The sequence below is a fragment of the Enterobacter sp. I4 genome (assembly GCF_022669095.1).
GTDB lineage: Bacteria > Pseudomonadota > Gammaproteobacteria > Enterobacterales > Enterobacteriaceae > Enterobacter > Enterobacter pasteurii.
Genome location: NZ_JALBUO010000002.1, coordinates 114,401 through 345,086 on the forward strand (window position 1 = coordinate 114,401; position 230,686 = coordinate 345,086).

General features: G+C 55.4%; 209 protein-coding genes, 5 tRNA genes, 3 rRNA genes and 1 pseudogene (2 of these 218 cut by a window edge). 86 read left to right on the forward strand and 132 right to left on the reverse strand.

Going from position 1 to position 230,686, the window contains the following annotated elements:
• Positions 1-214, reverse strand: partial view of an HMP-PP phosphatase gene (gene cof / locus MOQ06_RS12875; RefSeq protein WP_242173404.1) — the 5' end (the start) only. 605 nt of this gene lie to the left of the window's left edge; the window shows 214 of its 819 coding nt (coding positions 1-214); the start codon lies at positions 212-214; its stop codon lies off the left edge, out of view.
• Positions 215-315: 101 nt separating this feature from the next.
• On the opposite strand from cof, the gene MOQ06_RS12880 reads away from it, so the two are divergent.
• On the forward strand, positions 316-2,016 hold the full coding sequence (locus tag MOQ06_RS12880) for an SgrR family transcriptional regulator (protein WP_242173407.1): 1,701 nt from the start codon (positions 316-318) through the stop codon (positions 2,014-2,016).
• A gap of 66 nt (positions 2,017-2,082) precedes the next feature.
• The gene (queC, locus tag MOQ06_RS12885) at positions 2,083-2,778 is read left to right on the forward strand and encodes a 7-cyano-7-deazaguanine synthase QueC (RefSeq protein ID WP_242173411.1); all 696 of its coding nucleotides are present in this window, start codon (positions 2,083-2,085) and stop codon (positions 2,776-2,778) included.
• 1 nt (position 2,779) lies between these two features.
• Here queC and MOQ06_RS12890 read toward each other — a convergent pair whose 3' ends face one another.
• The 11 genes from MOQ06_RS12890 to bolA form a co-directional block, all read right to left on the reverse strand.
• On the reverse strand, positions 2,780-3,109 hold the full coding sequence (locus tag MOQ06_RS12890; RefSeq protein ID WP_242173413.1) for an addiction module antidote protein: 330 nt from the start codon (positions 3,107-3,109) through the stop codon (positions 2,780-2,782).
• Entirely contained in the window at positions 3,096-3,449 is a 354-nt protein-coding gene (locus MOQ06_RS12895) for a type II toxin-antitoxin system RelE/ParE family toxin (protein WP_148420290.1), read from the reverse strand. The genes MOQ06_RS12890 and MOQ06_RS12895 overlap by 14 nt, the downstream gene beginning before the upstream one ends.
• 47 nt (positions 3,450-3,496) lie before the next feature.
• The gene (locus MOQ06_RS12900) at positions 3,497-3,895 is read right to left on the reverse strand and encodes a YbgC/FadM family acyl-CoA thioesterase (protein ID WP_242173415.1); all 399 of its coding nucleotides are present in this window, start codon (positions 3,893-3,895) and stop codon (positions 3,497-3,499) included.
• A 97-nt stretch (positions 3,896-3,992) separates the two neighbouring features.
• Entirely contained in the window at positions 3,993-4,370 is a 378-nt protein-coding gene (locus MOQ06_RS12905) for a helix-hairpin-helix domain-containing protein (protein WP_242173418.1), read from the reverse strand.
• A gap of 148 nt (positions 4,371-4,518) precedes the next feature.
• Complete coding sequence (gene ppiD, locus MOQ06_RS12910; protein ID WP_242173420.1) at positions 4,519-6,390, reverse strand: peptidylprolyl isomerase; 1,872 nt, start codon at positions 6,388-6,390, stop codon at positions 4,519-4,521.
• Positions 6,391-6,602: 212 nt separating this feature from the next.
• Complete coding sequence (gene hupB / locus MOQ06_RS12915) at positions 6,603-6,875, reverse strand: nucleoid-associated protein HU-beta (protein ID WP_002444653.1); 273 nt, start codon at positions 6,873-6,875, stop codon at positions 6,603-6,605.
• A gap of 210 nt (positions 6,876-7,085) precedes the next feature.
• Positions 7,086-9,440, reverse strand: a complete 2,355-nt coding sequence (gene lon / locus MOQ06_RS12920) for an endopeptidase La (RefSeq protein WP_148420287.1) — start codon at positions 9,438-9,440, stop codon at positions 7,086-7,088.
• 184 nt (positions 9,441-9,624) lie between these two features.
• Entirely contained in the window at positions 9,625-10,899 is a 1,275-nt protein-coding gene (gene clpX, locus MOQ06_RS12925) for an ATP-dependent protease ATP-binding subunit ClpX (RefSeq protein WP_148420286.1), read from the reverse strand.
• Positions 10,900-11,026: 127 nt separating this feature from the next.
• Entirely contained in the window at positions 11,027-11,650 is a 624-nt protein-coding gene (gene clpP, locus MOQ06_RS12930; protein ID WP_006809880.1) for an ATP-dependent Clp endopeptidase proteolytic subunit ClpP, read from the reverse strand.
• A 260-nt stretch (positions 11,651-11,910) separates the two neighbouring features.
• Entirely contained in the window at positions 11,911-13,209 is a 1,299-nt protein-coding gene (gene tig, locus MOQ06_RS12935; protein WP_148420285.1) for a trigger factor, read from the reverse strand.
• A gap of 331 nt (positions 13,210-13,540) precedes the next feature.
• Positions 13,541-13,858: a transcriptional regulator BolA gene (bolA, locus tag MOQ06_RS12940; protein ID WP_148420283.1), complete on the reverse strand. Its 318-nt coding sequence runs from the start codon at positions 13,856-13,858 to the stop codon at positions 13,541-13,543.
• Between the two features lie 303 nt (positions 13,859-14,161).
• On the opposite strand from bolA, the gene MOQ06_RS12945 reads away from it, so the two are divergent.
• The 8 genes from MOQ06_RS12945 (at position 14,162) to MOQ06_RS12980 (ending at position 23,036) form a co-directional block, all read left to right on the forward strand.
• Entirely contained in the window at positions 14,162-14,740 is a 579-nt protein-coding gene (locus MOQ06_RS12945; RefSeq protein ID WP_176611046.1) for a lipoprotein, read from the forward strand.
• A 45-nt stretch (positions 14,741-14,785) separates the two neighbouring features.
• Entirely contained in the window at positions 14,786-16,261 is a 1,476-nt protein-coding gene (gene ampG / locus MOQ06_RS12950) for a muropeptide MFS transporter AmpG (RefSeq protein ID WP_242173422.1), read from the forward strand.
• Positions 16,262-16,740: 479 nt separating this feature from the next.
• Positions 16,741-17,688 (forward strand): cytochrome o ubiquinol oxidase subunit II, encoded by a 948-nt coding sequence (gene cyoA, locus MOQ06_RS12955; RefSeq protein WP_003859054.1) that lies wholly within the window; start codon positions 16,741-16,743, stop codon positions 17,686-17,688.
• A gap of 16 nt (positions 17,689-17,704) precedes the next feature.
• Positions 17,705-19,696 (forward strand): cytochrome o ubiquinol oxidase subunit I, encoded by a 1,992-nt coding sequence (cyoB, locus tag MOQ06_RS12960; RefSeq protein WP_148420280.1) that lies wholly within the window; start codon positions 17,705-17,707, stop codon positions 19,694-19,696.
• On the forward strand, positions 19,686-20,300 hold the full coding sequence (locus MOQ06_RS12965) for a cytochrome o ubiquinol oxidase subunit III (protein ID WP_063451697.1): 615 nt from the start codon (positions 19,686-19,688) through the stop codon (positions 20,298-20,300). The genes cyoB and MOQ06_RS12965 overlap by 11 nt, the downstream gene beginning before the upstream one ends.
• Positions 20,300-20,626, forward strand: a complete 327-nt coding sequence (locus MOQ06_RS12970) for a cytochrome o ubiquinol oxidase subunit IV (protein ID WP_176611050.1) — start codon at positions 20,300-20,302, stop codon at positions 20,624-20,626. The genes MOQ06_RS12965 and MOQ06_RS12970 overlap by 1 nt, the downstream gene beginning before the upstream one ends.
• A gap of 11 nt (positions 20,627-20,637) precedes the next feature.
• On the forward strand, positions 20,638-21,525 hold the full coding sequence (cyoE, locus tag MOQ06_RS12975) for a heme o synthase (protein WP_003859062.1): 888 nt from the start codon (positions 20,638-20,640) through the stop codon (positions 21,523-21,525).
• A 149-nt stretch (positions 21,526-21,674) separates the two neighbouring features.
• Positions 21,675-23,036: an MFS transporter gene (locus tag MOQ06_RS12980; RefSeq protein WP_242173424.1), complete on the forward strand. Its 1,362-nt coding sequence runs from the start codon at positions 21,675-21,677 to the stop codon at positions 23,034-23,036.
• Between the two features lie 30 nt (positions 23,037-23,066).
• On the opposite strand, the gene MOQ06_RS12985 is transcribed toward MOQ06_RS12980, so the two are convergent.
• Positions 23,067-23,558 (reverse strand): YajQ family cyclic di-GMP-binding protein, encoded by a 492-nt coding sequence (locus tag MOQ06_RS12985; RefSeq protein ID WP_242173426.1) that lies wholly within the window; start codon positions 23,556-23,558, stop codon positions 23,067-23,069.
• Between the two features lie 125 nt (positions 23,559-23,683).
• Between MOQ06_RS12985 and panE the strand changes: the two genes are divergently transcribed.
• Both panE and yajL read left to right on the forward strand, forming a co-directional pair.
• Positions 23,684-24,595, forward strand: a complete 912-nt coding sequence (panE, locus tag MOQ06_RS12990) for a 2-dehydropantoate 2-reductase (RefSeq protein WP_242173428.1) — start codon at positions 23,684-23,686, stop codon at positions 24,593-24,595.
• A complete protein-coding gene (gene yajL / locus MOQ06_RS12995; RefSeq protein ID WP_176611053.1) occupies positions 24,558-25,148 on the forward strand; it encodes a protein deglycase YajL in 591 nt (196 codons plus the stop codon). Before panE ends, yajL begins: the two co-directional genes overlap by 38 nt.
• Before the next feature lie 101 nt (positions 25,149-25,249).
• Here the strand turns inward: yajL and thiI are convergent, their stop codons facing one another.
• Positions 25,250-26,698: a tRNA uracil 4-sulfurtransferase ThiI gene (thiI, locus tag MOQ06_RS13000; protein ID WP_148420274.1), complete on the reverse strand. Its 1,449-nt coding sequence runs from the start codon at positions 26,696-26,698 to the stop codon at positions 25,250-25,252.
• Positions 26,699-26,887: 189 nt separating this feature from the next.
• On the opposite strand from thiI, the gene xseB reads away from it, so the two are divergent.
• The 4 genes from xseB to MOQ06_RS13020 all read left to right on the forward strand — a co-directional run bounded on the left by xseB (position 26,888) and on the right by MOQ06_RS13020 (position 30,954).
• On the forward strand, positions 26,888-27,130 hold the full coding sequence (gene xseB, locus MOQ06_RS13005) for an exodeoxyribonuclease VII small subunit (RefSeq protein WP_008503331.1): 243 nt from the start codon (positions 26,888-26,890) through the stop codon (positions 27,128-27,130).
• Complete coding sequence (ispA, locus tag MOQ06_RS13010) at positions 27,131-28,030, forward strand: (2E,6E)-farnesyl diphosphate synthase (RefSeq protein WP_148420272.1); 900 nt, start codon at positions 27,131-27,133, stop codon at positions 28,028-28,030.
• 24 nt (positions 28,031-28,054) lie between these two features.
• Entirely contained in the window at positions 28,055-29,917 is a 1,863-nt protein-coding gene (gene dxs / locus MOQ06_RS13015; protein ID WP_242173430.1) for a 1-deoxy-D-xylulose-5-phosphate synthase, read from the forward strand.
• 62 nt (positions 29,918-29,979) lie between these two features.
• Positions 29,980-30,954: an aldo/keto reductase gene (locus MOQ06_RS13020; protein ID WP_242173432.1), complete on the forward strand. Its 975-nt coding sequence runs from the start codon at positions 29,980-29,982 to the stop codon at positions 30,952-30,954.
• A 43-nt stretch (positions 30,955-30,997) separates the two neighbouring features.
• On the opposite strand, the gene thiL is transcribed toward MOQ06_RS13020, so the two are convergent.
• From thiL to nrdR, 5 genes are all read right to left on the reverse strand, one after another.
• The gene (gene thiL, locus MOQ06_RS13025) at positions 30,998-31,969 is read right to left on the reverse strand and encodes a thiamine-phosphate kinase (protein ID WP_148420269.1); all 972 of its coding nucleotides are present in this window, start codon (positions 31,967-31,969) and stop codon (positions 30,998-31,000) included.
• A gap of 77 nt (positions 31,970-32,046) precedes the next feature.
• Complete coding sequence (gene nusB / locus MOQ06_RS13030; protein WP_006809908.1) at positions 32,047-32,466, reverse strand: transcription antitermination factor NusB; 420 nt, start codon at positions 32,464-32,466, stop codon at positions 32,047-32,049.
• Between the two features lie 20 nt (positions 32,467-32,486).
• The gene (gene ribE / locus MOQ06_RS13035; protein WP_003859098.1) at positions 32,487-32,957 is read right to left on the reverse strand and encodes a 6,7-dimethyl-8-ribityllumazine synthase; all 471 of its coding nucleotides are present in this window, start codon (positions 32,955-32,957) and stop codon (positions 32,487-32,489) included.
• An 87-nt stretch (positions 32,958-33,044) separates the two neighbouring features.
• Positions 33,045-34,148 (reverse strand): bifunctional diaminohydroxyphosphoribosylaminopyrimidine deaminase/5-amino-6-(5-phosphoribosylamino)uracil reductase RibD, encoded by a 1,104-nt coding sequence (ribD, locus tag MOQ06_RS13040; protein ID WP_148420268.1) that lies wholly within the window; start codon positions 34,146-34,148, stop codon positions 33,045-33,047.
• A gap of 4 nt (positions 34,149-34,152) precedes the next feature.
• The gene (gene nrdR / locus MOQ06_RS13045) at positions 34,153-34,602 is read right to left on the reverse strand and encodes a transcriptional regulator NrdR (RefSeq protein WP_003859099.1); all 450 of its coding nucleotides are present in this window, start codon (positions 34,600-34,602) and stop codon (positions 34,153-34,155) included.
• 152 nt (positions 34,603-34,754) lie between these two features.
• Here nrdR and MOQ06_RS13050 point away from each other — a divergent pair, with 152 nt between their 5' ends.
• Together MOQ06_RS13050 and MOQ06_RS13055 are read left to right on the forward strand one after the other, a co-directional pair.
• Entirely contained in the window at positions 34,755-35,294 is a 540-nt protein-coding gene (locus tag MOQ06_RS13050) for a DUF3251 domain-containing protein (protein WP_176611059.1), read from the forward strand.
• Positions 35,295-35,563: 269 nt separating this feature from the next.
• Positions 35,564-36,448, forward strand: a complete 885-nt coding sequence (locus MOQ06_RS13055) for a nucleoside-specific channel-forming protein Tsx (protein ID WP_148420266.1) — start codon at positions 35,564-35,566, stop codon at positions 36,446-36,448.
• A gap of 100 nt (positions 36,449-36,548) precedes the next feature.
• Here the strand turns inward: MOQ06_RS13055 and MOQ06_RS13060 are convergent, their stop codons facing one another.
• From MOQ06_RS13060 to queA, 7 genes and pseudogenes are all read right to left on the reverse strand, one after another.
• A complete protein-coding gene (locus MOQ06_RS13060; RefSeq protein WP_242173434.1) occupies positions 36,549-37,229 on the reverse strand; it encodes a YafY family protein in 681 nt (226 codons plus the stop codon).
• A 14-nt stretch (positions 37,230-37,243) separates the two neighbouring features.
• Positions 37,244-37,609 (reverse strand): VOC family protein, encoded by a 366-nt coding sequence (locus MOQ06_RS13065; RefSeq protein WP_148420264.1) that lies wholly within the window; start codon positions 37,607-37,609, stop codon positions 37,244-37,246.
• 142 nt (positions 37,610-37,751) lie between these two features.
• Positions 37,752-38,723, reverse strand: coding sequence for a protein translocase subunit SecF (gene secF / locus MOQ06_RS13070; RefSeq protein WP_003859105.1), 972 nt, complete (start codon positions 38,721-38,723; stop codon positions 37,752-37,754).
• A gap of 10 nt (positions 38,724-38,733) precedes the next feature.
• A pseudogene (gene secD, locus MOQ06_RS13075) lies at positions 38,734-40,580 on the reverse strand (protein translocase subunit SecD).
• Positions 40,581-40,607: 27 nt separating this feature from the next.
• A complete protein-coding gene (yajC, locus tag MOQ06_RS13080; RefSeq protein WP_003859109.1) occupies positions 40,608-40,940 on the reverse strand; it encodes a preprotein translocase subunit YajC in 333 nt (110 codons plus the stop codon).
• A gap of 22 nt (positions 40,941-40,962) precedes the next feature.
• On the reverse strand, positions 40,963-42,090 hold the full coding sequence (gene tgt / locus MOQ06_RS13085) for a tRNA guanosine(34) transglycosylase Tgt (protein ID WP_003859110.1): 1,128 nt from the start codon (positions 42,088-42,090) through the stop codon (positions 40,963-40,965).
• A 53-nt stretch (positions 42,091-42,143) separates the two neighbouring features.
• Positions 42,144-43,214, reverse strand: coding sequence for a tRNA preQ1(34) S-adenosylmethionine ribosyltransferase-isomerase QueA (gene queA, locus MOQ06_RS13090; protein WP_148420260.1), 1,071 nt, complete (start codon positions 43,212-43,214; stop codon positions 42,144-42,146).
• Positions 43,215-43,306: 92 nt separating this feature from the next.
• Here queA and acpH point away from each other — a divergent pair, with 92 nt between their 5' ends.
• Both acpH and MOQ06_RS13100 read left to right on the forward strand, forming a co-directional pair.
• Entirely contained in the window at positions 43,307-43,888 is a 582-nt protein-coding gene (gene acpH, locus MOQ06_RS13095) for an ACP phosphodiesterase (RefSeq protein ID WP_193355680.1), read from the forward strand.
• Positions 43,889-44,015: 127 nt separating this feature from the next.
• A complete protein-coding gene (locus MOQ06_RS13100) occupies positions 44,016-44,618 on the forward strand; it encodes a peroxiredoxin C (RefSeq protein ID WP_148420258.1) in 603 nt (200 codons plus the stop codon).
• 43 nt (positions 44,619-44,661) lie between these two features.
• Here MOQ06_RS13100 and MOQ06_RS13105 read toward each other — a convergent pair whose 3' ends face one another.
• The 7 genes from MOQ06_RS13105 to phoB form a co-directional block, all read right to left on the reverse strand.
• Positions 44,662-46,047 carry a DUF3999 family protein gene (locus MOQ06_RS13105; RefSeq protein ID WP_242173436.1) on the reverse strand — a complete coding sequence of 462 codons (1,386 nt, stop codon included), beginning with the start codon at positions 46,045-46,047 and terminating at the stop codon, positions 44,662-44,664.
• Positions 46,044-48,653 (reverse strand): DUF2339 domain-containing protein, encoded by a 2,610-nt coding sequence (locus MOQ06_RS13110; protein ID WP_242173438.1) that lies wholly within the window; start codon positions 48,651-48,653, stop codon positions 46,044-46,046. The genes MOQ06_RS13105 and MOQ06_RS13110 overlap by 4 nt, the downstream gene beginning before the upstream one ends.
• Positions 48,654-48,743: 90 nt before the next feature.
• On the reverse strand, positions 48,744-50,561 hold the full coding sequence (gene malZ / locus MOQ06_RS13115; protein WP_242173440.1) for a maltodextrin glucosidase: 1,818 nt from the start codon (positions 50,559-50,561) through the stop codon (positions 48,744-48,746).
• 163 nt (positions 50,562-50,724) lie between these two features.
• Positions 50,725-52,098, reverse strand: coding sequence for a proline-specific permease ProY (gene proY, locus MOQ06_RS13120; RefSeq protein ID WP_148420254.1), 1,374 nt, complete (start codon positions 52,096-52,098; stop codon positions 50,725-50,727).
• A gap of 81 nt (positions 52,099-52,179) precedes the next feature.
• Positions 52,180-53,499: a branched-chain amino acid transporter carrier protein BrnQ gene (brnQ, locus tag MOQ06_RS13125; RefSeq protein ID WP_148420253.1), complete on the reverse strand. Its 1,320-nt coding sequence runs from the start codon at positions 53,497-53,499 to the stop codon at positions 52,180-52,182.
• 409 nt (positions 53,500-53,908) lie between these two features.
• On the reverse strand, positions 53,909-55,204 hold the full coding sequence (gene phoR / locus MOQ06_RS13130; RefSeq protein ID WP_148420252.1) for a phosphate regulon sensor histidine kinase PhoR: 1,296 nt from the start codon (positions 55,202-55,204) through the stop codon (positions 53,909-53,911).
• Positions 55,205-55,225: 21 nt separating this feature from the next.
• Complete coding sequence (gene phoB, locus MOQ06_RS13135) at positions 55,226-55,915, reverse strand: phosphate response regulator transcription factor PhoB (RefSeq protein ID WP_148420251.1); 690 nt, start codon at positions 55,913-55,915, stop codon at positions 55,226-55,228.
• Positions 55,916-56,102: 187 nt separating this feature from the next.
• Between phoB and sbcD the strand changes: the two genes are divergently transcribed.
• Together sbcD and sbcC are read left to right on the forward strand one after the other, a co-directional pair.
• Positions 56,103-57,308: an exonuclease subunit SbcD gene (sbcD, locus tag MOQ06_RS13140; protein ID WP_242173442.1), complete on the forward strand. Its 1,206-nt coding sequence runs from the start codon at positions 56,103-56,105 to the stop codon at positions 57,306-57,308.
• Positions 57,305-60,436 (forward strand): exonuclease subunit SbcC, encoded by a 3,132-nt coding sequence (gene sbcC / locus MOQ06_RS13145; RefSeq protein WP_242173444.1) that lies wholly within the window; start codon positions 57,305-57,307, stop codon positions 60,434-60,436. Before sbcD ends, sbcC begins: the two co-directional genes overlap by 4 nt.
• 88 nt (positions 60,437-60,524) lie before the next feature.
• On the opposite strand, the gene mak is transcribed toward sbcC, so the two are convergent.
• Positions 60,525-61,430: a fructokinase gene (gene mak / locus MOQ06_RS13150; protein ID WP_242173446.1), complete on the reverse strand. Its 906-nt coding sequence runs from the start codon at positions 61,428-61,430 to the stop codon at positions 60,525-60,527.
• A gap of 123 nt (positions 61,431-61,553) precedes the next feature.
• Between mak and rdgC the strand changes: the two genes are divergently transcribed.
• Complete coding sequence (gene rdgC / locus MOQ06_RS13155; RefSeq protein WP_148420247.1) at positions 61,554-62,468, forward strand: recombination-associated protein RdgC; 915 nt, start codon at positions 61,554-61,556, stop codon at positions 62,466-62,468.
• A gap of 45 nt (positions 62,469-62,513) precedes the next feature.
• Here the strand turns inward: rdgC and ppnP are convergent, their stop codons facing one another.
• The 5 genes from ppnP to MOQ06_RS13180 all read right to left on the reverse strand — a co-directional run bounded on the left by ppnP (position 62,514) and on the right by MOQ06_RS13180 (position 65,150).
• Positions 62,514-62,801 carry a pyrimidine/purine nucleoside phosphorylase gene (gene ppnP, locus MOQ06_RS13160; protein ID WP_003859131.1) on the reverse strand — a complete coding sequence of 96 codons (288 nt, stop codon included), beginning with the start codon at positions 62,799-62,801 and terminating at the stop codon, positions 62,514-62,516.
• 71 nt (positions 62,802-62,872) lie between these two features.
• Positions 62,873-63,550, reverse strand: coding sequence for an AroM family protein (locus MOQ06_RS13165; RefSeq protein ID WP_148420246.1), 678 nt, complete (start codon positions 63,548-63,550; stop codon positions 62,873-62,875).
• A gap of 236 nt (positions 63,551-63,786) precedes the next feature.
• Entirely contained in the window at positions 63,787-63,978 is a 192-nt protein-coding gene (gene yaiA, locus MOQ06_RS13170; protein WP_148420245.1) for a protein YaiA, read from the reverse strand.
• Between the two features lie 44 nt (positions 63,979-64,022).
• A complete protein-coding gene (aroL, locus tag MOQ06_RS13175; RefSeq protein ID WP_176611071.1) occupies positions 64,023-64,547 on the reverse strand; it encodes a shikimate kinase AroL in 525 nt (174 codons plus the stop codon).
• A 144-nt stretch (positions 64,548-64,691) separates the two neighbouring features.
• Positions 64,692-65,150, reverse strand: a complete 459-nt coding sequence (locus tag MOQ06_RS13180) for a YaiI/YqxD family protein (protein WP_148420243.1) — start codon at positions 65,148-65,150, stop codon at positions 64,692-64,694.
• 97 nt (positions 65,151-65,247) lie between these two features.
• On the opposite strand from MOQ06_RS13180, the gene proC reads away from it, so the two are divergent.
• Positions 65,248-66,057 carry a pyrroline-5-carboxylate reductase gene (gene proC / locus MOQ06_RS13185; RefSeq protein ID WP_045334495.1) on the forward strand — a complete coding sequence of 270 codons (810 nt, stop codon included), beginning with the start codon at positions 65,248-65,250 and terminating at the stop codon, positions 66,055-66,057.
• 16 nt (positions 66,058-66,073) lie between these two features.
• Here proC and adrA read toward each other — a convergent pair whose 3' ends face one another.
• From adrA to MOQ06_RS13210, 5 genes are all read right to left on the reverse strand, one after another.
• On the reverse strand, positions 66,074-67,177 hold the full coding sequence (gene adrA / locus MOQ06_RS13190) for a diguanylate cyclase AdrA (RefSeq protein WP_242173448.1): 1,104 nt from the start codon (positions 67,175-67,177) through the stop codon (positions 66,074-66,076).
• 102 nt (positions 67,178-67,279) lie between these two features.
• Positions 67,280-67,600 (reverse strand): phosphate starvation-inducible protein PsiF, encoded by a 321-nt coding sequence (psiF, locus tag MOQ06_RS13195; protein WP_148420241.1) that lies wholly within the window; start codon positions 67,598-67,600, stop codon positions 67,280-67,282.
• Between the two features lie 282 nt (positions 67,601-67,882).
• The gene (gene iraP / locus MOQ06_RS13200; protein ID WP_148420240.1) at positions 67,883-68,143 is read right to left on the reverse strand and encodes an anti-adapter protein IraP; all 261 of its coding nucleotides are present in this window, start codon (positions 68,141-68,143) and stop codon (positions 67,883-67,885) included.
• Between the two features lie 208 nt (positions 68,144-68,351).
• Positions 68,352-69,566, reverse strand: a complete 1,215-nt coding sequence (locus MOQ06_RS13205) for a multidrug efflux MFS transporter (protein ID WP_242173450.1) — start codon at positions 69,564-69,566, stop codon at positions 68,352-68,354.
• Between the two features lie 169 nt (positions 69,567-69,735).
• Positions 69,736-70,419, reverse strand: coding sequence for an extensin family protein (locus tag MOQ06_RS13210; RefSeq protein ID WP_176611074.1), 684 nt, complete (start codon positions 70,417-70,419; stop codon positions 69,736-69,738).
• Between the two features lie 104 nt (positions 70,420-70,523).
• On the opposite strand from MOQ06_RS13210, the gene ddlA reads away from it, so the two are divergent.
• Positions 70,524-71,624, forward strand: coding sequence for a D-alanine--D-alanine ligase (gene ddlA, locus MOQ06_RS13215; protein ID WP_193355694.1), 1,101 nt, complete (start codon positions 70,524-70,526; stop codon positions 71,622-71,624).
• Here ddlA and MOQ06_RS13220 read toward each other — a convergent pair.
• The gene (locus MOQ06_RS13220) at positions 71,621-71,857 is read right to left on the reverse strand and encodes a DUF2754 domain-containing protein (protein ID WP_242173452.1); all 237 of its coding nucleotides are present in this window, start codon (positions 71,855-71,857) and stop codon (positions 71,621-71,623) included. The two genes, ddlA and MOQ06_RS13220, sit on opposite strands and share 4 nt — an antisense overlap.
• 247 nt (positions 71,858-72,104) lie before the next feature.
• Here MOQ06_RS13220 and MOQ06_RS13225 point away from each other — a divergent pair, with 247 nt between their 5' ends.
• Positions 72,105-72,407, forward strand: coding sequence for a DUF2755 family protein (locus MOQ06_RS13225; protein WP_148420235.1), 303 nt, complete (start codon positions 72,105-72,107; stop codon positions 72,405-72,407).
• Here MOQ06_RS13225 and MOQ06_RS13230 read toward each other — a convergent pair whose 3' ends face one another.
• Both MOQ06_RS13230 and sbmA read right to left on the reverse strand, forming a co-directional pair.
• Positions 72,408-73,505, reverse strand: a complete 1,098-nt coding sequence (locus tag MOQ06_RS13230; protein ID WP_242173454.1) for a DUF1615 domain-containing protein — start codon at positions 73,503-73,505, stop codon at positions 72,408-72,410.
• A 14-nt stretch (positions 73,506-73,519) separates the two neighbouring features.
• Positions 73,520-74,740: a peptide antibiotic transporter SbmA gene (sbmA, locus tag MOQ06_RS13235; RefSeq protein ID WP_242173458.1), complete on the reverse strand. Its 1,221-nt coding sequence runs from the start codon at positions 74,738-74,740 to the stop codon at positions 73,520-73,522.
• Positions 74,741-75,091: 351 nt separating this feature from the next.
• On the opposite strand from sbmA, the gene ampH reads away from it, so the two are divergent.
• Positions 75,092-76,252, forward strand: a complete 1,161-nt coding sequence (ampH, locus tag MOQ06_RS13240; RefSeq protein WP_148420232.1) for a D-alanyl-D-alanine-carboxypeptidase/endopeptidase AmpH — start codon at positions 75,092-75,094, stop codon at positions 76,250-76,252.
• Positions 76,253-76,254: 2 nt separating this feature from the next.
• On the opposite strand, the gene MOQ06_RS13245 is transcribed toward ampH, so the two are convergent.
• Positions 76,255-76,881, reverse strand: coding sequence for a helix-turn-helix domain-containing protein (locus tag MOQ06_RS13245; protein WP_242173461.1), 627 nt, complete (start codon positions 76,879-76,881; stop codon positions 76,255-76,257).
• Between the two features lie 86 nt (positions 76,882-76,967).
• The gene (locus MOQ06_RS13250; RefSeq protein WP_242173465.1) at positions 76,968-79,742 is read right to left on the reverse strand and encodes an autotransporter outer membrane beta-barrel domain-containing protein; all 2,775 of its coding nucleotides are present in this window, start codon (positions 79,740-79,742) and stop codon (positions 76,968-76,970) included.
• Between the two features lie 451 nt (positions 79,743-80,193).
• On the opposite strand from MOQ06_RS13250, the gene hemB reads away from it, so the two are divergent.
• The gene (gene hemB, locus MOQ06_RS13255) at positions 80,194-81,168 is read left to right on the forward strand and encodes a porphobilinogen synthase (RefSeq protein ID WP_242173468.1); all 975 of its coding nucleotides are present in this window, start codon (positions 80,194-80,196) and stop codon (positions 81,166-81,168) included.
• Positions 81,169-81,240: 72 nt separating this feature from the next.
• Positions 81,241-82,953, forward strand: a complete 1,713-nt coding sequence (locus tag MOQ06_RS13260; protein ID WP_148420229.1) for a lysophospholipid acyltransferase family protein — start codon at positions 81,241-81,243, stop codon at positions 82,951-82,953.
• Positions 82,954-83,022: 69 nt separating this feature from the next.
• On the opposite strand, the gene tauD is transcribed toward MOQ06_RS13260, so the two are convergent.
• The 6 genes from tauD to mmuP all read right to left on the reverse strand — a co-directional run bounded on the left by tauD (position 83,023) and on the right by mmuP (position 88,930).
• The gene (tauD, locus tag MOQ06_RS13265; protein WP_148420228.1) at positions 83,023-83,874 is read right to left on the reverse strand and encodes a taurine dioxygenase; all 852 of its coding nucleotides are present in this window, start codon (positions 83,872-83,874) and stop codon (positions 83,023-83,025) included.
• The gene (gene tauC / locus MOQ06_RS13270; protein ID WP_176611080.1) at positions 83,871-84,698 is read right to left on the reverse strand and encodes a taurine ABC transporter permease TauC; all 828 of its coding nucleotides are present in this window, start codon (positions 84,696-84,698) and stop codon (positions 83,871-83,873) included. Before tauC ends, tauD begins: the two co-directional genes overlap by 4 nt.
• Positions 84,695-85,462 (reverse strand): taurine ABC transporter ATP-binding subunit, encoded by a 768-nt coding sequence (gene tauB / locus MOQ06_RS13275; RefSeq protein ID WP_242173471.1) that lies wholly within the window; start codon positions 85,460-85,462, stop codon positions 84,695-84,697. The genes tauC and tauB overlap by 4 nt, the downstream gene beginning before the upstream one ends.
• 10 nt (positions 85,463-85,472) lie before the next feature.
• Positions 85,473-86,435, reverse strand: coding sequence for a taurine ABC transporter substrate-binding protein (gene tauA / locus MOQ06_RS13280; protein ID WP_242173474.1), 963 nt, complete (start codon positions 86,433-86,435; stop codon positions 85,473-85,475).
• A gap of 175 nt (positions 86,436-86,610) precedes the next feature.
• Positions 86,611-87,543 carry a homocysteine S-methyltransferase gene (mmuM, locus tag MOQ06_RS13285; protein WP_242173476.1) on the reverse strand — a complete coding sequence of 311 codons (933 nt, stop codon included), beginning with the start codon at positions 87,541-87,543 and terminating at the stop codon, positions 86,611-86,613.
• The gene (gene mmuP / locus MOQ06_RS13290) at positions 87,530-88,930 is read right to left on the reverse strand and encodes an S-methylmethionine permease (protein ID WP_148420223.1); all 1,401 of its coding nucleotides are present in this window, start codon (positions 88,928-88,930) and stop codon (positions 87,530-87,532) included. The genes mmuM and mmuP overlap by 14 nt, the downstream gene beginning before the upstream one ends.
• A 158-nt stretch (positions 88,931-89,088) precedes the next feature.
• On the opposite strand from mmuP, the gene MOQ06_RS13295 reads away from it, so the two are divergent.
• Together MOQ06_RS13295 and MOQ06_RS13300 are read left to right on the forward strand one after the other, a co-directional pair.
• Positions 89,089-90,198 (forward strand): AI-2E family transporter, encoded by a 1,110-nt coding sequence (locus tag MOQ06_RS13295; protein ID WP_148420222.1) that lies wholly within the window; start codon positions 89,089-89,091, stop codon positions 90,196-90,198.
• A 114-nt stretch (positions 90,199-90,312) separates the two neighbouring features.
• A complete protein-coding gene (locus MOQ06_RS13300) occupies positions 90,313-92,097 on the forward strand; it encodes a diguanylate cyclase (RefSeq protein ID WP_242173478.1) in 1,785 nt (594 codons plus the stop codon).
• 30 nt (positions 92,098-92,127) lie between these two features.
• On the opposite strand, the gene MOQ06_RS13305 is transcribed toward MOQ06_RS13300, so the two are convergent.
• Positions 92,128-92,637: a hypothetical protein gene (locus tag MOQ06_RS13305; RefSeq protein ID WP_242173480.1), complete on the reverse strand. Its 510-nt coding sequence runs from the start codon at positions 92,635-92,637 to the stop codon at positions 92,128-92,130.
• Between the two features lie 16 nt (positions 92,638-92,653).
• Entirely contained in the window at positions 92,654-93,553 is a 900-nt protein-coding gene (locus MOQ06_RS13310) for a LysR family transcriptional regulator (RefSeq protein ID WP_242173482.1), read from the reverse strand.
• A gap of 98 nt (positions 93,554-93,651) precedes the next feature.
• Here MOQ06_RS13310 and MOQ06_RS13315 point away from each other — a divergent pair, with 98 nt between their 5' ends.
• The 6 genes from MOQ06_RS13315 to MOQ06_RS13340 all read left to right on the forward strand — a co-directional run bounded on the left by MOQ06_RS13315 (position 93,652) and on the right by MOQ06_RS13340 (position 99,629).
• The gene (locus MOQ06_RS13315; RefSeq protein WP_242173484.1) at positions 93,652-94,446 is read left to right on the forward strand and encodes an SDR family oxidoreductase; all 795 of its coding nucleotides are present in this window, start codon (positions 93,652-93,654) and stop codon (positions 94,444-94,446) included.
• Between the two features lie 24 nt (positions 94,447-94,470).
• Positions 94,471-95,682: a major royal jelly family protein gene (locus MOQ06_RS13320; protein ID WP_242173486.1), complete on the forward strand. Its 1,212-nt coding sequence runs from the start codon at positions 94,471-94,473 to the stop codon at positions 95,680-95,682.
• Between the two features lie 204 nt (positions 95,683-95,886).
• Positions 95,887-96,381 (forward strand): molybdopterin-dependent oxidoreductase, encoded by a 495-nt coding sequence (locus MOQ06_RS13325; protein ID WP_242173489.1) that lies wholly within the window; start codon positions 95,887-95,889, stop codon positions 96,379-96,381.
• Between the two features lie 17 nt (positions 96,382-96,398).
• On the forward strand, positions 96,399-98,336 hold the full coding sequence (locus MOQ06_RS13330; RefSeq protein ID WP_242173492.1) for a bifunctional diguanylate cyclase/phosphodiesterase: 1,938 nt from the start codon (positions 96,399-96,401) through the stop codon (positions 98,334-98,336).
• 278 nt (positions 98,337-98,614) lie between these two features.
• Positions 98,615-98,872, forward strand: a complete 258-nt coding sequence (locus tag MOQ06_RS13335; RefSeq protein WP_003863178.1) for a YjhX family toxin — start codon at positions 98,615-98,617, stop codon at positions 98,870-98,872.
• Positions 98,873-98,882: 10 nt separating this feature from the next.
• The gene (locus tag MOQ06_RS13340; protein ID WP_242173495.1) at positions 98,883-99,629 is read left to right on the forward strand and encodes a class I SAM-dependent methyltransferase; all 747 of its coding nucleotides are present in this window, start codon (positions 98,883-98,885) and stop codon (positions 99,627-99,629) included.
• Positions 99,630-99,993: 364 nt separating this feature from the next.
• Here the strand turns inward: MOQ06_RS13340 and MOQ06_RS13345 are convergent, their stop codons facing one another.
• Together MOQ06_RS13345 and MOQ06_RS13350 are read right to left on the reverse strand one after the other, a co-directional pair.
• A complete protein-coding gene (locus MOQ06_RS13345; RefSeq protein ID WP_104917887.1) occupies positions 99,994-100,851 on the reverse strand; it encodes an endonuclease in 858 nt (285 codons plus the stop codon).
• Positions 100,851-102,368 (reverse strand): AAA family ATPase, encoded by a 1,518-nt coding sequence (locus MOQ06_RS13350; RefSeq protein WP_242173498.1) that lies wholly within the window; start codon positions 102,366-102,368, stop codon positions 100,851-100,853. The genes MOQ06_RS13345 and MOQ06_RS13350 overlap by 1 nt, the downstream gene beginning before the upstream one ends.
• Before the next feature lie 809 nt (positions 102,369-103,177).
• On the opposite strand from MOQ06_RS13350, the gene MOQ06_RS13355 reads away from it, so the two are divergent.
• Complete coding sequence (locus MOQ06_RS13355; RefSeq protein WP_242173501.1) at positions 103,178-103,429, forward strand: hypothetical protein; 252 nt, start codon at positions 103,178-103,180, stop codon at positions 103,427-103,429.
• Between the two features lie 124 nt (positions 103,430-103,553).
• Here MOQ06_RS13355 and MOQ06_RS13360 read toward each other — a convergent pair whose 3' ends face one another.
• From MOQ06_RS13360 to proB, 4 genes are all read right to left on the reverse strand, one after another.
• Positions 103,554-103,832, reverse strand: a complete 279-nt coding sequence (locus tag MOQ06_RS13360; RefSeq protein ID WP_242173503.1) for a hypothetical protein — start codon at positions 103,830-103,832, stop codon at positions 103,554-103,556.
• 62 nt (positions 103,833-103,894) lie between these two features.
• Positions 103,895-103,970 (reverse strand) — tRNA-Thr (locus MOQ06_RS13365).
• Between the two features lie 111 nt (positions 103,971-104,081).
• A complete protein-coding gene (gene proA, locus MOQ06_RS13370; RefSeq protein ID WP_242173506.1) occupies positions 104,082-105,335 on the reverse strand; it encodes a glutamate-5-semialdehyde dehydrogenase in 1,254 nt (417 codons plus the stop codon).
• A gap of 11 nt (positions 105,336-105,346) precedes the next feature.
• Entirely contained in the window at positions 105,347-106,450 is a 1,104-nt protein-coding gene (gene proB / locus MOQ06_RS13375; protein ID WP_242173508.1) for a glutamate 5-kinase, read from the reverse strand.
• A gap of 304 nt (positions 106,451-106,754) precedes the next feature.
• On the opposite strand from proB, the gene phoE reads away from it, so the two are divergent.
• Positions 106,755-107,807, forward strand: a complete 1,053-nt coding sequence (gene phoE / locus MOQ06_RS13380; protein WP_242173510.1) for a phosphoporin PhoE — start codon at positions 106,755-106,757, stop codon at positions 107,805-107,807.
• A gap of 107 nt (positions 107,808-107,914) precedes the next feature.
• On the opposite strand, the gene crl is transcribed toward phoE, so the two are convergent.
• The 3 genes from crl to gpt form a co-directional block, all read right to left on the reverse strand.
• Positions 107,915-108,316: a sigma factor-binding protein Crl gene (gene crl, locus MOQ06_RS13385; RefSeq protein ID WP_148420213.1), complete on the reverse strand. Its 402-nt coding sequence runs from the start codon at positions 108,314-108,316 to the stop codon at positions 107,915-107,917.
• 56 nt (positions 108,317-108,372) lie between these two features.
• On the reverse strand, positions 108,373-109,617 hold the full coding sequence (gene frsA / locus MOQ06_RS13390; protein WP_242173512.1) for an esterase FrsA: 1,245 nt from the start codon (positions 109,615-109,617) through the stop codon (positions 108,373-108,375).
• Positions 109,618-109,721: 104 nt separating this feature from the next.
• The gene (gpt, locus tag MOQ06_RS13395) at positions 109,722-110,180 is read right to left on the reverse strand and encodes a xanthine phosphoribosyltransferase (RefSeq protein WP_003863205.1); all 459 of its coding nucleotides are present in this window, start codon (positions 110,178-110,180) and stop codon (positions 109,722-109,724) included.
• A gap of 257 nt (positions 110,181-110,437) precedes the next feature.
• On the opposite strand from gpt, the gene pepD reads away from it, so the two are divergent.
• Positions 110,438-111,895 (forward strand): cytosol nonspecific dipeptidase, encoded by a 1,458-nt coding sequence (gene pepD / locus MOQ06_RS13400; protein ID WP_193355710.1) that lies wholly within the window; start codon positions 110,438-110,440, stop codon positions 111,893-111,895.
• Between the two features lie 50 nt (positions 111,896-111,945).
• Here the strand turns inward: pepD and dinB are convergent, their stop codons facing one another.
• Complete coding sequence (gene dinB, locus MOQ06_RS13405) at positions 111,946-113,004, reverse strand: DNA polymerase IV (RefSeq protein ID WP_242173514.1); 1,059 nt, start codon at positions 113,002-113,004, stop codon at positions 111,946-111,948.
• A 159-nt stretch (positions 113,005-113,163) separates the two neighbouring features.
• Here dinB and MOQ06_RS13410 point away from each other — a divergent pair, with 159 nt between their 5' ends.
• The gene (locus MOQ06_RS13410; protein WP_242173516.1) at positions 113,164-114,027 is read left to right on the forward strand and encodes a glycerophosphodiester phosphodiesterase family protein; all 864 of its coding nucleotides are present in this window, start codon (positions 113,164-113,166) and stop codon (positions 114,025-114,027) included.
• A gap of 30 nt (positions 114,028-114,057) precedes the next feature.
• Here the strand turns inward: MOQ06_RS13410 and nqrM are convergent, their stop codons facing one another.
• The 7 genes from nqrM to MOQ06_RS13445 are packed head-to-tail and all read right to left on the reverse strand — an operon-like array spanning position 114,058 to position 120,097.
• Positions 114,058-114,261 carry a (Na+)-NQR maturation NqrM gene (gene nqrM, locus MOQ06_RS13415; RefSeq protein WP_193355733.1) on the reverse strand — a complete coding sequence of 68 codons (204 nt, stop codon included), beginning with the start codon at positions 114,259-114,261 and terminating at the stop codon, positions 114,058-114,060.
• Entirely contained in the window at positions 114,261-115,484 is a 1,224-nt protein-coding gene (nqrF, locus tag MOQ06_RS13420) for an NADH:ubiquinone reductase (Na(+)-transporting) subunit F (protein ID WP_148420209.1), read from the reverse strand. The genes nqrM and nqrF overlap by 1 nt, the downstream gene beginning before the upstream one ends.
• 10 nt (positions 115,485-115,494) lie before the next feature.
• The gene (nqrE, locus tag MOQ06_RS13425) at positions 115,495-116,091 is read right to left on the reverse strand and encodes an NADH:ubiquinone reductase (Na(+)-transporting) subunit E (protein ID WP_061099102.1); all 597 of its coding nucleotides are present in this window, start codon (positions 116,089-116,091) and stop codon (positions 115,495-115,497) included.
• Between the two features lie 6 nt (positions 116,092-116,097).
• Positions 116,098-116,736 carry an NADH:ubiquinone reductase (Na(+)-transporting) subunit D gene (locus MOQ06_RS13430; RefSeq protein ID WP_014882676.1) on the reverse strand — a complete coding sequence of 213 codons (639 nt, stop codon included), beginning with the start codon at positions 116,734-116,736 and terminating at the stop codon, positions 116,098-116,100.
• Positions 116,729-117,523 (reverse strand): Na(+)-translocating NADH-quinone reductase subunit C, encoded by a 795-nt coding sequence (locus MOQ06_RS13435; RefSeq protein WP_148420208.1) that lies wholly within the window; start codon positions 117,521-117,523, stop codon positions 116,729-116,731. Before MOQ06_RS13435 ends, MOQ06_RS13430 begins: the two co-directional genes overlap by 8 nt.
• Entirely contained in the window at positions 117,516-118,751 is a 1,236-nt protein-coding gene (locus tag MOQ06_RS13440; RefSeq protein WP_242173518.1) for an NADH:ubiquinone reductase (Na(+)-transporting) subunit B, read from the reverse strand. Before MOQ06_RS13440 ends, MOQ06_RS13435 begins: the two co-directional genes overlap by 8 nt.
• A 2-nt stretch (positions 118,752-118,753) precedes the next feature.
• Complete coding sequence (locus tag MOQ06_RS13445) at positions 118,754-120,097, reverse strand: Na(+)-translocating NADH-quinone reductase subunit A (RefSeq protein WP_242173520.1); 1,344 nt, start codon at positions 120,095-120,097, stop codon at positions 118,754-118,756.
• A 300-nt stretch (positions 120,098-120,397) separates the two neighbouring features.
• On the opposite strand from MOQ06_RS13445, the gene dpaA reads away from it, so the two are divergent.
• On the forward strand, positions 120,398-121,138 hold the full coding sequence (dpaA, locus tag MOQ06_RS13450; protein ID WP_148420205.1) for a peptidoglycan meso-diaminopimelic acid protein amidase: 741 nt from the start codon (positions 120,398-120,400) through the stop codon (positions 121,136-121,138).
• Here the strand turns inward: dpaA and MOQ06_RS13455 are convergent.
• Both MOQ06_RS13455 and lpcA read right to left on the reverse strand, forming a co-directional pair.
• The gene (locus MOQ06_RS13455; protein WP_148420204.1) at positions 121,109-121,876 is read right to left on the reverse strand and encodes a class II glutamine amidotransferase; all 768 of its coding nucleotides are present in this window, start codon (positions 121,874-121,876) and stop codon (positions 121,109-121,111) included. The genes dpaA and MOQ06_RS13455 overlap by 30 nt on opposite strands.
• A gap of 48 nt (positions 121,877-121,924) precedes the next feature.
• On the reverse strand, positions 121,925-122,503 hold the full coding sequence (gene lpcA, locus MOQ06_RS13460; protein WP_003863232.1) for a D-sedoheptulose 7-phosphate isomerase: 579 nt from the start codon (positions 122,501-122,503) through the stop codon (positions 121,925-121,927).
• A 239-nt stretch (positions 122,504-122,742) separates the two neighbouring features.
• Here lpcA and fadE point away from each other — a divergent pair, with 239 nt between their 5' ends.
• Together fadE and MOQ06_RS13470 are read left to right on the forward strand one after the other, a co-directional pair.
• Positions 122,743-125,187, forward strand: a complete 2,445-nt coding sequence (gene fadE / locus MOQ06_RS13465; protein WP_242173522.1) for an acyl-CoA dehydrogenase FadE — start codon at positions 122,743-122,745, stop codon at positions 125,185-125,187.
• Positions 125,188-125,295: 108 nt separating this feature from the next.
• Entirely contained in the window at positions 125,296-126,066 is a 771-nt protein-coding gene (locus MOQ06_RS13470) for an amidohydrolase (protein WP_242173524.1), read from the forward strand.
• A gap of 100 nt (positions 126,067-126,166) precedes the next feature.
• Here MOQ06_RS13470 and MOQ06_RS13475 read toward each other — a convergent pair.
• Together MOQ06_RS13475 and dnaQ are read right to left on the reverse strand one after the other, a co-directional pair.
• Positions 126,167-126,243, reverse strand: a tRNA-Asp gene (locus tag MOQ06_RS13475).
• Between the two features lie 132 nt (positions 126,244-126,375).
• Entirely contained in the window at positions 126,376-127,107 is a 732-nt protein-coding gene (dnaQ, locus tag MOQ06_RS13480; protein ID WP_242173526.1) for a DNA polymerase III subunit epsilon, read from the reverse strand.
• Here dnaQ and rnhA point away from each other — a divergent pair.
• Positions 127,061-127,639, forward strand: a complete 579-nt coding sequence (rnhA, locus tag MOQ06_RS13485; RefSeq protein ID WP_176608652.1) for a ribonuclease HI — start codon at positions 127,061-127,063, stop codon at positions 127,637-127,639. The genes dnaQ and rnhA overlap by 47 nt on opposite strands.
• On the opposite strand, the gene MOQ06_RS13490 is transcribed toward rnhA, so the two are convergent.
• The gene (locus MOQ06_RS13490) at positions 127,640-128,356 is read right to left on the reverse strand and encodes a class I SAM-dependent methyltransferase (protein ID WP_148420178.1); all 717 of its coding nucleotides are present in this window, start codon (positions 128,354-128,356) and stop codon (positions 127,640-127,642) included.
• Positions 128,357-128,388: 32 nt separating this feature from the next.
• Between MOQ06_RS13490 and gloB the strand changes: the two genes are divergently transcribed.
• Together gloB and mltD are read left to right on the forward strand one after the other, a co-directional pair.
• Positions 128,389-129,147, forward strand: coding sequence for a hydroxyacylglutathione hydrolase (gene gloB / locus MOQ06_RS13495; protein ID WP_242173528.1), 759 nt, complete (start codon positions 128,389-128,391; stop codon positions 129,145-129,147).
• A gap of 68 nt (positions 129,148-129,215) precedes the next feature.
• Positions 129,216-130,580, forward strand: a complete 1,365-nt coding sequence (mltD, locus tag MOQ06_RS13500) for a murein transglycosylase D (RefSeq protein WP_148420176.1) — start codon at positions 129,216-129,218, stop codon at positions 130,578-130,580.
• Positions 130,581-130,632: 52 nt separating this feature from the next.
• Here mltD and MOQ06_RS13505 read toward each other — a convergent pair whose 3' ends face one another.
• The 3 genes from MOQ06_RS13505 to MOQ06_RS13515 all read right to left on the reverse strand — a co-directional run bounded on the left by MOQ06_RS13505 (position 130,633) and on the right by MOQ06_RS13515 (position 133,596).
• On the reverse strand, positions 130,633-131,406 hold the full coding sequence (locus MOQ06_RS13505; RefSeq protein ID WP_242173530.1) for a class I SAM-dependent methyltransferase: 774 nt from the start codon (positions 131,404-131,406) through the stop codon (positions 130,633-130,635).
• A 76-nt stretch (positions 131,407-131,482) separates the two neighbouring features.
• The gene (locus MOQ06_RS13510; protein WP_148420174.1) at positions 131,483-132,283 is read right to left on the reverse strand and encodes an endonuclease/exonuclease/phosphatase family protein; all 801 of its coding nucleotides are present in this window, start codon (positions 132,281-132,283) and stop codon (positions 131,483-131,485) included.
• 137 nt (positions 132,284-132,420) lie between these two features.
• Positions 132,421-133,596 (reverse strand): MFS transporter, encoded by a 1,176-nt coding sequence (locus MOQ06_RS13515; RefSeq protein ID WP_242173533.1) that lies wholly within the window; start codon positions 133,594-133,596, stop codon positions 132,421-132,423.
• Between the two features lie 104 nt (positions 133,597-133,700).
• Here MOQ06_RS13515 and yafC point away from each other — a divergent pair, with 104 nt between their 5' ends.
• Positions 133,701-134,606, forward strand: a complete 906-nt coding sequence (gene yafC, locus MOQ06_RS13520) for a DNA-binding transcriptional regulator YafC (protein ID WP_148420172.1) — start codon at positions 133,701-133,703, stop codon at positions 134,604-134,606.
• Between the two features lie 29 nt (positions 134,607-134,635).
• On the opposite strand, the gene dkgB is transcribed toward yafC, so the two are convergent.
• The 8 genes from dkgB to gmhB all read right to left on the reverse strand — a co-directional run bounded on the left by dkgB (position 134,636) and on the right by gmhB (position 141,924).
• The gene (dkgB, locus tag MOQ06_RS13525) at positions 134,636-135,439 is read right to left on the reverse strand and encodes a 2,5-didehydrogluconate reductase DkgB (RefSeq protein WP_242173535.1); all 804 of its coding nucleotides are present in this window, start codon (positions 135,437-135,439) and stop codon (positions 134,636-134,638) included.
• A gap of 160 nt (positions 135,440-135,599) precedes the next feature.
• A tRNA-Asp gene (locus MOQ06_RS13530) sits at positions 135,600-135,676 on the reverse strand.
• A gap of 55 nt (positions 135,677-135,731) precedes the next feature.
• Positions 135,732-135,847 (reverse strand): 5S ribosomal RNA (gene rrf / locus MOQ06_RS13535).
• A gap of 187 nt (positions 135,848-136,034) precedes the next feature.
• Positions 136,035-138,940 (reverse strand): 23S ribosomal RNA (locus MOQ06_RS13540).
• 179 nt (positions 138,941-139,119) lie between these two features.
• Positions 139,120-139,195, reverse strand: a tRNA-Ala gene (locus MOQ06_RS13545).
• A 104-nt stretch (positions 139,196-139,299) separates the two neighbouring features.
• Positions 139,300-139,376 (reverse strand) — tRNA-Ile (locus MOQ06_RS13550).
• Between the two features lie 69 nt (positions 139,377-139,445).
• Positions 139,446-140,987, reverse strand: a 16S ribosomal RNA gene (locus tag MOQ06_RS13555).
• The 16S, 23S and 5S rRNA genes sit together here with 3 tRNA genes alongside, the layout of an rRNA operon.
• Before the next feature lie 370 nt (positions 140,988-141,357).
• Entirely contained in the window at positions 141,358-141,924 is a 567-nt protein-coding gene (gmhB, locus tag MOQ06_RS13560; protein ID WP_242173537.1) for a D-glycero-beta-D-manno-heptose 1,7-bisphosphate 7-phosphatase, read from the reverse strand.
• Positions 141,925-142,112: 188 nt separating this feature from the next.
• Between gmhB and metN the strand changes: the two genes are divergently transcribed.
• From metN to proS, 6 genes are all read left to right on the forward strand, one after another.
• On the forward strand, positions 142,113-143,144 hold the full coding sequence (metN, locus tag MOQ06_RS13565; RefSeq protein WP_045342647.1) for a methionine ABC transporter ATP-binding protein MetN: 1,032 nt from the start codon (positions 142,113-142,115) through the stop codon (positions 143,142-143,144).
• Positions 143,137-143,790 (forward strand): methionine ABC transporter permease MetI, encoded by a 654-nt coding sequence (locus tag MOQ06_RS13570; protein ID WP_242173539.1) that lies wholly within the window; start codon positions 143,137-143,139, stop codon positions 143,788-143,790. Before metN ends, MOQ06_RS13570 begins: the two co-directional genes overlap by 8 nt.
• Before the next feature lie 40 nt (positions 143,791-143,830).
• Positions 143,831-144,646, forward strand: coding sequence for a methionine ABC transporter substrate-binding lipoprotein MetQ (gene metQ / locus MOQ06_RS13575; protein WP_006810023.1), 816 nt, complete (start codon positions 143,831-143,833; stop codon positions 144,644-144,646).
• Positions 144,647-144,752: 106 nt separating this feature from the next.
• Positions 144,753-145,157 carry an Rcs stress response system protein RcsF gene (rcsF, locus tag MOQ06_RS13580; protein WP_003856133.1) on the forward strand — a complete coding sequence of 135 codons (405 nt, stop codon included), beginning with the start codon at positions 144,753-144,755 and terminating at the stop codon, positions 145,155-145,157.
• Positions 145,154-145,861 carry a tRNA (N6-threonylcarbamoyladenosine(37)-N6)-methyltransferase TrmO gene (gene tsaA / locus MOQ06_RS13585; RefSeq protein ID WP_176608662.1) on the forward strand — a complete coding sequence of 236 codons (708 nt, stop codon included), beginning with the start codon at positions 145,154-145,156 and terminating at the stop codon, positions 145,859-145,861. Before rcsF ends, tsaA begins: the two co-directional genes overlap by 4 nt.
• Before the next feature lie 112 nt (positions 145,862-145,973).
• The gene (gene proS, locus MOQ06_RS13590; RefSeq protein WP_148420158.1) at positions 145,974-147,692 is read left to right on the forward strand and encodes a proline--tRNA ligase; all 1,719 of its coding nucleotides are present in this window, start codon (positions 145,974-145,976) and stop codon (positions 147,690-147,692) included.
• A 45-nt stretch (positions 147,693-147,737) separates the two neighbouring features.
• Here proS and nlpE read toward each other — a convergent pair whose 3' ends face one another.
• From nlpE to MOQ06_RS13605, 3 genes are read right to left on the reverse strand one after another with little or no spacing between them, the layout of a single operon-like run.
• A complete protein-coding gene (gene nlpE / locus MOQ06_RS13595; protein ID WP_176608664.1) occupies positions 147,738-148,436 on the reverse strand; it encodes an envelope stress response activation lipoprotein NlpE in 699 nt (232 codons plus the stop codon).
• 38 nt (positions 148,437-148,474) lie between these two features.
• The gene (gene arfB / locus MOQ06_RS13600) at positions 148,475-148,891 is read right to left on the reverse strand and encodes an alternative ribosome rescue aminoacyl-tRNA hydrolase ArfB (RefSeq protein ID WP_148420156.1); all 417 of its coding nucleotides are present in this window, start codon (positions 148,889-148,891) and stop codon (positions 148,475-148,477) included.
• On the reverse strand, positions 148,888-149,433 hold the full coding sequence (locus MOQ06_RS13605; protein WP_148420155.1) for a YaeQ family protein: 546 nt from the start codon (positions 149,431-149,433) through the stop codon (positions 148,888-148,890). Before MOQ06_RS13605 ends, arfB begins: the two co-directional genes overlap by 4 nt.
• A gap of 194 nt (positions 149,434-149,627) precedes the next feature.
• Between MOQ06_RS13605 and MOQ06_RS13610 the strand changes: the two genes are divergently transcribed.
• Complete coding sequence (locus tag MOQ06_RS13610; protein ID WP_148420154.1) at positions 149,628-149,828, forward strand: YaeP family protein; 201 nt, start codon at positions 149,628-149,630, stop codon at positions 149,826-149,828.
• The gene (rof, locus tag MOQ06_RS13615; protein ID WP_148420153.1) at positions 149,815-150,075 is read left to right on the forward strand and encodes a Rho-binding antiterminator; all 261 of its coding nucleotides are present in this window, start codon (positions 149,815-149,817) and stop codon (positions 150,073-150,075) included. The genes MOQ06_RS13610 and rof overlap by 14 nt, the downstream gene beginning before the upstream one ends.
• A 26-nt stretch (positions 150,076-150,101) precedes the next feature.
• On the opposite strand, the gene tilS is transcribed toward rof, so the two are convergent.
• The 20 genes from tilS to rpsB all read right to left on the reverse strand — a co-directional run bounded on the left by tilS (position 150,102) and on the right by rpsB (position 173,584).
• A complete protein-coding gene (gene tilS, locus MOQ06_RS13620) occupies positions 150,102-151,388 on the reverse strand; it encodes a tRNA lysidine(34) synthetase TilS (protein ID WP_242173541.1) in 1,287 nt (428 codons plus the stop codon).
• Between the two features lie 58 nt (positions 151,389-151,446).
• Entirely contained in the window at positions 151,447-151,836 is a 390-nt protein-coding gene (locus tag MOQ06_RS13625) for a VOC family protein (RefSeq protein WP_148420151.1), read from the reverse strand.
• Between the two features lie 66 nt (positions 151,837-151,902).
• A complete protein-coding gene (locus MOQ06_RS13630; RefSeq protein ID WP_148420150.1) occupies positions 151,903-154,035 on the reverse strand; it encodes a lysine decarboxylase LdcC in 2,133 nt (710 codons plus the stop codon).
• 100 nt (positions 154,036-154,135) lie between these two features.
• Positions 154,136-155,095 (reverse strand): acetyl-CoA carboxylase carboxyl transferase subunit alpha, encoded by a 960-nt coding sequence (accA, locus tag MOQ06_RS13635; protein ID WP_013095666.1) that lies wholly within the window; start codon positions 155,093-155,095, stop codon positions 154,136-154,138.
• A gap of 12 nt (positions 155,096-155,107) precedes the next feature.
• Positions 155,108-158,590 carry a DNA polymerase III subunit alpha gene (gene dnaE, locus MOQ06_RS13640; RefSeq protein WP_242173543.1) on the reverse strand — a complete coding sequence of 1,161 codons (3,483 nt, stop codon included), beginning with the start codon at positions 158,588-158,590 and terminating at the stop codon, positions 155,108-155,110.
• A 38-nt stretch (positions 158,591-158,628) separates the two neighbouring features.
• Entirely contained in the window at positions 158,629-159,225 is a 597-nt protein-coding gene (gene rnhB / locus MOQ06_RS13645; protein WP_242173545.1) for a ribonuclease HII, read from the reverse strand.
• Positions 159,222-160,370: a lipid-A-disaccharide synthase gene (gene lpxB, locus MOQ06_RS13650; RefSeq protein WP_242173547.1), complete on the reverse strand. Its 1,149-nt coding sequence runs from the start codon at positions 160,368-160,370 to the stop codon at positions 159,222-159,224. The genes rnhB and lpxB overlap by 4 nt, the downstream gene beginning before the upstream one ends.
• The gene (lpxA, locus tag MOQ06_RS13655) at positions 160,370-161,158 is read right to left on the reverse strand and encodes an acyl-ACP--UDP-N-acetylglucosamine O-acyltransferase (protein WP_148420146.1); all 789 of its coding nucleotides are present in this window, start codon (positions 161,156-161,158) and stop codon (positions 160,370-160,372) included. Before lpxA ends, lpxB begins: the two co-directional genes overlap by 1 nt.
• 3 nt (positions 161,159-161,161) lie before the next feature.
• Positions 161,162-161,617, reverse strand: a complete 456-nt coding sequence (gene fabZ, locus MOQ06_RS13660; protein ID WP_003856165.1) for a 3-hydroxyacyl-ACP dehydratase FabZ — start codon at positions 161,615-161,617, stop codon at positions 161,162-161,164.
• A 104-nt stretch (positions 161,618-161,721) separates the two neighbouring features.
• On the reverse strand, positions 161,722-162,747 hold the full coding sequence (lpxD, locus tag MOQ06_RS13665) for a UDP-3-O-(3-hydroxymyristoyl)glucosamine N-acyltransferase (RefSeq protein WP_242173550.1): 1,026 nt from the start codon (positions 162,745-162,747) through the stop codon (positions 161,722-161,724).
• Between the two features lie 3 nt (positions 162,748-162,750).
• The gene (gene skp, locus MOQ06_RS13670; protein WP_006810039.1) at positions 162,751-163,245 is read right to left on the reverse strand and encodes a molecular chaperone Skp; all 495 of its coding nucleotides are present in this window, start codon (positions 163,243-163,245) and stop codon (positions 162,751-162,753) included.
• Positions 163,246-163,368: 123 nt separating this feature from the next.
• Positions 163,369-165,786, reverse strand: a complete 2,418-nt coding sequence (gene bamA, locus MOQ06_RS13675) for an outer membrane protein assembly factor BamA (protein ID WP_193355745.1) — start codon at positions 165,784-165,786, stop codon at positions 163,369-163,371.
• Positions 165,787-165,817: 31 nt separating this feature from the next.
• A complete protein-coding gene (gene rseP, locus MOQ06_RS13680) occupies positions 165,818-167,170 on the reverse strand; it encodes a sigma E protease regulator RseP (RefSeq protein WP_148420143.1) in 1,353 nt (450 codons plus the stop codon).
• An 11-nt stretch (positions 167,171-167,181) separates the two neighbouring features.
• Positions 167,182-168,039: a phosphatidate cytidylyltransferase gene (cdsA, locus tag MOQ06_RS13685; protein WP_176608672.1), complete on the reverse strand. Its 858-nt coding sequence runs from the start codon at positions 168,037-168,039 to the stop codon at positions 167,182-167,184.
• 12 nt (positions 168,040-168,051) lie between these two features.
• Positions 168,052-168,810, reverse strand: a complete 759-nt coding sequence (gene ispU / locus MOQ06_RS13690) for a (2E,6E)-farnesyl-diphosphate-specific ditrans,polycis-undecaprenyl-diphosphate synthase (protein WP_047051280.1) — start codon at positions 168,808-168,810, stop codon at positions 168,052-168,054.
• Between the two features lie 185 nt (positions 168,811-168,995).
• Complete coding sequence (ispC, locus tag MOQ06_RS13695) at positions 168,996-170,195, reverse strand: 1-deoxy-D-xylulose-5-phosphate reductoisomerase (protein WP_176608673.1); 1,200 nt, start codon at positions 170,193-170,195, stop codon at positions 168,996-168,998.
• Between the two features lie 92 nt (positions 170,196-170,287).
• Complete coding sequence (frr, locus tag MOQ06_RS13700) at positions 170,288-170,845, reverse strand: ribosome recycling factor (protein WP_003856180.1); 558 nt, start codon at positions 170,843-170,845, stop codon at positions 170,288-170,290.
• Positions 170,846-171,012: 167 nt separating this feature from the next.
• Positions 171,013-171,738, reverse strand: coding sequence for a UMP kinase (gene pyrH / locus MOQ06_RS13705; protein ID WP_008501910.1), 726 nt, complete (start codon positions 171,736-171,738; stop codon positions 171,013-171,015).
• Between the two features lie 151 nt (positions 171,739-171,889).
• The gene (gene tsf, locus MOQ06_RS13710) at positions 171,890-172,741 is read right to left on the reverse strand and encodes a translation elongation factor Ts (RefSeq protein WP_003856196.1); all 852 of its coding nucleotides are present in this window, start codon (positions 172,739-172,741) and stop codon (positions 171,890-171,892) included.
• Positions 172,742-172,858: 117 nt separating this feature from the next.
• Positions 172,859-173,584, reverse strand: coding sequence for a 30S ribosomal protein S2 (gene rpsB / locus MOQ06_RS13715; protein ID WP_003856207.1), 726 nt, complete (start codon positions 173,582-173,584; stop codon positions 172,859-172,861).
• A gap of 321 nt (positions 173,585-173,905) precedes the next feature.
• Between rpsB and map the strand changes: the two genes are divergently transcribed.
• The 4 genes from map (at position 173,906) to MOQ06_RS13735 (ending at position 178,793) form a co-directional block, all read left to right on the forward strand.
• On the forward strand, positions 173,906-174,700 hold the full coding sequence (map, locus tag MOQ06_RS13720; protein ID WP_148420140.1) for a type I methionyl aminopeptidase: 795 nt from the start codon (positions 173,906-173,908) through the stop codon (positions 174,698-174,700).
• A 62-nt stretch (positions 174,701-174,762) separates the two neighbouring features.
• Complete coding sequence (gene glnD / locus MOQ06_RS13725) at positions 174,763-177,438, forward strand: bifunctional uridylyltransferase/uridylyl-removing protein GlnD (protein WP_242173552.1); 2,676 nt, start codon at positions 174,763-174,765, stop codon at positions 177,436-177,438.
• A 32-nt stretch (positions 177,439-177,470) separates the two neighbouring features.
• Positions 177,471-178,295 carry a 2,3,4,5-tetrahydropyridine-2,6-dicarboxylate N-succinyltransferase gene (gene dapD, locus MOQ06_RS13730; RefSeq protein WP_008501915.1) on the forward strand — a complete coding sequence of 275 codons (825 nt, stop codon included), beginning with the start codon at positions 177,471-177,473 and terminating at the stop codon, positions 178,293-178,295.
• Between the two features lie 111 nt (positions 178,296-178,406).
• Entirely contained in the window at positions 178,407-178,793 is a 387-nt protein-coding gene (locus MOQ06_RS13735) for a DUF3461 family protein (protein WP_242173555.1), read from the forward strand.
• 80 nt (positions 178,794-178,873) lie between these two features.
• Here the strand turns inward: MOQ06_RS13735 and MOQ06_RS13740 are convergent, their stop codons facing one another.
• The 3 genes from MOQ06_RS13740 to dgt all read right to left on the reverse strand — a co-directional run bounded on the left by MOQ06_RS13740 (position 178,874) and on the right by dgt (position 183,268).
• Entirely contained in the window at positions 178,874-180,031 is a 1,158-nt protein-coding gene (locus MOQ06_RS13740) for a CdaR family transcriptional regulator (protein WP_003856217.1), read from the reverse strand.
• A 153-nt stretch (positions 180,032-180,184) separates the two neighbouring features.
• The gene (gene degP, locus MOQ06_RS13745) at positions 180,185-181,621 is read right to left on the reverse strand and encodes a serine endoprotease DegP (RefSeq protein WP_148420137.1); all 1,437 of its coding nucleotides are present in this window, start codon (positions 181,619-181,621) and stop codon (positions 180,185-180,187) included.
• A gap of 132 nt (positions 181,622-181,753) precedes the next feature.
• Positions 181,754-183,268, reverse strand: a complete 1,515-nt coding sequence (gene dgt / locus MOQ06_RS13750; RefSeq protein ID WP_148420136.1) for a dGTPase — start codon at positions 183,266-183,268, stop codon at positions 181,754-181,756.
• A gap of 82 nt (positions 183,269-183,350) precedes the next feature.
• Between dgt and mtnN the strand changes: the two genes are divergently transcribed.
• From mtnN to MOQ06_RS13765, 3 genes are read left to right on the forward strand one after another with little or no spacing between them, the layout of a single operon-like run.
• Positions 183,351-184,049: a 5'-methylthioadenosine/S-adenosylhomocysteine nucleosidase gene (gene mtnN / locus MOQ06_RS13755; protein WP_242173557.1), complete on the forward strand. Its 699-nt coding sequence runs from the start codon at positions 183,351-183,353 to the stop codon at positions 184,047-184,049.
• Positions 184,042-184,851, forward strand: a complete 810-nt coding sequence (btuF, locus tag MOQ06_RS13760; RefSeq protein ID WP_242173561.1) for a vitamin B12 ABC transporter substrate-binding protein BtuF — start codon at positions 184,042-184,044, stop codon at positions 184,849-184,851. The genes mtnN and btuF overlap by 8 nt, the downstream gene beginning before the upstream one ends.
• Before the next feature lie 23 nt (positions 184,852-184,874).
• Positions 184,875-185,498, forward strand: a complete 624-nt coding sequence (locus tag MOQ06_RS13765) for a TRIC cation channel family protein (RefSeq protein WP_148420133.1) — start codon at positions 184,875-184,877, stop codon at positions 185,496-185,498.
• A 79-nt stretch (positions 185,499-185,577) separates the two neighbouring features.
• Here the strand turns inward: MOQ06_RS13765 and erpA are convergent, their stop codons facing one another.
• Both erpA and clcA read right to left on the reverse strand, forming a co-directional pair.
• Positions 185,578-185,922: an iron-sulfur cluster insertion protein ErpA gene (erpA, locus tag MOQ06_RS13770; protein WP_003856230.1), complete on the reverse strand. Its 345-nt coding sequence runs from the start codon at positions 185,920-185,922 to the stop codon at positions 185,578-185,580.
• 85 nt (positions 185,923-186,007) lie between these two features.
• Positions 186,008-187,408, reverse strand: a complete 1,401-nt coding sequence (gene clcA / locus MOQ06_RS13775) for a H(+)/Cl(-) exchange transporter ClcA (protein ID WP_242173564.1) — start codon at positions 187,406-187,408, stop codon at positions 186,008-186,010.
• A gap of 177 nt (positions 187,409-187,585) precedes the next feature.
• Between clcA and hemL the strand changes: the two genes are divergently transcribed.
• On the forward strand, positions 187,586-188,866 hold the full coding sequence (gene hemL / locus MOQ06_RS13780; protein WP_148420131.1) for a glutamate-1-semialdehyde 2,1-aminomutase: 1,281 nt from the start codon (positions 187,586-187,588) through the stop codon (positions 188,864-188,866).
• 81 nt (positions 188,867-188,947) lie between these two features.
• Here hemL and fhuB read toward each other — a convergent pair whose 3' ends face one another.
• The 6 genes from fhuB to hrpB form a co-directional block, all read right to left on the reverse strand.
• A complete protein-coding gene (gene fhuB, locus MOQ06_RS13785) occupies positions 188,948-190,930 on the reverse strand; it encodes a Fe(3+)-hydroxamate ABC transporter permease FhuB (RefSeq protein ID WP_242173566.1) in 1,983 nt (660 codons plus the stop codon).
• Positions 190,927-191,817 carry a Fe(3+)-hydroxamate ABC transporter substrate-binding protein FhuD gene (gene fhuD, locus MOQ06_RS13790; RefSeq protein WP_242173568.1) on the reverse strand — a complete coding sequence of 297 codons (891 nt, stop codon included), beginning with the start codon at positions 191,815-191,817 and terminating at the stop codon, positions 190,927-190,929. The genes fhuB and fhuD overlap by 4 nt, the downstream gene beginning before the upstream one ends.
• Positions 191,817-192,614, reverse strand: coding sequence for a Fe3+-hydroxamate ABC transporter ATP-binding protein FhuC (fhuC, locus tag MOQ06_RS13795; RefSeq protein ID WP_242173570.1), 798 nt, complete (start codon positions 192,612-192,614; stop codon positions 191,817-191,819). Before fhuC ends, fhuD begins: the two co-directional genes overlap by 1 nt.
• Positions 192,615-192,664: 50 nt before the next feature.
• Complete coding sequence (fhuA, locus tag MOQ06_RS13800) at positions 192,665-194,914, reverse strand: ferrichrome porin FhuA (protein ID WP_242173572.1); 2,250 nt, start codon at positions 194,912-194,914, stop codon at positions 192,665-192,667.
• 237 nt (positions 194,915-195,151) lie between these two features.
• A complete protein-coding gene (gene mrcB / locus MOQ06_RS13805) occupies positions 195,152-197,680 on the reverse strand; it encodes a bifunctional glycosyl transferase/transpeptidase (RefSeq protein ID WP_242173574.1) in 2,529 nt (842 codons plus the stop codon).
• Between the two features lie 162 nt (positions 197,681-197,842).
• Positions 197,843-200,272, reverse strand: coding sequence for an ATP-dependent helicase HrpB (gene hrpB, locus MOQ06_RS13810; protein ID WP_242173576.1), 2,430 nt, complete (start codon positions 200,270-200,272; stop codon positions 197,843-197,845).
• Between the two features lie 73 nt (positions 200,273-200,345).
• Between hrpB and thpR the strand changes: the two genes are divergently transcribed.
• The 16 genes from thpR to MOQ06_RS13890 all read left to right on the forward strand — a co-directional run bounded on the left by thpR (position 200,346) and on the right by MOQ06_RS13890 (position 214,644).
• Positions 200,346-200,900: an RNA 2',3'-cyclic phosphodiesterase gene (gene thpR, locus MOQ06_RS13815; protein WP_242173578.1), complete on the forward strand. Its 555-nt coding sequence runs from the start codon at positions 200,346-200,348 to the stop codon at positions 200,898-200,900.
• Complete coding sequence (gene sfsA / locus MOQ06_RS13820; protein ID WP_148420123.1) at positions 200,890-201,594, forward strand: DNA/RNA nuclease SfsA; 705 nt, start codon at positions 200,890-200,892, stop codon at positions 201,592-201,594. Before thpR ends, sfsA begins: the two co-directional genes overlap by 11 nt.
• 176 nt (positions 201,595-201,770) lie before the next feature.
• Positions 201,771-202,226: an RNA polymerase-binding protein DksA gene (gene dksA, locus MOQ06_RS13825; RefSeq protein ID WP_001155232.1), complete on the forward strand. Its 456-nt coding sequence runs from the start codon at positions 201,771-201,773 to the stop codon at positions 202,224-202,226.
• Between the two features lie 59 nt (positions 202,227-202,285).
• On the forward strand, positions 202,286-203,176 hold the full coding sequence (gene gluQRS, locus MOQ06_RS13830) for a tRNA glutamyl-Q(34) synthetase GluQRS (RefSeq protein ID WP_242173580.1): 891 nt from the start codon (positions 202,286-202,288) through the stop codon (positions 203,174-203,176).
• A 42-nt stretch (positions 203,177-203,218) separates the two neighbouring features.
• Entirely contained in the window at positions 203,219-204,616 is a 1,398-nt protein-coding gene (gene pcnB / locus MOQ06_RS13835; RefSeq protein ID WP_242174432.1) for a polynucleotide adenylyltransferase PcnB, read from the forward strand.
• Positions 204,613-205,092 carry a 2-amino-4-hydroxy-6-hydroxymethyldihydropteridine diphosphokinase gene (gene folK / locus MOQ06_RS13840; protein ID WP_193355764.1) on the forward strand — a complete coding sequence of 160 codons (480 nt, stop codon included), beginning with the start codon at positions 204,613-204,615 and terminating at the stop codon, positions 205,090-205,092. The genes pcnB and folK overlap by 4 nt, the downstream gene beginning before the upstream one ends.
• A 123-nt stretch (positions 205,093-205,215) precedes the next feature.
• Complete coding sequence (panB, locus tag MOQ06_RS13845) at positions 205,216-206,007, forward strand: 3-methyl-2-oxobutanoate hydroxymethyltransferase (RefSeq protein ID WP_148420120.1); 792 nt, start codon at positions 205,216-205,218, stop codon at positions 206,005-206,007.
• Between the two features lie 11 nt (positions 206,008-206,018).
• Positions 206,019-206,870: a pantoate--beta-alanine ligase gene (gene panC, locus MOQ06_RS13850; RefSeq protein WP_242173582.1), complete on the forward strand. Its 852-nt coding sequence runs from the start codon at positions 206,019-206,021 to the stop codon at positions 206,868-206,870.
• A gap of 56 nt (positions 206,871-206,926) precedes the next feature.
• Positions 206,927-207,307 carry an aspartate 1-decarboxylase gene (gene panD, locus MOQ06_RS13855; protein WP_242173584.1) on the forward strand — a complete coding sequence of 127 codons (381 nt, stop codon included), beginning with the start codon at positions 206,927-206,929 and terminating at the stop codon, positions 207,305-207,307.
• Between the two features lie 398 nt (positions 207,308-207,705).
• Complete coding sequence (locus MOQ06_RS13860) at positions 207,706-208,293, forward strand: fimbrial protein (RefSeq protein ID WP_148420118.1); 588 nt, start codon at positions 207,706-207,708, stop codon at positions 208,291-208,293.
• 62 nt (positions 208,294-208,355) lie between these two features.
• Complete coding sequence (locus tag MOQ06_RS13865) at positions 208,356-209,093, forward strand: fimbrial chaperone (protein ID WP_148420117.1); 738 nt, start codon at positions 208,356-208,358, stop codon at positions 209,091-209,093.
• A 65-nt stretch (positions 209,094-209,158) separates the two neighbouring features.
• Positions 209,159-211,738 carry an outer membrane usher protein gene (locus MOQ06_RS13870; RefSeq protein ID WP_242173586.1) on the forward strand — a complete coding sequence of 860 codons (2,580 nt, stop codon included), beginning with the start codon at positions 209,159-209,161 and terminating at the stop codon, positions 211,736-211,738.
• Positions 211,739-211,751: 13 nt separating this feature from the next.
• Entirely contained in the window at positions 211,752-212,330 is a 579-nt protein-coding gene (locus tag MOQ06_RS13875) for a fimbrial protein (protein WP_148420115.1), read from the forward strand.
• Positions 212,331-212,353: 23 nt separating this feature from the next.
• The gene (locus MOQ06_RS13880) at positions 212,354-212,911 is read left to right on the forward strand and encodes a fimbrial protein (protein WP_242173589.1); all 558 of its coding nucleotides are present in this window, start codon (positions 212,354-212,356) and stop codon (positions 212,909-212,911) included.
• On the forward strand, positions 212,911-213,546 hold the full coding sequence (locus MOQ06_RS13885; protein WP_242173591.1) for a fimbrial-like protein: 636 nt from the start codon (positions 212,911-212,913) through the stop codon (positions 213,544-213,546). Before MOQ06_RS13880 ends, MOQ06_RS13885 begins: the two co-directional genes overlap by 1 nt.
• Before the next feature lie 24 nt (positions 213,547-213,570).
• Positions 213,571-214,644 carry a fimbrial protein StkG gene (locus MOQ06_RS13890; protein WP_242173593.1) on the forward strand — a complete coding sequence of 358 codons (1,074 nt, stop codon included), beginning with the start codon at positions 213,571-213,573 and terminating at the stop codon, positions 214,642-214,644.
• Here the strand turns inward: MOQ06_RS13890 and MOQ06_RS13895 are convergent, their stop codons facing one another.
• From MOQ06_RS13895 to MOQ06_RS13910, 4 genes are all read right to left on the reverse strand, one after another.
• Positions 214,645-215,892: a polysaccharide deacetylase family protein gene (locus tag MOQ06_RS13895; protein ID WP_242173595.1), complete on the reverse strand. Its 1,248-nt coding sequence runs from the start codon at positions 215,890-215,892 to the stop codon at positions 214,645-214,647. It lies immediately after the preceding gene.
• 63 nt (positions 215,893-215,955) lie between these two features.
• Positions 215,956-216,396 carry a PTS sugar transporter subunit IIA gene (locus MOQ06_RS13900; protein WP_176608693.1) on the reverse strand — a complete coding sequence of 147 codons (441 nt, stop codon included), beginning with the start codon at positions 216,394-216,396 and terminating at the stop codon, positions 215,956-215,958.
• Positions 216,397-216,501: 105 nt separating this feature from the next.
• Positions 216,502-217,272 (reverse strand): ABC transporter permease, encoded by a 771-nt coding sequence (locus MOQ06_RS13905; protein ID WP_176608694.1) that lies wholly within the window; start codon positions 217,270-217,272, stop codon positions 216,502-216,504.
• Positions 217,269-218,195: an ABC transporter ATP-binding protein gene (locus tag MOQ06_RS13910; RefSeq protein ID WP_148420108.1), complete on the reverse strand. Its 927-nt coding sequence runs from the start codon at positions 218,193-218,195 to the stop codon at positions 217,269-217,271. The genes MOQ06_RS13905 and MOQ06_RS13910 overlap by 4 nt, the downstream gene beginning before the upstream one ends.
• A gap of 107 nt (positions 218,196-218,302) precedes the next feature.
• Here MOQ06_RS13910 and can point away from each other — a divergent pair, with 107 nt between their 5' ends.
• Positions 218,303-218,965 carry a carbonate dehydratase gene (gene can, locus MOQ06_RS13915; protein ID WP_148420107.1) on the forward strand — a complete coding sequence of 221 codons (663 nt, stop codon included), beginning with the start codon at positions 218,303-218,305 and terminating at the stop codon, positions 218,963-218,965.
• A gap of 60 nt (positions 218,966-219,025) precedes the next feature.
• Here the strand turns inward: can and hpt are convergent, their stop codons facing one another.
• Positions 219,026-219,562, reverse strand: a complete 537-nt coding sequence (gene hpt, locus MOQ06_RS13920) for a hypoxanthine phosphoribosyltransferase (protein ID WP_148420106.1) — start codon at positions 219,560-219,562, stop codon at positions 219,026-219,028.
• A 206-nt stretch (positions 219,563-219,768) separates the two neighbouring features.
• On the opposite strand from hpt, the gene MOQ06_RS13925 reads away from it, so the two are divergent.
• Positions 219,769-222,159: a glucose/quinate/shikimate family membrane-bound PQQ-dependent dehydrogenase gene (locus tag MOQ06_RS13925; protein WP_193355775.1), complete on the forward strand. Its 2,391-nt coding sequence runs from the start codon at positions 219,769-219,771 to the stop codon at positions 222,157-222,159.
• A gap of 135 nt (positions 222,160-222,294) precedes the next feature.
• On the opposite strand, the gene cueO is transcribed toward MOQ06_RS13925, so the two are convergent.
• The gene (cueO, locus tag MOQ06_RS13930; protein WP_242173597.1) at positions 222,295-223,854 is read right to left on the reverse strand and encodes a multicopper oxidase CueO; all 1,560 of its coding nucleotides are present in this window, start codon (positions 223,852-223,854) and stop codon (positions 222,295-222,297) included.
• Between the two features lie 145 nt (positions 223,855-223,999).
• Between cueO and MOQ06_RS13935 the strand changes: the two genes are divergently transcribed.
• The 3 genes from MOQ06_RS13935 (at position 224,000) to speD (ending at position 226,113) form a co-directional block, all read left to right on the forward strand.
• On the forward strand, positions 224,000-224,347 hold the full coding sequence (locus MOQ06_RS13935; RefSeq protein ID WP_148420103.1) for a YacC family pilotin-like protein: 348 nt from the start codon (positions 224,000-224,002) through the stop codon (positions 224,345-224,347).
• A 101-nt stretch (positions 224,348-224,448) separates the two neighbouring features.
• Positions 224,449-225,318, forward strand: coding sequence for a polyamine aminopropyltransferase (gene speE, locus MOQ06_RS13940; protein ID WP_148420102.1), 870 nt, complete (start codon positions 224,449-224,451; stop codon positions 225,316-225,318).
• Entirely contained in the window at positions 225,319-226,113 is a 795-nt protein-coding gene (speD, locus tag MOQ06_RS13945; RefSeq protein WP_148420101.1) for an adenosylmethionine decarboxylase, read from the forward strand.
• A gap of 30 nt (positions 226,114-226,143) precedes the next feature.
• Here the strand turns inward: speD and yacL are convergent, their stop codons facing one another.
• Together yacL and acnB are read right to left on the reverse strand one after the other, a co-directional pair.
• Complete coding sequence (gene yacL / locus MOQ06_RS13950; RefSeq protein ID WP_148420100.1) at positions 226,144-226,506, reverse strand: protein YacL; 363 nt, start codon at positions 226,504-226,506, stop codon at positions 226,144-226,146.
• Between the two features lie 182 nt (positions 226,507-226,688).
• On the reverse strand, positions 226,689-229,286 hold the full coding sequence (gene acnB, locus MOQ06_RS13955) for a bifunctional aconitate hydratase 2/2-methylisocitrate dehydratase (RefSeq protein WP_148420099.1): 2,598 nt from the start codon (positions 229,284-229,286) through the stop codon (positions 226,689-226,691).
• A gap of 891 nt (positions 229,287-230,177) precedes the next feature.
• Between acnB and MOQ06_RS13960 the strand changes: the two genes are divergently transcribed.
• A protein-coding gene (locus MOQ06_RS13960; RefSeq protein WP_242173599.1) for a DUF3300 domain-containing protein crosses the window boundary here: on the forward strand, positions 230,178-230,686 show its 5' portion. The gene runs 1,012 nt beyond the window's last position; only the first 509 of its 1,521 coding nucleotides appear in the window; its start codon is at positions 230,178-230,180; its stop codon lies beyond the right edge, outside the window.

Genomic DNA, 230,686 nt, shown 5'->3' on the forward strand with positions numbered 1-230,686 from the left:
CGTGGATCCTCGTCCCGTTACCGGTTATCAAAAACGCGTTCAGGGAAAAGGCTCCCAGCAGATGGCGCATCTCCAGCACATGGCGACCGGTAGCAAACGTCAGGGTAACGTCACGCTCGCGCAGGCGCTTAAGCGTGCTCAGGGTTTTCTCCCCCAAACGGTGATCCGGCATTAACAGCGTGCCGTCCATATCAAATGCAGCGAGCCGAGCCATGAATACTCCCGAAATGTGATGCGGTTAACTTGTGCATCAGTATTGCGTGGGATATACGGAAGTAATAGTGAATAGATGATAATTATTGTTCCGGGTTTATCATGCGCCAGCTCAACCGTCTTAACCAGTATCAACGCCTGTGGCAACCTTCCGCTGGCGCTCCGCAGCAGGTGACCATCAGCGAGCTTGCCAGCCGCTGCTTTTGCAGCGAGCGACACGTTCGCACCCTGCTGCGCCAGGCGCAGGACGCGGGCTGGCTGAGCTGGCACGCCCGGTCCGGACGAGGGAAGCGCGGAGAGCTAACCTTTCACGTGACCCCGGATTCGCTGCGTAATACCATGATGGAAGACGCGCTTAAAAGCGGACAGCAGCACAACGTGCTGGAGCTGGCTCAGCTCGCGCCTGAAGATTTGCGCTCGCTGCTGCATCCGTATCTGGGGGGGCAGTGGCAAAACGATACGCCGACGCTGCGTATCCCCTACTATCGCTCGCTGGAGCCGCTTCATCCGGGGTTTTTACCCGGCCGTGCCGAGCAGCATCTGGCGGGACAGGTATTCTCGGGCTTAACGCGTTTTAACGGTAACAGCAGCGAGCCCGCGGGCGATCTGGCGCATCACTGGGACGTGTCTGCTGACGGCCTGCGCTGGCATTTTTACATTCGCTCCACCCTGCACTGGCATAACGGCGATAAAATCGCGACGGCGCAGCTCCAGCGAAGCCTGACGGCGCTGCTGGCACAGCCCGTCATGCGCACGCTTTTCCAGAGCGTCTTGCGTATCGAAACCACGCATCCCCAGTGCCTGACGTTTATTCTGCATCAGCCGGACTACTGGCTGGCGCACAGGCTGGCAACCTACTGTAGCCGTCTGGCGCATCCCGATATTCCCGGTGTCGGCAGCGGTCCCTTCCGTCTGAGCGTTTTTCAGCCTGAACTGGTGCGCCTGGAAAGTCACGAGCAGTATCACCTGAGCCATCCGCTGCTCAAGGCTATCGAGTACTGGATCACCCCCCAGCTTTTTGACTACAGTCTGGGCACCAGCTGTCGCCACCCGGTGCAAATCGCCATAGGCGAAGCCGATGAGCTGGAAAGCCTGCGGCTGGTCAGCAACAGCACCAGTCTGGGCTTCTGCTACCTCACGCTGAAGCAGAGTCCCCGTCTGAGCGAGCTACAGGCGAAGCGGCTTATCAACATCATTCATCTCTCCAGGCTTCTGCACACGCTTCCGCTGAACGAAGGGCTTATTACCCCTACCGGGGAACTGCTTCCCGGCTGGGCGATCCCGCAATGGCCTGATTTAACGGACGTTGCGCTGCCGGAGTCATTGACGCTGGTCTACCACCTGCCGGTTGAGCTTCACACGATGGCCAGCCAGCTTAAGGCCTACCTTGGGCTACAGAGCTGTGAACTGACCGTCATCTTCCACGACGCCAAGACATGGGACGGATGTCAGCAGCTTGCCGATGCAGACATCATGATGGGAGACAGGCTTATTGGCGAAGCGCCGGAGTATACGCTTGAGCAATGGCTCCGCTGCGATGCGCTCTGGCCGCATCTGCTGAGCGCACCGGCATACGCCCACTTGCAGGCCACGCTGGACGCGGTGCAAACGCAGGCCAACGATCGCGACCGACACGCGGGCCTGCAGGCTATTTTCAGCCGGTTGATGGAAAATGCCGTCCTGACGCCGCTGTTTAACTACCAGTATCAAATCAGCGCCCCGCCGGGCGTGAACGGTATCCGTCTTAACACCCGTGGCTGGTTTGACTTCACCGAAGCCTGGCTTCCGGCCCCCAAAGCGTGAAGAAGCTGGTCGTCGCTTTAGCCAGGCGTTAACATGACGCTTTTACCGTAACTGTCGAGATGATTTATGAAACGTGCCGTCGTCGTGTTCAGCGGAGGACAAGATTCCACAACCTGCCTGATTCAGGCGCTTCACCAGTATGATGAAGTTCACTGCGTCACTTTTGATTATGGTCAGCGTCATCGTGCTGAAATCGACGTTGCCCGTGAACTGGCCCTGAAACTGGGGGCCCGCGCGCACAAGGTGCTGGACGTGACGCTGCTGAACGAACTGGCCGTTAGCAGCCTGACCCGCGACAGTATTCCGGTTCCAGATTACGAACCGGACGCCCGCGGCATTCCGAACACCTTCGTACCGGGCCGCAACATTCTCTTCCTGATCCTGACGGCAATATACGCTTATCAGGTAAAGGCCGAAGCGGTCATTACGGGCGTGTGCGAAACCGACTTCTCTGGCTACCCGGACTGCCGGGACGAATTTGTCAAAGCGTTAAACCACGCCGTGGATCTGGGAATGGCAAAAGAGACCCGCTTCGAAACGCCGCTGATGTGGCTGGATAAAGCAGAAACCTGGGCGCTGGCCGACTACTGGGGCAAGCTGGACGTGGTTCGCAACGACACCCTCACCTGCTACAACGGTATTAAAGGGGATGGCTGCGGTCAGTGCGCCGCCTGCAACCTGCGCGCAAACGGGCTGAATCACTATCTGGCGGATAAAGCGGGCGTAATGGCCGCAATGCAGAAAAAAACCGGGCTGAAATAAGTTACTTCACCGTGCTGTCGAACAGTTTAACGCCGGCAGCACGCGTCACTTTCATGAGCGTTGTTAGCGTTGGGTTGCCGTTATCAGACAAGGTACGGTATAGCTGCTGACGTGATAAACCCGACTTAGCAGAAATTTCTCCGATGCCGCCACGGGCCTCAATGACCTGACGAAGCGCAATGAGATAGGCAGGGATCCCCTGATCTTCATAAATTTCTTCCAGCGCTATCTGAAGATACAGTTGAGCATAGGAAGGGTTCTCGCGAAGCATTTTCACAACCGCATCGTGATGACTGACAGAACTTGAATATTTTCGTTTAGGCGCGCCCATCTGTTTTTCCTTGAGATAGATGATCTTTCAGATATTCTACCGCCTGCTTAACATCTGCTCTTTGACGCTTCTTGTCGCCACCGATGAGTAACAATAAGACATTCCGATGCTCTACGGCAAAATAGATCCTGTAACCGGGACCACAGTCAATTCGCATCTCCCAAACACCTTCTCTTAGGTATTTGTAATCGCCAAAATTACGTTTTATTGCGCGGTTAACGCGCATAAGGATTCGTAAAACGGTCTCCGGATCCTTACGCCTCGTTTTTGCCACCCACTCCTCAAACGGCACTTTTCCGTCACGGGTCCGGTAGCGTTCAACAACGTAGTCCCTGTTCATTATTTTATCCCTGAAAAACCTTTTTGTCTTTTATAAAAGACAAAAATTTACGCGATCATCAGCTCCAGCTTTTCGCGCAGCTCCCCTTCCAGCGGCAACGCTTTCTGGGTTTTAAGATCGATACAGACAAAGGTGATTAGCGCATCGGCCACCACCTGCCCTTCTGGCTCCAGCGTTACGACCTGGCTCAGTACACCGCTTTTTCCATTCAGCTGCTGGACCTGGCTGGTCACGGTAAGTACATCCCCCAGCATGGCCGGGCGGCGGTAGTTGATATTGATATTGGCGACCACAAACGCGATGTTGTGAGCGGTCAGCCACTGAAAGCTTTCGCTGTTCTCCAGACCGTCCCAGCGCGCCTCTTCCAGAAATTCAAGGTAGCGGGCGTTATTAACGTGCTGGTAAACATCGAGGTGATAACCACGGACTTTGATTTGTGTCTGCATAGCGCAATAGCCTTTCGTTGTTATAGGTTCAGAGGTCATAACTGGTATGACCTCTTTATCCTGGCAAATTTTTGCCGCAGTGCAAGTTATTGCGCGATTACAACGTCAGGTGTGCGAGGTTGCGCTCAACCAGCGCGCTTCCCATACCCGGCACCTGTTTGAGATCGTCAACGGTTTTGAAAGGACCATACTCTTCGCGATAGCTGACGATGGCCTGCGCTTTTTTGAGACCTACGCCATTCATCGCCTGGGCCAGCTCTTCTGCGGAGCCAGTATTGATGCTGACCCGCGTACCCTCCTCTTCGCCAGCTTTCGGGCTGGTCGTCGCATTAGCTTTAGCATTCCCCTGGGGCGCTGCCTCCGCCTGGTTTTGGACGGCCTGCGCTTTAGCCGCAGGTGCCGCCAGCGCTCCCGCGCTCATCCCGCAGGTGGCAATAGCCAGCGTAATAAAGAGTGCTTTGATTCCACGTTTCATGCTGTTTTCTCCTTGTTTGTTGACAGCCACGCCACGATAGCCGCAAGGAAAAGCCGGGACAAACAGCAGAATGCAGAAATGGAAAAGGCCGCGAAAGCGGCCTTTGGTTGTTGCAGAGCGTTACGAAAATCTGCGAGCAGACGCGTAATTATTGCTCCTGAGTGACCACATCACCCAGCTTGATTTTGGCTTCTTTACGCAGGTTGCTCATCATCGCTTCGAAAGCAATCTGGGCATTGTTCTGGGTAATTCCCTGAACCATAGCCTTCTTCTGCGCTTCTGGCAGCGTGCCGGCCTTCACTTCGTCCAGCGCCAGAAGAACAACGTTACCCTGCATATCGGTCGTGGTGCCGAAGACAGGTTTGTCCTTCGCCGGAAGGCTAAGACCAAACGCCGCCTGGCTGACAGGATCCTGACCGGTACGGCTCAGCGTTTTCGGCTCGCCAAAGCTCAGGCCAGCCGCTTTCAGCGCATCACTCTTACCTGCTTTCAGCTCGGCTACGAGCTTCTCAGCATCCAGTTTTGCCTGCTGTTCCGCTTTATTGTGCTTCACCAGCGCCACAATACGATCTTTCACTTCCGCCAGTGGTTTCACTGCTTCAGCTTTATGCTCGCTGACGCGCAGAACGAACGCACGGTCACCGTCAACGGTGATGATATCTGAGTTGCTACCCGGCGTACCGTTCTCGCCCACCAGACCACCATTGAAGATGGCGTCTGAAACCGGTTTGAAGTTCAGCTCTTCAGGCAGGTTTTCGTGGCTGAACCAGCCAGTCTCAACCGCCTTCACGCCGGCAGCCTGCTCAGCTCCCGCCAGAGATTCATTGTCGTTACTCGCGGCATCGCTTACTTTCTGCTGAAGGGCATAGAAGGCGTCCAGCGCTTTCTCCTGCTTCACTTTCGCAGCGATATCATCACGAACCTCAGCCAGCGGCTTGGTTTTCGCAGGCGTGATATCGTCCAGGCGCGCCACCAGGAAACCGACGGAGGATTTGATCACGCCAGACAGCTGGCCTTTTTCTTTCAGGCCCGCATTTTTCAGCTCGTCCGGGGTGGTAGCGTCTTCCAGCCAGCCCATATCACCGCCGTTTTTGGCAGAAATGATGTCGGTGGATTTTGCTTTCGCCACGGTTGCGAAATCCGCGCCCTTGTTCAGCTCGTCAAGCACGGCTTTAGCTTCAGCTTCCGTTTTGGTCTGGATCACGCTGTAGCGGTTACGCTGCGGCTGAGTAAACTGATCCTGATGCTGGTCGTAGTAAGACTGGATATCCGCGTCAGTGGCGTTTTCCTGCATCGCAGCCGCATCCAGCTTGATGTAGCTTACGCGGAACTGTTCAGGAGAGACGAAGTTGTTCTTGTTCTGCTCGTAGTAAGCATTAACTTCAGCGTCGCTGACCTGCTGCTTCGCCGCCAGCGCGTTAACATCAATCGTCGCTTCACGCACTACGCGCTGCTGAGCCACCAGCGCCGCCAGCTCTTCGGTTTCGCCTTTCAGCATGAAATCGGTGCCCACGACGGCATTGATCAGCTGCTGCGTAGTCAGCTGGTTACGCAGCGCCTGAGCGTACTGGTCAGCCGTCATGCCCATCTGGTTTACGATGCTGTTATAACGCGCGTTGTCGAACTTGCCTTCAGACTGGAAAGCCTGCGTTGAGAAGATGGCTTTTTTAACCTGCTCATCGCTAATGCTCAGCCCCAGACTTTTCGCGTACTGGTCCAGCAGCGCTTCGTCGATAAGGCGGTTCAGCGTCTGCTGACGCAGGTTTTTCATATAGCCTTCGTTGGCTGCCAGTTCAGAGTATTGGTCGCCCAGCTGTTGCTGCATGCGGTTACGTTCCCCGGCAAAAGCGTTCTCGAACTGCCCACGGCTGATTTCCTGGCCATTCACTTTTGCGGCGTAGTTCGCGCCACCGCCGATGAGGTAACTACTCACACCGGTCAATATGAACGACACGATAATGATACCGAAAATAATCTTGAGCACGAGACTGTTAGCAGCCGTGCGTAAGCTGTCCATCATGGTGTAACAACACTCCGCTGTAGGTGACTGGTTACCTGACGCTGACGGAAAATCCTGACCGTCGCGCGTAAAGGCGTATTGTGACAAGAAAACAGGGCAATTGTCAGCCCACAACTCGCATAAACTCGCACAAATCAGGTCTGGACAAACAAAAAAGGCACATCAAATGATGCGCCCTTGTACTTTTCAGCTTCCCTGAAGCGGGAAAGCAATCAGTTTACTGCGTCTTTCAGCGCTTTACCTGCACGGAAACCCGGCACTTTAGCGGCAGCAATGGTGATCTCTTTACCGGTCTGAGGGTTGCGGCCAGTACGGGCAGCACGCTCTTTAACCGCGAAAGTACCGAAGCCTACCAGTGCAACGTCGTCCCCAGCCTGCAGAGATTCAGTAACAGAAGCAATTAAAGCATCTAAAGCACGTCCAGCTGCAGCTTTAGAAATATCAGCACCCGCAGCAATTTTGTCAATCAGTTGAGATTTATTCACTGTTCTCTTCCTCTCTTTATAATTTATATCGCACCTGAATCCTTCACAGCGCGACCGCGCAGCAGTTATATCAGTCCTGCTATGACCTTACAACACCCGTTGTTGATGGCTTACCCAATCAGCAATCTAAATTAGCTATACAAAAAAAGGCTGGCAAGTACGAAATGACTTACCAGCCTTGTTTTTATTGGCGCTCTTTGCGCGAGGTCACTATTTTGCGGTTACAACCTGCATTCCGGACGGCTCATTTTGCAGTGCGAGAGTCAGAACTTCCTCAATGCGCTTCACCGGATGGATCTGAAGATCGGCAATAACGTTGTCCGGAATCTCTTCCAGATCGCGTTTATTCTCGTAAGGAATCAATACGGTTTTGATCCCACCACGGTGTGCCGCCAGCAGTTTTTCTTTTAACCCACCGATTGGCAGTACCTGACCACGCAGGGTGATTTCACCAGTCATTGCCACATCAGCGCGTACCGGGTTACCTGTCAGACAGGAGACCAGTGCCGTACACATGGCAATACCCGCGCTTGGACCGTCTTTAGGCGTCGCCCCTTCCGGAACGTGAACGTGGATGTCGCGTTTCTCGTAGAAATCCGGGTTGATGCCCAGTTTTTCCGCGCGCGCGCGCACCACGGTCAGCGCAGCCTGAATAGACTCCTGCATTACTTCACCGAGCGAGCCGGTGTAAGTCAGCTTGCCTTTGCCCGGTACGCAGGCGGTTTCGATGGTCAGCAGATCGCCACCCACTTCCGTCCACGCCAGACCGGTAACCTGGCCCACGCGGTTTTCATTGTCCGCACGGCCATAGTCGAAGCGCTGAACGCCCAGATAAGCGTGCAGATTATCGCCGTTAATCACAATGTGTTTCAGGCTCTTATCCAGCAGCAGCTGTTTCACCGCCTTACGGCACAGTTTTGAGATTTCGCGCTCAAGGCTACGCACGCCCGCTTCACGGGTGTAGTAACGAATGATGCCAACAATAGCGCTGTCCTCAACGGTCAGCTCGTTAGCTTTCAGCGCGTTGCGCTCAATCTGCTTCGGCAGCAGGTGCTGTTTGGCGATGTTCAGCTTCTCGTCTTCGGTATAACCGGACAGACGGATCACTTCCATACGGTCCAGCAGCGGTGCTGGAATGTTCATGGAGTTCGAGGTCGCCACGAACATCACGTCGCTGAGGTCGTAGTCCACTTCCAGATAGTGATCGCTGAACGCGACGTTCTGCTCTGGATCGAGCACTTCCAGCAGCGCCGACGCCGGATCGCCACGCATGTCCGAGGACATTTTGTCGATCTCATCGAGCAGGAACAGCGGGTTTTTGACCCCCACTTTCGCCATCTTCTGGATCAATTTGCCCGGCATCGAACCAATATAGGTACGACGGTGGCCGCGGATTTCCGCTTCATCACGTACGCCGCCCAGCGCCATACGGATGTACTTACGTCCGGTCGCTTTGGCGATGGACTGGCCCAGAGACGTTTTACCTACCCCCGGTGGCCCTACCAGGCACAGGATTGGGCCTTTAATTTTGTTCACGCGGCTTTGTACCGCGAGGTACTCAAGAATACGGTCTTTCACGCGTTCCAGGCCGTAGTGGTCGGTATCCAGGATCTCCTGGGCCTGACGCAGGTCTTTTTTGACCTTGCTGCGGGTGTTCCACGGAACCTGTACCATCCACTCAATGTAGCCGCGCACAACGGTTGCTTCTGCCGACATCGGAGACATCATTTTCAGCTTCTGCAATTCAGCTTCCGCTTTCTCTTTCGCCTCTTTCGGCATCTTCGCCGCGTCGATCTTGCGCTTCAGCGCTTCGTTTTCGTCCGGAGCGTCGTCCATCTCGCCGAGCTCTTTCTGAATGGCTTTCATTTGCTCGTTCAGATAGTACTCACGCTGCGATTTTTCCATCTGCTTTTTAACGCGGTTGCGAATGCGCTTCTCAACCTGCAGCAGATCGATTTCTGACTCCATCATCGCCATCAGATATTCCAGACGTTCGTTAACGTCGGACATTTCCAGCACGGACTGTTTGTCAGCCAGCTTCAGCGGCATATGTGCAGCGATGGTGTCAGCCAGACGCGCCGGATCGTCGATGCTGTTCAGCGACGTCAGCACTTCTGGTGGGATTTTCTTGTTCAGCTTGATATAGCCTTCGAACTGGCTGATCGCGGTGCGCACCAGCACTTCCTGCTCGCGCTCATCAAGCTCAGGTGAATCAAGGTACTCTGCCTTCGCAGAGAAGTGCTCGCCATCATCTGACAGAGTGGTAATACGCGCACGCTGCAGGCCTTCCACCAGTACCTTGACGGTACCGTCTGGTAGCTTCAGCATTTGCAAAATAGAGGCCACGGTCCCGACGGTGAAAAGATCGTTTACACCCGGCTCATCCGTAGATGCTTCCTTCTGCGCGACCAACATGATTTTTTTATCATGATCCATGGCGGCTTCGAGGCAACGGATAGATTTTTCCCGCCCTACAAATAAGGGTATGACCATGTGCGGATAAACCACCACATCGCGCAACGGCAATACGGGGATTTCAATGCGTTCAGAACGCTCAGGATTCATAGAGCTCTCTCTTAGTTTAGTGTCCGCCAGGTAAACTGGTCATGTAACTGTGCTTCACACAACCATTAACATGTAATCCAGTATATGGGGATGTTTCCCATACATTCAACGCCACGAATACGGAAAAAGTAAAGGGGAGATAAAATCCCCCCTTTTTGATTAACTGATTGTATGAGTTGGTGAATTATTCGCCAGATGCCTGCTGCGCTTCCGGTTTACCGTAAATCAGCAGCGGCTTGGTCTGGCCACCGATTACGGACTCGTCGATAACCACTTTTTCGACGTCTTCCATAGAGGGCAGATCGTACATCGTGTCGAGCAGGGCTGCTTCGACGATAGAACGCAGGCCACGTGCACCGGTTTTACGCGCCATCGCTTTCTTGGCAATCGCGTCCAGCGCTTCGTCACGGAATTCCAGCTCAACGCCTTCCAGATTGAACAGCGCCTGATACTGTTTGGTCAGCGCATTTTTCGGCTCTTTCAGGATCTGAATCAGCGCGTCTTCGCTCAGTTCGTTCAGAGTTGCCACCACCGGCAGACGGCCAATAAACTCTGGGATCAAACCGAACTTGATCAAGTCTTCCGGTTCCACCTGAGCCAGCAGCTGGCCTTCGTTTGGTTTTTCAGACGTGGATTTTACCGTCGCGCCAAAACCAATGCCGGAGCCGGTTTCAACGCGGTGAGAAATCACTTTGTCCAGGCCTGCAAACGCACCGCCACAGATAAACAGGATCTTGGAGGTATCAACCTGCAGGAACTCCTGCTGCGGATGCTTACGTCCGCCCTGAGGTGGAACAGCCGCGACCGTACCTTCAATAAGCTTCAGCAGCGCCTGCTGCACGCCTTCGCCCGACACGTCACGGGTGATGGACGGGTTGTCAGATTTACGGGAGATCTTGTCGATCTCATCAATATAGACAATCCCGCGCTGGGCCTTCTGCACGTCGTAATCGCATTTCTGCAACAGCTTCTGGATGATGTTTTCAACGTCTTCACCCACGTAACCGGCTTCGGTCAGGGTGGTGGCATCCGCCATGGTAAACGGCACATCCAGCAGGCGCGCCAGGGTTTCAGCCAGCAGCGTTTTACCGGAGCCGGTTGGCCCGATCAGCAGAATGTTACTTTTACCCAGCTCCACGCCGTTGCTGGTATCGCCGTTACGCAGGCGTTTGTAGTGGTTGTATACCGCCACCGCCAGCACTTTTTTCGCCTGTTCCTGACCAATGACGTAGTCATCCAGGTGGTGGCGGATTTCGTGTGGCGTTGGTAACGCGCTGCGCTCGCGGTGCGGCGCGACTTCTTTAATCTCTTCGCGAATGATGTCGTTACATAAATCGACGCATTCGTCGCAGATATACACGGACGGCCCGGCAATCAGTTTACGCACTTCATGCTGGCTTTTGCCGCAAAAAGAGCAGTACAGCAGTTTGCCCGAACCATCTTTGCGTTTATCTGTCATGAGTCCAAACCTCTTTTTAAGTTCTATGTGCCGCACATGACGACGCAAATGCCATTTTCAGACGCAAGCTGCTTACTGGCAACGTGCCGCCCTACCTTAGTATAGCGGCACACTCGCGTCGCGGGCATCAATTACGATGGGTCAAAATGGAGTCGACTAAGCCGTACTCAACTGCCTCTGGTGCAGAGAGGAAGCGATCGCGCTCGGTATCGCGCTCGATCTGCTCAAGAGGTTGACCCGTATGCTGCGCCATAAGTTCATTCATGCGCGCTTTTACTTTCAGAATTTCTCGGGCGTGGATTTCGATATCCGTCGCCTGGCCCTGGTAACCACCCAGCGGCTGGTGAATCATCACGCGGGAGTTTGGCAGGCAGAAGCGCTTACCTTTCGCCCCTGCGGTTAACAGGAAGGCGCCCATGGATGCCGCCTGCCCCATACAGATAGTGCTGACATCCGGCTTGATGAATTGCATGGTGTCATAAATAGACATACCCGCTGTAATAACACCGCCTGGCGAGTTGATGTACAGGTAAATGTCTTTTTCCGGGTTTTCCGCTTCCAGGAACAGCATCTGCGCCACGATCAGGTTAGCCATATGGTCTTCCACCTGGCCGGTCAGAAAGATAACGCGTTCCTTGAGCAGACGGGAGTAGATATCGAAAGAGCGCTCACCACGTGAGGTCTGTTCAATAACCATCGGCACCAGCGCCATATGGGGTGCAAAGTTATCTCGTTCGCCACTGTATGACATTTCCGTCTCCTGGTTCAAAATTGAAAACACCTGCTGTACTGATTGTAACCTTATGGACGGATTATCAGCCAGTCTCAATCATCTCGATTACATACTTATGGGGTTCGCCACGCCCTATTTCAAGCATAACAATCTTTTGTTGTAACGCTAACACTGAAAAGGCGTTTTAGCACCCTTCCAGGACTCAAGCTGTGATAAAAAAAACCCGTCGCCGGAGGGCAACGGGTTTTTTGTTCAAACTTTAAACCGTTGGGGCGAAATTACGCCTGCTGGTTCATCAGCTCGTTGAAAGAGGTCGCTTTTTCGGTCACTTTCGCTTTCGCCAGTACCGCTTCAACAGCCTGCTCTTCCAGTGCGACGTTGCGCATGTTGTCCATCAGCTCTTTGTTCTTACCGTAGAACTCGATCACTTCTGATGGATCTTCGTATGCAGACGCCATCTCTTCGATCAGGCCCTTCACACGCTCTTCGTCAGCTTTCAGCTCGTGGGTACGAATCACTTCGCCCAGCAGCAGGCCAACAACAACGCGGCGTTTCGCTTGCTCTTCAAACAGCTCGCGTGGCAGTTCCATCGCTTGCTGCTGGTTGCCACCGAAACGCTGTGCAGCCTGACGGCGCAGAACGTCGATTTCGCTGTCGATCAGGGCTGCTGGAACGTCGATGTCGTTCGCTTTCACCAGACCGTCAATCGCCTGAGACTTCACACGGTTACGTACAGCACCGTTCAGCTCGCGCTCCATGTTTTTACGCACTTCGGTACGCAGGCCAGCGATAGAACCATCCTCAACGCCGAAACGCTTGATGAATTCTTCCGTCAGTTCTGGCAGTTCGCGCTCTTCCACTTTCTTCAGGTTAATCACGAACTTCGCTGCTTTACCCTTCAGGTTTTCAGCGTGGTATTCTTCTGGGAAGGTCACGTCGATAGTGAACTCTTCACCCGCTTTGTGGCCTTTGATACCGTCTTCGAAGCCTGGGATCATACGACCCTGGCCCATCGCCAGTACGAAGTCAGACGCTTTACCGCCTTCGAACTCTTCGCCGTCTACGGAACCGGTAAAGTCGATAGTTACGCGGTCTTCTGCGTCAACTGCACCTTCTTTCTCTTTCCAGTTCGCCTGCTGCTTGCGCAGGGTATCCAGCATGCCGTCAACGTCTTCGTCAGTTACGGACACGATCGGTTTTTCAACTTCGATAGATTCCAGACCTTTCAGCTCAACTTCCGGGTACACTTCGAACTCTACGGAGTAGGTGAAGTCTTCGCCCATTTTGTATTCACCCGGCACGTAGTTTGGCGCGCCAGCTGGATTGATTTTTTCTTTGATGATCGCGTCGATAAAGTTGCGGCTCATCAGTTCACCCAGCACATCCTGACGCACGGAAGCGCCATAACGCTGAGCAACAACATTCATTGGTACTTTGCCCTTACGGAAGCCGTCAATACGTACTTTCTTTGCTACGTTGACCAGCTCGCTTTTCACAGCAGTTTCGATGCTGTCAGCAGCGATAGTAATCGTTACACGGCGGCCAAGGCCTTGAGTGGTTTCAACTGAAACTTGCATCTTGTTACCTCAAAAAAATCACAGTGCTCGGTCAACTCTGAATCTGTCTGTTATACCGGGATGCTCTCTTATGTGCAGATTCACATTCCCTGTCGCCAGAATCATCCCGAAGACATTCATTAAGACGCGGCATTATAGCGGCATCACTTAGGTGAGTCGAGAACGGTTGGGGCATGTTGCTGCGGCTTTTTTCACACTTTAAGGCTATTTTTAGCCTTAAAATCGCGCCATCCGCTCAAAACTCAGACAAAACAAAACGGCCCGAAGGCCGTTTTGAGGAAATCTGTAAGCAACATACTGGAAAAACTCCGGCGGTTGCAAATCCGATTTATCAGGCGATGGTGCCTGCACCACGACAAGGCGGTGATGCGAATACCGTATCCTGCAGCCCTTCCCATTCTTTAATGGTGTAGGTATGCAGAGCAAGCGCATGTACGGTTGTGGAGAGTTCTTCCGTCAAGGTGCTGTAGATCAGGCGGTGTCGGTTCAGGAAACGTTCTCCCATGAAGCGATCGCTGACCAGAACCACTTTGAAGTGGCTTTCAGAACCTGCCGGCACGTTATGACGATAGCTTTCGTCGACAACTTCGAGAAACACAGGGTTGAACGCTGCCCTTAATTTTTCTTCTATCTGCTCACGTATCATCATGAAATCACTCCTCCGACAACGCTAAGATGTCACCCATCCCTTTAAATATTAGCCGCTTTTACCGGTTCCATTACAACAAGACAACAAATATTTAGCTTTCGTCTGATTTTCTCATTCAAACGAATGAAGTTCACTATGAGACTCATACGTTTTGTCACTCATGCGTGGAGAAAAGCGGAAAGGTGGTCAGTTTTCAGACAAGGCGATGAATTTACATGCGTTGACCACTTCCCCTGGCCGTTGGCGATGTTATGATGGCGGCAATTTTTCTCTATTTGCTTACGATTCGTTGAGAACCCGAAAATGTTAAAAAAACTCTTCTTTCCGTTGGTAGCGCTCTTTATGCTCGCCGGCTGTGCAACCCCGCCGACGACCATCGATGTTTCCCCAAAAATTACCCTGCCTCAGCAGGATCCAAGCCTGATGGGCGTAACGGTCAGCATTAACGGCGCCGATCAGCGTCAGGACCAGGCGCTGGCGAAAGTCACTCGCGACAACCAGCAGGTCACCCTGACCGCATCCCGCGACCTGCGTTTCCTGTTACAGGAAGTGCTGGAGAAGCAGATGACCTCCCGCGGCTACATGATTGGCCCAAGCGGCGCGGTTGACCTGCAAATCATCGTGAACAATCTGTACGCTGACGTGTCCCAGGGCAACGTTCGCTACAACATCGCAACCAAAGCCGATATCGCCATCATCGCGACCGCGAAGAACGGCAATAAGATGAACAAAAACTACCGTGCGAGCTATTCCGTTGAGGGCGCGTTCCAGGCCTCCAACAAAAATATCGCTGACGCGGTTAACAGCGTGCTGACTGACACCATTGCCGATATGGCACAGGACACCAGCATTCACGAATTCATCAAGCAGAACGCCCGTTAATCCTGCTGACTGGCCCGGTGCTTCACCGGGTCAGTTCATAAGAACATGTCCAGTCACTACTTACGCATTTTCCAGCAACCGAAATCAGCTATTCTGCTGATCCTTGGTTTCGCCTCCGGTTTACCGCTTGCGCTCACCTCCGGCACGCTGCAGGCGTGGATGACGGTCGAGAACATCGACCTGAAAACCATCGGCTTCTTCTCGCTCGTGGGCCAGGCCTACGTCTTTAAATTCCTCTGGTCGCCGATCATGGACCGCTATACCCCGCCGTTCCTCGGGCGGCGTCGCGGCTGGTTAGTGATGACGCAGGTCCTGCTGCTGCTGGCGATTGCCGCCATGGGCTTCCTTGAGCCGTCAACGCAGCTCCGCTGGATGGCCGCGCTTGCGGTAGTCATCGCCTTTTGTTCCGCCTCCCAGGACATTGTTTTTGACGCCTGGAAAACGGACGTCCTGCCTGCGGAAGAACGCGGTGCTGGCGCGGCGATCAGCGTGCTCGGCTATCGTCTCGGTATGCTTGTCTCCGGCGGGCTGGCGCTGTGGCTCGCCGACCGCTATCTCGGCTGGCAGGGTATGTACTGGCTAATGGCGGCCCTGCTGATCCCCTGCATTATTGCCACCCTCTTCGCACCAGAACCGAGCGAGGTCATTCCGGTTCCGCGCTCGCTGGAGCAGGCCGTGGCAGAACCGCTGCGCGATTTCTTTGGCCGTAATAATGCCTGGCTGATCCTGCTGCTTATTGTCCTTTATAAGCTCGGCGATGCCTTTGCCATGAGCCTGACGACAACCTTCCTGATCCGCGGTGTCGGGTTTGATGCGGGGGAAGTCGGCGTGGTCAACAAAACGCTGGGGCTGTTTGCCACGATCGTCGGCGCTCTGTACGGCGGCGTACTGATGCAGCGCCTGACGCTGTTCCGTGCGCTGCTGATCTTCGGCATTCTTCAGGGCGCATCGAATGCCGGCTACTGGCTGCTGTCGATTACCGACAAGCATATGATCAGCATGGCGACGGCCGTATTCTTTGAGAACCTGTGTGGGGGTATGGGCACGGCGGCATTTGTTGCACTGCTGATGACGCTGTGCAATAAGTCATTTTCCGCCACCCAGTTTGCCCTGCTCTCTGCCCTCTCCGCCGTCGGGCGCGTGTACGTAGGTCCCGTCGCGGGCTGGTTTGTTGAAGCCCACGGCTGGCCGACATTTTATCTCTTCTCGGTGGTGGCCGCCGTGCCGGGGATTTTATTGCTGCTGGTCTGTCGCCAGACGCTGGAATATACCCAGCGCACGGAACACTTCATGCCGCGCACGGAATACCATGCCGCCTATCGGTTTGCCCTCCGCCTGCTGATGGTGGGCTGCGTTGCACTGGTTCTGTGGCTCGTGGTGCTCATTATTAACGCCACCACCGGGCTATCGCTGCCCTATGAAACCGTGCTGCTTGATGCAGGCGTGCTTCTCGCCGTTGCAGGTATCCTGACAGGCGGAACGCTGGATTTCATGTCCTTGCGGAAAACGCAGATGACCTGAAGCAAAAAGCGAAAGGTTATTTCCCGTTGTAATAACCGTGCGAAATTATAACGGTGAAATAACCGCCATCGGATAAAAAAAATATTTGTTGTTTTGTGCGGGATAGCATTCGGAAATTATTGGAGCTTAATTCGCTACGCTATTTTCCGTTAAACGATTCAGCTTTCGAAAGATTGTATTTTCGTTTTTTATTTGTCTTTTTATTGATAATTAATTGTTAATTATTTGTATATTTTTAGCAATGGTTATACCAATTGCCCCATTTGGGGTAGGCTAAAGCGGCCTTTCGTTATAACGCCCACGCTGTGCGGCTTTCCTCCAAAAATGCGACATAATTTGCAACACATGTGACATGTGCGGCAGAACCCAGTAACACCTTCCTGACACAGGGCTAATGATGTTTACAGTAATGTAACCTTCCCGTAAAATGCCCCCACACTTTAAACGCCACCAGACTCCCGTGGAATTGAGGTCGTTAAATGAGACTCAGGAAATACAATAAAAGTTTGGGATGGTTGTCATTATTCGCAGGCACTGTATTACTCAGTGGCTGCGATTCTGCACTACTAGACCCCAAAGGACAGATTGGACTGGAACAACGTTCATTGATACTGACGGCTTTTGGCCTGATGTTGATTGTGGTTATTCCTGCCATCTTGATGGCTGTTGGTTTCGCCTGGAAGTATCGTGCGAGCAATAAAGATGCGAAGTATAGCCCTAACTGGTCACACTCCAATAAAGTGGAAGCTGTGGTCTGGACGGTACCTATTCTGATCATCCTGTTCCTTGCCGTACTGACCTGGAAAACCACTCACGCACTTGAGCCGAGCAAACCGCTGGTTCACGATGAAAAACCGATTACCATTGAAGTGGTCTCCATGGACTGGAAATGGTTCTTCATCTACCCAGAGCAGGGCATTGCTACCGTGAATGAAATCGCCTTCCCGGCGAACACTCCGGTTCAGTTCAAAGTGACCTCCAACTCCGTAATGAACTCCTTCTTCATCCCACGTCTGGGCAGCCAGATTTACGCGATGGCCGGTATGCAGACTAACCTGCACCTGATCGCGAATGAAGCAGGCACCTACGACGGTATCTCCGCCAGCTATAGTGGCCCGGGCTTCTCGGGTATGAAGTTTAAAGCTATCGCTACGCCAGACCGCGCGACTTTCGACCAGTGGGTTGCAAAAGCGAAGCAGTCTACCAACACCATGTCTGACATGGCGGCGTTCGAAAAAGTGGCTGCACCTAGCGAATACAACAAGGTGGAGTACTTCTCTAACGTGAAACCGAATTTGTTTAAAGACGTTATTGGCAAATTTATGGACCACGGTATGAGCATGGACATGACCCAGCCTGAAGGCGAGCACAACACGCACCAGGGTATGGAAGGCATGGACATGAGCCACGCGGAAACCGCTCACTAAGGGGCCGAGGAAGAAAATGTTCGGAAAATTGACATTGGATGCGGTGCCGTACCATGAACCCATTATCATGGTTACGATTGCTGCAATTATCATTGGTGGCGCAGCCCTACTGGGCCTGATTACTTACTTCGGTAAGTGGAGCTACCTGTGGAATGAGTGGCTGACTTCGGTTGACCACAAAAAACTCGGCATCATGTACTGCATCGTCGGTATCGTCATGTTAATTCGTGGCTTTGCGGATGCGATCATGATGCGTAGCCAGCAGGCGCTCGCTTCTGCGGGTGAAGCAGGTTTCCTGCCGCCGCACCACTACGATCAGATCTTTACCGCCCACGGCGTTATCATGATCTTCTTCGTAGCAATGCCGCTGGTTATCGGTCTGATGAACGTTGTCGTTCCGCTGCAAATTGGCGCACGCGACGTTGCCTTCCCGTTCCTGAACAACCTGAGCTTCTGGTTCACCGTTGTTGGCGTTATCCTGGTTAACCTGTCGCTGGGCGTGGGCGAATTTGCTCAGACCGGCTGGCTGGCTTATCCACCGCTCTCGGGAATTGAGTATAGTCCGGGCGTAGGGGTCGATTACTGGATTTGGGCGCTTCAGCTCTCCGGTGTTGGTACCACCCTGACCGGTATCAACTTCTTCGTGACCATCCTGAAGATGCGTGCTCCTGGTATGACGATGTTCAAGATGCCGGTATTTACCTGGGCATCTCTGTGCGCCAACGTACTGATTATCGCGTCGTTCCCAATTCTGACCGTCACCATCGCGCTGCTGACCCTGGATCGTTATCTGGGCACCCATTTCTTCACGAATGATATGGGTGGCAACATGATGATGTACATCAACCTGATTTGGGCCTGGGGTCACCCGGAAGTGTACATCCTGGTTCTGCCAGTCTTCGGTGTCTTCTCCGAAATCGCGGCAACCTTCTCGCGTAAACGCCTGTTTGGTTACACCTCGCTGGTGTGGGCAACCGTGTGTATTACCGTTCTGTCGTTCATCGTCTGGCTGCACCACTTCTTCACCATGGGTGCGGGCGCGAACGTAAACGCCTTCTTCGGTATCACCACCATGATCATCGCCATCCCAACTGGGGTGAAGATCTTCAACTGGCTGTTCACCATGTACCAGGGCCGTATTCAGTTCCACTCAGCAATGCTGTGGACTATCGGCTTCATCGTTACCTTCTCCGTAGGTGGGATGACCGGCGTACTGCTGGCGGTACCGGGCGCTGACTTTGTACTGCACAACAGTCTGTTCCTGATTGCGCACTTCCATAACGTTATCATCGGTGGCGTCGTCTTCGGCTGCTTCGCGGGTGTGACCTACTGGTGGCCTAAGGCGTTTGGCTTCACGCTGAACGAAACCTGGGGTAAACGCGCCTTCTGGTTCTGGATTATCGGCTTCTTCGTGGCGTTTATGCCGCTTTACGTGCTGGGCTTCATGGGTATGACCCGTCGTCTGAGCCAGCAAATTGACCCGCAATTCCACCCAATGCTGATGGTTGCAGCGGGCGGTGCGGTTCTGATTGCGTGCGGTATCGCGTCTCAGCTGATTCAGTTCTACGTTTCTATCCGCGACCGCGATCAGAACCGTGACCTGACCGGTGACCCATGGGGTGGCCGTACGCTGGAGTGGGCGACCTCTTCTCCACCTCCTTTCTATAACTTCGCCGTTGTGCCGCAGATCCATGAACGCGACGCATTCTGGGAAATGAAGGAAAAAGGTGAAGCGTACAAGCAACCTGAGCATTACGAAGAGATCCACATGCCGAAAAACAGCGCGGCGGGCATCGTCATTGCCGCTTTCGCAACGGTATTTGGTTTCGCAATGATCTGGCACATCTGGTGGATGGCGATTGTTGGCTTCGCTGGCGTCGTAATCAGCTGGATTGTGAAAAGCTTTGACGAGGACGTGGACTACTACGTACCAGTCCGTGAAGTTGAAAAGCTGGAAAATCAGCATTTCGACGAGATTTCTAAAGCGGGGCTGAAAAATGGCAACTGATACTCTGGCGCACTCAACTGCCCACGCGCATGAACATGCGCACCACGATGCAGGACCGAACAAAGTCTTCGGTTTCTGGATCTACCTGATGAGCGACTGCATCCTGTTCTGCTGTCTGTTCGCGACCTATGCCGTTCTGGTGAACGGCACAGCGGGCGGCCCGACCGGTAAGGACATTTTTGAGCTGCCGTTCGTTCTGGTTGAAACCGCACTGCTGTTATTCAGCTCCATCACCTACGGCATGGCGGCTATCGCCATGTACAAAAACAACAAGAGCCAGGTTGTCTCCTGGCTGGCGTTGACCTGGCTGTTTGGTGCTGGATTTATCGGGATGGAAATCTATGAATTCCATCACCTGATCGCGGAAGGTTTCGGCCCGGATCGCAGCGGCTTCCTGTCAGCGTTCTTCGCGCTGGTTGGTACCCACGGTCTGCACGTTACCTCGGGTCTGATCTGGATGGCAGTGCTGATGTTCCAGATCTCCCGTCGTGGCCTGACCAGTACTAACCGTACCCGTATCATGTGCCTGAGCCTGTTCTGGCACTTCCTTGACGTGGTATGGATCTGTGTGTTCTCTGTTGTCTATCTGATGGGGGCGATGTAATGAGTCATTCTAACGATCATGGCGCTTCCCACGGCAGCGTAAAAACCTACATGACAGGTTTCATCCTGTCGATCATCCTGACGGTGATCCCGTTCTGGATGGTGATGAGCGGTTCTGCATCCAAGCCGGTTATCCTGGGCGTAATCCTGGTAACCGCGGTGATTCAGATTCTGGTGCATCTGGTTTGCTTCCTGCACATGAACACCAAGTCCGATGAAGGCTGGAACATGACGGCCTTTATCTTTACCGTGATTATCATCGCTATCCTGGTAGTCGGTTCCATCTGGATTATGTGGAACCTCAACTACAACATGATGGTTCACTAAGAGCGGCGAGTATGTTTAAGCAATACCTGCAAGTCACGAAACCAGGCATCATCTTTGGCAACCTGATCTCCGTAATCGGAGGGTTCCTGCTGGCCTCTAAAGGCAGCATTGATTACACCCTCTTTATTTACACGCTGGTCGGTGTGTCACTGGTGGTTGCGTCCGGTTGTGTATTTAACAACTACATCGACATGGATATCGACAAGAAGATGGAAAGGACCAAAAATCGGGTGCTGGTTAAAGGCCTGATTGCCCCTTCCGTCTCGCTGGTGTACGCCACCTTGCTGGGTATTGCTGGCTTTATGCTGCTGTGGTTTGGTGCTAATCCGCTGGCCTGCTGGCTGGGGGTGATGGGGTTCGTGGTGTATGTAGGCGTCTACAGCCTGTATATGAAACGACACTCCGTCTACGGCACGCTGATTGGTTCCCTCTCCGGCGCTGCGCCGCCGGTGATTGGCTACTGCGCCGTCACGAACGAGTTCGACAGCGGTGCGCTCATCCTGCTGGCTATCTTTAGCCTGTGGCAGATGCCGCACTCCTACGCCATTGCGATTTTCCGCTTCAAGGATTATCAGGCGGCGAACATTCCGGTTCTGCCGGTCGTGAAAGGTATCTCGGTTGCCAAGAACCACATCACGCTGTACATCATCGCCTTTGCCGTGGCAACCCTGATGCTCTCTCTGGGCGGTTACGCCGGATATAAATATCTGGTAGTAGCGGCTGCGGTGAGCGTCTGGTGGCTCGGCATGGCCCTGCGCGGCTACAAAGTGGAGGATGACAAAGTCTGGGCACGTAAGCTGTTTGTGTTCTCGATTGTCGCCATCACCTCGCTGTCCGTGATGATGTCCGTAGACTTTATGGTGCCGGATTCACAAAACCTGCTGACTTACGTCTGGTAAGCCATAGCAAGGACATAAAGGGGTGCTTCGGCACCCTTTTTTATTCATGAAATCTATTAGTTACGCATGTAATATTTGTTAAATAACCCTTTATTTACCCCGCCCCTTCCCCGCACTACACTATGGCCTGCTTTTGAACTGAGGTGGTAATGAACGATTATAAAATGACGCCAGTCGAGCTGCGCGCGACATGGGGTTTAGGGACTGTTTTCTCGCTGCGGATGCTTGGCATGTTTATGGTCCTGCCTGTTCTGACCACGTACGGTATGGCGTTGCAGGGTGCCAGCGAAGCGCTGATTGGCCTGGCGATCGGTATCTACGGCCTGGCGCAGGCCATTTTCCAGATCCCCTTTGGTCTGCTCTCCGACCGCGTGGGCCGTAAGCCGCTGATCGTCGGCGGGCTGCTGGTATTTGTGCTCGGCAGCGTCATAGCCGCCCTCTCCCACTCCATCTGGGGCATTATTCTTGGCCGCGCCCTGCAGGGTTCCGGGGCCATTGCTGCCGCCGTGATGGCGCTTCTGTCAGACCTGACCCGCGAGCAAAACCGCACCAAAGCGATGGCGTTTATTGGCGTCAGCTTCGGTGTCACCTTCGCCATCGCCATGGTGCTTGGTCCGATTATCACCCATGCGCTCGGCCTGCACGCCCTGTTCTGGATGATTGCCGTCCTGGCGACCGTCGGGATCGCGCTTACGCTGTGGGTCGTGCCGGACAGTAAAAACCACGTCCTCAACCGCGAGTCCGGGATGGTCAAAGGCTGCTTCAGCAAAGTCATCGCCGAGCCGCGCCTGCTTAAGCTCAACTTCGGCATCATGTGCCTGCATATTCTGCTGATGTCGACCTTTGTCGCCCTGCCCGGCCAGCTTGCCGCTGCGGGATTTCCGGCGGCTGAGCACTGGAAAATTTATCTGGTGACCATGCTCATCTCGTTTGTTTCCGTCGTGCCGTTCATTATTTACGCCGAAGTGAAGCGCAGGATGAAGCGCGTCTTCGTGGGCTGCGTCGCGTTACTGCTGATTGCCGAGATTGTTTTGTGGGGCTCCGGCCCGCACTTCTGGGAGCTGATCGCAGGCGTACAGCTATTCTTCCTGGCGTTTAACCTGATGGAAGCCCTGCTGCCGTCGCTCATCAGCAAAGAATCTCCGGCAGGATACAAAGGCACCGCGATGGGCATTTATTCCACCAGCCAGTTTCTCGGCGTGGCGATAGGCGGCTCTCTGGGAGGCTGGGTAGACGGCCTGTTTGATTCGCAAACCGTATTCCTGACGGGCGCGCTGCTGGCGATGGTCTGGCTGTTTGTAGCCAGCACCATGAAAGAGCCACGCTACGTGAGTAGCCTGCGGGTAGAAATTCCGGATGACGTAGAGGTTAGCGACACCTTAAAACAGCGTCTGGAAACGACGGCGGGGGTGAGCGAGGTGCTGGTTGTCCCGGAAGAGCGCAGCGTTTACGTTAAAATTGACAGCAAGGTGACCAACCGCTTTGAGGTGGAACAGGCGCTGAAGGCCTGAAAAAGCCCGGTAAAACCGGGCTTTTTTTGTTTAATCGCGGAAGTTTTTGAACTGGAAAGGCTGGCCCAGATCGCCACCGCGCACCAGCGCCATGACCGACTGGAGATCGTCGCGGGATTTCCCCGTCACGCGGATCTCTTCCCCCTGAATCTGCGCCTGCACCTTTAGCTTGCTGTCTTTGATGAGCTTAACGATCTTCTTCTGCACCGCGCTCTCAATGCCCTGCTTCAGCTTCGCTTCCACAAACCAGGTTTTGCCGCTGTGGACGAAATCGTCCGGCACATCGAGCGAAGCGCCTTCAATGCCGCGCTTCAGCAGCTTGGCGCGCAGGATATCCAGCAGCTGGTTAACCTGGAAATCTGACTCGCTCAGCACCTTGATGGTCTTGTTCGCGTCGTTCAGCTCAATGGTCGCCTCTACGCCACGAAAATCGAAACGTGATTCAACCTCACGGATAGCATTATCTACGCCGTTACGCGCTTCCTGCAAATCAACTTCAGAAACAATATCGAAAGATGGCATCTTTTCTTCTCCCTTCATTTTTGTTGCGTTGCATAATACCTGCAACGAGGCATAACGAGAAGCTTAGCTGATGCCGCTATACTTAGCGTCATAGCACCTGGCGCAGTTCCGGGTGAGGAGGAACAATGAAAGTAACAGTGCTTGGATGCGGCGCACTTGGTCAACTCTGGCTTAGCGCGCTATGCAAACAGGGACACAGCGTTCAGGGCTGGCTGCGTATTCCCCAGCCCTATTGCAGCGTGAACGTGATTGGAACCGACGGCTCCATTTTTAACGAGTCTTTGACGGCAAACGATCCGGAATTTCTCGCCAGCAGCGACCTGCTGCTGGTTACGCTGAAGGCCTGGCAGGTTTCCGATGCGGTGAAAAGCCTTGCCGCTCAGCTGCGTGAGAGCACGCCCATCCTGCTGATCCACAACGGAATGGGCACCATTGAAGAGCTGAAAGCCGTCCGTCAGCCGCTGCTGATAGGCACCACGACCCACGCGGCGCGTCGTGACGGTAACGTCATCATTCATGTTGCCAGCGGCGTCACCCATATCGGCCCGGCGCGTGAACAGCGCGGTGATTACAGCTACCTTGCGGATACCCTGCAAGGCACGTTGCCAGACGTCGCCTGGCACAATGCTATCCGCGCCGAACTGTGGCGCAAGCTGGCGGTAAACTGCGTGATTAACCCGCTTACCGCACTGTGGGATTGCCCCAACGGCGAGCTGCGCCATCATCCCGATGAGGTTGCGCTGATTTGCCGGGAGGTCGCCGCCGTGATTGAACGCGAAGGCCACCACACCTCCGAGGACGATTTACGCTATTATGTCGACCAGGTTATTGAGAGTACGGCAGAAAATATCTCCTCGATGTTGCAGGATATCCGGGCTATGCGGCATACCGAAATTGATTACATCACCGGTTATCTGTTAAAGCGTGCCTGGGCACACGGTATTACCGTTGCGGAAAACAGCCGTCTGTTTGAGTTAGTAAAACGAAAGGAGAGTGAGTATGAGCGCATCGGCACTGGTATGCCTCGCCCCTGGTAGCGAAGAGACGGAAGCGGTTACTGCCATTGATTTGATGGTACGTGGCGGCATTAAGGTGACGACCGCCAGCGTCGCCAGCGACGGAAGTCTGGCGATTACCTGCTCGCGCGGGGTGAAGATCCTGGCGGATGCACCGCTTGTACAGGTAGCGGACGGTGATTACGACATTATCGTTCTGCCGGGTGGCCTGAAGGGGGCAGAGTGTTTTCGCGACAGCCCGCTGCTGGTTGAAACCGTTCGCCAGTTTCACCTTTCCGGCCGCATCGTCGCGGCTATCTGCGCTGCCGCAGGTACGGTGCTGGTTCCGCACGACATTTTCCCCATCGGCAATATGACCGGTTTCCCTGGGCTAAAGGACACGATCCCGGAGGACCAGTGGGTGGATAAGCGTGTGGTCTGGGATCCGCGCGTTAACCTGCTCACCAGCCAGGGACCGGGCACCGCTATTGATTTTGGCTTAAAGATTATTGACCTGCTGGTCGGGCGCGAGAAAGCGTACGAGGTGGCGTCATCGTTAGTGATGGCGGCGGGAATTTATAATTATTACGAATGAAGCAAAACGGCAACCGCACAGGTTGCCGTTTTTAATGTTTGCGCCCTCTTCCCGTGGGAGAGGGTCGGGGTGAGGGCATCAAGCCGCTCCCCGACAATGAACTACGGGCGATACACCTTCACATTCGCAAAGCCCTGCTCGCGCAGGTACAGCGCCTGTAAGCGGCTCATCACACCGCGCTCACACCACAGCAGATAGGTTTTGCTCTGGTCGAGGTCGCCAAATTTGGTGCTCAGCTTGTAGAACGGCAGAGAAACCACCTCCACGCCATCCACCTGCAGCGGTTTGTCATCCTGCTCATCAACAGAGCGAATATCCAGAATCGCATCGTTAGCGCCGAAGCCGCTGACGGTTTCCACCTCAACCACGTCCTGCTCGGTCTGCTGGGCAATCTCGCGGATGTCGATGTTGGTCGCTTCCGCCACCACGTTGTCCAGGATGCTGAAATCGAAGTTCTCTTCTTCCGCTTCGATCTTCGCCTTCACCGCTTTCACGGTCGGGCTTTTTGAGATCACGCCGCAGTATTCCGGCATGGTGCGGGCAAAATCTTCGGTACCGATTTCGCGGGCCAGATCGATGATGTGCTCTTTATCGTGAGAAATCAGCGGACGCAGGATCAGGGTATCGGACACGTTGTCGATAAGACGCAGGTTGGTCAGCGTCTGGCTGGAGACCTGGCCCAGCGCTTCGCCGGTGACCAGCGCCTGCACGCCGTAGCGCTCGGCCACTTTGGATGCCGCGCGCACCATCATACGCTTGAGGATGACGCCCATCTGGCCGTCATCCACTTTTTCGAGGATTTCGCCCACCACCGGCTCAAAGTTAATTGCCACAAAACGCACGCGGTGGGAGCTACCGAAGCGGTTCCACAGGTAATGCGCCACCTGACGAACGCCGATTTCATGCGCCGCGCCGCCCAGGTTGAAGAAGCAGTAGTGCACGCGACAGCCGCGACGCATCAGCATATAGCTGGAGACGCCGGAGTCGAACCCGCCGGAGATCAGCGACAGCACATCTTCCTGCGTACCGATTGGGAAACCGCCAATACCCTCGTAACGGCCTTTTACCAGCAGCAGACGGTCGTTCTCGATCTCAAGGTTAACGGTCACGTCCGGATTCGTCAGACGCACGCGCGCCGTCTCAACGTGCTGGTTCAGACCGCCGCCGACGTAGCGCTCGACTTCAATCGAGCTAAACTCATGCTTACCGCGACGCTTCACGCGCACGCAGAAGGTTTTGCCTTCGATTTGGTCGCGGTACTGCACCAGCGCTTTTTCGAAGATGTCATGCATATCGGTGAACGGAACATCTTCCACTTCCAGGATATGGTGAATGCCCGGGATACGGGTCAGCGCGTCGCGGATATCCTGACGTTTGTTTTCGTCTTTCGCGCGGACTTCAACGTGGTCCCAGTGGCGCACCACGGCGAGGGTGTCGTCGTAGTGTTTTAATACGTTACGGATGTTCCCGGTGAGAATTTTAATAAAGCGCAAACGCACAGATTGGCTTTTGATGGTGATTTCAGGGAACAATTTAATGATAAACTTCATGGCGGCAATGTTTCTTAGGCAAGCGGTTGGGCTTGTAATGGAAAAGTACAGCAGCCCCTATAACCGAAGACTGCTTCCAGGCGCGCAAGTATACCACCATCGCGCGGCTCCTGTGCACATTGCGCGTTATTTGATAATTGCCCCGAGTCCGTTACCATGGCGGGGCTAAAAGATAAGAGTCAATTCACTATGCCGAAGAAGAACGACGCACCGGCCAGTTTCGAAACTGCGCTGAGTGAGCTTGAGCAGATTGTTACCCGCCTTGAGAGCGGCGATTTACCGCTGGAAGAGGCGCTAAACGAATTTGAACGCGGCGTGCAGCTAGCGCGCCAGGGGCAGGTAAAGCTTCAGCAGGCCGAGCAGCGCGTGCAGATCCTGCTTTCCGACAGCGAAGACGCTAAAACCACGCCATTCACACCGGACGCCGAGTAAATGGATTTTGCCAACGCGCTTCAGGCGCGCGTCGCTCGCGCCAACGACGCCCTGCGCCGTTTTATTGAGCCGCAGCCTTTTCAGAACACTCCACTGGTTGAAGCCATGCACTATGGCGCACTCTTGGGTGGTAAACGTCTGCGCCCGTTCCTCGTCTATGCCACGGGCAATATGTTCGGCATCAGCGATAACACGCTGGACGCCCCGGCAGCCGCCGTGGAGTGCATCCATGCCTACTCGCTGATCCATGACGATTTGCCGGCCATGGACGATGACGATTTGCGTCGCGGTCAGCCGACCTGCCATATCAAATTTGGCGAAGCGAATGCGATTCTGGCGGGTGATGCCCTGCAAACCCTGGCCTTCTCGATTCTGAGCGATGCGCCAATGGTTGAGGTAAGCGACCGCGATCGTCTGGCGATGGTGTCCGAACTGGCCATGGCCAGCGGCGTCGCCGGCATGTGCGGCGGTCAGGCGCTGGATTTAGAGGCTGAAGGTCGTCAGGTTAATCTGGAACAGCTGGAGCGTATTCACCGTCATAAAACGGGCGCACTGATTCGTGCAGCCGTTCGCCTGGGCGCACTGAGTGCGGGTGAACGCGGGCGGAAAGCCCTGCCGATTCTGGACAGATACGCAGAAAGTATCGGTCTGGCATTCCAGGTTCAGGATGACATTCTGGATGTGGTGGGCGATACTGCAACATTGGGAAAACGTCAGGGTGCGGATCAGCAGCTTGGCAAAAGTACCTACCCCGCCCTGCTGGGCCTTGAGCATGCCCAACGTAAAGCCCGGGATCTGATAGACGATGCCCGCCGCTCGCTGAACGAGCTGGCCGCGCAATCGCTGGATACCTCGGCACTGGAAGCGCTAGCGGACTACATAATCCAGCGTGATAAATAAACTATATATCTCGATGAGCCTTTGATGAGTTTTGATATTGCCAAATACCCGACACTGGCGTTAGTTGACTCCACTCAGGAGTTACGTCTGTTGCCGAAAGAGAGTCTGCCGAAGCTGTGTGACGAGCTGCGTCGCTACCTGCTCGACAGCGTTAGCCGCTCCAGCGGCCACTTCGCCTCCGGACTTGGCACGGTTGAGCTGACCGTGGCGTTGCATTACGTCTATAACACGCCGTTCGATCAGCTGATCTGGGATGTGGGCCACCAGGCCTACCCGCACAAAATTCTGACCGGTCGTCGCGATAAAATTGGCACCATTCGCCAGAAAGGTGGCCTGCACCCGTTCCCGTGGCGCGGTGAGAGCGAATATGACGTGCTCAGCGTCGGCCACTCCTCCACGTCCATTTCGGCGGGTATCGGTATTGCCGTTGCCGCCGAAAAGGAAAATAAGCAGCGCCGCACGGTCTGCGTGATTGGCGACGGGGCGATCACCGCCGGGATGGCCTTCGAGGCCATGAACCACGCGGGCGATATCAAGCCGGACATGCTGGTTATCCTCAACGATAACGAAATGTCGATCTCCGAGAACGTCGGCGCGCTGAACAACCACCTGGCGCAGCTGCTTTCCGGCAAGCTTTACTCCTCGCTGCGGGAAGGCGGTAAAAAAGTCTTCTCCGGCGTCCCGCCGATTAAAGAGCTGCTCAAGCGTACCGAAGAACACATCAAAGGCATGGTCGTGCCGGGTACGCTTTTTGAAGAGCTGGGCTTTAACTATATTGGCCCGGTTGACGGCCACGACGTGCTGGGTCTGGTGACGACGCTTAAGAACATGCGCGACCTGAAAGGCCCGCAGTTCCTGCACATCATGACCAAAAAGGGGCGTGGCTACGAGCCGGCGGAAAAAGATCCGATCACGTTCCACGCGGTACCAAAATTCGACCATACCAGCGGCTGTCTGCCGAAAAGCAGCGGCGGCATGCCGAGCTATTCAAAAATCTTCGGCGACTGGCTGTGCGAAACGGCGGCGAAAGACAACAAGCTGATGGCGGTCACGCCCGCCATGCGCGAAGGCTCCGGCATGGTGGAGTTTTCCAAAAAATACCCGGATCAGTACTTCGACGTTGCGATTGCCGAGCAGCATGCGGTCACCTTCGCGGCGGGCCTGGCGATTGGCGGATACAAACCGGTGGTGGCGATTTACTCCACGTTCCTGCAGCGCGCCTACGATCAGGTTATCCATGACGTTGCCATTCAGAAGCTGCCGGTGCTGTTTGCTATCGATCGCGCGGGCATCGTGGGGGCTGACGGCCAGACGCACCAGGGGGCGTTTGACCTCTCCTTCCTGCGCTGCATCCCGGACATGATTATCATGACGCCAAGCGACGAGAACGAGTGTCGTCAGATGCTCTTTACCGGCTACCACTATCAGGACGGCCCCTGCGCGGTGCGTTATCCGCGCGGCAATGCCCTGGGCGTTGAGCTTAAGCCGCTGGAAAAGCTGGACATCGGTAAAGGTCTGGTGAAGCGACGCGGCGAAAAAGTGGCGATTTTGAACTTTGGCACGCTGATGCCTGAAGCGGCAAAAGCCGCTGAAGCCCTGAATGCGACGCTGGTCGATATGCGCTTTGTGAAGCCGCTCGATGAATCGCTTATCCTGAGCATGGCGGAAAGCCACGACGTGCTGGTTACGCTGGAAGAGAACGCCATCATCGGTGGCGCGGGCAGCGGCGTTAACGAGGTGCTGATGGCGAACCGTAAGCTGGTTCCGGTGCTGAACCTCGGCCTGCCGGACCACTTCATTCCGCAAGGCACTCAGGACGAGGCGCGCGCGGACATTGGTCTGGATGCCGCCGGTATTGAAGCCAGAATCCGCAGCTGGCTGGCCTGATCCCTCCCCTTTTCTGCTCCTGCTATGCTTAAACGTATTGTTTAAACAGCAGGAGCGGAACCATGCAATACACGACATTAGGAAAAACGGACCTCAGGGTGTCCCGGCTTTGCCTGGGCTGCATGACGTTTGGCGAGCCTGACAGGGGAAACCACGCCTGGACGCTGCCGGAAGAGAGCAGCCGCCCCATAATCAAACGCGCCATTGACGGCGGCATTAACTTCTTTGATACCGCCAACAGCTACTCCGACGGCAGCAGCGAAGAGATCGTGGGCCGCGCCCTGCGGGATTTTGCCCGTCGGGATGAGGTAGTGGTCGCCACCAAGGTGTACTATCCGGTGGGCGACCTGGCCGAAGGCCTTTCGCGCGCGCAGATCCTGCGCTCCATTGATGACAGCCTCAGACGCCTGAACATGGATTACGTTGACCTGCTGCAAATCCACCGCTGGGACTACAACACCCCGATTGAAGAGACGCTTGAAGCGCTGAACGACGTCGTGAAGGCCGGTAAAGCGCGCTACATCGGCGCGTCGTCTATGCACGCGTCGCAGTTCGCTAAGGCGCTCGATCTCCAGGCGCAGCACGGCTGGGCACGCTTTGTCACCATGCAGGATCACTACAACCTACTCTATCGCGAAGAAGAGCGCGAGATGCTGCCGCTCTGCTATCAGGAAGGCGTGGCGGTGATCCCGTGGAGCCCGCTGGCGCGCGGACGTTTAACCCGCCCGTGGGGGGAGACCACGGCCCGCCTGGTGTCGGATGAAGTGGGGAAAAATCTGTACGACGCTACCGAAGCCAGCGATGCGCTAATTGCCGAACGCGTGGCCGGGATCGCCGACGATACCGGAGCAACCCGCGCCCAGGTGGCGCTGGCGTGGCTGCTGAGCAAGCGCGGCGTCGCCGCACCGATCGTGGGTACATCGCGGGAAGAACAGCTGGATGAGCTGCTGAGCGCGGTGGATTTATCGCTGACGCCGGAGCAGATTGCCGAGCTGGAGACGCCGTACCAGCAACATCCGGTGGTGGGGTTTAAGTAAGCAAACGCCGGGTAGCGCAGCGCTTACCCGGCGCTCAAAACATTCAGCCGAAGTGGTCGTACCCTTTCCAGTCGAGCGTAACCGGCGCGCCCTCACGGACAAACTGCAGACCTTCACTCTCCGGCATCACCTGCCCGATGCAGGTAAATTTCGCGCCCAGATGCGCTAACGCCACATCCAGCGTTCCGCGGTTCAGTTCTGGCACGGTGAAGCACAGCTCGTAATCTTCTCCGCCGGATAGCCCCCAGCGCAGCGCCTGTTCAGGCGCTGCATGGCGCAGCAGCTGCTCTGACAGCGGGAACAGGTCCAGATCGATACGCGCCCCCACGCCGCTGGCCTTGAGGATGTGGCCGAGATCGGAGATCAGCCCGTCAGACAGATCGATAGCCGAGCTGGCGCGCTCGCGCAGCGCCTGACCGTGCAGAATACGCGGCGTTGGGCGCAGGTGGCGCTTCACCAGGTATGCCGCATCGTCGGCGTCGTTAACCTTCAGGCGGTCCTGGAGGATCGCCAGCCCCGCCGCGCTGTCCCCCGGCGTACCGGTCACGTAGATCCAGTCGCCCGGTTTTGCACCCGAGCGCTTCAGCGCACGTCCCACCGGCACGTAGCCGTGGATCGCCAGGGTCATCGACAGCGGACCGGCCGTGGTATCACCGCCAATCAGCTGCATATCGTAATAGTTCAGCTGCTCAAACAGCGCATCGCTAAAGGCTTCAAGCCAGGCTTCATCCACCTCTGGCAGCGTCAGGGCCAGCGTCAGCCAGGCGGGATCGGCGCCCATTGCCGCCAGATCGCTGACGTTAACCGCCAGCGCTTTATATGCCAGATCTGCAGGAGCGATATCAGGTAAAAAATGACGTCCGCACACTAAGGTGTCGGTGCTGATTGCCAGCGTCTGTTTTTCGGGAACATTGAGAAGTGCACAGTCATCGCCAATGCCGGTTTCAACATCAAGACGAGAGGTTCTGACACGGTCGAAATAACGGGCAATCAGGGAGAATTCGCCGCATGCCATACGTTATGCCTCAGCAAATAAAAGAAAAAACCGGAGCCGCACTGCCCGTCAGGCAATGCAGGACTCCGGTTTGCGGATCACTTTTTGTGGGGACGGATCGCAGGTGCGGCTTTATCCAGCACGCCGTTAACAAATTTGTGGCTGTCTTCAGCGCCGAAGGTTTTCGCCAGCTCGATCGCTTCGTTGATGGCTACCTTGTACGGCACATCATCACGTTTTGACAGCTCAAACAGCGCGATACGCAACACTGCCTTTTCCACCTGACCCAGCTCTTCCAGCAGGCGGGACAGGTATGGCTTCATCAGACCATCGAGATACGCGCTATTAGTCGCCACTCCCGACAGCAGTTCACGGAAGTACAGAACGTCAACGTCTTTCACGTCCTGTTCTGACAGGAACTGGTATTCAACATCAGCGATGTCGTTCTGGGACAACTGCCAGGAGTAAAGTGCCTGGACGGCACATTCACGGGCGCGGCGACGAGCAGCAGGTTTCACGGAATTCCCCTTACAAAAAATCAGGCCTTAATGGCTTTCAATACATTGATCATTTCAAGCGCGGTCAGTGCAGCTTCTGCACCTTTGTTACCGGCTTTAGTGCCAGCACGTTCGATGGCTTGTTCAATACTTTCGGTAGTCAGCACGCCGAACGCGACAGGAATTTCAGCATCCTGTGCAACGTGTGCCAGACCATTGCTTGCACCGCCCGCAACGTACTCGAAGTGCGCAGTGCCGCCACGAATAACGGTACCCAGCGCAATCACGGCGTCGTATTTACCAGTTTTCGCCAGCGCGCCCGCTGCCAGTGGCAGTTCGTATGCACCTGGAACCCAAACAACGGTAATGTTGTCATCTTTAACCTGGCCGATACGTTTCAGGGCGTCAACCGCACCTTCCAGCAGGCTGTCGTTGATGAAGTTGTTGAAACGCGCAATGGTGATGGCGACGCGAGCGTCCGGGGTAGCTACAGCAGCTTCAATAATGTTCATACTCTTCCTTTACGGGTTCATTTGGCCCCGCAGGGGGGCGGATTTTATCATAATACTTTGCGCGCTGCTTCCCTATTTCGGGAGCAATTACGCTGTCGTTAAATGGAGGCAGACATCCGGACCCACCGGACGTATCTCGCTGAAGGCGAGTTGCGGTGCGTCGGCCAGTTTTTCAAGGCCGGGCAGCACAAACAGGCCGCGCGCGTCGTTCCCTAACAGTTTAGGTGCAAGGTAGACGATCAGCTCATCCACCAGCCCCGCCTGGAGCAGCGCGCCGGCGAGCGTCGGGCCCGCTTCGACCCAGATGCTGTTAACCTGCTGTTTGCCAAGCAGCATCATCAGCACCACCAAATCGAGATGCCCGTTGTGCTCCGGCACCATTATGCTGCGCACGCCTTCCGGCCACGCGCGCGTATCATCTTTAGTGCGCGCAATCCAGGTTTCACCCGGCTGCTGCACGATGCGGTGCTCCGGCGTCACGCGGTTCTGGCTATCGATGATAATGCGCAGCGGCTGGCGCAGGTTCTCCTGCGGATAAAGCGCCTGAGTATCGGAGTTCAGCTCGTCCCAGCGCACGGTCATGGCCGGATCGTCAGCCAGCACCGTTTCACTGCTGGTGAGAATAGCATGGCTTTGCGCGCGCAGACGTTGCACATCGCGCCTTGCCTGTGGCGATGTGATCCACTGGCTTTCACCGTTCGCCATCGCCGTACGGCCGTCCAGCGACGCGCCAAGCTTCAGCTGGATAAACGGGAAGCCGGTGCGCATACGCTTCAGGAAGCCTTTGTTGATCGCTTCCGCATCCTGCATCATCAGGCCGTGACTGACGTCGATCCCTTCCTGCTGCAGGCGATACAGGCCGCGCCCCGCCACCTGCGGGTTAGGATCCTGCATGGCGGCAACCACGCGCGAGACGCCAGCCGCAATCAGCGCTTCGCAGCACGGCGGCGTGCGCCCGTGGTGGCTGCACGGCTCAAGCGTAACGTAGGCCGTTGCGCCACGCGCTTTTTCTCCCGCCATGCGCAGGGCATGAACTTCGGCATGCGGCTCGCCCGCGCGGTAGTGAAAACCTTCCCCTACGATCTCGCCATTGTTCACAATAACGCACCCAACATTCGGGTTAGGGTGAGTGGTAAACCGACCGCGCTGCGCCAGCTTCATGGCTCGCGCCATGTACATCTCGTCCTGCATGGTCTTAATCCTGTAAGCGGGCGATCTCTTCGCCAAACTCTTTGATATCTTCAAAGCTACGGTAAACCGAGGCGAAGCGGATATAGGCGACTTTATCGAGCTTTTTCAGCTGCTCCATCACCAGATTACCGATCATTTTGCTCGGCACTTCGCGCTCGCCCAGCCCCCGCAGATAAGATTTAATATGGTTTAGCGCCATTTCGACGTCATCGGAGCTAACAGGCCGCTTCTCCAGCGCCTTGAGCATTCCGCTGCGCAATTTCTCTTCGTTGAACGGCTCGCGCACATCGTTACTTTTTACCACACGTGGCATCACCAGCTCTGCCACCTCGAAGGTGGTAAAACGCTCGTTGCACACCAGACACTGCCGACGACGGCGCACGGAAGACCCTTCGCCTACAAGACGTGAGTCGATGACTTTGGTATCCACAGCGGAGCAAAATGGGCAATGCATACGATGTCCCTGTTATCTGGTTAACTGATTTCTATTTTACCCTGAACTGGCCCGACAACAAAGGAAGAGCTTTTTGAGACAAAGGATCTATGCCTGAGCGCACTATCCTGTCTACCATTGCAACAATCTGTGATTTCAAGGAATTAAACGCAATGACAAGACGTTACCTGAAAATAGTGCTGCTGGGGAGCCTCTTCACGCTAAGCGCCTGCGCACAGCAAAGTGAAGTCCGCGAGATGAAACAGAGCGTGAATACGCTGAACGTAGCGATGGACAAGCTCAACAAGGAAACGGTGAAGATAACCCAGCAGAACGCGCTCAACGCGAAATCCAGCAACGGCGTTTATTTATTGCCAGGCGCAAATACGCCGGCCCGACTCAACAGCCAGATTGGCATGCTTAAAATGTCTCTGGTGAACGTTGCAGCCAACGCGGATGGTACGCGCGCAACACTGCGTATCCAGGGGGAGTCCAACGATCCGCTCCCGGCCTTTAGCGGCACCGTCGAGTGGGGGCAGATCCAGGGCACCACCGAAGATTACCAGGAAGTGAACGTGAAGAACCAGCTCTTCACCGCCCCGGCAAGCACCCTGGCGCCTAGCGACGTCGATATCCCCGTTCAGCTGAGCGGCCTCACTCCGGAACAGTTAGGCTTTATCCGCATTCACGATATTCAGCCCGCCGCGCAATAACCTCAGATCCGCAGCGGAGTGCAATGTCACTCCGCTAACATTTACACTCCGCAAAGATTGGCAACATAAATGATTGCCGCTACAATCCCGCCCGTCTAAAGTACGCAAACGTGAACGCAATCGATTACGTATGTGAGAGATATGTGAAACAACACATATTTTTGTGAGCAGGGATTCCTATAATAGGCTCCGCAGAAACACGAAATATTTAGAAACGCAATTCGCGCATTTTTCACTCCCGGAAGGGAATTTCAATCAGTGGCATGATTATGAAAAAAACATTACTCGCAGCCGGTGCAGTTCTGGCACTCTCCTCCTCTTTCGCCGCTAACGCAGCGGAGAATAACAAGCCAGAATACGTATCCGACTGGTGGCATCAGAGCGTTAACGTTGTAGGCAGCTATCACACCCGTTTCGGACCGCAGATCCGTAACGATACCTACCTGGAGTACGAAGCCTTCGCCAAGAAAGACTGGTTTGATTTCTATGGCTACATGGATGCGCCGGTATTCTTCGGTGGTAACACCGACGCGAAAGGTATCTGGAACCACGGTTCTCCGCTGTTCATGGAGATCGAACCGCGCTTCTCCATCGACAAACTGACCGGTACCAGCCTGGCGTTTGGTCCGTTCAAAGAGTGGTATTTCGCGAACAACTATATCTACGATATGGGCCGCAATAAGTCCGGTCGCCAGAGCACCTGGTATATGGGTCTGGGCACCGACGTTGATACCGGCCTGCCAATGAGCCTGTCCCTGAACGTGTATGCAAAATACCAGTGGCAGAACTACGGCGCAGCGAACGAAAACGAGTGGGATGGCTACCGTTTCAAGGTGAAATATTTCGTGCCAATCACCCAGCTGTGGGGCGGCAACCTGAGCTACATTGGCTTCACCAACTTTGACTGGGGCTCAGACCTGGGCGACAACGATTTCCGTGACCTGAACGGTAAGAAAGCGCGTACCAACGACTCCATCGCCTCCAGCCACATCCTGGCGCTGAACTACGATCACTGGCACTACTCTGTTGTTGCGCGTTACTGGCACAACGGTGGTCAGTGGAACGACGATGCGAGCCTGAACTTCGGCAACGGCGACTTCAGCGTTCGTTCTACCGGCTGGGGTGGTTACCTGGTCGTGGGTTACAACTTCTAACCCGTGCAGTATTGCGCCCTCGCCTCTTCCACGGGAGAGGGCGCAAGCACAAAAAACGGCAACATCGTTGCCGTTTTGCTTTTACCTCGCCACCCGGCTTTTACTGCTTAACCTTGCGCAAAAAATCCGCCAGCGACCTGTCCGCGCTTTCGCTAAACCGTCTTTCCGTCTGCGCAATATTAAGGCATCTGTCGAGACGGAAGCAGCGATAGTCATTGCGCCGCTCGCACCACGCGGCCAGCAGCCAGTGCTCGCCCCAAAAGAACAGCCCCAGCGGCTGAACCTCACGCCGGCTTAACTGCCCGGCCTCATCACGATAGTGCAGCGCCAGCACGCGCTGAGCGGAGATGGCCTGGTGAATCAGGTCGAAGCCGCTACGCGAGTGCTGCTGTAGCGCAATTTCCGGGGCATAAATCCGCGTCTGTTCGGCCCTGCGGCGACACTCCTCCGGCAGGATCGCCAGCACTTTTTCCTGCGCCGACTCAAGCTCTCGCGACAGTAACTCCCCGCCCCAGGTCTTGAGCAGACGGATCGCCACCATTAGCGCCTCGGACTCCTTGTTGGTCAGCATTAGCGGCGGCAAATCAAAGCCCGACATCAGGCGATATCCGCTTCCCGCCTCGCCTTCTACCGGTACGCCAGACAGCGACAGGTCGCGGATATCGCGGTAAATCGTGCGTCCAGATACGCCCAGCCTTTCTGCCAGATGCGCCGCCGTTGTCAGTCTCCTGCCCCGCAGGATTTGCACAATCTGAAATAAACGGTCAGCGCGTCGGGTCATCGTGTTTGTTGCTCTCAGGCCGGTTGATGAAGGCCGACGCGATTGCCTTCGCTGTCGGTAAACAGGGCGATAGTGCCAATACCGTCTGGCAATTCCAGCGGGCCAAACACGCACTCGCCGCCCGCGGAAGCGATACGATCGAGCGTGGCCGCCAGGCTGTCAGTGTGCAGATAAATAATAGCGCCCTGAGAGGACGGCGTAATACCATCAAATTTTGCCAGCGCGCCGCCGGTGGCGGGATCCTCATGCGGGAAAATCGCCAGTTCCGCCACGTCCATCTTTTCGCGACGCAGCGCAACCTGCATCACCGGCTCGTAGAATTTGATGGCGCGGTCCATGTCGACGACGGGAATTTCAAACCAGTTAATCACACTTTTCATACTTCCTCCTGCCTGCTGTTAGGGTTCAGAGGGAGTCTACGCCAGGGCTCCTGACAGCATACTGTCAGGAGTATTTATCCGGTTAAGGTAAAAAAAATCCCGGCCAACAGGCCGGGATTTCGATACCGCATAAGACGTTGCCTTACGGCAGAATTGACGGCTGATCCGCCCCTTCTTTCTCGACCTTCTGCTGGATCAGATGCTCGCGCTTCATGCCCAGCTTCAGCGCCAGCGCGGACGCCACGTAGATAGATGAGGCCGTACCGATAGAAACACCGATCAGCATGGTCAGCGAGAAGCCTTCCAGCACCGGGCCACCGAACAGGAACAGCATCAGGATCACCATCAACGTGGTGCCGGAGGTGATCAACGTACGGTGCAGCGTCTGGGTCAACGACACGTTAAAGATTTCGTACGGCGTACCGCGACGGATCTTACGGAAGTTTTCACGAATACGGTCAGATACCACGATGCTGTCGTTCAGTGAGTAACCGATAACGGACATCAGGGATGCCACAATCGTCAGGTCAATCTCAATGTGGAACAGGGACAGTATGCCCATGGTAATGACCACGTCGTGCGCCAGGGCGATAACCACGCCTGCCGCCAGTCGCCACTCAAAGCGGAAACCGACGTAAATCAGGATCGAGATCAGCGCCACCAGCAGCGCCATCGCACCGGTCTGCGCCAGGTCTGCACCGACGCTCGGGCCGACAAACTCGATACGCTTAACCGTTGCATCCTGGCTGGTCGTTTCGTTAATAACCTGCACGACCTTGCTGCCCAGCTCCTGGCTGCCGTTAGCATCGTGTACCGGCGGCATACGCACCATGATGTCGCGGCTGCTGCCGAAGTTCTGCAACAGCGGCTCTTCAAAGCCCGCTTTTTGCAGCGACTCGCGCATCTGGTCCATATCGACCGGTTTTTCCAGGGTAATTTCAATCACCGTACCACCGGTGAAATCAAGCCCCCAGTTAAAGCCCTTCACGCCCATAATGACGATGGACAAAATCAGCAGAAAACCTGAAATGCCGAAGGCCCAGTAGTCCCAGCGCATAAAGTCCCAGACTTTACGGCCATGGTTCAATTGTTCAACAGTATATTCCTGTGCCACAACGCACTCCTCAGATAGACAGCTTTTTGACGCGCTTGCCGCCGTACAGCAGGTTCACGATGGCACGGGTGCCGACAATAGCGGTAAACATCGACGTTGCGACACCGATACCGGTTGTAATCGCAAAGCCTTTGATCGCGCCAGTACCCACTGCATACAGGATAAGAACCTTAATCAGTGTTGTTACGTTCGCATCAAAGATGGAGCTGAACGCCCCTTTGTAGCCTTCTTCAATCGCCTGCTGTACAGAGCGACCGTTGCTCAGCTCTTCTTTGATACGCTCGTTTATCAGTACGTTGGCGTCGACCGCCACCGCAAGGGTTAGCACGATACCCGCTATACCCGGCATGGTTAGCGTCGCCCTGGTAGCAGGGACATGATACCGATGATCAGCACCAGGTTGGCAATCAGCGCGGACGTCGCGATCAGGCCGAACTTCTTGTAGAAGAAGATCATGAAGATGATGGACACCGCCAGACCAGCCAGACACGCTTCCAGACCCTGTTTGATGTTCTGCATACCCAGGGTTGGACCAATCGTACGTTCTTCAACAATCTGAATTGGCGCAATCAGCGCACCGGCACGCAGCAGCAGAGAAAGCTGACGCGCTTCGTTCGGGTTGCTGATACCGGTAATGCGGAAGCTGTTACCCAGACGAGACTGGATGTTGGCGATGTTAATCACCTCTTCCTCTTTCACCAGCACCGCGCGACCATTAGCATCTTTTTTACCGCTGTCTTTGTACTCCACGAACAGGGTCGCCATCGGCTTACCGATATTGTCCTTGGTGAAGTTAGACATGATGTTACCACCCGCGCTATCCAGCGAGATGTTAACCTGCGGCTGGTTGTACTCATCCTGGCTTGAAGTGGAGTCGGTGATATGGTCACCGGTCAGGATCACGCGCTTGTACAGCACAACAGGCTGGCCTTCGCGGGTCTGTTTCACTTCGGAATCGCCCGGCACACGGCCTGAGGCCGCAGCAGCCTGATCGACGTTGGAGTTAACCAGACGGAACTCCAGGGTCGCCGTCGCGCCCAGAATCTCTTTCGCCCGCGCGGTATCCTGGATACCCGGCAGTTCAACCACGATACGGTCAGCACCCTGACGCTGTACCAGCGGCTCAGCCACGCCCAGCTGGTTTACACGGTTACGCAGAATGTTGATGTTCTGCTGAACGGCGTATTCACGCGCTTCGCTCAGACGCGCATCCGTCATTACCGCACGCAGCTGGTTGCTGCCCTGAGAGGTGATGACCAGATCGCGGTGACGCTGGGTCAGATAAGTTACAGCCTGATCGCGCGCCGCGCTGTCGCGGAACGTGATGCTCATGCCGTAGTTATCTTCTTTACGGACGGTGGTGTACGGAATGCCTTTATCGCGCAGGTCGCTGCGCAGGCTATCGATATTTTGTTCCTGCAGCTTGCCGAGGGCGGTATCCATATCCACTTCCATCAGGAAGTGAACGCCACCACGCAGGTCAAGACCGAGTTTCATTGGCTCTGCGTTCAGCGCAGCCAGCCAACGTGGGGTTGCAGGAGCAAGGTTAAGCGCCACGACGTATTTATCACCCAGCACGCCCATCAGCGCTTCACGTGCGCGGAGCTGCGTGTCGGTGGTGTCGAAGCGAGCAAGAATTGCGCCCTCTTCCAGTGCCACAGACTTAGCGGTAATTTTTTCTTCTTGTAACGTTTTCTGGACCTGGATCAGCGTTTGCTCACTGGCGGCGACACCGCGCGCGCCAGTGATTTGAACGGCCGGATCCTCACCATACAGGTTGGGAAGCGCGTACAGCAGGCCGACGATAATCACGACGACCAGCATGATGTACTTCCACAAAGGATAACGGTTTAACACGGCAGTTCCCTTTGGGAAAAGTTGGGATTACAGCGCCTTCATGGTGCCTTTCGGCAGAACGGCAGCTACGAAGTCACGTTTGATAACCACTTCAGTGGTGTCGTTGAGGGCGATAGCAATGTAGCCGTTTTCCGCTACTTTGGTTACGCGACCTACCAGGCCACCATTGGTCAGGACCTCATCGCCTTTCGCGATGGAGTTCATCAGGTTTTTGTGCTCTTTAGTACGCTTCTGCTGTGGACGCAGGATCATGAAGTAGAAGATCAGACCGAACACAACCAGCATCAGAATCAGTGACATTGGGCTGCCCTGCGCTGGTGCACCCGTTGCTGCTACCGCATCAGAAATAAAAAAGCTCATTCAAATTCCCTCATTATTAAAATTAATCAACGTTCAACGGTGGAACATCCCGCCCCTGACGTTGGTAGAAATCGGTCACGAAGCTCTCTAATTTACCCTCTTCGATAGCCTTACGTAAACCAGCCATTAAGCGCTGATAATAACGAAGATTATGAATGGTATTGAGTCGCGCGCCCAAAATCTCGTTGCAACGATCGAGATGATGCAGATACGCGCGAGAATAATTGCGACAGGTATAGCAATCGCACTCGGAATCGAGCGGGCTGGTGTCACTCTTATGCTTCGCGTTACGGATTTTCACCACGCCATCGGTAACGAACAGATGACCGTTACGTGCATTTCGTGTTGGCATGACGCAGTCGAACATATCAATGCCGCGACGTACGCCTTCAACCAGATCTTCCGGTTTGCCCACACCCATCAGGTATCGTGGTTTATCCGCCGGGATTTGCGGGCAGACATGCTCCAGAATGCGGTGCATATCTTCCTTCGGCTCACCCACAGCCAAACCGCCGACAGCGTAGCCATCAAAGCCTATCTCTACCAGACCTTTAACGGAGATATCGCGTAAATCTTCGTAAACGCTGCCCTGAATAATGCCGAACAGCGCATTTTTGTTCTGCAGGGAGTCAAAACGGTCGCGGCTACGCTTCGCCCAGCGCAGGGACATCTCCATTGAGCGTTTCGCGTAGTCCCAGTCCGCCGGGTATGGCGTGCATTCGTCGAAGATCATCACGATATCGGAGCCGAGATCGTACTGAATCTCCATTGATTTTTCCGGATCGAGGAAGATCGGATCGCCGTTGATCGGGTTACGGAAGTGTACGCCCTGCTCGGTGATCTTGCGGATATCGCCCAGGCTGAAGACCTGGAAACCGCCGGAATCGGTCAGGATCGGGCCTTTCCATTGCATGAAGTCGTGCAGGTCGCCGTGGAGCTTCATGATCTCCTGACCCGGACGCAGCCACAGGTGGAACGTGTTGCCGAGAATGATCTGTGCGCCAGTGGCTTCCACCTCTTCCGGCGTCATCCCTTTTACGGTGCCGTAAGTGCCCACAGGCATAAACGCGGGGGTTTCAACCACGCCGCGATCAAACACCAGGCGACCGCGACGCGCGCGGCCATCGGTGGTATCGAGTTCAAATTTCATTTTTTCTCCGACGTCAGAAAAACAGTCCAACGTTGTAACACGGTGCCGCGGACTTATTCCCCGACACGCTCATTCAAAGCCTGCGGATTGTACGTGATAAACATCGCGTCACCGTAGCTAAAAAAGCGATATTTTTGTTCTACCGCAGACTTGTAGGCATTCATCGTATGCTGATAACCCGCAAATGCGGAGACCAGCATAATCAGCGTAGATTCAGGCAGATGGAAGTTGGTCACCAGCGCATCAATCACTTTGTACTGATAGCCCGGGTAGATAAAGATCTGCGTATCGCCAAAGAACGGCTCGATCAAACCGCTTTTCGCGGCCTGCGCGGCGCTCTCAAGGGAACGTACCGACGTCGTACCGACGGCCACGACGCGGCTGCCGCGCGCTTTCGCCGCCAGCACCGCATCCACCACCTCCTGCGGCACTTCGGCGTACTCAGAGTGCATGATGTGGTCTTCAATGCTGTCCACGCGTACCGGCTGGAACGTCCCCGCACCGACGTGCAGCGTGACAAACGCCATCTCGATGCCTTTCGCGCGCAGTTTTTCCAGCAGCGGTTCATCAAAGTGCAGGCCTGCCGTCGGCGCCGCGACCGCGCCAGGCTTCTGGCTGTAGACGGTCTGGTACAGCTCGCGGTCGGCCTCTTCGTCCGGGCGCTCAATGTACGGCGGCAGCGGCATGTGGCCGATGGTGTTGAGGATATCAAGCACCGTGCGCTCGTCGTTGAACTCCACCTCGAACAGCGCATCGTGACGCGCGGTCATGGTCGCTTTGATGCTCTCGTCATCGCCCAGCAGCAGCTCAGCGCCCGGCTTCGGCGCTTTGGAGGCGCGAATATGTGCCAGAATACGTTTATCATCGAGCATACGTTCGACCAGCACCTCAATCTTGCCGCCGCTGGCTTTACGGCCAAACAGACGCGCCGGGATCACGCGGGTATTGTTAAAGACCAGCAGATCGCCAGGGTTGAGCTTGTCGAGCAGATCGGTGAAAGTACCGTGCGTCAGCGCGCCCGTTGGCCCGTCAAGTGACAGCAAGCGACAGCTGCTACGCTCAGGCATGGGGTAGTGAGCAATCAGGGATTCAGGTAGTTCAAAGGAGAAATCGGCGACGCGCATGACGTATACTCGTGACTTAAAAACAGGCGGCATAGTCTAGTGCTCACACCCATTTGCTGCAACAACTAGCCGCCACCGGACAAATAAAACGCATGAATTTTCTCGCTCACCTGCATCTCGCTCACCTCGCGGACAGCTCCCTTTCCGGCAATTTGCTGGCCGATTTCGTGCGCGGCAACCCTGCTGACGCCTATTCCCCGGAGGTTGTCGACGGGATTTTTATGCATCGCCGCATCGACGTGCTGACCGACAACCTGCCGGAAGTGACCGAAGCCAAAGCCTGGTTCCGTCCCGAAACGCGCCGCGTTGCGCCGATTACCCTTGACGTGATGTGGGATCATTTCCTCTCGCGCCACTGGGAACGGCTTTCGCCAGAGATGCCGTTACCCGAATTTGTGCGCTATGCCCGTCAGCAGGTAGCGATCATTCTGCCTGACTCGCCGCCGCGCTTCGTAAATCTCAATAATTACCTGTGGTCGGAACGCTGGCTGGAGCGTTACCGCGAGATGGATTTCATTCAGAACGTGCTCAACGGCATGGCCAGCCGCCGCCCGCGTCTTGACGCGCTGCGCGACTCCTGGCACGACCTGGACGAACATTATGACGCGCTGGAAACGCGCTTCTGGCAGTTCTACCCGCGCATGATGGCGCAGGCAAAAAACAAGCAGCTCTGAGCGCGTTTTCATTGATAGGTAAAAGCTGGCGGAACGATTGTCATCACCTCTTTGTCTTATGAGCGAACACTCTCTATACTGGGCCGCGTTGCGTTCCAAATAACCTTAGTATCTACAGGAGAATCATATGGTTCTGGTAACTCGTCCGGCTCCGGATTTTACGGCTGCAGCAGTTCTGGGCAACGGTGAAATCGTTGAAAACTTCAACTTCAAACAGCACACCAACGGTAAAGCGACCGTTCTGTTCTTCTGGCCAATGGACTTTACCTTCGTTTGCCCGTCTGAGCTGATCGCGTTCGACAAACGTTACGAAGAATTCCAGAAGCGTGGCGTGGAAGTGGTTGGCGTCTCCTTCGACTCTGAATTTGTACACAACGCATGGCGTAACACCCCTGTCGACAAAGGCGGCATCGGTGCGGTGAAATACGCGATGGTTGCGGACATCAAGCGCGAAATTCAGCAGGCTTACGGTATCGAACATCCGGACGCTGGCGTTGCGCTGCGTGGTTCTTTCCTGATCGACGCCAACGGCATCGTTCGTCACCAGGTTGTGAACGACCTGCCGCTGGGTCGTAACGTTGACGAAATGCTGCGCATGGTTGACGCGCTCCAGTTCCACGAAGAGCACGGTGAAGTGTGCCCGGCTCAGTGGGAAAAAGGTAAAGAAGGTATGGCTGCTTCCCCGGACGGCGTGGCTAAATACCTGTCTGAGAACGTATCCAGCCTGTAATCGGCACGGTTTACGGAAGAGGCCCGCTTATGCGGGCCTTTTTTTATGCTTTACGCTGCGTCTCTCGCCAGATGCGCCAGGCCATGCCCGCCAGCAGGATCACGCCCGCAATCAGCACGCCCCACACCAGCAGCGTGTTCATCCTGCTCGCCCGTTCGGCCGCAGAGGTGGCGGTCAGACGAGCCTCGCCGCCTAAGGCGACATTGTCCTTAAGATCGGCCTGCGGCAGGTTCGCCATATCATACGTTTTACGCAGCGCGGCAGGGATCAGCATGTCAGGCTCCACGCCGGCAGGTTTTGCAGCCCCGTTTCCCCATGCGAGGAGGTACGGCGCTTTTCCCTGCGCGTTAAACACCAGGTCATAGCGGTCGCGATACCCGATGACGCCCGGCAGGTATTCCGGCAGTCGCGCATTCAGCGTCGTGATTTTCACCGCCTGCACCAGGCCTCCGCTAAGCGAAACGGGTGGAGAGGTTTTGCCCTCCAGACGGTAAAGCACCTCTTTTTTCAGAGGATGCCATTTGTCCGTCTCCGTACTCCGCCACGCTATCTCTACGGGAAGGACGCCGTCGCCATTCAGTAAGATACTGACCGCACGCAGCGGCTGCGGCCGCGCCCAGCGCCACTGCGCTTCGCTTGTCGATAGCTGCTCCCCTTTCCCCTCAAGATCGTTCGTTTCCGGCGCCGCCTGCGCGGGAGCGCCGATCGCATTTACGCCGGTCAGGGTTATTCCGGGGCTCTGCGCGTTCAGCACCACCATGAGATAGCGATTCGCGTCAGGAGATAAAACCGTATCAATATCGATCCGATCGAGCTTAAGACGATCCTCGCCGCTAGCGACGTCCAGCAGGGGCATATCTTCGCGCAGGGTATACCAGCGCTTAAGATCCTCACTGTAATAAACCGACGCCGTTCCCTGCCACGGCGTCTGAGGGGTATTCCAGAGCAGCTGAAGCTGGGACAGGGCAACCTCACCCGTAGCCTGCTCCGGCAGGGTCAGCAGATAATGCCGCCCGGCTGCGGCGGCTTTTTGCCCTTCCAGCACAATCTCAACGCCGTTTCGGGAACGGAGCAGGATTTTATCGCGGTCCTCGTCCCCTCGCGCAGGCGCCAGCGGCGAGGCATCCAGAGGAAAGAGGCGCAGCGCCGTGGTTTGCACCGACGGCTGCGGACGCGTCGCGGCGACCAGGCTGAAGGGAACCGGCTCGCCCGACTGATTAAAGACGCGAACGTCCTGCAGTTCCGGCGACGTGCTCTGCGCATACACGGCGAGCGGCAGCATCACCCGATACCACTGGGAAGGGACAGACGTATCCAGCGAAAGACCGAAGGCATAATCCCGCGGCGATTCCGTCTGCACCTCGTCGCAGAACGCCGGGCCTGCAAGCGCCAGCAGCGCGGTACAGGCTACCGCTTTCATCCATTTCATTTTTCTTCTCCTGCTTTTGGCGGTAGTGGCGAGAAATAGCCCACAATCAGCACCAGGATCGCCACGCCGATAAACGCGACGGCGCGCGACAGGCCGCCGCCGCCCGCGCTGTCTACGAGCATCAGCTTGAGCATGACCACGCCCAGCAGCGCCGCACCGCAGAGCCACTCCTGCCGGGCGGCCCGGCGGGTAGCGCGGATCATGACCACCAGCGCGCACAACATCCAGAACAGGGCAAACGTGGTCTGGATAAGCCGCGAATCCCACAGCGACGCCATATTCCATGCCACCTCGCCGTACCACGCCAGCGCGCGCAGCAGCGCGCCGTTAAGCCACCAGAAGCCAAACGCCATCAGCATGACGGCGGGCCACGGGCGGGACTGCGCGAGCGATGCCGGGCAATAGCGATCCACGGCCCGATAAAACACCACCAGCCCCAGCAGCGCAAACGCGGCCCCTTCCTCAAGCGGGTTTACCAGCGGCAGCCAGGCTTGACCATAAACCACACCGTCCTGGAAATTGGTCACCACCAGCAGTACCAGCAGCGCTACGACCACGGGGATCGGTGCCACGCACGCATACAGCGCAGGCCACTCCCGGAACGGCCACCCGCGACGCCGCACCGCCGCAGAGAGCGCCATAATCACCGCACCGCCAGCGGCCATGGCCAGCCCACAGCCCCAGGCCAGCATGCCCCACGGCAACGATCGGGAAAACCAGTAAAGCTCAGCGGCCAGCGCCAGTAAAATCATCCACAGCAGCGAAAGATGCAGCCCCATTGAGAGACGCGGCAGGAGAACTTCTCCGTCACGCCGCAATAGCAGCAGCGCGGAAGGCAGCGCAACACACCAGGCCAGATTTGCCCAGCCGGCGGCAAAGACCTGCTGGTGCGAGAGCTGATAGCCCAACATCAGCAGCATTACCGGCCACAGCAGCCATTTGCTTCCATCCAGCTCCCGCCACGCCAGACGAGCGGCCACCTGCCGCCAGCCCCAGACCGACGCCGCCGCCAGCGCCAGCACGCCCGCCAGAATCGATAGCTCCTGCTTCAGCAACAGCTGCGATGCGCCCAGCAGCGCGACTAACCAGAACAGCAGCCCGCCGGCCAGCAGCGCCCAGCTGACCGGCAGCACATAACGCCGCCACAGCCAGGCCGCAGCCAGCCAGCTAAGGCTGAGAATGGCGAAGATCAGCAGCAGGCTCAGCGACGTAACGCCGTCCCTCTGCGCCCACAGCGCGCTGCCGAGCGCCAGCACCAGCAGCGCCGTCCCGCTATAGCTCATGCGCCTTTGCTGCTGCTGGATCCCCAGCCAGAGGATGCCCAGCCCTTCCAGCGCCCAGGCCATTGCCGTCCAGCGCGCCGACAGCGCCAGCGGGATGGCGAGCGTCGCGAATCCTCCGCCGATGGCCAGCGCCGCCATCACCAGCGGCCGCCCGACTGACGGATAGCGCCGCAGCGCGAGGAACGCCAGCGAGAGGTAAAACGCCCCATACCCCAGCGCGCCGAGCGCCGGGCCGTATGTCCAGTGCGACGTCATGCCGTACTGCATTCCAAATCCAACAAGCGGCGGCGCAAACAGCAGTACGCCGTCAATAATCTGTTTACCTTTTTCCTGCGCCCGCAGCGACAGCGCTACGCTAAACACGCCGAAAATAAGCGTATTGGCAATCAGGAACAGCTGGCAGATAACGTAGTCATCAGGCTGATAGTCGCTCAGCCCCCACCATCCCCCCACGCCAAACGTAAAGAGCAGCCCGAGCAGGTTGAGCTCGCGCCAGTGCTGCCAGATGCTGATGGCGAGAATGCCGATAGAGAGCAGGAGATAGAAGGAGAACAGCGCCACAAAGCTTCCCCCTCCCGTCGACAGCAGCAGCGGTGCAAGGTACCCGCCGAGGCTCGCCAGCATGGCAAGGCTCAGCGCCCTTTGCAGCACGGCCAGCCCGACGCTCGCCGCGCAAATCACCACCAGCAGCGCAAACGCCAGGGTCATCGGCAACATTTGCCAGAGCCGGAACGCGCCAAAGACGGTCAGGTAGAGCACGCCGGTTGCGCCGCCCTGAAGAATAAGGGCATAGATCCGCTGCCTGTGCCGCAGCCGCCATCCGACGGCCAGCAGGACCATGGCAAACAGCGCCGTAACTGCAAGGCGCAGCTCAAGCGGAAACAGTGAATGTTCGACGGTATAGCGCAGCAGGAAAGAGAGGCCGAGGAAGAGCAGCACAATCCCCAGCTTCGCCAGCGGATTGCCCTGCATAAACCAGCGCGTCAGTGAAGACAGGATACCGCCAAAGGCGGAGGGCCGTTTCGGGGCCGGTGCCGGCGCTGGTTTTGCCTCAGTAACAGGCGGCCCGGGGCGCCAGGGATCGACGGGCAAAGACTCGACCGCTGCCGCCGGAGCAGGCTCCGCCACCGGCGCGGCGGGCTGCACCGTTTCCGGCGCGTAATCAGCCGCGCCGCGCTGCTCAAGCGCCTCAATGCGCTGGCGTAGCCGGACGATCTCCTGCTGCGCCGCCGTGCTTCGGTTAAAGCCTATAACCGCAAGCACGGGCGCCACCAGCAGCGCAAAAACCAGGAACAAACAGCCAAGGATGTAAAGCTCGTCCATGTTTCCACCTTCACCGTAAACGATCCGTTAAGATTGACACAAATAGTTGCATTTGCGCCATCTAAAAGGTGAAAACCGCTCCGCCCGCAGTTAGCTGCCGAACCAGACCGCCGCTGAAATGGCCGGAAGCGTAAGCACGCTTTCCTGGAACGTCGCTTTACCCGCTTTGCTCTTCCACGTTTTACCTGCCAGCAGCGGTGAATCTTCCAGCACCACCTCGCACGCCTCGCCCCGGTTGAGAGCCACCAGCACGCGCTGCTGGTTATAGACGCGGACAAACACCACCACGTTATCGTGGGCGTACATCACCTGACTGCCCCCGTAGCGCAGGGCCTGGCTCTGCTTGCGCAGCGTCGCCATGCGCTGGTACAGGCTGAACAGCTCCCGATCCTGATTCTCAGGCTCCCACGGGAACGTTTTACGGCAGAACGGATCGTTGTTGCCGTCCAGCCCCACTTCATCGCCATAGTAGATGCAGGGTACGCCGGGCCAGGTAAAGAGCCAGGTTACCGCCAGCGGCAGTCGCGCTACATCCTTACCAAGCAGCGATTTGAAGCGGGCGGTATCGTGGCTGTCGAGCTGGTTGAACATCCGCAGCTGCTGCTGATGCGACAGGCTGGCGCGGTAGTTCTCCATCCACGCCATGCAGGTTTCGGCATCAATATGGTTCGGGTCGTAAGAAATGTCGGTATTGGCGAGGAATCCCCACAGCGGGAAGGTGAAGCCGCGATAGTTCATCGCCGCGTCTTCGGCATCTGCCTGCAACCACTGGCGCGCGTCGCCAAAGTGTTCGCCAAAGACAAACGCCTCCGGACGCGCGATTTTCGCCGAGCGAGAGATCTCCCGGACGTGGTGAAGGTTGTTTCGCGCTCCGCCCGCCTCACCGAGCATATGCACGACGTCCAGCCGCCAGCCGTCCATATTCCACGGCGCCTTCAGCCAGTGGCGCACGATGCTGTCTTCACCACCGTAGATCTCATTCACCAGAGAGGGCGACTGAAAATCCAGCTTCGGCAGGCTCGGGTAGCCAAGCCAGTCCAGGGCGCGGCCGTTTTCGTCAAAACTGTACCAGTCACGCTGCGGTGAGTCCGGGTTATGGCATGCGCCGCCCATCGACTGATTATGACGGTCAAACCACGCGTGAGAATCACCGCTGTGGTTGAACACGCCATCGAGTATCAGGCGCATACCTTCCTTTTGCGTATTGTGGCGCAGCCGCAGCAGCGCCTCGTCACCGCCAAACTGCTCGTCAACGTGCCGGTAATCCTGAGTATCGTACTTATGTACGCTTGGCGCCTTAAACACCGGGTTCAGGTACAGCGCGGTCACGCCGAGCTTTTTCAGGTACGGCAGCTTTTCGCTGATACCGTCGAGATCGCCGCCGTAAAAGGTCGAGCCGCCCGCCTGCGCGGTCAGCGGCTCGCCCCATTTTTTGATAATGATGTCGTGACCGGCCGCATGGTGGTAGTAGACCTTGTCCTGCCCGGCGGTGCGTTTTTCACTGCGCGCAAAGCGGTCCGGGAATATCTGGTAAAAGACCCGATCGTTAACCCACTGCGGGCCGTTATCCGGATAATCAACCGCAAACTGCTCAAGCCTGGCCGGAGGGAAACGGCTAAACCCCTGCGGGGTAAACCACAGCTGACGGTTATTCCACAGCAGCTTAAAGCTGTAGCGGCGACGCGGCTGCCCGCTGCGAAGGTCGATATTCGCCCGCCACGCCGTGATACCCGGCTGAGGCTGGCTGCGCGCCTTGTGCATTTTCAGCGACGTCTCTTCGTTATCCACTTCGGCGCGTAAGGTCACACGTTCAGGCTGATTTTCCCCCGCCAGCCAGAGCGTAATCACAAGGTTGTCTTTGTTTTGCTTAACAAATGGGGCAACCGGAAGGTGCCAGGCGTTTAACATCACGAATCCCCTTTGATGAAATTGACGTCACCATGCCACAGGGTGGTTAAGGTTAGCTCATCGTGAGGACGTTTATTGGGGGAGGAGGACGGGGGATGAGGCATCAGTGCGGCCTGATGCCCTCATCCTGAGCCTCTCCCGGCGGGAGAGGGAGATTAAAATATTACTGCGCTTGCGCCAGCTGACGGTCACGGCGGCATTTAAACATCCAGCCCACCAGCAGCAGGACGATCCACGCAAAGCCCACGTAAAGCGAGATACGGGTGTCCGGATGGTAGCCAATCAGGCCGATGATAAACACCAGGAAGATCAGCCCGACGACGGTCGTTGCGATGCCGCCCGGAACCTTAAACTTCAGCGCCTTTACCTCTTCCGGCGGCAGACGGCGGCGGAACGCAATCTGCGACAGCAGGATCATGATCCACACCCACACGGTCGCAAAGGTCGCCAGCGACGCGATCACCAGGAAGACGTTCTCCGGCATGATGTAGTTCAGGTAAACCGAGAACAGCAGCGCAACGGTCATCACCAGCACCGTTACCCACGGCGTGCCGCGACGCGACGTTTTGGCGAAGACCTTCGGCGCACTGCCCTGCTCCGCCATGCCGTGCAGCATACGGCCAACGCCGAAGACGTCGCTGTTGATGGCCGACAGCGATGCGGTCAGCACCACAAAGTTAAGAATGCTGGCAGCAAACGCAATGCCCATGTGCTGGAAGGTCAGGACAAACGGGCTGCCGTTGGTGCCCACCTGGTTCCACGGATAGATGGACATAATTACGAACAGCGTCCCCACATAGAACACCAGAATACGCATCGGCACCGAGTTGATGGCGCGCGGAATGGATTTCTCCGGATCTTTCGCTTCTCCGGCGGTGATCCCGATAATCTCAATACCGCCGTAGGCGAACATAACCATCTGAAGCGACATCACCATTCCGAGCCAGCCGTTGCTGAAGAAGCCGCCGTTGCTCCATAAATTATGAATGCCCGTCGGCTGTCCGCCGTTGCCAATACCCCAGATGATGATGCCAAAACCGGCGAGGATCATGATGATGATGGTCGCGACCTTGAAGAAGGAGAACCAGAACTCCAGTTCGCCAAACACCTTCACGCTCATCAGGTTAACGGCGCAGATGATCAGCACCACGCTCAGCACCCAGATCCAGTGCGGCACGGCGGGGAACCAGACGCCCATATAGATGCCAAACGCCGTGACGTCGGCTATGGCCACAATCAGGATTTCGAAGCAGTAGGTCCAGCCGGTGATAAACCCGGCCAGCGGGCCTAAGTTTTCCTGCGCGTAGCGTGAGAACGAGCTGGCTGACGGGTTGTGAACCGACATCTCCCCCAGCGCACGCATGATGATGTAGGCCGCGGCGCCGCCAATGATGTAGGCCAGCAGTACGCTTGGACCGGCCATTTTGATGGCATCTGCCGAGCCATAAAAAAGACCGGTGCCGATAGCCGAGCCCAGCGCCATAAAGCGGATGTGGCGGGTGCTCAATCCACGTTTAAGTTTGTTAGTGCTTTCCATTAAAATCTTGCCATTCAACACGAAAAAAACAAAAAACCACGGGGCCTTAAGCCCCGTGGTTAAACAATTTGTTGCCGTTGATTAATGGGCGTTTGATGTAACCTGACGCCCCGCCGCACGGTCCCAGACGATAGCCAGCACCAGCGCAACAACGGATGGCATCAGCCAGGCCAGTCCCTGCTCGGACAGCGGCAGACGCTGTGTCCATGCTGGCAGGATGTCGGCGAACGCTGATGCTTTGATCCCGTCAAGGATACCAAAAATCAGGCTGATAAACATGGTTGGCGCAATAATTCGCGTGGAGTTATGCCACCACGGGCGGGTGAAGCTCAGCACCACCAGCACGATGCACGGCGGATAGATTGCCGTCAGCACCGGAATCGACACCTGAATCAGATGGCTCAGACCGAGGTTTGACACCGCCATGGAGAAGATGCCGAGGATAAATACCAGCGAGCGGTACGAGAGCGGCAGATACTGGGCAAAGAACTCCGCACAGGCGCAGGTCAGCCCTACCGCCGTGACCAGGCACGCCAGGAAAATCAGCGCCGCCAGCAGCATGCTGCCCGCACCGCCAAAGGTGTGCTGCACGTAGGCATGCAGGATCGCCGCGCCGTTCGCGCTCTGATCGACCAGCGTTGCGCTATCTGAACCCAGGCGGAACAGCGCCAGATACAGCAGCGTCAGGCCAACACCGGCCATCAGGCCAGCCCAGATGGTGTAGCGGGTCAGCAGACGCGCTTCGGTTACGCCGCGGGAACGCGCGGCGTTAACGATAACAATGCCAAACACCATTGCGCCCAGCGTATCCATCGTCAGATAGCCGTTAACAAAACCGTTCGAGAACGCCGCGTTCTCGTACGCGTCCATCGCAGAGCTGATAGGACCCGCAGGCCAGACGATGGCCGCAACCGCCAGCACGATCAGCGCAACAATCTTCAGCGGCGCCAGGAAGTTACCTACTGTATCCAGCAGTTTGCCCGGATAGAGCGACACCAGAATAACGATCGCGAAGTAGATCAGGCTGTAGATAAACAGCGGCATCGCACCGTCCCCGGTCAGCGGGGCAATACCCACTTCAAAGGAAACCGTCGCCGTGCGCGGGGTCGCAAACAGCGGGCCAACGGCCAGATAGCACACGGTCGCCAGCAGAACGCCAGCTACCTTGCCAATCGGCGTGCTGAGGCTGTCCACGCCGCCGCCGACTTTCGCCAGCGCGATGACGGTCAATACCGGCAGACCCACCGCAGTAAGCAGAAAACCAAACGCGGCCGTCCAGACGTGTTCACCCGCCTGTAAGCCAACCATTGGAGGGAAAATGATGTTGCCTGCGCCAACGAACAGCGCAAATGTCATAAAGCCCAGCGCGATAATGTCACGCGATTTCAAGTGATGGGTCATAAAACCTTACTGCCTGTGGATGTGGTGTTGAAAACGTTGAGTTTTTCGCCATCCCTGACGGGACAATACAGCGGAAAATTTGCTCAATTTCAGCGGGAAATGCTCCCGTCCTGGCGTGGAGAAGAATAGTTTTTCGATTTACCACGCAAATACAGTCTGTCTGACAGTATATGGGGGGCAATTTAAACGCTTATAACGTTTAAAGGCAAGAAGGGATCGTAAAACCAGAACAATATGCCAGCATGAAAATACAGGACAACATAATATGCCATGTATAAGAAAAACCCATGGCTAATCATGCGAACAAAAAAGCATCAACCGTATAATATTCACCCGCGCTTCGCTTGACTGCAAAGCAAACGGGCCAGCAGTGGCTGGCCCGTGGAAAGCATGACTGACACGCCCGCGGTCAGGCGCTCTTTTTGGCAATTAATCGTTCCGGGATAACAAAGCTAAAGCGCGTGCCCTTGCCCAGCGTGCTTTCGATATCAAGACGGCTCTCGTGGTGGCCCACCGCATGCTTCACGATTGCCAGCCCCAGACCGCTGCCTCCGGTCTGCCGCGAGCGCGCCTTGTCCACCCGGTAGAACCGTTCGGTGAGGCGCGGGAGGTGTTCAGACCCTATTCCCGGCCCGTTGTCTTCGACGCTAAACTCAGCGCCCGCCGGGGTATGCTGCCAGCGCACCACGATGTGCGTCCCTTCCGGGGTATGGTTTACGGCGTTGTACACCAGGTTCGAGATGGCGCTGCGCAGTTCATCTTCACTGCCGAGCACCTTCAGGTCGTTATCAACCTCAAACGCCAGGGTGTGTTTTTTATGGCTCAAGGTTTGCGCCTCGCGCTCCACTACGCGCAGCATCATCGGCACGTCAATGACCTCGTTGAGCGCCAGCGACGGCGCGGCCTCAATCTTCGAGAGCGTCAGCAGCTGTTTGACCAGCCCTTCCATGCGGTACGTCTGCTCGCGCATGGTGTGCAGCGCTTTCTCACGCGGCGCACCTTCAAGCGTTTGCTCCTGCATCATCTCCAGATAGCCCTGCAACACCGTCAGCGGCGTGCGCAGCTCGTGGCTGACGTTTGCAAAGAAGTTGCGACGCGCCCCTTCCAGCTGGTGCATCTGGGTGACATCTCGCGCCACCATCAGCCACTGCCGATCGCTGTAGGGCATCACGCGAATTTCAAGATGGCGGCCGTTATTGAGCTTCAGATTGTGCGGACGACTAAAATCACGCGTTTTCAGATACAGCGTGAACTCGGGGTAGCGCAGAAGGTTGAGGATGTTCTGGCCGTTATCATCCGGCCAGCGCAGGCCAAGCAGCTGCTGTGCGAGGCCATTACACCAGAAGATCGTCCCTTCTTCCGTCGTCAGGATCACCGCGTCCGGCAGCGACTCCGCGCCGCTGCGAAAGCGTTTGATCAAGCTTCCCAGCTCCCGTCGGCGCTTTTTATTACGCATCTGCATCTGGTGCAGGCCGTAGAGCAGCGGCTCCCAGCTTCCGCTTCCCGGCGGCGGCGTCATACTTCTGTCGACCCACAGCCACCAGGAGAGGCGCAGTAAATTCCAGAAATGCCAGACGAGCAGTCCCGTCACGGCCACCAGTAAAAACCACGGCAGATAGCCAAAAATAGCCCCCAGAATGAAGGCCGGAATACAGCATAAGATCAGTTCAAAGACGAGCCTTTTCCATGACAGACGTTCCAGCACGCGTCACACTCCTGTCATTGTTCAGAAACGGGTCGAGAAACGATAACCCGTGCCGCGGACCGTCTGCACCATGCGATCGTGGCCGCTCAGCTCCAGTGCTTTGCGCAGGCGGCGAATATGGACGTCAACCGTTCGGTCTTCGACATAGACGTTAGTTCCCCAGACGTTATTCAGCAACTGTTCGCGGCTGTAAACGCGTTCCGGGTGTGTCATAAAGAAGTGCAGGAGTTTAAATTCGGTTGGCCCCATATCGAGGGGATTTTCGCCGGTCATCACGCGGTGCGAGGTAGGATCCAGGCTTAGCCCCTGCATCTCAATCACCTCTTCCACCGCCATCGGTGAAATACGGCGCATCACGGCCTTAATGCGAGCGACCAGCTCCTTCGGGGAAAAGGGTTTGGTAATGTAATCGTCCGCACCGGTTTCCAGACCGCGCACGCGATCCTCTTCTTCACCGCGCGCCGTCAGCATAACCACCGGGATATCGCGGGTCAGCGCTTCGCGTTTGATATGCTTGATAAACTGCAACCCGGAACCGCCAGGCAACATCCAGTCCAGCAGGATGAGATCGGGCCAGGGTTCATTCAGCTGGTTCACCGCGCTGTCATAATCTTCCGCTTCAACCGGCTGGAAACCATTTTGTTCAAGCACGAAGCACACCATTTCACGGATCGGAGCTTCATCTTCTACGACCAGAATACGTCTCGCCATACTTTGCCCTGTCTTATCGTATTTAAGTTACAAGTCTGTAATGCGGCGTCATTATGCGTCAGATTTATGACAGATTTATGAAAAACATTACCACGGTAAATAGCAAACTGTTGTTTTATTACAGCGGTTATTTTCCGTTCCCTGAAAGTTTATAATCCTGCTTTCTTATTTTTGCCACGGATCACTTATGCGCATACTTCACACCTCAGACTGGCACCTGGGTCAAAATTTTTACAGTAAAAGCCGCGCCGCTGAACATGAAGCGTTCCTGAACTGGCTGCTGGAGACGGCCCGGAGCCATGAGGTGGACGCGATTATTGTGGCGGGCGACATCTTTGATACCGGGTCGCCGCCGAGCTATGCGCGCGAGCTGTACAACCGTTTCGTGGTTAACCTCCAGCAAACCGGCTGCCACCTTGTGATCGTCGCCGGTAACCATGACTCCGTGGCGACGCTGAATGAATCCCGCGATATTCTGGCGTTTCTCAATACCACCGTGGTAGCCAGCGCCGGGCATGCGCCGCAGATCCTGAAAAAACGCGACGGCACGCCGGGCGCGGTGCTGTGTCCGATCCCCTTTTTACGCCCGCGCGATATCATGCAGAGCCAGGCCGGTCTTTCCGGCAGTGAAAAGCAGCAGCACCTATTGCAGGCCATCACCGACTATTACCATCGCCAGCACGCGGAGGCCTGCGCCCTGCGCGGTGAACAGGCCATTCCGGTCATCGCCACCGGACACCTCACGACCGTCGGTGCCAGCAAAAGTGACGCGGTGCGCGAGATCTACATCGGTACGCTGGACGCGTTCCCGGCCCAGAACTTCCCGCCCGCCGACTATATAGCCCTCGGGCATATTCACCGGGCGCAGGTCATCGGCGGCTGCGAGCACATTCGCTACTGCGGGTCGCCCATTTCGCTCAGCTTCGACGAAACGGGCAAAGCAAAATGCGTGCATCTGGTGAGCTTTACCGAGGGCAAACTCAGCGCCGTGGAGAGCCTTGAGGTTCCCGTCACCCAGCCGCTGGCGGTGCTGAAGGGCGATCTGGCCGCCATTACCGCTCAGCTTGAGCAGTATCGCGGCGCCGAACATAACCCGCCCGTCTGGCTCGATATCGAGATTACCACCGACGAGTATCTGCACGATATGCAGCGCAAAATCCAGGCGCTGACGGAAGCGCTGCCCGTAGAAGTGCTGCTGGTGCGCCGAAGCCGCGAGCAGCGCGAGAAAACGCTGCTAAGCGCCCGGCGCGAAACGCTTAGCGAACTTCGGGTTGAAGAGGTCTTCGAGCGGCGGCTGGCGCATGAAGAGATGGACGACGCCAGGCGCACCAGGCTTAACGAGCTGTTTGCACAGACTCTGCACACCCTTCATGACGAGGAAGAAAACGCATGAAAATTCTGAGCCTGCGTCTGAAAAACCTGAACTCGCTGAAGGGCGAGTGGAAAATTGACTTTACCGCTGAGCCGTTCGCCAGCAACGGGCTGTTTGCCATTACCGGTGCCACGGGCGCGGGGAAAACCACGCTGCTGGACGCCATCTGCCTGGCGCTTTACCACGAAACGCCGCGCCTGAATAAGGTCTCCCAGGCGCAAAACGACCTGATGACGCGCGATACCGCCGAATGCCTGGCGGAGGTGGAGTTTGAGGTTAAAGGCGTCGCCTATCGCGCTTTCTGGAGCCAGAACCGCGCCCGCAACCAGCCGGACGGAAACCTGCAGGCACCGCGCGTTGAGCTGGCCCGCTGCGAAGACGGCAAAATCCTGGCGGATAAAGTCACGGATAAGCTGGAACAAACCGCCGCACTGACCGGGCTGGACTATGGCCGCTTTACCCGCTCAATGCTGCTCTCTCAGGGACAGTTTGCCGCCTTCCTGAACGCTAAGCCGGGAGATCGCGCCGAGCTGCTGGAAGAGCTGACCGGCACGGAAATTTACGGCCAGATTTCCGCCACGGTCTTTGAAAAACACAAGGCGGCACGCGGCGCGCTGGAGAGGTGCGAAGCCCAGGCCGCTGGCGTGGTGCTTCTGAGCGAAGAACAACAGCAGCAGTTGCAGCAAAGTTTGCAGGCACTTACTGACGAAGAGAAAACCCTGCTGGCTCAACAGCAGAGCCAACAGAAAGATTTTCAGTGGCTGTCGCGCAACGACGAGCTGGTTCGTGAACAGCAGCGCGCGGCCGCTTCGCAGCAGCAGGCGCAACGGGCGTTGGCCGATGCCGCGCCTGAACTGGCGAAGCTCCGGCTGGCTCAGCCCGCCGCCCAGCTGCGGCCGCTGTGGGAGCGCCAGCAGGAGCAGACCACCCGCCTGGCGCAAACGACGCAGCGGATTGTCGAGGTAAATACTCGCTTACTCGACAGAGCGGCGCTGCGCTCGCGTATCCGCAACGGCGCGTTGGGTATACGCGAACGCCTGCAGGCAGAGCACGCGTCGCTGGCGCAGTGGCTGACCGAACACGATCGCTTTCGTCTGTGGGGCCAGGAGATGGCCGGCTGGCGAGCGAATTTTACGCAGCTGAGCCGCGATAAAAATCAGCTCGCGTCCCAGTCGGCGCGCATTGCGGAGCTCCGCCAGAAGCTGGCTGACATGCCGGAAAGCGCGCTTACGCTGACGGCTGAGGCGCTCGCGACGGCCATGGAGCAACAGGCGCAATCCCGGGCGCTCCGTCAGCGCCTGACCGCGCTTCACGCTCGCTACCAGCCGCTGCAAAAGCGGCTGCGCCAGAATGGGGAAAGCCTGCAAAAGGCGCAGGCTGAGCAGGGTAAACTCAACGAAACGCTGACCCTGCGCCGGCAGCAGTATAAAGAGAAAAACCAGCACTTCGCCGACCTTAAAACGCTCTGCGAGCGTGAAGCGACAATCAAAGATCTTGAGCACTATCGGGAACGGCTGGAAGCGGGTAAGCCTTGTCCACTCTGCGGTTCAAGCGAACATCCGGCCGTAGTGGAGTATCAGTCGCTTGAGCTGACCGACAATCAGCGCCGCCGTGACGCGCTGGAAAAAGAGGTTGCCGCGCTTAAGGACGAAGGATTGCTGGTGCTTGGGCAGGTGAATGCGCTGGCCCAACAGATCCAGCGAGAAACAGAGGAAGCCACGACGCTCTCTCAGGAAGAGCAAGCGCTCACTAAAGAGTGGCTTGAGGTTTGCACTTCCCTGAACGTAGCGCTGAATATACAGGATGATATCGCCCCCTGGATGAGCGAGCAGGAGCAGTACGAGCGCCAGCTTTATCAGCTCAGCCAGCGCCTGACGCTGCAAAATCAGCTCAATGAACAAGAAGGTCAGGCGCGCCAGTACCAGCAGCAGCTGGCGGCGACGCGTGAGGCGCTGGCGTCCTCGCTACGGCCGCTGTCGCTCAGCATGCCCGATGAAGGTGAGGAAAGCGCCTGGCTCAGCGCGCGCGAAGCCGAATATACCCGGTGGCAGGAAAAGCAGACCCAGCACGGCGTGATTCAGGAACGTATTAACGCCCTGACGCCGCTGCTGGATACGCTGCCGGTCTCCGAGGGCGCGGAAGCCGAGGCGGCCATTCCTGAGAACTGGCGCGGGATCCACGACGAATGCCTGTCGCTGCAAAGCCAGCTCGCCACCTTACAGCAGCAGGAGACGCTCGAGCGCGAGCGGCTACAGCATTCGCAGGAACAGTTCGGCGCCGCGCTGGCCGAGAGCTGCTTCGCCGACCGGGAGGCGTTTCTCTCCGCCCTGCTGGATGAGGCGACGATCCGCCGGCTTGAGCAGCAAAAGCAGACGCTGGAAAATCAGCTCCAGCAGGCTACGGCGCTTTCCGGGCAGGCTGGTCAGCAGCTTCAGGCGCATCAGGCGCTGCGCCCGGAAGGGCTGGACACGGATGCCGCAAGCCTTCAGGCGCAGCTACAGCAGCTGGGGCAGCAGCTTCGGGACAATACCACCCATCAGGGTGAGATCCGCCAGCAGCTCAAGCAGGACGCTGATAACCGTCTGCACCAGCAGGCGCTCATGCAGCAGATTGAAGAGGCGGCGCGTCTGGCCGACGACTGGGGCTACCTTAACTCGCTGATAGGCTCCAGCACCGGCGATAAATTCCGTAAATTCGCCCAGGGGCTGACGCTGGATAACCTGGTGTGGCTTGCCAACCAGCAGCTCAACCGCCTGCATGGCCGCTATCTGCTGCAGCGTAAAGCGAGCGACGCGCTGGAGCTGGAGGTGGTCGATACCTGGCAGGCGGACGCGGTACGCGATACCCGTACCCTGTCCGGCGGCGAGAGTTTCCTCGTCAGCCTGGCGCTGGCCCTGGCGCTTTCCGATCTGGTCAGCCACAAAACGCGGATTGATTCGCTGTTCCTGGACGAAGGGTTCGGCACGCTTGATAGCGAAACGCTGGACGCCGCGCTGGACGCGCTCGACGCGCTGAACGCCACCGGGAAAACCATCGGCGTGATCAGCCACGTAGAGGCGATGAAAGAGCGCATTCCGGTACAGATTAAGGTGAAGAAGATCAACGGGCTGGGGTATAGCAGGCTGGATCGAGAGTTTGCGGTGCGGTAAATGGTGGGTCGGTGCGGTCTGGTGCCCTCACCCTGGCCCTCTCCCAAAGGGAGAGGGAACAAACATCAAAAACCGTAGCGTGCGTTTTTTATTCCGGCCATAGCCATGCCGCGCCGCGCACGCCGCTGGAATCCCCGTGGACGGCTTTGCGGATCGGGGTTTCACACTCGCCGCCAAATACCCACTGTTTCACCAGCGTCGGCACCGTCGCGTACAGCCGGTCGACGTTGCTCATGCCGCCACCCAGCACAATTACGTCGGGATCGAGGATATTGATCACGTGCGCCAGCGATTTTGCAAGCCGCATTTCGTAGCGGCTGAGCGCCAGTTCGGCCACCGGATCCTGCTCCTCAACCAGGCGCATAATCTCGTTCCCCTTCAGCGGTTGCCCGCTCAGGCGGTGGTAGTCCGTCGCAAAACCGGTGCCGGAGATAAACGTCTCGATACAGCCCTGCTTGCCGCAGTAGCACGGCACGTCGACGCGGTACTTAAGCTCATCTTCATCCATCCACGGCAGCGGGTTATGCCCCCACTCGCCCGCGGTGCCGTTGCCACCAATATGCGAACGTCCACCGAAGGCCAACCCGGCACCGCAGCCGGTACCGATAATCACCGCAAACACGGTCTGCGCGCCTGCCGCTGCGCCATCGACGGCCTCAGACACCGCCAGGCAGTTAGCGTCATTCGCCAGACGCACCTCCCGGTTCAGGCGCTGGCTTAAGTCTTTATCGAACGGCTGGCCGTTAAGCCAGGTGGAGTTGGCATTTTTCACCACGCCGGTATAAGGCGAAATAGAGCCGGGGATACCTATTCCCACCGTCCCCGTCTCGCCCGTGGGCTCCTCGGCCATATCGATCAGCCTGGCAATCGTCTCGATGGTCTGGTGATAGTCATCACGCGGCGTAGGCAGACGGTGGCGAAACAGCTGCTGCCCCTGCTCGCTCAGCGCAATAACTTCCGTTTTGGTGCCACCCAAATCAATCCCAATACGCACAAGACACTCCTCATTATTTTGATTATCAACAGAGTAGAAGCCTGCTTCCCGATTAGCAATGCAAGCGATGCGACAATTCGCTATCATGCCCGCTGATTTAACGACAAGGCCGTGGAAATTATCATGCTGTGGTTCAAAAATTTGATGGTTTACCGTCTCAGCCGCGACATTTCGCTGCGTGCAGAAGAGATGGAAAAACAGTTAGCCGCTTACTCCTTTACCCCTTGCGGTAGCCAGGACATGGCGAAAACCGGCTGGGTTCCGCCAATGGGTTCTCAAAGCGATGCGCTGACCCACGCCAGCAGCACGGGGCAAATCATCGTTTGCGCCCGTAAAGAAGAGAAGATCCTGCCAACGCCGGTGGTTAAACAGGCGCTCGAAGCGAAGATCTTCAAGCTGGAAGCAGAACAGGGCCGTAAGCTTAAAAAAACCGAAAAAGATTCGCTGAAGGATGAAGTGCTGCACTCGCTGCTGCCTCGCGCCTTTAGCCGCTTTAGCCAGACCATGATGTGGATCGACACCGTTAACGGGCTGATCATGGTGGACTGCGCCAGCGCCAAAAAAGCGGAAGATACGCTGGCGCTGCTGCGTAAGAGCCTCGGCTCGTTGCCGGTAGTTCCCCTGGCGCTGGAAACGCCGATTGAGCTGACCCTGACGGAGTGGGTGCGCAGCGGTACCGCCGCACAGGGCTTCCAGATCCTCGATGAGGCAGAGCTGAAAGCGCTGCTGGAAGATGGCGGCGTGATCCGCGCGAAGAAACAGGATCTGGTGAGCGACGAAATAGCCGTGCACATTGAAGCGGGCAAAGTCGTAACCAAGCTGGCGCTCGACTGGCAGCAGCGTATTCAGTTTGTCATGTGTGATGACGGCTCCGTGAAGCGTCTTAAATTCTGCGATGAACTGCGCGATCAGAACGAAGATATCGACCGCGAAGATTACGCGCAGCGCTTTGATGCGGACTTTATCCTGATGACCGGAGAGCTGGCGGCGTTGATCCAGAATCTGGTGGAAGGCCTCGGCGGCGAAGCGCAGAGGTAATGTCCTTCCCCCTCGCTAGTCAGGGCTGAGGGGGAAGAAAGAAAATTATTTCAGATAGCGGCACAGGTAAGAGGTTGGCTCTGCCACCTGTAAATGGAACTCGCTGTGGCCCGGCACGTTGAATACCTGCCCGGCGCTATATACTTTCCACTCTGTTTCACCCGGCAGCAGGACGTTCAGCGCGCCGCTGACCACCGTCATCTCTTCCGCTTCTGCGGTGCCAAAGGTGTATTCTCCTTCCGCCATCACGCCCACACTGGCGCGGCCAGTGCTGCTACTGGTAAAACCGATGGATTTCACTTTACCGGAAAAGTATTCGTTACTCTGAAGCATGAACTGGCCCTTATATTTATAGAGAAAAATCCACTATAGGGGCCATGCTCATGACCTGTCACGCAAAATCATTACACCAGTAATTCTGACGCCAGACGCGCCATCAGCACGTTAGAGAGCAGCACCGGAACGTCCAGCGCTTTTTGCAGTAAATCACGATGCCGCTGGTGGAAGCCCAGGCAGTCCAGCATCAGCACGTCCGCCCCTCTGTCGATCAGCTCTTGCCCCGCAGCAATCAGCTTCGCTTCGCTGTCCCAGAACGGATTTGCCAGCGCATACAGCGGCGGGTGCTCCAGCGCGGACCACTTCACCGCCTGGTTATCCAGCAGCTCCTCAACGGGAACAATGACCCCAACCTGATGACCGTCGACAATGGAGGCCACCAGCGGTGGAATGATCCGCATTGGCTCCAGCAGAATCGCATTACGCGCGCTGAGTCCCTTAACAGGGGCCGTACTCATCAGCAAAATAACGTCATAATCCTGATTATCGAGCACTTCAATCACGCCCTGAAGCGCGCGCTCAATTTTCTGGCGCGACACGTGCGCCAGTTTACCGTCGCTTAATAACGTCGCCAGGGGATCGTCCCCCGCCTCGACAGCGTAGTCTTCCATGACCTCTTCCCGACTCAACTTCCCTAACAGGCTAAGATGCGTAATCTGTTGTTCAGAGACATGCTCCGTTAAGAGCGGTAATACTTCGCTTACAGGGACCACACCAATCGTGAGGATCGCCAACGTCGCCTTCATTTTGATCGCCTTTCGTTACTGCCATAACTACAACACAGGTACAGGCTCACTACGCTGCACGGTTCGTTTTTTGAACAAAACAGCACCAAGCGTAGCAGCGGATCTCTACACCGTAATGTAAAGATCGGCTGGCCTTAACGAATCTACCTGTAATAACTAAATATTAACTGCTACTTAACATTAGCGATAAGTTAAAAATGTGATTCAGGCACGGTTGTAGCGAATTCGGAACCCTGTCAGGTCTTATCAGGATCTTCGTACCGCCGTTTCGCATCCAGCGCTTCCTGTTCGGTATCATGTTCGCTGATGAGCGAATCGGGTTTTGGGTGATCGGCACGCAGCTGATACCAGGTTACAGTCCGATCGCCATTACCTTTTTCAACGGTAACAATGCGGGCTTCACGTGGATAGGGAGGTCTGGTTGGCATAGCTCATCCTTTTTTTATGTCTGAGCTATGAGTATAGACGGCTGTTAGCTGGCGCAAGCCAAACGCAGGGCGGTAATAATCTGAATCGCAACTTTCTCAGGTGACGCAGACGCATCCACCACGTGGTGTGCGGCCTCGCGGTATAGCGCATCGCGTTCGGCAAGCACCTCGCTGACCTCTTCGCTCAGCGGTTTCGCGGTTAGTGCAGGACGCTGCCCCTCTTCCGGAAACGCTTCCAGCCGCCCCACCAGCGTAGAGACCGGCGCGCAGAGATAGATGACCTCCCCATTTTCACGCATAAACTGGCGGTTGTACGGCGCCAGAATAATGCCTCCGCCGGTCGCAATCACGGTAGATGGCGCGGTGACGGCCTCAAGCGTTGCCGTTTCACGCGCACGAAAGCTCTCCCAGCCCTCTTTTTCCACGATATCGGCGATGGTCCGACCGGCCTTCTCCTGCAGCCAGTGGTCAGTATCGACAAACTGACTCTGGCACAGACGCGCCAGCTCCAGACCAACGGTGGTTTTCCCACAGCCGCGAGGGCCAACTAAAAAGATGGGTGGGTTCATAACCAGGTGTTCCCCTTGATGCCGGATAACTGAAGGCTGTAAAGAAATGATTGCAGAAGATGTTGCGCTAACTTTACTGCAAAGCGGTACGGAATGACAAGCCTGTGGAGGCCACACTGTACCACAAAACAGCCCGGCTGAGGATTACGCCGGGCGGCGCTTCACTTCCAGCAGCCATTTATCCAGCTCGGCGGCAAACTGCTGGCGGTCGCGCTGAGACAGGCTGTCCGGCCCGCCGGTCTGAACGCCGCTGGAACGCAGGGTATCCATAAAATCTCGCATGGTGAGCTTTTCACGAATCGTTGCCGGAGAGTAGCGCTCGCCGCGCGGGTTAAGCGCCGCGGCCCCCTTCGCCAGCACGTCGGCAGCCAGCGGGATATCCGCCGTGATCACCAAATCTCCGGCGCTGCACAGGCGCACAATCTCGTTATCCGCCACGTCGAACCCGGCCGGCACGCGCAGAGAACGAATGAACCTGGAGGGCGGCACGCGGATATTCTGGTTCGCCACCAGCGTCATCGGCATCTGCACCCGCTCGGCGGCGCGGAATAAAATCTCTTTAATCACATTCGGACACGCGTCCGCATCAACCCAGATAGCCATAGTCTCTCCCCATTATGTTGCTGGCGACTATTGTCGCCTGCATTTCGTTGTTAAGCTATCAGTCAGAGATAACAACGCATAATAACGGAGAGACGTGATGGATAAGAAAATCGGGTTTATCGGCTGCGGGAACATGGGCAAAGCAATCCTCGGCGGGCTGATCGCCAGCGGTCAGGTTTTGCCGGGGCAGATTTGGGTTTATACCCCATCACCGGATAAGGTCGCGGCGCTGCGCGATGAGTACGGCGTTAACGCTGCTGAAAGCGCGCAGGAAGTGGCCCAGGTTGCGGATATTGTCTTTGGCGCCGTTAAGCCAAACATCATGATAAAAGTCCTGAGCGAAATTACCTCCAGCCTGAATAAAGAGACCCTGGTGGTGTCGATTGCCGCAGGCGTCACCCTCGACCAGCTCGCCCGCGCGCTGGGCCACGATCGGAAGATCGTCCGCGCCATGCCGAACACGCCGTCGCTGGTGAATGCCGGCATGACCTCCGTCACCCCGAACGCGCTGGTCACTTCTGAAGACGTGGCGGATGTACTGAACATTTTCCGCTGCTTCGGCGAAGCGGAAGTGATTGCCGAACCGATGATCCACCCGGTTGTCGGCGTAAGCGGCTCTGCGCCAGCCTACGTGTTTATGTTTATCGAAGCCATGGCCGATGCCGCCGTGCTCGGCGGTATGCCGCGCGCGCAGGCCTATAAATTTGCCGCGCAGGCGGTGATGGGTTCGGCCAAAATGGTGCTGGAGACGGGCAAACATCCGGGCGAACTGAAGGATATGGTGTGCTCACCGGGCGGCACAACTATTGAAGCCGTGCGCGTGCTGGAAGATCGCGGGTTCCGCTCCGCCGTGATCGAGGCGATGCAAAAATGCATGGAAAAGTCAGAGAAGCTGAGCAAGTCCTGACGAGCAGCGCCGGGCGTCAGGCGGCCACTTCGGTGCGGCCACGTCCGGCATTCTTGGCTTTATAGAGGGCCACGTCCGCCGCCTTCAGCCATTCACGATAGTGCATGAACTGCGCGCCCCACGGGGCAACCCCAACGCTGATGCACAGCCTCGCCGCTGGCGCACCGTGCAGCGGCATATTAACCAGCCGCTCGTGCACGCGCGACATGGCAGCAATCGCGCTGTCGGCAGGCGTGCCGGACATGATCACCGCAAATTCATCTCCCCCGAAGCGGCCAATAAAATCCCCGGCGCGCAGCGCCAGCTGAAGCTGGCGCGTGATCGCCACTATCGCTTCATCCCCCACGTCATGACCCCAGGTGTCGTTGATATTTTTAAAGTGATCGATATCGATGAGCAGTATCGTCGCCTGTCGATGGCCGCGACGGCAGGCCTCAAACTCGTTACGCAACAGCGTTTCCCAGTGGCGGCGGTTAAACACGCCGGTCATACCGTCGCGGGTACTCATCAGCTCAAGCCGGCGCTTATGCTCTGCAAGCCGGATCGCCGTGCGGTGGCTGAGCCAGGCAAACAGCACGGGGTAGACCACCAGAACGGGCAGCGTCAGCCACAGCACCAGCGGCTCAGCGCTTAATCTCACCGGAATGGCCGCTACGTGCACGGTAAGCAGGGCAGACAGGGCAAGCAGCACGAGTCCCGTCAAAAATAACCGGCAGCCGCCCGATCCCATCATATTCATCCCGATCGTCACGATCAGCGCCGCCGCCGGCAGCGCGTTGAGCCCCGTCAGCCCAACCCACACGCCGGCAATAATGGCGTCAATTTTCAGATTAACGATCTCGCTGCTGAAAGGATCGGCCGCACGAAAGGCAAGCTGCCAGGCGAGGTGTGGCCAGACGAAGGCCCAGCCAAGCAGAAATAACCACCAGCCGCCGGAGAAAAACTGGCTGACCAGAACGCTGGCAAGCGGGAAAAACAGGGCTCCCAGGCCAGCGATGCGGGCCAGCCGTATACGCCGGGCAAACTGCAGGCCGGAACGGCAGGCGTCATCCTGAGAAAGCTGCTGGTGCCAGGCTTCCCGAATGCTCTGGTCATGGTTATAAATTTCATCATTCATCATTTTTGGGAATATTCTGAAACATTTTCCCAAATTATAGAGAGGGGCATGTCGGGGAAAGTATGAAATTTCGGGTGAGCCAGCGCCGCGGCTCACCCGTTAGCACTACGCCTGTTTCTTAAGACACGCGCTCATAAACTTGCTGCGATCGTCCCCTTTCAGCATCTGCTGCGTTGCCTGGGCGTTACATTCGCGCATTTTTTGCTGCTGCGGAGTCAGGCTTTTTTCGCCCGGTTTAGTCGCGCCGTTTTTAAGACAGTCGCTCATATAGGTTTTGCGGGCGTCCCCTTTCAGGCTTTGCGACGTTGCCTGTTGATTACAGGTTGTCATGCGCTGCTGCTGCGGGGTCAGGGTTTTCTCTTCCGCGTGCGCTGAGGCGATCAGACACAGGCCGGATAACAGGGTAACCAGTAATGTTGTTTTCATTGCACCATCCTTTATGTGAAGTTCCACGTTAAGTCTGATTCGTTGCGGGAAAAAAACCACCCTGCAACCATGTTTTTCGTCGGGTTTCTCGGTTATTTCAGCCCGCACGCGGCGTGGTTATCATTACCGGGACTCGCCAAAAGAGAGATATTTAACAGAGGACATAACGCGGTGTAAAAGCGCGCTCTGCTTCAGTTAATATTACTACCTGAAATAAAAACAGAGCGACTACAGGCATCCTGCATGACAATTCTATGACATGCCCTATTCGCATTCAGCAGGCTAGGTGCGAGGATGCCTTAATAGCTTTTTTACGTATTGCTGAAGCAGCTCCGCATCTTCAGCGGGCACCTGTGAATCGGGGCGAGCCTTGTCCAGCGCGCCTTCAACGTTATCGATCAGCGCCTGTTGTTCCGGCTGCGCCATCTGTCGCAGCAGCGCCGTGACGACAATTTCAAGCGCCTCAACCTGGGCGACCAGCTCTTTCGACTCTTCTTCCTTTTGGGCAAGCTTAACCAACAACTCAGCAATGAGATTTTTCATGGCGCTATTTCCTTATGTGATTTTCCCTGAAATTAGCACTCTCCCTGAATAATGAAAAGCATGGATTAGTTTTATCTTATGCAAAAGTGACGTCGCTGCCAAAAATGATATTCAGCCCTGACAGCGAAACGTTTTTCTTTAAAAAAAGGGCCGCATTTCGTTATATAAAAATGCGGCCTTCATAAGAATTAATAATATTTTATCGCGCTTACCGGGCTGATTTTGCCGCGGCGATTTGCCTGCGACGGCGCAAGGCGAAGGCCAGCTGTATAATATTCAGAAGCACCACGACCGCCGTCGCGGCAAATACCCAGCGGAACCCCGCCATTGCCGAAACCGATGCGCCAATGAGCGGGCCGGCTACGTTGCCTAAATACATAAAAGACTGGTTATAGCCAAAAATGCGGCCGGTCACCTGGTCACTGGAATATTTCACCAGCAGCGTCTGAACCGCAGGCAGCATGGCGCCATCCGCAAAGCCAAGCAGGAAACGGAGCACCCCGAGCTGAAGCGGCGTCGTGACAAACGACATGGCAAAGAAGAGGATCACCGCAATGACAAGCGTCGCCATCAGGATACGCGCCGTCCCGATCCTGTCGCCCAGCTTCCCCAGACGCGGCGCAGACATCAGCGCCGACACGCCCGGCACGGCGGCAATCATCCCGCTCAGAAACGCGATGTTGCTGCTGTCCGGCTCCATTGACTTAATAAACAGCGCCAGGATAGGCCCCACCGAGCCGTTGCAAAGCTGGATCACCATCGTCGTAACGAAGAGGCTAATCATCAGGCCAGGATAAGGCAGCGAGGCGAATACCGCCTTGCCGCTCAGGCGTTCGGATTTGCTGACCATTGGCCGCCCGCCCTCTTTGATCAGAAAAAGCGTAACCAGGAAGCTTATCGTCAGCAGAATGGCGGTGATGATAAAGACCGCGCGCAGGCCAACGTGGTCGGCCAGGAAACCGCCGAGCAGCGGGCCGCCAATGACCCCGCTAATCTGCGCGGTGGAAAGCGTGCTAAGCGCCCAGCCGCTTCGCTCACGCGGTACCTGAGAGGCCACCAGCGCCATCGCATTCGGGATATACCCGGAAGTCAGCCCCATGATTGCCCGCAGAATAAACAGCTGCCAGACGTTGGTCGCGAAGGCCTGAAGCAGGATGGCAATCGCCATCCCCAGCGAGGCGCGCAGCAGCATCAGCTTGCGCCCCTTGCGATCCGCCAGGCTGCCCCACATCGGCGACACGATGGCGGATACCAGAAACGTCACGCTGAACGTCAGGCCGGACCACATGGAGAGCGCTTCATGGGAAGTCACCCCGAGCTGCGACACGTACAGCGGCAGGAAGGGTAATATCTGGCTGATAGCCAGTCCGGTGAAGAAACAGCCGAACCAGACTGAGATGAGGTTAACTTTCCAGGATTCCATAACAGAAATAGTCTTCATTTTTAGGCGAATTCGCCGACAGATTAGCAAGTTACGCGTAATGAGATAGCGCCAGAGATGCGACCCTGCAGACTTCAGTGTTTTATCTGCCCAGTCATCATATTTGTGAAATAAGTCACAAAACATCCAATTTCTGGCGGAAGATTATGCTTTAGCGGCATAACCCATACCCGCGCATCCCGAGATGGAAATGGTTGGCATGGGCGGCATTATAGTCCGGCCCCAGGCCGTTACCGTAATAGCCGCAGCTTGCCGACAGCAGCGCCTGTAGCCAGGGCCTGGTCTTGTCCGCCTTCCAGCCGTTGAGTATGGTAACGCGCTCTCCGTTTGCCAGCCGGAAGGCGCTGATATCCAGCGCGTCCGCCGTGGCGTGTTCGCTGCGCCGCGCGTCCGGACGGCTGTAGATGTTGCGGCAGGCAAAGCTGCCGAGGTGTTCGATGCGCGTGAGCTTGCTTCCCGTCCAGGACTGGGTGAGCGGCCGCGCCTGCTGGCTGACAAACAGAGCAGAACTTAACGCCAGCGGACAGCTGGCAAGAAAGCTGCTGTTCAGGCTGACCGGACCAAAATCGCGCACCCGCACCACGTTACTCAGCGGGCATTCACCGGCGCTGTCAGCGACGGCCTGAGTGCGGATGAGCTGGCGCTGATTGGCCTGCGCCAGCAGGCTTTCGCACGCCTGAGGCGTTAAGCGCCGAAGCTTAAGCTGGGTTATTTTTCCGGGCGGATCGTCAAGCGTAAGCGGCACGAAAGGGTTGTAATGCGGCGGCAGCCAGCGGTAGCCCACCGCGGCAATCCCGGCAATAACGATAAGAATAAGCAGACCTTTTCCCCTCACGCGCCCTCCTTCAGCATCCCTCAAAACATTATGGCAGAAGGCCGCGAAACCCGCCGGGCATCGTGGTATGTTATTGGCTTTTCGTCAGACTGGAAGAGAGTGAGATGGCTAAGCAGCGCGTAGGTATTGTCTTTGGGGGAAAATCGGCAGAGCACGAGGTGTCATTGCAATCGGCCAAAAATATCGTTGATGCGATTGATAAAAGCCGTTTTGACGTCGTGCTGCTGGGCATTGATAAACAGGGCCAGTGGCATGTTAACGACGCCAGCCAGTATCTGCTGAATGCTGACGATCCGGCGCATATCGCCCTTAATCCTTCAGATATCAGCGTCGCGACTGTGCCAGGCGTGGTGCAGGGGCAGCTTATTGATGCCGGTAACGCCCAGGCGCTGGCACAGATTGACGTGGTATTCCCTATCGTGCACGGCACGCTGGGTGAAGATGGCTCCCTGCAGGGCATGCTGCGTATGGCCAACCTGCCGTTTGTCGGCTCCGACGTGCTGGGCTCTGCCGCCTGCATGGATAAGGACGTCACTAAACGCCTGCTGCGCGATGCCGGTCTGAATATTGCGCCCTTCGTGACGCTCACCCGCGCCAACCGCGATCGATACAGCTTCGCGAAGATTGAGGCGCAGCTCGGTCTGCCGCTGTTCGTCAAACCCGCGAATCAGGGCTCTTCCGTTGGCGTCAGCAAGGTGACCAGCGAAGCGCAGTTTACCGACGCCGTTCGTCTGGCCTTTGAGTTTGACCATAAGGTGGTGGTTGAGCAGGGAATTAAAGGCCGTGAAATTGAGTGCGCCGTGCTGGGCAACGATTTCCCACAGGCGAGCACCTGCGGTGAGGTGGTATTGAACAGCGACTTCTACTCCTACGACACCAAATATATTGACGACAAAGGTGCTCAGGTTGTGGTGCCGGCCGCGCTCGATCCTGACGTTAACGATAAGATCCGGGCGATCGCCATTCAAGCCTATCAGGCCCTTGGATGCTGCGGGATGGCGCGCGTCGACGTGTTCCTGACGCCGGATAACGAGGTGGTGATTAACGAAATTAACACCCTGCCGGGCTTTACCAACATTAGCATGTACCCGAAACTGTGGCAGGCCAGCGGGATAAGCTATCCGGAGCTGATCACACGCCTGATTGAACTGGCGCTGGAGCGTCACGCTGCAGACAGCGCCCTGAAGAGTTCCGTAAGCGGTTAATCGACTTTTTCCGTCGTTTCCGTACGATCCGCCGTCGCCTCATCGGGACGGCGGCGGATAATGAGTCCCGCCAGCCAGAAACTGATAATCCAGGTCACCAGCCCAACCGCGTAGGTTTGCCAGCCCTTAGCTTCAAATCCCAGCAGCCCGACAACACCGTTAAGAATAAAGATCAGCCCGATAGCAAAGGCGTAGTAATGCCAGTCACGGCGTAGTTTGGAAGTGAGCTTCATGACAACTCCGGCAGAAAAAAAGCTATCCTCTCACATTTTAATGCAGGCAACTGTGGCGAATACGTAAATTCTGAAATGTGGCAAAGTTTCACTTATGTTATCAATTTGTGACGTGATGCAGAAATCGACAATCCAGGAGGAATCCTGAGCCGTATTTCCCACGATTCTGATATTGACAAATGCTATGACCTGTCACACTCACCCTGTACGACGCGTATTAAAACAGAGTGATATTTCGGGAGGTCTTATGGCAGACTTTACATTGTCGAAACCGATTTTTGGCGGAAAACAACCAAAAACCTCCACGGCGGGGAATATTGCCTATGCCCTGTTTGTTCTGTTTTGCTTCTGGGCGGGAACCCAGCTGCTGAACATGCTGGTGCATGCCCCTGGCGTGTATGAGCAGCTGATGCAGGTTCAGGATACAGGCCGCCCGCGCGTTGAAATCGGTTTAGGCGTGAGCACCGTCTTCGGGCTCATCCCCTTCCTCGCGGGCAGCATGGTTCTGGGCGTGATTGCACTCGTCCTGCGCTGGCGCCACCGCCGCTGATTACAGCCCCATACAGCGCGCCCGACGATCGTCCACGCGTTTCGCGAACCAGGCGGTCGTCAGGTTACGCGTGATCTTCGGGCTTTCCAGCTGAATACCCGGCAGAACGGCTCTCGGTAACGGTTTACCACTCTTCTTCTCTGCCAGCGTAAACACCTGCTTATACAAATCCGTTTTCTCAAACGCCAGGCTGTCGCCCTTCTCCAGCTGACGGCGGATATCGCTGTCGCTCATCCCAAGCTTTGACGAAAGTTTACGCACCGCTCGTTCGGTGGTACCCGCCTCGCTGCTGCCGTAAGCAATCAGATCGCCGTCCAGGGCCAGCTTCACGCCGCTGGCGCGGCTTACCGCATTCTGGAAGGCCGCGTTTCGGCTGGCGTACCAGCCCGCGTTAAAGTCAGCAAAGCGATACAGCGGTTTGTCGTAATTAGCCGGATAGTTCAGCAGGTGATAAGTCCCAAACCACAGCCCACCGCGCAGGGAGAAGACCTCCTGACGCACCGTACCGTCGATCTCCCACGGATAGCCGTCGGTATGTTTTTCCGCAAAGGCGATGCTGACCTGCATCGGGCCGCCGGTATGCACCGGGTTCAGCGAGCCAAACAGCCTCTGCCCCATCGGCACCATATTGATTAGATCGTCGAAAATGGCGCTGAGCTGTTTCTCGGTCTTCACCGCATCCAGCCGTTCGCTGTAGCTTTTACCGTCTGGCGAGGAGATTTTAAGGGCGGTATGCACAAGGAAGACCGGGATGTGTAACGATTCGGCCCGGCGGTCAATCTCTTTCCAGGCGATTTTGTTCAGGCCGGGCACGACAGGATCTGACTGATACATCGACTCCTGCTGCGCCACCGCCAGCACCGAGCAGATATTCTCCTCGGTAGGCGCTATCTTCTGGCTTTTGAAGGTCGTTGCCAGGGCCTGCGCCCACGCATTGCGATCCTTCACGCTGGCGGGCATTTTTTGCCGCACGACGCTCGCCACATCCACAGGCTTTTCACCTTCCTTGAGCGGTGCGGCCCCTTTTTCGGCACAGCCCGCCAGCACGAAGGCGGCGAGCAACGTCAGCGGTAACGCACGTGGTACGGCAAATGGCATAGCAGTTCCCTGTCTTATCCTAATGTATGAGTAACTTCCTGCAGATCCTTATCGTCCAGCTCACGTTCGAAGCTGCGTAAACGCTTATAGATGGACATCAGCTCCACCAGCGTGGTCCAGGAGCTAATCAGGTACTGGAACGAACCGCGAACCTGACCAAAGACGTTGGTGATCTGGGTCATCAGACCGAGCGTAATGGTACCCGCAACGATAGACGGGAACAGCAGGAACAACCCGAAAACGTTATCAACCTGCAAATAAAGAATGCGCGCGATATTAAAATACATGTAATGGAAGTAGAGACGGAAGTAGTTACGACGTACGGCGCCAAACAGCTCACGCACGGTAGGCGGTGACGCACGGTCAGGATCGTCTTCGCCATACACCAGCTCTTTACGGTAGGCCGCCTCCACGCGCTGATTTTTGAACTCCAGCCCGGGCAGCTTGATCCCCACCACGGCCAGCAGCCCGGTCCCCATCAGCGACCAGACAATCGCGGCAATCACCAGGCCGTACGGCAGATGGCCGACTATCGGCAGCTCCGGAACATGTGACGAGAGCGTCACGAGCACCGGCAGGAAGGCGATCAGCGTCATGATGGCATTGATAAAGCTCACGCCCATATTCTCAAGGGTAGAGGCAAAGCGCATGGTGTCTTCCTGCACACGCTGTGCCGCACCTTCGATATGACGCAGGTGCTGCCAGTGCGCCATATAGTGTTCGTTCATCGCGGTACGCCAGCGGAACACGTAGTGGCTGACGAAGAAGTTATTCATCACGCCGATCACCACGGCGATGAGGGCGATGCCAAGGAAAACGCCCACCTCATGGTAAAACTGGTTTATGGTCACCTTGTGCGGCGAGCTCAGTGCCGTCTGGATCAGATCGTAGAACGGCGCATACCAGGCGTTGACCGCCACGCCCACTTCCACCAGGAACCAGGTAACAAAGATAATTAACGACGTGCCGAGAATCGACCAGTACTGCCAGCGGTGAGGTGAATAGAGGAACCAGAAGATGGCGAACAGCCCCACGCAGAGCATGTAATAGGCGTAGAAAAGCAGATAGCTCATGGACCAGAAGCGCGCCGCGCTAATGGGAATATCGCCCGTCGCGCCCGTAAGACGGGTCAACCACGCGCCGCCACCGGCCTGCCAGAAAATGACAGCCAGCACTGCCCAAATAAATGCCGACAGAAAAAATGGCCCCGGCTTTGGGAAAAAAGACTTAAACATTGTGCTTCCTTCTTGTTGTTATGGCTGTTGCTGTGCTCAACATATCACCACGCGAAACCTTGCCTGTGCCAGCCGCCCGGCTCAGGCAAAAAAGTCAGACCTGCGGCTTAATTATTAGTTCGCTTTCCGGTTTCCCGGAATTGTTTCGGTCCGTTTCATCTGCAGCAGCCATCATAGCGACTATCATACGGTCGATGTCACAAAATGGGAGCCGGGTCGCAAGTAATTTATTGTTATTTACCCATGGTTACGTTTTTCTCGCTATCGTTATGCAAATCGGGCCATTGCTCCGTGCCGATTAGTAGTATAAATACCCGTAACTTTCCTTATTCACTTGATGGATGTTTTTCGTTGAAACGTTGTCTGCTCTCTTTCGCCGCGCTGTGTGCGGTGAGCCTGTCTACCGCCCAGGCAGCTCAGCCTCTGACGGCCCCGGTGCTGGCCTCTGACATTGCCGATCGCTATGCAAACCTTATCTATTACGGCAGTGGGGCGACAGGTATGGCGCTGGTGGTGATCGACGGTAACCAGCGGGTGTTTCGCAGCTTTGGTGAAACGCGCCCGGGAAATAACGTTCGCCCCCAGCTGGATTCCGTTGTCCGTGTGGCTTCCATAACCAAGCTGATGACCAGTGAAATGCTGGTGAAGCTGCTCGATCAGGGCGTGGTGAAACTCGACGATCCGCTCAGCAAATACGCGCCGCCCGGCGCCCGCGTTCCGACATATCAGGGAACGCCGATCCGGCTGGTTAACCTGGCGACCCATACCAGCGCCCTGCCGCGAGAACAGCCCGGCGGCGCCGCGCATCGCCCTGTATTTGTCTGGCCAACCCGCGAGCAGCGCTGGAACTACCTGAGCACCGCGACCCTGAAGTCTGCCCCGGGCTCGCAGGCTGGCTATTCAAATCTGGCGTTCGATCTGCTGGCCGATGCCCTGGCGACGGCATCGGGTAAACCCTACCCGCAGCTGTTTGAAGAACAAATCACGCGTCCGCTCGGGATGAAGGACACCACCTTTACCCCATCCCCGGACCAGTGCAAACGCCTGATGGTGGCAGAGAAAGGGGCAAGCCCGTGTAACAACACGCTGGCGGCCGTTGGCAGCGGAGGCGTTTACTCCACGCCCGGCGATATGATGCGCTGGATGCAGCAGTTCCTATCTTCAGATTTTTACGCGCGCAGCAATCAGGCCGACCGTATGCAGACGCTTATCTACCAGCGTGCGCAGTTACGTCGCGTCACCGGCATGGACGTTCCCGGGAAGGCGGATGCCCTCGGTCTGGGCTGGGTGTATATGGCGCCGAAAGAGGGCCGTCCGGGTATTATTCAGAAAACCGGTGGGGGCGGCGGATTCATCACCTACATGGCGATGATTCCGCAATCAAACGTGGGAGCGTTTGTGGTGGTCACCCGCTCCCCGAACACGCGCTTCGTGAATATGAGTGATGGCGTGAATAACCTGGTCGCCGAACTGAGCGCCAACAAAGCGCAGGTTCTTACCGCGTCGAACTAGCCTCAATAGTCCGTGGGCAAGCGGTTAATACTGACCAGCTTGCCCCGGCTCATATTGATGTAATTCCCCTGCCGCAGCGCCGCCAGTACTTCTGCAACCACCGAGCGTGAAATACGCGTGCTACGCTGAATATGATTCATAACACCAATTTTTGAGCGTAGCGTGTCATCCCACTCGGCCATATTGATCAGCATCGCCCGTATCTGGCTGTAGGAACTATTTCCCACCAGCTGCATATCGCGCTTACCCATAATATGGTTAATCCAGGAGAGCCAGCAGAAAGCATCCTGCCAGAGATCCTCCTGCTGAATAAGCTGGCACGTCGTTGAGGCGGGTAAATAAAAGCCAGAACAGGGGGTTTGTGCCATCAGGGAATATTCCAGATAGCTGTCATTTACCCATGCGCTCAACCCATAGATAAAAGGTGCCCGCGCAATACCTACAAGAAGCTCATCTGTTTTACGGTGAACGGCGATTAGCCCGGACTGTATTACAAAGGTGGATGGCTCATCATCATTATTGCCGGTTGTTATTAATTGCTGTGGTTCGTGCTTAAAGGGGGTACCGGCGACTTCCAGACACTTTACGAGCCGGCTTAATTCAGAAAGTGGTTTCGCATTAACGTTCATGCATACCTCAAGTCATCTGTATCTGTCGGTTCTTTATTATTTTTAAACCATATAAAAAAGCGGGGGTAAAATCCCCCGCGCTTTCTTTACCAGGTATATTTCACACCCAGGTTTGCTCCCCAGTTCTGGTCAACGTCGCCGCCGCCCAGATAAGTCGCGTCAGTGTAAGCACTGAAGTTTTTCGTGAAGCTGAACTGGGTGCCCAGCCCCACGCGAACTGCCGAGCCTTCAACGCCGTTATCAATACTGTCAGTGTTGATATCCGCATTGTTGTCGGCATCGTCATACACGTAAGCCAGTTTGAAGTAAGGCGTCAGCGCCTGTTCACCGCCGTAGTTGAAGGTATAACCTGCATCCACGCCGAGTTCATAGCGCATGCTGTCGTAAGACTGACCATCAATACGCATGTCGTTGCTTAACTGGTAGTCATCACCAGACTGGAACAGGCCGGAGAGCGCCGCATAAGGGGTGATGTAGCCGGACAGGTTTGGTTTCCAGTCATAGCCCAGCTTCATCCCAAAGCCAACGGCGTCAGTGGTGGTATCACCATCAACGTACTGGCCGTTGCTCATTGTGGCAGAGAGCTCGTTGTTGAAGCGGGTGTAGCTCAGGGAACTGTCGAGGAAGATGTCGTTCATGAACTTCGCCGACGCGTAGATCATCGCCGTCTGGCTGTCCTGGTCGACCTGACCCGTACGATCGCTGATATCGCCCTTCGCGAAGCCTGCCGCACCGCCGACAATCCACTTCGCATTGTTACCGTCGATCTGGGTATCCAGGCCAACCATAATGCCGCTTACGTCCTGATCGTAGCTGACGGTGCCATTATCCGCGTCAAAGTTGCCGCCGAAGTAGCTCACCCATGCTCCGCCGCTGTCGGCCAGGCCATGACGGCTGTTGGTCAGACGCGTGCCCACGGTATCCTGCTGCAGATTCCAGATGTTGGTATTGGCTGAAGGAATGCTCAGCGCCATGTTGGCGTAGTCGGTCAGCGCTTTCTGCTCCAGAACAACCGTGTCGCCCTTCTGCTGCGCCTGATAAGTGTATGCACCTAAATCGGCTTTGTTTGCGGCAGTAAAGCTGGCTGCGGTATCCGCGTTATTGTCGTAGACGCGAACGATCTCTTTGTTTTTGTAGTCGGCAACGGAACCTGCGCCGGTTGCATCGTCGATGCGCACCTTATAGTTACCCGCAACATCACCATTCACCGCCAGATGGCCGTCAGAGTTCAGCGCGACAACACCATAGTCGTAATCCGCTTTGTACCGATCGTTGGTGATGTAGCGAGCGTTGTTCAGGTCGCTGTTCAGCACATAATCGCGGCTGGCAACGTTGAGCACACCGCCGTCGGTCAGCACCATATTGTGCGTATCGGCCTGGCCCAGTCCAAGCGCCAGCTCTGCACCGTTATCCACGGTAATGGTGTTGGCATACAGATCGGCGGTCTCTTCAGTCAGTGCCGCGCGGCTGCCGCTGTCCAGATACAGGCTGTCGGTTGCCACGGCTCCGCTGTCGCCGATATTCAGGGTAGACGCATTGGTCAGGGTGATGGAATCCGCCAGCAGGCCAGAGTTTTCGAGGTTGACCTGAGAGTGGTTGTTCACCGTCAGCGCGTCAATGTTAGAGACCTTACGGGTATCCCACTCGGAACCGTTATCCAGCGCCACGTTGAACAGACCGCTCTGATAAACCTCTTCACCGGCAACGTGGCCGTTGCTGTCGAAGGTAGAGTCAGGCCAGATGCTGTTCGGGGACAGCGCGTGCCAGTCAACGTTGCTGTAGCCCTGACCATACATCTGCGACGTGCCGATAGCTTCCACGCTGGACTGCGCTGCACCGACCCACTTACTGCCGTTTGTCAGCGTAACATCCAGCTTATCGGTGCCATCCCAGCCGTTGGTGGTTGGGTTGTAGACGCCATCGTCTGTGGTGTCCGTTGCCGCATCGCCATTCTCGTAGAAGTTGTTATCGAAGGTGCTGGAGAAAAGAATGTCACCCGTCACGGTGGAGCGATCGAAGGTAGCCTTGGTTTGCATGGCGTTATCCGACGCGCCGGCGGCGACGATCAGTGCCGCGTCATCCGCACCGGTGGCGTTGGTTTCACCGTAGTCGCTCGGCTTCGCCGTTTGACCATAGAACCCGCTGGTGCCCAGATCGCTGTACGCGCCGGAGGTCAGCACAGAGTCTTTCACCACCAGCGTATCGGTAAAGACGTTGCTGCTGTTAGCCACGCCTTCTACGCCGTCGTAGGGGGTGTTATCCAGTTCCTGATAACCCTGGGTCAGGGTGATACCCGCGACGTGGGAATTGTTCTGAATGACGATATCAGACTCAACGTCCAGGGTAATGGCGTTACCCAGACCATAGGTGTCCTGATAATGCGTTTCAGTGGTATCACCGTTGACGACATCATACGCGTAATGCTCGTACGTATCGTTGATGGTGGAGTGATCCACCGTCAGGCTGAAACGATCGTACTGGGTATGATGGGTACCGTCGGTATCCAGGCCATCCGCACACGTCGTGGTCATGCATTTTGACGTGATCATGCCGTTAACGGTGCTGTTAGAAATGCTCAGCGCATGCGCGCGGCCATTGGCACCATCATCCAGATAGTACGTCGAAATAACCCCGTTCACGGTTGATTTATTCACGACCGGATAAATATCACCGTCATGGGTGGCGTCTGAATAATTCCAGTCAGCGTAACCATAAAACCACGGCGCGGATGCCGTATTGTCATATCCAAAAGTATTATATGTCGTTCCTGATATATCTTTCGCATTGGCCTGAGAAGCGATAGCCAGGGTGCAGGCTAATGCAAGTTGAGATACAACCAGTTTCTTTTTCCATGTTTGCATTGGGTCATCCCTCCTCAGGGACGTAAGCAAGTTTGTCCATCAAATCATTTAGCAATTTTTAATTGCGGAAGGAATTATGCAGTTTCATTTCGAAAAGGTTCAATGAATGATTCCATTAAGTCCGTATCCAGACAAATAAGATTTACCACCCGGATTTATATCAGCCATTATAAATAAAAATCATAAAATCAGCACATTGCACGATTATTGTATTGGCTAAGAAAATATAATAAAAAATAATAGATCATTTATAATGATACTTTCCCTGCGATACAGAAATAACACCAATATTTCAAAGCGAGTAAAAAAACCTGTTTACGTTTGGAATAAATAAATGCATTGCCGCGCGTTTCGGCGCATTTTGCAAAATCAAAAAGCCCACTTTAGTAAAACACCGCCCCCGGCTTTCAGGTACACTATCCCTCTTTGTTCCACAAACATCAGGCATACCATGACCGATTTAATTGCACGTCCCCGTCGCCTGCGCAAGTCACCCGCACTGCGCGCCATGTTTGAAGAGACAACACTGACCCTAAACGATCTGGTGTTGCCGATTTTTGTTGAAGAAGAGATCGATGACTACAAAGCCATCGACGCGATGCCAGGCGTGATGCGCATTCCAGAAAAGCATCTGGCCCGCGAGATCGAACACATTGCGAATGCGGGGATCCGCTCGGTGATGACGTTCGGGATCTCCCACCACACCGACGCTACCGGCAGCGATGCCTGGAAAGAGGACGGCCTCGTCGCCCGTATGTCTCGCATCTGTAAAGAGACCGTACCGGAGATGATCGTCATGTCCGATACCTGCTTCTGCGAATACACCTCTCACGGCCACTGCGGTGTGCTGTGCGATCACGGCGTGGACAATGACGCAACCCTGCTGAATCTTGGCAAGCAGGCGGTTGTCGCCGCCGCTGCGGGTGCAGATTTCATTGCGCCTTCCGCGGCGATGGACGGCCAGGTGCAGGCGATCCGCCAGGCGCTGGATGCCGCTGGCTTCACCGACACCGCCATCATGTCCTACTCCACCAAATTCGCCTCCTCCTTCTACGGCCCGTTCCGCGAAGCAGCGGGCACGGCGCTGAAAGGCGATCGTAAAACCTACCAGATGAACCCGCTGAACCGCCGCGAAGCCATTCGTGAATCGCTGCTGGATGAAGCTCAGGGCGCAGACTGCCTGATGGTGAAACCGGCGGGTGCGTATCTGGATATCCTGCGCGACATCCGCGAACGCACCGAGCTGCCGCTGGGCGCATACCAGGTGAGCGGCGAGTACGCGATGATCAAATTCGCCGCGCAGGCCGGCGCCATCGACGAAGAGAAAGTGATCCTCGAAAGCCTCGGGGCGATCAAACGCGCGGGCGCGGATCTGATCTTCAGCTACTTCGCGCTGGATCTGGCCGAGAAAAAAATCCTCCGCTAATCTTCACCAAACTGCAATACAACCGACATCTCCTCCTTCTACTGTCTGGGCAAGACGGCAGGAGGAGTGATCATGTTTAGTCTCGACAGCGTTCTCGATGACCTTTGGCCTCAGGCGAGGCCCGCACCCTGGCAAAAAAGTCTGTTAAAAAGACTGTTCCACGAAGACGAATTTCAGCAGTTTGCCGCCAGCCACCGTCACCTGAAAGGGCTGGACATGGTGGAGCAGGTTCTGGAACACCTTGATATTCTCTGTACCGTATCCGCACGCGATCTCGAACAAATCCCCGAACACGGCCCGCTAATTGTGATGGCTAACCACCCGACGGGCACCCTTGACGGGCTCGCGCTGCTGTATGCCGTCTCCCGCGTGCGCCGCGACGTCAAGGTGGTCACTAACCGGATGCTGTCCCATCTGGAACCGCTCAGTTCGCTGTTTATTCCCGTGGACAATATGGGTGGCAGGACCGCAAAAGCGTCGCTGGTGCAGATGGAGCAACATCTGCAAAACGCCGGCGTGCTGATCTTCTTCCCGGCGGGAGAAGTTTCCCGTCCCACGCGCAAAGGCATCCGCGATAAAAAATGGCATCCGGGCTTTATCAAGCTGGCCGGCAAGCTGCGGGTGCCGCTGCTGCCGGTGCATATTCAGGCGCACAACAGCCTGCTTTTTTATGCCAGCACGCTGGTCTCGCCGACGCTGTCCATGCTGCTGCTGATGCAACAGATGTTTCGCCGCCGTCACAGCCAGCTGCCGATTAAAATCGGCCAGCAGATTGCCTGGAATGCCGGCTTTAGCGCCACCCTTTCATCGCGTGAAATGGCCGAGCAGTGCCGTCAGCACGTGATACGTCTTGGCAAGGGACTGCCTGGCGTCTTTAAAACCCGGTGCGCCATTGCCCGTCCTGAAGACAGGGCCACGCTGAAGCGCGAGCTGGCACAGGCCGAGTGTCTGGGCAAAACCAGCGACGGTAAAACCATCTATCTCTGGCAGCGCAACGGCCAGGAAGACGCGCCGCTGCTGCGCGAGCTGGGACGCCTGCGCGAGATTGCCTTTCGCGCCGTGGAGGAAGGCAGCGGGAAGCGTCGGGATACCGACAGCTATGATGATGATTATCTGCACCTCATCCTGTGGGATGACGACGATCTGGAGATTGTCGGTGCGTACCGCTTTATGCCAACGGCCATGCAGGTGGAAAAGCGGGGCGTCGAGGGGTTGTACAGCTACAGCCTGTTCCACTACGACGAAAAAATGCAGGACATTCTGGAGCACGGCATTGAGCTGGGGCGAAGCTTTATACAGCCGCGCTACTGGGGGCGTCGCGGCCTGGACTATCTGTGGTCGGGCATTGGTGCCTATCTGGCGCGCTATCCGCACTACCGCTACCTGTTTGGTCCGGTCTCGATCTCCGGCGGTTTACCGCCAGCCGCGCGGGATCTGCTGGTGGCGTTTTATCGCCTCTGGTTTCCGGCCAGCCACCCGTTAGCCGCCTCGCGTCAGCCCTACCCGGCCTCACTTCCGGACGTGCTGGCCCAGTTTGGCGGCGTGGATTACGTGGACGATCTGACGAAGCTGAAATCCCTGCTCGGCAATCTGGGCTGCGGCATCCCCCCGCTCTATAAACAGTATTCCGAGCTATGCGAGCCGGGCGGCGTGCAGTTTATTGATTTTGGCAGCGACCCGGCGTTTAACAACTGCGTCGACGGGCTGGTGCTGGTAGACCTGTGTTACCTGAAGGCGAACCGCTATCAGCGGTATATTGAGGCGCATTTAATACCCTCACCCTAAAAGGGAGAGGGTGAAAACCGCCCCGGTCAGTCCCCTCGCCCCTTTGGGGAGAGGGTTAGGGTGAGGAGCTCAAACCGCACGGTAGAACGGCTTATCCCCCAAAATCGTTGCCCGCTGCATAATCCTTCGCTGCGGCAGATAATCCGCATTGGCATAATGCTGCGTCACGCGGTTATCCCAGATCGCCAGATCGTTCTCCTGCCAGCGCCAGCGCACCTGAAACTCCGGTTTGGTGATATGGGCAAACAGGAAGCCGAGCAGCGCCTCGCTCTCTTTTTCCGTCAGATCCACAATGCGTGTGGTAAACCCTTCGTTCACAAACAGCGCCTGCCTGCCCGTCACCGGATGGGTACGCACCACCGGGTGCAGCAGCGGCGGATGCTTCGCGACCGCCTCCAGCCAGCGCTGGTGCTCCTCTTGCGTCTTACGGTACTTATATTCCTGGAACGATTTTTTAAAATCATGCTCCGCCCGCAAACCACTCAGCAGGGTCTGAAACGGCGCGGAGAGCGCCTCAAAGGCCGCAATACCGCTGGCCCACAGCGTATCTCCCCCGGTCTCCGGCAGCCGTTTTGCCGCCAGAATCGCTCCGGCCGGAGGCGTCTCGATAAAGGTCACATCCGTATGCCAGTTGTCGTTATCCGGCGGATTATCGTTGTGGGTATCCAGCACGATAATTTCCTCCACGCCTTCCGCATGCGGATAAACCGGGTGGATATGCAGGTCGCCAAAGCGCAGCGCCAGCGCGCGCTGCTGCTGCGGGGTGATGGCCTGCTCGCGCAGGAACACCACCTGATGGCGCAGCACCGCGTGGTACAGCTGCTCAAACTGGTTATCGCTCAGCGGACGGGTCACGTCCAGGCCCGACACCTGCGCGCCAATGTACGGCCCCAGCGGGGTAATGGTCAGACGTTCACTCATTGTATTTCTCCATGCCAGGGCGTCAGGCGACGCTGTAGCGCGCGCAGTCCCAGTTCTAAACCAAAGGCGATTGCGGCGATTACCGCGATCCCTGCCAGCACCACGTCAGTCGCCAGGAACTCCCCCGCCGACTGCACCATAAATCCCAGGCCGCGCGTGGCGGCAATCAGCTCCGCGGCGACCAACGTTGACCAGCCCACGCCAAGGCCGATGCGCAGCCCGGTTAAAATCTCCGGCAGCGCGCCCGGTAAAATAACGAACAGCAGCACCTGAGCGCGGCTGGCGCCGAGCGACTGCGCCGCACGAATGCGTACCTGCTGAGCGCTTTTTACGCCGGCCAGAGCCGACATGGCTACCGGCGCGAAAATCGCCAGATATATCAGCAGGATTTTTGAGGTCTCGCCGATGCCAAACCAGATCACCATCAGAGGCAGATAAGCCAGCGGCGGCACGGGACGGTAAAGCTCAATCAGCGGGTCGAGAATGCCGCGCAGCGTCGAACTCAGCCCCATCGCGATCCCCACCGGAACGCCAATAAAGACCGCCGCGAGCAGCGCCACCAGAATACGCGACAGGCTGGCGCCCGCGTGCTGCCAGAGCGTGGCATCCATAAAGCCCTGCGGCCCGGCGATGGCGATCAGCTTTTCCAGAACCTGACCCGGCGGCGGCAGAAACAGCGGGCTGATCCACTGCTGCGCGGCCACCGCCCACCACAACGCCAGCAATACCACCACCGTGCCAACGCTCAGCGTGAGTTGACGCGGCACAGGCCAGCGCCAGCGCAACCCGGTACGGCGGGATTTTTCACTGAAGATAATGCTCATGAGAACGCCTCCCGCTGCTCGAACACGCGGCTTAAGATGTACTCCCGCTTCTCGATAAACAGCGGATCGGATTTGATGCTGCGCACCGGCTCTCCCGCCACATAGCGCCGGGCAAACGCTAGCGGCAGACGCTCCAGCACCCGCCCTGGCCCCGGCGAGAGCAGCACCAGTTCCGTCGCCATAAATACCGCTTCTTCGATATCGTGGGTAATCAACAGCACCTGCTTACCGGTCTCGTGCCACAGGCGCAGCAGCAGAGTTTGCATCTGCTCGCGGGTGAAGGCGTCCAGCGCGCCGAAAGGTTCGTCCAGCAGCAGAAGCTGCGGGTTGGCCGCCAGCGCGCGGGCGATGCCGACGCGCTGGCGCTGCCCGCCCGAAAGCTGCCAGATAAAGCGTTTTTCGGCACCTTCCAGCCCAACCTTTTTCAGCATGTCGCGCGCGGTATTCAGACGCCGCTCACGCTCGACTCCGGCCAGCTGCAGACCAAGCGCGACGTTCTCCTGCACGTTACGCCAAGGGAGCAGCCCTTCATTTTGAAAGACCACGCCGCGCTCCGCGCCCGGGCCTTCCACCTTTTTTCCTTCCAGCTGAATTGTGCCGTGCTGATACGGTATAAACCCGGCAATCAGGTTCAGCAGCGTCGTTTTCCCGCAGCCGGACGGCCCCAGCACGACCAGCAGTTCGCCGCTGTCCAGCGTCAGGTTGATCTCCTTCAGGGCCGGCTTGCCGTCGTAATCGGCGGACAGGTTGGTAATGTTCAGCATTGCAGCCCCCTTATTTCACGAAGCGATCGGTCACGTAGGCGCTATAGTCCGCCGCCACCGCAGGCACTTTGCCCTGCTCTTTCAGGAACGCCGCGGTATCTGCAATCGCTTTGCTCACCGGCCCGTTCAGCTGCTGGACCTGCTGCGCAGGCGTCAGATAGGTATTGCCCTTCACCAGCCCCGGCACGTCCGCTTCCGGTACGCCGCTCAGACGTGAGAGCTTTTCCAGGTTCGCAGGCTGCTTAAGCCACTCATCCGGGTTGCGGATGTAGGGCTGCTGGGCGTCAATGGCGCTTCTGGCAAAGGCTTTCACCACCTCAGGGTGTTTTTCGGCAAAGTCCTTACGAACCACCCAGACGTCGAGGGTTGGCGCGCCCCACTGCCCCACTTTTTCGGAGTCGGTCAGCACGGTGCCGTCTTTTTCCAGCGCGTTGACGGCGGGGGCCCAGACGTAGGCGCCATCAATGTCGCCGCGCTGCCAGGCCGCGATTATCGCCGGAGGCTGAAGATTCAGAATTTGCACCTGGCCCGGCTTAATGCCCCAGTGTCTGAGGGCTGCCAGCAGGCTGTAATGGGTGGTGGAGATAAACGGCACCGCGATGCGTTTGCCGATCAGATCGTCAGGTTTAGTGATGGTTTTCTTCACCACCAGCGCTTCGGAATTTCCGAGCTGCGACGCCAGCAGGAAAACTTCAATCGGCACCTGCTGGCTGGCGGCCACCGCCAGCGGGCTGGAGCCGAGATTGCCAATCTGCACGTCGCCGGAGGCTAACGCCCGCACAATCGCCGCGCCGCTGTCGAACTTGCGCCAGTCGACTTTCGCACCGCTCTCTTTGGCGAAGGTATTATCCGCCTGCGCGACTTTCGCCGGTTCCGCAGAGGTTTGATACGCGACGGTCACGTCCACCGCCTGCGCCTGAAAAGCCCACAGCGCCAGTGCGCCGAGTAATGTGATTCGCGATGAAATTGCCATAGTATCTGCTCCCCTGTTGTTATGAGGGCAGTATTTCCGGCGCGGGAATTTTGATAAAGGAATTAAAAAGCATCGCTAATGACGATTCGTTTTTAGAAAAAAAACGGGAAAGGATAGTGAATTTTGTGCGGTTGTTTTTTTCCCTCTCCCACCGGGAGAGGGCTAGGGTGAGGTATCAGCGCTGCGCGTTCAGCTCAGCGATATCTTTCGGCGTGGTCCGACAGCAGCCGCCAATCAGCCTCGCGCCTGCCTCCAGCCACTGCGGTAAATACCCCACCAGCGTTTCGCAGGCTTCGCCGTGATGATGCCAGGTTTTGCTCACCGCATCATAATGCTCACCCGAGTTCGGGTAGACCACCAGCGGCAGCGATGTCAGGCCGTGCAGATGCGTCAGCGCCGCCGTAGTGTGCTCCAGCGCGATACAGTTAATGCCCAGGGCGACAACCTGCGGGTAGCCTTCCAGAGCAGAAACCACGTCACGCAGCGGCGTACCGTCGCTCAGATGCTCGCTATCGCGCAGGGTAAACGAGAACCACGCCCGGGCGCGGGGATAGGCGGTCAGCAACGCGGCCAGCGCGTTGATTTCGACGAAAGAGGGCAGCGTTTCACAGGCCAGCAGGTCCGCGCCCGCATCCAGCAGCGCCTCCACGCGGGGGCGGTGGAAGGCGGTAAATTCTTCAGCGCTACGCACATAGTCGCCACGATATTCAGAGCCATCGGCCAGGTACGCGCCGTAAGGGCCGACGGATCCCGCAACCAGCAGCGTGCCCGCCTGCGCGTTCTCCGCCAGATACGCTTCGCGCGCCTTACGCGCCAGCTCCACGCTTTTGCCAATCAGCGCCCGGGATTGCGCCTCATCCAGCCCGCGAGCGGCAAAGCCTGCGGGCGTGGCCTGATAGCTGGCGGTGATGGCCACCTGTGCACCCGCGCGGTAGTAGTCGAGGTGCACGTCGCGGATCGGCTCAGGGTTTTCCATCAGCACTTTGGCCGACCAGAGGCTGTCGGCAAGGTTATAACCGCGCGCTTCCAGCTCCGTTGCCATTGCCCCATCCAGCACCACAAACGGCTGCTTTTCAAGGAGGGCGGTAAGCGGATTATTCTGCGACATGTTCAGGCTCCTGCGTTGTCAGGTTTCGGGTCAGGTAGTACGCACCATAACACAGGGCGACAAACGGAAGCCCGCAATAAAGGGCAATACGCTGGCTGGGGTCAAACCACAGGCCGACGCAGGCCACCAGGCAGAGGATAAAGCCCAGCACGGGCACCAGCGGATACCATGGCGCGCGATACTGCAACGCGGATAGCGGCTGGCCGGACTGCACGTGACGGCGGCGAAACACGAAGTGCGACGCGCAGATGCTGATCCACACCGCCACCACCGCAAAGCCGGAGATAGCGGACAGCGCCACAAACACCGTATCCGGCGCAACTACGCTGGAGAACAGCGCCAGCACCCCGCCGAGCATGGAAACGGAAAGGGCCGTCAGCGGCACGCCGTTTTTGTTAACGCGGGCAAAGCAGCGCGGCAGCGTGTTCTCGTTAGACAGCGACCAGAGCATGCGCCCAGACGCGTAGAGGCCGGAATTCGCCGCCGAGAGGATCGCCGTCAGAATCACGAAGTTAAAGATATCCGCCGCATACGGAATGCCGACCTTTTCAAACACCAGCACGAACGGGCTTTTCTCAACCCCAGCCTGCTGCATTGGGATCAGCGCCGCCAGCACGAACACGGTGCCGATAAAGAAGATGATAAGCCGCGCGATGGTGGTGCGTATGGCCACCGGGATAACCTTGTGGGGATTTTCCGTTTCACCCGCCGCGATGCCGATAAGCTCCGTTCCGGAGAAGGCAAAGTTAACCGCCACCATGGTCATCAGGATCGGCAGGCCGCCGTGCGGGAACCAGCCTTCGGCAGTAATGTTGCTCAGCCCCGGCGCGGCAGATCCGTCCGCCATCGGGATGAAGCCAAAGATGGCCGCGCCGCCGAGAATAATAAAGGCGACGATGGTGACAACCTTGACCAGCGAGAACCAGAATTCCCCTTCCGCGAAGAAGCGCGTGGAAATCACGTTAAGACCAAAAATTACCGCGCAAAAGACAACGCACCACGTCCAGACGGGTACCTGCGGAAACCAGTACTGCATACAGAACCCGGCCGCGGTAAAACTCGACCCGAGCGCCACCGTCCAGGTCAGCCAGTAGAGCCAGGCCACGGTATACCCCGTCGCCGGGCCAAGATAGCGAGCGGCGTAGACGTGAAACGCCCCGGTTTCCGGCATCGCCACGGAGAGCTCGCCCAGACACTGCATTACCAGCCAGACCACCAGCGCCCCGATCAGGTACGCCAGCAGCGTGCCCGCCGCGCCGGTCGTTGAAATAATGTATCCAGTGTTGAAGAATAACCCTGTGCCAATCACGCCGCCCAGCGAGAGCATAATCAGGTGGCGGGTTTTCATGGTGCGCTTAAGCTGCCCGTTTTCTTGTTGTGTTTGCATATTACCTTCTAAACGTATGGACATCTAAACATCCAAAGATAAGGTGTTATACCGCGATTGTTAACAAAAAGCCACCCGACTCCGCATCGGCGCAATTATTGGTAAATACGTAAATCGGTTCTATAGTCGACACAGTTTCTTCTACACCAGGACTCACTATGCGCTTTAACGGACTGACCAAAGGTTTCTTCATCTTTATCCTCGCCCTCGTTACCTGGGCCTTCTTTGACGTGCTGTCCCCCTATTTCTCGGCGATCCTGTGGGCCGCGATCCTGACGATTATTTTCAACCCGGTGAAAAACAAACTGCGTACCGCGCTGGGCGATCGTAACGGGCTGGCGTCGCTCCTGACGCTCGGCATTATCTGCCTGATTGTTTTTATTCCGCTGATGGCGATCCTTTCATCGCTCGCGCTGGAGCTGAATGTGGTCTACACCAAGCTGCAACAGAACAACACGCAATTTCCTGAGGTGGTCGCGGGGATCTTCAACCGCCTGCCGGACTGGGCCAGCGGTTTCCTGGCGGATCACAACCTGACCAACGCCGCGCAGATCCAGAAAAAACTTTCCGATGTCGCATTACAGGGCGGACAGTATCTGGCGGGCAGCGCGTTCCTGATTGGTAAAGGCACGTTCGGCTTTGCCATCAGCTTCGGCATTATGCTGTATCTGCTGTTTTTCCTGCTGAAAGACGGGCCGTATCTGGTGCGCCAGATCCTCGATTCGCTCCCGCTGTCTGACTTCGTTAAGCAGCACCTGTTCGCCAAGTTTGTCGGCGTGTCGCGCGCCACGGTAAAAGGCACGGCGGTTGTGGCCGTGGTTCAGGGCACGCTTGGCGGTATCGCCTTTGCCATTGTCGGTATTGACGGCAGCGTATTGTGGGGCGCGCTGATGGCGTTCCTCTCTCTGGTGCCTGCCGTCGGGTCGGCCATCGTCTGGGTTCCCGCAGCCATCTTCCTGTTCGCCACCCACCAGCTGTGGCAGGGCCTTTTCATCGTTGGCTTCTTTGTGATCGTTGTCGGGCTGGTCGATAACTTATTACGTCCGTTGCTGGTGGGCAAAGACACCAAAATGCCGGACTACCTGATTTTGATCACCACGCTCGGCGGTATGGAGCTGTACGGCATTAACGGCTTCGTGATTGGGCCGCTGATTGCCGCCCTGTTTATCGCCTGCTGGAACCTCTTCTCCGGGCGCGATCACGAAGGCAATGCCGAGGAGCTGGACGCAGACTTTATCGAAGAGGGAAGAAACCCTCGGGATCTCTGAAAGCAGACGTTCTGAAAGGCGGCCCCGTGCCGCCTTTTTTTTCGCCATAAATCAGCGGTTTTCTATAATCTTAAAAGAACGCTCTTCCATTTTTGTCGCAGAGGAAACCAACAGGTGCGAATCGCCACGATCACAAACTGGGCTTATGGCGTCACGGTGTGCCTGACCATTGCCTCCGGCATCGTCATGCTGATGGCTTCCCACGCCGACAACATCGAACGTGAAGCCGTTAAACAACGCCAGGTCTTCGATCAGCTTACGGAAGAGATCGAGATAGATACCTGGATGCTCTCCGATCTGGCGCGCCTTTACGTCATCAAAAAAGAGCCCGACGTGCTGGAGAAATACCAGGCGAAAGAAGCTGAGCTGAAGAATATTGAACACACGCTGCGCCAGCTCAAAAACACGGGGGCATCGGGCGAAGAGCTGGCGTTGCTGTATGACGGTCTGAAAATTGTAGACGAACTCCAGGATGAACAGCAGGCAGCCATTGACGGCATCGCACGGGGCGAAGAACAGCAGGCCGTTGCGCTGCTTTTTGGTAAGAGCTATGAGCTGGAACTCGAACGGGCGCAGAACAATATCGAACGCTTTCGCATGCTGCTGGACAAGCGCATTATTGCCGACGTGCAGGCTGCGACCAAAACGTCGAAAACGCTTCGCACTGCCTCTGAGGTGATGGTCGGCCTGACCGCCCTGCTCTTCTTGTTTGTGATGGGCTTTATCCTCAAGCGCCGCGTACTCCGTCCGGTGGTGCGTCTGAGTGACGTGGTTCATCGTCTGGCATCGCAGGATTACGCCGTCGAAACGCCAAACTTCACCCAGGTTGATGAAATAGGCGATATGGCGCAGGCCATCCGCATCTTCCGCGAGAACGGGCTGGCAAGGCAGCGGCTGGAAAAAGAGCGCGATGCTGACTGGGCCATCCGCGAGCTGCTGGCGCGAATGACCCAGCGGCTTCAGGGCTGTGAAAACTTTGCCGACGTGATGAATGTGGCGGAGCTGTTTGCGCCCAATATCGCGCCGGGGGTTTCCGGGCGTCTGTATATTCTGGAGCGGGATCCGTGGCAGATGCGCTGCGCGGCCGAATGGCTGTCGCCCGAAGGGGATAAAAAGCCGTTCCATCCTGACGAATGCTGGGCCGTCCGGCGTGGTCAAAGCCATCCGCCGGTGAACGGCGAGCCGGATATCGGCTGTTATCATCTGCCTGAATCCCAGGCACGGCAATCGCTGTGCGTTCCCTTAATTGCTCAGGGCGAGGCGATTGGGTTGCTCTCGTTCCTGAACATCACGCCTGAAACCGCGCCGTCCCGCGCCTATCTGGAACTGATGGCCGAGGCGCTGGGCCTGGCGCTGGCTAACCAGCGGCTGCGGGATGCTCTTCTGGAAAAAGCCCTGTTCGATCCCTTGACGGGGCTGCGTAATCGCCACCATCTGGAGGATACGTTACGTACTCAAATGAAGCAGGCCGTGCGTAACGATGAGCCGGTAAGCTGCCTGATGATCGATATCGATCACTTCAAGAGCATTAATGACCGCTTTGGTCATGAGGCCGGCGATCTGGTGATCAAAAGCGTGGCAACCATTATTCAACGGGCGGTACACGATACCGGGCTGGCCTTCCGCTACGGTGGCGAAGAGTTCCTGGCACTTCTCACCGGCGCGGATGAGGAGGCAGCGCACGCCGCCGCAACGGAGATCTACAACGGCGTGCACGCGCTTTTGCTGCGCTACGGGCTTTCGGAAATTGGCCCGGTGGACGTTTCGATCGGGATCGCCAGCTATCCCCAGCACGCCCAGGGCGATAATCTGCTGCGCGCGGCGGACGTCGCGCTATACCGGGCGAAAGAGCTGGGGCGCGCGCGGATTGTCAGCTTTGGGATGCTGGAGGCGGGTTAGCAGAAGTACCTTTCCACTGGCACTCTCCTGTCAGGGGCGCGTTATTGCCCAAAGGACCACAATTCCCAGTGCATTACTCCGCTTTTCAACGTACAGGATATTATCGGACGAATAATTCCCCAACGGCTTACAGACACGGATCTCATTTTTCAATTCTGGCTCATTGACCACCGCTCCCTCACAGCTGTGACGGCCGCCCGAGGAATAGCGGTAAGGTTCGCTCCAGGCGGATTGTTCTCCATCCAGCATCCAGGCTGTGGTAATGACAATGAAAACGGCAACAGGATAGCTTAAAAGGACGGCGCCGAGGCAGGCTTTCAGATAGTCAGAAATGGGCTTACCTTTGAGATTACCCTTCGCGAATACGATGGACATCAGGAATATTGTCAGCAGGCCTGTACCAATCACAACGCACAGCGCCCCTCGGGTATTGAGAAAGGTTACGCGATAAATTTCTGCTCGCCAGACAATCACTCCACATAACAGTGCCGCCGCTCCCACGATCGCTGGGAGCAAATACCGGTAAGCCTTTTTTTTCATAGTAGAGGCGTCCTTGTCATTTTTGCGCGGTCAGAAGATCAATCATTGCCCGGGCGGCCGCCGACTGACGTCGGTGTGGCGCGTAGATCACCGAGAAAGGCCGCGACCGCCCCCGCAGCGTCGGAAGCACTTCAACGAGCTGGCCCCGCTGGATCCTCTCCTGGACGATAAACGCATAGCTCTGGCAAATCCCCATACCCTGTTCAGCGAGGGAAACCACGCCAAGCACGTCCTCTGACGTTTCGACGGAAGAAACGGGCAGCCAGTCAATATCGCGTCCGTCTTCACGAAATACCCACGGTGCAATGCGGCCGGTACGCGGCAGGATAAACGGCAAACACATGTGCAACCGTAGTTCCTCCAGCGTATGAGGGTTTCCCATTCGATGGAGGTAATCCGGTGACGCGACCAGTACCAGCGCGGCATCCTCCAGCTTACGGGCGACTAAGCCGCTGTCGGGCATCTGGCCCAAACGTATCGCGAGGTCGAATCCTTCGGCGATCAGGTCGACGTTGCGGTTGGTAATGTTCAGCTCGACCTTAACGTTCGGATATTGTCGGGCAAAGCGTGCCAGCAGGGAGGGCAGACGGTAGTGCCCGTAGGTGGTTGGCACGCTCATGCGCACGCGGCCCGTTAAGTTGCCCTCCTGCCCCCGTCCTTCACGTTCAGCCTCATCCAGCAGAGAAAACGCCGCGCGCGCCTGCTCCAGATACACGCGCCCTGCTTCCGTTAGCCCTACACGACGGGTCGTGCGCTGCAGTAGTTGACGCCCAAGGCGCGCTTCAAGGCGGGTAACTGCACGGCTCAGTACCGAGGGCGTGGTTGAGAGGACAACCGCGGCGGCAGTAAATGAGCCGTGCTCAACAACGGTAATGAAGGCTTCGACATCGCCAAGATAATCAAATTTTCGGCTCATTTTGCTCTTTCACGAACAAATGTTTTTCAATTTCGCTAATTTATCCCCCGCTGAGCGATGAGTAAAGTGGCCTCACACATCATCAGAAGGTAAAAATTATGGATCTTCAACTCAGCGGTAAGACAGCCCTTGTTACAGGCGCAACGGCAGGGATTGGCCTGGCCATCGCCCGCACGCTGGCGCGAGAAGGCGTTGCGGTGACCATCACCGGACGTGAAAAGGCGAAGCTGCAAAACGCCGTCGCCGATATCAGCAGCGCCGCGCCTGGCGTGCCGATCGGCGCCGTTATCGCAGATCTGGGAAGCGCTGAGGGTGCCGAAGCGCTGTTTGCGGCTTGCCCGGATACCGACATTCTTATTAATAATCTGGGTTTTTACGAAGCTAAGCCTTTCGCCGACATCACGGACGAAGACTGGCTGCGCATGATCGATATTAACGTTATGTCCGGGGTTCGCCTGTCCCGGCATTATTTCCCGCGCATGCTGGAACGCAGCTGGGGCCGGGTGATTTTTATGTCCAGTGAAGTTGGCGCGTTCACGCCGCCAGACATGGTGCATTACGGCGTCAGCAAGTCTGCACAGCTCGCCGTTTCGCGCGGTATGGCAGAGCTGACCAAAGGCACTGGCGTAACGGTGAACAGCGTTCTTCCTTCGGCGACTCGCTCCGACGGCATCATTGAGTATCTTCGCCAGACCGCACCTGAACCGGGGATGACCGATCGGGCAATCGAAGAACATTTCTTCAGGACCTACCGTCCCAGCTCGTTGATTGCGCGAATGATCGAAGCAGACGAGATAGCCGCAATGGTTGCGCTGCTGGCAAGCCCGCTTGGCGCGGCCTCTAACGGAGCTGCGGTGCGCGTCGAGGGCGGCACGTTCCGCTCCATTCTGTAACAGTGAGTTCACCGGAGTATAGACATGTCTAAACGTAGTTTGCCCGCCATCGCGGTGGTGGCGCTGTTGTCTTTCACGAGCGCGGCCAGTGGCGCAACCCTTGAACGCTGGCGCAGCTATGCTGGCGTAAGCTGGGATCTGGCCGATCGCGCGGCAGCCCCAGCGGCGTTTTCCGGGTCGGTGAATGCTCCCATCGCCGGGATCCACTTTGATGCAAAAGGCACAGCCTACGTCAGTACCCCCCGGCTGGTATCCGCCGGCGCGCCCGCCACGCTGAGCGTTCTGGATACCGCGGTTTCGTCGGGCCCGGCACGCCTGACCGCATTCCCCTCACGCGAGGGAAATGCGGTGGACGGGCCTTACGGGCAAAGCCTGCGCAACGTCCTCGGTTTTTATATCGATCGCAGTAACGGCTGGCTATGGGCGCTGGATATGGGCTTCGTCGCGGGAGAAGCGGAATCTCCGGCGGGCTCGCAAAAACTGGTGGTGCTGGATCTGAACTCAGGGCGCACCATCAAACGCATTGCTCTTGATGGCGTGGCCGATCGTAAGGCCAGTTTCCTTAATGACGTAGCCGTTGATGAGCGTCGCCGCGTCGCCTATATCTCCGACAGCGGATCGCGCAGCGCGCCTGACAATCGTGCTGGTCTTATCATCGTTGATTTCACCACCGGCAAGGCCCGGCGCGTACTGGACCGGCACCCTGCCCTGCTGAACGTGCCGGGCGTAAAGGTTGTCGCACACGGACGCGAGGTATGGCCGGGTAAACCGTTGCTGATTGGCATCAACGGCATTGCGCTCTCACCGGATGCAGGTACGCTGTACTGGACAGTCACGACGGGAACCCATGCCTACGCGCTGCCGACGGCAATCCTGCGACAGCCGGGTTCAACCGATACGCAAATCGCGTCCCGAATTGAGGACCTGGGTGACGTGGGCGGCAACACTGACGGGATCGTGACCGATGCGAAGGGCAATCTCTACATCACAGACGTCACCCGTAACGGTATCGTCAGGTACGATCCCGTCAGCAAAGTGATGTCACCGCTCGCGTCGAACGAAGGCGTCTACTGGCCCGACACGCCGACGATCCGCCCTGATGGCGATCTGATTTTCACCTCCAGCCGGCTGAACGATCATTTCGCGGGAGCGGTTAAGGCCGGTGAGGAGCGCTATGATCTATGGCGTTTACCGGCAAAGGCCTTGACGCCGGAGAAAGCCGTTCCGATCCGGTAACGAACGGCCTTAAAGCCTCTGCTCACCCCTGCTGTAAGACTTACCAGCCCAGACAAATAATCGCTAAATACCGCTGCGCCACCCGACGGGTGGCGTTTTTACATCCTGAGGATGATGGATAAACGAGTGGAGAGAGAAAATATATAAACTAGTAGGATAACTAAATTATAATTCTTATACTTAAGTTAAAAAGTGGAGGCTGAAATGCGATTAATCCTAATGCTGTGCTGCTTTTTAGTACAAAGCGCCACCCTGGCGGGTGAGCTGCCAAAACCTGCTGGTAAACCCATTTTAACGATTTACGGTAATATCGAGAACACGAATGAAAATGGAAAAGCCGTGTTTGATATCGCCAGCCTTGAAAAGCTGGGTGTGGTGAGTTTCCAGACATCGTCTCCCTGGTATAATGGCCGCACTAAGTTTGAGGGTGTTCCGATGAGCAAACTCATGGATTATGTCGGCGCAAAGGGTAACGTGGTTAATGTTATTGCGCTTAATGATTACGCGACAGCCATCCCGCTCAGCGACTTTAAAAAATACAATGCCATACTTGCTCTAAAGGTTAATGGCGAATATATGCGCATCCGCGATAAAGGTCCGGCATTCATCGTATATCCCTATGACAGTCTTCCTGAACTCAATAATCAAATTTATTACTCGCGATCGGCATGGCAGGTCAGCAAGATGAAGATTGAATAGCAGTTCAGGAGAACATAATGAACAGGATACTGGTTGGTATCATTTTTTCTCTTTTTATTACAACTGGCTATATTGCTTTTCTTGTCTATGACCGACAGCAGGAGCTTCAAAAACTGACTCATTACACGGAGTCATGGTCTGTCGCCCAGCTGGTATCCGAATATTACCGCTTTGAATCATGGCTTGGTCTGTACGCAACCGATTCCGATGACGTTACGGTAGACCAGGTCCGCATGCGCCTGGAAATTATGCTAAGCCAGAATGATTTATTTAAGGAGGGTGATTTAGGACATTATATTAAAAACGATCAAGCGCATCGCGACCTCGCGTTAAGCCTTGATAAAATACTTACCTATCTGGATGCTAATCTCGAAAAGATGAGCCATTCGGACGTAAAAGCATACCTGCAAACCATGCATTTGCTGGATGCGCCACTCAGCCAGCTGTCATCAAGCGCGTTAACGAAAGATATAAGCACGATTAACAACACCAACCATAAAATACAGATCCTGTATTATATCTATTCAGCGCTCTCTTTACTGCTGGTTATTTTGAGTATTATTCTGGGCTTTTTAACAATCTATCAAAATAAAAACATCCTTAAAGCGCACAGGCAGGTTGAAAGTCTTGCAGAAGAGCTTCAGTTATCAAAAGAGACCCTGCAGATTCAGAATACAAAGCTGGAGTATGACGTTTACCATGACTCCCTCACCGGCATGAAAAACCGTCTGTACTTCTGGGATGACCTCAGCAAACTCAATCTTGAGGCCGAAGAAAATCACGCCCCCGTTACGGTGATGTTATTTGACTTAGACCGGTTCAAAGAGGTCAACGATACCTATGGTCATGATGCTGGCGATTTACTGTTACGCCAGGTATCCAGACGCCTGACCGCCATGAGCAGCATTTCAGACAGATTTTACCGTTTAGGCGGAGACGAGTTTGCTTTTTTATCCAGTGGGCTAACCGAAAGCGCTGCCGTTTCGCGCGCAAGAGAAATCAGCGAGAATATCAGCAAGCCCTACACAATTAATAACCAGCTCATAAAAATTGCCACCTGCGTGGGCATTGTTTTATCAGATAATGAACGACGCGCTGATTATCTGTATAAGTTCGCCGATCTGGCCCTCTATGAAGCCAAAAAGGCAGGCTCACAGCAGATTAAAGTCTTCCGGCAACGGATGTTGCAAAAATTGCAGGAAGGCAGAAACCTTGAAATTGATATGGCAAAGGCAATAAAGAATAATGAGTTTGTAATTTATTATCAGCCTATCGTCAACGCCTTCAGCAAGGAGATCTACGGCTATGAAGCGCTCATTCGCTGGAGACACCCCGAAAAGGGGATGCTGTCCCCGGATCGCTTTATTTTTGCCGCTGAAAAAACAGGCATGATCAACGAGATTGGTAAAACGGTGCTTGAGCTTGCCTGCAGGGAAGCGGCTTCGTGGGCCGTTCCGGCAATGATTTCCGTGAATGTCTCGCCTGTTCAGCTGGGCAGCAAATCGTTTATTACCATGGTGCAGTCTATTCTGACGGAGACCGGGCTACCGGCCAATCGCCTTGAGCTAGAAGTGACAGAGTCTTCACTCTTTAGCGACAGAAATAATCCTATTACCATTCTCAAAAAGCTACGCTCACTGGGCGTAAGAATTTCAATCGATGATTTCGGGACGGGCTATTCGTCGCTCTCACGGCTCAGCGAGCTGAATTTTGATAAAATCAAAATCGACAAATCTTTTGTCAATCCAATCTCCACGCAGGAAGATGCGCTTAATATTGTGAAGCTTATTACCGGTATGGCCAAAAGCCTTAACATGGGGGTGATTGCCGAGGGCGTTGAGACCGAAGAGCAGCTTGAACGTCTTCAGGCGCTGGGTTGCGAGCTGGTGCAGGGATACCTTTTCAGTAAACCACTGCCTGAGGTCGACGGTAAAATTAAGCGCGGCCTGCAATGACATCAGCTCAGCGGGCTAAACATAACGCATCGCCCGCAGGCGCCAACCGGGATCACAATTTTCAGCTCCGGTTATTCACTTACAAAAACCAGGTGTTATTATTCACGCCGTAAATACCTCTCAACTCAACCCGAGGCTTTGATGCTGGAGAATGTAATCATCCGATAGTCAGCTCCCTGCCCCTTCAGGCCGGACTGATTATCAATGCGCTGAAATCGTATGCGAACACCGCCGTGTGTTTGCACGTTTGCACATGATGATTAAACAGGTTTTCCAGTATGAATTTATCCCGTCAGGAACAGCGTACCTTACACGTTCTCGCCAAAGGTGGCCGTATCGTGCACGTTCGCGATACGTCCGGCCGCGTTACCGCCGTTGAATGCTACAGCCGCGAAGGGCTATTGCTGGCCGACTGCACGCTCGCCGTTTTCAAAAAGCTCAAAACCAAAAAGCTGATCAAATCCGTTAACGGTCAGCCCTACCGCATTAATACCACCGGGCTGAACAACGTTCGCGCCCAGCCTGATAATCGTTAAGGAAAGGCTTATGGATATCCCACGTATTTTTACTATCAGCGAAAGTGAACACCGCATTCATAACCCCTTCACGCCAGAAAAATATGCCACGCTGGGCCGCGTGCTACGCATGAAGCCGGACACGCGCATTCTCGACCTCGGCAGCGGCTCGGGAGAGATGCTGTGTACCTGGGCACGTGACTACGGCGTGACCGGCACCGGCATCGACATGAGCCCGCTCTTCACCGCGCAGGCAAAGCGCCGCGCGGAAGAGCTCGGCGTCAGCGAACGGCTCCATTTTATCCATAACGACGCGGCGGGCTACGTCGCGGATGAAAAGTGCGACATGGCGGCCTGCGTAGGTGCAACATGGATTGCAGGCGGCGTCGCCGGGACGATCGAACTGCTGGCAAAGAGCCTTATGCCCGGCGGGCTGATTCTCATCGGCGAACCGTACTGGCGTCAGATTCCCGCGACGGAAGAGATAGCTCTGGCCTGCGGCGTCACGTCTGTCGCAGACTTTCTCACCCTGCGCGGCCTTGTCGCATTTTTCGCTCAACAGGGCTATGACCTGGTGGAAATGGTGCTGGCAGACCAGGAAGGCTGGGACAGATACGAAGCCGCGAAATGGATGACCATGCGTCGCTGGCTGGAGGAAAACCCCGACGATGGTTTTGCCGAGGAGATTAGGGCGGAGCTGACAATAGCGCCTGAACGCCATGTGACCTATACGCGGGAATACATTGGCTGGGGCGTGTTTGCGTTAATGGCACGATAATGTAGAGCTGGCGGTATCGCCTTAGGGGTGTGCCGCCATTTGTATTGTTTTTAACGAAAACAAAGCATTTTATGAAAACGGTTTACCCATCCATAAAACCGCATATCAGATTTCAATTCGTATGTTCAAACCTTAACCAGATGATTTATGATATTTTAATGGTTTTATAGAGTTGAGTAGAAAAAAGAAAATCAGGAGATGATGCGATAATAGGAACAATTTCTAGATGCAAACTCATTGATTTGTTTAGATAATGTTTAAAAAAATACGCAAGGTACCCCCAAAATTTTTAATCATCCATCTTTATACAATGCCGTTTGCAGGTTGGTTGTCCCGAATGAGCTGGAATAAAACTTTTGCTATACTAAAGATCTCGCAGAAGTGCCAAACACATTACCCTTTCCCAATGATTGACAAATGGCGCATTGTCTATAACTGTCTGAAATATAATTTGCTTCGATGTTTCTTTATCCAAAGGTATTTGAAGCAATCCATTATATTGAGACAATAAGGTGCCAAGTCTTGCGCTTGCTTCTTTCGAATACCTTAACGACAAATTAAAATCATTAAAATGCTTTATCACACGCTCTTTTTGATTTGCGTCCCATTCATCAGGAGGAGAAACAAAATATTCAATTACCCCAGGTTCACCTTGGGCACCCGCTAAGTATCGTGCGAAAATCCACTGCTCATTAAAATAACGATCATTATCTAAGTAGGGGTGAAGTATTTGCTCACTAGCTAATATGGCAAAATTCTCTCCCTTACCATCCATATTACAATCCCGACAGGATGGAACAAGATTCAACGGTGCAATGGCAAACTGTGGAAAATATGCCTTAGGTAAGTAATGGTCTAGATTCCTTGGACGCCCTATCCCACCACAAAAAGGACATTTTTCATTAGCTGACGACATAAGTACATCATAAATTACTCTTGCTGGCTTCGTCATTCCGACCAAATAATTATTGTATAACTTTATGAAGTCTGACTTTTTCAAATCATTTAATATTATAGGGTCTGCAACGCCATCAATATTGATAGGTTGAATTGTGAATAGTTCTTCAGTTAATGCTGAATTTTCATAAGCACTTACTTGTAACTCCAAATCAGCTGAAGCATTATGAACTTTTTCTAGCAAAACATTATTCCCAGTAATCCCATTACAACATAAAGTTAATGCATTACCATAAGTATATATTGGTCTTTTAAGTTTAAACACTAGTTGGCCCCCCTATCCCGGTGGATTTCTAAAGCTTTTAATAATGCCCTTGCTTCAACCCCAAGCTGACCTTTATATTCATCAATGATATCTTGATAAGATAGACCTGATTCAACAGATTGTGTTAATAAGTCATGAAAACCCGATTTCACTACTTCTAGACCAAAAACTTCTCTCGTTAAAACCCCAACATTTTCACCAAAAGTTTCTATATCTGGTCTACGCACTACGGTTACTAATCGAGAGCGATTGAGTTTCCAAACACAACTTCTTGGCACTTCCTGAAGAACTACTGGTGAATGTGTTGCGATGAGTGCTACACCATTGCGGTCAAGTAACAAATCTGACAGAGCTCGAATAAAGGCTGAAAGTAATGGAGGATGTAGATGGCTTTCAGGTTCATCGATTAGAACTAATGTTTTTTCCTCCACAGTAGCAACTAATCGCGTGATGGTTAATAAAACAATAGCATGTCCTGAACTCATTTTCTTAATTAATTTTCGAGCATTACTAACTAAATCTACACCGGTAAAACGCACAAGGTCTTTAAGATCCATACTTTCAAAATTTTCGTCAGATTCAAGAGTATCAATAGCGCTAACCCATCTATTTTTTTTAGGGCCTTGGCTAAAACATTGCTTTAATGCTTGAATAAAATCTTCATGAATATCATTAAGACCCTTAAGTACTTCTCCCTCTTTTTTTAAACCTATATAGAAGTAACACGTTCCCATTGAAGGATCATCTTGTTCAGTTGGAGGTTCGAAAGGATCAAAAGCACTGAAAGAGACTGACACTAAACTACTAAAATAATCTTTTCCTATTGGACTTTCAGAGAAGCCTTCAACATCATAAAATTTTGAATTTGATTGCCCTCTGCTGGTAACTGCCTCAATCATTCCATTTAGTAGGGTTGTTTTACCTACTCCATTTCTACCTATTATTGCATGAATATTCGTACTGGGTTTTTCGTCTATTTCAACTTTAAATATTAACTCTATACCTGACATCTTTTCCGTAGCAGGCCTCAAGAATTTAAATTTAAAGTTTGTTAATGGATTTTTTCCTTCTATAACCCTAGTGAACTGTCCTTTGATAACTGACAAACTAACACCTCTAAGAAGAGATGTTTTAAAAACATCTTCTGTCTCGGCTATTGCCATGGCCTCTGTTGAATAGGCTATATCCTTTAATGATTCAAGAATTTTATTTTTGATAGAATCGGAAAGGTTAAATATTTTTTGATAATACTCCACGTCTTGACCAACTGAAAAATATCCATTTGGTAAAGCCTGAAAAGCATGTCCTAAGGTTGTATATGTTGGTTTTCCAATAACTTGCCCTTGAAATCCAATTTTGACATTTCCAATTTCATGCAAATTTCCTGATTCATCATGTAAAGACAAATAAAACATTGTTATGAACGAATAATCATCCCAGCGATCAACATGTAAATAAGCTGTGTTTACCCCTGAATAAGGGATTCTTTGCTCTCGAGGGATGATTAAAATGTTCATAAAATGCTCGACTGTCCTGCATGAGTATAGTGAACATCATTATGTCAATAGCGGATTAAATCTCCATAATTTTATTCATTTTTGCTGTTGGTTTGGCAAAATTAGTTGTTCAACTAAAAGTGTTTAAATTTAACAAAAATACATTAACTCACTGTTTTAACTATCATTATTGTCTTGCGATTTTAGGATGTTTTTCTGGTTTATCTCAACTTCAAGCTTTCACAATGAAGCAACTGTAACTTAGAGCGCGTTCTGCCAAAAATCCCCAGTGGCGCTGCCGGTGGGTGACAACTTTTGACAACTCAATCTGAACGCCAGCGTCCGGGCAAACCAGAACAGCGATCTGAAAGAGGCTCGAGGATGGATGCAAAGGGGGAGTGCTTAACACCCCCCTTCACGAGTTCGTGTACCTGAAGTTTTCTGAAGCGGCAGCGGCTGACACTTTTTTGGTGAGGCATAACAAACCATAACAGGCTGACACCTGCCCTGCTTCGCATCAGGATTAACAAAAGTTAACAGCCAAGGCTCAACAAATCTCAACGCCAGCCCTTTACACTTCTGCCGTAGCTGCTGTTCGTAGGCGTCAGGATCCGTTAGGTTGGGTTGACACTTTTCCCAGTTTCTCGCGAAAAAGTGTCAAGTATGAGGGGCTGGGGGGTTTACAGTTTTTCGCCGTCCAGCAGGCAGAGTGACATTAAACCAGTTTTGTTCCAGTCATCCAGCGTATCGGGGTGCATTGTGGCAACGTAAGCCAGCTCAGAACGAAGAAACCGTAAAGCGCCTGCTGCACGGTCTTTGCCATAGAAGCTGTGGGTTTCTTCATCCGGCCGGAAGAGAATCAGCAATTGTTCATCGGGCTCGTGCTGAACATCAAAACCCAGCTCAGCGGCTGCAGCCTCTATCCGCTGGCCAGCATCAATATCATCCGACAGCTCTTTCCCGCCGTCATGCTTTCATACCCATGCGGCGGCCTGCGCCCACGTCATTTCAGTCAGGTGTTCGCCAGCACCAACAGAATTTTGTTTAGCCTGCGATGCGTCAACATCCACTTTATCGCCTGAAATTACAATTTCACCGCGGGCTATCCAGCCGTAAACAGTTTGCCGGCTAACGCCCATATGCCTGGCGTAGGCTGATTTACTTAACAGCATCGTGTGTTTCCCTCCGGGCAGAAAAAAGCCGCCCTCAGGCGGCCTGCTTCTCTTCTGAATGTGTCTGCCGCTGACTGCCTTTGAGCATCGCGCTGACATGTTCGCTTAACTGATCAAGACCGGTTATGCGTGGCTGTACGTCTGACGGATCGTCATTCTTCCCGTAAACGAGATTGTTATACCAGGTTCGGACAGCTGTAATTTGCGCGACGTCTTTCCTCACCGCGCCGACCAGATCGGCAACCGCGCTAATCACCAGCCCGTACTCTGATGCAATTCGGGAAAAGGCGAGATAAACAGACTTAATTTTCAATATGTTCTGTCTAACGATGAAAATAAGGATGGTACAAATGATGCGTAACTACGCGATATGAATGGTGCCGATAATAGGAGTCGAACCTACGACCTTCGCATTACGAATGCGCTGCTCTACCAACTGAGCTATATCGGCCCTGAGAGGCCGGTTACGAGTGTAACCACGGGGCAAAAGAGTAGATCTAACCGGGTGATGCGTCAATGCCCTTTTGAATCAAACGGCTATTTTTGCATCACCCGTGATTATTTACGCACGAATGGTATCGTCACCGAAGCCGATCCACTTGTAGGTGGTCAGTGCTTCCAGCCCCATCGGACCGCGGGCGTGGAGTTTCTGGGTACTGACAGCAACCTCCGCGCCTAAACCAAACTGGCCACCGTCGGTGAAGCGCGTGGAGGCATTCACGTAAACCGCAGACGAATCCACCTCATTCACAAAACGATCGGCATTGCGCAGGGTGCGCGTCAGGATCGCGTCAGAATGCTGGGTTCCATGTTCGCGAATGTGCGCAATGGCGTCGTCGAGATCGGCAACCACCTTCACGTTCAGGTCCAGGGACAAAAATTCATCGTCGTACTGCTCCGCCTTAACCGGAACCACCGTCGCGGGGCCGTCTTTCAGCAGGGCAAGCGCATTTTCGTCCGCGTGCAGCGTGACGCCGCTTTCTGCCATCTGCTTGCTCAGCGCAGGCAGGAAGGCGTTCGCAATGCCCTGATGCACCAGCAGCGTTTCCACCGTATTACAGGTGCTTGGGCGCTGGGTTTTGGCGTTGACGATAATCCTGAGCGCAGGTTCGACCTCGGCGGTGTCATCCACAACGATATGGCATACGCCAATCCCGCCGGTGATCACCGGAATGGTGGATTGCTCGCGGCACAGCTTGTGCAGACCCGCACCGCCGCGTGGGATCAGCATGTCGATGTATTTGTCCATGCGCAGCATCTCGTTCACCAGCGCGCGGTCAGGGCTTTCTATCGCCTGTACGGCCCCCGCCGGTAAGCCGCACTCTTCCAGCGCCTGCTGAATGACTTTTACCGTCGCCGCGTTGGTGCGCCAGGTCTCTTTCCCGCCGCGCAGGATGGCGGCGTTACCGGTTTTCAGGCACAGGGATGCGACGTCCACCGTCACGTTAGGACGGGCTTCATAAATCACGCCGATAACGCCAAGCGGCACGCGGCGACGCTCCAGACGCAACCCGCTGTCGAGCACACCACCGTCAATCACCTGCCCTACCGGGTCAGCGAGGTTGCACACCTGACGCACGTCGTCGGCGATGCCCTTCAGGCGTGACGGGGTCAGCGCCAGGCGGTCGAGCATCGCGTCGCTCAGGCCGTTGCGACGCGCTTCAAGGAGATCCTGCTCGTTAGCGAGCAGGATCTCCTGCGACTGAGATTCCAGATAATCAGCGATTTTTTCCAGCACGCGGTTTTTCTCGCGGCTGGAAAGGAGCGCCAGTTTGTAAGAGGCGGCTTTCGCAGCTGCGCCCATTTGTTCCAGCATGTTCTGGCTCCTTAACGAATAATCATGTCATCGCGATGTACGGCAACCGGGCCATATTCATAGCCGAGGATGGCGTCAATCTGCTGTGAATGATGGCCCGCAATCCGGCGCAGCGCGTCGCTGTTATAGCGACTCACGCCGTGGGCGATGTCGCGACCTTCAAGGTTACGGATGCGGATCACTTCACCACGGGAGAAGTTACCTGTCACGCTTTTAATTCCTTTTGGAAGTAATGAGCTTCCCCTTTCCAGAATTGCGGCGGTAGCGCCTTCGTCCACGGTAAGTTCTCCCGCCGGCGGCGCGCCGAAGATCCAGCGCTTACGGTTTTCCAGCGGGGATGCCTGCGCGTGGAAACGCGTGCCCACAGAGATGCCCTCCATCACATCGCCAATTACGCCAGGGCGGCTGCCTGCGGCAATGATGGTGTCGATACCGGCCCGGCACGCCACGTCAGCGGCCTGCAGCTTGGTGCCCATCCCGCCGGTTCCCAGGCCAGAAACGCTGTCACCGGCGATGGCGCGTAGCGCGTCATCAATGCCATAAACGTCTTTGATAAGTTCAGCCTGCGGATTAGAACGCGGGTCAGCGGTAAACAGCCCCTGCTGATCGGTCAGGAGCAGGAGCTTATCGGCCCCCGCCAGGATCGCGGCCAGCGCAGAGAGGTTATCGTTATCGCCCACTTTGATTTCAGCGGTGGCAACGGCGTCGTTTTCGTTGATGACCGGAACAATATTGTTGTCCAGCAGCGCGCGCAGCGTGTCGCGTGCGTTCAGGAAGCGCTCTCTGTCCTCCATGTCCGCGCGCGTCAGCAGCATCTGCCCAACGTGAATGCCGTAGATGGAGAACAGCTGTTCCCAGAGTTGAATGAGTCGGCTTTGTCCCACGGCGGCCAGCAGCTGTTTGGAGGCAATCGTCGCGGGGAGTTCGGGGTAGCCCAGGTGTTCACGCCCGGCGGCAATCGCCCCGGACGTCACAATCACAATGCGATGCCCTGCGGCATGCAACTGAGCGCACTGACGTACAAGCTCAACAATATGGGCGCGATTTAGGCGGCGCGATCCGCCTGTTAACACACTGGTACCGAGTTTTACCACCAGCGTCTGGCTGTCACTCATGATTCTCTGCCGTTCAACAATAAGGGAAAATGATGTCAGTCAGACGTTTTAACAGGTGTCAGCCCCGTTGCCAACTGCCTTAGCACATCAGAAATCACTTTGTTGCGCAGGATCAGGAAGCGTAGCGGCAGATTTTGACAATTTTATTACCGAAAAATTAAAACATACTTTTTTAGACATATTCTTACTTTGTCATAAAAGTTTCACCCGCGGACGATAAAACCCTTCCTGTTTTTCACGGGGCAGTAAGTTGAATCTTATTGCTCAGCGAATATTAGCGCGTTTTAAAATATCAGGATTGAAAATGAAAAAGAGCACTCTGGCATTAGTGGTAATGGGCGTAGTTGCTTCCGCATCCGTTCACGCAGCAGAAGTTTATAATAAAAATGGTAATAAACTGGACGTGTACGGCAAAGTAAAAGCAATGCACTACCTCAGTGATGATGACGCTAAAGACGGTGACCAGACTTACGTTCGTTTTGGTTTTAAAGGCGAAACCCAGATTAACGATCGGCTGACGGGCTATGGTCGTTGGGAAGCCGAGTTCGCGGGCAACAAAGCAGAAAGCGACTCTTCTCAAAAGACGCGCCTGGCGTTTGCCGGTATTAAGCTGAAAGATTTTGGCTCTTTCGATTACGGCCGTAACCTGGGCGCGCTGTATGACGTCGCGGCATATACCGATATGTTCCCTGAGTTCGGCGGTGACGGCCTGGCGCAGACCGATAACTTCATGACGAAGCGTGCCTCCGGTCTGGCCACGTACCGCAATACTGACTTCTTTGGCCTGGTTGACGGCCTTGATATGACCCTGCAGTACCAGGGCAAAAATGAAAACCGCGACGTGAAAAAGCAGAACGGTGACGGCTTCGGTACCTCTCTGGGCTATGACTTCGGCGGTAGCGATTTTTCTGTAATTGGTGCGTACGCCAGCTCTAACCGCACCAACGAACAGAACCTGCAGACGCGCGGTGAAGGTAAAAAAGCAGAAGGCTGGGCAACCGGTCTGAAATATGATGCCAACGATATTTATCTGGCCACTATCTATTCTGAAACACGCAATATGGCGCCAATCTCCGGCGGCTTTGCCAATAAAGCGCAAAACTTCGAAGTGGTCGCACAGTACCAGTTTGACTTTGGTCTGCGCCCGTCTCTGGGCTATGTGCAGTCAAAAGGTAAGGATATCGAGGGCATCGGTGACGAAGATATCGTGAAATACATCGACGTGGGCGCGACGTATTATTTCAACAAAAATATGTCCGCGTTTGTTGATTATAAAATCAACCAGATCGACGACGATAATAAACTGGGCGTAAGCAGCGATGATATCGTTGCGCTGGGCATGACCTATCAGTTCTGATCATGCGAAATAAAAAAACCGGCTTAATGCCGGTTTTTTTATTACGGGGATTAATGCGGTCTGTTACCCTCACCCCGCCCTCTGCGTTTGGGAGAGGGAGAAGACCATCAGGCGCTCAGTTTTACCGCTTCGCTGGAAAAGTCATCCGCTGGTTCGAACTTGAGATCCAGAGTGGCCAGCAACGCGCTTGCCTTGTCGTGAAACTCTTTAAGCGTGTGTTCCAGACGGTCAATCACTTCCCGATCTTTAATGCTCGTCGCTTCCCAGTACCCGTCTTTATTAAACAGGCCAAACTGGTAGCTATAGGTGAAACGGTTTTCCTGTGCTTCCATTTCCATCCACCAGCCCCAGAACTCACGTTTTTCGGGTGCAGGCTTCACGTTGACGCAAACAGCCAGGCAGTCGAAAAAAAAGCGATTCTCTTCACACTGCTCTTCACGAATATACGGGCCAAGAGCCATGAACTTCTTAATCAGTCTACTTTTCGGGTGTCCACTCGGTAACGTCATTACGATCTCCTTTTGTGAAGCACTGTTTTACCAAACCAACGAAATTTAGCAAACTTTTAACACAATCTCTGCGTGATCCAGCGTGTAATCTCTTTCAGCGCTTTGTCAAAATTCTGGTACACGGGGCTGAACGGCACTTCGAGCAATTTACCATCCGCAGATGACGAGGTGATTAAGCGCGACTCCTCTTCCGGGCTAAAGGGATCGTTCTTCCAGAAACCGGACATCATCGGGGTTGGACAGCGACGCCCCAGTAAACCCTGCGTTTTTAAGGAATAGCGATTGAGTTCCACGCGCAACGCTTCGTCTGAAGCATCATGCATGCCAAGTCGGCTCGCCAGCACGTCCAGATACATCTCCGGAACGCTGCCCTGGCGCGCCGGATCGCTTAACAGTGCATGCACTACCGGGCCAAGGCAGGCGACCGCCTTCAGGCGTGAAGATTCAAGGTAAGCCAGCCGTACCGCAACGTTAGCCCCGAAGCGGAAGCCGAATGCCCCTACCCGGGTGTGATCAACCCAGGGAATATTTTCCAGCGCTTTTAATGCATGCTGGTGCAGCAGGCTGGAATCCTGTGTCAGTTTCCATTTGGAAGAGAAGCCAATCGAAGGCATATCGAGCGTCAGCATGGCGATCCCGTTTGGTGCAAAGTAGCGCTCATACAGGCTGTAATAGTCGATTTGCAATGAGTCCAGGCCGCCGCACATCAGGACCGTCGGGAACGGGCCTTCACTTTCAGGCATATGCAGAAAGCCTGTCACCGGGCTGCCGCCGGGAACCGCAAACTCAATCTCACGCATCCGGCCCGGCAGCCGCTGCGCGGCCTCTTCATAAGCCCGGTTTGCCAGCGCCTGCGCCTGCTCCGCCAGCTCGTCGCCCTTGAGATGCGGGTAAGCGGCAATGCTGTACAGGTTCGCCGCATGCAGCCAGTGCTTGCCGCTGAGCGTGGCATCCTCTTCCTGGCTGGCTTTTTGCTGCCAGAGCATGGCCTGCTTCGACCATTCGTAGATCCAGTTCCCGCCGCGGTAGCCCACCACCGTATCGTAGAGATCGCTGTCGGTACGCTCGGTCTCGCTCATCACGATACGCGCCTGCACGTCGAGGATTTCGCGCGGGTCGATACCGCGCCAGATCCACATCAGGCGGTTAATCATGCGATACCAGTGGGGCACGTTTTTACCATCTAACGCTGACTGTACAGCAGGCATGGTCCCCGGATTAAACCGACGCACCAGCGTCGACGTTTCAGGGTGCTTGAAACGGGGTTTGAAGAGAGTTTCGGTGAGATTCGCCTGCGCCATTGCGTTGCCTCCATGGATACGTCATAGGGAGACCATTGTAGCGCGTGGCAGGGCAAAAAGAACAACGCCCGGCATAACCGGGCGTGTAAAGTTACGTACTGAAATTAACGGCCAGAGATAGGCGGTACAAAGACCACGCCCATGTCCCACGGCTGCTCAATCCAGGTATCCTGCGGGATATCAATCACGTAATCGTCAACCAGTGGGCGACCCGCTGGTTTTGCGAAGATAGTCACGAAGTGCGCTTTTGGATACATTTCGCGGATAGCCACCGCGGTACCGCCGGTATCCACAAGATCGTCAATCACGATAAAGCCTTCACCGTCGCCTTCCGCACGTTTCAGCACCTTCAGCTCACGCTGGTTGTCGTGGTCATAGCTGGAGATACAAACGGTATCGACATGACGGATACCCAGCTCACGAGCCAGCAGCGCCCCCGGTACCAGACCGCCACGGCTGACGGCAATAATGCCTTTCCACTGTTCGGAAGGCATCAGACGCGCAGCCAGTTTGCGTGCGTGAATCTGCAACATGTCCCAGGTGACGACGTATTTTTCGCTCATGTGAAGTGTCCCAGCCTGTTTATATACGGCTTAAAAAATGAGGGTGAACCAGATTGCGCGAGATTATAGAGATCTGACGCACTAAAAACCAGTGTTAAGCGCCCCGAGCCTGAGTTTTTACATGCTTTATGCTACCAGCCACGGGAGAAAGTGGTATTCTCAGTTGCATCTCGCAAGCCTGTCTTGTGGTAACTATTAACCTGCTAACCCTGTGACCTGCAACACTGTTTTGCAGCGCATCGACAAGGAGACCTATCGTGTCTGAACTGTCTCAATTATCTCCACAGCCGCTGTGGGATATTTTTGCCAAAATCTGCTCTATTCCGCACCCTTCCTATCACGAAGAACAGCTTGCCGAACATATTATGGGCTGGGCGAAGGAAAAAGGTCTGCACGCTGAGCGCGACCAGGTTGGCAACATTCTGATCCGCAAACCTGCCACCGCGGGTATGGAAAACCGCAAGCCGGTGGTTCTGCAGGCGCACCTGGACATGGTTCCACAGAAAAACAACGACACCGTTCACGACTTCACTAAAGACCCAATCCAGCCGTATATCGACGGCGAATGGGTTAAAGCGCGCGGCACCACGCTGGGTGCGGATAACGGCATTGGTATGGCTTCTGCGCTGGCGGTGCTGGCCGATGACGGCGTTGAACATGGTCCGCTGGAAGTGCTGCTGACCATGACCGAAGAAGCGGGCATGGACGGTGCGTTCGGTCTGCAGGCGAACTGGCTGCAGGCAGACATTCTGATCAACACCGACTCCGAAGAAGAAGGTGAGATCTACATGGGCTGCGCGGGCGGGATTGATTTTATTTCGACCCTGCCGCTGAGCCGCGAAGCGATCCCTGCTGGCTTCGAGACCTTTAAGCTGACGCTGAAAGGGCTGAAGGGCGGTCACTCCGGTGGTGATATTCACCTGGGCCTCGGTAACGCCAACAAACTGCTGGCACGTTTCCTGGCTGGCCATGCGGCTGAACTGGATCTGCGCCTGGTGGACTTCAACGGCGGTACCCTGCGTAACGCCATTCCACGCGAAGCCTTTGCGACCGTAGCGGTACCTGCGGCGAAAGCGGATGAGCTGAAAAAGCTTTCCAGCGTGTACCTGGATATCCTGAAAAACGAACTGTCTGCGAAAGAGAAAAACCTGACGGTGGTGCTGGAGTCCGTAACGACGGATAAAGCCGCGCTGACCGTGCCGTCCCGTGACGCTTTCGTCCAGCTGCTTAACGCAACGCCAAACGGCGTGATCCGTAACTCTGACGTCGCGAAAGGCGTGGTGGAAACCTCACTGAACGTGGGCGTTGTGACCATGGGCGACGACAGCGCAGAGATCATCTGCCTGATCCGTTCCCTGATCGACAGCGGTAAAGAATACGTTGTGAGCATGCTGGAATCTCTGGGTACCCTGGCGGGCGCAAAAACGTCTGCGAAAGGCAGCTACCCGGGCTGGCAGCCGGATGCAAGTTCCCCGGTGATGGCGCTGGTGCGCGAAACTTACCAGCGTCTGTTCAACAGCACGCCAAACATTCAGGTTATTCACGCGGGCCTGGAATGCGGTCTGTTCAAGAAACCGTATCCGGATATGGATATGGTTTCCATTGGGCCAACCATCACCGGTCCGCACTCGCCGGATGAGCAGGTTCACATTGAAAGCGTCGGCCATTACTGGACGCTGCTGACTGAACTGCTGAAAGCCATTCCTGCGAAGTAACACCCTCACCCCCGCCCTCTCCCACGAGGAGAGGGCGGACAACGTTGCGCCTACAGTCCCAGCACCAGCTGACGTTCCAGCTGGGGATCCAGCAGCGTGACATGCAGCCCCACCAGCCTTACTCCTCGCCCGGCCCGACGCTCTTCCCACGCCTTTTTTGCCGTCGCAATAAGATCCTCTTTGTTCAGACGCGGCCAGACGTGCTCCTGCGTCGTCTGCTGAAAGTCATTAAATTTCAGCTTGATGCCCTGCCGGGCAATCAGTAAATCCGGCTTCACCTTGATAAGGCGTCGTTCCAGTTCCGGATAGAGCTGTTCCGTGATAATGGTTTCGCATTCCGACCAGTCGTGGATATCTTCGCTCAGCGTGCGTTCAACCCCGACGGATTTACGCAGCCGTTCGCTGTTCACATCACGATCGTCAATGCCCTGGCTGCGCTCCCACAGCACGCGGCCAAACTTACCAAAGCGCTTAAGCAGCATCGCCAGATCGCTTCGCTGTACGTCTTCGCAGGTGCGTAATCCCATATTTTCCAGCTTCGCAGCGGAAACTTTACCGACGCCGGGAATTTTACTGAGCGGCAGCGTTTTTAAAAACCCCGGAACCTCTTCCGGGGTGATGACGTACTGGCCGTTGGGCTTGTTTAAATCGGAAGCGATTTTGGCGAGGAATTTTACCGGCGCGACGCCGGCCGACGCCGTCAGGTTCAGCTCGGTGAAGATGGTCTGGCGGATCTCCTGCGCCATCAGGGTGGCAGAGCCGTGGCAGTGCACGCTGTCGGTGACGTCCAGATAGGCTTCATCCAGCGATAACGGTTCAATCAGGGAGGTATAGCGGGAGAAGATCTCCCGAATATGGCTCGACGCTTCTTTGTACGCGTCAAAACGACCGGGCAAAAGGGTAAGGTGCGGACACAGTTTTAGCGCCATCGCCGTCGGCATGGCGCTGCGCACGCCAAATTTGCGTGCAGGATAGTTCGCGGTGCTGATCACACCGCGCTGGACACGACTGCCGCCAATGGCGATAGGGATGTCCCGCAGCGCGGGGTTGTCACGCATCTCCACTGCGGCAAAAAAACAGTCCATATCGACATGGATTATTTTGCGCATTGATTACACCACACATGTATTTATATACAGTATAACAAAAGGCAAAAAATGCGTCAGCTATTTTCCTTTCTCTCAGTTGTCATAAATACATGATACAAAGGATCGAAATAAAACCTTTATATTCATAAGCTTATCAAAGTAAATGGAGAGATATCATTCATGAGGAAAATACTTTCGGTTTCGTTACTGTTTCTGGCAAGCGCGGCATCCGCTAATCCTGAGATCGTTGCACACCGGGGAGGCACCGCGGATGCACCTGAAAACACCCTGCCTGCGATTAAGCTCGCGCTCGAAAACAAAGCAGATATCGTCTGGATAACCGTGCAGCTTAGTCGGGATGGCGTACCGGTGCTCTATCGACCGGCTGACCTGAAAGCGTTAACCAGCTTGCAGGGAAAAGTGTCACAGTTTACCGCTGAAGAGCTGGCAAAGGCGGATGCCAGCGTTAAGTGGAAAGATAAGGGCCTGCCGGAAAGCCTGCTGAACGCGTCGATACCGACGCTGAAGTCGGTACTAACGACCTGGCCGGACGCGCGGTTTTTCATTGATATCAAATCGCCGGACGCCGATCCGGCGACGATGGGCAACAAACTGCTTAACGTACTGAAGGAGACCAACAGCCTGAATCGCGTTCGCGTCTATTCAACCGAAGATCGCTATATGGAAGCACTCCCTGCCGACATTCCTCGCTTTGTCACGCGCAGCGAGACCCGCACGCGACTGGCCACCGTTTCGTTAAGCCACGAATGTCTGCCTCCTTCGCAAAAAATGGACGATTACTGGTACGGGCTTGAGTTAAACCGCAAAGTAGAGGTAGTTGAAAAATTCACCCTGGGCGAAGGTGTTTCCCCGGCAACATTAACGTGGGACAAAGAGGCCGTTGACTGTTTCCGCTCGCAGGGCAATGCCCATTTAATTTTCATCGGCGTGAACACCAGTGAGGATTATCAGAAGGCCAGGGCATTAGGTGCCGAAGGCGTGCTGGTGGACTCGCCAGCCAGCGCCAAAAGCTGGGTAAAATAACGAATAAAGGCCGCAAGAAGCGGCCTTTTTCTAGATGATCCTCTGCTGGTCCCGAGCCAGCCGTTTTTTCCGCGCATCGCACGGTTCCGGGCAGTCGCACACCTTCTCCATTCCAATGGAAGAGATGCCGCCGCAGCTGCCCTGAATGCTTTTACGCTTGATGATCCAGCCTAAAGACATGCCAAAAATCACCAGCACAAACACCGCAAAGGTCGCCAGAAAGGTCAGCACAATCAGCCTCCGAAATCATCAAGCATGATGTTCTCATCTTCCACGCCAAGATCTTTGAGCATCTTAATCACGGCGGCGTTCATCATTGGCGGACCACACATATAGAACTCGCAGTCTTCCGGTGCCGGATGCTGTTTGAGGTAGTTTTCATACAGCACGTTGTGGATGAAGCCCGTATAGCCGGTCCAGTTATCTTCAGGCTGCGGATCGGAAAGCGCCACGTGGAAGGTAAAGTTAGGGTTATCGCGCGCCAGCTGTTCGAACTCATCGTCATAGAACATTTCGCGCAGCGAGCGCGCACCGTACCAGAAGCTTATCTTACGCTTGCTGCCAAGACGCTTAAGCTGGTCAAAGATATGCGAACGCATCGGCGCCATCCCGGCACCGCCGCCGATAAAGACCATTTCCGCATCGGTATCTTTGGCGAAGAATTCCCCGAACGGGCCGGAGATGGTCACTTTATCGCCTGGCTTAAGAGACCAGATATACGACGACATCACGCCCGGCGGTGCGTTTGGCACGTTAGGCGGCGGCGTAGCGATACGCACGTTGAGCATAATGATGCCCTTCTCTTCCGGATAGTTCGCCATGGAATAGGCGCGAAGCGCGGGCTCTTTTACTTCGGAGACAAAGCGGAAGAGATTAAATTTATCCCAGTCGGCCCGATACTCCTCGGGCACGTCGAAGTCCGCATACGCCACGGTGTGCGCCGGGCAATCAATCTGGATATACCCGCCCGCACGGAACGGGACGCTCTCCCCTTCAGGAACGCGCAGCTTGAGCTCTTTAATGAAGGTAGCTTTGTTATCGTTAGAGATAACCTCGCACTCCCATTTTTTAACGCCGAAGATCTCTTCCGGCAGCTCAATCTTCATGTTCTGACGCACCGCGACCTGGCACGCCAGACGGCAGCCCGCTTTCGCTTCACGCTTCGTGATATGCGACAGTTCCGTTGGCAGAATATCACCGCCGCCCTCTTTCACCGTCACGCGGCACTGCCCGCAGGAGCCGCCGCCACCGCAGGCCGACGAGACAAAGATCCCGTTGCCGGAGAGCGTATTCAGCAGCTTATCCCCTGCCGGCGTACGGATCTGATTCTGCGGGTCGTCATTGATATCAATGACCACATCCCCGGAATTGACCAGCTTCGCACGCGCCGCCAGAATCAGCCCTGACAGCACCAGTACTATCAGCGTGAACATCACCACGCCAAGAATAATTTCCATCTGTTAGCCCTTATAGCTGCACACCGGAGAAGGACATAAAGCCCAACGCCATCAGGCCGGTGGTGATAAAGGTGATCCCTAAGCCACGTAATCCCGCTGGCACGTTGGCATATTTCATTTTTTCACGGATCCCCGCCATGGTGACGATCGCCAGCATCCAGCCGATACCGGAGCCGAAACCATACACAACCGATTCACTGAAGTTGTAATCGCGCTGAACCATAAACGAGACGCCGCCAAAAATAGCGCAGTTCACGGCGATAAGCGGCAGGAAGATCCCCAGCGCGTTGTACAGCGACGGGAAATACTTATCGAGGATCATCTCAAGGATCTGCACCAGCGCCGCAATCACCCCGATAAAGGTGATGAAGTTCAGGAAGCTGAGATCAACGCCCTCCACCAGCGCGCTGTCCCGCAGCACGAAGTTAAACACCAGGTTGTTGATCGGAACGGAAAGCCCCAGCACAACGGTAACCGCCACGCCCAGACCAAACGCCGTCGATACCTTTTTAGAAACAGCAAGGAACGTACACATGCCCAGGAAGAAGGCGAGCGCCATGTTTTCAACAAACACCGCGCGCACAAATAAACTCAGGTAATGAGCCATCGTCGGTTACTCCTTTTCCTGCTGTTCAGGCTTCAACGTGCGAATCAGCCAGATCAGCAAACCGATAATGAAAAATGCGCTTGGGGCCAGCAGGAACAGGCCGTTCGGCAGATACCAGCCGCCGTTCTGTACCGTGTCCAGCACCGTAATGCCAAACAGCTTGCCGCTGCCAATAAGCTCGCGCAGGAAACCAACCGTCAGCAGGATCACGCCGTAACCCAGGCCATTGCCGATGCCGTCCATAAAACTCGCCAGCGGCGGCATTTTCATGGCGTAGGCTTCTGCACGCCCCATCACGATGCAGTTGGTGATAATCAGGCCGACAAACACCGAAAGCTGCTTCGAGGTTTCATAAGCAAAGGCCCGCAGCAGCTGATCGACCACGATCACCAGCGAGGCGATGATCGCCATCTGCACGATGATCCTCACGCTGTTGGGAATGTGGTGGCGGATCATTGAGATAAACATGCTGGAGAATGCCGTCACCAGCGTTACCGCCAGCGTCATCACCACCGCCGTTTCCAGCTTGGTCGTTACCGCCAGGGCGGAGCACACGCCCAGCACCTGGAGCGTTATGGGGTTATTGGCTAAGAGTGGGCCAATCAGCACCTTTTTAACTTCTTTCAGTTCACCCGTATCAGCCATTGTTTAGCGCTCCTTCACGTACATTTTTCAGGAAGGGACCAAAGCCCAGTTCACCCATCCAGAAATCAAAACTGTGCTGCACGCCGTTTGAGGTGAGCGTGGCGCCGGAAAGACCGTCAACGGCAAATTCATCACCGGGACGCGCGCCCCCTTTCACCACCTTCAGCGCAGGCTGACCGTTGTCATCGAGCACTTTTTTACCGACAAACTGGGCACGCCAGTTAGGGTTCTCAACTTCGCCACCCAGCCCCGGCGTTTCGCCCTGATCGTAATAGGTGATGCCTTTGACCGTGCGGCCATCGGTATCCAGTGCCACAAAGGCGTACATCATTGACCACAAGCCGTTGCCGTAGATGGGCAAAACTACTTCCTGCACGCGTTTTTGCTCGTCACGCACCAGGTAGATCTCCGCGATGTTGCTGCGGCGCTTAATTCCTGCCGGATCCTGCGAGGCGTCAAGCATGGTGCTCATCTGCGGATCTTTTAGCGCCAGCGCCTGGTTATATTTCGCCGGGTCTTTATCCATCAGCTCACCGGTTTTCAAATCCACCAGCCGCGCGGTAATGCGTTCAGCAAACACGGCCGCGACGTCATCCTTCGTCATGCCGTCCTGCATCAGCCCGGCCACGGCCAGGATGTTGCGCTGTTTGTCCAGCGCACGTTGCTCCTGCTGCAGCGGTTTTAACCCTACGGCAGAACCGGCCACGATAACGGAACAGACCAGGCACAGTACCAGCACCACCAGCAGCGTTTTGCTGATGCTGTCGTTATTTTTGATCTCAGCCACGCGCCTTCCTCCGCTTAATGTTGGCGCGCACGACCAGATAGTCGAACAGCGGCGCAAACAGATTGGCAAACAGAATGGCCAACATCATCCCTTCCGGATAGGCCGGGTTGACCACGCGAATCAGTACACACATCACCCCAATGAGCGCCCCATAACACCATTTCCCCCTGTCGGTAAACGAGGCAGAGACGGGATCGGTGGCCATAAACATCATGCCGAACGCAAAGCCCCCCAGCACAAGGTGCCAGTACCACGGCATGGAGAACATCGGGTTAGTTTCTGAACCGATAAGATTGAACAGCGTGGCGGTGAGCACCATCCCAAGCATGACGCCAGCGACGATGCGCCAGGACGCCACGCGGCCAAAGAGGATGATGGCCCCGCCGATCAGGATCATCAGGGTAGACACTTCACCAATGGAGCCCGGGATGTTGCCAAGAAACGCGTCGAACCAGGTCACAGGCTGGCCGGTGGCATTGTTGATCAGCGTTTCGCCGCCGCCTGCCGCCCACTGTGAAAGTGGCGTAGCGCCCGAAAACCCGTCTGCCGCCGTCCATACCAGGTCGCCAGAGATTTGCGCCGGGTATGCAAAGAACAGGAACGCGCGCCCCGCCAGCGCGGGGTTAAGGAAGTTACGTCCGGTTCCGCCGAAGATCTCTTTAGCAATGACCACGCCAAAGCTAATCCCCATCGCCGCCTGCCAGAGCGGCAGCGTTGGCGGAACAATCAGCGCAAACAGAATAGAGGTGACGAAGAAGCCCTCGTTGATCTCGTGTTTGCGGATGATGGCGAACAGCACTTCCCAGAAACCGCCCACGATAAAGACGGTCATATAGATTGGCAGGAAGAAGACGGCGCCCAGCGTCATCATGCTGATCCAGCCGGCATCTGCCGCAAAGCTCACGCCCAGCGTCCGCGCCAGACGATAGTGCCAGTCAGACTGGATCACCTGCGCCAGCTGCTCTGCATCGTACATGTGATGCAGCGCCGGAATAGTCTGCAACCCGACGTTGTACATGCCCCAGAACATCGCCGGGAAGACCGCGAACCACACCAGAATCATCATGCGCTTCAGGTCGATGGCATCGCGAACGTGCGCCGCGCCTTTGGTTACCAGACCCGGCGTGTAGAAAATGGTCGATGTCGCTTCATACAGCGGGTAGTACTTCTTCAGTTTACCCTCGGTAAAATGCGGCTCTATTTTTTCAAAGAGGTGTTTTAATCCCATGATTATCCTTCCTGCTCAATGCGGGTTAACACCTCGCGCAATACGGGTCCATATTCGTATTTACCCGGACACACATAGGTACACAGCGCCAGATCTTCTTCGTCCAGCTCAAGACAACCCAGCGCCTGCGCGCTGTCGGTATCGCCGGCAAGGAGATCGCGCAGCAGCACGGTTGGCAGAATATCCAGCGGCATCACGCGCTCGTAGTTGCCAATCGGAACCATGGCGCGCTCCCCGCCGTTTGTGCTGGTGGAGAAGTTAAACAGCTTATGACGCAGGAAGTGGCCGAGCGTGGTGCGGGTCACGGAGTATTTTTCTGCGCCCGGCAGCACCCAGCCAAACAGCTCTTTCTCGCGCCCTTCCAGCACCACGCTTACCTGAAGATGGAAACGTCCCAGCCAGGCCATCGGGCCTGTTGCGTGTCTGCCGCTCAGCACCGAGCCGGAGATAATGCGGTTTTCACCCTCTTTTGTTTCGCCAGCCAGCAGCGCAGTAATGTCCGCCCCAAGCAGAGTACGAACCAGACGCGGTTGGGTTGCCTGAGGGCCGCCAATAGCGACAATGCGTTCAGCATGCAGTTCGCCCGTGGTGAACAGCTTACCGATAGCAATCACGTCCTGATAATTGAGGTGCCAGACCTGTTTCGTCAGGCTCACCGGCTCCAGGAAATGGATATGCGTGCCCACCAGTCCCGCCGGATGAGGCCCGGCAAATTCATTAAAGGCGACCTGCCCTTGCGGGTGCCCGCCCAGCTTACCGCCGCTGGCCTGGCAGACATGCACTTTACCCGGCGTCAGGCGCGTTAAAACGGTGAGACCGGCATCGAAAGCTTTTCGTTCGGCCAGAATGAGAGGCTGCGGGTCCGCGCTGAGCGGATTGGTGTCGATGGCCGTAACGAAAATAGCCGCCGGCACGGTGCCGGGCACGGGAGTTTTGCTGAAGGGACGCGTACGAAACGCCGTCCACAGCCCCGACTCCAGCAGTTGAGCCTGCACCGCTTCGCGACTGAGGGTAGCGAGATCGGCCTCGTCGTAATGCGCAAATTCGCGTTTCTCGTCACCTTCAATTTGAATAACAACCGATTGCAGGACGCGGCGCTCACCGCGATGGATGGCAGCGACGGTGCCGCTGGCAGGGGCTGTAAACATGACGCCGGGATTTTTTTTATCCTCGAATAGCGCCTGTCCTTTTATTACGCGATCGCCTTCCTGCACCAGCATCGCCGGGCGCATCCCCACGTAGTCATCGCCCAAAATAGCGACGTGGTGAATGCTGGCGCCCGGCGTTACGTGCTGTTCAGGCACGCCAGAGATGGGCAGATCGAGTCCTTTTCTGATTCTAAACATGTGGTTAGCAGGTATCCATGAACAACAATCCAGAGTGGCCGGAGTGTACCATTTTGGGCCCCTGCAAGGGCAGTAAATCCGCCGTCCGGCGCGCCGAATTGCGAGCTAATGCGCAAAGTTCCTGGAGTCAGGTCAGAGTGAATGGGCTATAACGTAAAACTAATTTGTAAACTCAAAGGTTGGCTCTTGCGAAAATCTCCATCGGTGCTAATGTGAGCGCTCCTGTCCAGATTAGTCTGATTTCGGGTGTCTTTTGCCGTTCTGGCAAGTTGGTCATTGTTTTATCAAGGAACCAGTAGTATGCGTAAAATCGCATTGTTCATTGCGATGCTTCTGATACCGTGCATGTCGTTTGCCGGGCTGCTTGGCAGCAATAGTTCAACGACGCCGGTCAGCAAAGAGTATAAACAGCAGTTGATGGGATCCCCGGTTTATATTCAAATCTTCAAGGAAGAGCGCACACTCGAGCTGTTTGTCAAAATGGGCGAGACGTATCAGCTGCTCGATAGCTACAAAATCTGTAACTACTCTGGCGGGCTGGGGCCAAAACAGCGTCAGGGCGACTTCAAAAGTCCGGAAGGGTTTTACAACGTTCAGCGTAACCAGCTAAAACCGGACAGCCGCTTCTATAAAGCGATTAACATTGGCTTCCCCAATGCCTTTGACCGTGCTCACGGTTACGAAGGTAAATACCTGATGATCCACGGTGCCTGCGTGTCTGTCGGCTGTTATGCGATGACGGATTCCGGCATTGATGAGATTTTCCAGTTTGTCACGGGCGCGCTGGTCTTCGGCCAGCCGAATGTTCAGGTCAGCATCTACCCGTTCCGTATGACGGATGCGAACATGGCGCGCCATAAATACTCGGTTTACAAGGATTTCTGGCAACAGCTAAAACCGGGCTATGACTACTTTGAGCAGACCCACAAGCCGCCGGTGGTATCCATCGTCAATGGCCGTTACGTGGTGAGCAAGCCGCTTAGCCATGAAGTAGTCCAGCCGCAGCTGGCGTCAAATTACGCGGTCCCCGAGGCAAAATAGCACCCACTCGCCTGGCATGATCTTTTGCCAGGTTTCGTTGCCCGTCAGCGGCTGCGTTGCAATGACGGTGACCACATCGTTCGGTGTGGTCTCCTTCTGAAAATCAATTTCCACATCCTGATCGAGCAACGTGGCGACGCCAAACGGTGCGCGACGGGTGATCCAGAACAGGTTGGTGGAACAAAACGCCATTACATAGCGCCCGTCAGACAGCAGCATATTGAAGACGCCCTTCTCGCGTAGCTCAGACGCCAGTGACGCGATGTATTTAAAAACGGCGGTCATGTTGCCGGGCGTGCGGGGATAACGCTCGGTCAGCTTGTGCAGCAGCCAGCAGAACGCTTTTTCACTGTCGGTTTCGCCAACAGGACGAAAATTGCCGGTTTCCAGCGATTTATAGCCCGTAAGCTGTCCGTTATGCGCATAGGTCCAGTTACGGCCCCATAGCTCGCGGGTAAACGGATGGGTATTTTCCAGCGCGACTTCCCCACGGTTTGCCTGCCGAATGTGGGCAATTACCGAACAGGATTTTATGGGGTAGTCCTGCACCAGTTTAGCAATGGGTGAGTTAAAGCTGGGTTGTGGATCTTTGAACGTGCGACACCCTTTGCCCTCGTAGAAGGTGATTCCCCAGCCGTCTTTATGCGGCCCGGTTCCCCCACCGCGCTGAACCAGCCCGGTGAAGCTAAAGCAAATATCGGTTGGCACATTGGCGCTCATCCCGAGCAGTTCGCACATATCTCACCTCCACAACAGCGGGGGGCACCGGTGCCCCCCAGCGAAGTCTTACTTAACCATCTCTTTTTCGATCAGCTGGATCAGGATGTGGATCACTTTGATGTGAATTTCCTGAACGCGGTCAGCATAACCAAAATGCGGAACACGGATTTCAATGTCCGCCGTACCGTCCATCTTACCGCCATCTTTACCGGTCAGGGTGATCACTTTCATCCCTTTTTCACGCGCTGCCGCAATGGCTTTGATCACGTTCGCAGAGTTACCGGACGTCGAAATACCCAGCAGCACGTCACCTTCACGGCCTACCGCCTCAACGTAGCGGGAGAAGATGTGGTCGTAACCGAAGTCGTTGCCCACGCAGGAGATGTGGCTTACGTCAGAAATCGCAATCGCCGGGTAGCCTGGGCGGTTTTCACGATAGCGTCCGGTCAGCTCTTCTGCGAAGTGCATGGCGTCGCAGTGGGAGCCGCCGTTACCGCAGGAGAGCACTTTACCACCGGCTTTAAAGCTGTCGGCCAGCAGGACCGCCGCGCGCTGAATAGCGTGAATGTTGGCATCATCTTTCAGAAAGTTCGCCAGCGTTTCCGCCGCTTCGTTCAGTTCGTTACGAATAAGATCCTGGTACATGAGGATAATCCTTCAGTATTGATGAAATAACACAGTGGAGTGTACCGGATAGCGGTAAAAGCGAGAAGCTAAAGCCATGCGAATCGTCCGGCGTTTTGCTTTTTTGTGCCGGCTAAAACGCGAACAATGTGAACCAGGTTGTAATTATTTTGTAAACACATTGCTAAAGGAAATGACATCAACTACAACCATATCATCACAAGTGGTCAGACCTCCTACAAGCAAGGGAGCTTTTCTTTATGATGATTTTGAGCATTATCGCAACCGTTATTCTGCTCGGCGTGTTGTTCTATCACCGCGTCAGCTTATTACTGAGTAGCCTTATTCTTCTGGCCTGGACGGCCGCGCTTGGCGTCGCTGGCCTGTGGAACATCTGGGTCCTCGTCCCGCTGGCCATTATTTTGCTGCCGTTCAACCTGACGCCGATGCGTAAGTCGATGATCTCCGCGCCGGTCTTTAAGGGCTTCCGTAAAGTGATGCCGCCGATGTCCCGTACGGAGAAAGAGGCGATTGATGCCGGTACCACCTGGTGGGAAGGCGATCTGTTCCAGGGTAACCCGGACTGGAAAAAGCTGCACAACTATCCGCAGCCGCGCCTGACCGCCGAAGAGCAGGCATTTATTGACGGTCCGGTAGAAGAAGCGTGCCGCATGGCGAACGACTTTGCTATTACCCATGAAATGGCCGACCTGCCGCCGGAGCTGTGGGCATACCTGAAAGAGCATCGCTTCTTCGCGATGATCATTAAGAAAGAGTACGGCGGTCTTGAATTCTCCGCTTACGCTCAGGCCCGCGTGCTACAAAAGCTGGCGGGCGTTTCCGGGATCCTGGCGATTACCGTCGGCGTGCCGAACTCCTTAGGCCCGGGCGAACTGCTGCAGCACTACGGAACGGAAGAGCAGAAAGATCACTACCTGCCGCGTCTGGCGCGCGGTCAGGAAATTCCATGCTTCGCGCTGACCAGTCCGGAAGCGGGCTCCGATGCGGGCGCGATCCCGGATACCGGCGTGGTCTGCATGGGCGAGTGGCAGGGCCAGCAGGTGCTGGGCATGCGCCTGACCTGGAACAAGCGTTATATCACTCTGGCGCCTATAGCCACCGTGCTGGGTCTGGCATTTAAGCTCTCCGACCCGGAAAAACTGCTGGGCGGTGAAGAAGATCTGGGCATCACCTGTGCGCTGATCCCAACCTCTACCCCGGGCGTGGAGATTGGTCGTCGCCACTTCCCGCTGAACGTGCCGTTCCAGAACGGTCCAACCCGCGGTCAGGATATCTTTGTGCCGATTGACTACATCATCGGTGGTCCGAAGATGGCCGGTCAGGGTTGGCGCATGCTGGTGGAATGTCTGTCGGTGGGCCGTGGCATTACCCTGCCGTCGAACTCAACCGGCGGGCTGAAATCGGTGGCAATGGGGATTGGTGCTTACGCCCATATCCGCCGTCAGTTCAAAATCTCCATCGGCAAGATGGAAGGTATTGAAGAGCCGCTGGCGCGTATCGCGGGTAACGCTTACGTGATGGATGCCGCAGCCTCGCTCATCACCTACGGCATTATGCTGGGTGAAAAACCGGCCGTGCTGTCCGCTATCGTGAAGTATCACTGTACCCACCGCGCGCAGCAGTCGATCATTGACGCAATGGATATCGCAGGCGGTAAAGGCATTATGCTCGGCGAAGGCAACTTCCTGGCGCGCGGCTATCAGGGCGCTCCGATTGCCATCACCGTTGAAGGGGCAAACATCCTGACCCGCAGCATGATGATCTTCGGTCAGGGCGCCATTCGCTGCCATCCGTACGTGCTGGAAGAGATGGCAGCCGCGCAGAATAACGACGTGGATGCCTTCGACAAGCTGCTGTTCAAACATATCGGTCACGTGGGCAGCAATGAAGTGCGCAGCTTCTGGCTCGGCCTGACGCGCGGCCTCACCAGCGCGACGCCGACCAGCGATGCGACTAAACGTTATTACCAGCATCTGAACCGCCTGAGCGCTAACCTGGCCCTGCTGTCTGACGTCTCGATGGCCGTTCTTGGCGGAAGCCTGAAGCGTCGTGAGCGCATCTCTGCCCGTCTGGGCGACGTGCTGAGCCAGATCTTCCTGGCCTCTGCGGTTCTGAAACGCTACGACGACGAAGGCCGTCAGGAAGCGGATCTGCCGCTGGTGCACTGGGGTGTACAGGATGCGCTGTATCAGGCAGAACAGGCGATTGACGACCTGCTGGCGAACTTCCCGAACCGCTTTGTGGCAGGTGCCCTGCGCGTGGCGATCTTCCCGACCGGTCGTCATTACCTGGCGCCGTCTGACAAGCTGGATCATAAAGTGGCGAAGATCCTCCAGGTTCCGAGCGCAACCCGCTCCCGTATTGGCCGCGGACAGTATCTGGCCCCTACCCCGCATAACCCTGTCGGCCTGCTGGAAGAGGCGCTGCTGGACGTGATGGCCGCCGACCCGATTCACCAGAAGATCTGCAAACAGCTGGGTAAAAACCTGCCGTTCACCCGCCTGGACGAGCTGGCAAAACAGGCCCTGGCGGGCGGCATCATCGACAACAGCGAAGCCGCACTCCTGGTGAAAGCCGAAGAGAGCCGTCTGCGCAGTATTAACGTGGATGATTTCGAACCGGAAGAGCTGGCGACACAGCCGGTAAAGCTGCCGGAGAAACACCGCAAACCTGAAGCCGCATAAGACGTTCAGCGTCCATCAACCCCGCTCCGTGCGGGGTTTTTTATTGCCACATTTTCTCGTAATGACGTGCTACAGTGTCAAAAAGCGATCTTTTAAGGAGTCGGTATCGTGCCTGGTTTGAAGATTTCTGTTTTGCAGCAGCCTTTAGTTTGGATGGACGGTCCAGCCAACCTTCGCCATTTCGATCGCCAGTTCGAAGAGATTACCGGTCGCGATGTGATTGTCCTGCCGGAGATGTTCACCACGGGTTTTGCGATGGAGGCTGCAAAACAGTCGATGCCGCAGGACGAGGTTGTGGCCTGGATGCACGCCAAAGCGCAGGAGACAAACGCGCTGATTGCCGGTAGCGTCGCCCTCCAGACCGAACGCGGGCCGGTTAACCGCTTCCTGCTGGTCGAGCCAGAGGGAAAGGTGCATTTCTACGATAAGCGCCACCTGTTCCGCATGGCGGATGAGCATCAACATTATGTAGCCGGCAACGAACGCGTGGTGTTTGAATGGCGCGGCTGGCGTATTTTGCCGCTGGTCTGTTATGACCTGCGCTTCCCCGTCTGGTCCCGCAACCGCAACGATTACGACCTGGCGCTGTATGTCGCCAACTGGCCTGCGCCACGTTCACTTCACTGGCAGGCGTTATTAACGGCGCGGGCAATTGAAAACCAGGCTTATATTGTGGGATGTAACCGCGTAGGCACGGATGGTAACGGACACCATTATCGCGGCGACAGCCGGGTAATAAGCCCGCAGGGAGAAATTATTGCTACAGCCGAGCCGCATCAGGCCACGCGAATTGACGCCGAGCTTTCGTTAACTGCGCTAACGGAATATCGCGAGAAGTTTCCGGCCTGGCAGGATGCCGATCCATTCACGATCGGATAAGTACAATTCCCGACGTTACGCTGGCATGTTGTCTCGCGTAACGTCCGTGAAAAGCAGAAAAGAAAAAGGCCCACGTTACAAGTAACGTGGGCCTGAATAGTGGCGGAACGGACGGGACTCGAACCCGCGACCCCCTGCGTGACAGGCAGGTATTCTAACCGACTGAACTACCGCTCCACTGTTCCCGTGTGGGGAACGAGGCGAATATTACGGTTTGCCTCTGAACTCGTCAACGCTTTTTCTTAACTTTTGAATCGTTTGCTGCAAAAATCACCCAAACGATGAATTAACAAACGTTTCGGCACCTTTTCAGGCGCGCCACAGACAGCTCCCGCCCTTCTTCTGCACCAAATCAAGACGAGCCTCGTGATTCATCAACTCTTCATCACTGGCTAAAACGACCCGTAAGCGGTTCGCCTGACGCACAATGCGCTGAATGCCGCCTTCGTCACGCGCCTGCTGAGATTCGTTTTCCATGCTGAATTTCATCGACGTCTGACCGCCGGTCATGGTCAGGTAAACATCAGCCAGGATCTGGGCATCGAGCAATGCGCCGTGCAGCGTTCGCTTGGTGTTGTCTATTTCATAGCGCGAACACAGGGCATCAAGGCTGTTACGCTTGCCGGGGAACATCTTCCTTGCCAGCGCCAGGCTATCGGTGACTTTACAGAACGTATTGGTCTTTGGAATATCACGGTTCAGCTTGCTGAACTCATAGTCCATAAAGCCGATATCGAACGACGCGTTATGAATGACAAGCTCCGCGCCTCTGATGTAGTCGAGAAATTCATCCGCGACGTCGGCAAAGGTTGGCTTATCGAGCAAAAACTCATCGGCAATACCGTGAACGCCAAACGCTTCCGGGTCCACCAGCCGATCGGGTTTGAGGTAAACGTGGAAGTTATTGCCCGTCAGACGGCGGTTCACCACTTCAACGGCACCAATCTCAATGATCTTGTGCCCTTCATAGTGTGCGCCAATCTGGTTCATACCGGTGGTTTCGGTATCGAGAACGATCTGGCGAGTAATTGCAGTGCTCATAGCGGTCATTTATGTCAGACTTATCGTTTTACTGAACGTTTCAAATACAGGAAGTCTACCAGAGATGCGTAAACAGGTAGAAATTTTCACCGATGGATCTTGTCTCGGTAACCCAGGGCCGGGCGGCTATGGCGCCATTATGCGCTACCGTCAGCATGAAAAAACTTTTAGTGAAGGCTATTTTCTCACCACCAACAACCGCATGGAGCTGATGGCGGCCATCGTGGCGCTGGAAGCCTTAAAAGAACATTGCGACGTGGTGCTGAGTACCGACAGCCAGTATGTCCGCCAGGGCATTACCCAGTGGATCCACAACTGGAAAAAACGCGGCTGGAAAACGGCGGATAAAAAGCCGGTTAAGAATGTCGATCTCTGGAAGCGCCTTGATGCCGCCCTGGGCCAGCACGAGATCAAATGGGAGTGGGTAAAGGGGCACGCCGGGCATCCCGAGAACGAACGCTGTGACGAGCTGGCTCGCGCGGCGGCATCAAACCCGACCCATGAGGACGCAGGTTATCAACCTGAATCCTGATCACGGTTTTTTGTACTGCCGCGTGGCCCCCACGGCCTGGCGGATCCGGGTTTTCGATTTGCTTTGCTTCATTGGGTTAAGCGTAAGGGGGATTGTCCTCTTACGTGCCACAATAAATTGCATGCAGCCCAGCGCGGGTAAATGGGTGCTGAGTAAAACGCCGCCTTTTCGCGTCCAGGGTATGACCTGAAAACCACCGTAGCTCAGCACCTCAAAGTTCAGCAGTGAAAGCCAGTCCAGCTGGCGCATCATGGTAAACATCCGGCTGTTATACGGCGGCCTGCGGCGCAGCACGGGCGTCAGTTTGCGTAGCCCCATCAGACTCAGCGGATTAAAACCGCTCAGGATCAGCCAGCCGTCGTCAATCAAAACGCGGTCAGCCTCCCTCAGCAGGCGATGAGGATCGCTGCACCAGGGCAGAGTGTGGGCGAGCAGACAGGCATCAATGGATTTTTCAGCAAACGGTAAATGCAGTGGATTCGCTTTAACCTGAACCGGGGAGCCACTCAGCGACACGTTAACCTGATGCGAGATAGCGCAGCTTTCGGTATTGATTTCCGCGCTGAGATTGCCAATCTTAAGCAGGTGAAAACCATACATTTTCGCGAGCCAGGGTTTAAGCTGTTGTTCTAGCGCCTCGCGATAGTATTCACCCCAGGGCAACTCTGCCCAACGTTCCGGTGGTGCGACAGTCTGAGGTATCCTTGCCGGTTTCATCAAAACACCCGCCACGCAATAAGAGGTAATGCATGAATCTTATCAGTATTTCCGCCTTTCAGGACAATTACATCTGGGTTTTAGTCGACGACGATCGCAGATGCATCATTGTTGATCCAGGCGAATCCGCTCCGATCCTGCACGCTATAAAAGAAAACGGCTGGCAACCGGAAGCGATTCTTCTCACCCATCACCACAACGATCACGTGGGCGGTGTTCCCGATCTGCTTGCTCGCTTTCCACATCTTGCCGTATACGGGCCGGCAGAGACACAGGATAAGGGTACAACGCAAGTAGTCGAAGAAGGCGAAAGTGTCCTCATTCTCGGGTGGGAGTTTTCCGTATTTGCCACACCAGGTCACACTTCTGGACATCTCTGTTTCTACAGTAAACCTTATCTGTTTTGCGGTGACACGCTGTTTTCCGGCGGCTGCGGAAGGCTTTTTGAAGGCACTCCAGAACAAATGTATCAATCTTTACAAAAAATTAATGCACTGCCTGCTGATACCGTCATTTGTTGCGCACATGAGTATACATTAGGAAATATGAAGTTTGCCGTGAGCATCTTACCTAAGGATCGCATGATTCAGGATTATTACCTGAAAGTGAAGGAGTTACGTGCAAAAAACCAAAGCACACTACCCGTAATTCTGAAAAATGAGCGGCAAATAAATTTATTTTTAAGAACTGATGATGTTGATTTAATTAATAAAATTAACCAAGAAACAAATTTGTTACAACCAGAAGCGCGTTTTGCATGGTTAAGGTCAAAGAAAGATAACTTCAGATAATTGCGGGTTGCCTTTTCAAAATTTCGCCGTTATCATCGCTCGTCTTTTAAGCAACTATTGACACACACATGAAGGCAAAAGCGATATTACTCGCCTCTGTCCTGCTTGTAGGTTGCCAGTCACAAAACGGCAGCAACGTACAACAGCACGCACAGAGCCTTTCTGCAGCTGGTCAAGGGGAAGCAGGGAAGTTTACGAGTCAGGCGCGATGGTTGGACGATGGGACAACTTTCGCGCAGGAACAAGACTTGTGGGCCTCCATTGGCGACGAGCTAAAGATGGGAATTCCGGAAAACAGCCGGATTCGCGAACAGAAACAGAAGTATTTGAGAAATAAGAGCTATCTCCACGATGTAACATTACGGGCAGAGCCGTATATGTACTGGATAGCCGGGCAAGTTAAGAAACGTAACATGCCTATGGAACTGGTACTACTACCCATAGTGGAGAGCGCTTTTGACCCGCACGCGACGTCTGGCGCCAATGCAGCTGGCATTTGGCAGATCATTCCGAGCACAGGGCGCAATTATGGTTTAAAGCAGACCCGCAACTACGATGCACGTCGTGATGTTGTCGCTTCAACGACAGCCGCTCTCGACATGATGCAACGTCTGAACAAGATGTTTGATGGCGACTGGTTATTAACTGTCGCAGCGTATAATAGTGGTGAAGGTCGCGTACTGAAGGCAATGAAAGCGAATAAAGCGCGTGGTAAATCCACAGACTTCTGGTCGCTCTCACTGCCACGGGAAACAAAGATTTACGTACCGAAAATGCTGGCATTGAGCGACATTCTCAAGAACAGCAAACGTTACGGTGTACAACTGCCAACACCAGACGAAAGTCGTGCACTGGCGCGTGTCCGCCTCAGCAGCCCGGTTGATATTCAACAGGTTGCCGATATGACGGGTATGTCGGTAAGTAAGCTTAAAACCTTTAATGCAGGCGTTAAAGGCTCTACGCTGGGCGCAAGTGGCCCACGCTATGTGATGGTTCCGCAGAAACATGCAGAGCAGTTACGTGAGTCTTTAGCTTCGGGTGAAATTGCAGCCGTTCAGTCCACGCTGATCGCTGACACGTCGCCGGTAAGCAGCCGCAGCTATAAGGTTCGGTCAGGCGATACGCTTTCAGGGATTGCTTCACGTCTTGGCGTGAATACGAAAGATCTGCAGCAGTGGAATAATTTGCGCGGGTCCGGTCTGAAAGTGGGTCAAACGCTGACCGTAGGTGCAGGTACCAGCGCACAGCGCCTCGCTAAAAACAGCGATAGCATTACCTATCGCGTGCGTAAAGGCGACTCGCTGTCCAGTATCGCTAAACGTCACGGCGTAAACATCAAAGATGTGATGCGCTGGAACAACGGTACCGACAACCTGCAGCCTGGCGACCAGCTGACGCTGTTTGTGAAAAACAGCGCCACGCCAGATTCCTGACAGTACGATAATTTAGATAAAAGGCACCGATTCCCCTCGGTGCCTTTTTTGTTTATCCCGCCTTTTGCGCCTCGGCCATAATGGTGTCGCTGGTGAACGAACCATCATCCTTCAGCTCAAAATATGCCTTCACGTCAGCAGAAGCGCTCTCCTGATACAAACGGATCGCCTGACTCAGCGCTTCCGGTGTCCGCATGCGCGCTATCCACGAGCCATACTCCAGCGGCAAACGGTCTGTAATCAACGATCGTGAAAGTAAACCGGCTTCGGTAATGAACGTCAGCCACTCGCCGCTGGAGTAATTTTGCACGTGCGACGTATCGCGCAGCGCTTCAACCGTCTGCAGCCAGATGTTCCGTACCGGATGACCCGGCGACATCACGTCCATGATAATGAAAATCCCGCCCGGCTTGAGCACCCGCTTCACTTCCCGCAACGCCTGGCCGACATCATGCCAGTGGTGTGCAGAGTAACGGCTGATCGCAACCTCGAACGATGCATCCCTGAAGGGCAAAGATTCAGCATAGCCCTGCCGCGTCGTAACGTTATTCAGCCCTTTCGCTTTCGCCGCCTCAGCAACAACGTCCAGCATCTGGCTCGATAAGTCATAGGCCGTTACCCGCGCAACGTGCTGTGCGGCGGTAAAACTGGCGTGCCCCGCTCCGCAGCCTAAGTCCAGCACGTGCGCGTCAGGGAAGGCGGCAAGACGTTCGCCGAGGCGCAGCAGATCGCGGCCAGAAGCATGCACAGCGCTGCTCAGATACGCCTTTGCCTGAGAGCCGAACTGTTTTTCGACGTTGTCATGATGGGAGTGTGTTGTTGTCATTGTGCTGTCCTTTTGGGTTAAAAAAATTAAGGGCAGCACCCGCGCAGGCCTGCCCCACGGCAGACCTGACGCACCATTATTTATCAGGTTTGCCGGGACTGAATTCTACTAGTAGCGGATTATGATCGGAGGCACGCGTCACCAGAACGGACGCATCGTGTACGCTCAAACCACGATAGAAGACGAAATCAAGAGGACGGCCAAACGCTTTCTTGCGCTGGTCATCGCTAAAACGCACTTCACGCAGCGACATTTCACGCGCAAAGCGGTACAGCGCGTTCATACGCGGCCTGCTCCAGGCATTGAAGTCACCGGCCATAATGATCGGCCCACTGTGGTGAGCTATCTGATCGCCAATAGGAAGTAACTGCTTACTATACACATCAACACCCAGGCTGAAGTTCACCGCATGGATGTTAACCACCATCAGCAGACGGGTATCCGGCAACGGATAGACCGTGACCAGCGCCGATTTTGCCAGGCGAAGGATGGGCTCACGCTCACGCAACGGGCAGCAGTAGACCGGATGCGCGGCTGAAAGGGTCATCACGCCAGAGGGATGCTGTGGCAGGACAAAAGCAGGCACCTGATCGGCTGCAAGATAGTTAGTTGTTGCAAACCTTACCAGTTCAGGCGTGGTTTGCGCCTCCTGCAACAAAACAAGATGCGCATCTTTGCCAAAATTCTTGAGTACGGATAACCACTCCGCGCGCTGTTGTTTGAAAATATTCCACACCAGCACGCGAATTTTATCGTCACTGCTTAAGGGTGTCCCCGCCGGCAATGCCTGGCCAAGGCTCGCAAAAGACCCCGGAGGCAAGATCCTCTCCGCTGGCATTCCGGCAACATAACGCATGGCATAGGTATTTTTTCGCACTTTTGGAAACGACCTCTATAACTTGAACCAGCCCGGAAAACGGACTGGTTCTAATGTTATAGGGATTTTAGTTCACACTTTCAACGCAATTACTGAGAAACCGCTTTCCAGTTTTGTAAGCAAGCACTTACTGCGGCTTATCCAAGTGCAACCCGGGCGGGCTTATCAAGCCGTCCGCTCAAACCAATCAGCAGAAATGCCACAAGCACAATCACTGCGCCAATCCACGGCGTTTGGGTTAACCCGAAGTGCTGGACGGTCTGCCCACCAATTACCGATCCGAGCGCGATACCGATATTGAATGCGGCGATATTCAGGCCGGATGCGACATCCACCGCACCTGGCGTATAACGTTCGGCTTTCTGTACAACATACACCTGAAGCCCAGGCACGTTACCGAAAGCAAATATTCCCATCACCAGAACCGTTACCAGCGAGGCGTATTGCATCGATGCGGTGAACTGGAAAACCATCAGCAGGACAACCAGAGCCGCGAAAATAAACTTCAGCGCCGGTACCGCACCATGTTTATCCGCAAGCTTACCGCCCCATATATTGCCGATTGCAACGGAGATCCCGTAGCCCAATAAAATCCAGCTCACGGCGCCCGGCGAGAAACCGGCCAGTTCCTGCATCATCGGTGCAAGGAAGGTAAAAGCAGTGAACACGCCGCCATACCCCAGAGCCGTAACGGCGTAGATAAGCAGCAGACGCGGATGGGTAAGTACCTTAATCTGCTCGCTAAGGCTCGCGCTGGCGCGGCCCGGAATATTCGACGGTATCAGCAGCAGGCTGGCCACCAGAGCGATAACGCCCAGCAGCGATACGGCAAGGAAGGTTTCACGCCAGCCAAAATGTTGTCCGATAAACGTGCCTAACGGCACACCGGTGACCAGCGCGACGGTTAATCCACCAAACATAATGGCAATAGCGGACGCCGCCTTTTCTTTTGGTACCAGGCTGGTTGCAATAGTGGAACCGATGGAGAAGAAAACACCGTGCGCGAGGCCCGTCAGCAGGCGAGCAATGACCAGAGTGGTGTAGTCCGGCGCCTGCCACGCCAGAATATTTCCGGCGGTGAAAAGCACCATCAGGGCAACCAGCAGCTGCTTACGCGGAAAACGCCCCGTCAGCGCGGTCAGTACAGGCGCGCCGACAGCAACGCCTAACGCATAGATTGAAACCAGCAGCCCGGCAGAGGGCAATGAAATGGCAAGCTGATCGGCAATGGTAGGAACCAGTCCTACAATAACAAATTCGGTCGTGCCAATTGCAAAGGCACTGATCGTCAGGGCAAGTAGCGCCAGTGGCATAAAATACTCCGTCTCTTCAGGATTAAGATGACAGGCAGTATGCGCCAGTGTTTAAATAACAAAAATGGTTAGAATCTCAATAGAATTTTGCAGGTGATGCAATAATGAAAGCCACATCGGAAGAACTGACTATCTTCGTTGCCGTTGTTGAAAGCGGCAGCTTCAGCCGTGCGGCCGAACAGCTCGGGCAGGCAAACTCAGCCATTAGTCGCTCGGTGAAAAAGCTGGAGATGAAGCTCGGAGTGAGTCTGCTTAACAGAACAACGCGGCAGCTCAGCCTGACGGAAGAAGGTGAACGTTATTTTCGACGCGTGCAGTCCGTTTTGCAGGAGATGGCGGCGGCAGAAACGGAAATAATGGAATCGCGCAGCACCCCGCGCGGATTGCTGCGCATCGATGCGGCTACGCCGGTCGTGCTTCATTTTTTGATGCCGCTGATTAAGCCCTTCCGTGAGCGCTACCCGGAGATGACCCTGTCTCTGGTCTCCTCGGAAACGTTTATCAATCTTATTGAGCGTAAAGTGGATGTGGCGATCCGCGCCGGAACCCTGACGGATTCAAGCTTACGCGCTCGCCCTCTGTTCACCAGCTACCGCAAAATTATCGCGTCACCGCAATATATTGCAGAGCATGGTAAACCGGAGACGGTTGAGGAGTTAAGGCAGCATCTGTGTCTGGGCTTTACGGAACCCGTCTCGCTGAACACCTGGCCCGTGGCCTGCCATGATGGACAGCTTCATGAAATTACCTGCGGGATTTCGTCCAATAGCGGTGAAACGCTAAAGCAGCTGTGCCTTGAAGGAAACGGAATCGCGTGTTTATCAGACTATATGATTGATAAGGAAATTGCCGATGGTCGGCTTGTTGAGCTGATGGCTGACAAACGCTTGCCCGTAGAGATGCCTTTCAGTGCCGTGTATTACAGCGACAGAGCGGTAAGCACGCGCATACGCGCCTTTATCGACTTTCTTAGTGAACATATAAAAACAGCTCCCGAAGGAGCTGTGTAAGGGTTGAGGGTACAGAGGGAGGTTTTTTATTAATCCCAGTCTGGCGCTAAACCTTCCGGGCTTACCAGACGATCGTTGCATTCCAGCGCGGCGATCGCTTTTTTATCTTCATCATCAAGCTGGAGATCCAGCGCCAGCAGGTTGCTTGCCAGGTTTTCACGTTTGGTTGACGACGGGATCACGGCATAGCCTTCGCCCATCGCCCATGCCAGGATAACCTGCGCTGCGGTCGCACTGTGTTTCTCAGCGATGCGTGCAATCACTTCATCCTTCAGCGCTTTACCATAAGCCAGCGTCATATAAGAGGTGATGTGAATACCGTGCTGTTTTGCCCACTCCACTACGTTGCGGTTTTGCAGGTATGGTGAGAGTTCAATCTGGTTGGTGGCAATATTCTCTTTCCCCACTGCGGCAATCGCTTTTTCCATCAATGGGATAGTGAAGTTAGAAATACCTATTTCACGCGTTAAGCCCTGCTTCTTTGCTTCCAGCAGCGCCTGCATGAACTCTTCCACTGCGACTTCATCGTTAGGTGATGGCCAGTGGATCAGCGTCAGATCGACATAATCAGTACGCAGCTTTTTCAGGCTTTCTTTCAGGCTTGGGATCAGCTTGTCTTTGCTGAGATTCTCAATCCAGATTTTCGTTGTGATGAAAAGCTCGCTGCGCGGAACGCCGCTCTCTTCAATAGCCTGACCGACAGCAGCTTCGTTGTCATAAATTTGTGCCGTATCAACAGCGCGATAGCCCAGTTCAAGAGCGGTTTTAACAGAGCCGATAACAACGTCGTCTTTCAGACGGAAAGTGCCCAGACCCAGTGCAGGGATAGTCATATGATTCCTCAATCGTTATGTTCGTAAACTGAGGAGAATTATCGTTGACGTTGTTATGTGGAAAAAGATCGTAAAACGCAGAGGATTTTTGCTATTTTCGCAATAATTAAACGTCAGATAAGAAAAAAGCCCTGAGCGTTAGCTCAGGGCTTTTAATAAGTGGCGGAACGGACGGGACTCGAACCCGCGACCCCCTGCGTGACAGGCAGGTATTCTAACCGACTGAACTACCGCTCCACCGAATACTTCTGTAACCACCGGATTGATGCACCGGCTCACTACTTAATTTGATGCCTGGCAGTTCCCTACTCTCACATGGGGAGACCCCACACTACCATCGGCGCTACGGCGTTTCACTTCTGAGTTCGGCATGGGGTCAGGTGGGACCACCGCGCTAAAGCCGCCAGGCAAATTCTGTGCTCTGTCCTGTGTCTTTTGGGCTGATACTGCGTTGGCTGCTCTCGTAAAGTCAGTCACATACCTCAGTATGCTCCTTCCTTTCCTTCGCTTGCCGCCTTGTCTCAGCGCAAAATCCTTCGGACTCTGAATCAAAGCTGAAAATTCTGTCTCTTCGCCAAAACATCTTCGGCGTTGTAAGGTTAAGCCTCACGGTTCATTAGTATCGGTTAGCTCAACGCATCGCTGCGCTTACACACCCGACCTATCAACGTCATAGTCTTTAACGTTCCTTCAGGAGACTTAAAGTCTCAGGGAGAACTCATCTCGGGGCAAGTTTCGTGCTTAGATGCTTTCAGCACTTATCTCTTCCGCATTTAGCTACCGGGCAGTGCCATTGGCATGACAACCCGAACACCAGTGATGCGTCCACTCCGGTCCTCTCGTACTAGGAGCAGCCCCCCTCAATTCTCCAGCGCCCACGGCAGATAGGGACCGAACTGTCTCACGACGTTCTAAACCCAGCTCGCGTACCACTTTAAATGGCGAACAGCCATACCCTTGGGACCTACTTCAGCCCCAGGATGTGATGAGCCGACATCGAGGTGCCAAACACCGCCGTCGATATGAACTCTTGGGCGGTATCAGCCTGTTATCCCCGGAGTACCTTTTATCCGTTGAGCGATGGCCCTTCCATTCAGAACCACCGGATCACTATGACCTGCTTTCGCACCTGCTCGCGCCGTCACGCTCGCAGTCAAGCTGGCTTATGCCATTGCACTAACCTCCTGATGTCCGACCAGGATTAGCCAACCTTCGTGCTCCTCCGTTACTCTTTGGGAGGAGACCGCCCCAGTCAAACTACCCACCAGACACTGTCCGCAACCCGGATTACGGGTCTACGTTAGAACACCAGCCATTAAAGGGTGGTATTTCAAGGGCGGCTCCACGCAGACTGGCGTCCACGCTTCAAAGCCTCCCACCTATCCTACACATCAAGGACCAGTGTTCAGTGTCAAGCTATAGTAAAGGTTCACGGGGTCTTTCCGTCTTGCCGCGGGTACACTGCATCTTCACAGCGAGTTCAATTTCACTGAGTCTCGGGTGGAGACAGCCTGGCCATCATTACGCCATTCGTGCAGGTCGGAACTTACCCGACAAGGAATTTCGCTACCTTAGGACCGTTATAGTTACGGCCGCCGTTTACCGGGGCTTCGATCAAGAGCTTCGCGTTGCCGCTAACCCCATCAATTAACCTTCCGGCACCGGGCAGGCGTCACACCGTATACGTCCACTTTCGTGTTTGCACAGTGCTGTGTTTTTAATAAACAGTTGCAGCCAGCTGGTATCTTCGACTGATTTCAGCTCCACCCGCAGGGGCTTCACCTACATATCAGCGTGCCTTCTCCCGAAGTTACGGCACCATTTTGCCTAGTTCCTTCACCCGAGTTCTCTCAAGCGCCTTGGTATTCTCTACCTGACCACCTGTGTCGGTTTGGGGTACGATTTCGTGTTACCTGATGCTTAGAGGCTTTTCCTGGAAGCAGGGCATTTGTTACTTCAGCACCGTAGTGCCTCGTCATCACACCTCAGCGTTAAAAAGGTACCGGATTTACCTGGAACCTCCGCCTACATGCTTAAACCGGGACAACCGTCGCCCGGCTAACATAGCCTTCTCCGTCCCCCCTTCGCAGTAACACCAAGTACAGGAATATTAACCTGTTTCCCATCGACTACGCCTTTCGGCCTCGCCTTAGGGGTCGACTCACCCTGCCCCGATTAACGTTGGACAGGAACCCTTGGTCTTCCGGCGAGCGGGCTTTTCACCCGCTTTATCGTTACTTATGTCAGCATTCGCACTTCTGATACCTCCAGCACCCCTCACAGGACACCTTCAACGGCTTACAGAACGCTCCCCTACCCAACAACGCCTAAGCGTCGCTGCCGCAGCTTCGGTGCATGGTTTAGCCCCGTTACATCTTCCGCGCAGGCCGACTCGACCAGTGAGCTATTACGCTTTCTTTAAATGATGGCTGCTTCTAAGCCAACATCCTGGCTGTCTGTGCCTTCCCACATCGTTTCCCACTTAACCATGACTTTGGGACCTTAGCTGGCGGTCTGGGTTGTTTCCCTCTTCACGACGGACGTTAGCACCCGCCGTGTGTCTCCCGTGATAACATTCTTCGGTATTCGTAGTTTGCATCGGGTTGGTAAGCCGGGATGGCCCCCTAGCCGAAACAGTGCTCTACCCCCGAAGATGAGTTCACGAGGCGCTACCTAAATAGCTTTCGGGGAGAACCAGCTATCTCCCGGTTTGATTGGCCTTTCACCCCCAGCCACAGGTCATCCGCTAATTTTTCAACATTAGTCGGTTCGGTCCTCCAGTTAGTGTTACCCAACCTTCAACCTGCCCATGGCTAGATCACCGGGTTTCGGGTCTATACCCTGCAACTTAACGCCCAGTTAAGACTCGGTTTCCCTTCGGCTCCCCTATACGGTTAACCTTGCTACAGAATATAAGTCGCTGACCCATTATACAAAAGGTACGCAGTCACCCCATAAAGAGGCTCCCACTGCTTGTACGTACACGGTTTCAGGTTCTTTTTCACTCCCCTCGCCGGGGTTCTTTTCGCCTTTCCCTCACGGTACTGGTTCACTATCGGTCAGTCAGGAGTATTTAGCCTTGGAGGATGGTCCCCCCATATTCAGACAGGATACCACGTGTCCCGCCCTACTCTTCGAGTTCACAGCAAGTGTGCTTTCGTGTACGGGACTATCACCCTGTACCGTCGGACTTTCCAGACCGTTCCACTAACACACAAGCTGATTCAGACTCCGGGCTGCTCCCCGTTCGCTCGCCGCTACTGGGGGAATCTCGGTTGATTTCTTTTCCTCGGGGTACTTAGATGTTTCAGTTCCCCCGGTTCGCCTCGTTAGCCTATGTATTCAGCTAACGATAGTGCAACGAATTGCACTGGGTTTCCCCATTCGGACATCGCCGGGTCAAGGGTTCATATCACCTCGCCGGCGCTTTTCGCAGATTAGCACGTCCTTCATCGCCTCTGACTGCCAGGGCATCCACCGTGTACGCTTAGTCGCTTAACCTCACAACCCGAAGATGTTTCTTTCGATTCATCGTCGACTTGCGAAAATTTGAGAGACTCGAACACACATGAGCTGTGTGTCGTTTCAATTTTCAGCTTAATCCAGATTTTTAAAGAGCAAAACTTCGCAGTGCACCTTTTCAGGTTCACTCTGAAGTTTTCTTGTTTTGCAGTAAAGGATGGTGGAGCTATGCGGGATCGAACCGCAGACCTCCTGCGTGCAAGGCAGGCGCTCTCCCAGCTGAGCTATAGCCCCATCGTAGTGATCTCTCTACCGGTATTTTTGTTGAGGCAAGGCGTGGTGACACGAAGCATACCTGAGTATGTGAGTGTCGCCGCAACGCAGCATCAGCAAAAATTTGGTAGGCCTGAGTGGACTTGAACCACCGACCTCACCCTTATCAGGGGTGCGCTCTAACCACCTGAGCTACAAGCCTGCAGAGATTTTTACTGCTGTTTTTCATCAGACAATCTGTGTGGACACTACAAAGGCAGGTTCTTTAAGGTAAGGAGGTGATCCAACCGCAGGTTCCCCTACGGTTACCTTGTTACGACTTCACCCCAGTCATGAATCACAAAGTGGTAAGCGCCCTCCCGAAGGTTAAGCTACCTACTTCTTTTGCAACCCACTCCCATGGTGTGACGGGCGGTGTGTACAAGGCCCGGGAACGTATTCACCGTAGCATTCTGATCTACGATTACTAGCGATTCCGACTTCATGGAGTCGAGTTGCAGACTCCAATCCGGACTACGACGCACTTTATGAGGTCCGCTTGCTCTCGCGAGGTCGCTTCTCTTTGTATGCGCCATTGTAGCACGTGTGTAGCCCTACTCGTAAGGGCCATGATGACTTGACGTCATCCCCACCTTCCTCCAGTTTATCACTGGCAGTCTCCTTTGAGTTCCCGGCCGGACCGCTGGCAACAAAGGATAAGGGTTGCGCTCGTTGCGGGACTTAACCCAACATTTCACAACACGAGCTGACGACAGCCATGCAGCACCTGTCTCAGAGTTCCCGAAGGCACCAATCCATCTCTGGAAAGTTCTCTGGATGTCAAGAGTAGGTAAGGTTCTTCGCGTTGCATCGAATTAAACCACATGCTCCACCGCTTGTGCGGGCCCCCGTCAATTCATTTGAGTTTTAACCTTGCGGCCGTACTCCCCAGGCGGTCGACTTAACGCGTTAGCTCCGGAAGCCACGCCTCAAGGGCACAACCTCCAAGTCGACATCGTTTACGGCGTGGACTACCAGGGTATCTAATCCTGTTTGCTCCCCACGCTTTCGCACCTGAGCGTCAGTCTTTGTCCAGGGGGCCGCCTTCGCCACCGGTATTCCTCCAGATCTCTACGCATTTCACCGCTACACCTGGAATTCTACCCCCCTCTACAAGACTCTAGCCTGCCAGTTTCGAATGCAGTTCCCAGGTTGAGCCCGGGGATTTCACATCCGACTTGACAGACCGCCTGCGTGCGCTTTACGCCCAGTAATTCCGATTAACGCTTGCACCCTCCGTATTACCGCGGCTGCTGGCACGGAGTTAGCCGGTGCTTCTTCTGCGGGTAACGTCAATCGGCAAGGTTATTAACCTTACCGCCTTCCTCCCCGCTGAAAGTGCTTTACAACCCGAAGGCCTTCTTCACACACGCGGCATGGCTGCATCAGGCTTGCGCCCATTGTGCAATATTCCCCACTGCTGCCTCCCGTAGGAGTCTGGACCGTGTCTCAGTTCCAGTGTGGCTGGTCATCCTCTCAGACCAGCTAGGGATCGTCGCCTAGGTGAGCCGTTACCCCACCTACTAGCTAATCCCATCTGGGCACATCCGATGGCAAGAGGCCCGAAGGTCCCCCTCTTTGGTCTTGCGACGTTATGCGGTATTAGCTACCGTTTCCAGTAGTTATCCCCCTCCATCAGGCAGTTTCCCAGACATTACTCACCCGTCCGCCACTCGTCAGCAAAGCAGCAAGCTGCTTCCTGTTACCGTTCGACTTGCATGTGTTAGGCCTGCCGCCAGCGTTCAATCTGAGCCATGATCAAACTCTTCAATTTAAGTTTGATGCTCGTGAATTAAACTTCGTAATGAATTACGTATGTTCACTCAGAGACTTGGTATTCATTTTTCGTCTTGCGACGTTAAGAATCCATGTCACTTTGAGTGCCCACACAGATTGTCTGATAAATTGTTAAAGAGCAGTTGCAACGCGGCTTTCAGCTCACCGTTGCGAGGTGGCGTATATTACGCTTTCCTCTTTCAGAGTCAACCCGTTATTTCAGGATTTTTTCTCTTCAACCAACCGGGTTGTTTGTGAAGTGATTCACATCCGCCGTGTCGATGGAGGCGCATTATAGGGAGCCACCGAGGAATGACAAGCGGAAAAATGCATTTTTATTTCAACCGCTCACCTTTTCACCAAAACGTCTATTTTTGGTGCTTTTTAATCTCTTTTGGCAGCTCTGCCAGGCTTGTAACGACCCAGTCGGCTGCATTTTCCGCTTCCGGGGTGACTGGTTTACCGGTTCGCACTAATACTTTTGTTCCCACACCCGCCGCCGTTGCTGCCTGCATATCTTCCAGCTTATCGCCGACCATATAAGACGCGGCCATATCAATGTGCAGGAATTCCTGCGCGGAGATAAGCATGCCCGGATGCGGTTTACGGCAATCACAGGTCTGACGATATGCTTCGACGGTGCCCTGCGGGTGATGCGGACAATAATAGATACCATCAAGATCGACGCCGCGATCGGCCAGAGACCAGTCCATCCATTCCGTCAGCGTCTCGAACTGCGCTTCGGTGAATTTCCCCCGGGCGATACCGGACTGATTGGTTACCACCACCAGCGCATAGCCCATCTCTTTCAGCTGGCGCAGTGCATCTATTACGCCCTCGATAAATTCAAACTCATCAATCTCATGGACGTAGCCGTGATCCACATTAATAGTGCCGTCACGATCGAGAAAAATTGCGGGTACAGATTTTGCCACCGGTTTGCTCCTGAAAAAGGCTTGTTCAGCTAGTATCTCATGAATCACGGCGCAATAAAGTGCTCATCGTACAGAGGTGGATTGATTTAGACGTCTGGATGCCTTAACATCCATTTTGTTTACGGTCATTCCCCGTATCTGGCAGAAGAAAATGCCACGGCTAACTTACATACGATAAAAATAATCTAATGATTAAACTTTCCAATATCACCAAAGTGTTCCAGCAGGGGAACCGAACCATTCAGGCACTGAACAACGTTAGCCTGCATGTTCCTGCTGGTCAGATTTATGGCGTCATTGGCGCATCGGGTGCAGGTAAAAGTACGCTGATCCGTTGTGTTAACCTGCTTGAGCGCCCAACCCAGGGCAGCGTTGAAGTTGGCGGCCAGGAGCTTACCGCTCTCTCAGAAAAAGAACTCACCAATGCGCGTCGTCAGATCGGCATGATTTTCCAGCACTTTAACCTGCTGGCCTCACGTACCGTTTTCGGCAACGTTGCTTTACCGCTGGAGCTGGACAACACGCCGAAGGAAGAAATTACGCGTCGCGTCACCGAACTGCTGGACCTGGTTGGTCTGGGCGATAAGCATGACAGCTATCCGGCCAATCTCTCCGGCGGGCAAAAGCAGCGTGTAGCAATAGCTCGCGCGCTGGCAAGCAATCCAAAAGTGCTGCTGTGCGATGAAGCCACCAGCGCATTAGATCCGGCTACCACGCGTTCTATTCTGGAGCTGCTGAAAGACATTAACCGTCGTCTGGGCCTGACTATCCTCCTTATTACGCACGAAATGGACGTGGTGAAACGTATTTGTGACTGCGTGGCAGTCATCAGCAACGGTGAGCTGATTGAGCAGGATACGGTAAGCGAAGTGTTCTCCCATCCGAAGACGCCGCTGGCTCAGCAGTTCATCCAGTCCACGCTTCATCTGGATATTCCGGAAGATTATCTGGAACGACTGAAAACAGAAGCCGTTGCAGACAGCGTTCCAATGCTGCGCATGGAGTTTACGGGTCAGTCCGTTGACGCACCGCTGCTTTCCGAAACCGCGCGCCGCTTTAACGTTAATAACAACATTATTAGCGCGCAGATGGATTACGCCGGTGGCGTGAAGTTCGGCATTATGCTGACGGAAATGCACGGCACACAGGAAGAAACCCAGGCGGCAATTGCCTGGCTGCAGGAACATCACGTAAAAGTAGAGGTACTGGGTTATGTCTGAGCCGATGATGTGGCTACTGGTTCGCGGCGTTTGGGAAACGCTGGCAATGACCTTCGTATCGGGCTTTTTTGGCTTTGTCATTGGGCTACCGGTCGGCGTGCTGCTGTACGTCACGCGCCCGGGTCAGATTATTGAAAACGCGAAGCTGTATCGCACGCTTTCTGCGCTGGTGAACATCTTCCGTTCAATCCCGTTCATTATTCTGCTGGTGTGGATGATTCCGTTTACCCGCGTGATCGTCGGCACGTCGATAGGTCTTCAGGCAGCAATTGTTCCATTGACCGTAGGCGCTGCGCCGTTTATCGCCCGTATGGTGGAAAACGCCCTGCTGGAAATCCCAACGGGTCTGATTGAAGCCTCCCGAGCCATGGGTGCGACGCCGATGCAGATCGTGCGCAAAGTACTGCTGCCTGAAGCGCTGCCAGGGCTGGTGAACGCGGCGACCATTACGCTTATCACGCTTGTCGGTTATTCCGCGATGGGCGGTGCCGTAGGTGCAGGCGGTTTAGGCCAGATTGGCTACCAGTACGGCTATATTGGCTATAACGCTACCGTTATGAATACCGTTCTGGTATTGCTGGTTGTGCTGGTTTACTTAATCCAATTCTCTGGCGATCGTATCGCCCGGGCTGTTACGCATAAATAACGTTACAAACAACACAAACTCGACGAGTTAAGGAAAAAACATGGCGTTTAAATTTAAGACCTTTGCAGCAGTAGGCGCACTGATTGGCTCTCTGGCACTGGTGGGTTGCGGTCAGGACGAGAAAGATCCCAACCACATCAAAGTAGGCGTTATCGTCGGTGCTGAACAGCAGGTCGCAGAAGCCGCGCAGAAAATCGCAAAAGAGAAATATGGCCTGGACGTTGAGCTGGTCACCTTCAACGATTACGTTCTGCCGAACGAAGCGCTGAGCAAAGGCGATATTGACGCCAACGCCTTCCAGCACAAACCGTATCTGGATCAGCAGATCAAGGATCGCGGCTACAAGCTGGTTGCTGTCGGGAATACCTTCGTTTATCCAATTGCCGGTTACTCCAAGAAAATTAAATCTCTGGATGAACTTCAGCCGGGTTCACAGGTTGCCGTCCCTAACGACCCAACCAACCTTGGCCGCTCGCTGCTGCTGCTGCAGAAAGTGGGCCTGATTAAGCTGAAAGAAGGGGTTGGCCTGCTGCCGACCGTTCTGGACGTGACCGAAAACCCGAAAAATCTGAAAATTGTTGAACTGGAAGCCCCTCAGCTGCCACGTTCACTGGACGATGCACAGATCGCGCTGGCCGTTATCAACACCACCTACGCCAGCCAGATCGGCCTGACGCCAGCGAAGGATGGTATATTCGTTGAAGACAAAGACTCCCCGTACGTCAACCTGATCGTGACTCGCGAAGACAACAAAGACGCGGAAAACGTGAAGAAATTCCTGCAGGCGTATCAGTCTGAAGAAGTTTACCAGGAAGCCAACAAGGTGTTTAACGGCGGCGCGGTTAAAGGCTGGTAATCTCACCTCAGTGTAATATCATCAAGACGGGCATTTGCCCGTCTTGTCATTTGTGCGGTCAACTGCTTCAATATCTGACGTTTTGATTATCCACTGAGGAATTATTATGCGTGCTTTACCGATCTGTCTTTTAGCACTGATGCTGAGCGGCTGTTCTATGCTAAGCAGATCTCCTGTTGAACCCGTTCAAAGCACTGCAACCCCGCCAAAAGCGGAGCCAGCAAAACCGAAAGCGCCTCGCGCTGCGCCGGTACGTATTATTACGAAAGCCGACGAGCTGGTCGGTAAGCCATTCCGTGAGCTGGGTGAAGTGAGTGGCGAATCCTGCCAGGCAACGAACCAGGACTCTCCACCGAATATCCCAACAGCCCGCAAGCGTATGCAGATTAACGCGTCAAAAATGAAAGCCAACGCGGTGCTGCTGCACAGCTGCGAAGTGACCAGCGGTACGCCAGGCTGCTACCGTCAGGCGGTATGTATCGGTTCTGCGCTTAATATTACGGCGAAATGAGTTCGTTTCAGTTCGGGCAGATAGGCGTTATCCGCTCCCCTTATAAAGAGAAGTTCGCCGTGCCGCGCCAGCCCGGTCTGGTCATCAACGGCGGCGGCGAGCTTCATCTTGTCGCGCCCTATAATCAGGCCGATGCGGTGCGCGGGCTTGAGGCGTTCAGTCATTTATGGGTGGTCTTTGTGTTTCACCAGACCATGGAAGGCGGCTGGCGTCCCACGGTGCGTCCTCCGCGTCTGGGCGGTAATGCCAGAATGGGTGTATTTGCCACCCGCTCCACCTTCCGCCCTAACCCGATTGGAATGTCGCTGGTCGAACTGAAAGGCATACGCTGTCAGAAAGATCGGGTGATTCTGGAGTTAGGTAGCCTTGACCTGGTTGATGGCACACCGGTCATTGATATCAAGCCTTACCTGCCCTTTGCCGAAGCGCTGCCGGAGGCCAGGGCAAGCTACGCGCAGGAAGCGCCGCAGGCAGATATGCCGGTTCACTTCACGCCAGAAATAACGACGCAAATCGGCCAGCTGGAAAAACGCTATCCTCGTCTTCGTGACTTCATTACCGAAGTGCTGGCGCAGGACCCCCGTCCCGCCTATCGCAAAGAAGAGGAGACCGGAAAAACGTATGCGGTCTGGCTGCTGGACTTTAACGTGCGCTGGCGCGTGACTGCGGCGGGTTTTGAAGTGTTTGCCCTGGAACCCAGGTAATTTTGTTCTCCTCTCTTTTGGCATCTTTGCCACACTGGTAAACTAAACCACTTTTTTTGTGTCAGGCTGGTGTTTCAGCCTGTTCCAATCGTCGAAATGGAACCGTAACAACATGCGTACTAGCCAATATCTGCTCTCCACTCTGAAGGAGACACCTGCCGACGCCGAAGTGATCAGCCACCAGCTGATGCTTCGCGCCGGGATGATCCGCAAGCTGGCCTCCGGGTTATATACCTGGCTGCCGACCGGCGTGCGCGTCCTGAAAAAAGTCGAAAACATCGTGCGTGAAGAGATGAACAACGCCGGTGCTATCGAGGTGTTAATGCCGGTTGTTCAGCCCTCTGAACTGTGGCAGGAGAGCGGTCGCTGGGAGCAGTACGGTCCTGAGCTGCTGCGTATTGCCGATCGTGGCGATCGTCCCTTTGTTCTCGGCCCTACGCATGAAGAAGTGATCACCGACCTGATCCGTAACGAGCTGAGCTCTTACAAACAATTGCCGCTGAACTTCTTCCAGATCCAGACCAAGTTCCGTGACGAAGTGCGCCCACGCTTCGGCGTCATGCGTTCTCGCGAATTCCTGATGAAAGATGCCTACTCTTTCCATACGTCTCAGGAATCTCTGCAGGAGACCTACGACAAAATGTACGAGGCTTACAGCAAAATCTTCTCCCGCATGGGCCTGGATTTCCGTGCTGTACAGGCTGATACCGGCTCTATCGGCGGTAGCGCCTCCCATGAATTCCAGGTTCTGGCGCAGAGCGGTGAGGACGATGTGATCTTCTCTGACTCCTCTGATTACGCCGCGAACATCGAGTTCGCAGAAGCGCTGGCACCAAAAGCGCCACGTGCTGCGGCAACCGAAGAGATGACGCTGGTTGATACGCCAGACGCGAAAACTATTGCCGAGCTGGTTGAGCAGTTCAACCTGCCGGTTGAGAAAACGGTCAAAACCCTGCTGGTGAAATCTGCTGAAGGCAGCGCTTACCCGCTGGTTGCCCTGCTGGTCCGTGGCGATCACGAGCTGAACGAAGTGAAAGCGGAAAAGCTGCCGCAGGTTGCCAGCCCGCTCGCTTTCGCGACAGAAGCAGAAATCCGCGCCGTGGTGAACGCAGGCCCAGGCTCGCTGGGTCCGGTGAATATGCCTGTTCCGGTGATCGTTGACCGCACCGTTGCAGCGATGAGCGACTTCGCCGCTGGCGCAAACATCGACGGGAAACACTACTTCGGCATCAACTGGGATCGCGACGTGGCGACGCCAGAAGTGGCTGACATCCGTAACGTGGTCGCAGGCGATCCAAGCCCGGACGGCAAGGGTACCCTGATGATCAAACGCGGTATCGAAGTAGGCCACATCTTCCAGCTGGGCGATAAATACTCTCGCGCAATGAACGCTGCCGTTCAGGGTGAAGATGGCCGTAACCAGGTTCTGACCATGGGCTGCTACGGTATTGGGGTAACGCGTGTTGTTGCTGCCGCTATCGAGCAGAACTATGACGAGCGCGGTATCGTCTGGCCGGATAACATTGCACCATTCCAGGTGGCAATTCTACCGATGAACATGCACAAGTCTTACCGCGTGCAGGAGCTGGCCGAGAAACTCTACGCTGAGCTGAGCGCGAAAGGTATCGACGTGCTGATGGATGACCGTAAAGAGCGTCCGGGCGTGATGTTTGCTGATATGGAGCTGATTGGTATTCCGCACACCATCGTCATCGGCGACCGTAACCTCGACAGCGACGAGATTGAATACAAATACCGTCGTAACGGCGAAAAGCAGATGATCAAGACGGGCGACATTCTTGATTACCTGGTGAAAGCCATCAAAGGTTAAGAAACAAAAAACCCCGCCAGCGCGGGGTTTTTTTATGGGTAAATATTATTTGCTGTCGCAGTTTTTGCCGGCAGTAAACGTCGCGTCCTTATCGGCCACCAGCGTTTTTACCAGCTCGCCGCTGTCCGGGTTTGGCTCCAGCGTAAAGTGCCCTTCAACCGTCAGCAACACTGGCTTGCTGTCATTGCCGCGCGCAACGGCATAGTCACGCTCCAGCTGGGCATTGTTCGCCACGCTGACTTTCTTCCCGGTCGCGCAGTCCGTGAAGATAGCCGCATCCGCCATGTAGAAATACATCCCCCGCATCGCCATTGGCGTTGCAGGCAGTGCCGCTTTTACCGGAGCCAGCGTGTAGTTGAACTGGGATTCAATCGGATTACCTTCGCGATCGAGCATCTCCATCCCCTCGCCTTTGGCGCGGAAATAGGTTTTGTCCCCAGCGGTATCGGTCAATACCAGCTTCTCAGCCGTACGCGCCCAGGTTCCGTAAGTTGCATATGACGAGGGTTCCTTCGCTCCCTGATAACGCTGGTTCATTACCCAGGTACCATCCTTTTGCAGGAACAGAGAGGTTTCGATACCTTCACAATCTGCACAGGGTAATACGCCGCGCCAGCTCTGCTGCATCGGCTTTAATTCTTCGTTTTGCGTTGGCTGTAAGGCCTGCGTTTCCGAACGGTTGTTACAGCCAAAAAGCGCGAACAGACTCGTTACGGCCAGCGCTGATAATAATGCTTTTTTCACGATACATTCCTTATGAAAAGGGTGTCCCTTTCGTCACGCTACGGATGACGAACTTTGCCACGCAGTGATTTTACGGTGGATTTTTGCGCCTTTGAGGACAACCTGCGTTCTTTCGATGCCCGCGTAGGACGCGTTGCCCGACGGCTTTTTTGCACTGCTGTTAATTCTTTTATGACCGCCGCCAGTCTGGAAAGTGCCGCTTCCCGGTTCATTTCCTGGCTGCGATATTCCTGCGCCTTGATCACAATTACGCCATCGCTGGTGATCAGGTGATGGCTGGCGGCAAGCAGGCTCTCTTTATAATACTCTGGCAGGCTGGAGGCCCGAATGTCAAAGCGCAAATGGATAGCCGTTGAAGCCTTGTTGACGTGCTGTCCCCCTGCCCCCTGAGCACGGATGGCGGTGATCTCCAGCTCGCTATCAGGAATGCTGACGTTTCGGGACAAAACAATCATGGCGCGGGCTGCCAGGCCGTGAGATGAATTTCCAGATTATTCTGAGAATCAGAGAGCCAGATGGCGCCGTCCTGAATAGTAGCCTGTAGCGCCATCGTTCGGCCGGCGAACTCGCTCAGCTGCGCCAGCTGTTCATCATCCAGATACCAGACGGTAAGGTTTTTGAACTGCGCACATTTGTTTTTATTCTGTTGCCACCAGATCTCCGCGGCGCGCTGGTTGTAGGCGAAGAGCGCGACCTCAGCGGACTGGGTGCAAGCCTTTTTGATCCGGCGTTCATCCGGGAGGCCAAGCTCAATCCACAGATCGATACCCAGGTGGTCGTTGCGCCGCCAGGCTTCCGGCTCATCTTCCGCACTTAAGCCCCGGGTAAATTGCAGGCGCTCATCGGCATACTTTATCCACGCCAGCAGGCGCAGCATCATGCGCTCCTGGGTTTCAGAGGGGTGGCGCGCCAGCGTCAATGACGCATCGAGAAACTGGTTACGGTCAAGATCCGCCACATTGACCACAGCTTTATAAATTGTCGCTTTCAGCGCCATGAGAGAACTCCTTTCGATTCAGGCGTACATTGTAGCGAAAACCGCAGCAAAAGGCTGTTACGAGCTTGTACCCCCCCTTATCAAGGCGCTGATATTGCTTAAATGAGTATGGTATAGTCACCTTGCTAAACCGAGTTTAACTTCGTAGGCTTAATGATATCTCACAGTAAGTCAGTACGCTGGCAGGAGGGGATGTGAATAATTATTGTGAGTTGATTCGCAGACGGTATGCGGAAATTGCCAGCGGAGATCTGGGGTATATCCCGGATGCGTTGGGCTGTGTATTGAACGTGCTAAATGAAGTGGCCTCTGATGAGGGCCTTTCTGAATCGGTCAGGGAAAAAGCAGCGTACGCTGCGGCGAATTTACTGGTGAGCGATTATGTCGATGAATGATACCTATCAACCCATCAATTGTGATGACTATGACAACCTCGAACTCGCCTGCCAGCATCATTTAATACTGACGCTGGAGCTAAAAGATGGCGAAGTGCTTAAGGCAAAGGCCAGCGATCTGGTTTCCCGTAAGAACGTGGAATACCTGGTTGTTGAAGATGCAGGTGCGACGCGTGAGCTGCGCCTCGACAAAATTGCCAGTTTTAGCCACCCGCAAATCGGCACCGTCGTGGTGAGCGAATCCTGATAACCAACGGGCAGCCTGGCTGCCCGTTACGCTTTCCATTCAAAATTTACACCGTCTTCAGCCCACCCCTCTTTAGTGACAAATACCCCTGCCGCCGCAATGAGCGTATCACCGTAAAACAGAAGCGGCGTGGCATCACGCAGCCAGGGCGGAACGTTTTGTTCCTGCCAGATCTTCTTCAGTTTGCGCCCGCCGTTACGCCCGACGATGTGCAGCATGCCGCTGGCCCTGAAGCGTACGGTGACGTTCTCGCCCGGCTCGGGCAAACGCACGTTACCCGAACGGCTTAACGCAACCACGCCTGCATTAACAGGTAACGTTAATGCTTGCTCAGGAGACGGCCAGTCGAGGATCCTGTCAGCAAGCGACGGCAACGATTTTACCCACCAGAGCTGGCCTTTATAGCGCCTGACCTCAAAACCATTCAGATAGATACGCGGCGCGGCATCTTCCCGGGCCTGTGCAACCTCGTCCCAGATACGGTTGAGCATCGCCCGGGACGGCATGGCCGCACGGTGAAACGCCAGCCAGCGACGAATCAGGGCAGCCCGACGTGCGGGGCTCATCGCTTCAAGCGGCGCCAGCACCAGCGCACCGTCTGCGGTAATCAGCGTCTCCAGCTCCTCGCGCAGCAGCTCGTTCAGCAAGCTTTCCTGTTCAGCACAAAGCATCGCGCTTCGGGCCGCCGCTTCGGAAAAATGCGTCCAGCGCTCGTTCAGAAGCGGCAGCACGCGCAGGCGCAGGAAGTTTCGGTCGTAGCTGTCGTCCTGATTGCTTTCGTCCTCAATCCAGCGCAGATGGTGTTGATGCGCCCAGGCTTCCAGTGAAGCGCGCGTTTCACCCAGCAGCGGACGAATCAGCGCCGTACCGGCAAAATCCGCGCGTTCCGGCATGGCGGATAACCCCGCAGGCCCGCTGCCGCGCTTGAGCGCCAGCAAGAACGTTTCACACTGATCGTCCAGATGCTGCGCGGTAACCAACGCTTCTCCAGGCTGTAATGCGCCGGAAAACGCGGCGTAGCGGGCTTTACGCGCCTGCGCCTCCGTGCCCAACCCTTCATCCGCAAGCGTGACGCGCTCAACAACTAGCGGGATCGCCCACGCTGAGCACACCGCTTCACAGTGCGCTACCCAGTCGTCCGCATGGGCGCTTAGGCCGTGATGAATGTGCATCGCCCGAAGCTGGACGTCCGGCTCCCGATCGCGCCAGCACTTAAGGCGGTGCAGCAAAACGGTGGAGTCCAGGCCACCGCTAAATCCCACCAGAAGCTGGCGGTACGGTGAAACGGCGAGAGCGATAGCGGGTAAGGTCATAGAAAATTACACATAAAAAATGCCCGAACTGAACGGGCATTATCACACATGAAGGCAATTACTGCTGATAAAGCTCCAGCGGCAGGCCGTCCGGATCGTTGAAAAAAGTGAAACGTTTGTCGGTAAAGGGATCGACACGAATCGCTTCACAGGCCACGCCGTGGGCTTCCAGATGTTTTACCGCACTGTCCAGGTCATCGACGCTGAAGGCCAGGTGGCGCAGGCCGCAGGCTTCCGGGCGCGACGGACGCGCAGGCGGGAAGGGAAAAGAGAACAGCTCAATGACATATTGCCCGTTTAACGCCAGATCGCCCTTCCAGGAGTCGCGCTCTTCGCGGTAAGCCTCGCTCATCAGCGTAAAGCCGAGGATGTCGCAGTAGAATGCCTTACTTTTCGCGTAATCGGTGGCGATGATCGCAATATGGTGAACCTGTTTTAAACCCAGCATAGCTTCTCCTTTTTATGATGCCCTGAACGTTACAACCGACAGCCCGCCGCTGGCAAGCAGCCCCCTTTATTTTAGGACTCGCACCCAGTACACGCCGTTTTCATCGCGTTTCGCACCGTGAATATCCGTCTCAAACCCCGGATAGTGGCGCCCTACCGAACAGAGCATCAGCAGAAAATCGAGCACCGCCCGGCTTTTTTCGGTGATCATTTCGCCCGGCATCAGCAGCGGTACGCCCGGCGGATAAGGCAGGATCATGTTGGCCGATACCCGGCCGACCAGATTTTCCAGCTCAACGGTTTCAACCTCGCCTTTCACCTGCTGCTGCCACGCCCTGTGCGGCGTCAGCTTCATTTCGGGCAGGACGTCAAACGCCTGGAGCATCAGGCGCGGCAGATCGTGCTGGCGGATCAGCCTGTGGATCCCCTGAGCCAGATCCTGAATGCGCATATTGCGATAGAAGTCAGGATCTTCCGCATAGAGGTCGGGCAGCATGTTCTTCACCCGCAGGTTCAGATCGTACGCGCGCTTGAACTCCATCAACCCGCGCAGCAGACCCATCGCGCGGGTTTTATCGATCCCAATACTGAACAGGAACAGCAAATTGTAGGGGCCGGTCTTCTCCACCACCACGCCACGCTCGTCGAGGAATTTCGCTACCAGCGCGGCCGGGATCCCTTCATCACCCATTACGCCCTGCTCATCCATGCCCGGCGTCAGGATCGTCACCTTAACCGGATCGAGGAACATATGATCCGCATCGGCATCCCGGAAGCCGTGCCAGCTTTCACCTGGCGCGACGGGCCAGCACTCCGCCTCGTCGATCTCTTCCGGCTGCCAGATATCAAAGAACCAGCCGTCCGCTTCATCTTTCAGCCGCTGGACCTCCTTACGGAAATGCAGCGCCCGCTCCACCGAACGATTAATCAGGCGTTTACCGGGATTGCCGCGCAGCATCGCCGCCGCCGTTTCGATGGAGGCCACCAGCGGGTAGCTCGGCGACGTGGTCGTGTGCATCATAAAGGCTTCGTTGAAGGTGTCCTCGTCGTACTCGCCCTTGATGTGAATAAGGGACGCCTGGGAAAACGCGGCCAGCATTTTGTGCGTCGACTGCGTTTCGAAGAATACTTTTCCCGGCACGCGCTCGCCGCTCATTCCGCTTTTACCCGAATAAATCGGATGGAAATTGGTGTAAGGCACCCAGGCGGAATCAAAGTGGATCGACGGCACGTCCAGCGTCTGCTTAATCCAGTTAGTGTTGTACAGCAGCCCGTCATAGGTCGAGTTAGTGATCACCGCATGGACGGGCCAGCCAGCCTCCGGTATCGCCGCGACCTTTTTTTCAATGGCGGCACGCGTGAACTCGCGGCGTGGAATGCCGCCAAGAATGCCGAGCGCATTGCGCGTTGGCGACAGCCAGAGCGGCACTACGTCACTCATCATCAGCAGATGCGCCAGCGACTTGTGGCAGTTTCGGTCAATCAGCAGCGTGCTGCCGGCAGGCGCGGCGTACATCCCGACGATTTTATTTGACGTCGAAGTGCCGTTGGTCACCATGTAGCTTTGCTCGGCGCCAAAGGTGCGGGCAATGTACTCCTCGGCTTCCAGATGCGGGCCGGTATGATCCAGCAGAGAGCCCAGCTCGGTCACCGAAATCGACACGTCCGCTTTCAGCGTATTGCCGCCAAAGAAATCATAGAACAGGCAGCCCACCGGACTTTTTTGATAGGCCGTCCCCGCCATATGGCCCGGCGTACAGAAGGTGTACTTTCCTTCCTTAACATAGGTGAACAGCGCGCGCGTAAACGGCGGCGTGATGTTATCAAGGTATTCGCCGGTGTACTGCTGAATGCGGATCGCAATGTCCTCGGCAACGCCGAGAGAGTATTCGAAGAACCACAGCGCCATGCGCATATCGTGAGCGCTGACGTCCATGGTCGAATGCGTGTTGATAAAGGCGTACAGCGGAAGGTATTCGTTGAGCTTATTGATATCGCTGCACAGCTCCATGTCGTATTCGTCCCAGTCGAATATCACGCCACAGATGCGCGGATTGTGTTCGATGAATTTCAGCAGGTCGGCGCTGTTTTGCGGCCAGATCAGCTGATATCCGCGTGCGGTAAGGGCTTGCTCCAGCTCCTTGATGGGTTCGTCTTTATAAAAGACGCCGTGTGGCCCCATGATGGCAATGATGTTCATGGTTTACCTCCTTGAAAAACATCAGATAAGCATAGTTAAGGTAAACGGCAGGTATAAAAAAAGCCGCAACAATGTGCGGCTTTTAGGATAATTGTGAGGCTTATGCGTAACCGTAGGTCATCAGGCGCTGATAACGGCGGTTGAGCAAATCTTCTTTGCTCAGCACGTCCAGGTCCGCCAGGTCAGCCAGCAGCTGCGCTTTCAGGGACGCGGCCATGACTTCCGGCTTGCGGTGCGCGCCACCCAGCGGTTCAGGGATGACGGTGTCGATAAGCTTCAGCTCTTTCAGACGTGGGGCAATGATGCCCATCGCTTCGGCAGCCAGAGGCGCTTTGTCGGCGCTTTTCCACAGAATGGAAGCACAGCCTTCCGGAGAGATAACGGAATAGGTGCTGTACTGCAGCATATTCACTTTATCGCCCACGCCAATCGCCAGCGCGCCGCCGGAGCCACCTTCACCGATAACGGTACAGATGACGGGCACTTTCAGGCGAGACATCTCACGCAGGTTGCGTGCGATGGCTTCAGACTGACCGCGCTCTTCTGCGCCGACACCCGGGTAAGCGCCAGGCGTGTCGATGAAGGTAATGATTGGCATATTGAAACGCTCAGCCATCTCCATCAGACGCAGGGCTTTACGGTAGCCTTCTGGTGCCGGCATACCGAAGTTACGACGGATTTTCTCTTTGGTTTCACGACCTTTCTGATGACCAATGATCATCACCGGACGTCCATCCAGACGCGCGATGCCGCCGACGATAGCTTTATCGTCAGCGTATGCGCGGTCGCCGGCCAGTTCGTCAAATTCGTCAAACGCCAGGCGGACATAATCCAGGGTGTACGGACGCTGTGGATGACGCGCCAGCTGGGCGATCTGCCATGCGCCGAGATCGGCAAAGATTTTGCGCGTCAGTTCTACGCTTTTTTCACGCAGACGATGCACTTCTTCGTCGATGTTAATATCCAGTTTTTCATCCTGACGGCTCACCGCTGTCAGAGAATCGATTTTCGCTTCCAGCTCTGCAATCGGCTGTTCGAAATCAAGGAAATTCAGACTCATAGTATTCCTGTATTAGTCAAACTCCAGTTCCACCTGCTCCGAACCAATGAGGCCACGGAGATCGTTCAGTAAACGATCGCTCGGAGAGACACGCCACGTTGCACCAAAGCGCAACCGCGCACGTGCATCCGCCCTCTGATAGTAGAGATGTACTGGAATTGTCCCCGAGCGGTGGGGTTCCAGAGACTGACGGAGTCGGTTTAAAAGCTGGTCATCAATTTGCCTGTCCGTCAGCGAGATAGCAAGCCCGCGAGCATATTTTTCCCGGGCTTCGTCAATGTCCATCACTTCGCGGGCAGTCATTTTAAGCCCCCCGCTGAAGTCATCAAAGCTGACCTGTCCGCTGACGATAAGTATGCGGTCTTTTTCCAGCAATTGCTGGTATTTATCCAACGCGTCGGTGAACAACATCACCTCCAGACGCCCGGAACGGTCATCCAGTGTACAGATGCCGATACGATTGCCGCGCTTGGTGACCATTACCCTTGCAGCAATCACGAGCCCCGCAGCCGTGGTGATTTTACCACGTTCTGTCGGATGCATGTCTTTAAGCCTGTAGCCGCCGACATAGCGCTCAATTTCTTTGAGATACTGGTTGATAGGGTGCCCCGTCAGGTACAAGCCTAACGTTTCACGCTCACCATCCAGCACCACCTGTTCCGGCCACGGCTGGCAGCTGGCATAGGACTGCTCGATCTGCTCTGGCTCTTCCGCCAGCACGCCAAACATATCCGCCTGGCCAATGGCTTCCGCTTTTGCGTGCTGATCGGCCGCCTTCAACGCATCGCCGAGCGAGTTCATCAACGCGGCGCGGTGCGGCCCCAGCCTGTCGAACGCGCCGGACATGATCAGTTTTTCCAGCACGCGGCGGTTCAGTTTTTTGGTATCGGTACGGGCGCAGAGATCGAACAGCTCGCGGAAGTAACCGCCGTTGTTACGAGCTTCGATGATCGCCTCGATCGGCCCCTCACCGACGCCCTTGATCGCGCCGATCCCGTAGACGATTTCCCCGTGTTCGTTAACGTGGAAATGATACAGCCCGGAGTTGATATCCGGCGGCAGGATCTTAAGCCCCATGCGCCAGCACTCGTCCACCAGGCCAACGACCTTTTCGGTGTTGTCCATATCGGCGGTCATTACCGCCGCCATAAACTCAGCGGGATAGTGCGCCTTCAGCCACAGCGTTTGATACGACACCAAAGCATAGGCGGCAGAGTGGGATTTGTTAAATCCGTACCCGGCGAATTTCTCCACCAGGTCGAAGATTTTCATCGCCAGTTCGCCGTCGACGCCGTTTTTCTTCGCCCCGTCCTCAAAGATGGAACGCTGCTTGGCCATCTCTTCCGGCTTTTTCTTACCCATCGCACGACGCAACATGTCCGCGCCGCCAAGGGTATAGCCGGAAAGCACCTGGGCTATCTGCATAACCTGTTCCTGATACAGGATGATGCCGTAGGTCGGCTCCAGTACCGGTTTCAGGCTTTCGTGCTGCCACTGCACGTCCGGATAGGAAATCTCTTCGCGCCCGTGCTTACGGTCAATAAAGTTATCTACCATCCCCGACTGCAGCGGGCCGGGACGGAATAGCGCCACCAGCGCGATCATATCTTCGAAGCAGTCAGGCTGAAGACGTTTAATCAGATCTTTCATGCCGCGGGATTCAAGCTGGAAAACGGCTGTCGTCTCCGAGCGTTGCAGCATGTCGAAACTTTTCTTGTCATCAAGCGGGATAGCCGCGATATCCAGCGGCGGCTCGCCGTTCTTCTCGCGGCGGGCGTTGATCATCTCCAGCGCCCAGTTGATGATGGTGAGCGTACGCAGGCCGAGGAAGTCGAACTTCACCAGCCCGGCGTATTCCACGTCGTTCTTGTCGAACTGGGTAACCGGATGCTGGCCCGCTTCGTCGCAGTACAGCGGCGCAAAGTCAGTAATTTTGGTCGGGGCGATAACCACGCCCCCCGCATGCTTGCCGGCATTTCGCGTGACGCCTTCCAGCTTGCGCGCCATGTCGATCAGCGCTTTGACCTCTTCGTCGGCTTCGTATATTTCCGGCAGCTGAGGTTCGGCTTCAAACGCTTTAGCCAGCGTCATGCCCGGATCGGGCGGTACCAGCTTAGAGATGCGATCGACAAAACCGTACGGGTGCCCCAGCACGCGGCCCACGTCGCGGATAACCGCTTTCGCCGCCATCGTACCGAAGGTAATGATCTGCGAAACCGCATCCCGGCCGTACATATCGGCCACGTGCTCGATAACCTGATCGCGTTTTTCCATGCAGAAGTCGACGTCGAAGTCGGGCATGGAGACACGCTCCGGGTTAAGGAAGCGTTCGAACAGCAGGTCGAATTCCAGCGGATCGAGGTCGGTGATTTTCAGCGCATACGCCACCAGCGAGCCGGCACCGGAACCACGCCCCGGACCAACCGGTACGCCGTTATCCTTCGACCACTGGATGAACTCCATCACGATCAGGAAGTAGCCCGGGAATCCCATCTGGTTGATAACCTGGAGCTCAATATCCAGGCGCTCATCATACTCAGGACGCTTCTCTTTACGGACCGCTTCATCCGGGAAAAGGAATTCCAGACGCTCTTCAAGGCCCTCTTTCGATTTCATGACCAGGAAATCTTCCGTGGTCATGTCACCTGTCGGGAACTGCGGCAGGAAATATTCGCCGAGACGTACGGTGACGTTACAGCGCTTGGCTATCTCTACGCTGTTTTCCAGCGCTTCCGGAATGTCCGAGAAAAGCTCGCACATCTCTTCTTCGCTGCGCATGTACTGCTGCGACGAGTAGTTGCGCGGGCGTTTCGGATCGTCAAGGGTAAAGCCGTCGTGGATAGCGACGCGGATTTCGTGGGCGTCAAAATCGCCAGACTCAAGGAAGCGCACGTCGTTGGTTGCCACCACGGGCAGCCCGCGCGCTTCGGCAAGGGCTACGGCAGCATGCAGGTAGCTCTCTTCGTCCGCTCGCCCGGTGCGGATCAGCTCAAGGTAATAGCGATTCGGGAAATACTCTTCGTAGAACGACACGCACTGCTCCACCAGCGCGCTGTTGCCGCGCAGTAGACATTTGCCGACATCGCCCATACGGCCACCGGAGATCAGCAGCAACCCTTCGTTCAGCTCCGCCAGCCAGTCACGGTCAATCCACGGCCCCAGTGCGCCGTAGCCGCGCTGGTAGGCCTTGGAGATCAGCAGAGTGAGGTTCTGATAGCCCGTGTTATTCATGGCTAACACGGAAATTTGCGTCATCTCATCGCCGAGCAGCTCGCTCTGTACGTGAAAGTCCGCGCCAACGATGGGCTTTAACCCTGCACCATGCGCCGTTCCGTAGAACTTCACCAGGCCACACAGGTTGGTAAAATCGGTGATCGCCAGCGCAGGCATGCCGAGCGAGGCCGCCTTTTTTACCAGCGGCCCGGTCTTTGCCAGCCCATCGATCATGGAGTAGTCGCTATGCACCCGCAGGTGTACGAAACGTGGTTCAGCCATCTTCAGATTCCGCGTTACTTAATTGCTTGCGTCTTGATTCAGGACACCAGTCCCAGCGCACGTTTCACCGGGCCAAAACTGCGCCGATGATGTTCAGTTGCGCCATGTTCAGCCAGCTTTTCCAGATGGAAAGCGGTTGGATATCCCTTGTGCTGGGCAAAACCATACGCAGGATAAGTGAGATCCAGCGCGGCCATTTCGGCATCGCGTGTCACCTTGGCAATGATTGACGCCGCGCTGATTTCTGCGACGCGGCTATCGCCTTTAACGACGGCCAGTGAAGGCATCGGCAGCGCCGGGCAACGATTACCGTCGATCAGCACATACTCAGGCACAATTTTCAGGCCAGCGACAGCACGCTGCATTGCCAGCATGGTGGCGTGCAGAATATTCAGATCGTCAATCTCATTCGGCTCTGCGCGCCCGATACTCCAGGCCAGCGCCTTCTCTTTAATTTCATCGAACAGCGCCAGGCGGCGCTTTTCACTCAGTTTTTTCGAGTCGTTCAGACCACTAATCGGACGCGCTGGATCGAGGATCACCGCCGCGGTCACCACGGCCCCCACTAACGGGCCACGTCCGACCTCATCCACACCGGCAACGAGGTGCGTATGAGGGTAAGTAAATTCCATCATTTTGCTAACTCCAGCACCGCATCGGCCGCCTGCTCATCAGCATTACAGCGGATCAGTTGATGCAGCTCACGGAACGTTTCGTGCATCTGGTGGCTGGTCTTGCCGTTTGCCAGCAGCGGCAGCAGTGCATCAGCCAGCGCCTGCGGCTGGCACTCATCCTGCAATAGCTCTTTCACCAGTTCGCGACCCGCAAGCAGGTTTGGCAGCGAGACGTACTCTGTTTTCACCAGACGTTTTGCCAGCCAGAAGGTAAACGGCTTCATGCGATAACCGACCACCATCGGGCATTTTGCCAGCATACACTCCAGCGCAGCCGTGCCGGAAGCCAGCAGTGCGGCATCGCTCGCAAACATGGCCTCCCGTCCTTTCCCGTCCAGCAGGCGGACGTGGAGACCCGGAGCAACATCAGCTTTGATACGCTCAAACTGCTCGCGGCGTTTGGCATTCACCAGCGGCACGACCACTTCAAGATCGGGATAAGTGTTGCGGAGAATTTGTGCCGTTTTCAGGAAATCGGCGCTGAGCATTTCAACTTCAGCACCACGGCTTCCCGGCAGCAGCGCCAGACAGTGCACATCATGCGGAATGCCCAGCGCATCACGCGCCGCGTTTTTATCCGGATCCAGCGGCATCGCATCCGCCATGGTATGACCGATAAAACGGCACGGCACATTGAATCTGTCGTAAAACGCTTTTTCGAAAGGCAGAAAAGCCAGCACCAGATCGGTGGACCGTCCGATTTTGAAAACGCGTTTCTGTCGCCACGCCCAGACGGACGGACTGACGTAATGGATAGTTTTGATACCCTGCTTTTTCAGGCTCCCTTCAAGGGTGATATTGAAATCAGGCGCATCAATACCGACAAAAACATCGGGTTTGAGATCGGTAAAACGGCGAGTAAGGTCGGCACGAATGTGCAGCAAACGGCGCAGGCGACCCAGCACCTCGACGATGCCCATCACGGCCAGCTCTTCCATTTCATACCAGGCTTCACAGCCTTCGGCCTGCATCAGCGGGCCAGCCACGCCGACAAAGCGGGCATTGGGTACACGGGCTTTAAGCGCGCGGATAAGACCTGCACCAAGAATATCGCCGGAGGTTTCTCCGGCGACCAGGGCTATGGTAAGCGGACGACTGTCGACCATTAACGAATCAGACCACGGGTTGAACGTTCAAAGAACTCCATGAACGTATTCACTTCAGGGTGCTTATTCGCCAGTTCGGCAATTTCCGGCTTCGCCTCTTCCAGCGTTTTACCGCTACGGTACAGCAATTTGTACGCGTTGCGGATCGCCGTAATCGCTTCGCGGCTGAAGCCACGACGCTTAAGGCCTTCGATGTTCACGCCAAACGGCGTGGCATGGTTGCCCTGCGCAATCACGAACGGTGGGACGTCCTGCGCCACACCGGAGCATCCGCCGACCATCACGTGCGCACCAATGATGCAGAACTGATGGACCGCGGTCATGCCGCCAATAATTGCAAAATCATCGACCGATACGTGCCCCGCCAGCGTTGCGTTGTTGGCGAGGATACAGCGGCTACCGACGTTACAGTCGTGCGCAATATGCGCATTAACCATAAACAGGTTGTCGCTGCCCACCTTCGTCACTCCACCGCCCTGCGTTGTGCCACGATGAATGGTGACGCTTTCGCGAATGCGGTTACGATCGCCGATTTCCACGCGGGTCGGTTCGCCAGCATACTTAAGATCCTGGTTAACTTCGCCGATGGAGGCGAACTGATAGATCTCATTGTTGCAGCCAATGGTGGTATGACCATTCACCACAACGTGAGATTTCAGTACTGTACCCTCACCAATTTCGACATGGGGTCCAACAATACAAAACGGGCCAATGTGAACGTTAGCACCAATGATGGCACCCGTTTCCACAATAGCGGTAGGATGAATAAAGGCGGATTTATCAATCACGTATCAGGCCTCCCGGCTACGCGCACACATCATTGTTGCTTCGCAAACAACTTTGCCGTCAACCATAGCTACGCCTTTGAAGCGAGTCAGGCCGCGACGCGTTTTTTCAAAAGTGACTTCCATGATCATTTGATCACCAGGCACGACCGGACGCTTGAAGCGCGCTTCATCGATACCCGCGAAGTAATAGAGTTCACCCGGCTCCAGTTTTCCAACGCTTTTAAACGCCAGAATACCGGTAGCCTGTGCCATCGCTTCCAGGATCAATACACCCGGGAAGATAGGCTTACCAGGGAAGTGCCCCTGGAAGAACGGCTCGTTAACGGAGACATTTTTCACTGCGCGCAGAAAACGACCTTCTTCAAAATCCAGCACACGGTCTACCAGCAAAAACGGGTAGCGGTGCGGCAGAAGTTCTAAAATCTCTTCAATATGCAGAGTATGAGTGTCAGTAGTCAAAATACTCTTCCTGTCAAATGTACTAAGTAGCAATAATAACACGGCCTGCCGGTTTATAAACAAAGCCGACAGGCCGGGAAATTTAGCGTTAAACGGATGAACGCTTAGTCTTGTTGATCGATTTTGCGCTCAATCGCTTTGAGTCGCTTGCTCATATCATCAATATTCATCACCAGTGCAGCTGTTTTACGCCATACCTTGTTCGGTTGCAGCGGAATGCCCGAGGAATAAACGCCTGGTTCAGTGATTGGACGCATCACCATGCCCATTCCCGTCACCGTGACTTTGTCGCATATTTCCATATGGCCATTGATCACGCTGGCACCGCCAATCATGCAGTAACGGCCAATTTTCAGGCTGCCTGCCATGATAACACCACCCGCAACTGCGGTATTGTCGCCAATCACAACGTTATGTGCAATCTGGCACTGGTTGTCTATGATAACACCGTTACCAATAATGGTGTCGTCGAGCGCACCACGGTCAATGGTTGTGCAAGCCCCGATCTCAACACGATCGCCGATAATCACGCGACCCAGCTGAGGGATCTTAACCCAGTTACCCCGATCGTTGGCGTAACCAAATCCGTCAGAACCAATCACCGTGCTGGACTGTACGAGACAATTCTCGCCAATCTCAACCTCATGATAGACAGACACATTGGCCCACAGACGAGTCCCTGCGCCAATTTTTGTATTTTTTCCAACAAAGCAGCCAGGTCCAATCACCACGTTATCGCCCAGCACCACACCGGATTCGACAACGGCGTTTGCGCCGACCGCCACGTTGTTACCCAGCTGAGCCGTCGGATCAATCGCAGCACTGGCCGCAATGTTCTGCGCCGGCTGCGGCGTGGTATCAAGAATTTGCGCCATGCGCGCATACGTCAGGTAGGGATTTTTCACTACCAGTGCAGCGCTAGTGGCAAACGGAAGATCGTCCTGCGTCAGAACAACGGCAGACGCCTGGCACTGGGCCAGGTGTTCACGGTACTTAGGGCTTACCATGAAGGTAATAGTGCCTGCTTTAGCAGATTGCATGGACGCAACAGCGGTGATGACGATATCGCCATCACCGTGTAATTCTGCATCCAACTGCTGAGCTAAATCAGCCAGTCGAATTGAAGGCATTACTTATTTAACCTGTTTCAGAACATCAGCGGTGATGTCTTTAACATCGCTGCTGTTGAATGCAACGGCGTTCGCATCAACAACCAGATCGATGCTCTGATCGGCTGCTACTGCTTTAACGGCAGACTGAATGCGAGTCACCAGCTTGCCACGCTCTTCGTTAGAACGACGCTGACGATCCTGCTCGAAAGCCTGAGCTTTCTGAGAGAAGGTCTGGCGCTGAGACATGACGTCTTTTTCCAGTTTGCTGCGCTCGCTCGCTTTCATGGTAGAACCATCACGCTGTAAACGCTGCATTTTGGACTGAAGATCGCCTTCCATACGTTGCAGCTCGCTCGCACGGCCTTTGAATTCGTTTTCCAGCGTTGCAGAAACACCGGTTTTCTGTGCAACCTGCTGGAACAAATTACCCATGTTGACGATTGCAATTTTGTCCGCTGCCTGAGCGGAAGTTGCCATCGCTAAACCGAGACCTGCAGCTAATAACCACTTTTTCACAATTAACTCCTTACCATCCCATTGGCACCCGAGGGGTGCCGTTCTTTGCGTGGCAAGGCGACCGTGTTACCGATCGCCGGTTGTCAGCGCTACACTGCCAACGCATTCCTTTGCAGCGGATTATTACCAGGTTTTACCAATGTTAAACTGGAACTGCTCCGCTTTGTCTCCATCGTATTTCTTGAACGGCTGGGCGTAGGAGAAGACCAACGGCCCCAGCGGTGACATCCATTGTAATGCGATACCTGCGGACATGCGAATATTGCCCGGATCGCTGTAGTCCGGAACTCCCGCAGCACGCATCTGGGCGGTGTTCTCCCAGTTGGTGTCCCACACCGTACCAGCATCCATAAAGAAGGAGGTACGGACAGAGTTCGCGTACTTGTCGCTGATAAACGGCGTCGGCGTGATGAACTCGAGGCTCGCCACGGCCATGGCGTTACCGCCTACAGCGTCATCAGAGCTACAGACCTGTTTTGAATCACGGCTTGCGCAGTTATCTTCGTCATTACCGCCGTAATACACCGCTTTCGGACCGATGTTATTAGACTGGAAGCCGCGCACGGTGCTTGAACCACCGGCGTAGAAGTTCTCATAGAACGGCAGCTCTTTGCTTCCGATACCGTCACCGTAGCCCCAACGGGTACGTCCCAGAACGACCCACTTGTGATCGTCATCAATTGGGAAGTAGGACGCCGTATCCAGCGTAACCTTATAGAACTCGTTATCAGAGCCAGGAATGGTCACTTTACCGTTCAGGTTGACGCGTGAACCTTCCGTCGGGAAGAAGCCACGGTCAAGGCGGTTGTAGGTCCAACCGTAGTTGAAGGTGAAGTCATCCGCAGCGAAACCGTTGTTATCGCTGGACGTACTTGCCGACTGACCGATAGAGTCCAGATAACGCCACATCGCCACCTGCGGTTGCATGTTGGACAGGTCGTTATGCACGTAACCTAAACCAGCACGCAGGGTGTTGTATTCGTTAACCGGGAAGCCGAGCGTACCGTCCAGACCGTAACTCTTGTTGGTATACGTAGAGAGGTCCGCGTCGTCCGCTTTAAAGTCGTTGTAGAAGATACGACCGCCCAGGCTTACACCGTCAACGGTGAAGTATGGGTTAGTTACGGAGAACTCAGAGTAGGTCTGGTAGTCGTTTTTGGTCCCGTTGATACCGACAGAGTAACCTGTACCCAGCCAGTTATCCTGCTGAACACCGACCTGGAAGCTCACGCCGCTTTCAGTACCGTAACCGACACCGAAGTTGAAGCTACCGGTGTTACGCTCTTTGACTTTATAAACGACATCAACCTGATCCGGACGGCCCGGAACGCGCTGAGTATCGGTATCCACCGTTTCAAAGTAGCCCAGACGGTTCAGACGCTCTTTACCCTGGTCTACCAGATCGCTACCCAGCCATGCCCCTTCCATCTGGCGCATTTCGCGACGCAGAACGGAGTCTTTGGAGGTATCGTTGCCTTCGAAGCGGATCTTACGCACGTAGAAACGGTTGCCCGCATCCACGTTAACGTGAAGCTTAACGGTTTTATCCGTGTCGTTGATTTCCGGCTGCGTTTGTACGCGCGGATAAGCATAACCATAACGGCCGAGCAGCTTCTTAATGCTGTCTTCCATTTTGGTGACTTTGGAGCCGCTATAGAGATCGCCCGGCTGAATTTTGGTCAGGGATTCAATTTCAGCCGAATGCCCTGCCAGGTTTCCACTTACCTCTACACCTGAAAGCGTGTACTTATCGCCTTCTGTGATGTTAACGGTAATGTAGATACCTTTTTTGTCCGGCGTCAGACTCACCTGAGTTGAATCGATATTGAAGCGGGCGTAACCGCGATCCAGATAGTAGCTGCGCAGGGTTTCAAGGTCGCCCGCCAGCTTCTGTTTCTGGTATTTACGATCGCCCACCACGTTCCACCACGGCACTTCGTCCCGCAGCTGGAAGTTGGAGATCAGTTCGTCGGTGCTGAACGCGTGGTTCCCCACGATGTTGATCTGCTGGATCTTCGCAGAAACCCCTTCCTGGAAGACCAGTTTCAGGTCAACACGGTTACGCGGCAGCGGAGTAACAACCGCCTTCACGCTCGCGCTGTATTTACCGACGCTGTAGTAGAAGTCTTCCAGACCTTTTTCAATGTCTGCAAGGGTAGTGCGGTCCAGAGATTCCCCCACACGAACACCCGATGCTTCAAGGTTTTGCTTAAGCATGTCATCTTTCACCGACTTGTTGCCGGAGAAAGTGATGCTGGCAATCGTTGGACGTTCTTTTACCTGAACCACCAGCGTATCACCATCGCGCAGGACGCGAACATCCTCAAAGTTGCCGGTGGCAAACAGAGCACGGATGGTGTTACTGATATCTTCATCATTAACCGTATCGCCGGGGCGCACAGGCATACTGAGGAGGGCCGCACCAACGGCGACACGCTGAAGGCCTTCGAAATGAATGTCTTTCACTACGAACCCGTCAGCACCGTATACGGTGGCGCTGCTAAACAGCAGCGACGCTATGAGCAACTTTTTCATCGCCATCGTTATTATGCGTTCTTCCTAACTAACTCTCTTACAACCGAGAGAAATCATTGAAAAGTGCAAGCCCCATTAACAGCACCAGCAAAATCGAGCCAATGCGATAACTAAAGTCTTGAACTCGCTCGGATACCGGTCCGCCTTTTAGCTTTTCGATCGCTAAAAACAGCAGATGGCCCCCATCTAACACGGGAAGCGGGAACAGGTTGATTATCCCCAGGTTCACGCTAATCAGCGCAAGGAACATGAGATAGTAAATCACCCCGAACTCCGCTGACATCCCAGCCCCCTGAGCAATCGAAATTGGCCCACTGAGGTTGTTCAGTTTGACATCACCGGTAATCAGTTTCCCCAACATGTTGACCGTTAGCTTCATCAGCTGCCATGTTTTATCCGTGGCCTCAACGATGGCGCTAAACGGCCCATACTGGCGTATTGTCTTGTACTCGTCTGGCAGTGGGATCACTTTCGGCACGACGCCAGCAAACCCTTCCGCCTTACCGCTGCCCGATTTGGTATCCGGGGTGAGGGTCAGTGAGAGCGGACTCCCCTGCCTTTCCACTTCCAGCGCGAGCGGTCTGCCAGGATTATCGCGCACCAGAGTAACAAAGGTCATCCATTGTGTTAATGGCTGACCATTGACTTTAACGATCCTGTCACCCGCTTGTAAACCCGCTTTACTTGCCGCCGAATTGGCCTGTACTTCAGCTAATACCGGCTCGATCTGGGCACCATGCGGTCGAATACCCAGTGCAGCGACAGGGTCCTCTTTGTCAGGCTCGAAGCTCCAGTGGCGTAAATCCAGCACTTTATCCTGCCGCTGCTCGGAACCAAATGGTGATACGCTGACGGTCGTCTGCTCATCACCAATTTTGGCAACCAGCTGTAACCTCACGGCATCCCAATCAGGGGTTTCGATACCATCAATCGCTTTAAGTTCCATCCCCGGTGTAATTTGCGCCGTCGCCGCAACAGAACCGGAGGTGATTTCACCCACAACCGGACGCACGCCAGGCACGCCGATGATGAATACCAGCCAGTAGGCGAAGATAGCGAAGATGAAATTGGCTACCGGGCCGGCAGCGATGATGGCAGCACGTTGTCCAACGGTTTTGTTGTTAAACGCGCTGTGTCGAAGTTCCGGAGCGACAGGCTCGACGCGTTCGTCGAGCATTTTGACGTAGCCGCCCAGGGGAATCAGAGCAATGACAAACTCGGTGCCATGCTTATCGGTGCGCTTCCAGAGCGATTTGCCAAAGCCAATCGAGAATCGCTCCACCCGTACACCACAGCGCCGGGCAACCCAGAAATGGCCAAATTCATGCACGGTAATCAGTACACCCAGTGCAACAATGAACGCCGCCAGATTCCAGAGAATGCTCAGCATAAAACCTTCCGTTATATCGTCCCAAACACCAGTAAAAGCAGGCAAGCAAACACTGGAACAGCCGCTGTCAGGCTGTCAATGCGATCCAGTATTCCGCCATGTCCTGGAATCAGGTGACCACTGTCCTTAATCCCTGCTTCACGCTTAAACATACTCTCGGTTAAATCACCCAGTACCGATGCCAGCGCCGCGAAAATCGAACATACCAGCAGCGTTGAGGGTGCAACCTCCAGATTCGCCCAGACGCCATAGCCCCAGGAGATGATCGCCGCCGTAAACAGGCCACCGATGAACCCTTGCCAGGTTTTACCCGGGGAAACTTTCGGCGCCAGTTTATGTTTGCCGAACAGTTTACCAAACATATAGGCCCCGGAGTCAGCCCCCCAGACGAGAATCATCACATAAAGCAGCCATAACGCACCGCTGTAGTGGTTTTCGTCATAGTGCCAGGCGCGCAGTGCGACCATGCCCCAGAAAAACGGCACAATGGTGAGCAGACCAAAAATAAGGCGCAACACCTTAGAGTTACGCCAGATTGCCGCAGAGCCAGGATAGAAAAGCACTAAAACAAGCGCAGCAATCCACCAGCCTAGCGAAATCCATAAGGATCCGGCCACCAGCGGCTGATGAACATCATGATGATATTCAGGCAAGGTAAACAGCATCAGGGCCAGTAAAAAACCACAGAGTACCGCCAGCCATACCCGCTGCGTGCGCGAAGTAAAGCCGCTAAGCTGCCCCCATTCCCACGCGGCGAGCATACACACCACCAGCGTAACAATAGCGAATCCCACCGGCGGCAGTAAAAACAGCGCTGCGATGACGACGGGTATTAATACAAAAGCGGAAATCAGGCGATACTTCAGCAAAAGCTACCCCCATCAGGCGTTATCGCCACCAGGCTCGGTGCCGCCGAAACGACGCTCTCGATTGGCAAAGGCATGCAGCGCACCTTCAAAGTCTTGTTCATCAAAATCTGGCCAAAGAACATCAGTAAAGTAAAGTTCGGCGTAGGCAATTTGCCACAGCAAAAAGTTACTTATGCGATGTTCCCCCCCTGTTCTTATAACCAAATCCACGGGTGCCAGTTCATTCATGCAGATTTGCTGACTCAGCGCCTCTTCATCAATCTGGTCGGGTCTTAACAGCCCTTCCTGAACCTGCTCAGCCAAATGCCGAACACCCTGGATAATATCCCAGCGTCCGCCGTAATTCGCCGCGATATTGAGCGTCAGGCCGGTATTGTTTTCCGTCAGCGCTTCTGCTTTGCGAATCCGTTCCTGCAGACGTGAGTTAAATCGACTGGTATCGCCAATAATACGCAGGCGGACGTTGTGGCGGTGCAGGCTTTTTACTTCACTATCGAGCGCCCACACGAACAGTTCCATCAGCGCCGTCACTTCCTGCGCAGGTCGATTCCAGTTTTCACTGCTAAAAGCATAGAGCGTTAACGCATCAATGCCGTTATTGGCGGCAAAAGAAACGGCGCGGCGAACGGATTTCGCCCCAGCTTTATGCCCAAAGGCTCGTATCTTCCCTTGTCTTTTCGCCCAGCGGCCGTTGCCATCCATGATGATTGCAACATGACGACAGCCATGTGCTGGCAAGTTTTCGCTTATTGGTTGATTCGCAGACAACATAACGCGTTTTTAGTCCCTGAAAGGATTTAACGGTACACAGGAATACTGAAGCCTATACATAAAAAAGCCGTGTCAAACCACGGCTTACCTGACCACTTAAAGCCAAATACCTGCGATCAGGTGGCGCAGACTATATCACCGAAGCCCAACGCTAACAAATAGCACGACGACTAGTGATTGCTTTATCACCAGCTTGCGAGACGTGTCACTTGTTTACGCGCAACACTGCGTGCCTGTGCATCAACCGCCAGCACCTCTTCCACGCTCTGTGGCTCACGCAAATCCATCATCTCCAGCACGGATAAATTCAACGCGGCGATGTCGGTAAAGCGGATCTGCTGATTCAGGAATGCTTCAACGGTCACTTCATTGGCAGCATTGAGTGCGGTTGTCGCCGCTTGCCCCCGATCGAAAGCCGTCATCGCCAGTTTCAGGCACGGATAACGGTCGTAATCAGGCTCGCTAAACGTCAGTGAAGTCAGCTTGCTAAAATCGAGGGGCTTTACCCCCGACTTCACGCGGTTCGGCCACGCCATTGTATGAGCAATCGGCGTGCGCATATCCGGTTCGCCCAGCTGAGCCAGCACGCTGCCGTCCTGATAGCGCACCATTGAATGAATCACCGACTGCGGGTGTATCAGCACTTCCATCTGTTTCGCTGACGCATTGAACAGCCAGCGAGCTTCAATGTATTCCAGACCTTTGTTCATCATGGTGGCCGAATCGACGGAGATCTTACGCCCCATTGACCAGTTTGGATGACGACACGCCTGATCGGGCGTCATTGCGCTCAGTTCAGACAGTGGCGTTTCACGGAACGGGCCACCAGACCCGGTAAGCAAAATCGATACAACACCATTCTGCTCCAGGTCAGCGTACCCCAGGTTTTGCTGAAAAGGTTGAGGTAAACTCTGAAAAATCGCGTTGTGCTCGCTATCGACCGGCAAAAGACGCGCCCCACGCTGTTTTACCGCCTCCATAAACAGGCGGCCGCAGGTCACTAGCGACTCTTTGTTCGCCAGCAGAACATCTTTCCCCGCATCTATAGCGGCAAGCGTCGGCAGAAGACCCGCCGCCCCGACGATTGCCGCCATCACCTGATCAACCTCATCCAGCGCCGCCATATCGCAAGCCGCCTGCTGTCCGCTAAGCACCTCGGTGCGGCTGCCCTGCTCCTGCAACAGCGCTTTCACCCGCCGGGCGCTCTCTTCATCATCCATCACCGCAAAACGGGGAGTAAACTCCAGGCACTGCTCGACCATTCGCTGCACGTTTTTCCCGGCCACGAGCGCGGTCACGGTATAGCTGTCAGGATTATGGCGAACAACGTCGAGAGTGCTGCAACCGATAGAGCCGGTCGAGCCGAGAAGAGTTAGATGCTTCATGAGATGCCCAAAAGTTTGACCAGATAAAAGCAAAACGCCGCCAGCAAGACTCAATGTCCTTCTGAACGGCGTTTATCAGTGTACAGCGAAAATCAGAACTGCATCAGTTCCGCTTCTTTTTCTGCCAGCGCCGCATCAATTTTCTTGATAGCAGCATCAGTCATTTTCTGAATATCGTCCTGTGAACGACGATCGTCGTCTTCGCTGATCTCTTTTTCTTTCAGCAGCGCTTTCACTTTATCGTTCGCATCACGGCGCACGTTACGTACGGAAACGCGACCCTGCTCAGCTTCACCACGCACGACTTTAATCAGGTCTTTACGACGCTCTTCCGTCAGCGGAGGCAGTGGAACGCGAATGTCCGCGCCCGCTGAGCTTGGGTTCAGACCCAGGTCAGATGCCATGATCGCTTTCTCAACGGCCGGGCTCATAGAGCGATCGAATACGTTGATTTTCAGGGTACGGGTGTCTTCTACCGTCACGCTCGCCAGCTGACGCAGCGGCGTTGGCGTACCGTAATATTCAACGATGATGCCATCCAGCAGGCTTGGGGAAGCGCGGCCAGTACGGATTTTGCTGATTTGGTTTTTGAACGCTTCAACGCATTTGTCCATGCGTACTTCAGCATCTTTTCTGATGTCGTTAATCACGTTACGAATCCTTGAAAACTTGTCTCAGGCAGACTATCCGCCAGCACAGCACTACAGGTGTGCTAAGTATAGTCGCGTTTAATTCATGACAACGCCAAAGGCGTGTCCGGGTAAGATACCACTACAAAATAAAGCGGAATCTTACCTGTATTTATCGCCGACGGAAATTATTCCGTGATCAAAGTGCCTTCTTTTTCGCCCATTACAACGCGACGCAGCGCGCCAGGCTTGTTCATGTTAAAGACACGAATCGGCAGTTTGTGGTCACGAGCCAGCGTAAAGGCGGCAAGATCCATCACTTTCAGCTCTTTATCAAGCACTTCGCTGTAGCTTAGCTGATCGTACATGGTCGCAGACGGATCTTTTGCCGGATCGGCAGTAAACACGCCATCCACTTTGGTCGCTTTCAGCACCACATCGGCTTCAATTTCGATACCGCGCAGGCAGGCGGCGGAATCGGTGGTAAAGAACGGGTTACCCGTACCGGCGGAGAGGATCACCACGCGGTTGTTGCGCAGCAGGCTAATGGCTTCGGCCCAGCTGTAGTTATCGCATACGCCATTCAGGGGAATAGCGGACATCAGGCGGGCGTTCACATAGGCGCGATGAAGCGCATCACGCATCGCCAGGCCATTCATCACGGTTGCCAGCATCCCCATGTGGTCGCCCACAACGCGGTTCATCCCCGCTTTCGCCAGACCAGCACCACGGAAAAGGTTGCCACCGCCAATGACCACGCCAACCTGAATACCCAGTTCGACCAGTTCTTTGATTTCCTGTGCCATGCGATCAAGGATGCTTGCGTCAATACCGAAGCCTTCCGATCCCTGCAGCGCTTCGCCACTCAGCTTAAGCAGAATGCGTTTGTACACGGGTTTTGCATTGGTAGCCATGTTTCTTTCCTGAGACTGTCAACGATTAAGATGGGGGTTAATTCTGGCGACATGATATGTCGCATATCAGCACAGGGATACAGCAACCTGTCTGATTTTCGTGTGACGGGTGACAAAAAGAAGCCGCCCTCAGGCGGCTCCTTTTCAATCATTAAGACTGCTTGGACATTGCAGCAACTTCTGCTGCGAAGTCAGTCTCAACTTTCTCGATGCCTTCGCCCACTTCGAAGCGGATGAAGCCAGTCACGTCAGCGTTGTGCTCTTTCAGCAGCTGAGCAACAGACTTGCTTGGATCCATAACGAAAGGCTGGCCAGTCAGAGAAACTTCGCCGGTGAATTTCTTCATGCGGCCTTCAACCATTTTCTCTGCGATTTCTTTTGGCTTACCAGACTGCATCGCGATGTCCAGCTGAACCTGGTACTCTTTCTCAACGACTTCTGCAGATACGTCTTCTGGCTTAACGAATTCTGGTTTGCTTGCAGCGATGTGCATTGCCAGCTGTTTAACCAGCTCTTCGTCAGCGCCTTTAGCCGCAACCAGAACACCGATACGCGCGCCGTGCTGGTAAGAGCCCAGAACGTCACCTTCGAGAGAAGCAACGCGACGGATGTTGATGTTCTCACCGATTTTAGCAACCAGCGCAACACGCTCTTCTTCGAACTGTGCTTTCAGCACTTCAACGTCAGTGATTTTGCCTGCAACCGCTGCGTCCAGAACTTTGTTAGCAAATGCCTGGAAACCAGCATCTTTAGCAACGAAGTCAGTCTGGCAGTTAACTTCCAGAATGATGCCGTAGTTGCCGTCGATTTTGGTGATGATCACGCCGTCAGCAGCAACGTTGCCTGCTTTCTTAGCTGCTTTGATCGCACCGGATTTACGCATGTTTTCGATTGCCAGCTCGATGTCGCCGTTCGCTTCGGTCAGCGCTTTTTTGCAATCCATCATGCCTGCGCCAGTACGCTCACGCAGCTCTTTTACCAGGGATGCGGTAATTTCAGCCATTCTTAAATCCTCGGGAGATGTGAACTGCCCGGCCGGGGGCCAAACAGTATAAATTGAAAAAAGGGGCCGATAATGGGCCCCTATTCATACACGGTACTAATAAGGGGTAAAACCTTATTATTCAGCTTCTACGAAGCTTTCTTCCGCCTGAGAAGCCAGATCCTGGGAACGGCCTTCACGAACGGTAGCAGCTACAGCGCTCAGGTACAGGCTAACAGCACGGATTGCGTCGTCGTTACCCGGGATAACGAAGTCAACACCGTCCGGATCGGAGTTGGTATCAACGATAGCGAATACCGGGATACCCAGGTTGTTAGCTTCTTTGATTGCGATGTGCTCGTGGTCTGCATCGATTACGAACAGCGCGTCTGGCAGGCCGCCCATATCTTTGATACCGCCCAGGCTGTTTTCCAGCTTGTCCAGTTCACGAGTGCGCATCAGCGCTTCTTTCTTAGTCAGCTTATCGAAAGTACCGTCCTGAGACTGGGTTTCCAGATCTTTCAGGCGCTTGATGGACTGACGAACAGTTTTCCAGTTGGTCAGCATGCCGCCCAACCAGCGATGGTTCACGAAGAACTGGTCGCAGCTGTTAGCAGCATCTTTCACAGCTTCGCTTGCAGCGCGCTTAGTACCAACGAACAGAATCTTACCTTTACGGGAAGAGATCTTGTTCAGCTCAGCCAGGGCTTCGTTGAACATTGGTACAGTTTTCTCAAGGTTGATGATGTGAACTTTGTTACGCGCGCCGAAGATGAAAGGCTTCATTTTCGGGTTCCAGTAACGGGTCTGGTGACCAAAGTGAACACCAGCCTTGAGCATGTCGCGCATGGAAACAGTTGCCATGTTTAAAACCTCTATATTGAAAGTTGGGGTTATGCCTCCACGTATCCCATATTACCGACCCCGAAGGGCACCCCGGAATATGTGCCGATACGTGTGTGTTGTTACACAAAGTGAGATATGTCGCTCCCGTCCAGCCTGTGTATCTGAGATGGATCGGAAGTCCGGCGCGCTTTATACCACAAAACACGGTCGGAAACCAATAATTGTTGGCTGAGTGTGCTGTTAATGATTCTCAATTTGGCACGGGGTGCGCCTGACTGATACCATTGACAATACTTACACTAGTATTGTCGAAAAAATCGACACCGATGGACAGATTACATGGCTATCTCTATTAAGACACCTGAAGAAATTGAAAAGATGCGCGTCGCCGGTCGTCTGGCCGCGGAAGTGCTGGAAATGATCGAACCGTATGTGAAACCGGGCGTCAGCACTGGCGAACTGGATCGCATCTGTAACGACTATATCGTCAACGAGCAGCACGCGGTCTCCGCCTGCCTCGGCTATCACGGCTTCCCTAAATCCGTCTGCATTTCAATCAATGAAGTGGTTTGCCACGGCATCCCGGATAACGAGAAACTGCTGAAAGATGGCGACATCGTTAATATCGACGTGACCGTCATCAAAGACGACTACCACGGCGACACCTCCAAAATGTTCATCGTGGGCAAGCCAACTATTCTGGGCGAGCGCCTGTGCAAAGTCACTCAGGACAGCCTCTACCTGGCGCTGAAGATGGTTAAGCCGGGCATCCGCCTGCGTACCATTGGTGCGGCTATTCAGAAATTTGTGGAAGCGGAAGGTTTCTCCGTGGTGCGCGAGTACTGCGGTCACGGTATTGGCCGCGTTTTCCATGAAGAGCCACAGGTGCTGCACTATGACGCAGACGATGGCGGCGTGGTGCTGCAAAAAGGGATGACCTTTACTATCGAGCCGATGGTCAACGCGGGCGATTACCGCATCCGCACCATGAAGGATGGCTGGACGGTGAAAACCAAAGACAGAAGCTTGTCTGCCCAGTACGAGCATACTATTGTGGTGACAGACAACGGCTGCGAAATTATGACGTTGCGCAAGGATGACACCATCCCGGCGATACTGACGAACATTGAGTGATAAGAAGCCGGCGAATGCCGGCTTTTTTAATGGCGATAGCTTTTTCTAATGGGTGGCGCACGATGAGTAATCTATTACCCGAACAGTATGCTAACACAGCACTTCCCACCCTCCCCGACCAGCCTGACAATCCGGGCGTCTGGCCGCCGCATGAGCTGACCTGCGCGCATATCAAAGCCCACATGGCGGTTTTCCATCGCTGGCTGGGTAACGCGTTTGACGCAGGCGTATCGGCCGAGCAGCTTATTGAAGCCCGCACTGAATTTATCGACCAGCTCCTGCAACGTCTGTGGATCGACTACGGTTTCGGGCAGGTTAGCGACGTCGCGCTGGTTGCCGTCGGGGGCTATGGCCGGGGTGAACTGCACCCGCTCTCCGATATCGACCTGCTGATCCTGAGCCGTAAAAAGCTGCCGGACGACAGGGCGCAGAAAATTGGCGAGCTGCTGACCCTGCTCTGGGACGTGAAGCTGGAAGTGGGCCACAGCGTGCGCACGCTGGAAGAGTGTCTGCTGGAAGGGTTATCCGATCTCACCGTCGCCACTAACCTGATTGAAACCCGTCTGCTGATTGGCGACGTGGCGCTGTTCCTCGAGCTGCAAAAGCACATTTTCAGCGACGGCTTCTGGCCCTCCGAAAAATTCTTCGCCGCAAAGGTCGAAGAACAAAACCAGCGCCACCATCGCTATCACGGCACCAGCTACAACCTCGAACCGGATATCAAAAGCAGCCCCGGCGGCCTGCGCGATATCCATACGCTGCAGTGGGTCGCGCGTCGCCATTTTGGCGCGACATCGCTGGACGAAATGGTCGGCTTTGGTTTCCTGACCGAGGCCGAACGTAACGAACTCAATGAGTGCCTGCATCTGCTCTGGCGCATCCGTTTCGCCCTGCATCTGGAAGTAACCCGCTACGATAACCGCCTGCTGTTTGACCGCCAGCTAAGCGTTGCGCAGCGCCTGAATTACCGGGGCGAAGGCAACGAGCCGGTCGAGCAGATGATGAAGGATTTCTTCCGCGTCACCCGCCGCGTTACTGAGCTGAACCAGATGCTGTTGCAGCTGTTTGATGAAGCGATCCTCGCGCTGACGGCGGACGAAAAGCCGCGCCCGATTGATGACGAGTTTCAGCTGCGCGGCACGCTGATCGATCTGCGCGACGAAACGCTGTTCATCCGCGAACCGGAAGCGATCCTGCGGATGTTTTACACCATGGTCCGCAACAGCACGATTACCGGGATCTACTCCACCACCCTGCGCCACCTGCGCCATGCCCGACGTCATCTTAAGCAGCCGCTGTGCTACATCCCCGAGGCGCGTTCGCTATTTCTGAGCATGCTCCGTCATCCGGGTGCCGTCAGCCGCGGGCTGCTGCCGATGCATCGCCACAGCGTGCTGTGGGCCTATATGCCGCAGTGGTCGCATATTGTAGGGCAGATGCAGTTCGATCTGTTCCACGCCTATACGGTGGATGAACACACGATCCGCGTCATGCTCAAGCTGGAAAGTTTCGCCAAAGAAGAGACCCGTTCCCGCCATCCGCTGTGCGTTGAGCTGTGGCCGCGCCTGGCGCACCCGGAGCTGATCCTGATTGCCGCGCTGTTCCACGACATCGCCAAAGGTCGCGGCGGTGACCACTCGGTGCTGGGTGCCCAGGACGTGCTCAAGTTTGCCGAGCTGCATGGGCTGAACTCGCGCGAAACGCAGCTGGTGGCCTGGCTGGTTCGCCATCACCTGCTGATGTCGGTAACCGCACAGCGACGTGATATTCAGGATCCGGAAGTGATCAAGCAGTTTGCAGAAGAGGTCCAGACGGAGAACCGCCTGCGCTATCTGGTCTGCCTGACGGTGGCCGATATTTGCGCCACCAACGAAACCCTGTGGAACAGCTGGAAGCAGAGCCTGCTGCGCGAGCTGTACTTCGCCACTGAAAAACAGCTGCGTCGCGGGATGCAGAATACGCCGGACATGCGCGAGCGCGTCCGCCACCACCAGCTGCAGGCGCTGGCGCTGCTGCGAATGGATAACATTAACGAAGAGGCGCTGCATCAGATTTGGGCGCGCTGTCGCGCCAACTACTTTGTGCGCCACAGCCCAAACCAGCTTGCCTGGCACGCGCGGCATCTGCTGAAGCATGACCTGTCGAAGCCGCTGATCCTGCTCAGCCCGCAGGCCACGCGCGGAGGGACTGAAATCTTTATCTGGAGCCCGGACCGGCCTTATCTGTTCGCCGCGGTCTGTGCCGAGCTGGACAGGCGTAACCTGAGCGTTCACGACGCGCAGATTTTTACCACCCGCGACGGCATGGCGATGGACACCTTTATTGTGCTGGAGCCGGACGGCAGCCCGCTGTCGGCGGACAGGCATGAAGGGATACGCTTCGGCCTGGAGCAGGCCATCACCCAGCGCAGCTGGCAGCCACCGCAGCCGCGTCGCCAGCCGGCAAAATTGCGCCACTTTACCGTCGATACCGAGGTCAATTTCCTGCCGACCCATACGGATCGTAAATCGTTCCTGGAGCTGATCGCACTCGACCAGCCGGGGCTGCTCGCCCGCGTCGGCCAGGTTTTTGCCGATCTGGGAATTTCGCTTCACGGCGCCCGAATTACAACCATTGGCGAGCGAGTAGAAGATTTATTTATAATCGCCACCGCCGACCGGCGTGCCCTTAATAATGACCTGCAGCTTGAAGTGCAACAACGGTTGACAGCAGCCCTCAATCCAAACGATAAAGGGTGACGTTTTTTTTAGTGAAATGGAAAGAGTAAACAATGCAGCAGTTACAGAACGTTATTGAGTCCGCTTTTGAGCGTCGCGCCGAGATCACTCCGGCAAATGTGGATACCGTGACCCGTGAAGCGGTTAACCAGGTTATTTCCCTGCTGGATTCCGGCGCGCTGCGCGTGGCAGAAAAAATCGACGGTCAGTGGGTTACTCATCAATGGCTGAAGAAAGCTGTACTGCTCTCTTTCCGTATCAACGATAACCAGGTTATCGACGGAGCAGAAAGCCGCTACTTCGATAAAGTGCCAATGAAATTTGCGGATTACGACGAAGCGCGCTTCCAGAAAGAGGGCTTCCGCGTGGTGCCGCCTGCGGCGGTTCGCCAGGGCGCTTTCATCGCACGCAACACCGTGCTGATGCCATCCTACGTGAATATCGGTGCCTACGTTGACGAAGGCACCATGGTCGATACCTGGGCAACCGTGGGTTCATGCGCGCAGATTGGTAAAAACGTACACCTGTCCGGCGGCGTAGGCATCGGTGGCGTGCTGGAGCCGCTGCAGGCTAACCCAACCATCATTGAAGACAACTGCTTCATCGGCGCGCGTTCCGAAGTGGTTGAAGGCGTGATCGTAGAAGAAGGTTCCGTGATCTCCATGGGCGTCTACATCGGCCAGAGCACCCGCATTTACGACCGCGAAACCGGTGAAGTTCACTACGGCCGCGTACCGGCCGGTTCCGTTGTGGTTTCCGGCAACCTGCCGTCTAAAGATGGCAAATACAGCCTCTACTGCGCGGTTATCGTGAAAAAGGTGGACGCCAAAACCCGCGGTAAAGTGGGCATCAACGAACTGCTGCGCACCATCGATTAATCAGGTATAACAAAAAGCGGGGGCAACCCCGCTTTTTTTATATCCCGAGGTGGCGAAAATAGATTTTTTCGTTAATTATTCATAGGTTATGTTGAGATCAAGGGTACCGCTATGTACGATAATCTGAAAAGTCTGGGCATTACCAATCCTGATGAAATTGATCGTTATAGTCTCCGCCAGGAAGCCAATAACGATATTTTGAAAATCTATTTTCAAAAAGACAAAGGAGAGTTTTTCGCCAAAAGCGTGAAGTTTAAATACCCACGCCAGCGTAAGACCGTTGTCGCTGACGGTATCGGTCAGGGATATAAAGAAGTACAGGAAATCAGCCCTAACCTGCGCTACGTGATCGACGAGCTCGATCAGATTTGCCAGCGCGATCGCAGCGAAGTCGACCTTAAGCGTAAGATCCTTGACGATCTGCGTCACCTGGAAAGCGTTGTTACCCATAAGATCAGCGAGATTGAAGCGGATCTTGAGAAATTGACGCGGAAATAAAAGCAAAAAGGCAATCCTTGATTGCCGTTTTTAGTGTTTGCGCCCTCTCCCTGTGGGTGAGGGCACCATACCGCACTCAGCTATCGCTGTTCGTCCAGCTGCAGCGCCACATACAGCAGCAGCCGGTCGTCGAAATTCCCCAGATCCAGCCCCGTCAGTTCCGAAATCCGGTTAAGCCGATACTCCAGCGTATTACGATGTATGAACAGCGCTTTTGACGTTGCCAGCGGCTGCACGTTATGCCGGAACCACGCCTGCAGCGTGCGGCGCAGCAATCCGTTGTTATCCATCGCCTTCAGACGCACCAGCGGACGCGCCAGCTCGTTGGCCTGCCAGCCGCCCCGCAGGCTGTCGAGCAGGACCGGCAGCATCAGATCCTGATAGAAATAGCTGCGGCTTTCCGGCATGCGCTGCTTGCCCACCATCATGGTGGTGCGCGCCGTTCGCCATGAACGGGCGATGCTTCCCGGTCCGGTAAAGTAATTCCCGAGCGCGACGCGAAAACGGAGCTGACCGTTCTCCTTCATGCGCTCGATGAGCAGCTCAACGCGACGACGATGATCTTCCGCGTCCCAGCGGCCAAACTGATTAAGCGCGGGCTTAAGCACCACCATTTCCGTCAGGGAAACTATCGCCACCAGGTTATTACGCTCCGGCGTCGCCAGCATGTTTTGCAGCTGCTGTAGCTCCACCATGGCGCTGTCCACGCCAAGCTGTCCGCTATCCACCTCGATGACGGCGACCACGCGCGGCTGATTCAGGTCGATACCCAGACGCTGCGCCCACTCGCTCAGGGCTGGCGTGTGCTCCTCCGCCTGTATCAAATTCATCACCAGCTCTTCGCGCAGGCGGCTGTCCTGCGCCAGCAGGTGCATCAGGCGCGACTGCTCCAGCATCATCTCTGCCGTCATGCAGACCAGCTCGCCGTATTTGCGTAAAGATTCAGGATCGCCGGTCAGACCGATGACGCCAACAATTTCGCCTTCGAGACGCAGCGGCAGGTTGATTCCCTGGCGCACCCCGTGCAGGTGTTTCGCCACGGCGTCATCAATGTCCACCACGCGCCCCTGAGAGAGCACCAGCAGCGCCCCTTCGTGCAATTCCCCAATACGCTCACGATCGCCACTGCCGATGATGCGTCCACGGGCATCCATTACGTTGATATTGGTATCAATGATGCGCATGGTTCGCGCCACGATATCCTGCGCCATTTTGGTATCAAGATGCCAGCCAGCCATATAACCCTCCCGTGAGCAGAGCTCAAGCATAGGGGAGTTCAGTTACGGCCGCATTGTGCAAATGCCCAAAGGCAGAGAGAGATGTATGGAGTTGTGCTAAGGGTCACAGAAAAAAAGAAAGCCCCTGCCTGTTGTAGGCAGGGGCCTGAGGGATTACTGCATCAGGAGATAAATAGAGGTATCACCACGCTGAATATTCAGGGCCAGCACGGAAGGCTTGCTGTCGAGAATTTTGCGCAGTTCAGCAATGTTTTTCACCGGCTGCTGGTTAGCGCCCATGATGACATCACCTTTTTTAAGGCCGATACGGGCCGCTGGCGAATTCGCTTTTACGTTATTCACCACCACGCCTTTATCCGCCCCTTTGTTGCTCATCTCAGCCCCTTCAATACCGCTGAAGATGGTGCTGGAATCTACCTGATTCTGGCTGCTCTGCTGGAGTTCCAGGCTCACGTTAACCGGCTTACCTTCACGCAGCAGGCCGAGGGTGACTTTACTGCCGATTGGCATTGACCCCACTTCCGCACGCAGGGCGGCAAAGCTGCTGATCGGCTTCCCGTTGAGAGAGGTAATGACGTCACCTGCTTTAATACCGGCTTTTGCCGCAGAGGAGTTCGGCATGACCTGGCTCACGAACGCGCCGCGCTGAGCGTCAACCTTCATCGCTTTCGCCAGCTCTGAGTTCAGCTCGGTACCCATGATACCCAGCTCACCGCGTTTCACCTGACCGTACTGCACCATCTGCGCGGTCAGGTTTTTCACCATGTTGCTCGGGATAGCAAAGCCGATACCGATGTTACCCCCGTCCGGTGCCAGAATAGCGGTGTTAATACCGATAAGCTCACCGTTCAGGTTCACCAGCGCACCGCCGGAGTTACCGCGGTTAATGGCCGCATCCGTCTGGATGAAGTTTTCATAGTTTTCCGCGTTCAGGCCACTACGCCCCAGCGCAGAGACGATACCCGAGGTGACGGTTTCGCCCAGACCGAACGGGTTACCGATGGCGACGGTGTAATCGCCAACGCGCAGCGCGTCCGAGTCGGCAAGCTTAATCGCCGTCAGGTTCTTCGGATCCTGAATCTGAATCAGCGCGATGTCGGAGCGCGGATCTTTACCCACCACTTTGGCGTCGAATTTACGGCCATCGCTCATCTGCACTTTAATAACGTTCGCATTATCTACCACGTGGTTATTGGTCACCACGTAGCCTTTCGCGGCGTCAATAATCACGCCCGAGCCAAGCGCCATGAATTTCTGCTGCTGGCCGCCGCCCTGACCATTATCCCCTGGACCGCCGCCCTGACAGAACGGTGAACTCTGGAATGGCGAACCGTCCTGGCAGAATGGCGAATTATCGCCGAAGAACTGCTGGAAGTTACGCGGCATGCGCGGCGTATTGACGGTTGTGCTGCCCTCAACGTTGATACTCACCACCGATGGCATCACTTTTTCGAGCATCGGGGCCAGGCTTGGCATCTGCTGCGCAGGGACTGCCGACGAAGCCGTCTCGGCTGCCGTAGCAGACAGAGGAGACAGCGCTAAACCTAAACTCAGAGCCAGTGCACTCATTGCTAATGTGGTTTTTTTCATGTTTCTCAATCTCGATTTACCAGATAACGCAAAATTGCTGTGTAACTCAGATTCGTTTTATACCGCTTAGTTCCGGGGATAAGTTTATGGAAAAAGTAAAAATTTATTGGCCGTCTTTACAAAACTCACGGCTTATTCCACGGCCATCAGCTTGCGGTATTCATCCCAGGCATACAAATCCGTCATCCCGCTGATATAGTCCTGGATGAGCCGGCAGCGATAATAATATTCCAGTACCGGCCAGCGGGAAGATTGCCGATCTATTTTACTGATGGCTTCGACGTATGCCAGCCGGTGGCGGGTCGAAAGCTTTTGATAGAGGCGAGACTCAATAGGCAGGCGGCGGACGCGTTCGTTTTCTACCAGCTCGCTGAACTCATCGACCGGGAGCTGGAGTAAAGGAGCATAAATCTCCAGCAGCCCACTGATAACCCGATATCCCTGCAGCTCCAGCTGTTCAACATCCGGATGGCTGAAAACATGGCGAACGGCCACGTGTTTATATAATTCGAGAAGCTGACTAAAACTACTCTCATCTTCCAGCAGGGCGTGATTAAATTCTCCGCTAAATATCATCGGCAAATTATCAATGAAACGCGCGGCTGCATACGGCACCAGTTTATTCAGCGTGTTGACCCGTAAATACATAAAGAACTGATCTTCAGTGCTCCGGCTCAGCGAATTTGAGCGCGATTTATCCCATGCATTCTCGACGACCTGTGCAAACAGAGACCCTTTTTCATGCTCTCCCCAGGCATCACGAAGATGCTGATAAAGCTCCTCGACGCTGAATATTCTTTTTTCCACCGCGTCTTCCAGATCGGCCACGCAATATGAAATGTCGTCAGCGGCTTCCATAATCCACGTTAACGGGAAACGGCCATTAGGCGTCAGCGACAGTTCTTTACGCAACCGCTCAATATAGGCCTCTTCCGATAAGTAATAGCCCGGCTTTTTCATCAGGTAGCTATGGGTGGCGGGTGTTTCCCCCATCCACCATGCGGGACGGGTATATTTGAGAATGCAGCCTACCTGAGCCCAGGTCAGGTTCATGCGCATCAGAGAGTGCACCAGGCGTATGCCCTGCGCGTTACCTTCGAAGTGACACAGATCCTGACGCACCTTGCGGCGCAGATCGTTCAGGCTCTCCTCGCCCTCGCGCAGGCATAAATCGCGTACCGCGCAGCGGTCATCGCTCAGCGGCTGGCTTGCTGCATCGGAGGGGAAAAGGCGCTGTTTAAACCAGTCGTTGATGGCGGCTTCGCCGAAATGGCCGAAGGGAGGATTGCCAATATCGTGCATCAGGCAGGCCATCTCAACGATGCTTTCGAACGGCCCGGTCAGCTCATCCAGCCCGTAGGTTTCCAGCAGACGCTGCTCTTTGAGGCGGCTGAGGATCTCTTTTGCAATGTAGCGCCCCACCTGCTGCACTTCCATGGAGTGCGTTAGTCGCGTACGCACCGCAGCGTTACGCTCCAGCGGGAACACCTGGGTTTTTTGCTGTAACCGGCGGATGGCGGGCGAGTTGATGATGCGTCCACGATCGCTCTCGAAAATGCGCAGGATCTCATGTTCGCTTTTCTCGCCCTGCGGCGAGCGGAAACGTCGGTGCCAGTTAATTTTGGTGCGAAAATCGATTGGTGCCATGTGCTCCCCCGCGTGAGAATGCGTTTCCCCTTTACCGCATGATAGACTATGCATCTTAACAAGGCACATCGCGAGTAAATCTATGAAAATCGGCATTATTGGTGCAATGGAAGAAGAAGTTACGCTGCTGCGTGACAAAATTGAGAACCGTCAGACCCTCTCCCTCGGTGGCTGTGAGATCTACACCGGTCAGCTGAACGGTGTTGACGTGGCTCTGCTGAAATCAGGCATCGGTAAAGTTGCAGCGGCACTGGGCGCGACCCTGCTGCTTGAGCGCTGCAAGCCTGACGTTATCATTAACACAGGCTCTGCGGGCGGTCTTGCCCCGACGCTGAACGTGGGTGATATCGTTGTTTCCGACGAAGCGCGTTACCACGATGCAGACGTCACCGCCTTCGGCTACGAATATGGTCAGCTTCCGGGCTGCCCGGCCGGGTTTAAAGCGGATGACAAGCTGATTGCCGCCGCTGAAGGCTGCATCAGCGAGCTCAACCTCAATGCGGTGCGTGGCCTGATCGTCAGCGGCGATGCCTTCATCAACGGCTCCGTCGGTCTGGCAAAAATCCGCCATAACTTCCCGCAGGCCGTCGCCGTTGAGATGGAAGCCACGGCCATTGCGCACGTGTGCCACAACTTTGGCGTACCGTTCGTGGTCGTTCGCGCGATTTCTGACGTGGCTGACCAGCAGTCCCACATCAGCTTCGACGAATTCCTGGCCGTTGCAGCCAAACAGTCCACCGTGATGGTGGAAACCCTGGTGCAGAAACTGGCGCGTGGGTAAGCCGTCCTTCAGGGCGCTGGTCGCCCTGCTTCTGCTCGCTCCGGCCTGGCTCACCGCCGCGCCGCGGGTGATCGCCCTCTCCCCCGCCAATACGGAACTAGCGTTTGCCGCCGGGATCACCCCCGTTGGGGTAAGCAGCTTTTCCGATTACCCACCTCAGGCCGCCCATATTGAACAGGTAGCCACCTGGCAGGGAATGAACCTGGAGCGTATCGTGGCGCTCAGGCCCGATCTCGTCCTCGCCTGGCGCGGCGGCAATGCCGAACGGCAGGTGAAGCAGCTTTCGTCGCTGGGTATAAAGGTGAAATGGGTGGACGCGGAGAGCATCGAACAGGTGGCGCAAGCCCTGCGCGACCTCGCGCCCTTTAGCCCAACCCCGCAGCAAGCCGAGCGGGCAGCCGGGCAAATGCTCAGTGACTATGCCGCGCTGAAAAGCCGGTACGGTACGCTAAAAAAGCAGCGCGTATTTCTGCAATTCGGCACGCAGCCGTTGTTCACAACCGGGAAAGGCTCGATCCAGAATCAGGTGCTTGAGACGTGCGGGGGTGAAAATATCTTTGCCGACAGCCGGGTACCCTGGCCACAGGTCAGCCGGGAGCAGGTTCTGGCACGACAACCGCAGGCCATTGTGGTGGTCGGAAATGCGAGCGAGATTCCTAAAATTAAACAATTCTGGCACCGGCAGCTTAAAATACCGGTGATTGCACTCAACAGCGACTGGTTTGAACGGGCCAGCCCGCGTATTATCCTCGCCGCAAAACAACTCTGTGCCGAACTGGCAGAGGGTCATACAAACAGATAAACACCCCATTCGAGGATTTAACGATGCTCGTGTATTGGCTGGATATTCTTGGCACAGCCGTTTTTGCTATCTCCGGCGTTTTGCTTGCCGGAAAACTACGCATGGATCCTTTTGGCGTTCTGGTGCTCGGCGTCGTCACGGCGGTGGGGGGCGGAACGATCCGCGACATGGCGCTGGCGAACGGCCCGGTATTCTGGGTGAAAGATCCAACGGATCTGGTCGTGGCGATGGTCACCTGTCTGTTAACCATCGTGCTGGTCCGTCAGCCGCGCAGGCTTCCCAAATGGGTGCTGCCGGTACTGGACGCCGTCGGTCTGGCGGTCTTTGTCGGAATCGGCGTGAATAAAGCCTTTATAGCAGGGACTGGCCCACTGGTGGCGATCTGTATGGGCGTGTTGACCGGCGTGGGCGGCGGGATCATTCGCGATATCCTGGCGCGAGAAGTGCCGATGATCCTGCGAACGGAAATCTACGCGACGGCCTGTATCATCGGGGGGATTGTACACGCTACGGCGTATTACACCTTCGCTATCCCGCTGGAGAACGCGGCAATGCTGGGGATGGTCGTGACGCTGGTAATACGTTTAGCGGCGATACGCTGGCACCTGAAGCTGCCGACCTTTGCGCTGGACGAAAATGGAAGGTAAAAAGCAAAAACGGTAACCGCCAGGTTACCGTTTTTCGTGTCTGCCGGGGTGAGAGGCTCAGCCCGCACCGTCCGCAACATTAGATGCTGAACGACGATCCACACCCGCAGGTGCTGGTCGCGTTAGGGTTCGTCACCACAAAGCGCGACCCTTCCAGACCTTCGGTGTAATCCACCGAACCGCCGACGAGGTATTGCAGGCTCATCGGGTCAACCACCAGCGCGACGCCCTGCTTCTCGATAGTCATATCACCATCGTTAACCTGGTCGTCAAAGGTAAAACCATACTGGAAGCCGCTGCAGCCGCCGCCGGTAATATAAACACGCAGTTTCAGATCCGGATTGTCCTCGTCGGCAATCAGGGTTTTCACTTTTTTCGCTGCTGCTTCGGTAAATTCCAGCGGCAACGCTACGTCATCACTCATCTTATGCTCCCATGAATACTGCTACTGCTATTGGGTAAAAATCACCCAATTCTTTTTGTCATTATCTAATACCCTGGTAATTCATTCAAGTATTGTGCTTCAGGGCCTGTTCAGCATCCTGTTTCGCCAGGGTACGGGCAAGAATGGTGGAGTATAGCGGTTTTCCACCCAGGAATTGGGCTAATAGTGTCGCGCCGAGGCAGGTAATGATCATTGGCAAAATGAGCTGGTAATTATCGGTCATTTCCAGCACCAGCACGATCCCGGTCAGCGGCGCGCGCAGGGAGGCCGCCAGCAGCGCCCCCATCCCCGCAACGGCAAACGTCCCGGCATCCAGATGATAGGCAGGGAAGCCAACCGCCGCCGCCATCCCAAACGCGGTACCCAGCAGCGTGCCCAGCGCCAGCATCGGGGCAAAAATCCCTCCCGGCGCGCCGGAGGAGAAGCAGAGCACGGTGGTAATCACCCGCGAGATAAACATAAACAGCAGCAGGCCGACGCTAAAATTGCCCGCCGCCGCAACGGGTATCAGCCCAAATCCGCCGCCTGCCGCGTTCGGTTCGATAAAGCCGAGGATCCCGCACACTCCGCCGAGCAGGCCCCCCACCAGCACCCATCGGGTGGTGTTTCCGCCGTGGATGCGCTGAAACATATCCTGCGCACGTAAAATCAGCGTATTGAAAAGCGGGCCGACCACGCCAAAAATCATGCCAAGCACCAGATACAGCCACAGGGTGTTGACCGGCGCGTTGGTCAGCTTACCCACCTCAATCACCGCCCCTTCGCCGTTAAAGATGCGAAAGACGATGCTCGACATAATCACACCGGTAAACACCGCTTTAATGGAGATAAGGTTGTAGCGGAACTGGGCGCGCATCTCTTCGATAATGAACAGGATCCCCGCCAGCGGCGCATTGAACGCGGCAGACAGCCCGGCCGCCGCCCCCGTCGCCAGCAGCGTATGGCGCGCTTCGGCGCTGCGCATACGGAACAGATCGCCGACCATACGCCCGACGTTACCGCCCAGCTGTACCGTTGGTCCTTCCCGTCCGAGCACCATTCCCGCCCCGAGCGTTCCCATCCCGCCGATAAATTTCACAGGAAGCACGCGCCACCAGCGAACCGGGCGTAGCTCTTCCAGCGCCCCTTCAATTTCCGGGATCCCCGAGCCGCCCGCTTCGGGTGCGAATTTACGTACCAGGAAATAGCCCACCATGGCAAACAGGGCCGAAAGGCCAAAGGCCCACGCCCAGACCAGCCATTCACGATCCGCAAAGCTGGCGACGGTGCCTATGCGCCAGTTGAGCACCGCGTTGACGGCTTTCTCAAACGCGACGCCCACGAGACCGGCCAGCGTGCCCACAACGGCAGCTGCCAGCAGAATGGCTAACGGGGTTTTGTCACGGTTGAGCAGCCGCCGGATGCTGACCCGGCGCTTCGCGCGCGTAAACTGCTGTTGTTCAAAAGACGGAGTGTTCTCGTTCATTACCTTTTCTGTTTCGTCATACAAATGGCCGCAGGGATTTTACCAGAGACAGTCCCCTCGTCCCCTGAAAAATACTTAACAATTGTTAAGCCCTTTACGGGGCAAAAATTTTATAACCTCATCCGGATCACTTAGAATAGTCTCCTTAACTTATTTCTACGAACCAGGAACGACGCCATGAGCAAGTCTGAAAACCTCTACAGCGCAGCCCGCGAGCTTATCCCAGGCGGCGTAAACTCACCGGTGCGCGCCTTTACCGGCGTGGGTGGCACCCCGCTGTTTATCGAACGTGCGGATGGCGCGTATCTGTATGATGTGGATGGCAAAGCCTATGTCGACTACGTCGGCTCCTGGGGGCCAATGGTGCTGGGGCATAACCACCCGGCGATCCGCAACGCGGTGATTGAAGCCGCTCAGCGCGGCCTGAGCTTCGGTGCGCCAACCGAGATGGAAGTCAAAATGGCGGAGCTGGTCACCGAGCTGGTGCCGACAATGGACATGGTACGTATGGTGAACTCCGGTACGGAAGCGACCATGAGCGCCATCCGTCTGGCGCGCGGCTTTACCGGCCGTGACAAGATTATCAAGTTCGAAGGCTGTTACCATGGCCACGCCGACTGCCTGCTGGTAAAAGCCGGTTCCGGCGCGCTGACGCTCGGTCAGCCTAACTCTCCGGGCGTGCCGGCTGATTTCGCAAAACACACCCTCACCTGCACCTATAACGATCTGGACACCGTTCGCGCGGCGTTCGAGCAGTATCCGCAGGAGATCGCCTGCATTATCGTCGAACCGGTGGCGGGCAACATGAACTGCATCCCACCGCAGCCGGATTTCCTGCCGGGCCTGCGTGCGCTGTGTGATGAGTTCGGCGCGCTGCTGATCATCGACGAAGTGATGACCGGCTTCCGCGTGGCGCTGGCGGGCGCCCAGTCTTATTATGGCGTTGAGCCTGACCTCACCTGTCTGGGCAAAATTATCGGCGGCGGCATGCCTGTCGGGGCGTTTGGTGGCCGTAAGGACGTGATGGACGCGCTGGCGCCAACCGGTCCGGTTTACCAGGCGGGTACGCTCTCCGGTAACCCCATTGCGATGGCGGCGGGCTTTGCCTGTCTGACCGAAGTAGCGCAGCCGGGTATCCACGAAACCCTGACGGACCGGACGACGCAGCTGGCGAACGGCCTTCTGGAAGCCGCAGAAGAAGCGGGTATTCCGCTGGTGGTTAACCACGTCGGCGGTATGTTCGGCATTTTCTTCACCGACGCGAAAGCCGTTACCTGCTATCAGGACGTGGTGAAGTGCGACGTAGAACGCTTCAAACGCTTCTTCCACCTGATGCTGGAAGAAGGCGTATATCTGGCACCGTCAGCGTTTGAAGCGGGCTTTATGTCCGTGGCGCACAGCGAAGAAGATATCAATAACACCATCGACGCAGCGCGTAAGGCGTTTGCGAAGCTGTAAAATATGCGGCTTGATGCCCTCTCCCACAGGGAGAGGGAGCAAACGCTAAAACGGCAATCCAAGGATTGCCGTTTACTTTTATTACCGGCTCTGCTTTCTCAACAGATAGATAAAGTACGGCGCGCCGATAAAGGTCGACAGCAGGCCCGCCGGGATCTGATACGGGAACAGCACCATCCTTCCGCACCAGTCAGCAAAGACCAGGATCGCCCCGCCCGTCAGGGCAGAAATCGTGATATGCGGCATCGTGCGGCGGAAGCCCATCATGCGTGCGATATGCGGCGCCATCAGGCCAACAAAACTGAGCGGGCCAATGGTCATGGTGGCCGTCGCCGTCAGGCACGCCGCCAGCAGCAGCAGGGCGATACGCGTTGGCGTCAGCGCCAGCCCGACCGCGCGCGCGGTGTCCCCGCCCAGCGGCAGAATGGTCATCCAGCGGCGGCACAGCGGCACGATTGCCAGCAGTACGATCATCACGATCCCGGTATGCACCACCTGGCTGCCGGTGGCGTTGTACGTCGAGCCGGAGATCCAGGTCAGGATCTGCGCCATGCGCGGATCGCCGCTCGCCTGCAACATCATCAGCAGCATGGTAAACGCGGTGCTCAGCGCCATCCCGGCCAGCAGCATGCGGTGAGGCGAGAAACCGCCGCGCCCGGAGGCGATCAGGATAATCATCAGCGTCGCCGCCGCACCGATACTCCCGGCAGGCATCAGCCAGCCGAAGGCATTCCCCGGCACGAGAAACAGCATCAACACCACGCCAAACGCGGCGCCGGAACTGATGCCCAGGACTTCCGGGCTTGCCATCGGGTTACCGGTCAGACGCTGTATAATACAGCCCGCCACCGCCAGCATCACGCCGGCAATCAGCGCGGAGAAGATCCGCGGCCAGCGCCACTGCATGAGCTCATTCAGCAAATCCCCCGTCGCCCAGTGCCAGCCCGTGGCGTCACGCCCCAGCGAGAGCGCGGCAAACGAAGCGATAGCCAGCACCGCCAGCCCGGCAAGGCTGAACCATATCACCGACTGGCGCTCGGCAGAGATTTTATCGCCGGCATCCATCGCCGGGGCGCTGATGCTGCGCAGCCGCGGCAGCAGCCACAGCAGCAGCGGCGCGCCGATCAGGGCCGTCACCGAGCCCGTCGACACTTCCATCCAGACGCGCGCCAGCCAGAGAATGAGCTGATCGGAAAGCCAGAGGATCAGCGCGCCAATCAGCGGCGCCAGCATCAGGCGCGCCAGCAGACGCCGCGCGCCGAGCATTTTTGCCAGCAGCGGCGCAAACAGGCCGATAAACCCGATGATGCCGACGGCGTTAACCAGCAGCGCGCTCAGCACAATCGCCAGGGTGAGGGCCGCCAGGCGGGCCAGCGACAGCGCCAGCCCAAGATTACGCGCCACGCCGTCATCGAGGCCCATCAGCGTCAGCGGGCGCAGCAGCAGTAGCGTAAGCACCACGCCGCCAAACAGCTGAGGCCACAGGCGCTGGACGATGCTCCAGTCGGTCTGGGTGAGCGTTCCGGTACTCCACATAAACATGCTTTGCAGCTGGTCGTGGTGAAACAGCACCAGCAGCTGGTTGATTGCCCCGCAGTAGAGGCTAACGACCAGCCCGGCGAGGATCAGCGTGACCGGCGAAAGGCGTTTACCCCAGGCCACGCCGAAGACCAGCGCACCAACCACGCAGGCGCCTGCCAGCGCGGCAAACTGCGAGGTTAATGCCCCCGGCAGCGTCCAGAGCGTGGTAACGGTGATCCCCAGCTGTGCCCCCGTCGCCACGCCAAGCGTGGTTGGCTCCGCCAGCGGGTTACGCAGCACCTGCTGGAATAGCACGCCCACCAGCCCCAGGCCCGCTCCGACCAGCAGAGAGATGCTAAGACGCGGCAACAGGCTGTAGTGGAACAGCATTTGCTGAATATTATCGATATCCGGTGCGGCAACCGCGGCCGCCCACTGCTCGCGCGGTAACGCCGTGGTCAGGTTGAAGCCGGTCAGCGCCAGGGCAGCCAGGAAAATGAGCGCCAGCAGCAGCACCGGGAAGCGGGCAATACGCGTACTCATGCCCTGCCTCCCAGCGTGCGATCCAGCACGCGCGCAAAATGCATCGCCGACAGCGTCGCGCCGTAAAACCATACCGCAGGCGCGCGCAGGAAACGCCGTTCGCGCACGAACGGCATCGCCTGCCAGAGCGGGGTCGCCATCAGGGTTTGCATTTCACGCTCGTTGCCGTGGTCAAAGCACAGAACGTCAACGTCACGAAACGCCGACAGGCGGTCAATGCCCACGGCGGTGCTTCCCCAGAACGTCATCTCGCCTTCCCAGGCATTGCGAATGCCAAAGCTTTCGAGCACTTCCTGGAACAGGCAGTTCTTTCCAAAGACCAGCATATGGCGGGCGTCCAGCAGCGTCACCATCAGCAGCGGACGATCGCCGCGGCCGGCAAAGCGCGGCTTAAGGGAATCAATCAGCGCATCAAATTCATCCAGGTGTTTTTTTGCTTCCGCTTCACGGTTGAGGAAATGCGCCATCTCGTGAATGGAGTTTTTTGCCATGGTCAGCGGCTTTTTACCGTCGCTGAAGGAAAAGCCCCGTCCGGGAGCAATCTTCGCCATGGTCTCTTCCGACGGGCCATACCCCGCAGACCAGAATAAATAAGACGGCTTCATCTGCGTGAGAAGCTCAAGGTTCGGCTCCGTGCGCAGACCGATGTCGATGACGGAGTCCGGCAATTTGGGCTCATTCACCCACAGGGTGTAGTTAGGGATATCGGCCACGCCGTAGGGCGTGATACCCAGGGCCATCATCAGCTCGACGGGTAACCACTCCAGCGCCACAATGCGGTGCGGATCGATAGCAGCGGCGCGGGCCGGAGCCATCTTTAACAGCAGCGGCGAGAGCGCCATGGCCGTCAGCAGGCGACGGCGGCTTATGCGTGTAGACTCCAGCATCAGTAAACGAAGCTCACCGGTGCAGCCCCGGCAGGGTGAGGCAGGATCCCCATAGGTATACCGTAGATATGTTCCAGCGTTTCGCTGCGCATCAGCCCGTCAGGCGTGCCCTGGGCGATCATTTCACCGCCGCGCAGCGCCACCAGATAGTCGCAATAACGCGCGGCCATATTGATATCATGCAGAACGGCAATCACCGTCAGGCCGCGCTGCTGGCTTAAACGGTGCACCAGCGCCAGCACGTCCACCTGGTGGGCAATATCCAGCGCGGAGGTAGGTTCGTCGAGCAGCAGGCAGCGGCTGTCCTGGGCCACCAGCATCGCGATCCACGCGCGCTGACGTTCGCCACCGGACAGGCTATCCACCAGACGGTGCGCCAGCGGTTTTAACCCGACCAGCGCAATCGCCTCTTCCACTTTCTCTCTGTCAGCAACGCCAAAACGCCCGAGCGCACCGTGCCACGGATAACGTCCAATCGCCACCAACTCGCGCACCGTCATCCCTTCCGCCTGCGGCAGCTGCTGCGGCAGATAGGCCACCTTGCGGGCAAAGGCCTTACTGCTCCAGCCCGCCAGCGGCTGCTCATCCAGCAGAATTTCGCCCTCGGACGGCGGCTGGTGGCGGCCCAGCATCTTCAGCAGCGTCGATTTACCGGAACCATTGTGCCCGATTAATCCGGTCACTTTACCTGCGGGAAACGTCAAAGAGAGCGGGTGCAGCAGGGTGCGCCCGGGTACGCGAAAGGAGAGATTGTTGAGCGTGAAGGTGGAGTCGGATTGCGTTTTGTTATCCTGCATATCAGCCAACTTAAATAAAAAGGGCACGGCGAACCGTGCCCATAAAGAGATTAGAAGCGGAAGGTCGCCGTGGCGACAACCTGGCGTTCAGCACCCCAGAAGCAACCATAGGTGTTGAAGCAGCTGGCAACGTACTCGCGATCGAACAGGTTGTTCACGTGAAGCGCGACGTTTGAACCCGCCATGCCCACGCGCGCCAGGTCATATCGGACTAACGCATCAACCAGGGTATAGCTGCCCACAGTAAACGAGTTCGCCGGATCGCCCTTGCTGGAGCCCGTATAACGAACGCCGGTTCCCAGCGTCAGGCCAGACAGCGGGCCATCAAACATCGTGTAGTCACCCCAGACAGAGGCCATGTGCTTTGGTACCTGGGCTGGCGTGTTGCCTTTGTAGTTGGTGTCGGTGGTGTATTCCGCATCGGTATAGGTATAAGAACCCACAACGTTAACGCTTGCAGACAGCGCCGCTTTCGCTTCCAGCTCTACACCACGGGCACGGATCTCACCGCCTTCAACGGAGAAGAATGAGCCCGCAGGATCGGCCATCAGGTTGTTGGTTTTGGTCAACTGATACACTGCACCGGTGATCACGATCGGACGATCGTTCGGCACGTATTTCACGCCCGCTTCGTACTGCTTGCCTTTAGACGGAGAGAACAGTTTACCCTGAGCATCGGTCTGTGAAGCCGGTTCAAAGGATTCGCTGTAGCTGAAGTAAGGGGTTACGCCGTTATCGAACAGATAGTTAACGCCGCCACGCCAGGTGAACTGAGTATCATCACGTTTGGAGGTAGTATTCAATACACGGTTGTATGACTCCTGATCGGCCCAGTCGTAACGGCCGCCCAGCGTCACCAGCACTTTATCCCACTGCGCCTGATCCTGAACATACAAACCGGTCTGTTTCTGGCGGTTGAGGATTTGATACGCGCCGGAGTTTGCCGGATCTTTTGAGCCAAAATCAAAATCGCTGTTTACCGGATTGTAGAGATCCAGCAGTGGTACAGAGTCGTCATAGCCAAACCAGGAGTTGATATCGTTGCGCATACGCATAAAGTCAACGCCGGTCAGCAGGGTGTGGTCAACCTGGCCGGTCGCAAATTTGCTCTGCAGCTGGGTATCAACGGTGAAGTTCTGCAGTTTTTCATTATCGACAACGTACTTACGCGCCAGATAATGACCTTTATCGGCAGGAGCTAACGCAGCACACTGTTTGCTACCGCTGTTTGCCGGATCGGTACATACGCCGTAGCCGTAAACGCTGTTTTGCGAGGTTTTGTTCTCGGCAAAACGCAGGTTTTGGCGCACGGTAAAGGTGTCGTTAAATTCGTGGTCGAAGCTATACCCCACCATTTTCTGGTTACGGGAATAGGTATTGTTCTTCGCACCTTCGTTGAAGTCCGTCGACAGTCGGTCGCCGTTTGGCAGCGGATCAACCGTTCCCTCTTTTGGCAGCCAGCCGTAATAACCTGTTTCAGGCTCGTTCTGGAAGTAGGAGAGGAAGGTGAAAGTCGTTTTATCATCCGGACGCCAGGAGAATGATGGCGCGATGGCATAACGCTGCTCGCCTTTATCTTGCTGCTGCGCATTATTTGAACGCGCAACGCCCGTCAGTCGGTAAGAGTAAACGCCGTCATCGTCGATGGCATCGCTGAAGTCAAAGCCGGTCTGGAACAGACTGTCGGTGCCAGCTTTGAACTGGATCTCTTTTAGCGGCTCGGTTGTTGGACGCTTACTCACCATGTTCAGCAGGCCACCAGGGCTGCTTTTTCCGTACAGAACGGAAACCGGGCCGCGCATGATTTCAGCACGCTCCAGCATATAAGGGTCAATCACCGCGTCGTTATAGAAGTTGCCCTGCATCTTCATACCGTCGAGGTAGTTGTTCTGGCTCTGGCCATCGGCCGCGAAACCGCGAATAACCAGGTAGTCATAGGTATTTGAAGCACCACGGGTGCCTACCGCAACGCCCGGGGTATAGCTCAACGCTTCTTTAACGGAACGTGGCTGATGCAGCGCCATCTCTTCGGCAGTTACCACAGAAATAGACTGTGGAACCTTTTGAATTGGGGTGTCTGTTTTGGTTCCGGTCGCGGATTGACGCGCGGCGATAGTCGCAGCAGGACCCCAGGCACTTTCCTGTGCAGCCGGTGCGGCAGTCACGGTGATCGTTTCTTCTTTCTTGGGGGTTTCAGCGGCCTGTGCGTAAGCAGACATGCCGGCAACCGCTGTGGCTACGACGGCTGCGATTTTACGCAGCGACGTGTTAATTGGCTGAGCAGTATTGGAAAGCGCCATGATGGATCTCTGATGAAAAAGGTGAATGATAACGTAAACGAGAATTATTATTATGACCGCAGAATAATATGCGAAACGCTGACGGCATAGCAAGCGATATGCGGCCCTACAAGAATTAAGGGTTTAAGAAATAATCAACGGAAAATGGGTCGTTAATAAGGGTTGAAAACGGGGTTAAGGAAATGAGTTGCCGAGGTGAAAAAATACCCCCTTCCCGGGAAGGGGGTATCGGGATGGTTAGTTTCCGCCGAACATATCCTTGATCCAGCCGGCGACGCCGTCGCTGTCTTTCTTCTCTTCCTGTTGCTGCGGCTGTTGTTGTTGTTGCTGCTGCTGCGGTTGAGAGGACTGGTCAAACGGATTGCCGGTCGGCTGCTCTGGCTGACTTTGCTGGCACAGCGCATCCGGATTGGTCGTCCAGACCGGCAGCGAACGCACGCCACCGCCGCAGATAAAGTTACCGGAACTATCCACGCCCATATCGACGATATCTTCCGGCGCAACCAGGTTAAGCGGCACCGGGGACTGATTTGCCAGGTAGCGCTGGTAAATCGACATCGCACCGCTCGCACCGTACAGCCTGGTCGGCTGGTTGTTATCGCGGCCCACCCAGGTGATCACCACTTCACGACCATCGATACCGGCGAACCAGGTATCCACGTTGTTGTTGGTGGTACCGGTTTTACCTGCCAGATGCAGACCCGGATACTTCGCTCCCAGCTGACGGCCGGTACCGCGCTGCACAACCTGCTGCATGGTCCACAGCGTCATATAGGCAGCCTGCGCCGGTACCGCGCGCTCGGCCTGCGGGAAGCTCTGATACAGCACGGAACCATCTTCAGCAATCACCGAGCGCAGCGCAGAGAGCGGCGCGCGGTTACCGCCGCTGGCGATGGTCTGGAACGCCTGCGCCACTTCGATTGGCGTCAGGTTAAGCGCGCCAAGGATCATGGCCGGAACAGGGTGCAGCTGATCTTTCGGCACGCCCAGCTTCTGCCAGGTATCGGTAATCGCCGGCAGACCCAGCGCCATACCGAGGTTAACCGTTGGCACGTTCATCGAGCGGGTTAGCGCGTCCACCAGCATCACCTGACCGCTGAACCGTTTGTCATCGTTCTGCGGAGACCATACCTGGCCGTTAGGCTGGCGCAGAGAGATTGGCGCATCGGCAATCCAGGTGTTAAGGCGATAGAGGTTCGGCTGGCTCAGCGCGGTCAGGTAGGTCGCCGGTTTTGCCAGTGAACCAATCGAACGACGCGCCTGCATCGCACGGTTGTAGCCCGCATACTGCGGCTCGGCACCGCCCACCATCGCGCGAACTTCGCCGGTGTTACGGTCAACCACTACCATCGCGGTTTCCAGATCGCTCAGCTTACGCTGCTTCTTCAGCGCCGGGATCCCTTCAACCGCCGCTTTTTCTGCCGCATCCTGCGCCACGGAATCAAAGGTCGTGAAGATCTTCACGCCGGAGAGATCTTTAACTTTATCCCCGAGCTTCGACTGCAGCTCCTGACGCACCATCTGCATAAACGCAGGCTGTGGAGAGATTACCCCACCGCGCGGCTGAACGCCCAGCGGACGCGCGCTCAGCATGTCGTACAGCTCCTGGTCGATGACCTGCTGCTGTTGCAGCAGACGCAGCACCAGATTACGACGCTCCAGCGCCAGTTTCGGGTTACGCCACGGGTTGTAGATCGACGCCCCTTTCACCATGCCTACCAGCAGCGCCTGCTGGTCGAGACTCAGCTCTTCCACCGGACGGCCAAAGTAATACAGGCTCGCCAGCGGGAAGCCGCGGATCTCGTTATCACCGCTCTGGCCGAGGTACACCTCGTTCATGTACAGCTCAAGGATACGATCCTTGCTGTAGCGCGCATCCATCAGCACGGCCATGTACGCTTCGTTGGCTTTACGCCAGTAAGAACGCTCGCTGGAGAGGAACAGGTTTTTCACCAGCTGCTGGGTCAGGGTACTTGCCCCCTGCACCGTACGCCCCGCGGTCAGGTTCGCCAGTACCGCACGACCAATGGAGTAGAGGCTGATGCCGTCGTGCTCGTAGAAGTGACGGTCTTCGGTTGCCAGCAGCGTATCCACCAGCAGGTCCGGGAAGCCGTTACGCGCCACGAACAGGCGCTGTTCGCCGTTTGCGGACGACAGCATCGTAATCAGACGCGGATCGAGACGGAAGAAACCGAACTGGCGGTCGTTATCCATGTTCTCAATGGTTTCCAGGCGATCGCCGTCAAAGGTCAGACGCGCGCGCACCTGCCCCTCTTTGCTGTCCGGGAAGTCGAACGGACGGCGAATCATCTCGATGCTTTTCGCCTGAACGGTAAACTCGCCAGGACGCGTCATTTTCGTGACCTGACGATACTGCGTGGCCTGCAGCAGCTTCACCATCTCGTTCTTGCTGATGGACATCTCTGGCTCAAGGTTCACCATGCGACCATACACTGCCGCAGGCAGCTGCCAGACTTTCCCGTCGATACGGCTGCGGATCTTCTGATCCAGATAAACGCCGTAAATCGCGATCAGAACAACAAAAACAATGAACAGCTTCAGCAGCAGCCAGAACCAGCCGCGCTTCCCGCGAGGCTTGCGCCCTTTGCCCTTCCCTTTACGCGGCATCGGTTCCTCATCCTCATAATCGTCTTCATAGTCATCGTCATATTCCTCATCTCTGAGGCGACGACGGCTCACCTTTTCTTTCGCCGGACGCGTTGGCTTTCCCTTACGTCCTATTGGCTCGCGGTCATTCCCCGCCATGCTTTTTCTCCGCAACATTCAGGCGCAAAGGCCAGATTTTCTTTCCTTTCACAGGTCAGTGAAAGAAGAAATCTCTCAAAGTGTGTTTCTCCCTCTCCCTGTGGGAGAGGGCCGGGGTGAGGGCATCAGGCCGCACTTTCCCTTTCAGGCCGCACTCCCCCACTACGAATATTTTTTCGTGCGCCGCGTCGGCGCCGTATTCGCCGGATCGTCCGGCCAGACGTGTTTGGGATATCGCCCCTTCATCTCTTTCTGCACCTCGCGGTAACTTCCCGCCCAGAACGCCCCCAGATCGCGGGTGATCTGCAACGGACGATGCGCAGGCGACAGCAGCTCAAGCACTAACGGCACCCGCCCTTCAGCAATGGACGGCGTGGTGGCCTCGCCAAACATCTCCTGCATGCGCACGGCCAGCGCCGGAGGATTATCCTCATGATAACGAATGGCAATCCGGCTCCCGGTTGGCACAGTGTAATGCCCAGGCAGTTCACTATCCAGACGTTGACGTAACGACCAGTCCAGTAAATTCTGTAACGCGGTCTTAACATCCAGCGCCTTAAGGGCGCGCAGCGAGTGTACGCCGCTCATCTGCGGCAGCAGCCACTGCTCAAGCGTAGCGAGCAGCGCCTCATCGTCAACCGCGGGCCAGGCGTATTCCGGCAGCCACTTCGCCGCGCATTGCAGACGAATGCGATACTGTTCAGCCTCCGGCGTCCAGTTCAGGACGCTCAGCCCTTTTTCGCGAATGCCGTTCAGCATCGCCTGGTGAAGCTCGTCTTCCGACGGTTTCGCCAGCGGTATCGACCCGAGCGTCAGTTTGCCGATCTGGCTTCGACGAAACGCCTTTAGCGTGCCCTGAGCATCATCCCACGCTACGATGTCCGATTGCTGAAGCAGCTGCGGGCACGCACGCGTCAGGGCGTCGATGTCAACGGCAATCGCCTGCAATATGCGCGCGTCCGGCGAATGGCTGCCCTGAAGCAGCAGCGGGGCGATCAGCCACTCGTGACGCGTCAGGGCATCATCGATGTCGAGCATCGCGCCCATCCCGTTTGCCAGCTGATAGCGCCCGTCAATCCCGCGACGGCGCGCGATCCTGTCCGGGAAGGCCTGTGCCAGCAAGAACGGGATATTTTCGCCAGCAGGCGATCCCCCTTTGCTGTTCAGGCGTTTGCACAGCTGCTGCGCCCGCTGCTGCCAGTTTCCCTGATTGCGCGAAAACGCCTGTTCCAGATCGCTGCTGCCACCGCGAGGCGGCTCCTCAAGAATAGCCGCCAGTTTTGCCGCCGTGGCAATTTCATCATCGTCCCGGGCTGCCGTCAGCATCGCCGCCAGGCGGGGATCGTTACCCAGCTCCGCCATTTTCTGGCCGCGCGCCGTCAGACGCTCGCCTTCCAGCGCGCCAAGCTGGGTCAGGAGGTTACGCGCGGCGGTGACGTTCACGCCAGGCGGGGGATTAAGCCACGTGAGCTGCTCAGGATCGGGGCAGCCCCACTGCAACAGATCCATTACCAGCCCGGAAAGATCGCTTTGCACTATCTCAGGCGTGCTCTGCGCTGCCGCTCGTTCCGCCTGCTCTGCGCTGGTTAAATGCAGACAAATCCCCGGCTCAAGACGCCCCGCGCGGCCCGCGCGCTGGATCATCGAGGCCTGACTGATGCGCTGCGTCAGCAGCCTGGTCAGCCCGGTACGCGGATCATAACTCGCCACTCTCTCCTGCGTGCTGTCCACCACCAGGCGAATGCCTTCGATGGTCAGGCTGGTTTCAGCGATATTGGTCGCCAGCACCACCTTGCGCAGCCCTGCCGGTGCGGGAAGAATCGCCTTGCGCTGCTCGGCCAACGGCAGCGCGCCGTACAGCGGGCACAGCATAACGTCGCGGCTCACCCGGGATGCAAGCTGCTCCTGCGCGCGCTGGATTTCGCCCACGCCGGGTAAAAAGAGCAACAGCGAGCCGGGTTCATGACGGAGCAATTCGGCGGTGGCGATGGCCACGGCTTCGTCAAAACGCTGGTGGGCAGTAAGCGGCTGATAGCGGCGCTCAACCGGGAAGGCACGCCCTTCGGAGGCAATCATCGGCGCGTCAGGGAGCGTCTGCCGCAGCCGCTCGTTATCCAGCGTCGCCGACATAATGAGCAGCCGCAGGTCATCGCGCAGCCCCTGCTGAACGTCGAGCAGCAGCGCAAGGGCGAGATCCGCCTGCAGGCTGCGCTCGTGAAATTCATCGAGGATCACCAGCCCGACGCCGGATAGTTCCGGATCGTTTTGCAGCATGCGGGTGAGAATGCCTTCGGTTACCACCTCAAGCCGCGTGGACGCGCTCGTGCAGGTTTCAGCGCGCATGCGGTAGCCCACCGTCTCGCCCGGTTTTTCATTCAGCAGTTCCGCCAGGCGCTGCGCCACGTTGCGCGCGGCCAGCCTGCGCGGCTCCAGCAGAATTATTTTCCCACGGATCTTCCCCTCGCGCAGAATTTGCAGGGGCAGCCAGGTAGATTTACCCGCTCCCGTGGGCGCGCTGAGCAACACCTGCGGCGCATGTTCTAAGGCTGCGAGAAGCTCAGGAAGGACGACGGCGACGGGCAAAGAAGACACTTACGGCTCCAGAGGGTTAACTTTATTCGGCGTACATTGTAGCATCGGCGCATATCATTACCGAGTCCTGCGCATGTCTGATTCAAAACGGCTGTTTTTCGCCATCGAGTTACCCACCACGCTTCAACGGCAGATCGTTCGCTGGCGCGCCAGCCACTTTCCGGCGGAAGCGGGCCGGCCTGTCGCTGCCGCAAACCTGCACCTGACGTTAGCCTTTCTCGGCGAGGTGAGTGCAGAAAAGCAGCGCACGTTAAGCGCAATGGCCGGACGCATTTCTCAGCCGGGGTTTACGCTGCACCTTGACGATGCCGGCCAGTGGTTGCGCTCCAGGGTAGTCTGGCTGGGAACGCGTCAGCCGCCTCGCGGATTACTTCAGCTCGCGAACATGCTGCGGGCACAGGCTGCGCGCAGCGGCTGTTACCAGAGCCCGCAGCCTTTTCATCCCCATATCACCCTGCTGCGCGATGCGGGTCAGGCTGTTGCCATCCCGCCGCCGGGCTTTCACTGGTCCTTTCAGGTGACTGAATTTGCGCTTTACGAATCTGCCTTTGTACAAGGACGCACCCGCTATACCCCGCTCCAGCGCTGGACGCTGGGCGACACGTTAAGGAAACCTGATGAAGTTTAGCCCCGCACTCCAGCGCGCCACCCTGATCCAGCGTTATAAACGCTTTCTCGCAGACGTAGTAACCCCCGAGGGCGAAACGCTTACCCTGCACTGCCCTAACACCGGTGCCATGACCGGCTGCGCCACGCCGGGTGACACGGTCTGGTATTCCACTTCAGAAAATACTAAACGCAAATATCCGCATACCTGGGAAATGACCGAGACGCAAAACGGGGCATTTATTTGCGTTAATACCCTGCGCGCAAATCAGCTGGTTAAGGAAGCGCTGACAAACGGCACGCTCCCCGAACTGGTGGGTTACGGTACGCAAAAAAGCGAAGTGAAATATGGCGATGAGGGCAGCAGAATTGACTTTATGTTACAGGCGGAAGATCGGCCTGAGTGCTATATTGAAGTGAAATCAGTGACGTTAGCGGAACAGGAAAACGGCTTCTTTCCGGATGCGGTAACGCTACGTGGCCAGAAGCATCTGCGAGAGCTAATGAGTGTAGCGGCGGCGGGCAAACGCGCCGTATTGCTGTTTGCGGTTCTGCATTCAGCCATTGAACGGTTTTCCCCGGCCCGTCATATTGATCCTAAATACGCGCAATTGTTGCATGAGGCACAAAAGCAGGGGGTAGAGGTTTTCGCTTATAAAGCGGAACTTTCTGCCGATAATATGACTCTGAGATCCTCTCTTCCCATTGTCTTATAAGGGATTAGACGATTGACTAATAAGTGTTCTGGCCGCGTGCGCAAATACGCTTTTCCTCACAGGGTTGTCAAGTGTAACGTTTAGATAATTGCCATACGGAAAAGCATCTGCTATTTATAGCGACCTGATTTTTCCCCCAACACGGGGATCGATAGTGCGTGTTAAGGAGAAGCAACATGCAAGAAGGGCAAAACCGTAAAACATCGTCCCTGAGTATTCTCGCCATCGCTGGGGTGGAGCCGTATCAAGAGAAGCCGGGCGAAGAGTATATGAACGAAGCCCAGCTGTCGCACTTCAAGCGTATTCTTGAAGCATGGCGTAATCAACTCAGGGATGAAGTCGATCGCACCGTTACACATATGCAGGATGAAGCTGCTAACTTCCCGGATCCGGTCGACCGTGCCGCTCAGGAAGAAGAGTTCAGCCTCGAACTGCGTAACCGTGACCGCGAGCGCAAACTGATCAAAAAGATCGAAAAAACGCTGAAGAAGGTCGAGGACGAAGATTTTGGCTACTGCGAATCCTGCGGTGTTGAAATTGGTATTCGTCGCCTGGAAGCGCGTCCAACAGCCGATCTGTGCATCGACTGTAAAACGCTGGCAGAAATCCGCGAAAAACAGATGGCTGGTTAATCCCCGCCCTCTATACACTCTACAAAGGCGGGAGTCTCTCCCGCCTTGTTACCGTTGATATGTCTGAATCTCACTATATTGGGCGCTTTGCGCCATCTCCCTCCGGTGAATTACACTTCGGCTCATTAATTGCCGCGCTCGGCAGCTACCTGCAGGCTCGCGCCCGTCAGGGTAAATGGCTTGTTCGCATTGAAGATATTGATCCTCCGCGTGAAGTTCCCGGTGCGGCAGAAACCATTCTGCGACAGCTGGAACATTACGGTCTTCACTGGGACGGCGAGGTGCTCTGGCAGTCTCAACGCCATGATGCCTACCGGGAGCGCCTGGCATGGCTTGCCGAACAGGGGCTTTCCTATAACTGCACCTGTACCCGCGCGCGTATTCAGAGCATAGGTGGCGTTTACGACGGCCACTGCCGCACGCTTCGCAACGGGCCGGAAAACGCTGCCGTACGGCTGGTCCAGCGTTCGCCCGTAACGGCGTTTACCGACGTGCTCTCGGGTAAAATCGAGGCGGATGAACGTCTGGCGCGCGAAGATTTTATTATTCACCGGCGTGATGGTCTGTTTGCCTATAACCTGGCGGTGGTGGTCGATGACCATTTCCAGGGCGTTACGGAGATTGTGCGCGGGGCGGACCTCGTTGAGCCGACCGTGCGCCACATTTCGCTTTACCAGCAGTTTGGCTGGACGGCGCCGGAGTACATTCATCTGCCGCTGGCGGTCAATGACCAGGGGAATAAGCTGTCAAAACAGAATCATGCCCCGGCGCTGCCTGACGGCGATCCGCGCCCGGTTTTGATCGACGCGCTGCGATTTCTCAACCAGAATGTAACGAAGGAATGGCAGGATCTGAGTCTGGACGAATTGCTGAAAATGGCGATTGATAACTGGACGCTTATAGCCGTGCCCAAAATCCGGCATTCTCAAATGCGTTGCGCTGAGCTATGATTAGCCGCTTTTTTGATAACAAAACACACTACGAGGTGTACTATTTTTACCCGAGTCGCTAATTTTTGCCGTAAAGTGCTGAGCCGCGAAGAGAGCATGGCGAACGATGCTATTGCACAGCCACACATGTCGGTCATTCCGCGTGAGCAGCACAATATTTCCCGCAAAGATATCAGTGAAAATGCCCTCAAGGTGCTCTATCGTCTGAATAAAGCAGGCTACGAGGCCTATCTCGTCGGTGGCGGGGTTCGCGATTTACTGTTGGGCAAAAAACCTAAAGATTTCGACGTGACGACCAGCGCCACGCCTGAGCAGGTGCGTAAATTATTCCGCAACTGCCGTCTGGTTGGCCGCCGTTTCCGCCTGGCGCACGTGATGTTTGGGCCGGAAATCATTGAAGTGGCAACCTTCCGCGGTCACCACGAAGCGGGCGTCAACGATCGCACGACCTCCCAGCGCGGCCAAAACGGCATGCTGCTGCGTGACAACATCTTCGGCTCTATTGAAGAAGATGCTCAGCGCCGTGATTTCACCATCAACAGCCTTTACTACAGCGTGGCGGATTTCACCGTACGCGATTACGTTGGCGGGATGCAGGACCTGAAAGAAGGCCTGATTCGCCTGATCGGCACGCCAGAAACGCGCTATCGCGAAGATCCGGTCCGCATGCTGCGCGCCGTGCGTTTCGCCGCCAAGCTGAATATGCGCATCAGCCCGGAAACCGCGGAGCCGATCCCTCGTCTGGCGACGCTGATTAACGACGTGCCCCCTGCCCGTCTGTTCGAAGAGTCATTAAAGCTGCTGCAGGCAGGCTACGGGTTTGAAACCTACAACCTGCTGCGCGAATACAACCTGTTCCAGCCGCTGTTCCCGACGATCACCCGCTACTTTACCGAAAACGGCGACAGCGCCATGGAGCGGATGATTGCGCAGGTGCTGAAGAACACTGACACCCGCATTCACAACGATATGCGCGTGAATCCGGCGTTCCTGTTCGCGGCCATGTTCTGGTACCCGCTGCTGGAAACGGCGCAGCGCATCACTCAGGAGAGCGGCCTCGCCTATTATGACGCTTTCGCACTGGCGGCAAACGACGTGCTGGACGAAGGCTGCCGCACGCTGGCGATCCCGAAACGTATCACTACTCTGGTGCGCGATATCTGGCAGCTCCAGCTGCGCATGTCCCGCCGTCAGGGTAAACGCGCCTGGAAGCTGATGGAGCATCCTAAGTTCCGCGCCGCGTTCGATCTGCTCTCTCTGCGTGCTGAAGTCGAAAGAAACCAGGAGCTACAGCGCCTGGCGCAGTGGTGGGGAGAATTTCAGGTCTCTGCACCGCCGGAGCAGAAAGATATGCTCACGGGCCTGGATGATGAGCCAGCACCGCGCCGTCGTCACCGCCGCCCGCGCAAGCGCGCACCGCGTCGTGAAGGCACGGCATGACCCTTGCGTATATCGCCATCGGCAGCAATCTGGCCTCTCCGCTGGAGCAGGTTAACGCTGCCGTTCAGGCGCTGGGAGACATCCCCCAAAGCCGTATCGTGGCGGTCTCCTCGTTTTACCGCACGCCGCCGCTCGGCCCGCAGGATCAGCCTGACTATCTGAACGCCGCCGTGGTGCTGGAAACGGACCTTGACGCAGAAACGCTGCTGGATAATACCCAGCGCATTGAGCTACAGCAGGGCCGCGTACGCAAAGCCGAACGCTGGGGACCGCGCACGCTCGACCTCGATATTATGCTTTTTGGTCACGAGGTGATTAACACCGAACGCCTCACCGTTCCGCACTACGACATGAAAAACCGCGGGTTTATGCTCTGGCCGCTGTTTGAAGTCGCCCCCGATCTTACCTTCCCTGACGGCATCACGCTGAAGGCCGTTCTGCAAAGCCTCAACGCGGAAAAACCGGCCCGCTGGTAATCCCGTGTTACCGTTGATTATCCATTTGTTAATTGTGGTTAATCGATTGCCTAAAATCATTGTTACCTCGAATGTTACTGTTAGAATGCGCAAAGATTCGCTTTTGGGCCATCAGGAAACAGTATGAAACCAACCACCATCTCCTTATTGCAGAAATGCAAACAGGAAAAAAAACGCTTCGCCACCATCACCGCGTATGACTACAGCTTCGCCAGACTGTTTGCCGAAGAAGGGATCAACGTCATGCTGGTCGGAGACTCGTTAGGGATGACGGTACAAGGACATGATTCCACTCTGCCGGTAACGGTGGAGGATATTGCATACCATACGCGCGCCGTACGCCGGGGTGCGCCAGCCTGCCTGTTACTTTCCGATCTGCCGTTTATGGCGTACGCCACGCCGGAGCAAGCCTTCGACAACGCGGCGGTCGTGATGCGTGCCGGTGCCAATATGGTCAAAATTGAAGGCGGCGCGTGGCTGGTGGATACGGTGAAAATGCTCACCGAGCGCGCCGTGCCGGTTTGTGGTCACCTGGGGCTGACGCCGCAGTCCGTCAATATCTTTGGCGGCTATAAGGTGCAGGGACGAGGCGATGCGGCGCAGACGCTGTTTGATGATGCCGTAGCGCTCGAAGCCGCGGGCGCACAGCTGCTGGTTCTGGAGTGCGTGCCGGTTGAGCTGGCAAAACGCATCACCGAAGCGCTGTCGATTCCGGTTATCGGCATCGGCGCGGGTAACGTCACCGACGGCCAGATTCTGGTGATGCACGATGCCTTCGGGATCACCGGCGGGCACATTCCAAAATTTGCCAAAAATTTCCTGACAGAAGCAGGCGACATGCGTGCTGCTGTGCGGCAGTATATTGCCGAGGTTGAGTCCGGCGCTTATCCGGGCGAAGAACACAGTTTCCATTAAGGAGTCAAGGTGTGTTAATCATAGAAACCCTGCCGCTGCTGCGTCAGCACATTCGCCGTGCACGTCAGGAAGGTAAACGTATCGCACTGGTCCCAACCATGGGCAACCTGCACGACGGCCATATGAAGCTGGTCGATGAAGCCAGAGCGCGCGCAGATATCGTGGTGGTTAGTATCTTCGTTAACCCAATGCAGTTCGATCGCGCAGACGACCTGGCACGCTACCCGCGTACCTTGCAGGAAGACTGCGAGAAGCTCAAAAAACGTCATGCGGATATCGTCTTCGCACCGGCTCCCGCAGACGTATACCCTCAGGGTACCGCTGAAGCGACCTACGTGGACGTACCGGGCATCTCAACCATGCTTGAGGGTGCCAGCCGTCCGGGCCACTTCCGCGGCGTATCCACCATCGTCAGCAAGCTGTTTAACCTGGTGCAGCCGGACATCGCCTGCTTTGGTGAGAAAGACTTCCAGCAGCTGGCGCTGATCCGCAAAATGGTTGCCGACATGGGCTACGATATTGACATCGTCGGCGTGCCGATTGTGCGGGCGAAAGATGGCCTGGCGCTCAGTTCCCGTAACGGCTATCTGACCGCCGAACAGCGGAAGATCGCGCCGGGCTTAAGCAAGGTGATGAACGCCATGGCAGAACAGCTTCTGGCGAAAGCGTTAAGCGCGGAAGAGATCGTTGCTATGGCTGAACAGACGCTGAACGACAAAGGCTTCCGGGCGGACGATATTCAAATCCGTGATGCCGACACGCTGCTTGAGCTTACCGATACCAGCAAACGCGCGGTTATTCTGGTGGCTGCATGGCTTGGTCAGGCCCGCCTTATCGACAATAAAGTGGTTGAGCTGGCGTAATTATCTTCCCTCCCCTCTGTCGGGAGGGGCTAACGCATTGAATAAAGGTAAACGTAATGATTCGCAAAATGCTGCAAGGCAAGCTTCACCGTGTGAAAGTCACCCAAGCCGACCTGCACTATGAAGGTTCCTGCGCCATCGATCAGGATTTCCTTGATGCTGCGGGCATCCTTGAAAACGAAGCGATTGATATCTGGAACGTTAATAACGGCAAACGTTTCTCAACCTACGCTATTGCCGCCGAACGTGGTTCTAAAATCATCTCCGTTAACGGCGCGGCCGCGCACTGCGCGGACGTAGGCGATATTGTAATTATCGCCAGCTTTGTGATGATGTCCGATGAAGAAGCGCGTCGCTGGCAGCCTAGGGTCGCCTACTTTGAGGGCGACAACGATATGAAACGTACCGCCAGGGCAATTCCGGTTCAGGTCGCCTGATTCCGACGGGGAGCGGAACGCTCTGGTTCCGCTCCCTGAATGATAAAAAATACATTATTCTTTATTGTCTAAATAGCATCTTCTCATTCATTCGCCCTATTTCCCGCTCTCTTCCAGCGTCTCTTTTCTGAAAAAAACATTCCCCTGAATGATATAAAAAAGAAAATGATCTTTGCCATTTATAATCTGAGCGCGCCAATAGTATACCGACACAATAAAAAACCGGCCTCTTCATTCAGTTAAAATAATTTTCAAGATCATTTTCAATAACTTATCAAACGTTCATTTTTTCTAACGATGACTTTTAGCAATTTTAAATATCAAACCCATTCATAGATCCCTATCATCATTTTGCTTGAATTAAATCAGTAAAATGTTTTTTAAATGGAATTTTAATCATGTTAAAGAAAACGTTATTAGCTTCAGCTGTAGCTTTGTTCGCAATAGGTTCTTTTTCAGCAATCGCAGATACGGATCTCGGTTTAATCACCTTTGATGGTGCGGTAACAGACACAACATGTAATATTTCCACCTCGAATGGTGAAGCACAAAATAATATTACTATTACCTTACCCGTTGTAAAAAAATCTGAAGTTGAATCCACCACCGTTGATACCGGCGTCGGCTCAAAGAATTTTGAACTGCTGCTCACCAACTGCCCTGGGTCATTAAAGAGTGCATCTGCAAGCTTTATGTCAAAAAATATGGGGTCTATTGCGAACGGTACCATCGAACCCGATGCTGGCGTAGCAGGCTCTGCAACCAACGTTGCACTTGCCCTGTATAACAATGCCCCAACCGTCTCTTCTCGTATTATGGTGGGTCAGCCTGGCAATAACACGCAGAAAGCAGACCTGAATGCCGGCTCCGGTAAACTGTTCTACCGCGTTGCTTATGTTCCAGGCTCCAGCTGGGTGAAAGACACCAGCCCCGTGCAGTCTGGTAAAGTCAGCGCCAACGCCTACTTCACCATGAGCTACGAATAATTTTATCCGTCCCGTTAATGTGCCCTGCCGGGCACATTTTTTCGTATTATTTGAGAATAAACATGTACGTACTGAATATTAAGAGCGGATTAAAAGCCCTGCTGCTGGCCTCGGTGAGCGTTTTTGCTCTTAACGCCAGTGCAGATATTGTGATTTCCGGCACCCGCGTCATTTATCCTGAATCGGCAAAAGACGTAACGGTGTCTATGGATAACCGCGGCACCCGGCCTTTACTGGTGCAAACCTGGCTCGATGACGGAAGAGATACCACCAATCCTCAGGAGCTGAAGCTTCCTTTTATTGTCACGCCTCCCGTTTCGCGTGTTGAACCGCAAAAAGGGCAAACCGTCAGAATCACCTGGCTTGGTCAGTCGTTGCCAAAAGATAAAGAATCCCTGTTCTGGTTTAACGTTCTGGAAGTTCCGCCTAAGGCAAAGGATAGCGACAGCCAAAGCATGCTTCAGCTTGCATTCCGTACCCGCATAAAACTCTTTTTCCGGCCTACAGGTTTGAAAGGAGAACCGACAGACGCGGCCAAAAATCTTAAATGGACTCAAATCCGGCAAGGTCAAAAAATCGTTTTAAGCGCAAAGAATGATTCGCCTTATTATGTTTCGCTGGCCAGCGCAACGCTTATTTCAGGCGCTAAACGCTACGATATCGAAACGCATTATATTGAGCCGTTCTCAAGCCAGACCATGAACGTGAAAAATTACACGCCTTCTGGAAATAACAAAATAACCTGGCAAGCCATCAATGATTTCGGCGGAATTGATAAGTATGAGTCTGTACAAAATTGATTCCATATCCGCTTCGTATCATTCGTAAAAACTATAATTAGCTTAGCTCTGGGACAGAGTACATTATGCGGTTTAGACGTTCGCTACTATGTTTGTCGATAAGTGCGGTATTGCCGTTCTGTGCATTTGCTGCTGAAAATAATAAAGAAGAAGACGTGCAGTTTAACGATCAGTTTCTTTATAACACCGGCGCATCAATTGATGTCAGCCGCTTTTCAAAAGGCAACCCTGTTCTTGCCGGAACGTATAAGGTGAAGGTGATTATTAACGGGAAACCTTCCATTACCACGGATCTTCTGTTTAAGGATAATGGCACACCGCGCGCCACTCCCTGCATCACTCGTAAACTGCTCACCCAAACAAATGTGGCAGCCGGGAAACGTAAACCAGCCGGGGATGATGCCGAAGAAACGTGTGTCTCTATGTCGAACGCCTATCCCGGCTCACGCGTGGCTTACGATCCTTCCACGCAGGAGCTGGATCTTTCTATTCCCCAGGCTTTCGTCATTCAGCGCCCGGCGGGTTTTGTCGACCCTTCACTCTGGGAAGACGGGATCCCGGCGGCGATGCTCTCATGGGATCTTAACGGCTGGCACGCAGACACGAATGATTACAGCACCGATACGGCCTATGCCGGGCTACGCTATGGAGCAAACCTGGGGCCGTGGCGACTGCGGGCACGAGGTAACCTGAACTGGGATCAGGATTCCGGTACCCATTACGCCAGCCAGGACATTTATCTTCAGCGTGACGTCACGCCGCTCAAAGCACAGTTTATCGCGGGAGATTCCTATACCCGCGGGGATGCTTTCGACTCCATCAGCCTGCGCGGGGCACGTTTATATAATGACGACCGTATGCTTCCCAATGGCATATCGACCTATGCGCCGGTGATTCGGGGCGTGGCAAACAGCAACGCCAAAGTCACGATCGCCCAAAGCGGAAACACAATTTACGAAACCTCCGTGCCGCCGGGCCCCTTTGAAATCTCGGATCTCAGTACAACAGGATACGGTAGCGATCTCATCGTCACTGTAGAAGAAACGGATGGTAGCAAACGCTCCTTCTCGGTGGCCTATTCCTCGGTCGCGCAAATGCTTCGCCCTGGCTACTCCCGATGGGATGTGGGCGTGGGTGAACTGCGTGACGACAGCCTGCGCGACAAGCCACGGGTTGGTTACGCCACGGGCTATTACGGATTATCTAATACCTTTACGGGCTACGCGGGTCTGGAGTACACCGATAGCGATTTTTACGCCGCACTGTTGGGTTTGGCGATGAACACCCAAATCGGCGCATTCGCCTTTGACGTGACGTATTCTGATGCCCGGATCGACGGCTTACGACATCTTACGGGCGAGAGTTATCGCATCTCCTACAGCAAACTCATGGAAGCCACGAATACCTCTTTTAACGTCGCAGCATACCGGTTTTCGACGTCTGACTATCTCAGCCTGAGCGATGCGGCTTCCTTGACCAACGAGATCAAGTACCGTGACAGGGAGCGTAACCCTGACCGTAACAACAGCGATGTGTATCAGACTTTCCAGCGCATGAAGAACCAGATCCAGGTGAATATCAGCCAGCCGTTGGCCGTTAACGACCTTGATTTGGGGTCGCTGTACGTCAACTCAACCTGGCAGGACTACTGGAATGAAAGCAGCTCATCAGCGCAATACTCTGTTGGCCACAGTCATTCTTTAAGCTGGGGAAGCTACAGCCTCTCCGTGCAGCGCACCTACAACGAGTTCGGGGAAAAAGATGACAGTATCTACCTGAACCTCACTATCCCCTTCGACACGCTGATGGGTAACGGCAAACGGGCTGGCGGGTTCTCCTCACTCACGACGGGCATCGGCAGCGATCTTAAAGGTGGCGGAAGTTTTAACGCCAGCGCCAACGGCAACACCGAAGATAATCGCTTCAGTTACAGCATCACCGAAAGCACTACCCGTAGCGACGACACGTTAAACCAGCTGAGCGGTTACGGCAGTTACAACGGCCCGTACGGCCCGCTGAGCCTTTCCGTCTCCGCATCCGATGACGATACGCGACAATATTCCGCCAGCTATAGCGGCGGGATGGTTCTGCACGCGGGCGGCGTAACGCTCGCGCCCGGCAGCATCAGCGAAAGCGATACGCTTGCGTTGATTAAAGCAGAGGGAGCCGAGGGAGCCCGCGTCTCCATCGGTAACGGTGAAATTGGATCCTCAGGCTATGCCCTTATGCCCTATCTGTCTGCCTACCGTGAAAACAGCGTAGGTCTTGATATCAGCGCTATGCGCTCTGACGTTGAAGTCAAAAATACCCGCTCCACTACCGTCCCCCGCAGCGGTGCCGTTGTGCTGGTTAATTTTGAGACCGACCAGGGGCGTTCAGTGCTAATGGAACTGACGCGTGACGACGGTGGCTTTATTCCGCTAGGTGCAGACGTTCAAAGTGAACAAGGCGTTTCCGTGGGTAGCGTAGGCCAGGCCGGGCAAGCCTGGATCCGCGGAATTGAAGATAAAGGGTTGTTAAACATCGTCTGGGGCAGCGAGGCCGGCACATCCTGTACCGTCTCCTACCACATCCCACCGGATGCGAAAAAGATTGGACCGACAACGCTGCTGACAGGCCAGACCTGCCACATCACGGCATTATAAAGGGAGTTAAAACATGCTTTTTAAACCTGGGAAAAAAACAGGATTACGGATCTTAAGTTCGGGGCTGATGGTACTGTCGCTCGGAACATACGCCGATAAACTCGATATCACCTTTACCGCTAATATCCGCGACACCACCTGCGATATGAAAATTGAAGGCGGCAGCGGGGATGGCTCCAGCAACGTTATTCCCATTGGTACTAACGGCAAGGTGCGCCTGGATTACATCATCCTGAAAAATGCCAAAGCAACGACCAACTTTAAGCTCAAAATGGTCTCTTGCCCGTCGAGTCTGACGTCCCTGAAAACCACCATTAGCGGTAGTGCCAGCCCGCTGACTACGGCAGTTAAAAACTCACTCTCCGGCGAGGGCAGCGCGGAGAACATTGGCGTGGCAATTTCCCGTACCGCCACTCCGGACCAACCCTTCGTCATTAATTCATCCACCGATACTCAGCGCCTCGTCTGGTCGAGCGGAGAGATCAGTGCTGGCGAAGTTTCACTCCTGGCGACGCTGGTGGAAACCGCAAGCGGGCAAGGCATGACCGGCAACTTTAGCGGTATCGCTACGTTTAATTTCACCTATGAATAACTGGCGCAATACGGAGCGTTGATATGAAAAAGAAAATGACTTCACTGGTGCTTGCGATGGCTGCCATTCTGCCTTTCGTTTCTTCAGGCGCCATTACGGGTACCACAAGCGTTCAGGCCACGTTCACCTCCACCATTGAAGCAGGTACCTGTAATGCCGAGATTCAGGATGCGAGCGGAGCCCCGATAAGCATTTTGCCGTTTGGCGATGTGTTTAAGTCCGACCTGGTGAGCCAGAACCGAAGAGGGGCATTTAAAATCGCGTTCACCAACTGTGCCGGGGTAAAAAATGCCGCCATTCAGGCCACGCCGGGTGCGGGTGGCGCCTGTACCGGCAATGCCAGAAATGGAACCTCATATGCAGCCGGGCATAACGTTGGTTTTGAAATCTGGAAGGGGTCTGTCGACTCGGGTTCCCTGCTGAACTGCGCCACAGCCCCGACTTCTGTCGTTAACCTGTCTAACGGGACGGGGAAATTTGAAATGGATGCGCGCATCGTCATTGCTAAAGATAAAACAATTTCTGACGTGACCACGGGTTCGGTCAGCGCTCCCGTGACCTTTATCGTGACCTATCAATAATGTTTATTCAGACAGGTAGCTTAAACAGGATGTTCCACTCCCGCTTAATCTTCAGAGAGGCGATACCATGGCTCGCCCTCTGCCTGGGGTTTCCCGCAGCAGGTTTTGCCTCGAGCCTGGACATGGATATGACGGCAAACATTATCAACAATACGTGCCAGGTGAGCGTGCCAGAAAATGGAAACGTGACGCTGCCAACGGTGGGAAAGGGGTGGTTTTATACCGCGGAGGGCACCGACAGACTAACGCCTACAGACCCCGCGGGAGGAACCCGCTTCATGATTCAGGTGGTGGACTGTAGCGGAGATGAATCCGGTTCCGGGCAGGCGCTGCACTTCACCTTCAAACCGCAGGGTGCCCAAACTGCCGGCATGTCAAAACAGATATTCAGTAATGATACGCCTGCCCTGACAGGCGGCGCTGAAAATGTCGGGATTGTAATTTTTTCGGAATCGACTAATCAAAACGTCCTCGACAGCGACGGGCAGTCTGATGTGGCGGTCAAAATAGCGTCCCCCTCAGACCAGCAAAGCTATTTGAAAGCGTATAACTTTTACGCCCGCTATCAAAATTACGGCCCGGTCAGTGCAGGAAAAGTGACCGCGCGCGCATTGGTCAGCGTGACATATCGCTAACAGGCAACGCTAAAAGGAACAATTATGGCACAGCGTCCTGGGATAACAGTGTCCCCACGTTTTAACGGTTTTATCATTTTATTTATGCTTTTAACCATGAGCGCCTTTTACGCCCATGCCGCCGAGGAGTGCCAGGTTGGTAGTGCTAAGCCACGTGCGGTTGGCGATTTCACGGGTGGAAAACCAACGCTGAGAGCCGTTGATGCCGTCACCGCGCCTACAAAAATCAGTTCACTCTATCCCTTAAGTCTAACCCCCCGGTTAATGAGCGTATGCTCAGGTGGACAGCATGGAGAAAACATCTTCACCGCAACACGACCTAACCTGCAGGTTGGCAGCGTTGACGGAAAAGCCTTATTCAAAACCAATGTCACCGGCATTGCTTATGCGCTGGCGTTTAGAACAAAAGGTACAGGGGTTACGGCCTATTTTGCCCCCAGCACAAGCTGGTTTCTGACGTTGCATATGGAAGATCAGGATGAATTATTGCAATACCAGACCTGGGAGGCCGCGGTCGAGTTTTATCAGCTTCCCAGCTTTGCCGGCGTTCCCGCAGAAGTAATCTCTGTTGGCCCTGCAGGAGGGACAATCGGAGACTTTGGTATTGGCGATCCCTATGCGCCTAATGATGACCATCCAGGCACAACCATCAGCATCGCCGATATGGCATTCGCAACACCCATAGAAAAACCGACCTGCACGCTCACGGCCCCTAAAACCGTAGACCTGGGGGATTATGGTGTATCCGATATTGAGAACGATAACACGCTAAACGCGTATGCGGTGGTGTCCGGAAATTGCACCAACACCCGTAAAATCACCATGACGTTAACCACCAGTAAGACAACCGGGACCGATGGCTCTCTGCTCGCCAACACCGCATCCTCGAACGCGGCAAAAGGCGTAGGCGTGTTACTGAAGTGGCCGGACAACAGCCAGGTTGTACCAAACTCAACTAACAGCTACAGCACGAGCGAGAACACTACCATTGCATTATTCAGCCGGTTACTTACGGCCCGGTTAGTTAAGTCTGGTACAGAAAAAGTCACCTCAGGCACGTTCAGCGCCATCGGCACCTTGCAGTTCACCTACGAATAGCTATCCCTGCGGCTGGTTACTGACCAGCCGCGACATGGTCTCCAGCGAATCCGTTCTTAAGATATACAGGCGCTTCAGCAAGAACGGATTATCCCCCGGCTTTACCTTCCCCTTCATCGTTGTCACCGCCAGATGAAAACCGGCGTCGTTCGCGGCCTTTATCGCTTTATTGTCGTAGCCGCCAAACGGGTATGAGAGATACAGCACGCGCGGGTTAAACTGCGCCAGCGCCCGGCGCGAGCGTTCAAAATCAAACAAAATCACGTGATAGCTGCGGCTCAGTAAAATCGGATGTTTATACCCGTCCACCCGATGCAGGAAGTGCGTATGGGACTGAATATCAAACACGTCCTGGATGCCCTTAAGCTCCTGAATGCTCATAAACTGTAGCGATTTAGGATCCCATTTCTGCGGATGTCTCTTAATGCGGGATGAGATAATAAACGCCGTGGCGTTGAAACCGTACTCTTTCAGAACAGGGTAAGCGTAGCGGCTCACTGATTTCAGCCCGTCATCAAAGGTGATCGCCACCGATTTGGCAGGCAGATTCAGTTTGTTACGCACGTACCCTTCCAGCTGATACATCGTCAGGGTGGTATATCCCTGGTCACGCAGCCAGGCCATCTGGTTATTGAACGCGCGCACGCTGGTGGTGGTTGACGTGTGTCGAAAGCGCGTGTTCTCTTCATCACGCAAAATATGGTGGTAGGTCAGTACCGGCAGACCGTTATCCTCCTGCGCGTCCAGGCTGCTTATCCACGCCAGACGATTACCAATGCGGATCTGATACCAGGTCTGATTCAGGCGGTCTTTAAGTTTATTCAGGATCGGATAACGCAGGTTGGCGCTAAGGGTGCCAAACGGCGCACTTCCGCTGCTGGGGGCGTTGTAGACGGGCGTGTCTTTCCATGTGATGAGATTTTGATTGCTGAGCGGCTTGTTCAGATCGCCCAGGCTGTCCTCCACGCGCTGCTTACCCTGCACTTTCTCCAGGTGGTCTTTATCAATAAACCCGGTACCGAATCCAAAACGAAACTCGTAGTAGTCAGCCGCCGCCGGAAAAACGGCGAGGATCTGCCCGGCGCGGACATTGCCCACGTTCACCACGGCGTTGCCCACCTGCGCCCAGATGGCCGCATCCTCAGTGGTTTGCATATATTGGGAAGGAAGCCCCTGCTGCGTTGTCAGGCTGGCAGATGCCCCACCGGAAACCAGCAGCAACAGGATAAAGATAACGCGCTTGAGCATGGGATATAAATCGACACGGAAAATCAGTCGCTATTGTAGCAAAAGCGGCATCAATACCAATGTTTAATGCTTATACAGATCGTGAAGCAGAACGAAAGGTGGGTTCTTCTGCTGCTGGTGCCACAGGCTGCTCACCCCCGGCGCCCCCTGCGCCACAATGGCGTGACGAAACTCGGCACTGCTTAATGATGCGCGAAGCGGGTACATGGCTTCGAGCAAAGGCAGGCTGATACCGGAGATCACTTCACAGCTGTCGTGCTTGTGGCTCATCAGGGCAGCCGCGCGGTAAGGCGCCGCGCCGGACCTGTCGGTGAGAAAAATCACACCATCGCCGGAGTCGGTTTCATGCAGCGCGTCGCACATCATGCGGCTAAGCATGTTGGTGCTTAATCCGCGCCAGTAATTGACCGCACGACACTGCGCCAGGGGGCCAAATCTGGCTTCCAGCTTATCCAGCATAACCTGTGCCTGTTCATCGTGGCAGGTGATAACCCATCCCAGCATAACGTCTCTCCTTAGCAGGCAAGTAGTTTAGCCGAGTGAAGGTTAGTTTACGGTGATAACTGTCAAAGAAAGTGCCCGGCAAACGGAACGTTGCCGGGCTGAGGATTAGCTGCGCAGACCGCGCCCGCGCTGGATCAGATACCAGCACAGCAAATAGAACGCCACGATAAAGACCACCAGCACCATTACGGTAGTAAACAGCGGCACATCAGTAATGCCGAGGAAACCAAAGCGGAAACCGCTGATCATGTAGACAATCGGGTTCAGGTGCGACAGCGCCTGCCAGAACGGCGGCAGCAGCGTCAGGGAGTAGAACACCCCGCCAAGATAGGTCAGCGGCGTCAGCACGAAGGTCGGGATCAGGCTAATATCGTCAAACGTTTTGGCGAACACAGCGTTCAGCAGTCCGGCCAGCGAGAACAGGATTGCGGTCAGCAGCAGCGTCAGCGCGACGAACAGCCACGAATGAACCTGGAACGGGACGAAGAACAGCGAAATGGCCGTCACCAGGATCCCCACGCACAGGCCGCGCGCCACGCCGCCGCCGACGTAACCGGCGATGATCACATGCGTTGGCACCGGCGCCACCAGCAGCTCTTCAATGTTACGCTGGAACTTGGCGCTAAAGAACGACGACGCAACGTTTGCGTAAGCGTTGGTGATCACCGCCATCATGATCAGGCCCGGCACGATAAACTGCATATAGGTAAAGCCGTGCATCTCACCAATGCGGGAACCAATCAGGTTACCGAAAATGATGAAGTAAAGGGTCATGGTGATAACCGGCGGTACCAGGGTTTGCACCCAGATGCGCATAAAGCGGTTGATCTCTTTCGCCCAGATGCTTTTCAGCGCGACCCAGTAAAGATGCGTCATGCCTTGTCTCCTTGTTTGTCGTGCACCAGAGAGACAAACAGCTCTTCCAGTCGGTTTGCTTTGTTGCGCATGCTTAACACCTGAATACCCTGCGCGCTCAGCTGTGAGAACACGCTGTTGATGCCCTGCTCGCGCAGCACTTCCACTTCTAGCGTCGAGGTATCCACCAGGCGATAGTTGTAGCCCTCGAGCTTCGGCAGCGCGCTTTTCGCCGCCAGATCGAGGATAAAGGTCTCTGACTTCAGCTTGGAGAGCAGATTCTTCATCGAGGTGTTTTCCACCAGCTCGCCGTGCTGAATGATGCCGATGTTGCGGCACAGCATTTCCGCCTCTTCAAGATAGTGCGTGGTCAGAATGATGGTGGTGCCCTTATCGTTCAGATCCTTCAGGAATCCCCACATGGAACGACGCAGTTCAATATCCACGCCTGCGGTTGGTTCATCGAGAATAAGCAGCTTCGGTTCATGCATCAGCGCGCGGGCAATCATCAGGCGGCGCTTCATGCCGCCGGACAGCATCCGCGCACGCTCGTTACGCTTCTCCCACAGGTCGAGCTGCCTGAGGTATTTTTCGCTACGCTCAAGGGCCTCTTTACGCTCAACGCCGTAGTACCCCGCCTGGTTAACAACAATCTGCTGCACCGTTTCAAACGGGTTGAAGTTGAACTCCTGCGGCACCAGCCCCAGCTGACGCTTGGCGTTGACCACATCTTTTTGCAGATCGTAGCCAAATACGCTGACGCGGCCGGAGGTTTTGTTCACCAGAGAGCTGATAATCCCGATAGTGGTGGATTTCCCCGCCCCGTTCGGCCCCAGAAGGGCGTAGAAATCGCCCGCCTCGACTTTGAGATCTATCCCGCGTAGCGCCTGAACGCCGCCGGGATAGGTTTTTTTGAGCTGTTCAAGCTCCAGTGCAATCGCCATGAATTCAACTTACCTTAAGTTCTGACACACGTTGTGTGGTTTCATTAAAAGTCGGGTTACCCTATAGTAGCGCAACGCAATCACTTGGTTACAGGTCGCTAACCTCCATGAACGACATAGATACACTCATCAGCAACAATGCACTATGGTCAAAAATGCTGGTGGAGGAAGACCCCGGATTTTTTGGAAAACTAGCACAAGCGCAGAACCCGCGCTTTCTCTGGATTGGATGTTCCGACAGCCGCGTCCCCGCCGAACGTCTGACCGGTCTTGAACCCGGCGAACTGTTTGTTCACCGTAATGTTGCTAACCTGGTGATCCATACCGATCTTAACTGCCTTTCGGTCGTTCAGTATGCCGTGGACGTTCTGGAGGTCGAGCACATCATTATTTGCGGCCATTACGGCTGCGGCGGCGTACAGTCGGCCATTGAGAACCAGGAGCTGGGGCTGATCGATAACTGGCTGCTGCACATCCGCGATATCTGGTTCAAACATAGCTCACTGCTGGGTGAAATGCCGCAGGAGCGTCGTCTCGACACCCTGTGCGAGCTGAACGTGATGGAACAGGTCTATAACCTGGGCCACTCTACCATTATGCAGTCGGCATGGAAACGCGGGCAAAAGGTCTCGATTCACGGGTGGGCATACGGTATTCATGATGGCCTGCTGCGCAATCTGGAAGTGACCGCGACCAACCGCGAAACCCTGGAGCAGCGTTACCGTTCAGGGATTGCCAACCTCAAGCTCAAGCACGTTAACCATAAGTAAAGCAGTAGGTTTTCTCCCTCTCCCACAGGGAGAGGGCCAGGCTAAGGACATCAGACCGCACTACTCGTCCAGAATCACAACCTTCCCAACGTATGGCAGATGGCGATAACGCTGAGCGTAATCAATGCCGTAGCCCACCACAAATTCATCCGGGATAGAAAACCCGACGAACTCCACCGGCACCTGCACTTCACGACGCTCAGGTTTGTCCAGCAGCGTGCAGATCGCCAGGGATTTTGGCCCACGCAGGCTCAGGATCTCGCGTACCTTAGAGAGCGTGTTGCCGGAGTCGATGATGTCTTCAACGATTAACACGTCTTTGCCACGAATATCTTCATCCAGATCTTTCAGGATTTTCACATCACGGGTTGTGGACATGCCGCTGCCGTAGCTGGAGGCGGTCATAAAATCGACTTCGTGCGACACCTGCACTTCACGGCACAGGTCTGCCATGAACATGAAGGAGCCACGCAACAGACCAACCAGCACCATTTCGCTGCCGCTGTCCTTGTAATGTTCGGTGATTTGACGACCCAGTTCGGCGATACGCGCTTTGATCTCGGCTTCCGGGATCATCACTTCAACAGTATGTTTCATATTACTAACCACATGATTTTAATGAAAATCTCTCAATGCTGGTGACTATTATTCCGGCATCGAAACGCAAGCCAGCCATTATATCAGCAAATGGCTAAGCCTGGCGTATGAGTTATAAAAAGCAAATATTGTGATTCCGATCACACTTGTTAATACCTATAATTAATTGCTAGCAAATAATTAACAAAACTGACGAGTATTTTTCTATGGCTGAAACAAAAACTAAGCAGCCGCGTTTACTGGTGACATTAACAGCCGCGTTTGCCGCATTCTGCGCGCTGTATTTGTTAATCGGTGGCGTCTGGCTGGTCGCTATTGGCGGCTCCTGGTACTACCCGATTGCGGGTCTGGTTATGGTTGGCGTAACCGTTCTGCTCTTGCGCAGAAAACAATCTGCCCTGTGGCTTTACGCGGCACTGCTGCTCGCGACCATGATCTGGGGCGTCTGGGAGGTCGGGTTCGATTTCTGGGCGCTCACGCCGCGCAGCGACATTCTGGTCTTCTTTGGTATCTGGCTGATCCTGCCGTTTGTCTGGCGACGCCTGATCGTTCCGTCCAGCGGCGCCGTGGCCGGCCTGGTCGTTGCCCTGCTGATCAGCGGCGGCATTCTGACCTGGGCCGGGTTCAACGATCCGCAGGAAATTCACGGTACGCTGAACACGGAATCCACGCCTGCTGCGGCTATCTCGCAGGTGGCCGACGGCGACTGGCCAGCCTATGGTCGTAATCAGGAAGGTCAGCGTTACTCTCCGCTGAAGCAGATCAACGCGGACAACGTGAAAAACCTGAAGGAAGCCTGGGTATTCCGCACCGGCGACCTGAAGATGCCGAACGATCCGGGTGAGCTGACCAACGAAGTCACCCCGATTAAAGTGGGCAACATGCTCTACCTGTGTACGGCGCACCAGCGTCTGTTCGCGCTCGACGCGGCCACCGGTAAAGAGAAATGGCACTTCGATCCGCAGCTGAACTCCAATCCGTCGTTCCAGCACATCACCTGCCGCGGCGTTTCTTACCACGAAGCGCGCGCTGACAATGCCAGCCCGGAAGTCATCGCCGACTGCCCTCGCCGCATTATGCTGCCGGTGAACGATGGCCGCCTGTTTGCTATCAACGCTGAAACCGGCAAGCTGTGCGAGACCTTCGCGAATAAAGGTATCCTGAACCTGCAGACCAACATGCCGGACACCACGCCGGGTCTGTATGAACCAACCTCCCCACCGATCATCACCGATAAAACCATCGTGATTGCCGGTTCGGTAACCGATAACTTCTCTACCCGTGAAACCTCTGGCGTTATCCGCGGTTTTGACGTGAACACCGGTAAGCTGCTGTGGGCCTTCGACCCGGGCGCGAAAGATCCAAACGCGATCCCGTCTGATGAACACACCTTTACCTTCAACTCACCGAACTCGTGGGCACCGGCCGCGTATGACGCGAAGCTGGATCTGGTCTACCTGCCGATGGGTGTGACCACGCCGGATATCTGGGGCGGTAACCGTACGCCGGAGCAGGAACGTTACGCCAGCTCCATCGTGGCGCTGAACGCAACCACCGGTAAGCTGGCATGGAGCTATCAGACCGTTCACCACGATCTGTGGGATATGGATATGCCGTCCCAGCCGACGCTGGCGGACATTACCGTGAACGGCAAAACCGTACCGGTAATTTATGCCCCGGCGAAAACCGGCAACATCTTCGTGCTGGATCGCAGCAACGGTAAGCTGGTTGTGCCTGCGCCGGAAAAACCGGTTCCGCAGGGTGCCGCCAAAGGCGACTACGTCACCAAAACGCAGCCGTTCTCTGACCTGAGCTTCCGTCCGGAAAAAGACCTCAGCGGTGCAGACATGTGGGGTGCCACCATGTTTGACCAGCTGGTATGCCGCGTGATGTTCCATCAGCTGCGCTACGAAGGGATTTTCACCCCGCCTTCAGAGCAGGGTACGCTGGTCTTCCCGGGTAACCTGGGGATGTTCGAGTGGGGTGGGATCTCCGTAGATCCTAACCGTCAGGTCGCTATCGCTAACCCAATGGCGCTGCCGTTCGTATCCCGCCTGATCCCACGCGGTCCGGGTAACCCAATGGAGCAGCCGAAGGATGCAAAAGGCAGCGGTACCGAAGCCGGTATCCAGCCGCAGTATGGCGTACCGTTTGGCGTGACCCTGAACCCGTTCCTCTCTCCGTTCGGTCTGCCGTGTAAACAGCCTGCCTGGGGTTACATCTCCGGTCTGGATCTGAAGACCAACAAGATTGTCTGGAAGAAACGTATTGGTACGCCACAGGACAGCATGCCGTTCCCGATGCCGGTTCCGGTGCCGTTCAACATGGGTATGCCAATGCTGGGTGGCCCTATCTCCACCGCCGGTAACGTGCTGTTCATCGCGGCAACCGCAGATAACTATCTGCGCGCGTACAACATGACCAACGGTGAGAAGCTGTGGCAAGGCCGTCTGCCAGCCGGTGGACAGGCAACGCCGATGACCTATGAAGTGAACGGCAAGCAGTACGTCGTCATCTCTGCGGGCGGTCACGGTTCGTTTGGCACGAAGATGGGCGACTATATTGTCGCGTATGCGTTGCCTGACGAAAACAAGTAACTGAAAAGCCGGGTGGCGGCTACGCCTTACCCGGCCTACAGAAATATGCAAAACGGCAACTTCGGTTGCCGTTTTTGTGTCTGTTCCCTCTCCCTTTGGGAGAGGGTCAGGGTGAGGGCATCAGGCCGCACTGTTTTAAACAGTGAACCCCAGCATCATCCCCGTATCCTCATGCTCCAGCAGATGGCAGTGCGCCATATAGGCAAACTCCTTCGGCGCCTCGTGGTCAAACTTCACCAGCACCTCGCTGACGCCGCCCTCCACTCTCACCGTATCTTTCCAGCCCGCGCGATGCGCGTCCGGCGCTTTACCGTTTTCAGTAAGAATGCGGAACTGCGTGCCGTGGATATGGAACGGGTGCAGCATCATGTCGCCTTCGCCTGAAATCACCCAGCGCTCGAACTGTCCCTTCGCGGCGGCGAACATCGGCGTGTTCATATCGAACGCTTTGCCGTTGATCATATTGGCGTTGTGAAAATCAAACCCGTGACCGCCGTGATCCATGCCGCCCATCCTGCCGTGATCCATGTTCATATGGCCCATCATCTGACCATGGTGCATCCCGGCCATGGCCTGATTGCCATACTTTTTCATCAGCGCCTGCATGCCCATCATGTCGAGCATCGGATCCATGGAGAGCTGAAGCTTGCGCTGCGTAAGCCCGTCAAGCGAAGGGAGTGCTGGCAGGGTGGTTAAGCTATCCGGCAGCGTGCCAGAGGCAGTAATCTGCAGAGGCTGAATGCGCAACACCGGATGCGGCTTATCGAACGGCGCAACGGCCATCCCCATCTGGCTGACCGGCAGCGTCACAAGGTCAAACGCTTTGCCATCGCTGATATCCACCAGCACCTCGAAGCGCTCGCCCATTAGCATCGGCAGCTCGCTCACCTTCACCGGCTCCGGCAGCAGGCCGCCGTCGCTTGCCACTACGTAAAGCGGACGTTTATCGCTGGTGGCGAAGTTCAGCGAGCGGGCGTTACAGCCGTTAAGCAGGCGTAAGCGCAGCCAGCCTTTCGGGGCGGCATGCTGCGGGTAAATCGCTCCGTTGGTCAGCAGCGTATCGCCAAACCAGCCCACCGCCGCGCTCATCACGTCCAGCTGATAGTCAATTTGCCCGTCAGCGCTGAACTTTTTGTCCTGCACAATCACCGGCACATCGTCGATGCCCCACTGTTTTGGCAGGCGCAGCAGGCGGCTCTCGTCGTCCTCAATCAGCACCAGCCCGGCCAGCCCCATCGCCACCTGATGGCCCGTCTTGCCATGCTGGTGCGGGTGGAACCAGCAGGTCGCCGCGCGCTGTTGCGGGGTAAAGGTCACGCTGCGATGCCCTCCGGCCCTGATTACGCCCTGGGGACCACCGTCCACTTCGCCCGGAACTTCCAGCCCGTGCCAGTGCAGCGTGGTCTCTTCACCCAGCGTGTTATGGATGTCTACCGTCACCGCCTTCCCTTTGCGTAACTGCAACGCCGGGCCGAGCAGATTGCCGTTATAGCCCCACGTCGTCGCGGCGTGCTTGCCGAACGTGGTTTTACCGGACTGCACCACAAGCTGGATGCGGCTGCGGGCATCTGCGGTGAGTAATTCAGGGATGGGTAAAGCGGGTCTGTCCGCGGCAAAAACAGCGCGACTCCAGAGAGGTAATGCGCTGGCAACCCCCAGCGCGGCAGAATATTTCAAAAAATCACGACGTTGCATGTGCATTTCCTTATTTCCAGCAGGCGATCTTTTGAGCATAAACCCTCCCCTTACCGGAAGGTCAAGCACGGCGGCAATAATAAAGATCGTCGGCCTGGCATCAAGTATGCTAACGTTAATTTTCCGTGATGCAGTGGTAAAGGCAATGAAGACGTTTTTCAGAACAATTATGTTCGCCAGCCTGATGGCGATGTGTGCGAACAGCTATGCGCTAAGTGAAAACGAAGCGGAGGATATGGCCGATCTGACGGCAGTTTTTGTTTTTCTGAAAAACGATTGTGGTTACCAGAATTTACCCAATGGGCAAATTCGTCGCGCACTGGTCTTTTTTGCCCAGCAGAACCAATGGGACCTCAGCAACTACGACAGCTTCGACATGAAGGCGCTCGGTGAAGACAGCTATCGCGATTTAAGCGGTATTGGCATTCCCACTGCTAAAAAATGCAAAGCGCTGGCTCGCGATTCGCTCAGCCTGCTCGCCTACGTGAAGTAACCTTCCCGACGCCCCCTGTTGACCCGCTAACCGCTTCACGGCGGTTTTGTGTTGCGCCCATCTGCCGGAAGTAATGGATGTTAACGAAGGAGGTGCTCCCCATGACCGATAAAACGGTATGGCAAGAAACGCTGCATGACCAGTTTGGTCAGTATTTTGCCGTGGATAACGTGCTCTATCATGAGAAAACCGATCATCAGGATCTGATAATCTTCGAAAACGCCGCCTTTGGCCGCGTGATGGCGCTGGACGGCGTGGTGCAAACCACCGAGCGCGACGAGTTTATCTATCACGAAATGATGACCCACGTCCCGCTGCTGGCCCACGGCCACGCGAAGCACGTGCTGATTATCGGCGGCGGCGATGGCGCAATGCTGCGTGAAGTGTCCCGCCATAAGAATGTTGAAACCATCACCATGGTGGAAATCGATGCGGGCGTGGTGTCGTTCTGCCGCCAGTACCTGCCAAACCACAATGCCGGCAGCTATGACGATCCGCGCTTCAACCTGGTTATCGACGACGGCGTTAATTTCGTTAACCAGACCACGCAAACGTTTGATGTGATTATCTCTGACTGTACCGACCCTATCGGCCCGGGCGCGTCGCTGTTTACCTCCTCGTTTTACGAAGGCTGCAAGCGCTGCCTGAAGCCGGGCGGCATTTTCGTGGCGCAAAACGGGGTGTGCTTCCTGCAGCAGGATGAGGCGCTTGATAGCCACCGTAAGCTGAGCACCTATTTTAGCGACGTCAGCTTCTATCAGGCGGCGATCCCCACCTACTACGGCGGGATCATGACCTTTGCCTGGGCGACGGATAACGACGTATTGCGCCATCTCTCAACCGAGATCGTTCAGGCCCGCTTCCACCAGGCCGCACTGACGTGCCGATACTACAATCCGGCCATCCACACCGCAGCCTTTGCGTTGCCACAATATCTGCAAGACGCGCTGTCCTCAAAGGAGGTGAACTAATTGAAAAAGCTTAAACTGCATGGCTTTAATAATCTGACCAAAAGCCTGAGTTTTTGTATTTACGATATCTGCTACGCCAAAACGGCAGAAGAGCGCGATGGTTATATCGCCTATATCGATGAACTCTACAACGCCAACCGTCTGACCGAGATCCTGTCAGAGACCTGTTCGATTATCGGCGCGAATATCCTGAACATTGCGCGTCAGGATTACGAGCCCCAGGGGGCGAGCGTCACCATTCTGGTGAGCGAGGAGCCGGTTGACCCAAAGCTTATTGATAAAACCGAGCACCCCGGCCCGCTGCCGGAAGTGGTTGTCGCCCACCTTGATAAAAGCCATATCTGCGTTCATACCTACCCGGAAAGCCACCCGGAAGGCGGGCTGTGTACCTTCCGCGCGGATATAGAAGTGTCGACCTGCGGGGTGATTTCACCGCTGAATGCGCTGAACTACCTCATCCACCAGCTGGAGTCGGACATCGTCACCATTGATTATCGCGTGCGCGGCTTTACCCGTGATATCAACGGCATGAAGCACTTCATCGATCACGAGATCAACTCCATCCAGAACTTTATGTCCGAGGACATAAAGTCGCTGTACGACATGATGGACGTGAACGTGTACCAGGAGAACATCTTCCACACCAAGATGCTGCTTAAGGAATTTGACCTTAAGCACTACATGTTCCACACGAAGCCAGAAGATTTAAGCGAAGAAGAGCGAAAGGTCATAACCGACCTACTCTGGAAAGAGATGCGCGAGATCTACTACGGCCGCAATATTCCGACCGTGTAAACATTGCCCGAAGCAGGGACGCTTCGGGAGTTACTTCTGCTTCATGAATTCACGGTAGGCATTTACCACTTTCAGGAAGTCCTCCACGCCGCACAGCGACAGGCTCTCTTCATCGTAGTAGCTCATCCCCTCTTCCATCTCATCACCCGAAAACTCCAGCTGGTTGGCGCGCACCATCACCTCTTCGCCATCCATCCACAGGGTGTATTCGTGCCCGGCGCGTTGCCAGGAGCGCTCACTGCCTTTTACCGTACTCGCCGCCTGTTCAACTTCATCCAGCAGCGCGAGGTTCTCTTTCACCTCTTCGTTAAACCAGTGTCCAACGGCTTCGTGCCCCATCGACATACGCACTTTCACCACTCCGGTGATATCACGCAAAAATTCGTAATCCATAGCGTTTTCCTCTGCAAAGCCATTAGGGTAATTATCGCAGCAGAGAGGAAGAAAAAAAGCGGGAGAAGTGGGAGGAATGAAAATAAAAAAATACCCCTCACCCTGGCCCTCTCCCAAAGGGAGAGGGAATATAATCCCCCTCGCCCCTTTGGGGAGAGGGGTTAGGGGTGAGGGGGTGGTTTTTATACCGCGGTCTGGAAGATCACCCCGTCAGCCTTCTCGGTGTACTGAGAGAGCTGGTCGAAGTTGAGATAGCGATAGGTATCCACCGCCGTCTTATCCACCTGCGCGACAAAGGTCTGGTACTCTTCAGGCGTTGGCAGTTTGCCAATCAGCGCGGCAACCGCCGCCAGCTCCGCAGAGGCCAGGTAGACGTTCGCGCCGGTCCCCAAACGGTTCGGGAAGTTACGGGTAGAGGTGGAGACCACCGTCGCACCATCGGCCACGCGCGCCTGGTTGCCCATACACAGGGAACAGCCAGGGATTTCGATACGCGCCCCGCTCTTACCGAACACGCTGTAATATCCCTCTTCCGTCAGCTGCGCCGCGTCCATACGGGTTGGCGGCGCCACCCACAGGCGGGTCGGCAGCTGGCCTTTGTGGGTATCCAGCAGTTTACCCGCGGCGCGGAAGTGGCCGATGTTGGTCATACAGGAGCCGATGAACACTTCGTCGATCTTGTCGCCCTGCACGTCAGAGAGCAGACGCGCATCGTCAGGATCGTTCGGCGCACACAGGATTGGCTCTTTGATATCCGCCAGATCGATGTCGATTACCGCCGCGTACTCCGCGTCAGCGTCGGCTTCCAGCAGCTGCGGATCCGCCAGCCATTTCTCCATGCCCTGAATACGACGCTCCAGCGTACGGCGGTCGCCATAGCCTTCTGCAATCATCCACTTCAGCAACACGATGTTGGAGGTCAGGTACTCAATAATCGGCTCTTTGTTCAGCTTGATGGTGCAGCCTGCCGCAGAACGCTCAGCGGAGGCATCGGTCAGCTCAAACGCCTGCTCTACCTTCAGATCCGGCAGCCCTTCAATTTCCAGGATGCGGCCAGAGAAGATGTTTTTCTTACCCTTCTTCTCAACGGTCAGCAGACCCTGTTTGATGGCATACAGCGGGATCGCATGAACCAGGTCACGCAGCGTGATGCCCGGCTGCATTTTGCCCTTAAAGCGCACCAGCACGGACTCTGGCATGTCGAGAGGCATCACGCCGGTCGCCGCGGCAAACGCCACCAGGCCGGAGCCCGCCGGGAAGGAGATACCAATCGGGAAACGGGTATGGGAGTCACCGCCGGTGCCCACGGTATCCGGCAGCAGCATGCGGTTCAGCCAGGAGTGGATCACGCCATCGCCCGGGCGCAGCGACACGCCGCCGCGGTTCATGATGAAGTCAGGCAGCGTGTGGTGCGTGGTCACGTCAACCGGCTTCGGATACGCCGCCGTGTGGCAGAAGGACTGCATCACCAGGTCAGAAGAGAAGCCCAGGCACGCGAGGTCTTTCAGCTCGTCACGGGTCATCGGCCCGGTGGTGTCCTGAGAACCGACGGAGGTCATCTTCGGCTCACAGTATGCGCCAGGACGGATGCCCGCTACGCCACACGCGCGGCCAACCATTTTCTGCGCCAGCGAGAAGCCGCGATTGCTTTCCGCCACGTCTTTCGCCTGACGGAAAACGTCCGAGTGCGGCAGACCCAGCGCTTCGCGCGCTTTGGTGGTCAGGCCACGACCGATGATCAGCGGGATACGGCCACCGGCGCGCACTTCGTCGATCAGCACGTCAGTTTTCAGCTCGAAGCTTGCCAGCAGTTCGTTGGTTTCGTGGTTACGCACTTCGCCCTTGAACGGGTAAACGTCAATCACGTCGCCCATGTTCAGGTTGCTCACGTCCACTTCAATCGGCAGCGCGCCCGCATCTTCCATGGTGTTAAAGAAGATCGGAGCGATTTTACCGCCGAGGCACAGGCCGCCGCCGCGCTTGTTCGGCACGTGCGGAATATCGTCACCCATAAACCACAGCACGGAGTTGGTCGCGGATTTACGGGAAGATCCGGTACCCACAACGTCGCCGACGTAAGCCAGCGGGAAACCTTTCTGTTGCAGGGCTTCGATCTGTTTGATCGGGCCGACCACGCCTGGCTGATCCGGTTCGATACCTTCACGGGCGTTTTTCAGCATCGCCAGGGCGTGCAGCGGGATATCCGGGCGAGACCACGCGTCCGGTGCCGGAGAGAGATCGTCGGTGTTGGTTTCACCGGTCACCTTAAAGACGGTAACGGTAATTTTTTCAGCCAGCGCTGGACGGTTCAGGAACCATTCGGCATCAGCCCATGACTGCATCACCTGCTTCGCGTAAACGTTGCCCGCTTTGGCTTTTTCTTCCACATCGTAGAAGTTATCGAACATCAGCAGCGTTGAAGAGAGCGCTTTGGCAGCAATTGGCGCCAGCTTATCGTTATCCAGCGCGTCAATCAGCGGATGAATGTTATAGCCGCCCTGCATGGTGCCGAGCAGTTCAATCGCTTTTTCAGGAGTAACCAGTGGGGAGGTGGCTTCGCCTTTGGCAACGGCGGCAAGGAATCCGGCTTTTACGTAGGCAGCTTCATCTACGCCAGGCGGTACGCGGTTGATCAGCAGATCTAACAGGAATTCTTCTTCGCCCTTGGGCGGGTTCTTCAGCAGCTCGACGAGCGCGGCCATTTGGGTTGCATCTAAAGGTTTGGGTACAATTCCCTCGGCGGCACGTTCTGCTACGTGCTTACGGTATTCTTCTAGCACGACGGTTCTCCTCGCTCTCATTGTCATATGCGGCGGGCGTTCTCTTCACGCTCCTGTGAGACAGCAGTTTGTAGGGTAAATGCCCGATACCGCGTCGGGCAGCATAGCAGGATTTCTGCACAGTGTTAATCTGTTTACAAAAAAGCAACATTAAAAAATTTGCTGAATCGTTAAGCATGGTGTAGAGGGCAGCCGAGGGGAAATTTGGCAACAAAAAAACCGCCTGAAAGCGGTTTATTTGTTGCCTTGCGGTGGTAGCACACCGGGTTGGCAGATTTGCGGCAATCCCAACGCGATGAATTTTGCATCACAACCCGCTGGCTTGCAAGCCATCATGTCAGTTTTGCGTAGCGTCTTCCTGTTTCGAATGAAAACACTTTTAACTTCATTTTTAGCCTTCTGAATTACCACCGAGTCGATTACTCTTCTCCTCGGCCTGCTTCGCTGGTGTAGCAACCAGTCACCGGGCCCGGGAGCAGTTCCGTAACCTACGCGGCAATCCCAATTTGCCAGGTTCTGCCTTTCCCGGTGAAGAATGAACCCGCGTAGCCTGTACAGGAACGCACGCAATGGAGATGCGAATCACTGCGCTGATCGTTGTGCTCGGTTTACTGCTTACGGCACTGCACGGTGGCTGGAACATATCCGACATCACGGTGCTGTTTGTTGTCAACCTCGGCAACTAGCTGCTGGCCGCTCGCAAGAGCGGCCTTCTGATATCCCAGCGGCTTTTCAGCTATCACATATAATTGTGTAATAAATACTCACACTCTTTATCCGGACGTACCGGCAGCTCCCCAACAAAAGTCAAAACAGTAAAAGGCGAGTGAATAATACTCACGCCAACCGCAACGCCTCACGGCACTGCACTCGTCTCGCTGGAGTCAATTTATGAAGTTGCCATTTAAACCACATCTTCTTGTTCTGCTTTGCAGTGCGGGGCTGTTTGCCGCCTCAGGCACCATGTTCGTTAAAAGCCGCACGACGGAGCCTGCCCCCGCTGCTCCGGCGGCACAACAACCCACAGCACCGCCAGCCCAGTCCGCACCGGTTGTCGCACCGGCCTACACCGCCGCGCAAATCGATCAGTGGGTTGCCCCCGTCGCGCTTTATCCGGACGCCCTGCTGTCGCAAATTTTCATGGCGTCCACCTACCCGTCTAACGTTATTCAGGCGGCGCAGTGGTCAAAGGACAACCCTAAAATGCAGGGTGATGCCGCCATTCAGGCGGTTGCCGGCCAGCCGTGGGATCCCAGCGTAAAATCGCTGGTCGCGTTTCCTCAGCTGATGTCGCTGATGGGTGAAAACCCGCCGTGGGTACAAAATCTGGGGGATGCGTTTCTCGCTCAACCGAAGGATGTCATGGATTCCGTCCAACGCCTGCGCGCGCTGGCACAAAA

Coding starts and splice junctions, on each gene's coding strand:
- MOQ06_RS12880 (WP_242173407.1), top strand. CDS start 316: ATGCGCCAGCTCAACCGTCTTAACCAGTATCAACGCCTGTGGCAACCT.
- queC (WP_242173411.1), top strand. CDS start 2,083: ATGAAACGTGCCGTCGTCGTGTTCAGCGGAGGACAAGATTCCACAACC.
- MOQ06_RS12890 (WP_242173413.1), bottom strand. CDS start 3,109: ATGGGCGCGCCTAAACGAAAATATTCAAGTTCTGTCAGTCATCACGAT.
- MOQ06_RS12895 (WP_148420290.1), bottom strand. CDS start 3,449: ATGAACAGGGACTACGTTGTTGAACGCTACCGGACCCGTGACGGAAAA.
- MOQ06_RS12900 (WP_242173415.1), bottom strand. CDS start 3,895: ATGCAGACACAAATCAAAGTCCGTGGTTATCACCTCGATGTTTACCAG.
- MOQ06_RS12905 (WP_242173418.1), bottom strand. CDS start 4,370: ATGAAACGTGGAATCAAAGCACTCTTTATTACGCTGGCTATTGCCACC.
- ppiD (WP_242173420.1), bottom strand. CDS start 6,390: ATGATGGACAGCTTACGCACGGCTGCTAACAGTCTCGTGCTCAAGATT.
- lon (WP_148420287.1), bottom strand. CDS start 9,440: ATGAATCCTGAGCGTTCTGAACGCATTGAAATCCCCGTATTGCCGTTG.
- clpX (WP_148420286.1), bottom strand. CDS start 10,899: ATGACAGATAAACGCAAAGATGGTTCGGGCAAACTGCTGTACTGCTCT.
- clpP (WP_006809880.1), bottom strand. CDS start 11,650: ATGTCATACAGTGGCGAACGAGATAACTTTGCACCCCATATGGCGCTG.
- tig (WP_148420285.1), bottom strand. CDS start 13,209: ATGCAAGTTTCAGTTGAAACCACTCAAGGCCTTGGCCGCCGTGTAACG.
- bolA (WP_148420283.1), bottom strand. CDS start 13,858: ATGATGATACGTGAGCAGATAGAAGAAAAATTAAGGGCAGCGTTCAAC.
- MOQ06_RS12945 (WP_176611046.1), top strand. CDS start 14,162: ATGTTAAAAAAACTCTTCTTTCCGTTGGTAGCGCTCTTTATGCTCGCC.
- ampG (WP_242173422.1), top strand. CDS start 14,786: ATGTCCAGTCACTACTTACGCATTTTCCAGCAACCGAAATCAGCTATT.
- cyoA (WP_003859054.1), top strand. CDS start 16,741: ATGAGACTCAGGAAATACAATAAAAGTTTGGGATGGTTGTCATTATTC.
- cyoB (WP_148420280.1), top strand. CDS start 17,705: ATGTTCGGAAAATTGACATTGGATGCGGTGCCGTACCATGAACCCATT.
- MOQ06_RS12965 (WP_063451697.1), top strand. CDS start 19,686: ATGGCAACTGATACTCTGGCGCACTCAACTGCCCACGCGCATGAACAT.
- MOQ06_RS12970 (WP_176611050.1), top strand. CDS start 20,300: ATGAGTCATTCTAACGATCATGGCGCTTCCCACGGCAGCGTAAAAACC.
- cyoE (WP_003859062.1), top strand. CDS start 20,638: ATGTTTAAGCAATACCTGCAAGTCACGAAACCAGGCATCATCTTTGGC.
- MOQ06_RS12980 (WP_242173424.1), top strand. CDS start 21,675: ATGAACGATTATAAAATGACGCCAGTCGAGCTGCGCGCGACATGGGGT.
- MOQ06_RS12985 (WP_242173426.1), bottom strand. CDS start 23,558: ATGCCATCTTTCGATATTGTTTCTGAAGTTGATTTGCAGGAAGCGCGT.
- panE (WP_242173428.1), top strand. CDS start 23,684: ATGAAAGTAACAGTGCTTGGATGCGGCGCACTTGGTCAACTCTGGCTT.
- yajL (WP_176611053.1), top strand. CDS start 24,558: ATGAGCGCATCGGCACTGGTATGCCTCGCCCCTGGTAGCGAAGAGACG.
- thiI (WP_148420274.1), bottom strand. CDS start 26,698: ATGAAGTTTATCATTAAATTGTTCCCTGAAATCACCATCAAAAGCCAA.
- xseB (WP_008503331.1), top strand. CDS start 26,888: ATGCCGAAGAAGAACGACGCACCGGCCAGTTTCGAAACTGCGCTGAGT.
- ispA (WP_148420272.1), top strand. CDS start 27,131: ATGGATTTTGCCAACGCGCTTCAGGCGCGCGTCGCTCGCGCCAACGAC.
- dxs (WP_242173430.1), top strand. CDS start 28,055: ATGAGTTTTGATATTGCCAAATACCCGACACTGGCGTTAGTTGACTCC.
- MOQ06_RS13020 (WP_242173432.1), top strand. CDS start 29,980: ATGCAATACACGACATTAGGAAAAACGGACCTCAGGGTGTCCCGGCTT.
- thiL (WP_148420269.1), bottom strand. CDS start 31,969: ATGGCATGCGGCGAATTCTCCCTGATTGCCCGTTATTTCGACCGTGTC.
- ribE (WP_003859098.1), bottom strand. CDS start 32,957: ATGAACATTATTGAAGCTGCTGTAGCTACCCCGGACGCTCGCGTCGCC.
- ribD (WP_148420268.1), bottom strand. CDS start 34,148: ATGCAGGACGAGATGTACATGGCGCGAGCCATGAAGCTGGCGCAGCGC.
- nrdR (WP_003859099.1), bottom strand. CDS start 34,602: ATGCATTGCCCATTTTGCTCCGCTGTGGATACCAAAGTCATCGACTCA.
- MOQ06_RS13050 (WP_176611059.1), top strand. CDS start 34,755: ATGACAAGACGTTACCTGAAAATAGTGCTGCTGGGGAGCCTCTTCACG.
- MOQ06_RS13055 (WP_148420266.1), top strand. CDS start 35,564: ATGAAAAAAACATTACTCGCAGCCGGTGCAGTTCTGGCACTCTCCTCC.
- MOQ06_RS13060 (WP_242173434.1), bottom strand. CDS start 37,229: ATGACCCGACGCGCTGACCGTTTATTTCAGATTGTGCAAATCCTGCGG.
- MOQ06_RS13065 (WP_148420264.1), bottom strand. CDS start 37,609: ATGAAAAGTGTGATTAACTGGTTTGAAATTCCCGTCGTCGACATGGAC.
- yajC (WP_003859109.1), bottom strand. CDS start 40,940: ATGAGCTTTTTTATTTCTGATGCGGTAGCAGCAACGGGTGCACCAGCG.
- tgt (WP_003859110.1), bottom strand. CDS start 42,090: ATGAAATTTGAACTCGATACCACCGATGGCCGCGCGCGTCGCGGTCGC.
- queA (WP_148420260.1), bottom strand. CDS start 43,214: ATGCGCGTCGCCGATTTCTCCTTTGAACTACCTGAATCCCTGATTGCT.
- acpH (WP_193355680.1), top strand. CDS start 43,307: ATGAATTTTCTCGCTCACCTGCATCTCGCTCACCTCGCGGACAGCTCC.
- MOQ06_RS13100 (WP_148420258.1), top strand. CDS start 44,016: ATGGTTCTGGTAACTCGTCCGGCTCCGGATTTTACGGCTGCAGCAGTT.
- MOQ06_RS13105 (WP_242173436.1), bottom strand. CDS start 46,047: ATGAAATGGATGAAAGCGGTAGCCTGTACCGCGCTGCTGGCGCTTGCA.
- MOQ06_RS13110 (WP_242173438.1), bottom strand. CDS start 48,653: ATGGACGAGCTTTACATCCTTGGCTGTTTGTTCCTGGTTTTTGCGCTG.
- malZ (WP_242173440.1), bottom strand. CDS start 50,561: ATGTTAAACGCCTGGCACCTTCCGGTTGCCCCATTTGTTAAGCAAAAC.
- proY (WP_148420254.1), bottom strand. CDS start 52,098: ATGGAAAGCACTAACAAACTTAAACGTGGATTGAGCACCCGCCACATC.
- brnQ (WP_148420253.1), bottom strand. CDS start 53,499: ATGACCCATCACTTGAAATCGCGTGACATTATCGCGCTGGGCTTTATG.
- phoB (WP_148420251.1), bottom strand. CDS start 55,915: ATGGCGAGACGTATTCTGGTCGTAGAAGATGAAGCTCCGATCCGTGAA.
- sbcD (WP_242173442.1), top strand. CDS start 56,103: ATGCGCATACTTCACACCTCAGACTGGCACCTGGGTCAAAATTTTTAC.
- sbcC (WP_242173444.1), top strand. CDS start 57,305: ATGAAAATTCTGAGCCTGCGTCTGAAAAACCTGAACTCGCTGAAGGGC.
- rdgC (WP_148420247.1), top strand. CDS start 61,554: ATGCTGTGGTTCAAAAATTTGATGGTTTACCGTCTCAGCCGCGACATT.
- ppnP (WP_003859131.1), bottom strand. CDS start 62,801: ATGCTTCAGAGTAACGAATACTTTTCCGGTAAAGTGAAATCCATCGGT.
- MOQ06_RS13165 (WP_148420246.1), bottom strand. CDS start 63,550: ATGAAGGCGACGTTGGCGATCCTCACGATTGGTGTGGTCCCTGTAAGC.
- yaiA (WP_148420245.1), bottom strand. CDS start 63,978: ATGCCAACCAGACCTCCCTATCCACGTGAAGCCCGCATTGTTACCGTT.
- aroL (WP_176611071.1), bottom strand. CDS start 64,547: ATGAACCCACCCATCTTTTTAGTTGGCCCTCGCGGCTGTGGGAAAACC.
- MOQ06_RS13180 (WP_148420243.1), bottom strand. CDS start 65,150: ATGGCTATCTGGGTTGATGCGGACGCGTGTCCGAATGTGATTAAAGAG.
- proC (WP_045334495.1), top strand. CDS start 65,248: ATGGATAAGAAAATCGGGTTTATCGGCTGCGGGAACATGGGCAAAGCA.
- adrA (WP_242173448.1), bottom strand. CDS start 67,177: ATGATGAATGATGAAATTTATAACCATGACCAGAGCATTCGGGAAGCC.
- psiF (WP_148420241.1), bottom strand. CDS start 67,600: ATGAAAACAACATTACTGGTTACCCTGTTATCCGGCCTGTGTCTGATC.
- iraP (WP_148420240.1), bottom strand. CDS start 68,143: ATGAAAAATCTCATTGCTGAGTTGTTGGTTAAGCTTGCCCAAAAGGAA.
- MOQ06_RS13205 (WP_242173450.1), bottom strand. CDS start 69,566: ATGGAATCCTGGAAAGTTAACCTCATCTCAGTCTGGTTCGGCTGTTTC.
- ddlA (WP_193355694.1), top strand. CDS start 70,524: ATGGCTAAGCAGCGCGTAGGTATTGTCTTTGGGGGAAAATCGGCAGAG.
- MOQ06_RS13220 (WP_242173452.1), bottom strand. CDS start 71,857: ATGAAGCTCACTTCCAAACTACGCCGTGACTGGCATTACTACGCCTTT.
- MOQ06_RS13225 (WP_148420235.1), top strand. CDS start 72,105: ATGGCAGACTTTACATTGTCGAAACCGATTTTTGGCGGAAAACAACCA.
- MOQ06_RS13230 (WP_242173454.1), bottom strand. CDS start 73,505: ATGCCATTTGCCGTACCACGTGCGTTACCGCTGACGTTGCTCGCCGCC.
- sbmA (WP_242173458.1), bottom strand. CDS start 74,740: ATGTTTAAGTCTTTTTTCCCAAAGCCGGGGCCATTTTTTCTGTCGGCA.
- MOQ06_RS13245 (WP_242173461.1), bottom strand. CDS start 76,881: ATGAACGTTAATGCGAAACCACTTTCTGAATTAAGCCGGCTCGTAAAG.
- MOQ06_RS13250 (WP_242173465.1), bottom strand. CDS start 79,742: ATGCAAACATGGAAAAAGAAACTGGTTGTATCTCAACTTGCATTAGCC.
- hemB (WP_242173468.1), top strand. CDS start 80,194: ATGACCGATTTAATTGCACGTCCCCGTCGCCTGCGCAAGTCACCCGCA.
- MOQ06_RS13260 (WP_148420229.1), top strand. CDS start 81,241: ATGTTTAGTCTCGACAGCGTTCTCGATGACCTTTGGCCTCAGGCGAGG.
- tauD (WP_148420228.1), bottom strand. CDS start 83,874: ATGAGTGAACGTCTGACCATTACCCCGCTGGGGCCGTACATTGGCGCG.
- tauC (WP_176611080.1), bottom strand. CDS start 84,698: ATGAGCATTATCTTCAGTGAAAAATCCCGCCGTACCGGGTTGCGCTGG.
- tauB (WP_242173471.1), bottom strand. CDS start 85,462: ATGCTGAACATTACCAACCTGTCCGCCGATTACGACGGCAAGCCGGCC.
- tauA (WP_242173474.1), bottom strand. CDS start 86,435: ATGGCAATTTCATCGCGAATCACATTACTCGGCGCACTGGCGCTGTGG.
- mmuM (WP_242173476.1), bottom strand. CDS start 87,543: ATGTCGCAGAATAATCCGCTTACCGCCCTCCTTGAAAAGCAGCCGTTT.
- mmuP (WP_148420223.1), bottom strand. CDS start 88,930: ATGCAAACACAACAAGAAAACGGGCAGCTTAAGCGCACCATGAAAACC.
- MOQ06_RS13295 (WP_148420222.1), top strand. CDS start 89,089: ATGCGCTTTAACGGACTGACCAAAGGTTTCTTCATCTTTATCCTCGCC.
- MOQ06_RS13305 (WP_242173480.1), bottom strand. CDS start 92,637: ATGAAAAAAAAGGCTTACCGGTATTTGCTCCCAGCGATCGTGGGAGCG.
- MOQ06_RS13310 (WP_242173482.1), bottom strand. CDS start 93,553: ATGAGCCGAAAATTTGATTATCTTGGCGATGTCGAAGCCTTCATTACC.
- MOQ06_RS13315 (WP_242173484.1), top strand. CDS start 93,652: ATGGATCTTCAACTCAGCGGTAAGACAGCCCTTGTTACAGGCGCAACG.
- MOQ06_RS13320 (WP_242173486.1), top strand. CDS start 94,471: ATGTCTAAACGTAGTTTGCCCGCCATCGCGGTGGTGGCGCTGTTGTCT.
- MOQ06_RS13325 (WP_242173489.1), top strand. CDS start 95,887: ATGCGATTAATCCTAATGCTGTGCTGCTTTTTAGTACAAAGCGCCACC.
- MOQ06_RS13330 (WP_242173492.1), top strand. CDS start 96,399: ATGAACAGGATACTGGTTGGTATCATTTTTTCTCTTTTTATTACAACT.
- MOQ06_RS13335 (WP_003863178.1), top strand. CDS start 98,615: ATGAATTTATCCCGTCAGGAACAGCGTACCTTACACGTTCTCGCCAAA.
- MOQ06_RS13340 (WP_242173495.1), top strand. CDS start 98,883: ATGGATATCCCACGTATTTTTACTATCAGCGAAAGTGAACACCGCATT.
- MOQ06_RS13350 (WP_242173498.1), bottom strand. CDS start 102,368: ATGAACATTTTAATCATCCCTCGAGAGCAAAGAATCCCTTATTCAGGG.
- proA (WP_242173506.1), bottom strand. CDS start 105,335: ATGCTGGAACAAATGGGCGCAGCTGCGAAAGCCGCCTCTTACAAACTG.
- proB (WP_242173508.1), bottom strand. CDS start 106,450: ATGAGTGACAGCCAGACGCTGGTGGTAAAACTCGGTACCAGTGTGTTA.
- phoE (WP_242173510.1), top strand. CDS start 106,755: ATGAAAAAGAGCACTCTGGCATTAGTGGTAATGGGCGTAGTTGCTTCC.
- crl (WP_148420213.1), bottom strand. CDS start 108,316: ATGACGTTACCGAGTGGACACCCGAAAAGTAGACTGATTAAGAAGTTC.
- frsA (WP_242173512.1), bottom strand. CDS start 109,617: ATGGCGCAGGCGAATCTCACCGAAACTCTCTTCAAACCCCGTTTCAAG.
- gpt (WP_003863205.1), bottom strand. CDS start 110,180: ATGAGCGAAAAATACGTCGTCACCTGGGACATGTTGCAGATTCACGCA.
- dinB (WP_242173514.1), bottom strand. CDS start 113,004: ATGCGCAAAATAATCCATGTCGATATGGACTGTTTTTTTGCCGCAGTG.
- MOQ06_RS13410 (WP_242173516.1), top strand. CDS start 113,164: ATGAGGAAAATACTTTCGGTTTCGTTACTGTTTCTGGCAAGCGCGGCA.
- nqrF (WP_148420209.1), bottom strand. CDS start 115,484: ATGGAAATTATTCTTGGCGTGGTGATGTTCACGCTGATAGTACTGGTG.
- nqrE (WP_061099102.1), bottom strand. CDS start 116,091: ATGGCTCATTACCTGAGTTTATTTGTGCGCGCGGTGTTTGTTGAAAAC.
- MOQ06_RS13430 (WP_014882676.1), bottom strand. CDS start 116,736: ATGGCTGATACGGGTGAACTGAAAGAAGTTAAAAAGGTGCTGATTGGC.
- MOQ06_RS13440 (WP_242173518.1), bottom strand. CDS start 118,751: ATGGGATTAAAACACCTCTTTGAAAAAATAGAGCCGCATTTTACCGAG.
- MOQ06_RS13445 (WP_242173520.1), bottom strand. CDS start 120,097: ATGTTTAGAATCAGAAAAGGACTCGATCTGCCCATCTCTGGCGTGCCT.
- dpaA (WP_148420205.1), top strand. CDS start 120,398: ATGCGTAAAATCGCATTGTTCATTGCGATGCTTCTGATACCGTGCATG.
- MOQ06_RS13455 (WP_148420204.1), bottom strand. CDS start 121,876: ATGTGCGAACTGCTCGGGATGAGCGCCAATGTGCCAACCGATATTTGC.
- lpcA (WP_003863232.1), bottom strand. CDS start 122,503: ATGTACCAGGATCTTATTCGTAACGAACTGAACGAAGCGGCGGAAACG.
- fadE (WP_242173522.1), top strand. CDS start 122,743: ATGATGATTTTGAGCATTATCGCAACCGTTATTCTGCTCGGCGTGTTG.
- dnaQ (WP_242173526.1), bottom strand. CDS start 127,107: ATGAGCACTGCAATTACTCGCCAGATCGTTCTCGATACCGAAACCACC.
- MOQ06_RS13490 (WP_148420178.1), bottom strand. CDS start 128,356: ATGAAACCGGCAAGGATACCTCAGACTGTCGCACCACCGGAACGTTGG.
- gloB (WP_242173528.1), top strand. CDS start 128,389: ATGAATCTTATCAGTATTTCCGCCTTTCAGGACAATTACATCTGGGTT.
- mltD (WP_148420176.1), top strand. CDS start 129,216: ATGAAGGCAAAAGCGATATTACTCGCCTCTGTCCTGCTTGTAGGTTGC.
- MOQ06_RS13505 (WP_242173530.1), bottom strand. CDS start 131,406: ATGACAACAACACACTCCCATCATGACAACGTCGAAAAACAGTTCGGC.
- MOQ06_RS13515 (WP_242173533.1), bottom strand. CDS start 133,596: ATGCCACTGGCGCTACTTGCCCTGACGATCAGTGCCTTTGCAATTGGC.
- yafC (WP_148420172.1), top strand. CDS start 133,701: ATGAAAGCCACATCGGAAGAACTGACTATCTTCGTTGCCGTTGTTGAA.
- dkgB (WP_242173535.1), bottom strand. CDS start 135,439: ATGACTATCCCTGCACTGGGTCTGGGCACTTTCCGTCTGAAAGACGAC.
- metN (WP_045342647.1), top strand. CDS start 142,113: ATGATTAAACTTTCCAATATCACCAAAGTGTTCCAGCAGGGGAACCGA.
- MOQ06_RS13570 (WP_242173539.1), top strand. CDS start 143,137: ATGTCTGAGCCGATGATGTGGCTACTGGTTCGCGGCGTTTGGGAAACG.
- metQ (WP_006810023.1), top strand. CDS start 143,831: ATGGCGTTTAAATTTAAGACCTTTGCAGCAGTAGGCGCACTGATTGGC.
- rcsF (WP_003856133.1), top strand. CDS start 144,753: ATGCGTGCTTTACCGATCTGTCTTTTAGCACTGATGCTGAGCGGCTGT.
- tsaA (WP_176608662.1), top strand. CDS start 145,154: ATGAGTTCGTTTCAGTTCGGGCAGATAGGCGTTATCCGCTCCCCTTAT.
- proS (WP_148420158.1), top strand. CDS start 145,974: ATGCGTACTAGCCAATATCTGCTCTCCACTCTGAAGGAGACACCTGCC.
- arfB (WP_148420156.1), bottom strand. CDS start 148,891: ATGATTGTTTTGTCCCGAAACGTCAGCATTCCTGATAGCGAGCTGGAG.
- MOQ06_RS13605 (WP_148420155.1), bottom strand. CDS start 149,433: ATGGCGCTGAAAGCGACAATTTATAAAGCTGTGGTCAATGTGGCGGAT.
- rof (WP_148420153.1), top strand. CDS start 149,815: ATGTCGATGAATGATACCTATCAACCCATCAATTGTGATGACTATGAC.
- tilS (WP_242173541.1), bottom strand. CDS start 151,388: ATGACCTTACCCGCTATCGCTCTCGCCGTTTCACCGTACCGCCAGCTT.
- MOQ06_RS13625 (WP_148420151.1), bottom strand. CDS start 151,836: ATGCTGGGTTTAAAACAGGTTCACCATATTGCGATCATCGCCACCGAT.
- MOQ06_RS13630 (WP_148420150.1), bottom strand. CDS start 154,035: ATGAACATCATTGCCATCATGGGGCCACACGGCGTCTTTTATAAAGAC.
- accA (WP_013095666.1), bottom strand. CDS start 155,095: ATGAGTCTGAATTTCCTTGATTTCGAACAGCCGATTGCAGAGCTGGAA.
- dnaE (WP_242173543.1), bottom strand. CDS start 158,590: ATGGCTGAACCACGTTTCGTACACCTGCGGGTGCATAGCGACTACTCC.
- rnhB (WP_242173545.1), bottom strand. CDS start 159,225: ATGATGGAATTTACTTACCCTCATACGCACCTCGTTGCCGGTGTGGAT.
- lpxB (WP_242173547.1), bottom strand. CDS start 160,370: ATGGTCGACAGTCGTCCGCTTACCATAGCCCTGGTCGCCGGAGAAACC.
- lpxD (WP_242173550.1), bottom strand. CDS start 162,747: ATGCCTTCAATTCGACTGGCTGATTTAGCTCAGCAGTTGGATGCAGAA.
- bamA (WP_193355745.1), bottom strand. CDS start 165,786: ATGGCGATGAAAAAGTTGCTCATAGCGTCGCTGCTGTTTAGCAGCGCC.
- rseP (WP_148420143.1), bottom strand. CDS start 167,170: ATGCTGAGCATTCTCTGGAATCTGGCGGCGTTCATTGTTGCACTGGGT.
- ispU (WP_047051280.1), bottom strand. CDS start 168,810: ATGTTGTCTGCGAATCAACCAATAAGCGAAAACTTGCCAGCACATGGC.
- ispC (WP_176608673.1), bottom strand. CDS start 170,195: ATGAAGCATCTAACTCTTCTCGGCTCGACCGGCTCTATCGGTTGCAGC.
- pyrH (WP_008501910.1), bottom strand. CDS start 171,738: ATGGCTACCAATGCAAAACCCGTGTACAAACGCATTCTGCTTAAGCTG.
- tsf (WP_003856196.1), bottom strand. CDS start 172,741: ATGGCTGAAATTACCGCATCCCTGGTAAAAGAGCTGCGTGAGCGTACT.
- rpsB (WP_003856207.1), bottom strand. CDS start 173,584: ATGGCAACTGTTTCCATGCGCGACATGCTCAAGGCTGGTGTTCACTTT.
- map (WP_148420140.1), top strand. CDS start 173,906: ATGGCTATCTCTATTAAGACACCTGAAGAAATTGAAAAGATGCGCGTC.
- glnD (WP_242173552.1), top strand. CDS start 174,763: ATGAGTAATCTATTACCCGAACAGTATGCTAACACAGCACTTCCCACC.
- dapD (WP_008501915.1), top strand. CDS start 177,471: ATGCAGCAGTTACAGAACGTTATTGAGTCCGCTTTTGAGCGTCGCGCC.
- MOQ06_RS13735 (WP_242173555.1), top strand. CDS start 178,407: ATGTACGATAATCTGAAAAGTCTGGGCATTACCAATCCTGATGAAATT.
- MOQ06_RS13740 (WP_003856217.1), bottom strand. CDS start 180,031: ATGGCTGGCTGGCATCTTGATACCAAAATGGCGCAGGATATCGTGGCG.
- degP (WP_148420137.1), bottom strand. CDS start 181,621: ATGAAAAAAACCACATTAGCAATGAGTGCACTGGCTCTGAGTTTAGGT.
- dgt (WP_148420136.1), bottom strand. CDS start 183,268: ATGGCACCAATCGATTTTCGCACCAAAATTAACTGGCACCGACGTTTC.
- mtnN (WP_242173557.1), top strand. CDS start 183,351: ATGAAAATCGGCATTATTGGTGCAATGGAAGAAGAAGTTACGCTGCTG.
- MOQ06_RS13765 (WP_148420133.1), top strand. CDS start 184,875: ATGCTCGTGTATTGGCTGGATATTCTTGGCACAGCCGTTTTTGCTATC.
- erpA (WP_003856230.1), bottom strand. CDS start 185,922: ATGAGTGATGACGTAGCGTTGCCGCTGGAATTTACCGAAGCAGCAGCG.
- clcA (WP_242173564.1), bottom strand. CDS start 187,408: ATGAACGAGAACACTCCGTCTTTTGAACAACAGCAGTTTACGCGCGCG.
- hemL (WP_148420131.1), top strand. CDS start 187,586: ATGAGCAAGTCTGAAAACCTCTACAGCGCAGCCCGCGAGCTTATCCCA.
- fhuB (WP_242173566.1), bottom strand. CDS start 190,930: ATGAGTACGCGTATTGCCCGCTTCCCGGTGCTGCTGCTGGCGCTCATT.
- fhuD (WP_242173568.1), bottom strand. CDS start 191,817: ATGCTGGAGTCTACACGCATAAGCCGCCGTCGCCTGCTGACGGCCATG.
- fhuC (WP_242173570.1), bottom strand. CDS start 192,614: ATGCAGGATAACAAAACGCAATCCGACTCCACCTTCACGCTCAACAAT.
- fhuA (WP_242173572.1), bottom strand. CDS start 194,914: ATGGCGCTTTCCAATACTGCTCAGCCAATTAACACGTCGCTGCGTAAA.
- mrcB (WP_242173574.1), bottom strand. CDS start 197,680: ATGGCGGGGAATGACCGCGAGCCAATAGGACGTAAGGGAAAGCCAACG.
- thpR (WP_242173578.1), top strand. CDS start 200,346: ATGTCTGATTCAAAACGGCTGTTTTTCGCCATCGAGTTACCCACCACG.
- sfsA (WP_148420123.1), top strand. CDS start 200,890: ATGAAGTTTAGCCCCGCACTCCAGCGCGCCACCCTGATCCAGCGTTAT.
- dksA (WP_001155232.1), top strand. CDS start 201,771: ATGCAAGAAGGGCAAAACCGTAAAACATCGTCCCTGAGTATTCTCGCC.
- gluQRS (WP_242173580.1), top strand. CDS start 202,286: ATGTCTGAATCTCACTATATTGGGCGCTTTGCGCCATCTCCCTCCGGT.
- folK (WP_193355764.1), top strand. CDS start 204,613: ATGACCCTTGCGTATATCGCCATCGGCAGCAATCTGGCCTCTCCGCTG.
- panB (WP_148420120.1), top strand. CDS start 205,216: ATGAAACCAACCACCATCTCCTTATTGCAGAAATGCAAACAGGAAAAA.
- panD (WP_242173584.1), top strand. CDS start 206,927: ATGATTCGCAAAATGCTGCAAGGCAAGCTTCACCGTGTGAAAGTCACC.
- MOQ06_RS13860 (WP_148420118.1), top strand. CDS start 207,706: ATGTTAAAGAAAACGTTATTAGCTTCAGCTGTAGCTTTGTTCGCAATA.
- MOQ06_RS13865 (WP_148420117.1), top strand. CDS start 208,356: ATGTACGTACTGAATATTAAGAGCGGATTAAAAGCCCTGCTGCTGGCC.
- MOQ06_RS13870 (WP_242173586.1), top strand. CDS start 209,159: ATGCGGTTTAGACGTTCGCTACTATGTTTGTCGATAAGTGCGGTATTG.
- MOQ06_RS13875 (WP_148420115.1), top strand. CDS start 211,752: ATGCTTTTTAAACCTGGGAAAAAAACAGGATTACGGATCTTAAGTTCG.
- MOQ06_RS13880 (WP_242173589.1), top strand. CDS start 212,354: ATGAAAAAGAAAATGACTTCACTGGTGCTTGCGATGGCTGCCATTCTG.
- MOQ06_RS13885 (WP_242173591.1), top strand. CDS start 212,911: ATGTTTATTCAGACAGGTAGCTTAAACAGGATGTTCCACTCCCGCTTA.
- MOQ06_RS13890 (WP_242173593.1), top strand. CDS start 213,571: ATGGCACAGCGTCCTGGGATAACAGTGTCCCCACGTTTTAACGGTTTT.
- MOQ06_RS13895 (WP_242173595.1), bottom strand. CDS start 215,892: ATGCTCAAGCGCGTTATCTTTATCCTGTTGCTGCTGGTTTCCGGTGGG.
- MOQ06_RS13900 (WP_176608693.1), bottom strand. CDS start 216,396: ATGCTGGGATGGGTTATCACCTGCCACGATGAACAGGCACAGGTTATG.
- MOQ06_RS13905 (WP_176608694.1), bottom strand. CDS start 217,272: ATGACGCATCTTTACTGGGTCGCGCTGAAAAGCATCTGGGCGAAAGAG.
- MOQ06_RS13910 (WP_148420108.1), bottom strand. CDS start 218,195: ATGGCGATTGCACTGGAGCTTGAACAGCTCAAAAAAACCTATCCCGGC.
- can (WP_148420107.1), top strand. CDS start 218,303: ATGAACGACATAGATACACTCATCAGCAACAATGCACTATGGTCAAAA.
- hpt (WP_148420106.1), bottom strand. CDS start 219,562: ATGAAACATACTGTTGAAGTGATGATCCCGGAAGCCGAGATCAAAGCG.
- MOQ06_RS13925 (WP_193355775.1), top strand. CDS start 219,769: ATGGCTGAAACAAAAACTAAGCAGCCGCGTTTACTGGTGACATTAACA.
- cueO (WP_242173597.1), bottom strand. CDS start 223,854: ATGCAACGTCGTGATTTTTTGAAATATTCTGCCGCGCTGGGGGTTGCC.
- MOQ06_RS13935 (WP_148420103.1), top strand. CDS start 224,000: ATGAAGACGTTTTTCAGAACAATTATGTTCGCCAGCCTGATGGCGATG.
- speE (WP_148420102.1), top strand. CDS start 224,449: ATGACCGATAAAACGGTATGGCAAGAAACGCTGCATGACCAGTTTGGT.
- yacL (WP_148420100.1), bottom strand. CDS start 226,506: ATGGATTACGAATTTTTGCGTGATATCACCGGAGTGGTGAAAGTGCGT.